The organism is Yersinia thracica, from assembly GCF_902170565.1.
Lineage (GTDB): Bacteria > Pseudomonadota > Gammaproteobacteria > Enterobacterales > Enterobacteriaceae > Yersinia > Yersinia thracica.
This window is the reverse complement of record NZ_CABHXX010000095.1, coordinates 57,672-288,357: the sequence shown is the minus strand read 5'-3', so window position 1 is coordinate 288,357 and position 230,686 is coordinate 57,672. Positions and strand designations below refer to the sequence as shown.

The following is a 230,686-nucleotide window of genomic DNA, read 5'->3' as shown; positions in this document are numbered from 1 at the left end:
AAAGGCCAGCATCTATCACGGGATAAGTTGCGCGCTCAGCTTGAACAAGCAGGATATCGCAGTGTCGATCAGGTCATGGAACACGGCGAGTTCGCCACCCGTGGGGCCTTGCTTGATTTGTATCCGATGGGCAGTGAAGAACCCTATCGCATTGATTTTTTTGATGATGATATTGATAGTTTGCGTGTATTTGATGTGGATTCACAGCGCACACTGTCAGAAGTTGAGCACATAAATTTACTGCCCGCTCATGAATTCCCGATAGATAAAATCGCCATTGAATTATTCCGCAGCCAATGGCGGGAACAGTTTGAAGTGCGCCGTGATGCAGAATATATTTACCAGCAAGTGAGCAAAGGCATCTGGCCTGCTGGTATTGAATATTGGCAGCCGCTGTTCTTCAGCCAGCCATTACCGACACTTTTTAGCTATTTGCCTGAAAATACCTTATTGATCAATACCGGTGATTTGGAAAACTCGGCAGAGCGTTTCTGGTTGGATGTTAACCAGCGCTATGAAAGCCGCCGTATTGACCCGATGCGCCCATTGCTGGCCCCAGAAACCTTATGGTTGCGGGTGGATTCACTCTTTAGTGAGCTAAAAGAGTGGCCGCGAGTTCAGTTTAAAACGGCAGAATTACCAGCAAAAACCGCCAATACCAACTTACTTTATCAAGCGCTGCCCGATTTAGCGGTACAGGCGCAGCAAAAAGCACCGTTGGATAATCTGCGGCGCTTTATTGAGTCATTCAGCGGTAGCGTGGTGTTCTCGGTGGAAAGTGAGGGGCGGCGCGAAACCCTGCAAGACCTGCTGGCGCGGATAAAAATCAGCCCGACCTTGATAACCGAGTTAGCTCAGGCTAGCGCCCCCGGTCATTATCTGATGATTGGTGCCGCTGAACGCGGCTTCCTCGACCGCGAAAAACAATTAGCGCTGATTTGCGAAAGTGACTTGCTGGGCGAGCGCGTGAGCCGCCGCCGTCAAGATAATCGCCGCACCATCAACACCGATACTCTGATCCGCAATTTGGCGGAGTTGCGCCCCGGCCAGCCGGTGGTGCATCTGGAACACGGTGTTGGCCGCTATCTGGGCCTGACCACCTTAGAAGCGGGCGGCATTAAAGCTGAATACCTAATATTGACCTATGCCGGTGAAGATAAACTCTATGTGCCGGTCTCCTCATTACACCTGATCAGCCGCTATTCCGGCGGAGCCGATGATAATGCACCGCTGCATAAATTGGGTGGTGAGGCCTGGAGCCGCGCCCGGCAGAAAGCCGCCGAGAAAGTGCGTGATGTGGCCGCCGAACTGCTGGATATCTATGCACAGCGCGCCGCTAAATCGGGCTTTAAATTCAAGTTGGATAAAGAACAGTATCAGCTGTTTTGCCAAAGCTTCCCATTCGAAACCACGCCGGATCAGGAACAGGCCATCAATGCGGTGCTCAGTGATATGTGCCGGCCACTGGCTATGGACCGCCTGGTGTGTGGGGATGTCGGTTTCGGTAAAACCGAAGTGGCTATGCGAGCGGCTTTCCTGGCGGTGGCGAATAATAAGCAAGTGGCGGTCTTGGTGCCGACCACCCTGCTGGCCCAACAGCATTTTGACAACTTCCGCGACCGTTTTGCTACCTGGCCGGTGCGGATTGAAATGATGTCCCGCTTCCGCAGCGCCAAAGAGCAGCAAGTGATTTTGGAACAAGCGGCTGAAGGGAAAGTCGATATTATTATTGGCACCCACAAATTGCTGCAAACTGATTTGCGCTGGCAAGACCTTGGGCTGTTGGTTGTCGATGAAGAGCACCGCTTTGGGGTACGCCACAAAGAGCGAATCAAGGCGATGCGCGCCGATGTCGACATTTTAACCCTCACCGCCACGCCAATTCCGCGCACATTGAATATGGCAATGAGCGGCATGCGTGATTTATCCATTATTGCCACCCCGCCCGCGCGCCGTCTGGCGGTAAAAACCTTTGTCCGTGAGTATGATAGCTTGGTGGTGCGCGAGGCGATTCTGCGCGAAATTCTCCGTGGCGGGCAGGTTTATTACCTGTATAACGACGTGGAAAATATCGAAAAAGCCACCCAGCGACTCGCTGAATTAGTGCCGGAGGCGCGCATTGCCATCGGCCACGGCCAGATGCGTGAGCGGGATCTGGAGCGGGTGATGAATGATTTCCATCATCAGCGTTTTAACGTGTTGGTCTGTACCACCATTATTGAAACCGGCATTGATATTCCGAGCGCCAATACCATTATCATCGAGCGCGCCGATCACTTTGGTCTGGCGCAGTTGCACCAATTGCGCGGCCGGGTTGGGCGTTCCCACCATCAGGCCTATGCTTACTTGCTCACGCCGAACCCGAAAGCCATGACCACCGATGCCAAAAAACGGCTAGAGGCAATTGCGTCACTGGAAGATCTCGGTGCTGGTTTTGCCCTGGCAACTCATGACCTTGAGATTCGTGGGGCCGGTGAGCTATTAGGTGAAGATCAAAGTGGCCAAATGACCACCATCGGTTTCTCTCTGTATATGGAATTACTGGAAAGCGCGGTTGATGCGCTGAAAGAAGGCAGAGAGCCGTCGCTGGAAGATTTGACCAGCAATCAGACCGAGATTGAAATGCGTATGCCAGTGCTGCTGCCGGAAGACTTTATTCCTGATGTGAATATCCGGCTTTCGTTTTATAAGCGAATCGCCAGTGCGCGCAGTGAAACTGAACTTGATGAGTTGAAAGTCGAGCTGATTGACCGCTTTGGTAAACTGCCCGATGCAGCCCGCTATCTGTTGCATACAGCAGAATTGCGCCAACAGGCCCAGAAATTGGGTATCAAACGTATTGAAGGTAATGAACGCGGTGGCTTTATCGAGTTTGGTGATAAGAACAAAGTGGACCCGGTTTATTTGATTGGTTTGCTGCAACGCCAACCACAGATATACCGTCTGGAAGGGCCAGCCAAACTGAAATTTATCCAGGATTTAACTGATCGGACACAGCGGTTGAAGTTTATCAGTGAACTGCTGGCGGCATTTGCTCAGCATAGAGTGGCTTAATATCAAAAGGTTAGCGCGGGTTTCAGCGGTGAGAAACCCGCGCTAATGTTAATGCCACTCGCTTAAAAATCATGTTAAGCGATCAGAATTAACACTATACCGCGGGTTCTTGATACAAGGTCTTGGACAACAAATTTTGTATTATGCTTGTTTGTTCAGTATCAGTTGACCATTTTTATCGATTGGAATCTGCGTGCCTGGATCACGATCCATGCGAATTTTTCCCTGCTGATTACCAATTTTGTAGGTTACGTCATATCCCAACATTTTCTGTGACTTATCGTAAACAGTTTGGCAACGTTGTTGGGTGGTGGTGTAAGTATCACTGTCCTGCATATTACTTTGGACGCGGTTACCGGCATATCCGCCTGCCAGCGCGCCAGCAACTGTCGCAATATCTTTACCCCGGCCGCCACCTACCTGATGGCCCAGAACGCCACCGGCAACAGCACCCAAGACTGAACCCGCAATTTGATTTTCGTCCTGCACCGGCTTACGGTGTGTCACTGTCACATTACGGCATTCCTGACGAGGCGTTTTTATCGTCTCTTTAATCGGTGTCGCAGCAAGAACTTGTGCATATTGCGGCGCGCCGGAGAAGACATTCATACTCGCGACAGCGGCAATTCCCAAAGCAGCCGCAATACCGATACCCACACCTGCTAACATTGATTTGTTCACAGGAAATCCTCCTGAAAGTGTTACCACGCATCTTCTGCCCCAGAGCTTCAAAATGAAAACAAAGGCCTGACAGCATCCGGCATTCAGGGCTACCCCTTATTCCCGGATTACGGCGTGCGTGACTCGCCGTGTGTTTCTACGAAGAAGTCTGCACAATGTGCTTCAACCTAGCAATAAGATAAATGGACGAAACACCCAGATAATAGGTGTGAATGAATGTGTTTAGGAGGAATCTGACTGCGGTGATTTATTGCTGTAGAGTTTTATGCTGAAAATTTGACATTACGTGCGAATAGCTTTAGCAAAACGTGCGCAATTGTGAAGTTGATGACGACTCCGCTTATCACTCAGTGAGGAAGGGTTTACCGCACCTGGGGGCGCTCCGGCGACTTACGTCGCTTGTATCTTAGACCCTGTGGTGATTAGCTATCACCACACTGAAACAGAGAGAGTTTCATCAAAACGCCGCTAAGGGAAAACCTTGAGTCGTAGAAAAAACCCTCTGTTTCACCTTTCACGCCAGCATAAATCTTGAACGGTTACCAAGAGCTATGACTCTGAATGAACAAGCAAAACAGGCGTGATGGTTTCTGTGAAAGGAGGTAAACCATGTATCACGTTGGGATTGATGTCAGTAAGGCAAAACTGGATATCTGTTTGTTGGCTGATGGACTGGACGGTAAACGAAAAACAAAATCATTACCCAATGGCATCTCATCGGCAGAGGCAGTCATAAACTGGTTGGTGATGCAAAAACGCGAGCCAAAACAGGCGCGTATCGTTATGGAAGCCACCGGTATTTATCACGAACACTTAGCGTATGGTCTGCATAGAGCAGGGGTCAGTGTGTCGGTCGTTAATCCCTGCCGAATTCGTGAGTTTGCCAAAGGAATGGGGATTTTAACGAAAACCGATAAGGTTGATGCCTATGTTTTAGCCTGTTACAGCAGCCTGAAACAGCCGCAGGAATGGCAGCCCCCGTCAGAAGAAGTCAGAAAGCTCAGGGCATTACTTCAACATCGTGATGTGTTGTTGGAAGACAAATTACGCACAGAAAATCGTGTGAAAACATTGAGTTCAACACAAGCGCCGGAAGAGGTCATGATGTCACTGTCTTTGATGATAAATCATCTCAAAGATGAACTGGCAAGAATAGAGTCCCTGATATCAAAGCATGTGGATAATCATCCGGGGCTGAAAGATGACCTTGCGCTACTGACCTCGATAAATGGCGTGGGCGCCCAGACAGGGCTTAATATGTTGGCAGAGCTGCGGGGAAATACGTTTGAAAGTGCATCGCAGGCCGCGGCTTATCTGGGTGTTGTACCGATAGAGCGGCGTTCAGGGAGTTCGGTGCGTGGAAAAAGCCGGTTATCGAAGACAGGCCCGTCAAAAATCAGGGCAAAACTATATATGGCTGCATTAACAGCGATAAGTAAGAATATGCATGTAAAAAATCAATATGAACGGCTGTTACTCAAAGGCAAGGCAAAAATGCAGGCTTTGGGAGCGGCGATGCGGAAGTTGGTGCATCTTTGCTATGGCGTGCTGCATACGCAGCAGCCATATAGTCAAGATTACGGAATGGTGACAGAGTAAACGTGTTGACAAGCAAGACGGTTACTACGACCCCAACGGCACGATTCCCCTTCAGTTGACTTTATCAGCAACCAGAAACCGCCGCCATAATTAACTGGCAGCGGTTTTTTGCGAGGAGAATTAGTGGAGTTTCAGGCGCGGGCGTATCACCCGGTTAATCCCGCCCACCAGCATCATCAAGCCCGTCTTGGTATAGCCATGTAATGCCACTTGATGCATCCGATACAGCGAGATGTAAACAATACGGGCAACACGGCCTTCCACCATCATAGAACCGCGCATCAGGTTACCCATCAAGCTACCAACAGTACTAAACTTAGACAGTGATACCAATGAACCATGGTCTTTATAAATGTATGGCTTCAAAGGTTGCTCATTAAGCAATGCCAGAATATTACTGTAGCAGCGGCTGGCCATTTGATGTGCTGACTGCGCGCGTGGCGGTACAAAACCACCACTAGGTTGTGGGCAAGAAGCACAGTCACCAATAGCAAAGATATTCGGATCACGGGTGGTTTGCAGTGTCGGCTCCACCACTAACTGATTGATACGGTTGGTTTCCAGCCCGGCGATATCTTTCATAAAGTCCGGTGCTTTGATACCCGCCGCCCAGACCATCAGATCAGCATTAATAAACTCGCCGTCTTTAGTATTCAGGCCCTTTTTATCAGCGCTGGTCACCATAGTTTTGGTCAATACCCGGACGCCAAGTTTAATCAGTTCCTGATGCGCAGCAGCTGAAATACGTGGCGGCAATGCTGGCAAAATACGTTCACCCGCCTCCACCAAAGTGACATTCAGCGCTTGATTGTCCAAGCCCTCAAAACCGTAGCTATGCAACTGTTTGACCGCATTGTGCAGCTCAGCAGACAGTTCCACACCGGTGGCCCCGCCGCCAACAATCGCGATATTAACTTTGCCTTTGTCACCCGGTTGCGCTGAATACTTCAGGAACAGGTTGAGCATTTCATTATGGAAACGGTGCGCCTGATGCGGGTTATCAAGGAAAATACAGTTATCTTTCACACCCGGTGTACCGAAATCATTCGAGGTACTGCCCAGCGCAACCACTAAAATGTCATAGGTTAATTCGCGTTGGGTCACCAGCACATCGCCGTGCTCATCGCAAATTTCAGCCAGACTAAGGGTTTTAGTTTCACGATTGATGTCAGTTAACGAACCCAACTGGAAATTAAAGTAATGGTTACGCGCATGAGCCAGGTAGCTCAATGCATCAACACCATCATCCAGAGAACCGGTCGCGACTTCATGCAGCAGTGGTTTCCACAGATGGCTATGATTGCGGTCAACCAGCACAATCTCGGCTTTTTTGCTGCGGCCCAGTTTATGGCCCAGACTGGTTGCTAGCTCAAGACCGCCAGCACCACCACCAATAATAACGATTTTTTTCTTCGCCGTTGTCAAAATGACCCCCTAAATGTGAACCAATTGTTAGCTAAGGGTAAATGAATAATATCCTTAGATAACATAGGGTTCACTGATGCTAATTCAATAAACTAACGTCAGAATATCATGCAGGGTTATTTGGTCATACCAAAATTGATATATATCAATTTTTTTTGATTAAAGTGCCAGCATAGGGATTTTTTCTGGAATAAGATTCAAATAGTTAGCGCTTAGTCACAGTTTATAAATTTTCTATTAGAGGGGAAGTAAAGCGCTATTTTGCGATTTTTAGTCATAAAAATGGCCTGAAAAAAGCAAATGAAACTCTTTTTTCAAGCCAAATTGCACAGAATCATGAGTTTTGCAATTAACCAATCTTTAACAAAACACCGATTAATTTGACTATATACCCGAGGTCATTCGAGTTGCAGGAAGGCGGCAAGTGTTTGAATGCTGCTTTAAGCATAACGGGCATGACTAACCCAGTGTTTTAAATGCCTTGATCCGCTGAAGATGAGGAGAAAGATCTTTAAACTTGTGGCTCTGTTTCTCATCCCAGACAATTTCATAATAAGGGTGCAGATCACCGGCGGTCACTTGGCTATCGAGCATTTCATCATTGCGCGACAGCACCACCAGGCAACGGTCACGGTTTTTCTCACGGAAATCACTGACACACTTACTGGCAATATCCACATACTCTTCCGGGCGATCAATCTTGCCGTTCATATTGTTTTGCGGATAAAGATTTGGATTGAATGCAACCTGGCGGATCCCACACAGGAAACCAATACGTTCAGCCCAAAAGCCCCCTAACCCCACACCACAAATCAATGACTTGGCATCTCCGCCCTGCTGAATAGCTTTATCCACTTCTTTCAGCAAATGCTGCATATCATGGCGAGGATGCAAAGTGCTGTAGCTGATAAAACGCACATCCGGGTCAATGAATTGTAATTGCAGGACTTTCTCGTGATTACCCGGGCTGTTGGAATCAAAACCATGTAAATAAATTATCATATTTATCCTCGCGACTTATTGGGTATATAACTTCCCAATAGGCTCTTATGTTCATCCCAACGTTCGCTGAGTGCCGTTAATGCCTTATTCGCCTGCTGCCAACGCGATGATGCCATCAACGCCTGACGGTCAAACTGTCCAGAATGATACAAGCCTGTGAGTTGGTCTGCTTTGACTGGAGACAGGTTATCTAACACACTCACTGCGCCCTGACGGTTATTACACACCAAAATCATATCGCAGCCAGCATCCAGAGAAGCTTGCCCACGCTCGGCGTAGCTGCCCATGATAGCCGCGCCTTCCATCGACAAGTCATCAGAGAAAATGATGCCCTCGAACCCTAACTCTTGACGCAATATATTTTGGAGCCAATAGGCCGACCCACTAGCAGGCCGCGCATCAGCTTCAGTATAAATCACGTGAGCGGGCATGATGGCATCCAGTAATCCCCGCGCGATCAGTTCGCGAAATATAACCATATCATGTGTGAGGATTTCTGCCAGTGGGCGATTATCCCGCGGTGTTTCTTTATGTGAATCAGCCGCCACCGCCCCATGTCCTGGGAAGTGCTTACCGGTCGTTTTCATCCCTGCGCTGTGCATCCCACGAATAAAGCACTCGGCCATATTCTGCGCTTGCTGCGGGTCACTGTGGAATGAGCGCTCACCGATGGCGGCGCTGACATGACCAATGTCCAGAACTGGGGCAAAGCTAATATCAATATCCATTGATATCATTTCGGCGGCCATCAACCAGCCCGCCTCTTGTGCCAACTGCGCCGCCGTGGCTGCATCATTAATTGCGGCAAAAGACTGGGCCGCAGGCAGACGAGTAAAACCATCACGAAAACGCTGTACCCGCCCCCCTTCCTGGTCAACTGCCACCACTAAACGCGTGTGAGATGCCGCCCGGATCTGGCGGACTAACTCATGTAATTGCTCGGCATCATGAAAATTGCGGCTGAATAAAATCAAGCCGCCCACCAGCGGGTGCTTTAAAATCTCACGTTCTTCTGCATCCAGCTCATAGCTGGCAACGTCTAACATTACTGGACCCACAACAACCTCACATAATTCCCCTTCGTTCTTGAAGCTGCTCTTTGGGGAATAGTTGGAAATAAAATCAAAATGATAAATTAAACTTTTGGCGCAACGGCGCGGCCCATTGCAAAAATTCACTGTTGCCGGTCTGCTGCCAGCGCACCTCAAACCACATCAGCATCAGGTAATCAACCCACGGCAACCAGCGCCGCACCTGGCGGGATAGGCGGTCAATATCATGGTAACCCTGCTCATTGCCGCAATAGTGCTGTAAAAAAACCTGTTGCTGCGGCGCTGACCAATCATTGCCACAAAACAAGGCGGCAATATCAAGGGCGATATCGCCATCAGCAGCATATTCCCAATCAATTAGTTTGAGGCCAGTTGATGTTGCCAACAGATTGCCTGGGTGAACATCCATATGCAGAGGCGCCAGTTTTAAGGGTTGGGGCTGTGATCGGCGTAAAAAATCCCGATGTAACCGTAACCAACTGGGTGAAAGACGTTTGGCATCAATCTGCCGGGCATAACGGATAAGCTGAGCACAGAGATCCAGACGATAACCACTGGGAGGTAAATGATGCAAACGGGTTAATAGCTGTGCCAACTGACCATTAACTGATAATTCAATGAATTGCGCGCTAGTGACAACGTCACCTTCAAGCCAATTGACCACTAGCCAGTGCTGATTTGCTGCAATAATCGCCGGAGCTAAATGGCAACCCGCGACATGCCGCAATAACTTGCGCTCCCGTCGTCGGTCCACACCTAACTGAGTTTTCTGGACTGATTGCTCACGCGCCAGCCAATCAATATTTGGCCCAGTGTCTAATGAATGAATACTTGATGGATAAACAATGCGCCAACTTTCACCGGTCAGGCCAGACACCGGGCTAATGTGCCAATCTGCCTTAATAAAATCGGCGGCATTTATAAGACCGCCGGCGGTGTTCGCCGCGGGTCTTATACTGTCAATTAGCGCATACAGAGAAGAATCAGCGATTAACTGGACCATTACCTGACCAGATGATTTCGCCGGTTTGCGCCTGCATCAGTTGCATTTTAATGGTCGGTGACTTCACATCACCACTGACATCGCTGTACAACACATACTGAGCACCGACATAGCGAGCCAGGCCAATAGCTTTGCTGCGCGAACCGAGACTATCTTCTTCCGATAACCCTAAAGTTTGCTTAGCGACAGCTAATTGCTGCGGCGAGATCAATACAAACTTTTTATTTGATGACAGCACTTGATGTAAGGCCGAGGTCGCTTTCGCCGTTTGCAGCGCGCCATTGGTATTATTTTTGACGCTATCAAGGAGCAATATACTGCCGTTTGTTACATCATTGCTGTTCACCATTTGCGCAACTAAGGGTTCTACGCTGGCGGCCCAATCAGTCGGCTGCTGCATTTTGGGCGGTGGCGGCACAGTGTCAACCGGCGGAGGCGTTTCAGTCACAGGGGGCGTAACGGGTTCGATGGTCACTGGTGGCGTAGTTGGCTGAACCGGTGGCTGAGTTATACACCCCGTCAGCACCAGTGCCGCCAGAGCCACAGATAAATACCTTTTCATTGTCCCACTCCAAAGTGTGGCTATAAGAATAGATAAACACGCGCACTGCGTGCATTAAAATTATTATTAACTGATTGAATTTCAACATCATTGTCTGGCTCAATAATAATAGACCGTGGCGCTTCCAGTGGCGGCACGTCTAAGCCCTGCGCATCATACCAATAAAAGCGGTAGTTTATTTTTATCGGTTTATTCTGGCTATTGGTCATCACCGAGCGCGCCACATTATGACCATCGGAGGTTGAAATTGCCGGTTGAGAAGCCAAAATGCCCGCCGTTAATACTGACGAATCCATTACCACCGTTTGCTGCTTATTCACCGCAATCCCTTTCGGGCTGCTGCACCCCAGCAATGTCGCTATACACGCGAACACAATTAGCGGTAATAAATGCGTTAGCGGTAATAAATGCGTCAGCGGTAATAAAAACGCCTTTACAGGGCGCATAGGCTTACCTCAATTAAACTCAAAAAATCATGCTATGACTTATGTGATAGCAATGACCCCAAATCACGGCCACCGACCAAATGCATGTGGATATGGTAAACCACCTGCCCGGCATGCTTGTTGCAGTTGATAATCAGACGATATCCATCTTCAGCAATACCTTCCTGCTCTGCAAGTTTAGCAGCCACCGTGATCATTCGACCCAATGTTGCTTCGTGTTCTGCTGTGACATCATTCACAGTTGGGATAAGAATATTAGGAATGATTAAAATATGGGTGGGTGCCTGTGGGGCGATATCACGAAACGCGGTGACCAATTCATCCTGGTAAACCACGTCGGCAGGGATTTCACGGCGAATAATTTTGCTGAAAATCGTTTCTTCGGCCATAACGCATTTCCTTGATCATGATAAAAATGGGGAATGCGTAGTATGAGCGACAATTTCTATTGATTTCAACCTCAATCATTGAGCGCGGGCATAAGCCGCTGCTTTTTCAAACAAAGCGTGATCCGGGCGAATACCAGTATACAGCACAAATTGCTCAACTGCCTGAATAGCAAAGACTTCAGCACCAGTAATAATGGTTTTTCCTTGTGCTTTAGCATAACTGATTAGTGGGGTAATAGCTGGCATGGCCACCACATCAAAAATCACCTTAGCCCGCGCCACCTCAGCTTCAGTAAACGCCATGCTATCAGCATCTTTCCCCCCCTGCATCCCCACCGGCGTGGCATTGATCAACATATCGGCTGGTACACCCTGCATATCGGGCTGATAAATATAACCAGATTGCTCGGCGAGTTTCTGACCGGTTTTTTCATTAGTCGCAATAATAAACCCTTGCTTAAACCCCGCATTTTTTAGCGCAAAAGCCACCGCCTTCGCCATCCCACCACTGCCACGCAGTGCAAAAACGGTTTCTGCAGGCACTTGATAGCGCTGTAGCAATTTCGCGATGGCGATATAGTCGGTGTTATAGGCTTTCAGGTAACCATTCGTATTCACCAATGTATTCACTGAATTAATCGCTGCCGCAGAGGCGTCCAGCTCATCAATCATCGGGATAACCGCCTCTTTAAAAGGCATTGAAATGGCACAACCTCGGAAGCCCAATGCCCGCACACCGCCAATCGCCGCGGCCAGATCCGTGGAGGTAAAGGCCTTATACAGATAATCGAGGTCTAAAGCATCATACAAAAAGTTATGAAAACGGGTGCCAAAGTTACTGGGTCTGGCGGCCAGAGAAATACACACTTGGGTGTCTTTATTTAAGTAGCGGGTCATTTTCTTACCTCAAATAATCCTGGCGCTTTATCTGTGGCCCCGTCCTGATAAAAAGTGCTGGGGACACAAATGCTTGCTGTAGAGAAAATTATCGGCTAAAAAGATGAGATATAAAACTGCTGAGTTTGACTCAATTAGGTTCCTCTTTTATGACCAGCCGCCGCCTTGAACAACAATATTTGCGATTACTCAATCAGGTTGGGATACAACCGGTTGAGATTACACTGCAAGAACTCGCGGATAAACTTAGCTGCACCAAGCGCCATATGCGGACATTACTGGTTCAAATGCAACAAGCAGGCTGGCTAATATGGCAAGCAGAAGCGGGTCGTGGCCGCCGGTCACATTTGCAACTATTGCGGAATACTCATCAACTTTTAATTGAAAAAGCGGAACAGTTATTGGATTCCGGCGGTTTTAATGAAGCCATTGCCTTATTAGGGGAAGATAAACAGCTGATTACCCCACTGCTGCGGGCCAAGTTAGGGTATCGGATACGCGATGACTATCAAGCCCTGCGCATCCCCTACTACCGCACTATGTCAAATCTTTACCCCGGTACGCCCTTACGCCGCTCTGAATTGCACTTAGTCCGACAAATTTTTAACGGACTGACACGGATAAAAGAGGAAGACGGCGAGGTCACAACCGATTTAGCCCACAAATGGCGGATGCTCGACCCATTACACTGGCGTTTTTATTTACGTCCAGCGGTGCAATTCCATGATGGTCGAGAGCTTTCCAGCCGTGATGTGGTCAGTTCATTAACCCGCTGTGCAACTTTACCGCTGTTTTCGCATATTCAAAAAGTGAGTCAGCACGGGCCACTCAGTGTGGTGATTGAACTTAATCAGCCGGATCCCCGCTTTCCCCAGCTACTGGCCCATCACAGCGCCCTGATTTTGCCGGAAAATCATGCCGCACAGCCGGATTTTGCTTCTCACCCGGTGGGAACCGGGCCTTACCGAGTGGCTGAAAATGGTGACTGGCACTTGCAGATGAAATCCTTTGACCACTATTTTGGTTTTCGTGGCCTGCTGGATGAAGTTGAAGTGCTTATCTTCCCGGATTTAGCCCGCCCGCCCTCCGGCACGCCCGCTGTGCTATCAGAGCAATTGAGCATGGCAAATATCCAAAGTGCCACCTGGTTAAGCTCCAGTATCAGTGATATTGACTATGTATCTGGCTCTGCCGCCAGCCTGACCGGTAAACCCTCAGACTCAACGCAAGAAATGTTTCTGGAGCGCGGCGGATATTTTTTGCTGTGTGACAGCCGCTCACCGCACTGGCACAGCATTAAACAGCGCCGCTGGTTGCGAAAAACGCTTAATCCTTATCATCTCATCCAACGCCTAATTGAGCCCATTCGCCCCTTCTGGGTACCCGCTACCAGTGTCTTACCCACCTGGTTTCACGGCATAGATTCAGGGGATGAGTGCCCTCCGTTCCCCATTGACAGCGCGGTAGAATCAGAGGATAGGCCGGTGCTAACTCTGGCTTATCATGCTCAGCACCCAGAATACGCGATGCTGGTCACTGAAATGACTCATATTCTGGCCGCTCAAGGGATTAAATTGGCCGTCATACAGCTGGATTACATCACTTGGGCCAAGGGCGAGGCCAATGTCGATTTATGGCTAGGCACAGTAAACTTTGCGGTTCCCGAAGAATGGAATGTTGGCGCATGGTTATTGGGCTCCCCGCTGCTGCGCCAATCTATTACTGGTGGTGACGAAGCAAGTTTACAAGCTTATCTGCATGATTGGCGCAACCAAACCCTTAGCAGCGAGCAGCTAATCAGGGAGGTGATAGCCGGGGGTTGGTTACAACCTTTATTCCACCACTGGATGCGCCTAAAAGCCCCCGAACACGCCCAAGGTGCACACCTCAATAATCTGGGTTGGTTTGATTTTCAAACAACCTGGCTGGAACCGGAATAATGGTGAATAACCAGAATTCATTCAAAATAAACATTAATTAAATAAAAGGCAGTGAGTTTCTTTTATATGGATATTTAATTTAAATTAAATATAAAAATATCAGCTCATATTAACATCTATAATTAACTTCATCATTTAACAACGTTATTTAACCACTTCCATTAAGCGAGGAAAATAAATAATTATTATTTCTTGACGGAGAACCGTGCAAAATGATATTTCTCTTGCAAGGAAAGTAAGAGAGTGGGTTACTACATTTAATCACAATATTAAATTTATATGGTTGATTTATTTTCATAACTCAGGAACAAGACTGGTTAAAAATGCTTTCCTTAATGGACTGCCAATCATTCATCTATTGGCACTCGTAATCAATGGAGGAATAAACTATGTCTCGCTTACAAAAAGAAATCAATGAAACTAAGACAGTCATTAACATTTGTAATACTAAAAAGAGTCAACCTCAGCATCTTGCAGACAGTATTCTCGACAAGATAGCAGGCGGTTGGGTGAATGCTTTTGTAAACTGGCCAAAAAGTTTTTAATCTCACCGAGGGCCGCTTATGGCGGCCCTTACTCAGGCCCGCAAAAATCCAGAGATTTATCATCTGGAAAGGAGTGCAAAGTTATGGTCAATCAATTAAACATTCAAAGCATCCAACACCTTGAAATAATATTAAAAATAAGCGAACGCTGTAATATTAATTGTGATTATTGCTATGTATTCAATAAAGGTAATCCGGCGGCTAATAACAGCCCCGCCAGATTGTCAGATAGAAACATTAATGACTTAGCTGAATTTCTTCACACAGCATGTCGGGAATATAAAATCGGTACCCTACAAATTGATTTCCATGGGGGGGAACCGTTATTGATGAAAAAAGAAAACTTCGCCAAAATGTGTGAGCGATTACTGACAGGAAGATACTCGAAGACTAATATCAGATTCGCATTGCAAACTAACGGCACACTTATTGATGAAGAATGGATATCACTATTTGAAAAATATTCTGTGAACGCAAGTATTTCTATTGATGGCCCGAAACATATTAATGACAGGCATCGTTTAGATACCAAAGGGCGTAGCACTTACGAGGCGACAGTGCGTGGTTTGCGTATACTCCAACATGCTCATAAGCAAGGCCGTATTCCATCGGCACCGGGGGTTTTATGTGTCGCGAATGCTCAAGCAAATGGTGCTGAGATATATCGTCATTTTGTGGACGAATTAAAGGTTTATGGTTTTGATTTTCTGGTGCCAGACGATTGTTATCATGACACTAATATTGACCCTGTTGGTATTAGCCGCTTCCTAAATGAAGCTTTGGATGAATGGTTCAAGGACAGCAACCCTAATATTTTTGTCCGCCTTTTTCAAACACACTTAGCTCATTTGCTCGGTACAAAGCATCAAGGAATTTTAGGGCATTCACCCAGCGCCACTGGGGCATACGCATTCACCGTGGGTTCAGATGGTTTTATTCGTGTGGATGATACCTTACGCGCCACATCAGACAGAATTTTCAATCCCATTGGTCATGTTTCTGAAATCAGCCTAACTGATGCACTTAATAGCCCTCAGTTCCAGGAGTACGCGTCAGTCGGCCAAGCTCTGCCCCATGAATGCAACGGTTGCATTTGGGAAAACGTCTGTGCTGGAGGTCGTATTATGAATCGTTTTTCACCTGAAACCCGCTTCGACCGCAAGTCTGTTTATTGCTATTCCATGAGAAGTTTCCTCAGCCGCGCCGCTGCACACCTACTCAATATGGGCATCAAGGAAGAGCGCATTATGACAGCAATTGGGCGATAAGTTTTGGAACATATGGTGAGGGAGCGCCTGTAAATTGATCAATAAATCTGCGATTTTCAGACAGGAAGCGATAGAGCACAAAGCACATCACTGGCTGGGTAATCCACAAGTCAATATCCCAATAGGCGCTTCTATTTGGGCAATACTTGCTCTGGCGCTTATTGCCTGCTTGATAGCATTCCTGGTGATGGGGACTTACACCCAAAAAACCCATCTCACGGGGTCTGTTGTCCATCACCCTGCCGTGGCACGAATAACCGCCCCACGGGATGGCGTTATTGTCCGCAGTCTGGCTGAAGAAGGGAAAACCGTTCGCGCGGGCGACGTGATTTATATCGTCAATATGGAAACGCAGACAGAGTTTGGCAGAACAAGTGATGAGAAAGCAGCAGCGCTAAAATCGCAGAAAACGGCCATTGAACGGGAGACAAAACTCAAATCTGCGGCAGCAGATATCGAGCGAAACTTTCTCCTTTTAAGTTTGAAAAATAAGGAAGCCGAGCAGCAAAAAATGGATGATTTGATTGGCAAATCTGCACAACAAACATCGTGGCTATTGGAAAAAGCACAGCATTTCAAAGAATTGGTTCGCCAAGGAATTGCCCTTGAAACGGAATATATGGGCCGTCGTTCTGAATACTACAGTGCCTCCGTTCAATTCAAGACCTATCAGCGCGAAAAGGTAAAGTTGCAAGGAGAAACCGTCAACATAAAAGCACGACTAGCAGCAATCCAAACTGAACTTGATGCTTCGCTGGAGAATCTACGCCGTCAAACTGCACGCTTGGATCTGGATTTAGTTTCTACTGAAGAGCAGCGGGAGTTGCAAATAACGTCTCCGATCGAAGGCCGGTTAACCGGCATTACAGGATTAACCGGCAACACTATTCGAGCAACCCAGGAGTTAGCCAGTGTTGTGCCAACATCAGGGCAAGCTGAAGTGGAAATCTTCGCCACCGCTGACGCCATCGGCGAGTTGCGTGAAGGCCAGACCGTAAGATTACGGTTCGACGCCTATCCCTACCAATGGTTTGGTCAATATGACGGCATTGTCAGATCAATATCCACCACCTCAGTCAAACAGCACTTAAGCAGGGATGGCGAGCAAGCCCAGCAGTCCCCACGACACTATTTTCAAGTACGCATCAGCCCCAAAAACAACAGGGTAGTGATGGCGGGGGAAACTTACCCTTTGCGGCCAGGGATCGGTGTTAAAACAGATGTTTTCATTAGAAAACGGCCGCTCTATGAATGGCTTCTTTTGCCCCTCAAAAGTGCTCGTCACAGGGTTCAAGGTCACTCTGGAGAAGCCGCATGATAATTGCCATGAAAGGTTACTTTGAGGCTCTTCGACAGCGCCTACCCGTGGTGATGCAAACAGAGGCAACGGAGTGTGGGTTGGCATGCATAGCAATGATTGCGGGTTATTATGGCCTTAATATAGATCTCCAGGCGCTGCGTAAACATTATCAAGTGTCTCTGAAAGGCATGAGTCTACGCAATCTTATTGAGCTGGCAGATCGCTTATCCTTGGGGTCACGTCCTGTTCAAGCCGATTTAGATGCAGCCCGACAACTCAAAACACCGTGTATCCTACACTGGTCGTTTAACCATTTTGTGGTACTAAAGAAGTTTTCTCGCCACGGGGCCACTATTATTGATCCAGCCAGAGGTGAGAGAAAAATCTCTCTGACTGAGTTATCTCAACACTTTACCGGCATCGCACTGGAAATTTGGCCTAATCAGCATTTCCAACGTCGGACTGAAAAAAAGACCATCCGCCTGCTGGATATGTTCAAAAACGTATCCGGCCTGTCACGTGCTTTAGCGCATATATTGGCCCTCTCATTGTGTATCGAACTTCTTGCTCTGACCGTTCCGATGGCTGCTCAATTCACCGTCGACATGGCATTAAGATCCGGCGATATCAATTTTGTATCACTGATAACCTGGGGAATTATTGCCTTATTAATCTTTCGCGCTTTGCTCAGCATAATTCGCGCCTGGACGGTTATGTCAGTTAAATACACATTGGGTATTCAATGGAATTCTGGACTTTTTAGTCATTTAATCCGCTTGCCTGTTTCCTACTTCGAAAAGCGTCATGTCGGCGATGTCAGGTCGCGCTTTAACTCACTGTCAGTAGTACAGGATGCATTTACCGCCGATATGGTTGCGTCGCTGTTGGATATTGTGGTGGTCATTGGTTTGTTATTTTTGATGTGGGCTTACAATGGCCATCTGGCGGCAATCGCCGTGTTGATATCCATTATCTATGCTGTTATCAAATTTTTTCTTTTCAGCGCCTATCGTTCCGCCAATTTGGAGGCGATTGCCCATGAGGCAAAGCAACAGTCACATTTCCTCGAAACAGTGCGCGGCATCGCGTGCGTCAAAATTTTCAATTTGGCAGAACGTCGGCGTACTGATTGGCTCAATCTGGTTATCAATGAAGCTAATGCAAAAATCTACCTGTTTAAAATAGACCTGGCAACACAGACGGTGGGCTTGCTGTTAATCGGGCTGTCTTCCGCAATAACATTATGGCTGGGGGCAAAGCTAATTGATGAAGGCCCCCTCACCACAGGTATGCTGTTTGCGTTCTTGATTTACTCGGACATGTATGTCACTCGCACCATCCGCGTCATTGACTCGATTACCAAACTCCGCTTGATTGATATGCACAGTGAACGCCTTTCAGAAGTCGCACTTGCCACACCTGAACAGGATACAGATACCGACGGGGCAGATTTGGTCACGCCTGGCCTCTTTGCGGGCAGTATTGAAGTTAAAGGCCTGAGTTATCGCTATGGGGACGGCGAGCCAGCCGTATTTGAAGATGTTTGCCTGTCTATCAAGGCGGGGGAAAGTGTTGCCATTGTCGGGCCATCAGGCTGTGGAAAATCGACCCTTCTTAAAACTCTGGGCGGTTTAGCCCCACCAAAAAGCGGTTCTATTTTATTGGATGGCGTAGACATACGGCAATTAGGCCTGGGTACCTACCGCAAACATATCGCCTACGTGTTACAGGAAGACAAACTGTTTGCAGGGTCTTTACTTGAAAATATCAGTTCATTTGATGTACAGCCTGAGTATGAGTGGGTGTTTGAATGTGCCCGACTTGCTTCAATTCATACTGAAATTGAAACCATGCCGATGAAGTACGAAACCATGGTCGGTGACATGGGGAATGCCCTTTCAGGTGGGCAACGTCAGCGTATTTCTTTGGCGCGCGCCTTGTACAAACGCCCACGTATATTATTTCTTGACGAAGCAACCAGTGACCTGGATGTCGATAACGAAGCCCGAATTAATGATTCGATACGCGCATTGAAAATAACTCGAATTTTTGTCGCCCACCGCCCAACAATGATTGCCATGGCGGACCGGGTGTTTGATCTCAGCAGGAACTCTGAAATGGAAAAGGAAAGTCCTTATGCACTTTTTACCTAATAAACACATTACCGCGATGACATTTGTTCTCTTATCTTCTGTTGCCACTCCGGCTGCACTCAGCGCCATCGCACCAGAAAAAGTCATGCATATGCCTTTTGAGTGGGATGATACGGCAGTACCTGTGGTCAGTGTTGAAATCAATGGTTTACGCCAATCATTTTCAATTGATACGGGGTCCGAAATGGGGCTGCATTTAACCAAAGAAGTTATGGCGCAACTTCCAGGATTGGTGCCCGTTGAGGGAAAACGCCGCTCTATCGATCTGGCAGGAAAAGTGCTTTTCAATGAAAAGTTTTATATCCCTCAACTTTCGATCAATGGCATGACATTTAAGAATGTTAAAGGTGTTACATTCAGTCCCTGGGGGCTGGCTCTCACCCCGAAAACAGCACCCCGTAACTCGATGGTCATGGGCTTGGACTTATTCAAGGAAAAAGCGGTACTTATTAACTATAAAAGCCAGCTTCTGTCTGTTGCGGATAATACCCAAGCATTAGGCATTAACATGGCTGATGGTTGGATAGCATTACCATTGCGGCTGACGCCAGAAGGGATCGAACTCAAAATTTCTAAAAATGCTAAAGAATACAATATGGTTTTAGATACTGGGGCTACTGTATCTGTATTTTGGAAAGAACGGCTTGAATCTGCGGTTGTCAGTCTCCCTTGCCAAACATTGATCGGGGATATAGAAATGGAAGGTTGTGTGGCATCAGATTTCCAACTTAACGAAATGGGTACAAAAGAGATTAGTTTTAATGCGGTGTTGCTAGACGGGGTATTCAACCAAATGGACACTGATGGATTAATCGGCAATAACTTCCTCAACAAATTTGCCGTACTGATCGATTTCCCGGGGCAGAGATTACTCATCAGGAAGTTTAAAAACACGTAAACTCCCCTAACTCAATGAAGTATGTCCATTAAAAGCCTTTCTGAACACAAAAAAAGGGAGGCTGATACTCACCGGCCTGATGATATTATCCGGCCGCACCGCTTTCGAATACCGCTATACCCTGCACGTTATCGTGATGGATTACCCCGCCCGTCCATTGCCCGGTATCACAAAAAAAGACAGCGATAAATACGGTGACGGCCCAGATCCTTATACCTATCTGAACAGCCAGGGGTTAATCAATAAATTCGGCATTACTAATGACGACCAATTTATTGAGATGGAAAAAGATTTTTCCGAGCTGGCTATTATGGACATCAAATTTAGCCCGCCACCCTATGATTTGCGCTACTGATGCGCACTGCATCAAGTCTTAAGCCGAAAATGCAGGAAGGCAGTGGTCGTACCCAACTGATTCGTATTATTTTTAAAGTCAGCAACACAGCAGCAGTCACCCTGCAAACCGATCCACAATATCTCCTCGCCAGCGAAAATTTATTCGATCTTAGTAATACCAAGGCGGCGCGGATGAACCATCAACTCGCCAGTCAGACAGGATGGATAGCGCTCTATCATTATGATGCGGATAGTCTGGAATTTTAGAATAGATCAGAATGGCTTCCTGTCCTTTCGAAGCGAAGCAAATCATCAGCATCCTTTGCTTTATGGACATCGACACCTTTCTCGCTGTTGGCAATAGTTTTAGCGGTAAGTTCGTTAGGAATACGCAAATCAAACGGAAGCGCTTTTTCTCGGGCAACTTTGGTCAAGGTTATCCGCACCAGATCGGATACGGTTAAACCCATGCCAGCAAGCACAGCAGCGGCTTCATTTTTTAGGGTTTCGTCTATACGAGCACGAACAAAAGCATTTGCGGCCATAGTAAAACCTCCTTTTAGTTGGAGAATCCATTGTGGCTCACCTGAGCTACAAAATCAAATAATGCTCATTGGCTGAATAGGGTACTGGGGGCTAATGTTTTCAAATGCAAACCATTACACTTACTCATGAATAATTTCCTCCCCGTAAAGATTAAATATTTTTTCATGCTTATATGATCCATTAAAGAACACTATCGAGTGAAATTCGGGATGATTTTTTTCTACAAACGACCCCATCAGCATAGCGTTTGTTAGAAAAATGCTCGCTTGATGTATTCCATATTGGTGTAGCTCTCTGTTAATAATGTCTGGTTGACATAAAGTATCAACTCCACCCATATACCCCTTGATATAGGCAAATGGAATAATTTGAGATAAGAGAAATGCAAGAGAGTTTTCTCCACCATGAGCTGAGAAGCAACAAGCTAGCCTTATGTAGTTATATTGGCTTATATTTACAACGCGTTGCCTGAGAAAACTCAAAAGTTGGTGTGCATTGAATCGGTTGCCATTAATAATGATACCGCCATCCCTTGTCCCATGAGCCGAAATATTAAGCCGATTTGTGAATGTCGGTTGTTCTGAGTGTTTGTTGTAAAAGTTGTCTTGGAATATATAACCATCGTCAAATATATTTAGTATAATAGCCATTTAATTAAGTACTCATCAAAAAAAGTAAACTTTTTTATAATTAATAGGTTACGCCTCGACTGCCAAAAATCAAGGGCGCAAATTTATCCCTCAATCATCAGGCACCTGACTTAACGTCCAGCTGCTGCCATCAAAAAGTATACCTGTGCGGAATTGTAAGCAGGAACCTGAGCAACCTGTGCGATACACTAAGTAATATGACTGAAGTGTAATATAAGTGTTCCTGCTGCTTCTCCTGGTCATCCTCCCATCAGAAAACAAGTAAAAGCGCAGGGCAAGAGGCGCAAGCCATCCTGTCTAAAATGCAAGCTACAATGGCAAAGGCAGATGATTGATTGCAATCGAAAAGAGTATATTTGTGATTAATACTCCGTTTTTGAGGGAAATATCGCCAGTTAACCGCCCATGTTATTTTCAATAAAAGTACCGATGATTTTTCATGCTGCTCAGTTACCCTCACTTTTTCACTCTCATTTCTCCCTGTTGGTGGTAGACCCCGGCGGGGTTGCCGATATGACGAGTTTCATTTGCATTTATTGTGAGCCAAAAAAACAGAATAAATACAAGTCCAAGGGATTTCAAATGCGAGCTATTACACCTATGGAGACGGAAATATCAAGGTGACCACCTAAACACCGCCGACTAAGAAACGCTTATTAATTCGACGGTCAGATGGTTATGACCGCACTAAAGTCATGAAGTTGACCGATCTGAGCGATAAAGAACTGGCACAAATTTGTCATTAAGTGGCTAACTAAATCCCTACTTTTAACAGGCGATGTTGGCTGATTGCATGGCAGAACTTCGCTGGGCTATAGTCACGCCGCAGCGGCAAAATCCGCTGTCGGGATTAGCGTCCCGGAATTTACCAAAGCGCACAACCGTAGACACGGCTATTATGTGCGGGCACAGTGACACCGGTAATATGTAAGAAACGGTGAACTGGGTGGGGGCATCGCAAGATGCGCCGGGTTCTTTGGTAGCCGGTTACGCTAACCCCGCCCAGTTCACCACCCTCTGAGGTTAGCGTCTCTTGGTGGTGATTAGTCCCCCTACCAAAGAGGTAGTCATCATGGATCTGACGACTAAGTGCCTTTCACTATCTATCTGTAATAAAATAATTTTTTACCCAGTGATATCACTACCAGCCCCTCTGCTGCCGGAGGTGCGGTAACATAGGCCGACAATTTGCGGTTGATGCTGTCGATAACATCTTTCGCCAGTGACGGCGTTAACGGCTTGTCAATATAATAGAAATGGGCTTCCGCAATGGTATCCATCAGGATCTGCGCAGTGCGGGTATAACTTTCGAAAATAAACACCTCTTCCTCGCCGGTGCGGGAACCCCAACGCATAAGCCGGTGCCAGCACCACAACGTTGCTTTTGCCTCGCTGTCATAGGCCAGCCAGTCGGGGGTAAATCACCATCACTTCGCGCTGAAGAAAGTTCTTGCGGTAAAGTTTGGCCTCCGCAATGGTTTTGCCGCCGTTGGCACTGATATAAGCAAACGCCTTCAATTCGCGGGCAAAAATGGCATTCTGGTTTGCCACTGGCAGCGTATCCAGCCTCGGTGCGCCAATAATTTTGTATCTGAAGGTGGTCAATCTTTGAGTGGAGGTCACAATGTGGACAGTGAAAATAAATAATTCAATAAAATCAACGTAAAATACACAAAAAAAGGGAGGCTTTCGCCTCCCTTTTGTACTCCCCAGACCTGAATTAATGGTTACGAATGTATTCGTCCATATCAGTTTTCAGGTTATCAGATTTCGTCCCGAAGATAGCCTGAACACCTGAGCCTGCAACCACTACGCCCGCAGCACCCAATTTCTTCAGACCCGCTTGGTCAACTTTGGAAATATCCGCAACGCTGACACGCAAACGAGTGATACATGCATCCAAGTTAGTGATGTTTTCTTTACCACCAAAGGCTTCCACCAATGCTGCTGACATTTCAGTGCCACCCTGTACAGTTTGCTCTGTCGTCGTGTCTTCACGACCCGGAGTTTTCAAATTCAGTTTAGCGATCAGCACTCGGAAGATGGTGTAGTACACCAGACCGTAGCAGATACCCACCAGCGGGAACAACCAGATACGGCTGCTGTTGCCACTCAGTACAATGAAGTCAATCAGACCGTGGGAGAAGCTGGTACCATCGCGCATCCCAAGCAGGATACAGATTGGGAAAGCCAGACCGGCCAGAATTGCATGGATAACATACAAAATTGGCGCCACGAACATGAAGGAGAATTCGATTGGCTCGGTGATACCGGTCAGGAATGAGGTCAGTGCTGCGGAGATCATGATCCCGCCCACTTTCGCCCGGTTTTCCGGCTTAGCAGAATGCCAAATGGCAATGGCTGCGGCGGGTAGACCATACATTTTGAACAGGAAGCCACCAGACAGTTTACCCGCAGTTGGGTCACCAGCCATGTAACGTGGAATGTCACCGTGGAATACCTGGCCCGCTGCGTTGGTGTATTCACCAATTTGCATTTGGAATGGTACGTTCCAGATGTGGTGTAAACCGAATGGAACCAATGCACGTTCTACTACGCCGTAGATACCAAAAGCGACTACGGAGTTCTGATATGCTGCCCACTGAGAGAAAGTCTGGATAGCAGTACCGATTGGCGGCCATACGAAGGACAAAATCACGCCCACGAAGATCGCTGTGAAACCAGAGATAATCGGAACGAAGCGTTTGCCCGCGAAGAAGCCCAGATATTCAGGTAACTGAATACGATAGAAGCGGTTAAACATGTAGGCCGCTATTGAACCTGCAATGATCCCGCCCAGTACCCCAGTATCCGCTAAATGCTTGGCAGCAATTTCTTCTGCCGGCAGATGCAAGACCAATGGTGCTACCACCGCCATGGTTTTCACCATGATGCCGTATGCAACAACTGCCGCCAACGCGGATACACCGTCGTTATTGGTAAAGCCGAGTGCAACGCCAATAGCAAAAATCAATGCCATGTTAGCAAAAACGGAACCGCCCGCTTCTGCCATTACGTGAGAGACTACCGATGGTAGCCAGCTAAAATTCGCGGACCCGACACCCAGCAGAATACCTGCAATGGGTAACACGGACACCGGTAGCATTAGCGATTTACCGACCTTTTGCAGGTTTGCAAATGCGTTCTTAAACATAGTTGAGTGAGCTCCTGAGTAATAGTGCTTTTACTGCTTTTTCTCGCGTTTATTGGCATTACAAAGGGGGGAGTAAGCCTTTGCGAATCAGGGTGTCTAAAGCACCCCTTTAATTTTTACGAAGAGTAAAATAAATAGCCTGCTTAATGTTTGATGGCAGTCACGTTTCTTTCAAGAAAGCGCTTAATTTGCTTCAGATAGCGCATTTTTTGTAAAAAAGTGTCAATAGTCGCTGCCCTCACCCAATAAATCGGGTGAGAACATTACTCGTTTCGGGGATTAATTACGAGCTTAAAAAAAAGTATTATTAAGGAAATTAGCGCATTTTGCTGGGGAGTATTGACGAGTCCAGATGAAATAACCGGCAGAAGTTATCCGTGGTGGCTTGAGCCAAGGATTCAAGACTGACGCCTTTGAGAACTGCCATATACTCTGCAACATCACGGACATAGGCAGGTTGGTTCTCTTTACCACGATGCGGAACCGGTGCCAAATACGGCGAATCGGTTTCGACCAGCAACCGGTCTAACGGCACATAGCGCGCAACATCACGTAGTTGCTCCGCATTGCGGAAAGTGAGAATACCCGAGAAAGAGATATAAAAACCGAGGTCCAATAAGGTCGCTGCGGTCGCTTTATCTTCTGTAAAGCAGTGTAAAACCCCACCACACTCTTGCGCCTGTTCTTCACGCAAGATGGCGAGCGTGTCTTCGCGCGCATCGCGGGTATGCACAATCACGGGTTTATTTAACTTGCGCCCAATCCGAATGTGTTCACGAAACGAAGCTTGTTGCAGTGGGATATTGTCTTGCTGATAGAAGTAATCCAGCCCAGTTTCCCCCATTGCCACCACATTATCTGCCACGGCCAAACTCTCAAGCTGCTGAAAATCATAGCCGCCATCGAGATTCAGTGGATGAACGCCACATGAAAACGCCACGTTTTCTCTCTCACCGATAAGTGCAGTCATGGCTGAGAAGCCCGGTAATGTGGTGGCTACGGCGAGCACAAAACCCACATCCCGTGCCTTCGCTTTGGCTAATACATCATCGACGCTGCTGTGTAGCGTCTGGTAATCAAGGCTATCAAGATGACAGTGAGAATCTATTAACAACATATTAAACTCAATTAAAGTGATGTGGAGTAAGACCCCGTGGTCAGGGCGCTTTCCCAGTTAAGCAAAAGCTCGGTGAGTAATAACTCACGATTGACACCGACCACGGATAACAATTGATGCCGGCAATGGCCCAGCGCCTTGGCTGAATGAAGTAATATAGGTGTCGTGACCATCTGTGCCAATTGCTGCACCAACGGCAATTGGTCCTGATTAACCGCAAACTCACCCGCACCTTGCTGCCACTTCAAAGCATCCAGCACCAATGAAGAGAGCCATTGCAGGCGCGCTGGGGCATCTTCATGATTAAGCTGCGGTAATAGCGACAGTAAATCCGAACTGTTCAGGGCGCCGCTCAGCGCGCTACACAAGGCCGTTCTGATGGCCCAGAGTTCGGGTTGGAGCAAGCGCTCAGCCGCCAACGGCGCACCCTCGCTTAATTTAAGTGCCGACAGCATCGAAATTGGTTCTGCCGGAATTTGCCGTTGCAGCCATTGCAAGCTGAGCGCGGTATCCGGGCAGGCCAGATGCCAGTAAAAGCAGCGGCTGCGTAATGTTGCTAATAAACTGGCGGGTTGATGGCAATCGAGCAGAAAATAGGTTTTCTCTGGCGGCTCTTCCAGCGTTTTGAGTAGCGCATTGGCCGCCGCATCAGTCAGCGACTCGGCATGGGGTAACCACACCACTTTTGCCCCGCCCTGCTGAGCATGAGAATAGAGTTTTTCAATCTGTTGGCGCACCAACTCTACACCGATGCTGTTTTTACCTTTCTCCGGTGCCAGCACGTACCAGTCTGGGTGGTTACCCGCCAACATCAAGCGGCAACTATGGCATTCGCCACAGCTTTTCTCGCCTTGCCGCTGCTGGCACATTAACCAACGGCTGATACCATAAATCAGCGCTTCCTCGCCATTTCCGGGCAAAGAATGCAGTAATAATGCATGATGACCACGCCCGGCAGTCTGCTGCCCTACCCACTGACGGTAAGGCGCGGTAAGCCATGGATACCATTTCATTACGCGGTTTCTCGGCGGGTCAGCCATTGTTTCAGTACCCGGCTAATAGATTCACTGACTTGCTCAAGTGGTTGAGATGCATCAATAGTTTTGATGCTGGAATCTGCTGCGGCCAATTCAAGATAGCGTGCGCGGGTGCGTTCAAAAAAGGCCAATGACTCTTGTTCAATCCTATCTAATTCACCACGAGCCCGCGCGCGCGCCAGTCCAAGCACCGGCGGCAAATCGAGATACAGTGTCAGGTCTGGGCGAAATTCACCTAATACGGTGTCACGCAGAGATGCCATGAGGTTGCTATCAATCCCGCGTCCACCGCCTTGATAAGCTTGCGATGACAAATCATGGCGATCGCCCACCACCCAACTGCCGCGCGCCAGCGCAGGTTTAATCACATTTTCAACCAATTGCACTCGGGCAGCATACAGCATCAGCACTTCGGCTTTATCTGTCAGAACTTCGCCGTCAATGCCTTGCTTAATCAGGTCGCGCAGTTTTTCTGCCAGCGGCGTTCCACCCGGCTCCCGGGTGAAGACAATATCGTTAATCCCTTGGGCATGCAGCGTGGCCACCACGGTGTCTCTGGCGGTGGTTTTCCCTGCCCCTTCAAGCCCCTCAATAACGATAAATTTACTGTTCATTTTTATCCTTTAGCGATTGACGATAAACCCGCACCGCTTGGTTATGGCTGGCTAAATTGGTGGTAAAAGTATGGCCGCCCTTGCCGTCTGCCACAAAATAGAGATAAGCAGTTTTAGCCGGATGAGCGGCAGCCGCGAGCGATGCCAACCCCGGCATTGCAATTGGCGTCGGCGGCAAGCCGGATATCACATAGGTATTATAAGGCGTTGGGGTATCTAAGTCTTTACGACTAATGTTGCCATTATAGTTATTCCCCATGCCATAGATGACGGTTGGGTCCGTTTGCAGGCGCATACCAATGCGTAAACGGTTGATAAACACCGACGCCACTTTGGTTCGTTCTTCATTGACTGCCGTTTCTTTCTCGATGATGGACGCCATAGTGACTAAGTCGCCTGGGGTTTTGTAAGGCAATGATTTATCGCGTCCTTGCCAGATTTCATCGACTGTTTTTTCCATTTTCACATGGGCACGTTTGAGTAATGCCAAATCAGTGGTGCCAGCGGTATAGGAATAGGTATCCGGGTAGAGCCAGCCTTCTGGGTGTTCACTGTCTTTCAACCCCAGCAATAGCGCGATTTCAGCATCACTCTTTCCATCCAATACATGCTTTATATATTTTGACTGTTGTAATTCATCCATCCAATCACGCAGCCGCTTACCTTCAATAAAGCGCACGGTAAATTGCGCTTCTTTGCCGCTGGCGAGCAGTTCTAGCATGCCGCGCACCGTCATTCCGGGGGTAAAACGATAAGTCCCCGCCTTGAATTTGGCTAACTCTGGCTCACTGCGCAGCAGCCATGGGAACCAGCGGGTGTTTTTAATCAGACCATCACGGTGCAGCAAGTTCTCTAGCGCCACTCGCCCGGTGCCAGCAGGAAGTTTGAAGAAAGTTTCTTGTTGGATAGCCAAAGGCTGATCGGCGAAATGTTGTACTCTTTGGTAACCCAACAGCAGCAATCCCAAACAGATAGCGACAAAAAGGATTAATGCTCTGGTGCTTTTTATTTTCATCGGACGGCCATCTTCAAATTAAAGGTATCATTGGTACAAAAATCAAAATCCCCATAAAGCTTATATTTCGCAGCAATGAAGATTTAAGAAATCAAACAACTGACGTGAGTGATAAACCCACTCTTCGGCGCGATTTACCGGTAATATCGGCATCAGCGCGTTACACACGAGAACTTCATCTGCATCTGCCAACACACTCACCGGTTGTGCCACAATCTCCACTTGCCGACCATGAGCGGCCAGACAAGTAATTATTCGTTGGCGCATAATGCCATTTACACCTGATTGGCACAGGTCTGGGGTAAATATTTTATCCCCTTCGCGCCAGAATAAGTTAGCCGCACAGCATTCCACCAGCATGCCTTCAGTGTCAAGCACCAGCGCTTCATCCGCCGTTGTCTGGTCAAGATGCGCGCGGATCAAGACTTGTTCCAGGCGATTCAAGTGCTTAACCCCGGCCAGCAATGGGTTACGGGCTAACAATATCGGGCTGAGTGCCAGAGCAATACCTCGTTCACGCCAGTTATGGTAATGAACCGGACAATCACCAAGAGAAATAATTCGTGTGGGATGCTGACATGCCGTGCCACTGTAGCCTCGACCGCCGCTTCCCCGGCTGATAATCACTTTCAGTACGCCGTCTTCAGTATGATTTGCTGCCTCAACCATTTCCTTGCTCAATGCATTCCAATTTACAACGGGCATTAATAGCCGCTCAGCCGCCTGTTGCAAACGCAATATGTGCTTATCCAGCCACACGACACGACCATCGGAGACTCTGGCGGTAGTAAAACAGCCATCACCAAACTGCACTGAGCGGTCTGAAGCTGAAATCAAATTTTGTTCAACACCATTAATCCAGAACATTCAGATTCTCTTTAAATGGGGGCATCTTGGCTCTATATTCAATTAGGCTATAGATATTGCCCATAAATATAAATTCTATCTGCTGACAGTATCAGATTTAAAGCTGTGGCTGTTTTCAGATTTGTCTCTTATTGAGACAATTTTTATGGAAGGATGTTATGACGGGTGCTTGTTAAGCAAATAAAAGACCCGGAAAACCGGGTCTTAGGTTAATGACAAAGCTGCTGATAGCTCAGTGAGTGATGGGTTTACCGCACCCAGAGCCGCTCCGGTCGCTTACGCGACTACGGCCCCAACGGCACGACTCCCCTTCATTTGACTTTGTCAGCAGACTTTTGAGCAGTGAATGCTATACCTTACGGAACACCAAAGAGCCGTTAGTACCACCGAAACCGAAGGAGTTACACAGGGTGTATTCCAAATCTGTTACCTGGCGAGCAGCACCCGGAACAAAGTCCAAATCACAACCTTCATCTGGGTTATCCAGGTTAATGGTTGCCGGAATAGCCTGATCACGCAGCGCTAATACCGTAAAGATAGACTCAACCGCGCCTGCTGCACCTAACAAGTGCCCAGTCATGGATTTGGTGGAACTGACCATCACTTTGGTGTCTCCACCAAATACAGACTTAACTGCCTGCGTTTCGGCTTTATCGCCAGCAGGAGTTGACGTGCCGTGGGCATTGATATAGCCGATTTGAGAGGGGGTCACACCCGCATCACGCAACGCATTCACCATTGCCAGAGCTGCACCAGAACCGTCTTCCGGTGGAGAGGTCATATGGTAAGCATCGCTGCTCATCCCAAACCCAACAACTTCAGCATAGATTTTTGCACCACGTTTTTTCGCGTGTTCGTACTCTTCCAGCACCATCATGCCTGCACCATCACCCAGAACGAAACCATCACGGTCTTTATCCCAAGGGCGACTGGCAGCCTGCGGATTATCGTTGCGAGTAGACAATGCACGAGCAGCCCCAAAACCACCGACACCCAATGGTGTACTGGCTTTTTCAGCCCCACCGGCCAGCATAACGTCAGCATCATTGTAAGCAATGATACGAGCCGCTTGCCCGATGTTGTGAACGCCAGAAGTACATGCCGTAGCAATAGAAATGCTTGGCCCACGCATACCGAACATAATGGTCAGGTGGCCGGCAATCATATTAACAATGGTTGAAGGCACGAAGAATGGGCTAATTTTACGCGGCCCGCCTTTCACCAATGAGGTGTGGTTCTCTTCAATCAGACCCAACCCACCAATACCGGAACCAATCGCGGCACCGATACGAGGAGCATTGGCTTCTGTCACTTCAAGCCCGGAGTCTTGCATAGCTTGCATGCCAGCCGCGACACCGTACTGTATGAAAGCATCCATTTTGCGTGCATCTTTACGCGAAATGTAATCTTCACAATTAAAATCTTTTACTAAGCCAGCAAATTTCGTTGCATAGTCTGTAGTATCAAAATGGTCGATCAGGCTGATGCCACTCTGCCCGGCAAGAACAGCGTTCCATGTGGATTCTACTGTATTACCGACAGGAGACAACATGCCCAGTCCAGTCACAACAACTCGACGCTTAGACACGGTTGTCCTCCAGGGAGGGAAAATTACACTAGGGCAAAAAAAACTTAGGCGGTCGAATGACCGCCTAACTATCTATCCAAACTTAAAGCATGTTCGCTTACTGCTGGTTAGCGTTGATAAAATCAATAGCTGCCTGAACAGTAGTGATTTTCTCTGCTTCTTCGTCTGGAATCTCAGTGTCGAATTCTTCTTCCAGAGCCATTACCAGCTCAACGGTGTCCAGAGAATCTGCGCCAAGATCTTCAACGAAAGAAGCACTGTTCTTCACTTCGTCTTCTTTAACACCCAGTTGTTCAACGATGATTTTCTTAACGCGTTCTTCGATAGTGCTCATACTCTTAAATTTCCTATCAAAACTCGCTTTCGCGATGGTTTTCGTAGTGTATAAAATGTTGAAAAAGATGCAACTAAATCTCGGCTGGTCAAACCACGATTTTACGCTATTTTGCGGTTTTTACCTCAAATAACGCAAATACTTTCGTGATTTTTAAATCATATACATGCCGCCATTGACATGTAACGTTTCACCAGAGATGTAGCTGGCCTCGTCAGAGGCTAAAAATGCAACAGCGCTGGCAATTTCTTTAGCTTGCCCAAGCCGGTTAGCTGGTACTTGGGCTAAAATGCCTGCGCGTTGATCATCTGTCAACGCCGTCGTCATGTCAGTCTCAATAAAGCCAGGTGCCACAACGTTGACAGTAATGCCACGTGAAGCAACCTCACGCGCCAAAGACTTGCTAAAACCGATCAGACCCGCTTTAGCTGCCGCGTAGTTAACCTGCCCTGCATTGCCCATTGTCCCAACTACAGAACCGATGGTGATGATACGCCCAAACCGCTTTTTCATCATAGCGCGCATTACCGCTTTTGATAGGCGGAACACGGAAGTTAGATTGGTGTCAATAATATCTTGCCACTCTTCATCCTTCATGCGCATCAGCAGGTTATCACGCGTAATACCTGCATTATTCACTAAAATGTCGACTTCGCCAAATTCCGCACGAATCGTTGCCAGTACTGACTCGATTGACGCGGGATCCACGACATTCAGCATTAAACCTTTACCTTGGTCGCCCAAGTAGGCGCTGATGGCTTCAGCGCCCTTTTCGCTGGTCGCCGTACCAATAACACGGGCACCACGCTCAGCTAATAATTCTGCAATCGCACGGCCAATACCGCGGCTAGCGCCAGTGACTAGCGCAATTTTACCTTCGAAGCTCATGTTATCCTCTTTTCTTAGTTTTCGTGCGCGTTGGTCAGCGTGGCAACATCGTTTACCGGTGCTGCAACTAAAGTATCCACGATGCGCTTAGTCAAACCAGTCAATACTTTACCCGGCCCAAACTCTAACAGTAGCTCAACGCCTTCTGACGCCATGAATTCCACACTTTCAGTCCAACGTACCGGATTATATAACTGACGCACCAGCGCGCTACGGATAGCCTCTGGCGACACTTCAGTTTTCACATCGACGTTGTTCACCACCGGGAATAACGGTGCCTGGAATTCAATCTCTTCCAGTGCGACAGCCAGTTTATCTGCCGCAGGTTTCATCAATGCACAATGAGATGGCACGCTGACTGGCAGAGGTAAGGCGCGTTTCGCACCGGCTGCTTTACAAGCCGCACCTGCGCGCTCTACCGCATCTTTATTACCGGCAATAACGACCTGACCCGGTGAGTTAAAGTTGACTGGCGAGACAACCTGCCCAAGTGCTGATTCTTCGCACGCTTTGGCGATGGATTCATTATCCAAACCAATAATTGCGTACATGGCACCGGTGCCTTCCGGTACCGCTTCCTGCATCAATTTACCGCGTAATTCAACCAGGCGAACCGCCTGTTTGAAATCCAGTACGCCGGCACACACCAGAGCTGAGTATTCACCCAAGCTATGGCCCGCCATCATCGCCGGCAGTTTGCCGCCTTGATGCTGCCAAACACGCCAGATAGCAACAGATGCCGTCAGCAATGCCGGTTGCGTCTGCCAGGTTTTATTCAATTCTTCAGCCGGGCCTTGTTGTACTAACTGCCAGAGATCGTAACCCAGAACTGAAGATGCTTCACTGAAAGTCTCTTCAACTATCGGAAATTGTGCGGCCAAATCGGCCAGCATACCAAGAGATTGAGATCCCTGGCCTGGAAAAACACAAGCAAATTTCGACATTTTACTTTCCTGTTAAATTAAAGAGGCCCTGTTAAATCAAAGAAACTCTGTTAATCAAAGAAACCCTGTTAAATCAAAAGCGAACCAGCGCCGAGCCCCAGGTAAAGCCGCCGCCAAACGCTTCCAGCAGCACTAACTGCCCACGTTGAATACGCCCATCTCGCACGGCTTCGTCAAGTGCCGCCGGTACGGATGCTGCAGAAGTGTTGCCATGACGATCGAGAGTGATGACCACTTTCTCCATCCCCATGCCTAATTTTTTAGCCGTTGCGCTAATAATCCGCAGGTTAGCCTGATGCGGCACTAGCCAATCCAGCGCTGAGCGATCCAGATTATTGGCCTGCAAGGTCTCGTCCACAATGTGAGCAAGTTCAGTCACCGCAACTTTAAACACTTCATTACCCGCCATCGTGACATAGGCTGGTTGGTCTTGCTGACGGTCTGGATACGGTAAAGCGAGCAAGTCGCCATAACGGCCATCAGCATGTAAATGCGTAGACATAATACCGGGTTGCTCAGATGCACCAAGTACCACTGCACCAGCACCATCACCGAACAGAATAATCGTGCCACGATCTTCAGGATTCAGTGCACGAGAAAGAACATCTGAACCAATGACGATAGCATGTTTGACTGCACCACTTTTCACGTACTGATCAGCAACACTCAGTGCATAGGTAAAACCAGCACAAGCGGCAGCCAAATCAAAAGAGGCCGCATCTTTGATGCCCAGCATTTGCTGCACCTGACAGGCCGAGCTTGGGAAAGCATGGCTTGAAGAGGTAGTGGCAACGATAATCAGCCCGATATCGTCTTTAGCAATACCGGCCATCTCCAGCGCTTTTTCAGCTGCGTGGAAACCCATTGTCGCCACAGTTTCATCAAGACCAGCAATACGCCGTTCACGAATACCTGTCCGAGTGACAATCCACTCGTCCGACGTATCCACCATTTTTTCTAAATCAGCATTACTGCGCACTTGTACGGGCAGATAACTCCCCGTACCGAGAATCTTAGTATACATGTACGATCAGTCACTCTTGGGTAAAACCGCTTCAAGGCGCGCTGCAATCCGTTGTGGGACTTGCCGCTGCACCGCCTGCACAGCCTGTTCGATAGCCACTGCAAATGCACGTTGATTCGCAGCGCCATGGCTCTTGATTACGATGCCCCGTAATCCTAACAGACATGCGCCATTATACTGGTCGGGGTTCAAATGACCGAACCGCTTAGCCACACGTTTTTGTAGCCAACGGCCAATAAGTTTAAGCCACCAGGACTGTTTTTTGCCGTCGCCCGATGATTTGAGCAATGACAAGAACATTCTTATCACACCTTCCATGGTCTTTAGAGTGACGTTACCCACGAAGCCGTCACAAACCATCACATCAGTCTTGCCTGTCAGCAAATCATTGCCTTCCAGATAACCAATATAGTTGATCGCCGGTGTATTTTTTAATACTGCGGCGGCTTCGCGGATATTATCTAACCCCTTGCTCTCTTCTTCGCCAATATTGAGCAAAGCAACACGCGGGTTTTTTATGCCAACAACTTCTTCTGCCATCACCGAACCCATGACGGCAAATTGCACCAGCATCGTGCTATCACATTCAACGTTGGCCCCCAAATCCAGTACCACAGTCTTGTTGCGCTGCTGATTGGGGATAACTGTCATCAATGCCGGGCGCTCTATCCCATCCAATGGCTTAATAAGCATCTTCGCCAACCCCATCAATGCTCCTGTATTCCCTGCACTCACACAGGCTACTGCATCACCGTTTTTAACCAACTCCAGTGCTATACGCATGGAGGTACCACGGCTGGCACGAATAGCTTGTGAGGGTTTAGCATCGCTGGCAATAACATGCTCAGCGGAGATTACCTGTAACCTCTCCAGCAACAAAGGATCGGCATTAACAAGTAACGGAGTGATGGCGTCGGGGTTCCCGACCAGCAGGAGTTTTAACTTTGGATTAGAGGCCAGTGCCTGCAATGAAGCAGGCACTGTGACGTGGGGACCGAAATCCCCACCCATTGCATCTAACGCTAGGGTTAGACAAGTCAAGGTATCGCCTTGCTAAAGATTAGCAAGTACTACTCAGCCGATAACCTTGCGGCCGCGGTAGAAACCGTCGGCTGTGATGTGGTGACGCAGGTGAGTTTCACCGGAAGTTTTGTCCACAGACAGAGTGGCAGTGGTCAGTGCATCGTGTGAACGGCGCATGCCACGTTTGGAACGAGTGGGTTTGTTCTGTTGTACGGCCATTGACCTTACTCCTTAATTACTTTCTTTAAACTGGCTAATACGGCAAATGGATTAGGTTTCTCCACCTCTGCAGGCAGTTTACCAAATACCATGTCCGCCTCGGACACTTCACAGTGTTCAGAATCATGTACCGGAACGACAGGCAGTGAAAGAATAATTTCGTCTTCAATCATAGCCAGCAGATCAACTTCGCCAAATTCGTCGACTTCGATCGGCTCGTACGCTTCCGGCAATGCCTCAGCCTGCTCATCATTGACGACCGGGCTAAAACAATACGTTGTATGAACATGGTGCGCAAACGTGCCACCACAGCGCTGACACATCAATGTTACATCGACGTCCGCATGACCTGTAATAACCGCCAGGCGCTGATTATCAATATTAAATGATAATGAGGCCACGACATCGCTGTCCACACTTACCACTGAGTCGGCTACTCGTGTAACCTGCTCAGGCGAATAGATACCTGCGTAATCTAAACGTTTCTGAGCGGTACGAACCGCATCAATGGTCAGGGGTAATTTTACCTTTTGCATAGGGCGCGCATATTAACTTTGTAACGACATAGAGTCAAAGAAAAAGGCCGTTTTACTGCACCTTTCACCAATATTCGCTTCCGAAGCGGCAGACAGTTTAAAATGTCTGATTCAATTACGCCACGGTTTATGGAAAATATTATGCCGCAATTAGTCCTTGCTTCAACCTCGTCATACCGCCGCGCATTACTGGAAAAGCTGCAATTGCCTTTTATCACTGCCGCACCAGAAACCGATGAAACCCCAATGCCTGCTGAAACCGCGAGCGCATTGGTGCAGCGTTTGGCACAAGCGAAAGCCCAAGCACTGGCTGCACATTACCCACAACACTTGATAATTGGTTCTGATCAAGTGTGTGTTATCAACGGGGCTATCATCGGCAAACCTCATAATCACGCCAATGCTGTCAAACAATTACACCAAGCCAGTGGGCAATGTGTCACTTTTTATACCGGACTGGCGCTGCTAAACACTGCCACTAATAGCCATAGTTGTCTTTGTGAAACTTTTGATGTTTATTTCCGCACCTTGAATAGTGCAGAAATTGAAGGTTATTTATCGCGGGAACAACCGTGGAATTGCGCGGGCAGTTTTAAAAGTGAAGGTTTGGGCATCACCTTATTTGATAAATTGTCAGGCCGTGATCCAAATACGCTCATCGGCCTGCCGTTAATCGCCCTCACCCAAATGTTAATTGAGCAAGGGGTGAATCCTCTACTTTAAAACTGATAGCTTTAAAACTGACGGCTGTAAAACTGATCGGGCCGTTTTAAATAGCGGCTTTTTTGCGTAATACCGCAAGACAATGGCGCAATTGATTATCCAGCGGTGCTTCAATGCGCATAGTTTCACCGGTATTTGGGTGTTCAAAACGTAAAGCGGCGGCATGTAAGAATAAACGATGTAACCCAGTGCCCTGTAATTGAGCATCAAACTCACGGTCACCATAACGATCGTCAAAAGCGATCGGGTGGCCAGCATGCAGCGCATGGACACGAATCTGGTGTGTTCGGCCGGTAATCGGGCTAGCTTTAACCAGTGTGGCATGCTCAAAACGCTCTTCTATTTTAAAGCGGGTTTCGGATGGTTTGCCCTCGCTACTGACTTTCACCATGCGCTCACCACTTTGCATAATATTCTTCAGCAAAGGCGCTTGCACGGCTTTGCAATGTGATTGCCATTGCCCGCGCACCAAAGCCAAATAATCTTTCTGCATTCCTTTCAAGCGCAGTTGCTCATGTAAGGAACGCAAAGCTGAACGTTTTTTTGCCACCAATAAAACACCGGAGGTATCACGGTCAAGACGGTGAACCAATTCCAGGAAACGCGCTTCAGGGCGCAGGGCGCGTAATGCTTCAATCACCCCGAAACTTAAACCGCTACCGCCATGGACGGCAGTACCGGAAGGTTTGTTCAGCACTAAGAGATAATCATCTTCAAATAGAATGCAATCAGCTAGCGCGGCAACTTTATCAAGTTTAGCTGATACCTGAATTTCTTCGCGTTCAGCAACTCGCACTGGCGGCACACGCACCACATCACCGTCAGCCAATTTATATTCTGGCTTAATGCGCCCTTTATTAACTCGAACCTCACCTTTGCGCACGATGCGGTAAATCATACTCTTTGGCACACCTTTCAATTTAGTGAGCAAAAAGTTATCGATCCGCTGACCGGCTTCGTCGGCAGAAATGGTGATTAATTGTACTACTGGATTATTCGTTTTCATGGGACGCGATTCTAAATACACCGAGGAATTAGCGCCACCCCTTTTTCTGTGCTTAACTGTCAATCTGGCTATTTAAAGATAACGTTTGCGTGCATTTATTGTTTAATAAGACAACGATAGCCGCCAACACTGTGAATACAGTAAAAGAATCTTTACCTAGACAGGTAAAGTCATCTTGCTATATCAGTGTCAGCAATGGAATAATGTGTTTAATTCTGCGTTGATTCTCGTTAGACCAAGAGACTTGTGGAATAATAAACTTTGCCTGATCACGCAAAAACGCAGCAATGGCGTAAGACGTAATGTGAAATCAAGCAATTAGCGGGCTGCGGGTTGCAGCTTGGTCGGCAAGTGGGTAAGGCTCTGTTGTCTTATATTCAGAAGCTACCCTTTATATAAAAAGCGCTGTTTTTCAGAAAGAAACACAGGCTTACCGAAATAATGCGCCCCTATGCAGGCGACAACCGTGAGGTTGACGGCTTTGCTAGAAGACTCGGGGTCATCGGTTTACCCGACCATGAGGTTATTTTGCCCGCAGTTCTAATGACAATGTAAAAATAACGAGTAAGTTAAAGATGAAAAGAATGTTGATTAACGCCACTCAGCAAGAAGAGTTGCGTGTTGCCCTTGTAGATGGACAGCGGCTGTATGATTTGGATATTGAAAGCCCAGGTCATGAACAGAAAAAAGCGAATATTTACAAAGGTAAAATCACTCGAATCGAACCTAGTCTGGAAGCCGCTTTTGTTGATTACGGCGCTGAACGACATGGTTTTCTCCCATTAAAAGAAATATCTCGCGAATATTTCCCTAGTAATTATTCCTCTCATGGCCGCCCAAACATCAAAGATGTGCTGCGCGAAGGCCAGGAAGTTATTGTTCAGGTTGATAAAGAAGAACGCGGTAATAAAGGTGCCGCACTCACGACTTTCATCAGCCTGGCAGGTAGTTATTTAGTTCTGATGCCAAACAACCCACGGGCCGGGGGTATTTCTCGCCGTATCGAGGGTGATGACCGCACTGAACTGAAAGAAGCCCTATCCTCCCTGCAATTGCCTGACGGCATGGGCCTGATTGTGCGTACCGCCGGTGTCGGTAAATCTGCTGATGCGCTGCAATGGGACTTATCATTCCGTCTGAAGCATTGGGATGCGATTAAAAAAGCCGCTGAAGGTCGCCCTGCACCATTCCTGATCCATCAGGAAAGTAACGTGATTGTCCGTGCTTTCCGTGATTATCTGCGCCCGGACATCGGCGAAATCCTGATAGATAACCCTAAAGTTCTCGAACTGGCTAAAGAGCATATCGCCGCGCTCGGCCGCCCGGATTTCAGCAGCAAAATTAAATTGTATAGTGGTGAAATTCCATTATTCAGTCACTACCAAATTGAGTCACAGATTGAATCTGCCTTCCAACGCGAAGTGCGTCTGCCTTCCGGCGGTTCGATTGTTATTGACACTACCGAAGCGCTGACGGCGATTGATATTAACTCCGCGCGAGCAACGCGTGGTGGTGATATCGAAGAAACCGCATTCAATACCAACCTTGAAGCTGCCGATGAGATTGCTCGCCAATTACGTCTACGCGACTTGGGTGGCCTGATTGTCATCGACTTTATCGATATGACACCGGTTCGCCACCAGCGTGAAGTGGAAAACCGTTTGCGCGATGCCGTCCGTCAGGATCGTGCGCGTATCCAGATTGGCCGCATTTCCCGCTTCGGTTTACTGGAAATGTCCCGCCAGCGCCTCAGCCCGTCACTGGGTGAGTCAAGCCACCATGTATGCCCACGCTGTAGCGGTACCGGTACTGTACGTGACAACGAATCCCTGTCACTTTCTATTCTGCGTTTGATTGAAGAAGAAGCGCTGAAAGAAAATACTCATGAAGTTCACGCGATTGTGCCGGTACAAATTGCTTCGTATCTGTTGAACGAAAAACGTGAATCCGTCAATGCCATCGAAAAACGCCAGGGTGGTGTACGTGCAGTGATCGTGCCAAACGATCAAATGCAAACGCCGCATTACTCGGTGCTTCGCGTACGCAAAGGCGAAGAAGTCCCGACTCTCAGCTATTTGTTGCCACAACTGCATGAAGCAGAAATGGCGCAACCGCTGGAAGAAGCGACTATTGAGCGTAAACGCCCAGAGCAACCGGCGTTGGCGACTTTCTCTCTGCCAACTGAAGTGCCGCCAGAGTCAGCCCCTACAGCTACGCCTGTTAAGCCAACTGTTGCACCACAGAAAACTGTTGCGACGGATGAACAACCTGGTTTCTTCAGCCGTCTGCTCAGTGGCCTGAAAGGTATATTCGGCACATCAGCAGAAGAAATTAAACCGGTCGAAGTTGAGAAAACGGAAAATAGCGAAAATCGTCGCAATGATCGCCGTAATCCTCGTCGCCAGAATAATAACCGTAAAGATCGCGGTGACCGCACGCCACGTGAAGGTCGCGATAACTCCAATCGTGATAACTCAAGCCGTGATAACTCAAGCCGTGATAACTCAAGCCGTGATAACAATGCTCGTGATAACAACAGCCGTGACAATGCTAACCGCGATAATAGCAATCGCGAGGGCCGTGAAGATCAACGCCGCAATAAACGCCCAACGCAACAGACAACTGCGCCATTAGCGCAAACTGAAGTTGTAGAAGCGGATAAAGCACCGCGTGAAGAGCAGCCACAGCGCCGCGGTGATCGCCAGCGTCGTCGTCAGGATGACAAACGCCAGGCACCACAGGATGTTAAAGCTAAAGTTGATGATATTGATGTCATTGCCGCAGCTGTAGAAGAAGTACAACCTGAGCAAGAAGAGCGCCAACAGGTGATGCAGCGCCGTCAACGCCGCCAATTGAATCAGAAAGTCCGTATTCAATCCGCGAATGATGAGCTGAATGTTCTGGAAACACCGGTCACTGCCCCAGTTGCTCAGGTTGCTGCACCAGTAGTGCAGGAAGAAGTGAAATTACTGACGCAAACTAGCTCTCAGGCTGATGATGATGCAACGAACGACCGCAATGCCAACAATGAAAATGGCATGCCACGTCGCTCTCGCCGCTCGCCTCGCCACCTGCGTGTCAGCGGCCAACGCCGTCGTCGCTATCGTGATGAGCGCTATCCAACACAATCTGCTATGCCGCTGGCGGGTGCTTTCGCCTCACCAGAAATGGCGTCGGGTAAGGTGTGGGTGCGTTATCCGGTTGCCCGGCAGGTTGAACAAGCCTTTGTGGAAAACCCGGTTGAAGAACAATTGCCAGTAGAACGCGTGCAAGAAGTTGCCGCTGTAGAAACATCAATCGCTATTGCTGCCGCATCAGTTGTTGTTACTCCAGTGATTGCTGCTCCAGTTGTTACTGCTGCCGTAGCTGAAATTGCCGTGCCGACACCACAACATAAGCCGGGGGGGTCATCCTCATCCGCCGCTGCCGTACCTGGCCGTGCACCTGTGGTCGTAGAAACAACAATTGTAGAAACAACAATGGCAGAAACAGCCGTTATTGAGCCAGCAGCAGTAGAAACCACTGTTGAAACTCGCGCGATTGAAGAACCTGTTCAGGTGACTGAAATAGCACCAGAAGCTGAAGCTATCACAGCAGCTGAACCTGTGGTTGAAGAAGCGGCTGCAACAGAAACAGCGGTTGAAAAAGCAATCGAGCCAGAAGCGATTGTTGTGGAAACTGTTGGTGTGGAAGCGGTAGTCGAAGAAGCTGTGGTTGAAGAAATAACCGAGCCAGAAGTGATTGCTGCGGAAACTGTGGTTGCCGAAACTGTAGCTGAAGAGGTCAATGTGACAGAAGAGGCCGTTGTGGCTCCTGTTGCCGTGGCAGCACAACAGCCGGTTGTTGCTCATCCTGAAGGCGTGCTATTTAAGCACTATGCTTCAGCACCGATGACCAAAGCACCTGCGCCTGATTACGTCCCTGCATCATCAGCTCAAGGCCAATGGGAACGCCCAGCCTTTGATTTTGCAGGTAAAGGTTCTGCGGGTGGTCATGCTGCGGCAACTCAGGCCACTGCACCGGCAACAAAACCACAATCGGTCGAATAATAGCAATATCATTCAGTCCTAATATTGCAAAACCCGCCATCTGGCGGGTTTTTTATTTCGCCGATAAACTCAAGCAATCTGCTTCACGTTCTTGATCTCAAGGCTTTCCAGCTTGCCCTCTAGCGCTTTAACAAATTCTTTAAAATGTTCAGTTTTATTATGTTTTTCCAATGCATCATCAGATGCCCAGCGTTCGAAAAATACAAAAGAACCTTCTTGGCCGCTTTCGGCATGGAGATCATATTGCAGATTCCCCTTTTCCTCACGGCTCGGGTCGATAACCTGATGAACTGCCGCTTTAACTTCAGCAATAAACTCAGGTTTCGCCACTAAACTGGCAATGACACGAACTTCCATGATTATTCTCCCATCTGATATTTAATTAGCATACTTGCCGATAAATCAATCACTCGCCCTGTAGGACAATGTGACTTGGCGCCTCTCTATAAGAGCCCCTTTTGACATTATTTTCAACTGACCAAAAATATTGTTTTCAACTTAACCGTAACAATCAGATGCATCCTAAGCACTTTCCGCTTATCCTTACACCCCGCCGGAAACAGCACAAAAACCAATATTTCATCATGACTGCGGAGCCCGTTGAATGACTGCACAACCTCAAACCCTGAAAATTCGCCGCCCAGATGACTGGCATATTCACTTACGTGATGACGAAATACTCAGCACCGTGCTGCCCTATACTTCCGAGGTATTTGCCCGGGCCATCGTCATGCCAAATTTGACCCCACCGATCACCACTGTTGCCAGTGCTATTGCTTATCGGGAACGTATTTTGGCGGCAATACCTGCAGGTCATAGATTCACCCCACTGATGACGTGCTACCTGACCAATACCCTGGATGTCAATGAACTGACCCACGGCTTTGAAAACAGCGTATTTACTGCGGCCAAATTATATCCGGCCAATGCCACCACTAACTCGACGCATGGTGTCTCTGATATTCCAGCGATTTATCCGCTGTTTGAACAAATGCAGAAGATTGGCATGCCGCTGTTAATTCACGGTGAAGTCACCGATGCCGCGGTGGATATTTTTGATCGTGAAGCGCGTTTTATTGAAACGATTCTGGAACCGATACGCCGTAAATTCCCAGAATTGAAAATTGTCTTTGAGCACATCACCACCAAAGATGCGGCCGACTATGTGCTGGCAGGCAATCGTTTCCTTGGTGCGACCATCACTCCTCAACATTTGATGTTCAACCGCAATCATATGTTGGTTGGTGGGATCCGCCCTCACCTGTTCTGCTTGCCAATTCTGAAGCGGAGCACTCATCAAGATGCCTTGCGGCAAGCCGTGGCCAGTGGTTCAGACCGTTTCTTCCTTGGTACTGACTCTGCTCCTCATGCTAAACATCGGAAAGAATCATCTTGCGGCTGTGCCGGTGTTTTCAACGCCCCGTCGGCGCTTTCAGCTTATGCCACTGTGTTTGAAGAAATGAATGTATTGGAACATTTGGAAGCTTTCTGCTCTTTGAATGGCCCGCGCTTTTATGACTTGCCGGTTAACGAAGATTTTGTTGAGTTGGTTCGGGAACCTTTCCAGCAACCAGAAGAAATCACATTAGGAAACGAATCTATCATTCCTTTCCTTGCCGGTCAGACTCTCAATTGGTCAGTTAAAGCCTGATAACATCAGCTGTAGAGCACATTTTTCTCTACAGCTGAAAATTTTTTTCTTAGTCAGTTGCGGCCTGAATATTTATACTGTATAAATAAACAGTATAAATATTCGGAGGGCCAAATATGCGTGTTGAAGTCAGTATTGATAAGAAAAACCAATTACCCGCAGGTGCTATCGAAGCACTCACCAATGAATTGAGTAAACGGCTGAATACTAAATTCCCAGAGACTACCACCGCCGTACAAGTACGCTATGCCGGTGCGAATAATCTTTCTGTTTTAGGTGGCGCCAAAACGGATAAAGACCTCATATCTGAAATATTACAAGAAATATGGGAAAGCGCGGATGACTGGTTCGACGCGGAGTAACCCACTGCAATAGGCTGTCAATGACGGCGATATGTTGCAGATAAATGCTGTTTTTTTGCCGGGGAGTCGCTCCTCGGCTTTTTTATATCAGTAAATATTGGGCTGTTCCCTTTCACATTTTTTATTTTTAACTTTCGATTCATTAATCATCAGAAAATAAATAATTTGTAAATATCTGTAGATAATCGCCAAATTCATCAACGGTTGCGTATACTGAAAAAGCTCACTCAGTATTGGGCCGCATTGATCCTCATTAGTCACTACCGTTCAGTAACTACTATATAAGGGGTCTTTATGGACAGAAATGATGAAGTTATCCAGACTCACCCGCTCGTAGGTTGGGATATCAGCACTGTAGATGTATATGACGCGATGATGATACGTCTTCATTACCTGTCTTCCATGAATCAACCACCAGAAGATGCGCTAGTTGATAGAACACTCTGGCTGACAACTGATGTTGCGCGACAATTAATAAATATATTAGAAGCAGGCATTGCTAAAATTGAATCATCAGATTACCAAGATTTGGACCACCGTAAGCATTAATTATCACCAGCAATTAATTTCTCAAAGCTCGTAAAAAGGCACCAGTGAATATCACTCGGTGCCTTTTTATTAACCGCTTCCACCATAAGATGGCGAACATCCCTTTTGCTCTCTTGGGTCTCATGTTATTACTATCGTTTTAATTTTTATCACAACTTACTGCCTTTAATTTAAATCGCTCTGGTCATTGTCAGGATAAAACTGCGTTACAAATCAAACAATATTAAATAAGATCGGGCGTTAAATAGGGTTCGCGGTGGTATTCAGCAGGGTGAAAAATATGGATTATGATTTGATTGTCATTGGTAGTGGCTCGGTCGGTTCAGCCGCAGGTTACTATGCCTCGCAAGCCGGTTTAAATGTGCTGATGATTGACAGCGCCATGCCGCCTCACCAAGCAGGCAGCCACCATGGCGATACCAGAATCATTCGCCATGCATATGGTGAAGGCGAGAAATATGTCCCATTAGTATTACGTGCTCAAGCACTTTGGGATCAACTTTCAGCCCAAACCGGTGAAAAATTGTTCCAGGCCTGTGGCGTGCTTAATTTGGGGCCAGTGGATTCCGTCTTTCTAAAAAACTCACAACACAGTGCTCAACAATTTAATTTGCCGGTTGAGATCCTAAATGCGGCGCAAATTCGTGAAAAGTGGCCGGTGTTTACTGTCCCAGATAATTATATTGGCGTGTTCGAACCGCATTCAGGTTTCCTCCGTTCAGAGTTGGCGATAAAAACACTGATCAAAACTGTTACTGAAGCAGGTTGTGGCATTCTATTTAACTGCCCAGTGACCGCGATTGAACCTCTGGATGAAGGCATTGATGTCGTCACCATCGACGGTACCTACAGTGCTAAAAAAGTGGTTGTTACTGCCGGAACTTGGGTGAAAGAGTTGCTGCCGCAATTGCCGGTGACTGCAATACGCAAAGTCTTTTCCTGGCACCATGCCGATGGCCGCTACAGTGAAGGGAATCATTTCCCAGCATTCACGGTGGAAACACCGGACCATATTCATTACTACGGATTTCCTTCACAAAATGATGAACTGAAACTCGGTAAACATAATGGTGGGCAACCCATAGAATCAGCGACACAGCGCAAGCCCTTTGGCAGTTATGCTGAAGACGGAACAGAAGTATTTGGTTTTTTGCGTAATTTCTTACCCGGCGTGGGCGTTTGTTTACATGGTGCAGCATGCAGTTATGATATGAGCCCTGATGAAGATTTCATCATCGATACTTTGCCGAATAACCCCAATATTATGGTCGTGACGGGGTTAAGTGGCCATGGGTTTAAATTTGCCACTGCGCTGGGCGAGGTCGCTGCATTCTTTGCACAAGATAAACCATCACCTATTGATATTACTGCCTTTTCTTTGGCTCGATTCACGGATTTATAGCGCTCATACCCACAATTGATTCACTAAATTATTGCCAATGACCATTGAGACTTAAGATAAGTCATTGGCAATTAATTCATATCTCATCGTTAGCATCAAAACCACATTAGCCTGGTAATTAATAGCCATTAACTCATAAAACCCGCAAAAAAACATCGTAAATGCCGAATTGACGCCTTAGTCGTCAGAGGATTACCTTATCCTAATATGCAGTCAGGTATGGTTGCAGTTAGACAAGGATGTATGTCACATGAAAATATTAATTATTGACGAGTGTTTTTATACCCGTTCAGGGGTAAATACTTATTTAAATAGTTCCGCATCTCTTCATTTAATGGATGTTTCTACCGTTGAGCAGGCAACATTAGCAATTGATCATTTTAATCCTGAAATAATAATTGTTAATCTTACACAATATTGTCGGTTCGGTGGACACTGCCCATTATTAGCACAATTTATCAGTTGCTGTGGTCAGGCAAGAGTTTATATTTATCTGGATGCATCATATCCCTTTAGCGAAACGCCTATCCCTCTAACGGATTCCGTTTCAATCTTGGCTAAGAAGCATTTACCTGAACTATTGCAAAGCTTATCAAATGTTTCAAATGGAGAAGATAAGCCAATGCTGCCATGCCCTGCATCACTGTTCAGCCCACAAGAACATAAAGTTATGTGCTATTGGATGACAGAAATGCCTAATTACCGTATAGCCAGAAAGTTAAATATCAGCGATAGTACGGTTTACTCACATAAGCGCCATATTACTGAAAAAATAAAAGTCAGAAACCGCTTGGAACTGTGTTTTATCTATAATGTATTTAAATATTTATACTAGAATTTGGTCTGTATTTAGAGACGGCATCAGCTAATGGCACTCGACATATAGACAAATAGACAAATAATACACATATATATTTAGATTATGAATAATGTAGCCGAGAAAACAACGCGACATAGCCTCCCGTTAAAAATATCGGTTACATTCTACTAAATGTCTTTTTATATAAACTAATTTTCTATTTCCTTCACTTTATACACACATCTGAAAATAAGTTATTTCTTTTATTATTCCCTTAGACAAGGGTTTAACTCCTAACTGATTGTTTACCCAATTAAAACCACCTATAATGGGCTATAACTTTAACCTCAGGCAGTCGGTATGTTAAGTAAATTCATCTCAATGGTTATCAATAATGTACGAGAGCATTTAATGCTCTATATCTGTTTGTGGTTAATGTTGTTGGCGCTGGATATTTACTTCTTTTTCTATTAACTCACCCCTCCCTTTTTAACCGGGCCAACAGGCACCAAATCACCTGCGGCCCTCAGATGTTAAGTTAGGATACAGGAGTGTCCGACTCAATCTTAGCAGGCTTACCATCACTCAGTAACACCGCAAACTTATAACCGGCAGGAGTTAATTCCAGTACAATCTTGGCAATAATGGTTAATGGAACTGACAGCAACATACCTATCGGCCCCAATAACCATCCCCAGAAAATTAATGATAAGAACACCACCAATGTTGATAACCCTAAACCACGGCCCATCATGCGTGGGTCGATAATATTACCGCCAATCAGATTAATGAGAATATAACCGCCAGTTACCGCAAAGGCGTCAGCAAAACCGTTAAAGAGTAAGGCCTGAATAATGGGTGGAATAGCGGCCAATACAGACCCGATGTTGGGTATGTAATTGAGAACAAAGGCCAGTAACCCCCACAGGAAAGCAAACCTAACCCCCATCGCGGCCAAAAATAGCCAAATGACAATCCCCGTCGCAATACTAATAATGGTCTTAATCACCAGATAATGCGTTACACCATTCAGCGCACGCCGCAGAATCGCATTTCCTTGTTCTGGGTTATCAAACATTAATTGCATTTTATAGGGAAGACGCTCGACTTCAAATAACATGAAAACGACGGTCATTAACAGCAAGAACGTGCTGGCCATAGCACCAGAAAGATGGCTTAGCAGGCGGGTAACAAAGTTCATGGCCATGCTGGGATCGACATGTTTCATAATGTCATCCACCGAAAATTCGATATTAAAGCGCATGGCGAACTCTTGCAGGTCGCGCATTTTTTCCAGCATCATCCCGCGATATTGTGGTAGTGAGCGGGCAAATTCATTTAATGAAGAACCTAAGCGGCTAAACAGTAATGCCATCAGTAAAACAATAATGGTTACCAATAAGACGATAGCCAATGTCCGGGGGATTTTTATTTTTTCGAGTAATTTCACCAAAGGGTTTAAAACAATAGCGAGAAATATCGCCAGTAAAAAAGGGACTACAATAGGCGATGCCGCTTTGACCCCGGCCATAATCACTACCAACATTGCCAGCATCGCAACTAACCGCAACCCTTGGCCACTTACCACAGGTTTTGTCATTATTAATCCTTGTATTGAAACCGCCACGGCTCAAATGGCAAAAAAAAGACGCTAGCGGATAAAATAACCGACAACGCCTTATTTTAATAGCACCAGATATTACTTATCCGTACCCTTTTCCGGCATGGGAATATGCATAGTTGTTTGTAGCAACCCTTTAGATTTATTAAAAATCTTAATGCCATTCTCTCGCCCTGCCCGACGAGCGCGTTGCTCTTCCTGTGGAAGCTTCAGCTCTTCCTGGCAAATCTGACTACAGCAACCTTCAAATTTTGCTGAACAAACCGGGCATTGAATAAACAGTAAGTGGCAACCATCATTCTTGCAATTAGTATGCGTATCACTTGGGGTGCCGCACTGATGGCAATGTGCAATGACATCTTCAGATATCCGTTCGCCCATTCGCTCATCGAAAACAAAGTTTTTACCAATAAACTTAAGCGGCAATCCCTGTTCTTTGGCTTTACGGGCATATTCGATAATCCCGCCTTCGACGTGATAAACATTTTTAAAGCCATTATGCAGCATATAGGCGCTGGCTTTCTCGCAACGAATCCCACCGGTGCAATACATCACAATATTCTTATCTTTATTATGTTGCAGCATATCAACCGCCATCGGCAGTTGTTCGCGGAAAGTATCCGAAGGAACTTCTATCGCATTTTCGAAATGGCCTACTTCGTATTCATAATGATTGCGCATATCGACAAACAAAGTATCGGGGTCATCAATCATCTGATTGACCTGGTCGGCCTTCAGATAATGCCCAACATTGCTGGGGTCGAAGCTGTCATCGTCGATACCGTCAGCCACAATACGCTCGCGAACTTTCATGCGTAGCACCCAAAATGACTTGCCGTCATCTTCATGCGCAACATTCAATCGCACTTGGTCCAGCGCGGGATGAGCGGCAAACAGCGCGACTTTAAACTCATCATAACGATTTGCAGGCACGCTAATTTGGGCATTGATTCCCTCTTTTGCCACATAAACCCGGCCAAACACCCCGAGTTTAACAAATTGGCTATAGAGGTTATCGCGGAAGGTTTTTGCATCTTCCAGCATGAAATATTTATAAAAAGAAACTGTGGTGCGCGGTTCGGTTTCAGCCAACATGCGCGCTTTAAGTTCCTCATTAGAAATTCGGTTATGTAACACTGGCATGGTGTACGTTCCTGTCTTTCAGAGAGGTTACTGATGAATATTTAACTATTGCTCAATGGGTTAGGTTAGCCATTAGGTTGCTAACCACGCTAAATCATCGCGCAATATAACTGATATTTCGGCACCGGTTATCCCGTGCGGCGCATATAATACCTGAAACCCCGCCACGGCACATCTTTAGCGGCTCACTCGCTCAGTCAAAGCAGAAAAAATAACGCCAGCGAGCAAGGTCATTCCGGCAGCAATCAGTAACGGTTTACTCTGCCAATCAGCACCGAGATAACCCAATATGCCACCGACGACCAATAAACCCGCACTGAGTTTTGCAACTGTCATCGACGGCTCTCCGGTAAGAATGAATAACACCACTGAAATGACTAACCAATAGATACACAGGCAATATCATACCGCAGAAATAAAAAATCCCTCTTCGATAGAGAGGGATTCAGACTGCTGATAAAGTCAAATAAAGGGGAAACGTGCCGTTGAGGCTGTAGTCGCGTAAGCGACCGGAGCGCCCCCAGGTGCGGTCGCCCCTTCACTCACTGAGCTATAATTGGAACCAACTTTGATAGCGGATTAGCGCATGATTTCCAGTTTGGCCGGTAGCCCCTGCCGAACTGCCGCGCCACTCACCCAATCCAGCCAAGTGTTGGGAACTTCTCGGGTGGGGTCGGTAAAGCCCAAATCATTCAGGTTGGTTCCCTGGCCGATTCGTGGGTCTGACGCCATCACGACACCATCCAGTGAGTGGGCTCTGGCACCCATTTCGCGATGTCCATAACCATGCTCAATAGCAACAACCCCCGGCATAACACCGTCCAATAGGCTGACCTGCACTTCCATCTGCCCCCCTGGAGTCATTAACCGCACAATATCACCATGCTGAATCCCACTGCGCTGCGCATCCAGCGGATTGATCGCCACCAAGTTGGTGGATTTGACCGCACGTAAGCGCTCAATCATAGCGGTTGAGCTGCTCATCAGATGGGATTTAAATGACATCAAACGCAATGGCCAGTCAGTTGCCGGATAATGTTGGAACACATCTGAACCGTCCGCCAGACGCGGCGGATACCAGGTCGGGCACCCGCTGTAACGCTCGCCGGTAATAGCATGATGATGTTTCGCCACGTTTTCATTCCAGATTTGCAGTGGTTTTTTCCATTGCGGCCCGGTGGCATCACCATTCCAGCTTTTCTCATAAGGCGCAAACCGCCCGCCGCGAGCCAGCAAATAAGCCACCCGCCGCTGTTCATCCTGCTGCAAACTGCGCTGGAGCGCAGGCCACAAACGATCAACGCCGGTTAAGCGCAATTCATCATCCGCCGCGGCTGGCAGTGGCTTTTCGCCACCATAGGCAATATTGGCGGCGGCCCGCAAGTAATAATCTTCCGCTCTGTCCAGCGACAAACTATTGCCCTCGCTGTCCTGCATAGCATTGGCACCAAACCCCGGTAATTTCATGGCCTTAGCGACGGCAATCAGGAAACTTTCCATCGCGACCGGCTCACCTTGGGCGGTGCGGGCGGTGCGTGATTCCACCACCGGCCAACGGGCAGTGCTGGCTTTCACTAACACCCCGGCCCATGGCGCACTGAATCCCCAACTCTCAAAGTTATGGGTGTCCGGCACGATATAATCCGCCAGTGCCGTGGTTTCATTCATAAAAGCATCAATGGCAATGAATAATGGCAACTGTCGTGGGTCTTGTAACCGCTCCTCAATCAGATTGCGCAAGCCCGCCACCCCATACAACGGGTTGGTCATATGGCTTATCCAAGCTTTCAGCGGATAGGGATAGCCCGCCAATGCCGGGGCTAATTGTTCGGTCAATTGCCCGCCGACAAACGGATACCACGGGCCACGCGCCGGGTAACCCGATTGCCCTCGCTGAATTTTTTGTTGATATTCCTCTGATTTTTCATAAGGTTGTTTACTGCGTGATAGCGGTAAACCTTTTGGCTTAACCATGCCCGCAAAGGTCGCTAACTGGTAGCGCGGCCCGTCGGCAAAACCATCAAACTTGCCGCCACCAACCGAAACGCCACCTTTAAGGTTGAGATTACCAATCATGGCATTCAACATCATGACCGCCCAGGTGGTGTAAAAACCATTGCCGCCCATCATGCCGCCATGAGAAATCACCGCCGCCTGGCGCTGATAAGCCGTGAATTCTCGGGCTAAACCGATAATGGTCGCCTCCGGCACGCCGCATTGCTGACTGTATTCGGCCAGTGTAAAGCGCGCGGCGGCTTGTCGCAGGCATGTCATGCCAGACTGCACCTGAACACGTTGCCCATCATGCAAAGTGACCTCTCGCGTGACAAATAACTCGGCCTGTAGCACCTGTGCGGCGGGCTGCAATGCCCCCTCGGTGGTTTGTACCAACACTGGGCTTTCTTCTCCCTCGGCGACCGGTTCGCCACTCAACACCGGTTCGCCGCTCAACATAGTGGCGCGTAAAAACTGGCCAGCTAAAGGATGGCTTTCTGTGGTGATAACTAAGTGGCTGGCATTGGTCCAACTGCGCTCTCCGGCGGCTTGCATCGCCATTTCACCAGCCATGGCGAGATAAGCTCGGTTAAAACGCTCCTGTTCAATAATCCAACGGATCATTCCCATCGCCAGTGCAGCGTCAGTCCCCGGAAGCACCGGCACCCAGCGGTTATGCTGATTGGCTAATGTGGTCGTCAGCGGTAAGGCGGGCGAGACCACCACATAATTGAAATCATCGCGTTGGCGCGCATTAGCTAACTGCCGCCCCTGGCGCTTAAATGGGTTACCGGATTGCGCCGGTGAGGTTCCCAAAAACAAAGCAAAACGGACGTTATCCCAATCCGGCTTCACATGGGCGTTTTTGTCCAAATCCCCCATCAGTGCCCCTGAGCCAGCGCGATAGGCTAACCCACAATAGGCACCGTGGCTGCCCAGATTTTTAGTGCCAAATGATTGATTAGCAAAGCGTTGAATAAAAGCATCGCGCCCATCATCACCGGCAATAGTCACCAATAATTGATTGGCTTTTGGCCCGAGTGACGGTTGCCTGGCATCAATCGGCGTCACCAAATCACGGATGGCCCGCAGCCCCTCGACCGGCCCCTCGCCGAATAAATCACCGCCGTCGGTCACTTCGGTAACTAACTGTTCAAAGCTAATGCGCTGCCATTGACCACTGCCGCGTGGCCCCACGCGCTTCATCGGTTCCGTGATGCGATAAGGGCTATCGACCCCCTCCAACAGAGTCGCCCCTCGGGCACAGGCGGTTGAGCGCCCCGCCATTCCTTGTTCGCCGCCAAGCCGTTGCAATGCTTCGCTGAGCGGTAATTGATAAGGAAAGTGATGGTCGTGAGATAAGGGATGGTAAGGATTACCGGCAATACGCAGGATCTTATTCTGTTGGGTATCGACACGCACTCGCAAGCCGCACAGTGTCCAGCAGCCAAAACATTGAGTCATGGAAACCGCCTGTTGCGGATTGGCCTGCCACTGCGGCCCGACTCGCCCTTCCGTCGGCAAAGCATTGCCACTGATGGGGTCAAGAGTCAGTTTACCCGCACTGCCATCCACCAATCCGGCCAGTGTTTTGCGGGCAACATCATGGTAGCTGGCACCAAACGCCACCACGCCCCCCAAAGCTAAGCTGCCCTTTAACCATTGACGCCGTGTAGACTTAGCCATGATGTATTTCCCCTTCTACTCGATTTGTACTTGTTACTTTTTGTTCAAGCCATCTGACACCTTCGCGGATTGCAATGATAGCTGCGACCCATAATCCGAAAGTACCAATAATTGCCAGCAATCCCTCGCTGCCCAACGGCAAGGAGTAAGGATTGGCTAACACATTGTATTTAGGCAATGTTTGCGTTTGCATCAACAGCAACCAGCGCACTGACCAGCACAGTGTCAGAGCAATCAATGCCTGAGCCGCTATCACTGGGGTGGATACTATTTTTTTGCCATTGAACAGGGCCAGCCCGAATAACAGCAGCCACAGCGCCACCGGGAATGCCGCCGTTACTGGAGCTTGTGCCGCCCAATCGCGCAGGGCTTGCGCCGAGACATTATCACCACTGGCCCACAGTACGGTGACCAACGCCAGCAGCACTAAATTGACTAACTGCCAGCGCGCCAGTGGGCGCTGATATTGCGGTTCTCGCCACAGCCACACAGATAATAGCGAGGGGATGGCCTGACAGGCAGTCAGGAAGATAAACAGCGGTAACCACCCGCTAAACCACAGCGGTTGGGCGCGTAATGTCGACACTTCGCGCCCGGTATAAAGCAAAATGCTGAGGGCGGAAAGTGCGCTAAGCAGGGCCAATCCAGCCAATAGCCGTGGCAAAGGTTTGGCTTTCAACCGGCTATAAATCAGCACCAGAAAATAGCCCATGACCAGCATGCTAAACAGCGGTAAGAAGATGGAACCCCACGACATCCACGACCACGGGGTGAAATGGGCATAAAAATGCCAGACTCGGGCCGGTTGATGGAGGTCCGCATTCAGCGCCAGCGGGGCCACCACCACGGCGGTCACCGCCAGCATCATTGCGGCAAATTCCAATTGGCTTTGTTGCGCGGATAGCAATCCTCGGCGGGAGAACATGCGCTGCCCCCCAGCAAACAGCACCGCGCCGCAGGCTAAGCCAATAAAGAAGAAATATTGCACCGCCCAAGGTAGCCAGGCGATATCCTGCGGGCGAGCCAAAATTTCACGGATCATAATCATGCATGAACCTCCTGCCAAAGTGCGGGTTGGCCTTGTAATGGCTGAGTGAACACCTCGTTTAATCCGAGGTAAAACACCTGCGGGTGCGTCCCTTGTTCCGGTTTCAATACTTTGATGTCAGTGGCATGTTCCAACAGCATTTTGCGCAAGATGCTGTTGCCATCGCGCAAATCACCCATAATCCGCGCCCCACCGACACAAGATTCCACACAGGCGGGTAATAATCCGGCATCAAGGCGGTGAACACAAAAGGTGCATTTATCCGCTGTTTGGGTGCTGTGATTGATAAACCGCGCCTCATAAGGGCAAGCCTGCACACAATAAGCGCAACCTACGCAGCGGGTATTGTCGATAACCACAATACCGTCTTGCCGCTGATAAGTGGCTTGCACTGGGCAGACCGGCACACACGGCGGGTTATCGCAGTGATTACACAGCCGAGGTAGCAATACGTTAGTGACACTTTCTGCCCCCGACAGCGCAATTTGATATTGATTGACGGTAGTGCGGAACTGGCCTTGCGGCAGTTGGTTCTCAATAGCACAACTGACAGTGCATGCCTGGCAGCCAATGCAACGGCGCAAATCAATCAACATGGCATAGCGCCGTTTGATATCACCATTTTTGCGCACCGGCTCCATCTGCCAGCCCGCTTCGGCTAATGGCACCAGTGCGGCACCGGCGGTTAACACCCCCAGGCGCTGTAGAAATGCTCTTTTCCCTTGATCCATTGTCTTCTCACCTTCTTGATAAGAATCTTCTTGATGTGGGGAGTGTAGAAATAGACGGACAGAAGCCCTATTGTGGTTTTCCACATTCCCTTTAGGGACTTGATCCAGGACAATTGCGCACTGCGACGGGGATCATAAAAAGGAACATGCATGAATTTCAGAGTGCTGGCGATAATGTTGTTTTGGTGTGTTTCTGCCGCCCAAGCCCGCGATTGGACTATTGGCGTGTTGGCGTTACGGGGTGATGCTCAAGCGCAAGCACATTGGCAGCCCTTGGTTGATAACTTGAATCAGCACCTGCCGGGGCAGCATTTTCAGTTATTACCGCTGGACTTACAGGCGATGAAAAACGCCGTGGCACAGAATCAGATTGATTTTCTGCTCACCAATCCGGCGCAATATGTGCAGATTGATAGCCATTTCCCCCTGCGCTGGTTAGTGTCATTGCGCTCAAGTCATGAGCCCGGGGGCACCAGCCGCAATGTCATTGGCAGTGTCATTTTGGTGCGTGCAGACAGCGACATTCGCTCGCCGCAAGGGCTGATGGGCAAAGGTGTCGGCGCGGTATCTCCTGAGGCCTTTGGCGGTTACTTATTAGGATACAAAGCATTGCGTGATGTCGGGCTGCAACCGGAACAGGATTTTAAGTTACATTTTTCCGGTTTCCCGGTGGATGCATTGATTTATCTGCTGCGTGACCGCGCGATTTCTGCCGCTATCGTCCCCACCTGCTTGCTGGAAGATATGCAAGCCGAAGGGCTGGTGCATACCCGCGATTTCCGGCCATTGCTGGCCAAACAATCCACTATCCCCTGCCTCACCAGCACCGAGTTGTATCCTAATTGGTCATTTGCCGCGCTTTCACAGGTGCCGGATGAGTTAGCCGATAATGTCACGCGAATTTTGCTCAACCCCGCTGACAGCAACGCGCCACAATGGGGCGCGGCGTCTTCGACCAGTCAAGTGGAAAGCTTATTGCGCTCAGTTAACCAGCATCCGCAGCAGCCTTATTTTTGGCAACAAATCCTCCATTGGGCACAACAGCACCGGTTATTGATTGCCGCAATTGCGCTGACCCTGCTATTACTCGGCGCTAATCATATTTGGGTGGCTTTTCTGGTGCGCCGCCGCAGCCGCCAATTAGAACAATTACATCAACAGCTTAGAATCAAGGAAAGTGCATTGGAACAGGCCCAGCGCCTGAGTATTCTGGGAGAAATGGCCTCGGGCTTTGCTCATGAATTAAACCAGCCGCTTTCCGCCATTCAACATTATGCCGACGGCTGCGCCATTCGCCTGCAACGGGAGCAAGCTGACCACCCCTTACTGCCTATTCTGGAACAAATCAGCCAACAAGCTCAGCGCGGGGCCGATACTATTGCTAACTTGCGCCTGTGGGCGGGGAAATTACCGGCGCAGGAAAGGACGATCACCAGCCCGCCGCTGCATGAATTACTCAAGCATCTGTGGCAATTGTTGGGGGCGGAGCAGCACCAACCCCCCTGCCAATTGCACACCGAGATTGACCCACGGATAGCGCTGCACTTGCCTCCGACCTTGCTGGATCAGGTGTTATGCAACTTGATAACCAATAGTTTGCAAGCCGGGGCGCGTCAGTTATGGTTGAGTGCCTATCAGCAAGTTGGCTGGGCGATACTGACATTACAAGATGACGCTGGGGGATTGACTCCCGAGCAACTCAGCCACCCTTTTGCCCCTTTCCGCTCGACGAAAAGTGAAGGCCTTGGCCTTGGTTTGGTGATTTGCCAACGGCTGATAAATAGCCAGGGCGGAAAACTCACCTTACGCAATCAGGTGGCCGCCAATGGTAATCTGGGGCTACAAGTCACCCTAATGTTGCCACTTAATCCAGGTAAGGAGCTTACTTTTGTCACTGATTCATCTGGTTGATGACGATATTGCTGTCACTGACGCCTGCCGTTTTTTACTGGAGAGCCTCGGCTATAAAGTGAAAGTGTGGCATGACGGCGCAGATTTTTTGGCGCAAGCTAACTTATATCAGCCCGGCGTATTATTGCTTGATATCCGCATGCCAGTGCTGGATGGCACTCAGGTTTATGCGCAGATGCGCCAGCTAAACAGCACACTGGCGGTGATATTTCTCACCGCACATGGCGAAGTGCCACAAGCGGTTGAGCAAATGAAATTAGGCGCGGTCGATTTCCTGCAAAAGCCAGTGGCGACGGCCCCTTTAATCGCGGCCTTGCAGCAAGGTTTGGCACAATCTGAACAACTGCTGACCCGCCGACAGGTGCAACTGCGCTATGATTCGCTGACCCCTCGGGAACGGATGATTGCTCAGTGGGTGATGCAAGGTTTGATTAATCGCGATATTGCCGATGTTGCCTGTGTTTCCGTGCGAACCGTCGAAGTGCATCGGGCCAAAGTGATGGAAAAAATGGCCGTTAGCAGTCTGGCGGAATTAGTCATCTTGCTCAACCCGCTAAAATAGCGCCATTCGCCCTGCTCATATAATCATCAAACAAATCATTTTTTTGATGAAACATTCAACAAAACAGCAAAAAAATGGCTTTTTGGTGCGGTCTATTTTCCTGTAAGTCTCTAAAAATGCCACAATAGGCTACCTTAAAACGACAGATAAGTAGGTTGGGACTGGGCCTATTGAGGTTCTCTGATTAACTCAATGCGCACCATCAAGATGTCCGAACGAATGACAATAATGCTGAGAACAGATATGCAAGTTCCTTCTTTTAATCGCTCACTACTGCACCCCCGTTATTGGCTGACCTGGCTCGGCCTCGGTATTCTCTACTTACTGGTGCTGCTCCCCTATCCGGTCATCTATTTCATGGGCACCTCCCTTGGCCGTTTTTCCATGCGTTTTCTTGCACGACGTAAGCGAATAACGCGGCGCAATCTGGCGTTGTGCTTCCCTGACATGCCGAAAAGCGAGCGGGATGAACTGCTGGTTAAGAATTTTGAATCCGTCGGCATGGGGATATTTGAAACCGGCATGGCGTGGTTTTGGCCAGACTGGCGAATTAAGCGCTGGTGCAGTGTCAGCGGGCTGGAGCATATTCAACAGGCGCGTGATGAGGGCAAAGGGGTTTTGTTGATTGGCTTGCATTTTCTGACGCTAGAGTTGGGCGCGCGTATTTTTGGTATCTACAATCCGGGAATTGGCGTTTATCGTCCACATGATAATAAAGCCATGGATTGGATGCAGACCTGGGGCCGGATGCGGTCAAATAAAGCCATGCTTGATCGTAGAGACCTCAAAGGGATGGTTCGCAGCCTCAAGCAAGGTGACATTATCTGGTATGCGCCCGACCATGACTATGGCCCTCGCAGCAGTGTGTTCGTGCCACTGTTTGCTGTTGACCAGGCCGCCACCACCACCGGGACTTATCTTCTGGTGCGTATGGGTAACCCCGCAATTATTCCTTTCACACCACGTCGGTTACCGGACGGCAAAGGTTATCAACTGATTTTACAACCGGCGGTGGATAATTTCCCGCTGGATAATGAAGTCGACGCCGCGGCCTTTATGAATAAAGTGATCGAAAAAGAGATTTTGCGTGCCACGGATCAATACATGTGGCTGCACCGGCGGTTTAAAACCCGCCCCGAGGGCGCACCTTCGCTGTATGACTAGCTTAGTTAAATGGAATTAACTGAGTTAAACGGAATTAGCTTAGAGCAAAATAATATAACAGATGATAATGAGAATTAGTTTACATCAGTTTTTTTGATACAATCTGTCAGTATTATCCGATAGAAATATAGTACTGGTCTGATGATACTGAATTAATTTCCCTTGGTTATCTTCCGGTGACGCCCTAAATAATTCGAGTTGCAGGAAGGCGGCAATTGAGCGAGTCCCCAAGAGCTTACACAGGTAAGTGACTGGGGTGAGTGAACGCAGCCAACACACATGCAGCTTGAAGTATGACGGGAATATCTTTTTCTTGGTAAGGATATATATGCTCGCAACTCTTAATCTCTGGTTCACTCGACTAACAGATCATCCGAACGGCGGCAAATTGTTATTACGCCTGACATTCGGTGTCTTGATGTTATTTCATGGTGTGGCAAAAATTCAACACGGCACCAGTTGGATCGCCGCTTCTTTACAGGCGCAGGGCATCCCCGCCTTTGTCGCCTATGGCGTTTACATTGGCGAGATTGTCACCCCAATTCTGATTATTCTTGGTTTATTTACTCGCCCGGCAGCTTTCATTTATGCCGTTAACTTGTTGGTCGCGGTATTGATGGTCGGCACCGGTAAGTTCTTCACCCTGACCCAAGTGGGCGCATGGGGTTTGGAAAACGAAGCCATGTACTTCCTCGGCGGCGTGGCTATCATGTTGTTGGGTAGCGGCCGTTATTCCGTCACCAAAAATGAAGCTTATCGCTGATAATAATCTGCGCTGATAAATGAGCTACTGCGCCCATCGCGTAGTGGCTTTTTTATTTCATGACAATGAGTTATAACAAACTGCTAAAGCCCCCTCCATTCAGTTATAACCTAATCGAATAAGTATATCCCCAAATTTCAAACCCTCTTTTCATTTTAATAAAAACTAACATTCATCTCATTGATGTCAATGTGCTATAGGCGCATAATTACCAAGCTAACTGTTTTATTCTTGTGCTTTGTTGCCCCTTCAAACGCCCCTATCGACGAATAAAGAGACGCAAAGCGCTCAGCTTGTTGAGAAGCAATCCCTTGTTTAATCGGTAACTTATGACCCCGGCACCACAACCTGTTAACTGGAAAAGAAACTTATTTGTCACCTGGTTAGGCTGTTTTCTAACCGGCGCGGCATTCAGTTTGATCATGCCATTTCTGCCACTGTATGTGGAACAGTTGGGTGTGAGCGGCCACCAGTCATTGAACATGTGGTCGGGTTTGGTGTTCAGCATTACTTTCCTGTTTTCCGCCATTGCCGCGCCTTTCTGGGGCAGCCTTGCTGACCGAAAAGGCCGGAAAATCATGCTGCTGCGATCCGCCCTCGGCATGGGAATTGTGATGGTGCTGATGGGCATGGCGCAGAATATTTGGCAATTTTTAGCCCTGCGCGCCCTACTGGGGCTGTTAGGTGGCTTTATTCCTAATGCCAACGCGCTGATTGCCACTCAGGTGCCGCGCAACAAAAGTGGCTGGGCATTGGGCACACTCTCAACCGGCGGGGTCAGTGGTGCATTAATCGGCCCATTGATTGGTGGATTATTGGCGGATAATTATGGTTTGCGTCCAGTGTTTTTTATCACTGCCGGAGTGTTATTCGCCTGCTTTACTATGACCTGGTTTTATGTCCGCGAGCAGTTTGCACCAGTGCTGAAGAAAGATATGCTGAATGGGCGACAGGTATTTAACTCACTGAAAAACCCTAAGTTAATTCTGAGTTTGTTTGTCACCACCATGATTATCCAGGTTGCGACCGGCTCGATTGCCCCCATCTTGACTCTGTATGTGCGCGAACTGGCCGGAGATATCCATAATTTGGCCTTTGTCAGTGGCATGATTGCCTCGGTGCCGGGTGTCGCTGCGCTGATAAGTGCGCCGCGCTTGGGCAAGTTGGGGGATAAAATCGGGCCAGAACGCATTTTGATCGCCATGCTGGCATTATCCATCCTGATTTTAATCCCGATGGCCTTTGTGCAAACCCCATTGCAACTGGGCATTTTGCGCTTTTTATTGGGCGCGACAGATGGCGCATTGTTACCCGCGGTGCAGACTTTACTGATTTATAACTGTACCAATCAGGTTGCGGGTAGAATTTTTAGCTATAACCAATCATTCCGTGATGTGGGGAATGTTAGCGGCCCATTACTGGGTGCGGCGGTATCCGCCAGCTATGGTTTCCGCGCAGTATTCTGCGTCACCGCCGTGGTGGTGCTGTTTAACGCCCTGTATTCTTACTGGTGTTTGCAACGCCAGCCCTTAAAAGCACAGCAGCGCGAAGTTCAACAACAGCAAGATAACTAACTCAAAATGACGCCGCTGAGGCGACGAAAAATCGAGATAAAGCAATCTGGGTTTGTGTGTTTTTTCAGCATAAACACCCGCCAAATGCCGATAAAAACAGCGAAAAAAGCCCTAATATTCAGTTTAAACTGATTGATAATTACGATGAATGTCGACTTTTCATCTAAAAATACGATATAACCCCCAGTGGAAATTAAAAAATGACGTTATTATGGCGTTAAATTCTACTGTAACGTGTGTTAAGTCCAACAGTTGGCCACTGCGCCAAAGAGCTGACACGCGATGACGGTTTATTCGCTCATTTTAAAGCGATTCTATGGGAAGACTTTATGCAAACCTCTGTTAACACCCCTGGCGGTCGTACATTCTTTGGGCACCCTTATCCGCTCAGTGGACTGTTTCTTTCCGAAATGTGGGAGCGTTTTTCGTTCTACGGTATTCGCCCTCTGTTAATTCTGTTCATGGCGGCCACCGTTTTTGATGGCGGCATGGGCCTACCCCGTGAGCAAGCTTCGGCTATCGTCGGGATTTTTGCCGGGAGTATGTATCTGGCGGCGCTACCCGGCGGTTGGCTGGCGGATAACTGGCTGGGCCAACAACGCGCAGTGTGGTATGGCTCGATTCTGATTGCCTTGGGCCATCTGTCGATTGCCTTATCTGCTTTCTTCGGCAATGACCTGTTTTTTATCGGCTTAGCATTTATTGTGCTCGGCACCGGCCTGTTCAAAACCTGTATTTCGGTGATGGTCGGTACCCTCTATAAGCCGGGTGATGCCCGCCGTGACGGTGGTTTTTCACTGTTCTATATGGGTATCAATATGGGGTCGTTTATTGCACCGCTGCTTTCCGGCTGGTTGCTGCGAACTCATGGCTGGCATTGGGGCTTTGGTATCGGCGGGATTGGTATGCTGGTGGCGTTGCTTATCTTCCGTGGCTTTGCCATACCGGCGATGAAGCGCTATGACGCAGAAGTGGGGCTGGACTCAAGCTGGAATAAACCAACCAATCAACGCCAGGGTGTGGGCAAATGGGTTGCCGCCATTATGCTGGTGGTGGTGGCAATTATTGCGCTGATTTCACAGGGCATTATCCCGATTAATCCGGTGCTGATTGCCAGCTTGCTGGTGTATGTCATTGCCGCCTCCGTGACACTCTATTTCGTCTATTTGTTCGCTTTTGCCAAAATGAGCCGTAAAGATCGCGCCCGTTTATTGGTGTGCTTTATTTTGTTGGTGTCAGCGGCATTCTTCTGGTCTGCGTTTGAACAAAAACCGACCTCATTTAACCTGTTTGCCAATGATTATACTGACCGCATGGTGATGGGCTTTGAGATCCCGACCGTCTGGTTCCAGTCAATAAATGCACTGTTTATCATCCTGTTAGCGCCAGTGTTCAGTTGGGCGTGGCCAGCACTGGCGAAGAAAAAGATTCAGCCGAGCAGCATCACTAAATTCGTGATTGGTATTTTATGCGCTGCGGCCGGTTTCGCCGTGATGATGTATGCCGCACAGCATGTCCTCAGCAGTGGCGGCGCGGGCGTTTCACCATGGTGGTTAGTGATGAGTATTTTGCTGCTGACCTTGGGCGAATTGTGCCTTAGCCCTATCGGGCTGGCGACCATGACCTTACTGGCACCGGATAGAATGCGCGGTCAGGTGATGGGGCTGTGGTTCTGCGCCAGTTCACTGGGTAATCTGGCGGCGGGCTTGATTGGCGGGCATGTTAAAGCTGACCAGCTTGATATGCTGCCAACCTTGTTTGCGCGCTGTTCAATTGCCTTGGTTATCTGTGCGGCGGTATTGATATTGCTTATCGTGCCGATTCGTCGCCTGATGAACAACACTCAGGGCCAGCAAACTGCCTAAGTGTGATGAGTTAAACTGCACCACCCCGCCTTTATGGCGGGTTTATTATGCTCAAATTAACTTTACAGTTCCCATGCCCGCTGCTGTAAAACTACCCGATAACCCTCTGTATCTTCGAAAGTTTTACCACTGACATCCCAATAAGGGTTATAAGAGGCCACTGCGCGAAAACCGGCAGCCAACATTTGCTGGCATTGCCCTGCCCATTGCGCTTCATCCGGCAGATAAAAGACTAATAAATTATCCTGCGTGGGCGCAAAACCTACCCGAGTGCCGTGATGATGAGTAAACTCTAAATGATAAGCATGATGTGGGTGACCCAGAATGGCACCGTCAAATCCTTGATGATCGGCAAAAATGCCCAACAGAGTGAACCCTAAGCCGTTACAGTACATCTCGCTGATTAATTTGAGATTATCCGTGGCTCTGGCCACTCGCATCACCGAAGTTTGTGGCAATATGGCTGCTTCTTTCGTCAAGCCGGTAGCGGGCAAACCAATGGGTTTGGATGACATCTGGCTCTCCTTTGATAGCACATTTGAATGCTGAGACTAAAAATGAAAATAAGACCTGCACAACCTGCTGATTACCGGCGTTAAAGCCCATGTAAAAGGGTTAAATATGACGCCAGTCTGTGAATTCACTTGCCAGCAACAACATTATCAACGACCACACCATAGCATTACTCATAGGGGCCGTGCTGGGCGTCAATTGGCAGCATAAAAGTATCAACAATCATTGATAAAGGAACATCAATCACCGTGATGTATTTCCATGGCCCATCACGCATATCCCATTGCACACCGGGGTAATATTGGTGTCCATGCCCCTGCCCCGGCACGGTGCGGCTGATGATACTGCCGCAGCCCGATAGCAACAAAATAGCGGTCCCGAGCATGAGAATGCGGGTCAGCGGAGGCCAGCGGCGGGTCAGTTTAAACATGGGATTCCATCGACTTTTACTCTTCACAGAAAGCTTTTATATACACAAAAAAACGGGCAATTTATATGCCCGTTTCAGACTGCTGACAAACCCCAATGACTCGATCTCTGGTGGTGAGGACGGGCAGAAGAGTAAAGCGTCCGCGCCAGGGATGGCGCGGCTCGAGCCTACAAGGATGTATTTACGGCGTCTTTACGATCTGCCTGTTTTCACCGCTGCAGGCACTTTGTCAATAACCTCAAACGGGCAATTTATATGCCCGTTTTTTATTTTACCTCACCGCTATTTCGCGGCGGGAAACGCCTTCATATTATGCGCCAGTTGGCGATAATAGCCGTTCCAGATTGGGTACTGTTCCGGCTGTTGCCAAACTTGCTGGTGCAAACGTGAAATCATGACCGGGTCACTGAGCAGTTCCAAGCGCTGTAATTTAGCCAATTTCTCCGGCCCAGCCTCCAGGGCCTGTTCCACCCGCTCACAACGATATTGCTCGATAATCACGCGAGTGTGATGGCGAGCCGTTGCCATGGCACTGACTAACGCGTTATACGATGGGTTCATTACCGCATGGAAGAAGCCATGACTGAGCGCCCGCTGATGGTTAAGTTTCAGATATTCTTCTGTGGCAACCAATTCCCGTGGCGGATTATATTCCTCCGGGATCAGGAATAATTTCGCCCGTTTACTGGCCAGCCCCAAGGTACGGCGGCTGGAGAACACAGAGACCACCGGCGACAGGATCAGCGAGAAGACGATGGGCGATAACCACCATAAGAAACGCAGATCCAACCAGGCCACACCACTCGCCCAAACCACACCGAGCAACAGTTGTGGCCCGTGGCGAACCATAGCTTCACTCCATGGCGTGGCGTCATCATCGCGTTGCGGTGAATTCCACTGCACCGACCAGCCGAGGAAAGCACTGACCACAAATACTGTGTGGAACAGCATCCGCACCGGGGCCAGCAATACTGAGAACAGCATTTCCGCCAGCATCGACAGCAGCAAACGGAGTGCCCCGCCGTACTCTTTCGCACCCTTAGCCCAGATAAGAATGATGCTGAGTAACTTAGGTAAGAACAGCAAGACCAAGGTGGTGGAGAACAAACCAATGGCCAATTCCGGCCGCCACTGAGGCCATACCGGGAACAACTGGCGCGGCTGTAAGAAGTACTGCGGCTCCATCAAGGTATGCACCGCTTGCAGCGCCGTACACAACACCAGGAACATAAACCACAGCGGAGCCGACAAATAAGACATCACACCGGTGAGGAACACCGCACGGTGAACCGGGTGCATACCTTTAACCAAAAACAACCTAAAATTCATTAAGTTACCGTGGCACCAGCGGCGGTCTCGTTTTAACTCATCGAGCAAGTTAGGCGGCAATTCTTCATAGCTGCCCGGTAGATCATAGGCAATCCACACGCCCCATCCAGCACGGCGCATTAATGCCGCTTCCACAAAGTCATGGGAGAGAATAGCGCCGGCGAATGAGCCTTCGCCCGGCAAGGGTGCCAAAGCACAATGCTCAATAAACGGCTTCACCCTGATGATGGCGTTATGGCCCCAATAATGGGATTCGCCCAGTTGCCAGTAATGTAACCCGGCGGTGAACAACGGGCCATAAACGCGAGTGGCAAATTGCTGAATTCGGGCATACAAGGTGTCCATACCGGAGGCTTTCGGCGCAGACTGAATTATCCCGGCATTCGGATTGGCTTCCATCAGCCGCACCAATCCCGTCAGACAGCCACCGCTCATCACGCTGTCGGCATCCAATATCACCATATAGCTGTATTGGCTGCCCCAACGGCGGCAAAAGTCATCAATATTGCCACTTTTGCGTTTCACCCGACGCCGACGGCGGCGATAGAAAATACGCCCGTGCCCATCCACATCACGGCACAATTCCAGCCAGGCTTTTTGCTCCGCCACACAGATATCTGGGTCGTAACTGTCACTCAGCACATAAATATCAAAGTGCTCAAGTTGCCCGGTGGCAGCCACCGATTCATAAGTGGCCCGCAAACCGGCAAATACGCGCTCCACGTCCTCATTACAAATGGGCATAATCAGCGCTGTCCGGTGTGCTGGATTTAGCGCCTCATCCCCTTTGATGGTGGAGGAAATACTGTATTTGTCTTTACCCATCAGTAATTGCAAGAACCCCATCAGCGCAGTCCAGAAACCGGCTGAGACCCAGCAGAACAACACGGCGAACAAAATAAGAATGCCAGTTTGCAGTAAATAAGGCAGCAATTGCATCACCGAAACCTGCCAGTTTTGCTGCCAAATTTCGAACGGATCAATTAAGGCCCAGCCCTGATAAGGTAAAATGGTCTTCATATAGCTGGTCGCAATGGTGGTTTGCAACACAATCAATATCAGCAATATATAGCGGCGCAGAGACCCCACGCTGCGCCATTTTTTCTCGGCGAGTGCCTGTTCATGTGTTTGCGCGCGTGACACCGGGCTGCGGCCCAGTAGCGAATCCCAAAAACGCCCGACCGGATTAGTGCGCCAGGCCTGCGGTGCCATACTGGTACGCTTGATGGGCGGCGTAGCATGAATAACCGTGCGCCCCTCATCGTCTTGCGCCAGTAACTTGCCATCCGTCAGAGCATCCGGCCATGCCGCTTGCAAGCGGGCATTGACCGAAGCCAATGCACTGTCTTGCTCACTGAAAACCCCATTTCCTGATGTACTGGCCGCCAATTGCTGATGTACCCGCGGTATCGCATCAGGTGTGCTGGCGAGTAGCACATCCTCGGGCAAAGCATCGCGCAACGCCCCTTGCTGCTGCGCAGTCAAGGGCAAGTCCGCAATATAATCCTGTACAGTAGATTGATTTAACTTATTCATTGGCAGGTAGCTGATAGCTCCAGGTTTCCGTCAGGGTTTTGTCGCCATTAACCAGCGCAGCGCGCATTTCTATTGGTTTCTTGGCATCCTTAACTTTTAACCGCAGTGTCAAACGCCAGCCTTTGGTCACTGGATTGTAACGAACACTGTTTTCGATCAATTCACCGTTGTCATCAATACTGACCTGCGAAGCCAGTGGCGCATTTTCATCCAGTGATTTCAGTACCGGGCCGACAAAATCAACCAGGAAAGCCACACTGCCGTCTGGCTCACGGATCAGATTCGACTGTTTCACATCCCCAGTTGAGCGCAGAGTTTGTTTCACATAAGCCACATCCGGTGAATGCAATTTGTCTTCATCACGGGTGAAATGCAGGCGGTAATTCAGATCGAGCGAATTCTTGGCATCCGGTAAAACATCCGGTGTCCAGAAAGCCACGATGTTATCGTTAGTTTCATCCGCGGTTGGGATTTCCACCAGCTCCACTTTACCTTTGCCCCAATCACCACGGGGTTCAACCCAGGCGCTCGGACGCAAATCATAGCGATCGTCTAAATCCTCATACTGCGAGAATTCACGGCCGCGTTGCAGCAAACCGAATCCTTGGGGATTTTCAACCGTATAAGTGCTGACTGACAAATGCTTGGGATTGTTCAGCGGTCGCCAGATCCATTCACCATTACCGGCATGAATAGAAAGACCATTGGAATCATGCAAGGCTGGGCGATAGTTCAACACCGCAGACGGCTGACTTGGGCCAAACAAGAACATACTGGTTAATGGCGCAATCCCCAGTTTCTCTACTTTATCGCGCAAGAAAACTTTAGCTTGCACATCAATGGTGGTATCGCGGCCCGGATAAACTACAAAACGATAAGCCCCGGTGGCGCGAGGGGAATCCAGCAAAGCAAAAATAACCAGGTGCTTATCATTAGGTTTTGGACGTTCAATCCAGAACTCACGAAAACGCGGGAATTCCTCGCCAGAAGCCAATGCAGTATCAATCGCCAGCCCGCGCGCAGAAAGACCATAAACCTGGCCTTTACCAATCACACGAAAATAACTGGCACCAAGCATGCTGATAATTTCGTCTTTTTTATCCACTTTGTTAATAGGATAAAGCACTTTGAACCCGGCAAAACCCAAATTCTTCACGGACTCGGGGTCATGCTTGACCGAGCCAAAGTTAAAGTAGTCCGGGCTATAATTGATAGGCTTCACACTGGTGGCAGTCACTTCATTAATTTGCACCGGTGTATCGAAATACATACCTTGATGATAAAACTCTAACTTAAATGGCGTATCCAGTTTGTTCCAATACGATTTATCATGGTTAAACTGAATTTGCTGGTAATCGGCAAATTTCATTTCACGAAATTGCGATGGCAGATTACTTTTCGGCGCTTCAAAACCTTTACCCGCCAGAGTCTGTGCCTGTTTAGCCACATCATCTAATGAGAAAGCCATGGCCTGAGAAGTGAATAATGACAGCAAGAGAGCCACCCCTAGCCATCTGACGCTGTTTGCGCGTGACCCTTTTGACATTCTATTGACGTTCGACAAAATATTAACTCCCACATCTCCCCCTAAATCATAACAGCCAAATTATTGACGGTTTATCCAGCCGGTGCCGTTGATAAGTCCCGGCTAATGTTCTACCCAAACTTACACCGCCAGCCCAGTATTTAAACCAGTGGCTAAGCCACCAGCCTAGCAAGCTAGACTAAAATACGCTATGGAAAATTATTAACCCTTATAGTAGTGTTTATTGTCGCACTGATCCATTGATAACGCATATAGTTACCAATGAGTAATTACTATAAAAAATATTCTGGGCAAAATCAGATACGTTATTCTAATTCCGATAACAAATAGCGAATAAGTATGAAAAAAAATACTAACCAACGGGAGTACTTTTTAGACGCTATCCGCGCCTATTTGATGTTACTCGGCATTCCTTTTCACCTTTCACTTATATACTCCAGCCACCATTGGGCAGTGAATAGCAGCCATCCTTCATTGGCATTTACCCTATTGAATGACTTTATCCATGCCTTCCGCATGCAAGTATTTTTTGTTATTTCTGGTTATTTTTCGTTCATGCTATATCAGCGTTATGAGCGCCACCGCTGGCTACAAGTCCGACTGGAACGTGTTGTTATTCCGTTAATTACTGCTATCCCGCTCATTACTCTGCCTCAGTTTTTCTTACTTAAAAAATACACCAGTAAATTACAAGATTGGAATTCATTTACAATTTATCAAAAAATAAATATTGCTATTTGGGAAGTTGTTTCTCACTTATGGTTTTTGTTAACACTCGCCTTATTGACCACACTTTGTTTTTATCTGTTCCAGAAAATGAAGAATAAACAGCTCTCAGTTCCGGCCTTGATAAAGGGAATGAATAACATAGGAAAAATCTCACTATCATTATTTTTATTCGTATTCATTTATTCAGTAATACGCAGAATAATATTTATCCTAAACCCTGAAATACTCTTTAATAGTGCCTTCAATTTCGTTGTGATGGAAACCGTGTTTTATCTGCCTTTCTTTCTTCTGGGTGCTTACAGCTTTATCTACCCGCCACTCAAGCAGGTTTTTCTCACCTTTTCGCCGGGCGCACTAGCCGCTTCACTCCTGTTATTTGGTGCTTACTATTTAAACCAACACTTTAATACTGCTGAGTTTTTTGCCTTCGAGCTGGATCTTATTATTAAAGCATTAATGGGTGTGACTATGACCAACGTGGTCTACTCGCTAGGGTATCAGTTGCTCAATTATCCTTCTGCGCGCATCACGTACCTGGTCAATGCCTCTCTTTTCATTTATCTGGTGCATCATCCATTGACCTTGATTTATGGTGCCTTTGTCACCCCCAAAATTGACAACAATGGCTTGGGTTTCTTACTCGGAATGCTCTTGGTGTGTTTGATTTCATTTATGTTATATGAGGTTCATCGCCGTATTCCTTTGCTAAAATTCTTGTTTTCTGGCAAGTCGCAGCAGCAAACGACGCAATCAAAGAATTATGCAAAGTAATAAAGTTATTGCCAAGTGATCTATCTAACTGCATACCGTTTTGGTCATAAAACCGCTACACTGTGAGGCCATCATGTAGATGCGGGATGGCAAATGCCTCACTGTGCGCTCTGCTTTCAGAGCAATTATCCTGTTGATTCCTTATCAGGGTTTGTTTCACTTGCAGTGACAACAAAAAGAGGAATTGTGATGAGTAAGCAAGAATCTATTGAGAATAATCCCACATCTGATACTACGCCAGTCGCTGAGTTTAGCACCTTGTTTACCTTGATTAGCCGTCTTAGCGGTGCTTTGGATAGCGCGATCACCGGTAAAGACCGCAGCGTATTAGTCAATGAACTTTCACAACTTTCTGTCGATAGTCTTCCTGAACCGGAAAAATCAGTGACGGCTGAAGCACTAAAAAGATCGCTAGCAACACTAAAACGCGATTAATTTCATTATCCAACGTTCACCCTTGATTCCCCACTGGGCGATTAAAGGTGAGCGATCTGGCGATACCTTACTATATGCTGTGGCTATACCTTTATTTAACATATTGAATTAGGTCATATCTTCCCATCGATTCCTCCAAATCTGTGTATAATAATTCTGCTCACCCGCCATTTCTTTTCATATCAGGAGATCTCCCACATTGGATGCCATCACTATTAACAGCCTTTTTTTGATTGGCGCGGTGCTGGTGGGAGCCAGTATTTTACTGAGTTCACTCTCTTCCCGCCTGGGCATCCCCATTTTAGTCATCTTTTTGGCCATCGGCATGTTGGCGGGCGCCGACGGCATCGGCGGAATTGCTTTCGATAATTATCCTGTCGCGTATTTGGTGAGCAACCTGGCGCTGGCCGTCATTCTATTAGATGGCGGTATGCGCACCCGAGCATCATCATTCCGTGTCGCATTGTGGCCAGCCCTTTCGCTGGCGACTGTCGGGGTATTGATTACTGCCGGCCTGACAGGTATGGCGGCGGCCTGGCTATTTGATTTAGATATCATTCAAGGCTTATTAATTGGGGCGATTATAGGGTCAACCGATGCGGCGGCGGTCTTCTCACTGTTAGGCGGGAAAGGTCTCAACGAACGTGTTAGCGCCACTCTTGAAATAGAATCGGGCAGTAACGACCCCATGGCCGTCTTTTTGACTGTGACTCTGATTTCCATGATTTCAGCCGGTGAAACTAGCCTAAGCTGGATGTTTTTGGTCCACTTAATTCAACAGTTTGGCTTGGGTATCCTCATCGGCTTGGGCGGCGGCGGCTTACTGATATTACTCATCAATCGGATAGAATTACCCAGTGGTTTATATCCATTACTGGCGGTGTGCGGCGGCATTCTGGTCTTTTCACTCGCCACCGCGCTGAATGGCAGCGGTATTTTGGCGGTCTATCTCTGTGGCTTGCTACTGGGCAATCGCCCGATCCGCAACCGCTCTGGGATTTTGCAAACCTTTGATGGGCTGGCGTGGCTCAGCCAAATTGGCATGTTCCTGGTATTAGGGTTGCTGCTGAACCCAAGTGAGTTGCTGCCGATTGCCATTCCGGCATTAATTCTCTCATTGTGGATGATTTTATTCGCCCGACCGCTGTCAGTATTCATCGGCCTGTTGCCCTTCCCCAGTTTTAATCTGCGCGAGCGCATCTTTATATCGTGGGTCGGTTTACGCGGTGCAGTCCCGGTTATTCTGGCCGTATTCCCGATGATGGCGGGTATTCCCAATGCAAATTTATTCTTTAATGTCGCCTTTTTCGTGGTGCTGGTTTCACTGCTGCTGCAAGGCACCAGTTTGTCATTCGCGGCGCGCAAAACAAAACTGGTGGTGCCTCCGGCTCTCGCGCCAGTGGCACGGATTGGTTTAGACATTGATAAAAATAACCAGTGGGAGCAATTCATTTACCAGCTCAGCTGTGATAAATGGTGTATCGGCGCTACTCTGCGTGATTTGAAAATGCCAGAGGGAACGCGTATTGCCGCACTGTTCCGTGGCAAGGATCTGTTACATCCCACCGGCAGTACCCGCCTGAAAGAGGGCGATATTTTGTGTGTTATTGGTCAAGAACATGATTTACCCGCACTGGGGAAACTCTTTAGTCAGTCCCCCAGCATCCAGTTGGATGAGCGTTTCTTCGGCGACTTTATTCTTGATGCTGATGCAAAACTTCATGATATATCTCAGATTTATGGTCTCAATCTGGAGCCGGGTGTTGATAAACAACAAACACTGGGCCAATTCGTGCTCTATCTCTTTGGTGGTGAGCCGGTTATTGGTGATCAGATTGAATGGGATGGTCTGACGTGGACCATTGCCGAAATGGAATCTGACCGAGTGAGCCGGGTCGGGGTTAAGATAGTCACTGATAAAGCCTGAGTCGAGTAGCACAACCGCTCGATCTAATATTCAACTCGGGCTTAGAATGCGCTTATTTTATTTAAGATTTTTTTGTGTTTTATTGGCAATATAAATATGTACCCGTGGTGAATTCTAGTCCCAGTCAATTCCATTTCAAAAAAAAACCATTAAATACAACAGATTAATAGATGTTAATCTGTTGTATTTATTTGTTGATAAATCAATCAATAATAGTATATATTGTGAGCCATAATCAGTGGCTTATAATGAATTCGTAGCCACAGTTCTTATTGGCACACGCCGTAGTTAATTATTCTCTCTATGCTTTCGCTCAAAGGTCGTGAGTATAAGCTGACAGATAACATTATAAATTCGTCTGGTAACTCTAATGTCAGAGTGATTTCTTCTCCACGGTCAAGAATACAAACTCAAGCACTAAAACCCTAAATTCAGCCCGGTTTTTACACTCAGGCTATATAAAGAGCCAGTCATTATGAAAAATTTTTTAACCGGTATCATTCTCATTATCCTGACATCTCTAACCTATGGTGCTGTTGCTGCCCCACAAGAAATAATCAGGACATTAGTCAATGTCGGTTATCTTGATAACCTATCTCCATTATTGTTTCGCGAAGGAACTTCACCGCCCAGCGGGTTAGCTGTCGATTATCTCAATCAATTCAGCGAAAAAAATAATTTTCAATTTGAATATGTTCATTATAAAAATAAAAATGATTTATGTGATGATTTAGAAAGCGGAAAAATCAGTATTGCTATTGGGTTTACTCAAATAACACAATGTAAAATTGCAATTAACTCACCGGTTTTTTGGCAAACTCGCCTTTATAAACTACAAAACAGCCAGCGCCAGAGAGACATAAAAACAGTCTATTCACTCTCACAACAGATTTCCGCTGAAAGCCTGAAAAAGATTTATCCTCATGCTCAAATAATAGAAGATCAGCCAGAGGCCGAAGTTCTAAAGGTTTTACTGGCAGATCCCTATTCTATTTATGTTGCGGGTATTTTTAACACTAACCGTATAGTGCAAGAAAACGCAATAGACATTCAATATGCTCCGTTAACATATAATTATGATACAAAATTCATTTTTGCCTTAACCCCCTCAATTGACAAAAAATTATTTAATACACTGAGTTCCTTCATGTTAGAGAAGTCGTCTAAATATCCTAATGATGATGAGATGTATTGGCTTAATTATGCCCAATTAGGTAACTATCAAAAAATTCAACTAACTCCCGAGCAAAAAGAATGGGTGGCAGAGAAAAAAACCATCATTGTTGCGGTGCCTAAATACTCTTATCCAATAGGGTATCAGGACGATGAAGGTAATTTCAGTGGGTTATCGGCACAACTTTTGGAGATTGTTTCAGCCAGTACCGGTCTTAAATTTAAACCCGTTTTTGTCGAATCCCTGGGGGAAATGATTGAATATGTATCATTAGGAAAGGCCGATATGGGGGCTCATCGTAGTGTTACTTCAAATTATACACCTAATACCATTTTCAGCCCGCCATTTTATATTTCAAGATTCGTAGCAGTTGTAAGGGCGAATGATAGCGATATACAAAGCTCAAAAAACATCAATGGTAAGCGCATTGTACTAGTAAAGGGCCAGAAAGTAATACAGGAAATTGCGGCTGAATTTCCCAAATCAGAAATAATCACTATTGAAGGTTCCGAATTAGATTTATTAAGTGCCATAGTTAATAATAAAGCAGATGTTGCCATCATGCCTAAAATTGTATCATCTTATTGGATTAAATATTTTTACGAAAAACAATTAAAAGAATACCAATTGACAAACCCACCGGCGGTTATAGCATTCACAATTAATCGTAAATACACAATCCTTAATGATATTATTAAAAATGTCATGCTTACATTACCCTATAACAATTTAGAGATGATCGACTATCACTGGTCAAAATCAATTACACCTCCATCTACCATTGCGCCAAGAATCCCTGCTATTATTTACCTGACTTTATCAGTATTAGCTGTTATAGCAGTGATTAGCGTGATTTTTTATATCAATAATCGCCTAAGAAAACGGCGCAAGAATGATTTAGAGTTATATAACAGTAACTTAAAAGAAATTATAGATGCAAACCCGGCCCCGCTTTATAAAGTGAAGGTTAATGGCGATATTATTTTAGCCAACAAAGCATTTTATGCGTTCCTTTCAATCAACGATCCTAACAGTATTAAATCATTACAAAACATTAAATCTCTGGCACCAAACAGTTTGTCAAAAATAATGGAATTACACGAGACTGCATACTCAACTAACAAAGAGATTAATTCTGGTCAAATGTATGAAATTTCAAATATTGATTTTTACATTAGGCAATGGATATCACCGACTCAAAGTAGCGATAAGCAACCAGTCATGTTAATTGGTGGTTGGTTTGATGCTATACACAGTAAAAAAACAGATATTACATTTACAACTGCGAAAGAAAATGCGGATGACCGTAATTATAGTATGCTTCATATTGCGATTATTGACGATAACTCCATCAGTAAGTTGTTACTTAAGGCTCAACTCTTAGAATATAATGTTAATGTTAGCGATACCAATGAATTGCTTGAAGTGAAACAGTTATCAAACAAAGGGGCGCTTGATGCTGTTATCACTAACTTAACCATGAAAAACATTACAGGCTACGACGTACTAAAAACACTGGCAGAATCTACCAAATATCCGCCACCTTGCTATATTTATACTGATCGCGTTGAAAAAGAAATTGAAGAGAAGAGTTTAGCACTTGGCGCGGTTGGGCTAATCGCTAAGCCATTATCGATTGAACAGCTACAAGAGATACTAGACAATATTAAGTCATCACGACAGACCTACAAATTACTCACACTATTAGAGAAAAATGCTTATGGGAACCAGAACACGCTATTAGCTATAGTCAATGTTCTATCAGATTCCGTGAGTGAAAATATCCAACAATTACAAAACACGCATCCTGAAGATAAAGAAGCCAGGCTCGAGATCGTCCATAATATTAAAAGGATGTTAAGTTTGCTTCAGTTTGAGGAGCTAATGAATCAATGTGATAGCTATGCAGCCATCTTGCAACATGAGCCAGAAAATATTGCATTAATATCACACGCTTTTGAACAAAATTTGATACCCTTCTTATCTATTATTAAGCAATGCCAGATATTGATCAATAAAGAACAGAGTAAATGACATATCCCCTTAGCCATGATGGGAAGAGTCATACTTTTATTCGCTGTAATCATCCATTACAGCGAACATTTTACATGATTAACTTTTGATCATCTTTGACAGTTTTCTGCTATACCGATTTAATTTTATTAACCAAAACAATCCCCACACAGACTAATACCAGAGCAATGGCATTTTTCCATTCCAAAATACTTTCGTTCAGGAAAATGGCGGACAACACCGCACCAGAAACGGGGATAAGGAAATTGAATGGCGCTACCATGCCGACTCGATTATATTTTAGCAATAAGCTCCACAGCGCAAATGCAGCTGAAGACAACAGCACCAAATAGCCCAGCAACAATAATGCCTGCCAACCAAAATCACTTAAATAGCCGCCAAAGAGATAGCCGCCCAGCGTTAATACTAACCCGCCGATCGCCAACTGATACCCCGTCATCACAGTGGTATCCATGGTTTGTGAAATCCGTTTACCATAAATACTGGCAGCAGACAGAATAAAAGCCGCCAACACCACACAACCCTCGCCCATCAAGGTGAAATTAAAGTCCATTATATCGGAACCAAAATTCACCACCATGACACCGGCAAAGCCTAAAGCGCATCCAATGATTTTATTGAATGTCAGACGGTCATTTTTATAAATATAATGCGCTAATAGCACACTGAAAAATGTGCCGGTCGCATTCATGATAGAGCCTTTAACCCCCGTGGTGTAGGCCAGACCAATATAGAAAAACACATACTGTAAGGTTGTCTGTGTTAGCCCCAATAGAGCAATTTGCTTATATTGGCTTTTCTTGAGGCGGCCAATCGCCTTGCCGCTGACCACAGCAAAAAGCAGCAACACTATTCCGGCCAATAAAAAACGATAACCCGCAAATACCATCTTGCTCGGAATATCATCGGGTGCAATATGAAACAGCGCATAGCCATTCTTTATCGCCGGATAGGCACTACCCCAAAGAAGACAACAAAATGTCGCGACAAGAAAAACAAATTTTTTATGGGTAAAAAGCGGAGGACTCCGGTCCACGTCAACATCCTTTCGAACAAGAAATGAAACATTGTTTCGTTATAACCATTTCTGGTATAAAAGTCCTGTCTAATGTCACTTTTCTCCTAAAAAGATGCCAATAAGATTATTGCTCCGCACCTATAGCGCATCTGGATGCCAAAACCCGCAAAAATCTTTGCTGTGTGACAGCCCTGCCCGGACGATTTTATCGTCACAATTCACGATTTATCTTGTCGCCTGTCGCGCATTTAAACCGCCGCTTACTTTCAAGTCTATTAATGCCGCTAAGAGCGTAAAAAAAATATTCTTCAAAAACATATAAACATTAAACATATTAATGTAATTTTGATAAACTTGACTTAAGTCATTTGAGTAACCTAAATTAATCGTATGATAAGTAACCGGTTATAATGTTTCCCTGGTGTTGGCCGAATTGGCATCCCTTACCAAATGAGATTGGTAAGGGTTTTTTTTGTCTATTATTTGGCTACAACAGAGTTTTATTGGATGACGACTCTACTGCAATGCCCGAGCTAAAGTCATGGCTCGGATAATCATCGCGCGATCGACATCAGGATGAGGGATTTCGAGTATTTTCTGCCAGATAACAATAGCTTGCGCATACTTGGCATGAATAAAGTTATCATTGGCTTGCAACATCAGTGCGGTATATTGCAGCGGGTCTTTTGCCAGTGCTTGCTGTAGCCAATAGGTCACATCCTCAGTCATTTTTTGCCCTGACTGATAATAAAACAGAGTCGCTCGGGCAGCATCTATTGAAGCACTCGCCCCCTGCAAACGTTCTGTCTGCTGCAATGCTACCAGCGCGTCCTCAAATTCATTCTGATACAAATAATATTGAGCCAAACTAAACCAGAGTTCGCTGTTATCAGGTGACTGCCGGATACGCTGCTGTAATAGAAATAATGTTGGGTCGCTGCTTTGCTTATCCAACATATTGTTCAATCGCGTCGCTTCTTGCTGGCGTAAAACCTCCTGCTGCACCGCGGCATAGTGGCCTAGTTGCTGATATCCCAACAGAATAAGTGTCGGGAGCAACAAGCTCAACCCCAACGGCCAGCACCAACTCAGACGGCCATATTGCCTTGACCAAGGCCACCATATGCCGCTTAAAATCATGAGCAATAATATCGCCATCCCGATTGCCAATATCATCAGCGCCCCCCTCTCGAACCTGAGGCCGCTCGATTTCGAATGCGTAGCACTAACCCGCCTAACACACAGGCCAGCAGCACTCCCGGCCCAAACCACAGTATCAGTGTGGCACTGCGCACCGGCGGCCGATAAAGCACAAAATCACCATAGCGCTGTGTCATTAGGGCCATAATTTCCTGAGAACTGTGCCCCGCTTCCACCAAGCGGTAGACTTCTAAGCGCAAGTCCTGCGCGATGGGTGATGTTGATTCCAATAAGTTTTGATTCTGACATTGCGGGCAACGTAATTCTTTTGCCAGAGCTAGCGCTTGTTGTTGATTTTGTGGCGAACTAAAGTGGTAAGTATCCACCAAATCGGCCAACACCCATGGCGAGAAAACCAGTGATAACAGCAGCAACAGGGTTTTCATGGTGTTTCCGCCTTAGCCCATTGCGCCAGTAATGGCATAAACTGCTGTTGCCATATTTCTAATGTCATCTCACCCGCATAGCGCTGGCGAATAACACCATTAGCATCAATCAGCCAGGTTTCGGGGGTGCCATACACTCCCATCGCCAGCGCTAAAATCCCTTGTGGGTCATAAAGATTCTTTTGATAAGGATTACTGTAGCGGTGGAGTGTATTCAATGCCGCCTGGCGATCATCGCGGTAATTCAACCCGTAAAACTGTACTTTATTCAGGCTGTTGGCACTCTTTAAGCTGTTAGCAATTTGGCCTAATACCGCCAGCTCTTGTTTGCAACTGGCGCACCAACTGGCCCATACATTAATCACCGTCACTTTCCCCAGCAGTTGGCTCCGCGTTATTTTTTGTTCTGGTTGCTGTAATTCAGATAATGAAAATTCGGGGATTGGCCGGTTTTTCTCTGCTAACTCAATATGATGCGGGTCACGATTTAGGCCGCTGTAGAGCACCAATCCTAAGAAAAAGGCCAGCACTGGGACCAGCAACCAAGGCCACCGCTGTTTCATTTGTCCTCCACAATATCACTGGCAGGTTTGGATCTACGCCACAGTGTCAGCACGCCGCCGAACACCATTATCACTGCGCCGCCCCAAATCCAACTGACCATCGGCTTATGATATAAACGCACGCTATACTCCCCGGCAGACAGATTATCCCCTAACACGGCATAAAAATCGGCCAAGGGGCCACTGGCTATCGCCGGCTCAATCATCAACATTTCACGCGCGGTATAATGCCGCCGCTCAGGTAACAATGTGGTGATGGGTCGCCCATGCTGACTCACCCTGATATGCGCCCGCTCACTGGTATAATTCGGGCCGACCAGTAATTCAGTTTGCTGATAAGTCAGTTGGTAGCCCGCCAATGTTGCTTCGCGACCAGGGGACATACGGCTGCCCAGCTCCGTCGAGTGATAGGAAGCAAACAGCATACTCAGCAAGCTGATGGCTACCCCGCCATGAATCAACCATGAGCGCCAGCGGATCCTGGCGGCAAACAGCGGGGCAAATAATGCCCACAGGGCCAGTGTGACACCCGGTATCATGGCTGGCTGCCATTGTGAATGTGAATGTGATTGAAACCAGCCCGCACTGAATAGCGCCCCCGAGATAGCCAATAAGGCAGGAACCGCCAGACGCCAGCGCGGGATTTTGCGGCTTTGCTGCCAATCAGCAAATGGCGCGGCCCCCATCAGCAATAACAACAGCAACACAAAAGGCGTCAGTGTTTGGTTAAAATAAGGCGCACCAACAGAGAGTGACCCCAAACCTAATGCGCTGAAAATTAAAGGATATAAAGTACCAATCAACACTGTGACCGCCGCGATACTGAGTAACACTAGCGCCGCCAGCAGCAAGGTTTCCAAAGAAAATAGCGCGAAATCAGCCGTGCGATGATTACCCCGCACCCGCAGTGCAAATAACATCAAAGAAATCAATGTCACCATGCCGAATAGCGCCAATAAAGCCCCGCCACGGGCGCTATCAACCGCAAAAGCATGAACTGAGGTCAACACGCCGGAGCGGACGATAAATGTCCCTAACAAGCAGAGTTGAAATGTCACCAATGACAGCAAAATGCCCCATTGATGATACAAACCGCGCCGCTCACTGATAGCCAAAACATGCAATAATGCCGTGCTGGTCAGCCAGGGTAATAATGACGCATTTTCTACCGGGTCCCAGAACCACCAGCCTCCCCAGCCCAATTCACTGTATGCCCACCAAGCGCCCAGTAAAATCCCGATACTCAATAAACCCCAAGCCGCCAGCACCCATGGGCGGCTGTAGCGCGCTATATTTTGGCTACTTTTGCCCTCAAGCAATGTCGCGACCGCAAAAGCAAAACTGATAGCAAAACCGCTATAACCCAGATACAGCAGCGGAGGGTGAAATATCAGCGCGAGATCTTGCAGCATCGGGTTCAAATCGCGCCCCTGCGCTAAGGTGGGGAATAATCGCACAAAGGGGTTGGAGAAAAAGAGGATAAATACGCTGAAGGCAACCAGCAGCCAGCCCATCACACCCAATGAGCGGGCAAAAAATCGCAACGGAAAATGGCGGCGAAAGAGTGTCAGTGCGCTGCTCCACAAGCCCAGTGCAAACAGCAGAAATAACATGGAGCCTTCGTGCCCGCCCCAGATTGCCGCAATTTTATAAAACAGCGGCAGCTGACTATTGGCGTGCTGGGCAACATACAACACCGAAAAATCATCGGTGACAAAGCACCAACCCAGAGCCAACATCGCCAATGTAATCAATAAAGTCACGCCATAGCTGAGCGACGGCAGCCAGACAAGCAATGGCATTCGCCGCCCATACAAAGCTATAAAGGGCACACAACCGAGCAATAGCGCCAGTGACGCCGCCGCCAGCAGTGAAAGCAGCCCAAATTCTCCTGTCATAGAATTTTATCCATCACTCAATCTTATCCATCAGACCATTTCTCCATCACACCATTTCTCATCAGACCAAGGTCATCTGACCGGCATAAAGAATGAAAAAACGCAAAACGAATACGCCGAACAAACTTAAACCGGAAACGGTGAGCAGGAATGAGACTCGGTGGCGCAGGTTATGGCTGCAATAGCGGTTTAGGGCCAATGGCAGCACCATGCCGCAGCCTATCACCCAGAACCAGAACATTAGCGCCCAGAAACCGTCGCCGAGGGCAACTGTCACCGCCACTTCTTTCTGTCCACCGCCGAACCATAGCCCGGTAAAAAAAGCCAACAGCAGAAAAAGCTCCAACCAAACCACCGGTTTTTCCAATCGATGAACAAAAGCCAATGCCGGGCTATGGAGCGGCTCTTTGAAAAAAACTACCGAGCACAACACCATGGCGGCGATACCGGAAGACACCCCCGAAAACAGGAATAACACCGGCAATACCGGGTTATTCAACAGTGGGTAGCTCTTTAACGCGGATAACAGAAAACCGGTATAAGCCCCTAACGCGACCGCCAGAAACATCATTAACGGCTCAAGCTTGCGTTCAATTGGGGCCAGTTTATTCAGTAGCGCGCTAATCCAGCTCAACTTAGGGTAAGGCTGTAAAAATGTCGTTATTCCCCGGCGGAATATCACCGCCAACCAAACCAATAACACCAGCATATAGATCTGAAATAACATGACGCCCAATGACATCACCGAGCTGCTGCTGTAGAAAAACATCAGCTTCCAGAAAGTCCAGGGCCGGGTCAGGTGCAGGATCAAAATAAGCAAACCCGCGATAACCGCCAGTGGCGCAATAATCGCGGTGGATTTTAGCAAGCCACTTTGCGCGGCATCCTCCCCCAAGACGCGCCACTTAACCAGCAAGCTCACTACCACCATGCCGGCTGAAACCCCGATTAAAAACAGATAGATAGCAATCGGCCAGTCCCAGACTAATGACTCAAAATGAAAGGGCGTATTCAGTGCAGGACTCATCCGGTTATCTCCCCATACTGGAAAGGAACACGGTAAAGTTTCGGTCGTGTTCCCAGATGTAACTTGGCGCGATAGACCCTGCGCTGATGCAGCAGCTTCACTAATTCACTGTTAGCATCATCCAAATTGCCAAAAACCAGTGCTTTAGTTGGGCACGACAAGACACAAGCCGGTTGTTTGCCCTGCTTGAGATTAGTTTTGCGGCAAAAATCGCATTTGTCGGCGGTTTTCGTCACTGGATGAATAAAACGAACCCGATACGGACAGGCCGCGATGCAATACTGGCACCCGACGCAAAGGTCAGGATCGACGTCAACAATTCCGGTCGCCTTATCGCGATAAGAAGCTCCGGTGGGGCAAACATCGACACACGGCGCTTTATCACAATGCTGGCAAGAGTGGCGGTAAAACTGATATTTCACCGCCGGGAATTCGCCAATCGGCTGACTGCGGATAATACTTAAGCGCGAAACACCGGCGGGCACCTGATTGACTTCACGGCAAGCATCCATACAGGCGGTGCAGCCAATGCAGTGGGTTTCGTCATGCAACATACCGTAACGAACACCATCAATCGTGCCGCTCAGCGCCAATGGCCGCCCAGATGAGCCGGTCATAAAAATCAGCGCCCCCATACTGACGATAAAGTGACGACGATTGGTCTTCATGGCGCATCCTTAGGGAGCAACTCCTGCTGACGGCGATGGCAATCCACACAGATTTTGACCCGCCCTTTATCATCCAGCCCATGCATTGGATCTGTTTTGGGATGCAACTGATGACAACTGACACAAGAAAGTTTCAGCATATGCACATCATGTGGCCAGAATGCTTCGCGTAATTTTTCCGGCTGATGACAACTCATACAAACACTGTTTTGTTGTGACACACTGAACATCGCCTTATCGGCATTCAACATATCGCTATTAAAACGCATCACATCTTTGACGCCATTTCGGTGCAGTATTGATGCTTTTCCATGGCAATTGGTGCACGTTACCGCCAGTTGAGTATTTGGGTTGATGGCCGTGGCATGTTTGCCGTGCAACTCATCTTTTTGTTCTTTATGGCATTGGACACAAGCTGCATCCGGGTTGCGCTGCGGCTCCACCACATGGCGCGAGTCGGCGGGTTTCGGCGGTTCAGCCGATGTTGTGGCGAGTGTGGGCAGCGTGTACAGAGCCAACACTACCAGCAACACTGCTGAACAGAATGAAGGTAAAACGCGCATAGTTATTCCACCTTTGCTATAGCCCCAAGTGGGGGCTAGTTTGTCTCTGGAATAGCTCCGGCAGGTGTTTTACCCCACCGGAACGCCTTTTACTGGCTCAAACGGCCCGCTTTTTTGGCTTCTGCGTCCCAGGCTGGCACCACTTGTTGCAGAAACTCCTGTTTCTCACTGTTCAGCTTATCCATGTCCATCCCCAGCGCTTTTTGCGCATTGAGTTTGGTGGAGATATCCGGCAGTGGAATTTCGTGGCTAATCCCCTTGGTGGCCAGTAAACGAGCCAATTTGGTGCGGGCGTCGGCGGCTTTATTCAACGCGCCGCCGAGGACCCGCAGCCCCACATCCGGTGCATGCATATGAATACCGTGGGAGGCAATGGCGTAATCCCAGCGCCACTGCGCATGGCGAATATCCTGCAAAATCGGCTGCATTTCTTGCTCAGTCGCCCCGGCATCCCAGGCCGCTTTGGCCTCGTAATGCGCATGAACCAACTGTTTCTCAACATTCAGTTTCAACTCCTGAATGCTGGCTTTGCGTTCAGCGACAATATCTTGCAAGGTTTTTTTATCTTGGGTATGGCAGTTAACACAGGTGGTTTCGAAGCTATCAAAGGGATTGCGGATTTGATGATCGGTATACACTTTACCCGCCGCATTTTGGATTGTCGGCATATGGCAATCAACGCAACTGACATTATTTTTACCGTGAATACCTGCACGCCAGGTTTCGTATTCAGGATGTTGCGCTTTCAGCAGAGGGGCTTTTGACAGCGGGTGAACCCAATCAGAGAAAGCAATTTTGTCGTAATATTTCTCCATCGAATCCACATCAGTCCCTTGATCCCAAGGGAGTTTCACAGCTTTATCTTTACCGGCGAAGTGATATTCCACATGGCACTGGCTGCACACCATAGACTGTTGATCCAGACGGCTGGCATGCTCGAAAGGTTTGTTGATAGATTGCAGCGCGCGATCAATATAGGGGCGTGATAGCACCAATGCGGGTTTGCCCGCCGCAAAATCGGCCGAGGCGGTGTCATGGCAATCGGCGCATCCCAACTGATTGACCACTTCCGGGCCGCCTCTGGCCCATGTTCCTTTGAAATAGCCCTCTTCCCCCTGCTCATTGATTAAGCGGGCGACATCCGGGCTTTTACAGCTCCAACATGCCATGGGCAATGGACCGTCTTCAGCAGTTTTAGGGGCCGCGGTACGCAAGGTTTCCCGCACATCAGTGACGGCATAAGCATGCCCGCGCGGTTTGTTGTAATCTTTGGCGAAAGGATAACCCGCCCACAGAATCACCAGATTAGGATCTTCGGCCAAAGCATCTTCTCGCGGCCCACTTTCTTTGGTTTTCAACCAAGAGGAGAACTGATCCGCATGCTGCTGCGCGAACTTATCGTTGCGGGCCTCAATCGGCGGCGTAGGTGCTGCCGACACAGAAAACACCCCTCCGATGACCAAAAGCGCCAATATCCCTACCGACATTTGTCTTATAAATTTGCTCACAATAGGTACTCCAGTGTGTTTTTCCATACCGGACGCCGCCGGTGCTTGCACCAGACAGTCATTTTTTTATTTTTAAGCCCGCACTGGGATGTAAAACACTCACCCAGAGAGACCCATGACAGATTTCACCCAGTGGGGGTTATGGAGATAGTAAGGAGGATTTTCAGTAAATGATTTGTTGTAGTAACAATGCTTGTTTTAGATCAAACATTCTTTGTATGGGTATTTGATTTTATGAACCAGCTCAAAAAAAACTCAGCACCAAACAATTTTTGCATAAAATCAAATATATACCTCTTTAGAGGTATGGAATGAAAAAGGAGAAATATGAAGTCAGATAGATTTCTAAGCTGCCTGTGCGGCAGTGAACTGTAGAACAATACAGATAACTGACTGATAATAAAAGCGCATTAAACCCTAGTAATAAAAAATGATTTTTTAAAACCTTGGGGATTCTTATATAAAATCAATAGGTTAAAAAGTACATTAAAAAAAGGGTTTAGAATAAGGTTTAGCCAAAATGTCATTAAACCTTTTTCTGCTGCGGATGATGTGATGAATAACAGGGAGTTTGAAAAACTTATCGTTCATTATTTTGGCGCAGGATTTGCCAGTTTTATTATGTCAGAAAGAACAAATATGACCGATAAAATCAAGGTATATCAGGAGGTTAAGCAAGGATAGAAAGCAGGGGAAACAGAGAAATGATGGCGGAGGAGGAGAGATTCGAACTCTCGAACGGTTACCCGTCGACGGTTTTCAAGACCGTTGCCTTCAGCCACTCGGCCACCCCTCCGCAACGAGCCGAACTATAAACAGAGCTCCGCCGCTTGTAAAGCTTGTTTGTGTTTAATCGCCCAAAAAGCCGCCATCTGATTCTCGAATGATGAATTAATCGTCATGATGATGATTCACTGTACAACCGCTCAGAGTATCTATTATCTCGAGGCTATTTTACCCAGCAACAGCACAGACTTCTTTGGGGTACCGGCAAATATTTGCTAAATTAGCAGCCGTTTCATTGATTGAACCACCGAGGTTGTATGTTGGAGTTTGAAGGCCGCACGATTGATACCGACGCGCAAGGTTACCTGAAAAATAGCGCAGACTGGAGTGAAGCTCTGGCCCCGATATTAGCTGAACAAGAGGGCATTACCCTCACTGAACCTCATTGGGAAGTGGTGCGTTTTGTGCGCACTTTTTATCAGGAATTCAATACGTCACCGGCCATCCGGATGTTGGTAAAAGCCATGGCACAGAAATATGGTGAAGAAAAAGGTAATAGCCGCTATCTCTACCGTTTATTCCCGAAAGGGCCAGCCAAGCAAGCGACAAAAATTGCCGGGCTGCCAAAACCGGTGAAATGTATTTAATTGGCAGCCACATTCTGGGTGGGCGGCTAGTAGCGAATGTTAAATGTCGCAAATGGCGTGGCCGGATGAGGCTCTGTCAGCAGGCGATCAACTCGCGCGCCCCGTGGCCCGCCCTGTTTAATCCACGCTATCAGTTGCTCGACCGCCTGTTGTTCACCATAAGCCACCACTTCTACACTGCCATCGTCACAATTGCGGGCATAACCGGTCACCCCCAACGCCAGTGCTTGCCGTTGCGTGCTATAGCGAAACCCTACACCTTGAACTACACCATAAACATAAGCCGCGGTGCATACTTTTGCCATATTAACCCCGCATCTATTTATCACTGTTCTTCTGGTTCAAGTGGAATGAAAAACGCGATTGGAAATAAGATTTCACCTGTTCTTCCATCGAGTGAATTTTTTGGTCAATGCTATTACACAGAAACTCATCACTGTTCATTGCCTGGACGCGCTGTAGCGCAATCTCGTCAATTTCTTCTTTTTGTTTTTCTGTGAGTGCTAAGTCAATTTGTTTATTCGTCATGATGCTGTCCCTACTTGGCAGAAAGAAAGTCACTATAGAACTATGAATACTATAGCTCTCTGAATATAGTAGTGAAAAAGTTTTTAGTCGCCCTGTTGAACACAATATGCCCGCCAATTAGACACAGAATCGCCCCAATGGCCGCCAGATATCAAGGCCGTCGTGGTAGTGAGCGGCATGATATTGCTATATCATAATGGCCTTATTTTGATTGATAATGACTTATCAATTTCAACTATTTTGATTTAATAAGAATATTACAATGCGCCTATTTCTTGCCAAAGGACGTGAAAAATCCTTACTTCGTCGCCATCCATGGATTTTCTCTGGGGCCGTACAACACCTTGAAGGTAATGCAGTTCCCGGTGAAACCATCGATATTCTTGATAGTCAGGGTAAATGGCTGGCCCGCGCCGCCTACTCTCCTGAATCACAAATTGTGGCGCGAGTCTGGACGTTCCAACAAGATGAAGTTATCGACAGTGAATTTTTTGTTCGCCGTCTACAACGGGCACAAACCTGGCGGGATTGGTTGGCGCAGCGCGATGGTTTGAATGGCTACCGCCTGATTGCCGGTGAATCCGACGGCCTACCGGGCATCACCATTGACCGCTTCCAAAATTTCCTGGTATTGCAATTGTTGTCGGCAGGGGCTGAATATCAACGCGCAGCGCTGGTCAGCGCATTACAACAGTGCTACCCGGAATGCTCTATTTATGACCGCTCCGATGTTTCGGTGCGTAAAAAAGAAGGTTTACCGCTGACTCAGGGCACGGTCTGTGGCGAAATGCCCCCGGCACTGTTACCTATCACTGAGCACGGCATGCAATTGCTGGTTGATATTCAGCAAGGCCATAAAACAGGCTTTTATTTAGACCAGCGCGATAGCCGCCTCGCAGCGCGTCATTATGCCGAGGGCCGCCGCGTTCTGAACTGTTTCTCTTATACCGGAGCTTTTGCCGTCGCGGCGTTGATGGGGAATTGCCAGCAAGTTATCAGTGTTGATACCTCGCAATCAGTATTGGATATTGCCAAACAAAACGTCGAGCTGAACCAGTTAGACTTGAGCAAAGCCGAGTTTGTTCGTGATGATGTGTTCCAATTGCTGCGTAATTACCGCGCACAAGGGGAAAAATTTGACATGATCATCATGGACCCACCGAAATTTGTGGAAAATAAAAGTCAACTGGCCAGCGCTTGTCGTGGTTATAAAGATATTAATATGTTAGCTATACAGTTATTACGTCCCGGCGGCATCTTATTAAGTTTCTCCTGCTCGGGCTTGATGCCAATAGATTTATTCCAGAAAATTTTAGCCGATGCTGCATTAGATGCAGGCCATGATATACAATTTATAGAGCAGTTCCGTCAGGCCGCGGACCACCCTGTTATCGCGACATATCCTGAGGGTTTGTACCTGAAAGGCTTTGCGTGTCGGATAATGTGACTTGAAATGCCCTACACTGCCCTCATATAGATGGCAGTGTAATGTTTCTCCGGAGGTTATCATGATCGCCAGCAAATTCGGTATTGGGCAACAGGTTCGCCACAGCCTACATGGCTACTTGGGTGTAGTGATTGATATCGATCCTGAATATTCTCTTGAGCCACCAGCCCCTGATGAAGTTGCAAATAATGATACTTTGCGTTCATCACCTTGGTATCACGTGGTTATTGAAGATGATGAGGGGCAACCGATACATACTTATCTGGCTGAAGCGCAGCTGACTTATGAAGATATGGATGCTCACCCGGAGCAACCTTCATTAGATGAATTGGCCGCTTCTATCCGCCATCAATTACAGGCTCCGCGCCTGCGCAACTAAGTTTTGCACTGATTGATAAAACCCGGCATTAGTTGCCGGGTTTTTATACCCAATAGATTTCGGGCTGCAGGTAGGCGGCAACAGAATGAACCCAAGGAGTTGAGATAACTCAATGACTTAGGTAAGTGATAGCAGCCAACACCCCTGCATCTTGAAAGATGACGGGTATAGAAAAATTACTCTTTCTCGAGTCCTAATCGCGGGATTTCAATTTTAGGGCAGCGATCCATAACAACTTTTAGCCCTGCATCTGCCGCCAATGTTGCCGCTAATTCATTAATCACACCAATTTGCAGCCACAGCACTTTGGCTCCGATAGCAATGGCTTCCTGCGCAACGCCATATGCCGCTTCAGTGTTACGAAATACATCAATCATATCAACAGGATAAGGGATATCGGCCAATTCAGCATAAACCTGCTGACCCAGTAATGTCTTCCCCACCAGTTTGGGGCTGACAGGCGTCACCTGATACCCCTGCTGTAGTAGGTAAGCCATAACACCATAACTGGGCCGCGCAGGGTTATCACTTGCCCCCACTAATGCAATTGTCTTTACCTGTTGGAGAATGTCAGCAATGTCTTTATCGTGCATTTTCAGTTCCTCTGATGCGCTAAAAGAATATTTCAATCCATTTGTATCCAGATGGATTTACACATGTCAGGTGACACCAAGTGTATATCATGTAGAAAATGATGATAAACGCCGTCTAATTGATTTGGTTTAATAGGTATAGCAAGAATAACGGTTAGATTGGTGATCTAATCTTTAAATTCATTGAGATAACAACAATATAGTTATACTGCTTGTTTCAGAAAGTAAATAAATATGGGCAACCGGAAAGACTTTGACACATAATCTAGCCTGTCTGACAATATAAACGGATATCACCCTCAGGAGTAGCACATGAAAGTTGGTCTGGTGGTCGCAGGGATTCTGGCCGTTTGCTGTAGTGCTTCCGCTATAGCCACGACCTTAAAACTCGCGCCGGAAATTGACCTGTTGGTGGTCGATGGTAAAAATATGTCAGGATCCTTGCTCAAAGGGGCTGATAGCTTGGAATTAAATAATGGTCAGCATCAAATCTTGTTCAAAGTTGCAAAACCTCTTCCGGCTGATCCGAAAATATTATATGCCTCTCCACCGTTAGTGGTGGTATTTAACACCCGCAACATCAGTTCAGTCGCGATAAAATTGCCCACTATCGAGACTGAACGAGATGCCAGTAAGTTCTCCAAAAACCCGATATATCAGCTTATAGGTGATAACGGGCGGCCATTATCGGTGCGCTATGATGTATTGCATCAGGATAATCTCAATACTGCTGCAACCCTTGAAACGGCAATGGCCACCTATAACGTCGGGCAATTCAGTGCTTCGGTTCCCTCTTTTGCCAAGATCCCTCCCTCACCGGTGAGTGCTGTGCCAGGAACAACAATCGCCGTTGCAGGCACAAATACCGCCCAGAAAAAGACCAATTTACAAGGTGAGAATGTGGCAGAACAAATGCTGCAATATTGGTTCCTGCAAACCGATGCCGAAACGCAACAGCGTTTTCTACTGTGGGCTAAAAAACAACCCACAAAGTAGTGAGGTAGAGCCAAGGCCGTTCTTAAACATCAGGTTATGCTTGTCCCCTCGCATTTCTTGGCGTTACCACTATGCACAAAATCACCATTTCAGTAATCTGTCTGGAAACCGCTGGCACTCATACCCTAAATAATTCGAGTTGCAGGAAGGCGGCAACTGAGTAAATCCCTAAGAGCTTACATAAGTAAGTGATTGGGGTGAACGAAGACAGCCAACGCCCATGCAGCTTGAAGTATGACGGGTACATTGAAGGAAAAGTTGATGGAACTCACCACCCGCACTATTGCGGCACGTAAACACATTGCCCTGGTTTCCCACGACCATTGCAAAAAATCTCTGCTCGAATGGGTCATGGAAAACAGAGATCTTTTGGCACAGCACGAACTTTATGCAACGGGTACCACCGGAAACCTGGTACAGAAGGCCACGGGGATTGATGTCCGCTGCCTGCTCAGTGGCCCAATGGGGGGTGATCAGGAAGTTGGGGCGCTGATATCTGAGAAGAAAATTGATATTTTGATTTTCTTCTGGGATCCACTCAATGCCGTACCACATGACCCAGATGTCAAAGCCCTGCTACGTTTGGCAACAGTGTGGAATATTCCGGTCGCGACCAACCGCTCTACCGCCGATTTCTTGATTGGCTCCACCTTATTTAGCAGTGAAGTGACCATCGCCATCCCGGATTATGAGCGCTACTTACAGCAACGCTTGAAATAATCATTAGGCTCGGGGGCGATAACTGGACTGATACCATACCCCGTCATTCTTCAAGCTGCATGGGCGTTGGCTGCCTTCGTTCACCCCAATCACTTACTTATGTAAGCTCCTGGGGACTAATGAGCCTCATCCCTGAGGCTCACCCTACGGGCAGCATAAATCCTGTTCAAATCGGTTCCCGACCGATTTGTCGCTCAATTGCCGCCTTCCTGCAACTCGAATTATTTAGGGGATTACCCCCGGGCTTTATTTTTAACAAAAAACTGCACATGTGAATTTTTCATGCAATGACATTCTAGGGTTTGCGCTGAGTTGATACCCCTAACTCACTAAGTTGATTAACAAAAATAGAGGGGTTAGCCGTATCTTGCAGTAGCCAAACCTGATGTTTTGCTCGCGTCATAGCGACATACAGCAAACGCCGTTCTTCCGCATCAGGGAAATTTTCAGGGGCCGGTAGCAACACATCCTCCAAAATTGACTCGCGCGTCGCAGCCGGGAAACCATCACTCCCATCATGTAAACCAACAATAATCACATAATCTGCTTGTTGACCTTTACTGGCATGAATTGTCATAAAATCAATGGTTAACTTCGGCCAGCGGGTCGCCACTTTTTGCAAAATTACTGGCCGCAAATGGTGGTAACGGGCCAAAATAAGAATGCGCTCATCATCCTTAACAAAACCACTTAGCTTATCCAATAGCGCTTCGAGCTGTTCATTCGGTAAAATAGTCACTGACTTTTTATTACCTTTACTCAAGCTGTTCAGTGGCTTTTTCAATTGGTATGGATTCTGCTGAATAAACCGGTTAGCAATTTCACCAATCCTGTCATTAAAACGATAGGTAGTATCCAATGCGCACTCAGCGCCTTCACCAAAATTCTGGCTAAAAGCAGTGGTGAGAGAAAGTTCTGCGCCGCTGAACCGATAAATAGCCTGCCAATCATCCCCAACCGCAAACAGACAAGTTTGCTTATTTTGTTTACGCAAAGCAGTCAATAACATGGCGCGCTGTGGCGAAATATCCTGAAACTCATCGACTAATATATGCTTCCACGGGCTAACAAATCGCCCTTTTTTCAGCAAGTTGACGGCCTGATGAATCAGCCCGGAGAAATCAACTGTCCCCTCTTCTTTCAGCGCCGTTTTCCATGCTTTCAGTAACGGTGCCATTAGTCGTATACGTTTTTGGAAGAGGTCTCGCACTTCTTCATCAGCCTGCTCAATCATTTCGGCCTGACTACCGCCATGCATCCGCATCAACCCTAACCAACGTTCAAGCCGCCCAGCAAGTCGAGCTGCAAGCCGCGAATCACGCCAAAATTCGCCGTCATCGACTTCCCACTCCAACTCACCCGTTAGCCATTCTCGCCACCCTTTAGCCTGCGCCTTTTTTTCACTGCACTGCTGTTGCCAATGTTTGATCAACAGCGACCGCCTGGCTTGGCTGTCAGATTCAAGTTGACTTATCACTGGCGTTTTACGACTACCTTGCTGGATTATCTGCAACGCAAGTGCATGGAAAGTTTTGGCTTGAATATCATCCACACCAAGCCGTTGCTTGATGCGACTGTTCATTTCATCAGCCGCCTGGCGGCCAAAAGCGAGGAGTAAAATTTGCTCCGGCAGCGCTTCATTGCGGCGCAGTAACCAACCCGCTCGTGCAACCAGCACCGAGGTTTTACCGCTGCCAGCACCGGCCAGCACCAATACTGAATCCTCTCCGTTGACGACCGCCCGGCTTTGCGACTCATTGAGGGGAGAAGTTTCTACGCTCTGGAAGAAATCTTGATGTTCCTCCAGCATGCGATGAGTCCATTGCTGATTGCGACGATCAACACTGCGGTTACCCTGATCCAGCCAGCGCAAACAAAGCTCATAATCGGCGCGGCAAGAATCAAACTCGGTTAAACGCTGAACCGGTATCGGCAATGACGTGAAAGCTTCGCGAATAGACGCCTGTACCTGGCTTAACTCACTGCGTTTAAACCATTTATCCTGCTGCTCAATTCGCTTAATCAATTCAACTTGTTTATGTAAAACCTCAACACAAACCAGGCTCATCTCCTCACTCCATTGCTGCCAGATGCCCAATAAATGATGATAGAAACGTTGAGTTTCCTGCCATTCGGTGCCATGCAAACGCACAACTTGTTGGCTAGGCAATTCAAACTCCATCTCGCCCCAGACAATACCGCGCTTACATTGAATGTTAACCAACTGGTTGAAAGGAATCAGGTATTGATGTTTATCACCGCAGACTTCGATGCCCGCATTCAGCAAGCGAACCCGGTTATAGGGATGCTGAGCCAGATGCTTGCCAAAAGATGTCGCTTTAAGTTCCATATCTGCGCGCCATTACTCGTATTAAGTGAATTGAAATAACATGATGGAGTGTAAATAAAATAATTGAGTTTAAACAACAGGTATCCGATAGTTAACAAAGGAAACTAACCGGCGCTATGCGTATAGAATAGCTAACGCCAGTTATCACTCACCCGCATTGCGGTTTTTATTCAGCCAGGTAGATTAATCACTATGCGTACTGTATTGAATATTCTTAATTTTGTTTTAGGTGGTTTCTTCACCACATTGGGCTGGCTATTGGCCACCGTGGTCAGTGTCATGCTGATTTTCACCTTACCATTAACTCGCTCTTGCTGGGAAATTACCAAGTTATCATTTCTCCCTTATGGCAATGAGGCGATCCATGTCAATGAATTATACCCAGAAAAAAGTAATCCTCTGTTATCCGCCGGCGGTTCTTTACTGAATATCGTTTGGTTTATTTTATTTGGTTGGTGGCTATGTTTATCACATATTGCCACCGGGATTGTGCAATGTATCACCATAATTGGTATTCCCGTCGGAATTGCCAATTTTAAGATTGCCGCTATCGCGTTATGGCCAGTAGGACGCCGTGTCGTTTCTGTCGAAATGGCGCAACAGGCAAGAATGGCTAATGCTCAACGCCAGTATCAGCAACGCTGAATTTTCTGTTTTTAGAGGTTTTTTGTGCTCACTTTCGTCACTGGTTTACGCCGTTATATTTACAATAGCAGCCTGCTTTATCATGTTCGTATCTTTATCGCGTTGGTGGGTGTAACGGCGGTTCCCTGGTGGATTGAGCAGCCCAAACTGACAATCCCTCTAACTCTCGGTGTCGTGGCCGCAGCATTAACTGATCTTGATGACCGCTTGGCTGGGCGGTTGCGCAATCTATTCATCACACTGATTTGCTTTTTTATCGCATCAGCCTCTATTGAGCTGTTATTTCCTTATCCTTGGCTCTTTGCCCTTGGCCTGACTTTTTCAACTTGTGGCTTTATCTTGCTGGGCGCCTTAGGCCAACGTTATGCCACTATCGCCTTTGGTGCCTTGTTAATTGCTATCTACACCATGTTGGGCACTTCGATGTACCATATTTGGTATCAGCAACCTTTGCTACTGATACTCGGTGCCGTCTGGTATAACGTGCTGACCCTATGTGGGCACCTTATTTTTCCTATCCGCCCCTTACAGGATAATTTGGCCCGCTGCTATCAACATCTGGCTCAATACCTGGAAGCAAAAGCCAATCTATTTGATCCTGATATTGAATCTGAGGTTAATCAGCCGCTTATTGACGTTGCAATGGCCAATAGCACATTAGTCTCGATGCTGAATCAAGCCAAAACCTCACTGGTTACGCGGCTGAAAGGCGATCGCGGCCAGCGCGAAACACGACGAACCCTCCACTATTATTTTGTGGCGCAAGATATTCATGAACGCGCCAGTTCATCCCATGTTCAATATCAAATATTGCGCGAAAAATTCCGCTACAGTGACGTGTTATTCCGCTTTCAACGTCTGCTGAGCATGCAAGCCCGAGCTTGTGTACAACTGTCGCAATCAATTCTAATGAGACAGAAATATCAGCATGACCCGCGTTTCGAACGGGCGTTTACCTTTCTGGATGCAGCCCTGGCCAGAGAATTAGCCCAAAATGAGCATGTGCCGCAAGTTAAAGCGCTTTCCCATTTGCTCAAAAACCTGCGGGCCATTGATGCCCAATTAGCAGGGATTGAATCAGAGCAAGTCCTCGCTGAAGGCCCGCAACCTGAAAGCAGCTTATCTGATGACCGCATCACCGGATGGAGCGATATAAAATTGCGTATCAGCCGCCATCTGACCCCACAATCCGCGCTTTTCCGCCATGCTGTCCGCATGTCAGTGGTACTCTGCGTGGGTTATGCATTTATTCAACTGACCGGAATGCGACACGGTTATTGGATTTTACTGACCAGCCTTTTTGTCTGCCAACCCAACTACAATGCAACCAGGCGCCGCCTGGCACTGCGTATCATTGGCACCTTGGCGGGTATCCTTATCGGGCTGCCAATCCTTTATTTTGTCCCTTCCATTGAGGGTCAGTTAATCCTGATTGTCATTACCGGCGTGCTGTTTTTTGCTTTCCGCAATGTTCAGTATGCCCATGCGACCATGTTCATTACGTTGCTGGTTTTGTTGTGTTTTAACTTGCTCGGAGAAGGATTTGAGGTTGCTGCACCCCGCGTGTTTGACACCCTACTCGGTTGCGCAATTGCCTGGGTCGCGGTGAGTTTTATCTGGCCAGACTGGAAATTCCGCCAACTTCCCGCAGTGGTTCGTAGAACACTTAATGCGAACTGCCGTTATCTGGATGCTATCTTAGTGCAATATTATCAAGGTAAAGATAATAGCTTGCCTTATCGTATCGCCCGCCGAGATGCCCATAATTGCGATGCCGAATTGGCCTCCGTCATTTCAAATATGTCAGCAGAGCCTAAGAACAACAAAGAAACTCAGGAAGCCGCATTCCGTTTACTTTGCCTCAACCACACCATGCTGAGTTATATATCTGCGCTGGGCGCTCATCGTGAAAAGCTGACCAATACCACCACCCTGAGGTTGCTCAACGATGCTATTTGTTATGTTGAAGGTACACTTGAGCAAGAACAACCCGACAGTACAAAAATGGCGCAAGTGTTAGCAGGCTTATCAACCCGGCTACAGAGCTGTAATCCTGAGCCGGAGAGCAAAGATCAATTGGTATTACAACAGATTGGCTTATTGCTTGAACTATTACCTGAACTCAGTGAGCTCAATAAACGTATCAGCCACACTGGCTAATTGAACCTTGGGCCAGTTTCTATCGATGGCCCTTTCTTTATACTGTTTCATATTGTGCAACACCGACAGTACGAATATGCATTTCAAACCATTCAATAAGTTCACTGCGCATTATGAGGGGTAGCACAGCATAGTGATGGCCACTGATCGCCCCGGCAAGAGCCAATAAAACATTCACGCCAAGTGAACACTTTAAGGTACGCAACTTCAAATAGCAGCGCTTAGCACCTTCAAGCCTCAACTCCGCCACACTCTTAATACCGACTTTCCATAATAGTCGTTCGAGGCTGGCACTGAGGTTAGGTAAGTCTTTCAAACGAACTGGCGGGCATTTTTTGCTTAAAACTTCAGATTTAGCCCCTTGATAGGCCTGTTTTACAAAATGACGTAGTGCGAGGTCATCATCCCATAAGAGAGAGTCCACCCAATAATAACGCAATAAAATAGGAAGCCCACGTTTGGCATAAACAAGATTGGTCATGTCTCTGGCGCGGAATAAATTTTCAACCCTGTCATTCGCACGTAAATATAGCTCGCCCTCCGAAACCACTGAAAACATAATGCCATTGGCTAGCAACCCATAACCGCCAAATTGTGAGCGAGCTGTAATTTCCCCTAAAAAATCAAAGCGATTCTGTGCTTGTCTTATCTTATTCTCTGATATGTTTTTCATCACTACTCCTTTAGTAAAAATCCGATCCAACGTCCCTATCCAGTTGTAATAAGTGTAAGAGGAACAACTAATTAGAAAATACGCAATATGGATAACAGAGCCAAACACAAAATCGGTTTTCATGTATTTTCATCACAATAATGCGAAGCATCTTGTAAAAATTTAGTTGATCTTCGAACAAACAGTGACTACTGTATATGCATACAGCACACTACAGGCGAGGTTCATAATGCGTACTCAATCACTAAAACCTTATAATGCTAATCATCATTCTCTTGTTACCCGTGATGCACCGCAACGAGTTGATACTCAAACGGATAGTGGCCTTATCAGTGAACTTGTGTACAGTGAAAACCAGCCTACTGTAGCGCAATTATTGCTTCCTTTATTACAACAGCTCGGTAAACAATCTCGATGGCTCCTATGGCTAACGCCACAACAGAAATTGAGCCGTTTATGGCTTCAGCAATCGGGGCTACCAATAACTAAGGTCGTTCAGGCGAGGCAAATTAATCCATTATCAACTGTTGATGCGATGGAAAAAGCGTTACTAACAGGAAACTACAGTGTCGTTCTTGGTTGGCTACCCGAGTTGTCAGAAAATGACCGCATCAGATTGCGTTTGGCCGCAAAGTTAGGGAATGCTTATGGGTTTGTTATGCGTCCTTTAGATGACACAAAACTCGCTCAAGGACAGTGCGCAACGTTAAAAATTCATTCTTCTTTGTATCATTAAGTAAATTTAGGATTTATCCCATGAATTATTACAATATTTAGGGATTACTCCTGATAAATCGACATAAAGCGAGTCAGAATGCGGCTTACAGCAGAAAATAACGTCTACAAAAAGAGCCTTTTTACGGCTAAATCGTTAAAGATTATGCACAATTTCGGTTTTTTTTCAGTCAGAATATCACATCACACTTGTAACTTTCTCGCCACGTTGTAGACTTTACATCGCCAAGGTTGCTCTAAAACGCCAAATTATACTGGCAGCGTAATTAACGGGAGCGTTAAAACCTTGACGAAGAATTTTAACCAAGGGCTTAGCTTTTAAAGCTCATTGCCTATTTGGATGATAACGAGGCGTAAAATGAAAAAGACAGCTATCGCATTAGCAGTGGCACTGGCTGGTTTCGCTACAGTAGCGCAAGCCGCACCGAAAGATAACACCTGGTACACCGGTGGTAAACTGGGTTGGTCTCAGTTCCAAGACACAGGTTCCATCATTAACAATGACGGTCCTACTCATAAAGACCAAGTAGGTGCTGGTGCGTTCTTGGGTTACCAAGCAAACCAATACCTCGGCTTTGAAATGGGATACGACTGGCTTGGCCGTATGCCTTACAAAGGCGACACTAACAATGGCGCATTCAAAGCTCAAGGCGTCCAATTGGCTGCTAAACTGAGCTATCCAGTAGCTCAAGATCTGGACCTGTACACTCGTCTGGGTGGTATGGTATGGCGTGCAGATACCGATGGTTCTATTGATGGCGCACGTTATAGTGCTCATGACACCGGTGTTTCTCCATTGGTAGCTCTGGGTGCTGAATACGCATGGACTAAGAACTGGGCAACCCGTATGGAATACCAATGGGTTAGCAACATCGGTGATAAAGCTACCGTTGGTGCTCGTCCAGACAACGGCATGCTGAGCGTAGGTGTTTCTTACCGTTTCGGTCAGGAAGATGCTGTAGCTCCAATCGCTCCAGCACCAGCACCAGCTCCAGTTGTTGACACTAAGCGTTTCACTCTGAAATCAGACGTGCTGTTCGCTTTCAACAAGTCAACTCTGAAAGCAGAAGGCCAGCAAGCTCTGGATCAACTGTATTCACAGCTGAGCTCTATCGATCCTAAAGACGGTTCTGTAGTTGTTCTGGGCTTCGCTGACCGTATTGGTCAACCAGCTCCTAACTTAGCTCTGTCTCAGCGTCGTGCTGACAGCGTGCGTGATTACCTGGTTTCTAAAGGTATCCCTGCTGACAAAATCACCGCTCGCGGTGAAGGCCAAGCAAACCCAGTTACAGGCAACACCTGTGACAACGTGAAACCACGTGCTGCTCTGATTGAGTGCCTTGCACCAGATCGTCGCGTAGAGATCGAAGTTAAAGGCTACAAAGAAGTTGTAACTCAGCCACAGGCTTAAGTTTACTGCTTTCGTAAAAAACCCCGCATTGCGGGGTTTTTTTTATCATGCAATTAAGAAAAATCGAGTTATATCCTGTTTTCTTAATTGTAGTATTTTAGCGGCGTTAGTATTGATTTATACCCATTCATATCAAATGTCTTTACTGAGAATATCCTGTAAGTCCTGTTTCAAAGATGACATCTGGCTTTTATATTTCTCTTTACGTTCGGCATCTTCAATTAACTGAACAACAGTCTCTGACAGAGTATTGCCTCTACGCCTTGCTAAGGCCGCCAAACGTTGCCACACCAAAAACTCCAGATCGATTGATTTCTTGCGGGTATGTTGATGCTCCGCATTAAAATGCCGCTTACGCCTGGCCCGGATAGTCTGCTTCATCCTGTTAGCCAATTGCACATTCATGTGAACATCAATCCACTCCAACACTTTCACAGGTTCACTTTCCAGCTTCATCAACTGCTCTACCGCATCCTGAGCCGCACTGTTTTCTATATGGCGGGTAATGGCTTCACCTTCACGGTGTTTTTTAACCAAATAGGCCCACTTCCAACCGCTTTCCAGATTTTCCAGTTGCTGATATTTCATAGATAGCTCTTTAGTGACCGTGTAACTTAACTTAAGCATAACAGTTTTACGCAGAATTTCACCCTACTAAAAGCACATGATTAGATTGTTTTTTGTACGGAATACTGCCGATATCCTACTCCTTGCCACCAACTGCTACTCTACATATATGCAGCCTGCTTTATTCTTGTATAATCGCCCTTTCCCTTTTTGACGATTGCATCTATCACTTTGACCAATAACAGACTTGAATGGCAGTCGCTGCTGCCGAACACAGCGCCATATGAAGCGTTATTTGCTACAGCCTCCCAGTTGGAGCCTGTTTCTTTTTCGGCGATTCAACCGCGGCTCGAAAATGGCATGACGTTATTCTGTCATCCACAGTCACGTCCGCGTTTTATGTTGATCAAAGCACAGGAAAGTACTGAATATCTGGCATTGATCGCTCAAGCTGTTAAAGAGCTCCAACCTGATGCTTCAGCCCTGTTTGGCGGAGACTACCTCGTGCATGGACACCAGGTCAGTTGGCAACCAGCTCAACGCGGTGACGAGCCATTTGCGGCGGTTTCGCGCTGTCTCTACCAAGAATGGGTCGAACCCGAACAACTGTTTGGTTGTGTCAGATGGCATAAAGATCAAATAAATCTACAACCCGGCTTAGTGCATCAAGCTAATGGCGGTGTATTGATCTTGTCGGTACGGGCATTACAAGCTCAACCTTTGATGTGGCTGCGCCTGAAACAGATGATAGCTCAACAGCGCTTTGACTGGCTGTCGCCTGATGAAACCCGTCCTCTGCCGGTACATATCCCCTCAATGCCACTGGATCTGCGCTTGATTCTGGTGGGCGATCGTCTTGGTTTGGCTGATTTCCACGATATGGAACCTGAACTGGGTGAATTGGCTATTTATGGCGAGTTCGAAGTCGAGTTGCCGCTGGTCGATATTGATGGCATGACATTGTGGTGCGGCTATATTAATTCACTTTTGCAACAGAAACAGTTGCCTTCGTTATCTGCTGATGCCTGGCCGGTACTATTCCGTCAGGCGGTGCGTTACAGCGGTGATCAAGGAAGCCTGCCGTTATGCCCGCAATGGCTGACTAGCCAACTGGCAGAGGCCGCACTCTATGCCGAAGAGGACACCATCACAGCCAATACGCTAGAAGTTGCGCTGAACGCCCGCGATTGGCGTAATAGTTACCTCGCTGAACGGATGCAAGATGAAATAGAGTTGGGACAAATTCTGATTGAAACCGAAGGTCAGGTTGTCGGCCAGATTAATGGCCTGTCAGTATTGGAATATCCAGGCCATCCTTACGCCTTTGGTGAACCCGCGCGTATCAGTTGTGTGGTCCATTTAGGTGATGGCGAATTTGTTGATGTGGAACGTAAAGCTGAGTTAGGCGGTAATATTCATGCTAAAGGCATGATGATTATGCAGGCGTTCTTGATTTCAGAACTGGAGCTTGATCAGCCGCTGCCCTTCTCTGCCTCGATTGTTTTCGAGCAATCTTATGGCGAGGTTGACGGCGACAGTGCTTCACTGGCAGAACTTTGCGCGCTGATCAGCGCCCTTTCACAGCAGCCAATCAATCAGCAAATCGCCGTCACAGGTTCTGTTGACCAATTTGGTAATGTGCAGCCTATTGGTGGTGTGAATGAAAAGATCGAAGGTTTCTTCGAAGCTTGTCAGCGCCGCGGGCTAACGGGCAATCAGGGGGTTATTTTACCTGCCACTAATGTCCGTCATTTATGCTTGAATCAAGCGGTGATTGATGCCGTGCAGCAAGGCCAGTTCCATTTATGGGCTGTTGATACCGCCGCAGAGGCATTACCGTTGTTAACCGGTGTGGTTTATGCCGATGAGCAACAACCTAGCTTATTGGGTATAATTCAAGAGCGAATCTCACAAGTCAATCCGCAAGACAGACACCGTTGGCCATGGCCATTACGCTGGCTGAACTGGTTTAACCAGGGCTGATCGGACTTGTTCAGCGTACAGGTGTACGCTATTGTACGCACTTCATTAAAATAAGGCTTACTGAGAACATGGTAGATAAACGCGAATCCTATACAAAAGAAGACCTTGAAGCATCAGGCCGTGGCGAGCTGTTTGGCGCTGGCGGTCCACCATTGCCAGCAGGCAATATGTTAATGATGGACCGTGTCGTCAAAATGACAGAAGACGGCGGCACCTATGGCAAAGGTTATGTGGAAGCGGAACTGGATATTAATCCGGACCTATGGTTCTTCGGTTGCCACTTTATTGGTGACCCGGTAATGCCTGGTTGCCTGGGCCTTGATGCGATGTGGCAATTGGTTGGTTTCTATCTTGGCTGGTTGGGTGGCGAAGGCAAAGGCCGCGCACTCGGTGTCGGTGAAGTGAAATTTACCGGGCAAGTTCTGCCAGATGCTAAGAAAGTGACATATCGTATTAATTTTAAACGCATTATTATGCGTAAACTGATTATGGGTGTGGCTGATGGTGAAGTATTAGTTGATGGCAAAGTCATTTATACCGCCACCGACCTGAAAGTTGGCCTGTTTAAAGACACTGCTGCTTTCTAATATTTCTGGTGCAGGGGCTGTTAATCCCCTGCACACTTCTTATGATGCCAATGGTTATGATGCCAATGGCATTTTTTTAAACACCAGTAACTACAATAAATGTAGTTACTGAAAATATTTAGCTTTGGCAACCGTTCTCTCTGCCCACAAAAATCATCCGAGGAGTGATATGCAAAGAACTCACTTTCAAGATATGCCCTGCCCGGTGGCGCGTTCTCTCGAACGGGTAGGCGAATGGTGGAGCATACTGATCATCCGTGATGCTTTTCAGGGATTAACACGGTTTGATGAATTTCAGCAAAGTTTGCAGCTTTCACCCACTATTCTCACCCGCCGTCTAAAGTATTTGGTGGAAAGTGGCATCTTGCAGAAACGGCTTTATCATTCTCGCCCCGCCCGCTATGAATACTTATTGACTGAACGTGGTAATGATTTCTTCCCGGTGATAGCTGCTTTGTTTCATTGGGGTAATCAACATTTTGCGCCGAATGGCCCCGCAGCCATACTCACAGATCGCCGTAGCGGTGCCCCTGTCGAACCCATATTACTGGACAATGCTACCCAACGACCTATCCGTGCAGAGGACGTCACCCTCGCGGCAGGTTCGGTCAGGAGCGATATAATTAATAAACGGTTGGCATTGATGCGTGAGAAAAACTTAGCCAGTGCCAGGCATTCCCCCCATTCAATTGAGTCTCCAAAGGAAAAATAATGAATATGCGCCGTGTAGTAATTACAGGAATGGGTGTGGTTTCCCCATTAGGCTGCGGTATCGATGCTGTGTGGCAGCGTTTGTTGGCAGGGCAATCGGGTATCCGTGTTCTACCAGACGAAATTGTAGATGATTTACCGGCAAAAATTGGTGGGCAAGTCCCCACAATTGCAGACGATCCTGAAGCTGGCTTTGATCCTGACAAAGCTGTTGCGCCGAAAGATCAAAAGAAAATGGATCGCTTTATTGAATTTGCTATGGCCGCGGCAGATGAAGCTATTGCCCACGCTGGCTGGCAAGCCGATAATGAAGAAAAACAAGAACGCACCGCGACCATCATTGGTTCGGGTATTGGTGGTTTTCCCTCCATCGCCAATGCGGTGCGCACCACGGATAGCCGTGGGCCAAAGCGCCTATCCCCTTTCACCGTGCCCTCATTCCTGGTGAATCTGGCCGCCGGTCATGTCTCCATCAAACATCATTTCAAAGGGCCGATTGGTGCGCCAGTCACGGCTTGTGCCGCTGGCGTTCAGGCGATCGGCGATGCGGTGCGTTTGATCCGCAATGATGAAGCTGATATTGCTTTGTGTGGTGGCGCTGAAGCCGCGATTGATAAAGTCAGCCTGGCGGGCTTTGCGGCCGCACGCGCATTATCAACCGGCTCTAATGATGCGCCCGAAAAAGCCTCTCGGCCATTCGACAGTGCCCGGGATGGTTTTGTGATGGGTGAAGGTTCCGGTTTGCTGGTTATTGAAGAGCTGGAACATGCTCTGGCGCGGGGCGCAAAACCATTAGCAGAGATTGTCGGCTACGGCACCAGTGCCGATGCCTACCATATGACCTCGGGCGCGGAAGACGGTGACGGGGCATATCGTGCAATGAAAATTGCATTACGTCAGGCGGGAATAACTCCTGCGCAGGTTCAGCATCTCAATGCTCATGCAACCTCAACGCCAGTGGGTGATTTGGGTGAAATTAATGCCATTAAGCACTTGTTTGGCGAGGGTAATACGCTAGCGGTAACCTCAACAAAATCGGCCACTGGCCACTTACTGGGTGCTGCTGGCGGGTTGGAAACTATCTTCACCGTGCTGGCATTACGTGATCAAATCGTGCCAGCGACGTTGAACCTCGAAAATCTGGATCCAGCCGCCAAAGGGTTGAATGTAATTGCAGGTAAAGCACAATCCCATAAAATCACCTATGCACTGTCAAATGGTTTTGGTTTTGGTGGCGTGAATGCCAGTATCTTGCTCAAGCGCTGGGCTGAATAGCCGAGTGCGCGAGAGCAGCCAACAAAGCTGCGGTGCCAAAACAAAGAGTATTACTCAACGTCATTGAAAACCCCCGCATTGCGGGGGTTATCCTTTCATCTGACAGAGAGCCGCTTAAGCGGTCACAGCCCTGTCCTCCATGGCTTGTCGCCAACCTCCTAACCAATGCGATCTGGCGTCCAAAGCTTGATAGGGGCAAATTTCCCTTGAACGCCCTGAAATACCTGCTTGATAGCCTCGTGACAATGCCCTTTCCAAGCGATCTCTTTTCTGTCTCTTCATGCCTCGTTTCCCTCATATTTCGGTCTGGTGGAAAGAAAACAGTGGCTACTTTATGTTCAGCCACAATTAAGTGATAGACCTAAGGAAACAGAAAAGCAATGCGCAAAATTCACGCCAATGTCATATTTGTGAACTATGCACACTGAATGGGCTAAGTGATTGATTTGGAATGATGAATATTATCTTATTGATTTTACATAAAAAAACCCTCTTTCGGCGTCATATAAGTATGGCAACCGAAAGAGGGTTAGATTAATTTAAGATAAAATATTACTGAGCGTTTTGTAACTGCGCCGCAATTGCCTTGGCTTCCTGCTGCCAACCCTCGGCCAAAGTACGGATCAGCGCATCATAACCATCGTCACTCTGTTTAAGCTCTAAATCAAACGGCTGCTTAATCAACTGCCCCTGATGTTTGAGTATCCACACGCCACGGATGATAGCTCGGCCATCATAGCGGCCGTGGAACCCGGTGACAGTAACATTGAGGACATCCTGTGAGCTATCAAGTGGTTGTGAAGAAACCAACCAGCCCGGCAGTGCATTACTCAGATTAGTGACCAGAGTTTGCTGCAATTGCTGGTCCAATGGGCTCGCCCAAAGGTTGTTGCTGGCAATCACATACTGCACATCGTTGGTTTGATACACCACACCCGCCGCCGCCAGATAATCCGCGACTCCCACATGTTCAACCCACAGTTGCCGTGATGCCACACTGCTAGTCGCGGTTGCAGGCGCACTGAGTGCCGGTAGCTGATAATAGGTTTTGCTCGGTGTGCTGCTGCATGCACTGAGTAATAGCGCTGCGATAACTGCCATCCATTTCATCATTTTTTGGCCTTCTTAGGCTGAGGGTCCTGACTTCCTGCCGCTTCAAATACCAATGCATTACTCTTTTCATTCAGCGTCCGCAATACTGGTTGTAATTCACGCAAGACCTGATCTAACCGCTGCATATCACCGACCATTTTATTGTAGGCTGGTGAACCTGGCTGGAAACCTTTCATACTGCGATTCAACTCATTCAAGGTCTTTTGCAGATCTTTTGGCAGATCTTGCATCGCCGGGCTGGAGGTGATCGCGGTCAATGCTTCCAAGGTTTTCTGAGTTTCACGCATGGTTTTCTGGCTTTCAGCCAGTGTTTTGGTGACTTCTTTGACCATTGGATCCAACGGCAGATTATTAATCTTATCCAACGTTTGCATCACTTTTTGCTGAATTTGCGCCAAGCCACCACTGACCGTTGGCAACAATGGATAGCCCGCCACTTCCAGCGGCCCTTTCCACGGTTTGGCATCTGGATAGAAATCCAGATCAACAAACAGTGCGCCGGTCAACAAGTTGCCCGATTTCAAAGATGCACGCAGACCGCGTTCTTTGGCGGTTTTCAATATTTGTTCAAAATTGGCATCCGGGCCTAAGTCCTCGCGGAAACGGCCTGGCTCAATGCGGATTAGCACCGGAATACGGAAGTCATTATCAACGCGCTGTCTCATTCCTTCGGCGAAGAAAGGCACATCCCCGACGGTACCTACACGAATGCCGCGGAACTCAACCGGTGCTCCCGCCTGCAAACCTCGCACCGAATCGGAGAAGAACAGCAAGAAATCTTCATGTTCGGTGTACAGCGAGTTTTGAATGCTGCTGCGGTTATCAAACAGTTTGAACTCGGCCTTATCTTGTGTGATTGGTTTACCCAAATCCACGCCCTCTGGCACATCGAAGCTGACACCGCCACTGAACAAAGTCGCCAGTGAGGCCATTTCAACCCGCATTCCCTGTGAGGAGAGGTCGACCGCTACGCCACTGTCTTTCCAGAACCGGACATTGCTGGTGACCAAACCGTCATAAGGCGCGCCAATAAATAACTGATAACGCATCAGGCGTGATTTAGCATCAAAGGTGCTGGTTTCCACGGAACCGACGCGATAGCCACGGAATAACACCGGATCACCAGCATTCAACTGCCCGGCTTGTTCGCTATCGAGTGTAATACGAATCCCTTTAGCATCCGGAGAGGCTAGCGGTGGGGAATCGAGCAAAGTGAACTCATTGAGTGCCTTACCTTTGCTACCGGGTTGTAGCTCAATGTAGGCCCCTGAAAGCAAAGTTCCCAGGCCGGAAACCCCCTCACGACCAATTTGCGGCTTGACCACCCAGAAAACCGTGTCACTGTGCAACAAGGTATTCATGCCGGAATTCAACCGCGCCTGCACGATAACATGGTTGAGATCTTCACTCAGAGTGACCTGCTCAACAATGCCAACATCCACGCTGCGGCTCTTTATTTTTGTTTTACCGGCTTCAATACCTTCAGCATTCAAAGTGGTCATGACCACCTGTGGCCCCTGATGGCTAAAATGATAAAACAGTATCCATGCGCCAATCAGTACCGTGACAATGGGGATGATCCACACCGGGGACCAGCGCTTGATTTTTTCAATTTCCGCCACACCCTGGCTGGGATTATTGTCCGTCACCTTGCGGCTCCTTTTGGGTTGTTTCACTTATCCGATCCCAAGTTAAACGCGGATCGAAAGTTAATGCAGCAAACATGGTCAGGATAACCACCATGGCAAATAGCAGTGCACCAATCGCCGGATAGATACTCATCAGTTGCCCGATACGCACCAATGACGACAGCACCGCGATAACAAAGACATCAATCATTGACCAGCGGCCAACAAACTCCACTACTTCATAAATAAAATGCATCCGTTCGGTGTCGGTATTACCTTTGCCTTTTGCATCCCAACATAACCAACCGATCGCCAACATTTTTAATGATGGCACCATAATACTGGCAATAAAAATCACCAGCGCCACTGGATATGAACCTTCGCTCCACAAGAAAACCACCCCCGCCATGATGGTGGAGTTCATCTGGTTTCCCAAACTTTCGGTGATCATAATGGGCATTAAGTTGGCTGGAATATACAACAAGATAGACGTGACTAATAATGCCATTGTCCACTGTAAGCTATTGCGGCGACGGATATAACCATGAGTATGACAACGCGGGCATTCCACCTGAGCTTGCGGCAAGATTGCAGTGCAGCACGAGCAAGAACGCAGACCTTGGCGTAAGCCCGTTCGGCCTACAATAAGTGGGTGAGGTAACGCCGGTGCGGGGGCAATATCTTGCCACATCCAATGGCGGTCAACACATTGGAAAGCGCGCACTTGTAACAAACAGAATAAACAATAAGGGACAAAGCTGCTGCCGATGCCGATTTCACCATAGGCCATCAGTTTAACAAAACTGACCAGCACACCGGCGAGGAAAATCTCCACCATGCACCAGGTTTTAAATTGGAATAATGCTTTTGCCATCAATGCCTTCCACCGGTGCGGCATGCGCACCCGCAGACAAAGCAGGATGATAGCCACCATGCAGAAAGCCGGTATCAATTGAACCAAAACCATAAATAACGTTGCCATGCTGGCATAGTTATCTGCCACCATCACTTTAGGTATTTGGATCAACGTTATTTCGCTGGTGATCCCCGCCACACGCATGTTGACGAAGGGAAACATATTGGCCAGCAATAACATAAACAATGCGCTGATAGCATAACCCACCGGGCGCTTACGTGGTTCATCCCACCGCGCAGTCAGTGTGGTTTTACAGCGCGGACATACCGCTTTGGTGCCGTATGGCAAAGGGGGTAAGGCCACTGACATGTCGCACTGCCGGCACAGGATGACGTTCCCTGTTTGCCCGGAGTGCTCGCCGTGATCAGGCTCAATAACAGAACACAATATCTATTTCCTCACGGCTGGCCTTTCTAGCTGAATACCGTTCTATCGAGAGACGCAATATAACAATAGACTCCATATCATCACAAAGCACAGTATTACGTCACTAGACAGAACGGTGATAGAGCATTTTTAGCCGTTTTTCTGAGCCTCCAGCTCTTCCCAACGACTGAAAGCAACTTCCAATGCCTGTTCAGCATCCGCCAGTGCTTTCAAAACCTGTTGCGTCTCTGCATGCGGACGGGAGAAGAAATCTGCATGGCTGACCTCGGCCTGTAAGCTACTGATTTCATTTTCCAGTTTTTCTAGCTGCTGCGGTAACTGATCCAGCTCGCGCTGCAAGTTATAGCTCAGTTTGCCGGGGCGTTTTGCTGCTGGGGCATTGTTTTTCACCGGCGCAGCCACCTTGGTTTCTTCAACTTTAGCAGCAACCTGACGAATAGGTTTGGCCTCAGCGCGCTGCTGGTGAGCATCATAATAACCGCCCACAAAGCTGCTGATTTGACCATTGCCTTCAAAAATCCAGCACTCTGTTACTGAGTTATCCACGAATTGACGGTCATGGCTGACCAGCAATACGGTGCCCTGATAGCTATCAACCATTTCTTCCAACAGCTCCAATGTTTCCACATCCAGATCGTTGGTCGGTTCATCGAGGATCAGCAAGTTGCTTGGCTTAAGGAATAATTTAGCCAATAACAGGCGGTTACGCTCACCACCAGACAAAGCTTTCACTGGGGTCATGGCGCGTTTCGGGTGGAACAAGAAGTCTTGCAGATAACCCAGAACATGGCGTGAACGGCCATTGACCATCACTTCCTGCTTACCTTCGGCCAGGTTATCCATCACCGTGCGCTCTGGATCAAGTTCTGCACGATGCTGGTCAAAATAGGCCACTTCCAGTTTGGTCCCGCAATGCACTTTACCGCTGTCAGCTTTAAGCTGACCGAGCATCAGTTTCAGTAAGGTGGTTTTACCACAGCCATTCGGCCCCACCAGCGCAATTTTATCGCCACGTTGCACTTGCGCGGTGAAATCTTTCACCAACACTTTGCCATCAACCTGATAGTTAACATTTTCCAGATCAAAGACAATTTTGCCCGAACGCACAGTTTCTTCCACTTGCATCTTGGCGGTACCCATCACTTCACGACGCTCTGAACGCTCCATCCGCAGCGCTTTCAGGGCGCGAACACGGCCCTCATTACGGGTACGTCGGGCTTTGATTCCTTGGCGAATCCACACTTCCTCTTGCGCTAATTTGCGGTCAAATTCCGCATTTTGCAGCTCTTCAACCCGCAAGGCTTCTTCTTTGCTGGCAAGATACAGTTCGTAATTACCCGGCCATGACACCAATTTACCGCGGTCCAGGTCAACAATACGTGTTGCCATCGCGCGAATAAAGGAACGGTCATGGGAAATAAAGACAATGCTGCCCTGGAAATCTTTCAGGAAACCTTCCAGCCAGTTAATAGTTTCGATATCCAAATGGTTAGTCGGTTCATCCAGCAGCAGCACTTTTGGTGAGCTCACCAATGCGCGACCTAATGCCGCTTTACGCAACCAACCACCCGACAGAGACGAAAGCTCCGCATCGGCTGATAACCCCAACTGAACCAATACTTCCTGAATACGGCTGTCTAATTGCCATAATCCCTGATGGTCCAGAATTTCCTGCAATGCCGCCAGGCGATTAAGGTTTTTTTCGCTCGGGTCAAGTTCAACCTGATGCAAGGTGGCATGATAGGCTTTCAGATGCTCGGCTTGTTCTTGTACGCCTTCTGCAACAAAATCAAACACGGTTCCGGCTACATTGCGCGGAGGATCTTGTTGCAAACGCGCGACAATCAAATCCTGCTCATAAGTGATCCGGCCATCATCCAATGCAATTTCTTTGCTCAGAATTTTCAGCAAGGTAGATTTGCCCGCGCCATTACGGCCCACCAGACAAACACGCTCGTTTGGCTCAATATGCAATTCAGTATTATCTAATAAAGGGGCATCGCTGAACGACAGCCAAGCACCGGACATGCTAATTAACGACATAGTTTCTACTTTTCCTCGTGGCTGTGGGTAACCAGCCAACAGTTGTGGATTTGACGATTGCGGGCAAAGTCTTCAGATTGTGTTTGCGCGGTGATTTCTTTCGCTTCCAATCCCAACGCCTTTATCCCGTCCAAATCCATCTGGAAACCGCGCTTATTGTTCGAGAACATGATTGTTCCCTTACGGCGCAGTAACCGTTTAAGTTCTTTCATCAGCACTAAATGATCGCGCTGAACATCAAAGGTGGTCTCCATTCGCTTAGAGTTGGAGAACGTCGGTGGATCAATAAAGATCACATCGAATTGCTCATCGGTGTTACTCAGCCAAGAGAGGCAATCAGCCTGAATCAGGCGGTGTTGCTGACCGGTTAAACCATTGGCCCGCAGGTTCTTCTCAGCCCACTCCAGATAAGTCCGCGACATATCAACCGTCGTGGTACTGCGCGCACCGCCCAGCCCAGCATGGACACTGGCAGTACCGGTATAAGCAAACAGGTTAAGGAAATCTTTACCCTGACTCATTTTGCCCAGCATCTGACGAGCAATACGGTGGTCAAGGAACAGGCCAGTATCAAGGTAATCAGTCAGGTTAACCCATAGCTTGGCATTATATTCACTCACCAGCAGGAACTCGCCTTTCTGCGCCAATTTCTCGTATTGGTTTTTGCCTTTCTGGCGTTCACGTGTTTTCAACACCAACTGGTTGGAGGGCAGATTCAGCACCGCCAAAGTCGCATTAATCACATCAAACAGCCGCTGACGCGCTTTTTGCGCATCAATGGTTTTTGGCGGCGCATATTCTTGCACCACGACCTTGCTGCCATAGCGGTCGACGGCCACGTTATAATCCGGCAAATCGGCATCATACAGGCGGTAGCATTCAATGCCCTGCTGTTTAGCCCATTTATCCAGTTTTTTCACATTCTTACGCAGACGGTTGGCATAATCTTCAGCGACCTGAACACCCGCAGCTCCCTGTGGATTGGCGGCTAATTGGTAGTTTTTCTGCACACAATCCAATGGGCCATTTTTGGCTTTGAATTCGCGTTCTGCGCGCAATTGCAAGCAACTCAGCAGTTCCGGCGAGGCACTGAACAGGGATAAACGCCAGCCACCGAAGGCGCTTTTCATGATGCGGCCCAGCATATTGTGCAGCGCAATCAATGCCGGTTCGCTTTCCATACGCTCACCATAAGGAGGGTTACTGATAACCGTCCCCACAGGCCCTTCAGGTAATGGATTCACCAGCTTACTGACATCATTGGCATTGAAGGTTATCAGTTCTGCTACCCCAGCGCGGCGAGCGTTGGCCCGAGCCATCTCAATGACGCGACGGTCAATATCAGAACCAAAGAAGCGGGAGGTCGTCTCCTGCAAGCCATGACTGGCTCGGACTTGCGCTTCAGTGGTCAATTCACGCCACAGTTCTTCGTTAAAAGCATTCCAGGCGGTAAAACCCCAATGCGCTCGGTGCAGCCCTGGGGCGCGATCAGAGGCCATCATGGCGGCTTCAATCAGCAAAGTACCAGAACCACACATCGGATCGACCATCGGGGTGCCCGACTGCCAGCCAGAACGTTGGATAATGGCCGCTGCCAGGTTTTCTTTCAACGGTGCCTGACCGGTCAGATCACGATAACCGCGCTGATGCAGCCCTTCGCCGCTGAGATCCAGCGCGACACTGGCCATATCCCGTTGCAGGAACACATTCACCCGGATATCCGGCTGCTGTTTAGCCACGGTTGGGCGTTGATCCAGTTTACGAGTAAAGCTATCGACGATGGCATCTTTAACTTTTAATGCCCCATACTGACTATTGCGGATTTCGTCGTTCACACCGCTAAAATGCACGGCAAAGGTTTTATCCACACCAAAAATTGATGGCCAATCAATCGCCTGAACCCCAAGGTACAAGTCTAAGTCACTGTAAACTTTAAAATCGTTAAGCGGTAACAAAATGCGCGAAGCCAGGCGGCTCCACAACAGGCTTTGGTACATGAGTCGATCGTCGCCCTGAAAATGTACCCCACCCTGTACTATTTTACAGTCGTGAGCGCCCAGCGCTTCGAGTTCGCTTTTTAACAGTTCTTCCAGTCCACGCGCCGTGCTGGCAAACAGAGAGTTCATATCGCACTATCACCAAAAAGAAAATTGTTGCGCATTATAGCTAATCCCAGCAGCTTGTCATAAAGTTGCTCCCTCTTATTTAATACTCGCACGGAGGCAATGGTGATTACCCTCTCCCGACTCTATGTTCATCCGGTAAAATCCATGCGTGGTTTGCAGCTTTCTCATGCTCAAGTCAGCAGCAGCGGATTGGCCTTTGACCGCGTATTTATGATTACCGAACCGGATGGCACTTTTATTACTGCGCGCCAATATCCAAAGATGGTGATGTTTACCCCCGCCTTAATGTCAGACGGGTTATATCTCACGGCCCCCGATGGCGAGAGTGCCAGTATCCGCTTTAATGATTTTTTAGCCAATGCCGAACCGACTGAAGTTTGGGGAAATCATTTTACCGCGCTCATTGCCCCTGCGGCTATCAACAACTGGCTCAGCGGCTATTTTCAGCGAGAAGTACAATTACGCTGGCTAGGGCCGGAACTCACCCGGCGGGTAAAACCCATGCCGGAAATTCCGCTGTCATTTGCCGATGGCTTCCCTTATCTACTGATTAATGAAGCCTCGTTTAAAGCATTACAGCAACGCTGCCCCGGCAGTATTAAACTGGAACAATTCCGTCCCAATTTGGTAGTGACCGGCGCGAGTGCATTTGCTGAAGACAGTTGGCAGGTTATCCGAGTGGGCGATATTACTTTTGATTTGGTTAAGCCATGCAGCCGCTGCGTATTAACCACCGTCAGTGTTGAGCACGGTCGCAAGCATCCAACAGGCGAGCCGTTACAAACACTACAGACATTCCGAACCGCCGAGAATGGTGATATCGATTTTGGTCAAAATATGGTGGCCCGCAACAGTGGTATTATTCGAGTTGGGGATGAAGTAGAAATTCTGTCAACCAAGCCACCGCGCCCCTATGCTGCTGGAGCGGTAGTTGAAAGCCTTAGCGCACCGCAAGATCAATCCAAAGCCATATCCATTGAATATAATGGCATTCGCTTTAACGGTAATAATCAACAGATATTATTGGAACAACTGGAACAACAAAATATCCGTATCCCTTACTCTTGCCGAGCAGGAATATGTGGTAGTTGCAGAATTACCTTAGTCGATGGTGATGTCGCACCGTTAAAACAAAGTGCTATTGGCAATGACGGGACGATACTTTGTTGCAGTTGCATACCCAAAGGAAATATTACTCTTAGCGGCAAATAAGATACAAATCGGTCTAGAGCATTTTTGAATGCGACTCGCAGAAGCGAGGCCCATGGACGGGCCGAGTAACGAGAACAGCCAACGCACATGCAGCTTGAAGTATGACGGATTATACTGCCCGGTCATAGGCCGTCGGGGTGTAAACCTCTTGAATCACTAATGGTAACAAACGGTCATTCATTATTTTTATCGCGTCACCCAATGCCAACTGACGCCCAGCTAATATAACTTGGGGCTGCGCTAATAAACACAAACTGGCGGTGTCACCGGACTCCACCACTAACAAACTAATCTCTTCACTGCTATCCAATACTTTTACTGTAGCCAGCGCAGCATTCTGTGGCACCCACGTTTTAGGCTGTTGTGCAAAATACCAGCTTTTGGGCATTAATGGTTTTAGAAAACGAAATGCAACCAAAGCATTTAATATTAATTCTGAACGTTGCTCATGGCCCATTTTAATTTGGCGGCATTGATCTTCGAATTCAAAATAAAGCGCGGCATCATCAACGCAAAATGCAGATTCACCAAAGGCGTCAGGAGTTAACATCTTAGATGGGAACCGCGACCGAAATATCATCCCATTGGCTAAATCCAACATGAGCCTGTCATGTTCGATATCAAAATACCAACGCCATTTATCGTCTGGTTTAATCCGCATATTTTATCCTTCCCGCCACGCTCGCCAACATTATTGACTCAATAACTGAGCTCTAGCCCATCTAATTGCACTAAATCATATAAGGCTTTTGATGTATATTTAATCTATAGGGATAAAATATAGACGAGCTGGGGGAATAAATAAACCCCCAGACAAGTAAAGAAGATAAATAATTAGATATGAGTAATGATATTCTTAATCAAACCTGGCCCACGGAAGATAAATCCGGAATAAATTTGAATCAATGAAGCACCCGCCGCCATTTTTTCCCGCGCAGCGATCACCGAGTCAATTCCACCGACGCCGATAATAGGTAACCGACCTTGTAGCTCTTGCGATAAACGGCGAATTACTTCAGTACTGCGTAATTGCAATGGACGGCCACTTAATCCACCGGCTTGTTCGCAATAATTTAAACCCTGAATGAGGGAACGATCTAAGGTTGTATTAGTAGCAATAACACCATCTATATTATGGCGAACCAAACTATCCGCTATTTGGATCAATTCTTCTTCTGTAAGATCCGGCGCGATCTTAACTGCGACAGGAACATACTTATGATGCCGCTGATGTAATTCAGTTTGTTTATTTTTAATTGCTGCCAACAAATCATCCAGTGCTTCACCATACTGCAAAGATCGTAATCCTGGGGTATTAGGCGATGATATATTAATCGCAATATAACCGGCATAAGGATAAATTTTATCCATGCAAATCAAGTAATCTTCTTTACCTTGCTCTACCGGCGTATCTTTATTCTTGCCAATATTAATACCTAAAATGCCGCCGAAATGTGATTTCTTAACGTTTTCAATTAAGTTATCAACCCCGTGATTATTAAATCCCATCCGGTTGATCAAACCTTCGGCCTCGACGACCCTAAACAATCTCGGTTTATCATTTCCAGACTGTGGCCGTGGTGTTACTGTCCCAACTTCAATAAAACCAAACCCCATCGCGCCCAGAGCATCAATACACTCGCCATCTTTATCCAAACCCGCAGCTAAGCCTAATGGATTTTTGAATGACAGCCCCATGCAGCTTACGGGTTTGGTTGGCACTGATTGGCGAATCAAGAATTGAAGTGGTGTGCCAGTAACGCGTTTTAACTGGCGAAAAGTGAGTTCATGTGCACGTTCTGGATCAAGCTGAAAAAGTGCTTTTTTGACAAGTGGATAATACATGTAATCTCCTGAGCGGGCGGTGACTAGCCGTTGATGCTGGAATGGTAAATTCATCTTTCAGGAAAGTAAACGTTTGCGAAGTAAAGCCATGCAAAGACCTTGCTCTCTGAAGTTACTCTGGTGTTAACAATTGTAAGGATAAAAAATAGAGGGCCGTTATGCCTAATGCCAGTCAGTTAAGCAACTGACTGGCATTTTTACGTCCCGCTGTTGGGTATTTTTCTGGTCTTTCTTTAACCACTCGTGGATAGCTTCTTTCTCGCCTTGTCGGCAGTTTCACCATCTTCGCCTGACTTTCAAGGTCACGTAACAGCCAATGCGGCGGCAGTCACCAGATGGCTGGTCAACTCCATCTGACACACCATTTTGACCTGTGGGTAAAGAGAGACCGTTTTTTGATTGGAAGTGCGGGAAAAAACTTCACTGTTTTCAGGGGTATCCGGCGTTCGCCAGATGACGCCATCGACAGCGAATAATGTCAATCCGGCCCAGTGTGGGTGGGTGGTTTGGCTTTGCCAGTACTGGCTGGTTTGCTCAAAAACGCGCTTAACAGACTCACTGCCAAGCCGTTGACGGGCTTGAATAACCGCACTTGGTGCAACGAATGGGCGGTTGCCGGGCAACAAAATATCGAGCCGATTAACAATTTGATGCAAAGGATATTTGCGCTCAAGGGCCATACCGACGACACACCAAACCATCATATCCATCGATAATCGGCGTTTACGAAGTGTGACAGTTCCGGTTTCAGCCAGACATTGGCTAATAATTTCGGGGTCAAGAACGTCCCCCAGCGTAGGTAACGAATTATGGGCCAGATTGAATTGAGAGATAAGGTCAAGCGCTTGAGAAATTTGCATAAAAAAATCCGGAAACAGAACCTGCTCCGGATTTTCTCATAGTACAAGGATCGTTCAACTGATCCTTAAGTGATCGGCATTAGGGCCGTTATGTCCCCTATTTATTTAAACAATAACTTCCACAAATTATTTACTTTTGTAAATAGCCGACTTATGCCGTTAATGCTTTGGTTATCTTCTCGTATAAATCACCAGATAAATTATCCAATGTCTTCAATTGTTCCAAGGCCTGCCGCATCAGAGTTTGACGCCCTGAATCATAGCGTTTCAAACGAATCAGTGGCTCAATCAAACGAGCAGCAACCTGTGGATTTCGGGTATTCAAATCACTGAGTATTTCTACCAGGAATTGATAACCACTGCCGTCAGTGGCATGGAATGCTGCTGAGTTGCCGGAAGCAAAACTACCAATGAGCGAGCGAGTACGGTTTGGATTACTCAAACTAAAGGCTGGGTGTTTAAGTAAACCGCGCACTTGCACCAGAACATCAACTGCTGGGCTGGTTGCTTGCAGAGCAAACCATTTATCCATCACCAAACCATCATGATTCCAGCGCACATCAAAGGCCGCCAGCAACTCATCGCGGCAAGGTAACTGTGCAGCAACAGCGGCTGCCAGCGCCGCCAGCGAATCAGTCATATTATCTGCCTGATGATATTGGGAAGAAACAAGCTTGTTGGCAAATTCTTCATCCGCAAAGGCCAGGTAATTCAGACAAATATTGCGCAATGCTCGCTTAGCGATATCAGTGTGTTCAATACGATATTCAGGAGTGAGATTCGCCACATAGACAGCCAATAATTCATCAGACAGTTCATTTGCCAGACAACGGGTAATGGCTTCATGCACCGCACTGATAGCTTGCGGATCGATAGTGGTGAACAACTCTGCAATTTCATTTTCGGATGGCAATGTCAGGATCTGTGCTGCCAAAGCAGGATCAAGATTTTCATCAAGCAATATTGCACGGAAAGCATCAGCCACATGATTAGGTAAACTCAACGGCTGCTTTTGCTGATATTTAGCAACATTGAGCTTGATATAAGTTGCCAGCAAACTTTGTGCCGCATCCCAGCGCGAGAATTCATTACGCGCATGCTGCATCAAGAAAGTCAGTTGCTGGTCACTGTAGCTGTAATCCAGTTTGACCGGCGCGGAAAATTCACGCAATAGAGACGGGATGGGAGGGTGTTCAACATTATCAAAAGTAAAGGTTTGCTCGGCCTCTGTGACATTCAGAACATGATGAACCGGTACACCATTTCTCTGCAACGCAATCACATGGCCTTTACTGTCATAAAGCTCAATATCCAATGGGATATGTAATGGCAGTTTTTCCGGCTGATCTGCGGTTGGCAATGTTTTCTGACTAACATGCAGATGATATTGCTGATTTTCAGCATCATAATCATCACGTACCGTCAGTATCGGTGTGCCCGATTGACTATACCAGCGGCGGAATAAGGATAAATCAACATTAGATGCATCTTCCATGGCCTGTACAAAATCATCACAGGTCGCCGCACTGCCATCATGGCGTTCGAAATAGAGTTGCATGCCCGCTTGGAACTGTTGTTCACCCAGTAAAGTATGCATCATCCGGATGACCTCTGACCCTTTCTCGTACACCGTCAAGGTGTAGAAATTGTTCATCTCGATGACTTTATCTGGGCGAATAGCGTGAGCCATCGGACTGGCATCTTCGGCAAATTGTGCCGAACGCATCACACGGACGTTTTCAATACGATTAACCGACCGTGAGCCCAAATCGGAACTGAATTCTTGATCACGGAATACCGTTAACCCTTCTTTCAAACTTAATTGGAACCAATCACGGCAAGTCACTCGGTTACCAGTCCAGTTATGGAAATATTCATGACCGATAACGGCTTCAATGTTCAGATAATCTTTATCTGTTGCCGTTTCTGCTTTTGCCAGAACATATTTTGAGTTGAATACATTCAACCCTTTATTTTCCATAGCGCCCATATTGAAGAAATCAACCGCCACGATCATATAGATGTCGAGGTCATATTCCAGGCCAAAACGGGTTTCATCCCATTTCATGGAGTTCTTCAATGAGGTCATTGCCCAGTCGGCACGATCCAAATTACCGCGATCAACAAAAAGCTCTAATGCAACTTCACGGCCTGAGCGCGTTATAAACTTATCCCGCAAGACATCAAAATCGCCCGCGACCAAGGCAAACAGGTAGCAAGGTTTTGGAAATGGGTCTTCCCATTTAACCCAATGCTGGCCATTATCCAGATCGCCCTGCCCTACAGGATTCCCGTTGGAGAGCAAATAAGGATAAAGTGATTTATCCGCGACGATGCGAGTGCTAAAACGCGCCAATACGTCAGGGCGATCTAAATAATAAGTAATGTGGCGGAAACCTTCGGCTTCACATTGTGTGCATAATGCATCACCAGAAAGATATAACCCCTCAAGTGCGCTGTTGGTAGCTGGATGAATATCATTCACGATAGTCAGTGTAAAATTCGCGGGCAATTGCTCAATAACCAGTGAATTTTCCTGTAAATGGTAATGGGGCCATGCTTGCCCATCAACGCTGATACTGATGAGCGTTAAATCTTCACCATCCAAAACCAACGGCGTCGCGTCTGCAACCTGACGTTTTACCTTACTCACCGCCGTTACCGTCGTTTTTTGCGCCTCGAGGGCAAAATCCAGATCGATATCGGTGATAGTGTAATCCGGCGATTTGTAATCGTGACGGTATTTAGCTTGCGGCTGTTGTGTCATAGAAACCCTTTTGACGTCATCAGTGAATATGATTATCAAGTCTATATTTATGGTCGTTTTGGCTCATAAAATCAGGTTCAAAGCACCGCTATCAGCGACTTCATCCTGGACTCAGATAGTCTTTTCAATGTATCACAATTGTGAAAAAAACCTAGGTGAGAGCCCGTGCTATTGAGGCAAATAACGCATTGAATGCTCCTTTTTCGAGCCGCTTCGCAAGGTTATTGTCTTATTACATTGAGCCAAGAGAAAAACCGCTGGTAGAAGTGATTGAGGGTAAAAACTGCCTGACTGCTTAAGAATCACTCAGAATATGTGCAATATTATTGCGGGGATTATATTCAGTTAATAACCCTATTATTTTAATACAATTTTCTCCTTATTATCTAAATAGCTAAAAAACTGACCTTAATTGGATTGAACATTTAACAAAAACCCTTTTTCATCGCTGATGGCACGTTTAATCCTAGACCTCTGATTAGCATTTATGGTGTGATGAGGCTTCAATAACAGGATAATACCGGTATACTTCCGCGACATTCATACTGTGGAAAATGCTCCTACGAGGATGCTATACAGCGCCATGACCCAAGACGCCTCACCGATTTTGACTTCATTGCTTGATACGGATGCTTATAAGCTTCATATGCAACAAGCAGTGTTCCATCGTTATCGCCATATTACCGTTGCCGCTGAATTCCGCTGCCGTGGTGATGAGCTGCTGGGCGAATATGCCGACGAAATCCGCCATCAGATAACATTGATGAGCCAATTAACACTGACTGATGATGAGTATCTCTATCTCTCCGGCTTACCCTTTTTTAAAAATGATTATTTAAATTGGTTGCGGAGCTTTCGTTTTAATCCCGAGCAAGTCAGCGTGTCCGATAATGGTGGTAAATTAGACATTCGGATTACCGGGCTATGGTGCGAAACAATTCTGTGGGAAGTGCCGCTATTAGCGGTAATCAGTGAGATTGTCCATCGCCGCCGCTCCGAACATGTCACCGCTGGCCAGGCCATTACACAGTTGCGCAGCAAACTTCAGCAATTTAAAGCGCTCAGTGCTGATATCGACATAACTCACTTCAAGTTAATGGATTTTGGCACGCGGCGCCGTTTTTCCCGCGAGGTTCAGCACGCCATTGTCAGCGAATTAAAAGATGAGTTCCCCTACTTTGTCGGCACCAGTAACTATGACTTAGCTCGAAAGTTGTCTTTAGCTCCGGTAGGAACTCAGGCTCATGAATGGTTCCAGGCTCATCAACAAATTAGCCCAGTTCTGGCCAACAGCCAGCGCGTAGCATTACAAATCTGGTTAGATGAGTATCCAAACCAACTTGGAGTGGCATTAACAGACTGTATTACTATGGATGCATTCCTGCGTGATTTTGATGAAACATTCGCTATTCGCTATCAGGGATTACGTCATGACTCGGGTGATCCGGTCGAATGGGGTGAAAAAGCTATCGCCCATTATGAAAAACTGGGCATTGACCCAATGAGCAAAACATTGGTGTTCTCGGATAATTTAGACTTGGAAAAAGCACTGTCGCTGTACCGCCATTTCTACCAACGGATTAAATTGGTATTCGGTATTGGAACGCGTTTAACCTGTGATATTCCCGGCGTCAAGCCACTGAATATTGTTATTAAGCTGGTGGAGTGTAACGGTAAACCGGTGGCGAAACTCTCCGATAGCCCGGGGAAAACTATTTGTCATGACCCGGCATTTGTTGATGAATTGCGTGAAGCATTCGCCCTTCCTTTGATCAAGAAAGCCAGTTAATACCTGATTGCCGGGCAGCAGATGCTTGCCCGGCTCTAGCCAGATTTGTGTTTTTTGGTCCCTCTTTACTCTTCCGTATTTCGCGATTCAATCATTTCTCAGTTTGTGCCGTCTTTATACCCAAGATAATTCAGATTGCAGGAAGGCGGCAAGCAAGTGAGTCCCGATGAGCTTACTCGAGTAAGTGATTCGGGTGATTGAGTGCAGCCAACGCAAATGCAGTTTGAAGTATGACGGGTATATTTATAGAAATGTTGCACTGAACGGGTGATTTCTACTTGTGTCCTGCACTGTCGCAAGTAACATAGCAATATCCCCATTTTGTTGGGTTGTTCACTATTTATCAAAACTATTAAAGAGAGAAATCTATGAGCGTAGTGCCTGTAGTCGACGTACTGCAAGGCCGTGCTGCGGTTGACAGTGAAGTCACCGTACGCGGTTGGGTGCGTACCCGGAGAGATTCTAAAGCGGGTATCTCCTTCGTTGCCGTTTATGACGGTTCCTGCTTTGACCCGTTACAGGCCGTCGTGAATAATACTTTGCCTAATTATCAGGACGAAGTACTGCATTTAACTACTGGCTGCTCAGTAGAAGTGACTGGCACTGTGGTTGCATCACCCGGTGAAGGGCAGAGTTTTGAAATTCAGGCCACCGCTATCAAAGTAGTGGGTTGGGTTGATGACCCCGATACTTATCCAATGGCAGCAAAACGTCATAGTATCGAATACTTGCGTGAAGTCGCTCACTTGCGCCCGCGGACTAACCTGATCGGCGCAGTGGCTCGCGTTCGTCATACTTTGGCACAAGCCATTCACCGTTTCTTCGATGAGAACGGCTATTTCTGGGTTTCAACCCCGCTTATCACCGCTTCAGATACTGAAGGTGCCGGTGAAATGTTCCGTGTTTCCACATTAGATCTGGAAAATCTGCCGCGCACTGATACTGGCGCTGTTGATTTCAGTGAAGATTTCTTCGGTAAAGAAGCTTTCCTTACGGTATCCGGCCAGCTAAACGGTGAAACCTATGCCAGTGCGTTATCTAAAGTTTACACTTTCGGCCCGACTTTCCGTGCTGAAAACTCCAATACCAGCCGCCATTTAGCCGAATTCTGGATGGTTGAACCTGAAGTTGCCTTCGCCTCATTAGATGATGTCGCCGCTTTGGCCGAGAAAATGTTGAAATACGTTTTCCAGGCAGTATTGAACGAACGCGCTGATGATATGAAGTTCTTTGCCGAGCGTGTCGATAAAGATGCTGTCGATCGCTTACAGCGTTTTGTCACCTCTGACTTTGCTCAGGTTGACTACACCGATGCTATTGAGATTTTATTGGCATCAGGTCAGAAATTTGAAAATGATGTCTCTTGGGGCATTGATTTGTCTTCTGAGCATGAGCGTTATTTAGCTGAGCAACACTTTAAAGCGCCGGTAGTGGTCAAAAACTATCCGAAAGATATCAAAGCTTTCTATATGCGTATGAATGAAGATGGTAAAACCGTGGCAGCGATGGATGTCCTCGCCCCTGGCATTGGTGAGATTATCGGTGGTTCACAACGTGAAGAGCGTTTAGATGTGTTGGATGCACGTCTGGCAGAAATGGGCCTCAATAAAGAAGATTATTGGTGGTATCGTGATCTGCGTCGCTATGGCACTGTACCACATTCAGGTTTTGGCCTTGGATTTGAGCGTTTGATCTCCTATGTGACTGGAGTTCAAAACGTTCGCGATGTGATTCCATTCCCACGTACGCCGAGAAATGCCAGTTTCTAAGTTCGTCATTTAGAAAAAAAATGTGATTTTGTATAAATAAAAGCCAGCTCTGCTGGCTTTTGTCATTTTTTAAAGTTCGATCTAAGTCACAAAGTTCCCTGAAATTTACATTTCGTAACACATAGTATCCCTATGAAACATATTCAGGTAATTGGTAGCATTTTCGGTCTGGATTATAACCCCTGTGAATGGAACACTGCGTTCAGACACAGACGACACCAAACTCTCAACAATAGTTCCAAAAAAATTATTGGCGGCAGTGGCAGGTGTCCGAATAACACCAATGAGGGTAATAATAATGATGAAGCGCAATATTCTTGCAGTAGTAATCCCAGCATTGTTAGCAGCTGGTGCAGCTAATGCAGCAGAAATCTACAACAAAGACGGCAACAAACTTGACCTGTACGGTAAAGTTGACGCGCGTCACCAGTTCTCTGATAACAAAGGCGAAGACGGCGACAAATCTTACGTTCGTTTCGGCTTCAAAGGTGAAACCCAAATTACTGACCAACTGACCGGTTACGGCCAGTGGGAATACAACGTTCAGGCTAACCATGCTGAATCCCAAGGCGACAAAGGCAACAAAACCCGTCTGGGCTTTGCTGGTCTGAAATTTGCTGAGTTCGGTTCATTCGACTACGGCCGTAACTACGGCGTAATCTATGACGTCAACGCATGGACTGACATGCTGCCAGTGTTCGGTGGTGATTCAATCTCCAACTCTGACAACTACATGACTGGCCGTTCTACTGGCCTGGCAACTTACCGTAACACCAACTTCTTCGGTCTGGTTGACGGTCTGAACTTTGCTCTGCAATACCAAGGCAAAAACCAAAATGACCGTGCTGGTTCTATTGACCCAGTTACAGGTATTTACACTGGCGCTAACCTGAAAGATCAGAATGGCGACGGTTTCGGTATCTCTTCTACTTATGATATCGGTTACGGCGTGAACTTTGGTGCTGGTTTCTCTTCTGCAAATCGTACTAACGAACAAAAAGCTTTCAGCACTGCTGAAGGTGATAAAGCGCAGGCATGGAACGTTGGTGCTAAATACGACGCAAACAACGTATACTTGGCTGTAATGTATGCTGAAACTCAAAACATGACTCCATATGGCGACGATAGCAATACCATCGCTAACAAGACTCGTGACATTGAAATCACTGCACAATACCAGTTCGACTTTGGTCTGCGTCCATCTTTAGGCTACGTTCAGTCTAAAGGCAAAGATCTTAACGCGACTCGCGATAACCAAGATCTGTTGAAATATGTTTCTGTTGGTTCTTACTACTACTTCAACAAAAACATGTCTACCTATGTTGATTACAAAATCAACTTGTTGGACGAGAATGATTTCACTCGTACTAACGGTCTGAACACTGATGACGTTGTTGGTGTTGGCTTGGTATACCAGTTCTAAGTTAAACTTAATCACGCAGTTTATCTGCTGACCTAAGTTAAAAAAGACAGGGCCTCGGCTCTGTCTTTTTGTTTTATGCTAGCTAACATTTTTACCCTTGGTTAATCCAGGGAGATTGCGCTGTAGAAAGCGTTATTTTGCCGATTTTTCACCCTGAATCCCCTCGCCTCACAACATTCATTTCTTTTTATCGCAAACGGTTGGCAAAGACCGCAACTGGCGCTACCCTGAGAGTTCTGTTTGCTTAACGCTAAGCCATGGAAGCCTCTGACATGTTTGAAAAAATCACTGCTGCACCTGCCGACCCTATTCTGGGCCTGACCGATATTTTCCGCGCGGATGACCGCCCTCATAAAATTAACCTGGGGATCGGGGTCTACAAAGACGAAACCGGGAAAACGCCGGTGCTGACCAGCGTAAAGAAAGCTGAGCAGTATTTGCTGGAAAATGAAGTCACCAAAAATTATTTGGGTATTGATGGCCTGCCAGTTTTCGCCAGCTGTACTCAGGAACTGTTGTTCGGGGCTGATAGCGCGATTATCGCTGATAAACGTGCGCGTACTGCTCAAACCCCTGGTGGCACTGGTGGTTTGCGTATCGCCGCTGATTTCATCGCCCATCAAACCAGCGCCAAACGTGTCTGGGTCAGTAATCCAAGCTGGCCAAATCATAAAAATATCTTCGCCGCCGCTGGGCTGGAAGTGGTTGAATATGCATATTATGATGCAGCAAATCATGCGCTGGACTTCAATGGGTTGTTAAATAGCCTGTCAGAAGCTCAAGCTGGCGACGTAGTGCTGTTCCATGGTTGCTGTCACAACCCGACTGGGATTGACCCAACAGAAGCCCAGTGGAGCCAATTAGCCGAGCTTTCAGTTTCTAAAGGTTGGTTGCCGCTGTTTGACTTCGCTTATCAAGGTTTTGCTAAAGGTTTGGAAGAAGATGCCCAAGGCCTGCGAATTTTTGCCGCGACACATCAAGAATTGATTGTTTGCAGCTCTTATTCCAAAAACTTCGGTTTGTACAATGAGCGTGTCGGGGCTTGTACTGTTGTTGCTGCAAACAGTGAAGTCGCTGATATCGCCTTCAGCCAGGTGAAAGCTGTTATCCGCGCTAACTATTCCAACCCACCGGCTCACGGTGCCTCGGTGGTTGCCACTATTTTGAGTAACCCAGCGCTGCGTGCCATTTGGGAACAAGAACTGACTGATATGCGCCAACGCATTCACCGTATGCGTCAGTTGTTTGTTAATACTTTGCAGGAAAAAGGCGCTAAGCAAGATTTCAGCTTTATCATAAACCAGAATGGTATGTTCTCGTTCAGTGGCCTGACCAAAGAACAAGTTCTGCGTCTGCGTAATGAGTTCGCTGTTTATGCCGTAAATTCTGGTCGTGTTAACGTTGCTGGTATGACGCCAGACAATATGGCGCCATTGTGTGAAGCTATCGTTGCGGTGCTCTAATTAAGCCTCCGTGACCGACCTTAAAAAGGGTGCCTTAGGGGCACCCTTTGTTTTATTCTCCTGCCAATAATCTTAACGGAACAAATACTTGGCAAATTCGTTCATTGGCATGGGTCGTCCGTACATATATCCTTGTAGATAATCTACATTATGGGCCTGTAAATAACGCATTTGAGTTTCGTTTTCGACTCCCTCGGCAATGGTTTGTAACCCCAGCCGAGTGGCAAGATCGATGACATTCCCCACTATGTGACTCGACAAAGCATCTGAACCAATCATCCCGACAAAACTTTGATCAATCTTGAGAAAGTCGACTTTAAATTTCTGCAAATAAGTTAGGCTCGAATGCCCGGTACCAAAATCGTCAATGGCAATATAAACACCTAAAGCATGAAGTTCGGCAAATAATTTATCTGTAATCTCATCTGCAACAATCAATTTTCGTTCAGTTAATTCCAGCATGATATTTATTTTATTACCGCCAAAAGCCTGAATGAAATTACGGCAGTCATCTACCAGACTGAGATCACGGCAATGATTGGCGCTAATATTAAAACCAAAGTGGAACCCTTCGGGTAATTGATTGACGTAAGGCGCAAACTTTGTGCTGACCTGCTGCATAATAGCACGGGTCATCAGCACAATAAGTTCGCTGTCCTCCGCCATAGGAATGAAGTGATTTGGTTGAATTAATCCCTGACCTGGATGTTGCCAACGCATTAAAACTTCACACCCCACCCAGCATTGCCCCTTACCGCTGACAATCGGCTGCATATAAGGAATAAATTCATTATTTTCTAATGCTTGTTTTAATACCTGTGTGGGTGATGACGCCCTTCCTGACAACCAGAAAACAAGAGTTGCCGAGCCAAAACTCATTAATATGAAGAAAATTAAGCTGCCTTGAGCGTATTGCCAGGCATAAGCCCAATATTGTTGATGAGAAAGTGCAGTGCTTAATGAATAAGCATACTTCTCGGAGGCCAGATATAAAGGTTCACCTCTATTCATCGGGTTACCTGAATGCACCATTCCGGCCGCGTCCATCCATTTATCACCAACTCTCAGTTGCAACGCAATATCGCCGCTCAATAAATTAAGAATACTACGCAAATAATAACCATCAACAGCCACCAGAATGCTGTAATCCCCTCGAACCTGCCGATAAACCATCAAAGCACGATCAGGTGTTACATCATTGCCTGACATTAATTCTAGTTGCCCATCAACAAATACATCTAAATCGAATTGCTCAGAAATTGGCCCATATATTGAAGAACAATAAATAGTCGTATTTTTGGCCAAAGAAACTGAACGCACATCCGGTATAAAGACAACTTGATCGCGTAAGTTCTGCACAACCTGTAAACAAGGTTTTCCCAGTCCTGTTTCCACCTGGGTAGCAGCATGCTGCAAGTTATTAAATATTTGGTCGAAACGTTCTCTACCCTGTAATAACTTGGCTTGAGCATCTTGATGCATATTAGCTTTTGTTTGCGCATAAATCACTGCAGCGCCCAACAGCAGAAATAGCAATAATACCATAGAAGAAAAACCGAGCCGGGACAGGAATTTATTCACTCTGAAACGACGAAATGGCATAGTAGATTCCATTGAAAGGCGCTCGTAATATGACGAACTTAAAACGGCAGTAAAGGCCGTGCCGGGTCAATATCAGTTCTATACCCGTTCTTCCAAGACGCAGGAGGGTTGGCTGCCTTTGCTCACCCCAATCACTTACTTGTGTAAGCTCCAAGAGGTTTACTCAGTTGTCGCCTACCTGCACCTCGAAGTAGCTTGGGTATATTTCTCTGTTATGTAACGCCTTATGAATATTATAGGGTCATACAAATTTGATGAACCCCATCATTATGTTCGTCGTATCTACAAATAGCTGATTATGAGTTCACAAAATACTTTAACAACAAATTAAATATAATATAAAAAAAGCACCTCGCGGTGCCTTTCTTGATCCGATGCTCTCTGATACTCAGTGTTATACCGCACTAAGTCGTCATTCTCACCAAACAGCAGGTTCTTCACGTATAAACGGATTGGTCTGCCGCTCATGCCCTAGCGTAGACATTGGGCCATGGCCCGGAATAAATGTGATATCGTCACCCAAAGGCAATAATTTGGTTCGGATAGAATGAATCAATTGCTGATGGTCACCCCGTGGGAAATCACTGCGCCCCACACCACCATTAAAAATAACATCCCCAACTAATGCCAAACGATCTTTTTGATCGATGAAAACAATATGGCCGGGGGTATGCCCTGGGCAATGCAATACTGATAATTCTATTGTGCCCACAGTCATGGTGTCCCCTTCTTCCAGCCAACGAGTTGGGGTGAAAGCTTCACACTCGCTCAGCCCAAACATTCTGCTTTGAGCGGGTAATCCTTCTAACCAAAACGTATCTTCTTTTTCTGGACCATAGATAGGAACCTGAAAATGTGCAGCTAATTCAGCGGCAGCACCCACATGATCCAGATGACCGTGAGTCAACAAAATCTGGCTGACCTTAACATCCTGACGGGCAACTTCAGCAATGATCTTGGCGGCGTCGCCACCGGGGTCCACGAGAGCGGCCTGCCCTGTTTCTTCACACCAGATCAGTGTGCAATTTTGACTAAAGGCCGTCACTGGAATAATTTGATATTTCATAGAGCTCCAACCCCAATGCACTGGATAGATTCAAAGCATTGGCATAAAAATGCGGATACCCAAGTTACTTCAAGATGCAGGTAGGCGGCAACCGAGCAAATCCCCAGAAGCTTAGATAGCTAAGTGACTGGGGTGAGCAAGGGCAGCCAACACCCCTGCATCTTGAAGGGCGACGGGTATATTACCAGGTCCGTATTGGCCCAGTATCAATATGCACAAAATTACTGCGAGGGTAATATCCTACACCACCTGCGCGCATTTTTAATGCCGCTTTGCGGATATTGCTCAATTGAATACCTTGAATATGGAAATCCATCGCCTGCCCCTTAGTGTGGTAGCTATGTTTAGCCACACCCCGACCCCGCTCACGCAGTTCATTATTGGTATCAAGCGAACGGTAGCCAGAGATTAACTGCACCGGTTTAGTGGTACCGAGAAGGCCTTGTAGGCGATAGATCTGGTCAAATAGGCGGGGATCGATGCTTTTTACTTTGTTAGCTCGATAGTCGCGGAATAAATGATTTAAACGGGAAAGTTCATCTTTATTATAGTTTCGACCGTCAAAGAACTCGGCTTTTATGGACTCACCTGTATTCAGGTTATTCAGGGTCAAGATGCGTGGGCGAGGAGTAGAAAGGGTAGCAAATGCTTGCCCTGGGAGTAGCGATAAACCCAGCGCGGCCCCGCCTAACGTTAGCCATCTACGGCGATAATTATCAATTTTATCCATGATCTCTGTTAATACCCGGCAAGAATGTCAAAAGTAAGCACTGTACCCTTATTACTTGAAGCCGCAGCTGTGTTAGCCGCTCTCACTCACCCAAATCACTTACTTGAGTAAGCTCATTGGGATTTGCTCGTTTGCCGCCTGGCTGCAACTCCAATTATTTTGGGTATATAATGTACCGTCCCGAACCATAACCGCCTACGGAAAACCAGTCAACCCGCATTCGGTACGCATTCACTGTGCGTTTAGCCCAGGTTTATAGGGCGCTCGTTTAGAAGCGCCCATAAGACAACCCGATATTGAGACCATTAGTTATTGAGTTTTACTGCATTTATTGCAGCAAAAGTTCAGCTTGATGGGCGATTTGTGAACCGGATCTCACCGTCATATCATAATTGTAAATATCTGTTCTAAACTGTGGTTTGCCATCTTCAGCCACCCATGCCGTCAGATAATACAGCTGCACCGGAATACGCTGGCGAATGTTGACATAAGTGGTGTCCCCTTGTTTCAGGGTCGAGGAAACTCGAGCATCATTCCAACCCGCATCCTGCAACAACATATTGGCTAAATCAGAAGCTTTATTCACGCGAACACAGCCAGAGCTTAAGGCCCGAATATCTTTCTGGAACAAGCCATGGTTCGGCGTGTCATGCAAATAGATAGCATCAGAGCTTGGCATATTGAACTTGAACCGTCCTAATGAATTGCTGGCACCAGGTGCCTGACGCAGGCGATATGGGAAGTTATTCGGTGAAATCATGCTCCAGTCAATCATTGACGGGTCGACAACTTCAGCATCATTGCTCCAGCCGGACAATACCGTATAGCCATGGCGCTGGAAATAACTGGAATCGTAACGCGCTTTCGGCACGATATCCTGGCGCACCAGAGAGGTCGGCACATTCCACGGCGGATTAACCACCACATTATTCAACGCGCTGCTCATCAACGGCGTTTTACGGCTTGGGCGGCCGACAATCACTCGAGACGAAAGCACCTCAGCACCATTCTTATAATAATTCAGCGAATAGTTTGGAATGTTAACCATGATGCCGTTATCCACCCGCCCCGGCAAAATGCGTAAGCGCTGAATATTTAAGGCTAATAATGTCGCCCGTGTTTGTGGGGAAACATTCAACCATTCGCGAGTACGGGCACCGATGACGCCATCATCGCTCAAACCATGCCACTGTTGAAACCGTTTGACGGCTTCCATTAGCTCTGGCGTATAGACATTGTCAGTTACCGTAACCGCGGCTAGCGGTGCAGCGGATGGCGCAACTACCCCTTCGCTAGCGGGAGTATCAGCAACCGGGGCCGCTGATGGGCTAACCACCAAACTGTGGGCCTGAGCGCGGCTTTTTTCTTCATCAACCGAGAGGTCATCATTAACAACCGCGACCGCAGGATTATCAGCCGGGATAACCTCCGGGGTTTTCACTGGTGCTGACGCTACTGGGTGCAACATGCCGGTTCTGTCGAGAATTTCCCGCAGCGCTGGAATATCGTCGCTTAATTGCCCTGGACGTAAACTCGGGCCATTGGCCATTTGTGGCCACGGACGCCGGTCCGCCAGCATCTTTTTCAGCGCCAGATGCATTTTCTCATATTGAGGATGTTGAGGTGCCAGAGAGGCCAGATAAAGCGCGGTGGTCCCCTCGTGTACGGCTTGTTGCCAGCGATTTAAAATCGTCGCCGGTGGCATCGCCATCTTGTACGGCACATTGTTGTAGAGCCAGACGCTACCATTTGCACCAACGCCTGAGATAAAGTGCAAATAACCCAACATGGCATCGGACAGAATAACGTCGCGAGCCAAGCCGGTAATAGCAGGATCACTGAGCCATTTCACCCATTGCATGAATTGCGGTTGAATACCGGAGAGAGCCACTTCCGCTAATTGTTGCTGGAAATGCTGAACAGCGGCCCGGTCTTGCCACATTGGCTGCATATTATTGGCAGCATAGAGCACGGCTAATTCAGAAGAATAGAACGGCGTGATAGTTTTCGGCAACACCGCCAATAATTGAGAGCGACTTTGTGCAACCGACATGCTTTGTGACGGTGACTTTTGCGCTGAAGATGAATCAACAGGCAACAGCATCGGCGCAGTGGCCGATGCTGTCAATATGGGCATTACGCTACAAATCACAGCGCAATATAACGCTAATACAGGTCGCGGATTTCTTTTCTCTACCGACATTCTATGCCCCCGGTATGCTTATCTAAGTACGTCATAGTTTGTCGTTACCCTTCCTCCCTGAAGTCGCAGTAGGTTAGCGGCTCTCGTTACCCGATTCGGTCGTTGACAACATCGGCCGTTGACAACACCACCACTATCTTTGGGTATTTTTATTATATAAACAGAAATGCTACTCAGTAGATAATAATCTAAATTAGCCATTAACGTTACGCTAACAGATTTTCTTCGGTTATAAAATATAACCCTCAAATGTCGCAACAAATAAAAATGGCCGCTAGGCGGCCATTGAATGGAATTAATTATTATTACGTCTTTATTGTGCGAAAATTAACCGCAACATCATTGTTCAGCAGATATCTGGGGCAAAGTCGGTATTTCATTGGCAAAACCGCGTAAGCCCACTACGTGTACATGCTCATGATTTTGGAAGACTTTTCGCACCAGTTTATAAGTCGTCCCTTTTTCTGGACTGATATTTTCTGGGGCGGCAATAATTAATTGCATTTCCAGCCGCTCGCACAGTTCAAATAATGTTGCGATAGATTTCGCATCCAGACGCGCAGCTTCATCCAGGAACAGTAAGCGGCAAGGTGAAATATCTTTACCACGTAAACGGCGTGATTCTTCTTCCCAGCTCTGTACCACCATCACCAGAATAGACATCCCGGTCCCGATAGCCTCACCAGTTGACAATGCGCCACTCTCGGCCCGCAACCAGCCATCTGCACCGCGGTTAACTTCAACTTCCAGCTCTAAATAGTTACGGTAATCAAGTAACTCTTCGCCAATGGTTTGCGGCAAGCGCTGCCCCATATCCATTTGTGGGTTTAGGCGCTGATACAGTTTAGCCAGTGCTTCAGAGAAGGTCAGGCGGTTACTGTTGAACAAATCCTGGTGCTGTTCTTGCTGCTCGGATAACACATCCAGCAAGGTCGCATGGGCTTCGCGCACATTCACATTTAGCCGCACACTTTTGACCTGGCCGAATGACACCGCTTGCAAGCCCTGATTCAGCATGCGGATGCGGTTCTGTTCGCGTTGAATGGTTTTACGGATGATATTCGACACGCTTTTCGAACTGATCGCCAGTTTCTGTTCACGGGCGGTCAGTTCTTCCGTCAGCCGGCCCAGTTCAATCTCCATTTGTTCAATGGCTTCGACCGGGTCATCAGTGCGGATGATATCCTGGCGAATACGTTCACGTAGATGCTGATATACCGCGATATAGAACTGAATTTTGCGCTCAGGCCGTTTGGGATCTTCCGACATACGCAGCACATCGCGTAAATGCTCATTATCAGCCACCGCCAGACGCAATGCCCCCAGCGCCTTATCCGACATAGAACGCAGCTCATCGCCATCCATATAGGCCAATTCACGGCGATGCAAGCGGCGCTCGACACCATTGTCTTTCACCATCCGCATCACGGCACACCAGCCCGCTTTAGCATTCACTACCTGCTCGCGAATTTGATGATAATCCCGCTCCAGCTTGCGTAATTTCTTCTGCAAACTGTCCATCTCTGCTTCACAGAAAGTCAGCTGTTTTTCCAACTGATTACGCCGTGAGCGGTTGGTGCTCAATGCAGCATGCAATTCATCACGGCGCGTGCGGGCGCGGGCTTCGGCATTGGCATCCGCCTGAACGCCAATATCCACCAGCTCCTGACTCAGCTCTTTGAGCATGTCACGTTTGGCATCATAAGAACTTTTCAATGACGCCAGCACTTGATTGTATTGAGTAAACTGCGCCTGATATTGACGCAATTGCTCGCGAGCGCGCGTACGCTCTGCTTCGGCCTGTTCTAAGCGCTGGCGCAGTTTATCGTTCAGAGAAGAGTTTTCCGTCAGCATCCCCGCAGAATCGGTATAGCTAAAGTGGGCACGCCGCTGCACAACTTCCGTCAAAGCGAAAGCTTGCTGTTTCGCCTGGCGCTGACTGTTTTGCGCCTGAGTATAGTTTTTCTGCAACTGTTCGTGTTGCTGCGGGTCACTTTGCAGCACCGCCAATAGCGGTTCAAGCTTGGTCAAAGAAGCGCCGTGTTTCTGAATATGACGGGCGGCCTCTTGTGCTTCAGTTAGCTCTTCAGTGATTTCTTCTACGCGATCTGTCAAGGTGTCGTCAAGCAGCAATGACACTAATGGAATCAAACGGTTAAGAGCTGAAATACCCTCTTTAGCCTGTGCGAATTGCTGGCGTTGCTGTTGATTTTGGTCTTCGTGCGCATTCAGCGCGCGCTCGATTTCACCACGGCGGGTATTTAACAACCGAATTTCAGCTTCTGGATCAGAATCAAATGCCACGCCCAAATGAGAACCAATAAACCGGCTGAATGCCTGATGCAAACGCTGGGTTTTCTGCACATCAAATGACAGTGTCGCATAGCGCTCCGCCAGACTATCACGCTCTTGATACAGCGCTTCTAGCCGGTTTTCGCGGGCAGCACGGCCAAACAGTGGCACTTCCGGATAGCGAGAATAGCGCCATTGGCGATCGGCAATTTTCACCACCACCGCTTTATCCAGTTCTTCGACGGCAAAGACACTGTCATCAAATGACTGCGGATCCCCTTCGATGAGATATAAATCTTCCGGGCAATCTTCCAATCCGGCCAATTGGTCGCGTACCAATGACAAGTCTGGTACCACGATACCGTGGCGAGACGGGCCATACAGCGCGGAGAAATAGGGCGCATCGTCGAGCGTGACATCATCATAAATCTCGGATAACAGCACGCCGCCAAAGCGCTCGGCCAATGCAATCATCCGTGAATCTTCAGCGCCACTTGGCTGACTCAGGCGCTCAATTTGTGCATCAATCGCCCGTTTAGTTGCCGCCACTTCGTCACGTTCGACAGTGGTTTCGCGCTCGCGCTCTAGCAACTGTTGCATGTATTCAGTCACTTGACGGCTGTCTTCCAGCGCTTCGCCGCTCTGCTCACTGAGTTGGCTCAGAGCATCTTGTGCCGCTAACCACACTGGCGCTCGCGCCGTCAATTCCTGAATTTTTTGCTTCAGTTGCTCGAGTTCCTGGCGCATTTCCATCCGCCGTTCACCCGCATCACTGACACTGAGAGAAAGTTCTTCAACCTGTGATTCCAGCTCACGCTGCAACTCTTCCAGCTCTTCGGGCTGATAAGCTTGCCCCTGACGTTTGCAGAATTCTTGTAATAAACGCTCGGCATCTTGTTGGGCACGTAAACGCTGCTCCAGCTCGGACAGGCGCATGCGCAATGGCTGAACCCGCTCGGCCAAATGTTGTTGCGACGGCCAGTCACGTAATAATTCGCGCGCGGTTTGCCAAGCTTCACTGCGGCTGACCTCACCGGCAATGGCCACCACCAGCTGATAAGCTTGCTCAAATTGGCTGTGGGCGGCATCTGCAACACTCAGTTTTTGCTCAAGTTGCAATAAAGATTCGGTCGCTTCCTGCTCTTTGGCCTGGAAAGTTTCCAGCCAATCTTCAGCATTATCGGCCGTTAATTCAGGTAATTGGCACAGCGCACGGGCGCGCTCCAATGCCTGTAATGCTTGCTGATATTGAATGGCGCGGGTTTGCTGTACATCCAGCGCTTGCTGATAATCAGCCAACTGGCTTTTCAGTTCATCCACTTCCAGCTCTGCGGCTTCGGCGCGGGCTTCGTTATCAGCCTGTTGTTCGCTGGCCTCAGCAACAACTTCATTTTGCTCTTCCAGCCGGTAAGTCAGCTCTTCCAAATCACTTTGGTAGCGCTCGATTTTTTCCTGCTGGCGCATCGCGGTTTGCACCAGACTGAGATGGTCACTGGCGGCTTGATAATCAGTCTCGAGATCAGATTCAGCAGCACTTTGCTCGGCCAATTCACGGGACATTTCGACATGGCGATACTGCTCGGTCACCAGTTGTTTGCGGCTACCCAGTAAATCGCGGCGCAAGACCAAAGCGCCATCGAGATGAATACGCCGCTCATTAGCATGGCGCATATAGTCAGCGGCAACATAGGAAGTTGCTTCGGAAATGAGATGCTTAAACAGGTCACGGTCGGATTGAGTAACACGAATAGCTTCCAGCGTCATGCGGTTTTCGCGCAACGCCGCCTCCATATCCTGGAAGGCTTTGCGGACGCCGCTGTTTTCTGGCAATAAATAATCGCGTAATGAGCGGGTAATGGCGCTGGAAATACCGCCGTACAGTGACGCTTCAATCAAACGATAGAATTTGCTGCGATCAGCTGAAGAGCGCAGGCGTTTGGGGATCACACCCAAATCAAACATCAGCGAGTGGTAATCGGTAATGGAGTTAAATTGCTTAAACTGCACCCCTTCCATGGCTTCAACGCGTTCTTTCAGCTCTGGCAAGGACAACACCCGCGCCTGGCGCTCGCCCACCACTTCGGTGAGGATCTGTGTCGGTTGAATTGCAGTCGGAAGCCCTTGAATAGTAAAAGGTTTGATATCAACTTTGCGATCGCGCCCGGCCACTTGTTGCAGACGCACCCCGACAACCACCCGTTGGTGGCGAGAGTTGACCACATCTAACGTGGAGTAACACACCCCAGCGCGCAATTTACCGTGCAGGCCTTTATCGCGCGAGCCACTGGTGGCCCCTGCTTCGGTGGTGTTACGGAAGTGCAGCAAGGTTAAATCTGGAATCAATGCTGTGACGAAAGCGGCCATAGCGGTAGATTTACCGGCCCCGTTACCACCGGATAAGGTCGTGACCAGTTCATCAAGATCGAATGTTCGGGCAAAGAAACCATTCCAGTTAACCAAGGTCAGTGAGCGAAATTTACCGCGTTCAATCATTCCTGTTCATCCTCTGCACTGTCCGTTGCATTGCCCATGGTGATGTCGTTTTCATCGCTTTCATCATGGAGTGACAGACTATTTTCGACCGCCATGGCTTCGCCATCTCGGATCATACGCAATTGAGCTTCACGTGGATCATCACCGCTGCGCACATCGGCACCAAAGCGGAACACCGCCTCAGTGATACGAAACTTGCTACTGTCATTGCCCATAAAGTAAATCATGCCCAAACGGCGCAGCCGGTTGAGTGAGGTTCGCACTTTTTCCTGCAACTTCTGTTTATCCAAATCTGAGCCGGTTGAGCGCTGATTAACAAACTTCAGCAATTTGCTCTCATCGGCCAGACTCAGCAGTTCTTCGTATAACTCGTGCTGGGCGAAAATCCCTTCATGAGCCAGACGTTCTGGGCTGAGATACAGATAACAAAGAATTTTGCCGACCATCATATCCAGCTCAGATAACACCGAGCGCGGGATCAACGTGGTTGAACGAGGGCGCAGATAGAAGAAACCTTCCGGCGCACGAATTAACTCCACGTTATAGCGGGTATAAAACTCTTCAAGTTGCTCCTGAAAATCCATCAGGAAAGCATGGTTATCCAGCTCATCAATCCCAATATGACGGCCAGCACGTAACTGGCTATCCAGTGCCGGAAACAATGAGTTGGCCAATGCTTGAGCCAGTTTAACCGGCATTACTACTTCAATATTTGTTGATGACATGTGCCTGCACCTTGGCTCCGTAATCATTGATTGCCAGCCATTCAGCGGGTAACCCTGAGAAATCGGCTTCGGCCACACCAAGGCGAACTGCCTGGTCGACCAGGATACGAGCCACGTCAAAATGACGAGCACGCGGATATTGCGCGAGGTAATCGCGCATGACTTCCCCCAAATTGAGCGGCAGTTTTTTCTGCTGATACACCAGCAATGCTTGTTCAATCAGGGCGGCTAATTGCTCACGAATAGCATTAAATTCTTCAAATTCCAGATCCGGCGGCAGTTCTCCGGTGACTTCCTCACTACGCAGCGACAGCTCTTCATCGCGCATATCCAGCAAGCGATCGGCATTGGCGTAGGTCAAGGCCCAAGGGCTATCAAAATAATTTTGCACTGACTGGCGCAAGCGCTGGGCGAATACCCGGTTTTTATCCATATCAATCGCAGTACGGATAAACTTGTGCACGTGGCGGTCATAACCAATCCACAGGTCAATGGACTGCTGGCCCCAACTGATAATGCGGTCAAGTTTACTTTGTAAATCAAACACCAGTTTATCAACCAAATCCAAGCCCGCATTGCCGATGGTGGCTTCTTGAATGCGCAATAAATTCGCCTGAAGCTTATCACCGGCGGCTTCCAGCGTATCTTGTAACTCTCTGAGTGTACCGGAGGTTTCTGACAGCAACATTTCGCAGCTGGCAATGGCGGCGCGCCAGTCTTGATTCAATAGCGCCGCGATATCTTCTTTGACGCTATGCTGTTGCTCGTCCATCAGCCGCTGGGTCATGTCGATACTGTCAAAGATTTCAGCGACTGAATATTTAAGCGGGGCAAAGACATTACGATGCCAGTGGAATTCATCACCGCCCTCTTCTGCCGCTTCTGCCGCCCGTTGCAGCTCTTGCGCCACAATCGACAACTGCATCGACAACCGCAGAGTGGAGAACTCGCGCTGACGGATATAATAATCTGTGATGCCAATGCCCAATGGAGTCAGGCGGTAAATAGCATTACCATCGGCCAACTCACTGGTAAAGCGGTTGAGCAAGCGCTGGCGCACCATATCATTAATGGCGTTATTGGCGCGCACGGCCACGGTTTCGGTGGTCTGTTCGAACCCTTTGCTGACGTGACGAAATGCATCAACCAACTCGCCTTCGCTCATTTCTCCGTCCAGCCGCTCACCGTTTAAGGTGGCAATAGCCATAAGAAAGGCCAGACGCTCCGTTGGCAGAGTAATTGAGAAATCATTTTTTCGCGCCCAGGCGACCAGTTCGGGTACTGTCTGGGAAAATTCACTCATAATGGGTCCTTCAGATTCGGCTTAAACGCCGAGACATGCACGTAGCGCCCCAAACTGATAAAGGGCTCCTGCCGGCAATAGCGCTGTTCCAACGCCAATAATTCAGCAAACGCATCGACTGGTTGCTGTTTATTTTTCATGTAATCGTGAAACACCCGTACTCCTGTCTTACCGCTAATGGATAAACCCATTTGCTCAAGCCAACCGTATACCGTCGGCGGGTCTAACGGGTATTGCGGTGATAACGAGCGCTGCCGACGCCTTTTGATACCGGGCATCGCCAACTGAAAATTACCTAATACCGCATTACGCATCACTAACCCATTGGCATTGAAAAACATCAATGACAGTGCGCCACCTGGGTTTAACGCATTAAAAAGTATTTGCAGAACTTGTTGTGGTTCTGCAATCCATTCTAAAACCGCATGGAACAATATCAGATCAACCGGCTGTTCTAAATGTTGGGTGATGTCTTGTGCCGCACTTTGTACAAATTGCATGTTGTGGCTCACACCTTTTTCTTGAGCCGCCACTTTCGCACGTTGGATCATCTCAGCGGACAGGTCACATAATAGAACCTGATGACCCAATTCCGCCAGTTGGCAAGCCATATGCCCTTCACCACCACCTGCATCTAGAATCCGTAACGGGCGTTGCGGCAACTGCGCTAACAACCCGGTAATATCTTGCCACACCACCGCCTGACGGATCATTCCCTTCGTCGTGCCGTAGATATTGCGCGAGAATTTCTCGGCAATATCATCGAAATTGCGATCCTGCATGGACAATTGCTCCGCTATCATCTCTATAACTATTGATTTACCGGCCTTGATGGAAGTGCGCAAATCAATGGCAACAGCAAAAAGAGTGACTACCAACCTGCTATTTTGGCACAGCCTGACTTAGAATAAATCTTCTTGGCCCGCAATCAGCGCCAAATGCCGTTTTTTCAGCCAAAAGGTCCCTGTTTTTATGCTTTTTACCCTAAAAAAGTTTGTTGGCGGCTTATTAATGCCACTGCCCTTTCTGCTTATCGTCATGGGGCTGGCATTAATCTTATTGTGGTTTACCCGCTGGCAAAAAAGCGGCAAAACGCTTTTTGCAATGAGTTGGCTGATATTATTACTTATTAGCCTACAACCTGTCGCCGATCGCCTGTTATTGCCGTTGGAAAAACAATATGCAACTTATCAGGGAAACGACCCAGTAGATTACATTGTTGTCCTTGGTGGCGGCTACACGTTTAATCCGAATTGGGCGCCAAGTGCTAATTTATTCTCGAATAGTTTACCGCGAGTGACTGAGGGGATCAGGCTGTATCGCGCTCATCCTAACGCAAAAATGGTATTTACCGGCGGCGCTGGCCCGAACAGCCAAAGCAGTGCAAAAACAGCGGCACAGGTAGCAGAAAGTTTAGGGGTTCCAGCGGCAGATATTATTTCACTAGAACAGCCGAAAGATACGGCTGAAGAAGCAGCTGCGGTGGCCACCTTGGTGGGTAATAAACCTTTTTTGCTAGTGACCTCCGCCAGTCATTTACCCCGGGCGATAAAATTCTTTACAGCCAAGGGCTTACACCCTATTCCGGCGCCCGCCAATCAGTTAGCTATTACCAGCCCCTTACACAGTTGGGAGCGCACTATTCCGGCAGCAACCTATTTGGGTCATTCCGAGCGCGCCTGGTATGAAACATTGGGGCTAATCTGGCAAAAGTTAACGGGCAATAAGAATGATGAATAATTTTGCGGTTAATTAAGCCAAGGCAAGAGTTGCCGAGCCGCATTATCAAATACAACGCGATCCAAATTACCGGTATGGATAAAACGTGCCACCAGTTCCCACAGAGTATAGAGCCAACGGCGGGCAACAAAGGATTCCGAGACCGGCGCTTTATTGAGGTAGCGATAAAATAGCTGGCTCGGCATCCCCTCTTCACTGAGGCGGAATAAATCATACTCTCGCGGCGCCCATAGCATGGGGCCGGGGTTGAGCATCGCCAGCAATTGATCACTGCGGGGATCTTTAAGCATACTGCGTAAAGTCAGATTGCCGTGAACCAGCACCGAACTGTCGTCAAAACCGGCGAAAAGGGCATTTAATGATGCCCGAGCACGATAAAGAATTGCTCTATCTTCCAGGGTCATTTGGGGTGAATTCATATTCGATAGCGTGGCCCACAGCACTTCAACTCGTTGCTGATACCAACTGAACCAATCATTTTCTTGGGTACTATCAACATTGCCGACACACCCATGGCTATCAATCCGGTGCCAGGCTAATACGCCCTCAACTATCTGATCCATCAAAGCATTCCAGCGCTCTCTTGTGCGGGTGGGCGCTTCTACCGAAACCCCCTGAAGGCGCTCCATCAGCAAGATTTCTTTATACGGCGGTTGATGGGTCATGACTAAACCATACACAGTCGGCAAGCGGATATCGCCTTCGCGCGACAACATTGACAGTTTATAGGCCTCTTGCTGTGCAATCCCCTGACAGACATAACTCTTTGCCAACAATGGGATAGCCTGGCCCTGCTGATTATACATCGCATACAGGTGGGCATAGGGCTGCTCGCTGATGCGCTCAAGGCGGGTAATAGACTCCCCAAGCACGACACTTAATTCAGCTTTCAGCTGTTCCATAAGGCTTTGTCCGATTATCTGACGAAATAGATTATTCATCATGGGATGATGGGCGGGATATTTCCAGCATACAGATCAAATAACAGCCACAATAAAAGTTAAATAATTGAAGGTCGTGGGATCCAGAAATAACAACGCCAAACTCAATTGAGCTTGGCGTGGGAAGCTGCACAATGATTACTGCTTGAGCATAATAGCCCGAACTCTGTCTAAATCTTCTGGTGTATCAACCCCAACTGCTGGCACAGCTTTTGCCACAGCAACATGAATTTTTTCACCGTACCACAGCACACGCAGTTGTTCTAACAGCTCTATCTGCTCGAGTTTGCTTGGCGCCCAATTAACATAGCGGCGAATAAAACCGGCGCGATAAGCATAAATACCAATATGGCGTAAGAAACAATCACCAATGGTTTCTTTCGATTGAGCAAAGCGCTCTCTTTCCCACGGAATGGCGGCTCGCGAGAAATACAGTGCGTAACCTTGCGCATCCATCACCACTTTCACGGCATTAGGGTTAAAGGCTTCTTCGCTGCTTTCAATCGGCACGGCTAATGTCGCCATACCTGCACTGGAGGCAGCCAAATTATCAGCAACTTGGCGGATAATCATTGGCGGCACCAATGGTTCATCCCCTTGCACATTGACAATAATATCATCATCAGCAAAACCATAGCGTTCAATAACTTCCGCTAAGCGCTCGGTACCGGACTGATGATCTGCGCGGGTTAAACAGACTTCGCCACCCGCCGCTTCAACCACTTTCACCACTTCCGGATGGTCTGTTGCCACAATCACCCGAGAAGCACCTGACTCCAATGCCCGTTCCATCACATGCACAACCATCGGTTTACCCGCAATATCAGCCAGTGGCTTACCGGGTAGACGGGTTGAAGCATAACGGGCGGGAATTATAGCAATGAAACTCATGCGTGCTTCTCATCAATGGACAGTGGGCGGGCTTCGTTTTCTAACAATACCGGGATGCCATCACGCACCGGGTAAGCCAGATTGTCAGCTTTGCATACCAGTTCAAGGTTTTCTTTATTGAAGTACAATTTACCGTTGCAGACAGGACAAGCAACAATTTCGAGTAAACGGTGGTCCATACATCCTCCAGAATGGAGTTTAGCCAGCAGGAAAGTGGTCGAGGATACCATATCCGCCGATGCAGGTTAACTGCACCGATGCCGTCATTTATATCTGCTATTGATAACAAGCGGTTATGTTAATTGACATTAGTATAAGTGAATATACTCAGCAATCGGGATGATAAATGTTGGTTTTGTTATTGATATGTTGAATTGCGAGGAGTAGTATTTTTGTGACACAAATCACACAATCATACCTATTGAGTAAGAAATGAAAGTATTCCATAAAATTATTGCGCTGTTTGCTAACTTCAGCAACTAAACCGCAAAACAAATAGAAGCACCTGCAAAACTGCCCGACGACAAAAGCAATATGTCGAACAGAGGCAAAAAAACTAGCGGCTACCCTTGGGTAGCCGTTTGCTTAGAAAGCGATCACATCTGCTGCTGACGGCCCATGAATACTACGATAAGTAGAGAATTCAACGTCCTGCCCTTCACTCAGTGATTTATTTTTAGTGTTGGCAATGGCTGTCTTGCTGACATACACATCCAAACCACCGTCGTGGGGTGAAATAAAACCGTAGCCTTCAGACTGGTTGAACCATTTCACGCGACCCATTTTTAACGTCATAATAAATTTCCTTTTACTGGGCATCCTAACAACTCATTTTTATTTATTGTTTAGATGCAGTTGCCCATCCTAAAGTTTTCTGATTAAACCTCTATGAGCTTGATTTTATGAAAAACCCGCATAAATATGGGCTTAGAATTTTGTCTATCTCGGAAATAAATGATAGGCACATTTGCACGATCATTTTATTCCGCCGATAACCCAACGTTATTACTTTAAATAATAGAGCAGCAACAGATACAGCAACTAACAAACCAGCCACGAAGCAATAAATGCTTATTCAACAGGTTCGCCTAAAATATGACTTATGGGAGTTGCTTATAGGAGATTCAGGGGTTCGTCTTTGAGGCTGTATCAGAAAATAGCGTCTTGGGAGGAACTGCTTTACTTTGCTCTCGTGCACTCTTACACATAACTCTTATATATAAATAAGCCTGTAAAACAAGCCTATGTATATTTATACATAAAAAACGCATCCATACAACTTTTTTATCGCATGGATCACAACAAACCCCAGAATCAATGAGATATGACGCATAAAAAACCAATATTCTCCACCAGCGCCTCCCCAGCTCAACGAACTCACCTAGAATAAGATGGAATCAGCGTGATCCGCAGCCGTGAATATCTGCGTTGAAAGGTAAAAAGGAACATTCAAATGATTACCGCCCTGCCATTTGTTCATCCCGATGAGATACGCGCCAGGTTCTCCAGTGCTATGTCGGATATGTATCAGACTGAAGTCCCGCTATACAGTGATTTATTGCAATTAGTTACCGAAACCAACAACCAAACAATGGAACAATCGCCAGAACTGACCCGCCATTTGCATCAAACCGGGGAAATTGAGCGATTAAATATGGAAAGGCATGGCGCTATCCGCGTGGGAACTGCCGCCGAGCTCGCCACTTTACGCCGCTTATTTGCCGTCATGGGGATGGTTCCCGTCGGGTATTACGACCTGGCCCCTGCCGGTGTACCTGTTCACTCGACAGCTTTTCGCGCGGTACATGAAGCTTCATTGCAAATCTGCCCATTCAGAATTTTCACTTCCTTGCTGCGGTTAGAGTTGATTGAGCAGTCAGAACTGCGGCAACGAGCGGTTGATATTCTTGCCAAAAGAAATATTTTCACGTCACGCCTTATCGAGTTGATTGTTAAGCATGAAACGACAGGAGGGCTGACCAGCAATGAAGTGGCTGATTTTATTACTGAATCCCTGGAAACATTCCGCTGGCATAATCAAGCCACTGTAAGTGCTGAGATTTATCAACAACTGCATGATCAGCACCGGTTAATTGCTGATGTCGTTGCTTTTAAAGGGCCACATATTAACCATTTGACCCCACGAACACTGAATATAGACGCAGTACAAGCTGCCATGCCGAAACACAATATTACCCCTAAAGCAGTCATCGAAGGGCCACCACCACGCCATTGCCCAATACTGCTGCGGCAAACCAGTTTTAAAGCACTGGAAGAAAAAATCGCGTTTGTATCATCCGATGGGCATATTGTTCAAGGGAATCACACCGCCCGCTTTGGCGAAATAGAACAGCGTGGCGCTGCGCTGACCGCTAAAGGTCGCAATCTTTATGACCGCCTGCTGCAAGCGGCTCAGGATCAATTGCAAGCCCCTGCAAATGAGGAGAATGCAGCGCAATATATGGCTATTCTTAGCGAAAAATTTAGCCAGTTTCCAGATGATTACCCTGCAATGCGCGCAGAAAAACTCGCTTTCTTCCGCTATTTCCCGACAGAGAAAAAGCTCGGCGGATCTGCGGCCTCAATGCAAAATTTAACTTTAGACGAGTTGATTGACGCTGGATTTATCCAATTTGAACCTTTGGTTTATGAAGATTTCCTACCGGTCAGTGCCGCAGGTATTTTTCAGTCAAATTTAGGGGATAAAGGGCAAAACCATTTTGCAGGACATTCCAGTAAGCAGGATTTTCAACGAGACTTGGGCGCTGATGTTGTTGATGAACTACAACTGTACGAGAAAACTCAGCAACGTTCGCTTACAGCATGCGCGTTGGCCCTAAAGCTCACATCACTGAGTCTATGAATTGGATTATGCAGAATGGTGCGCTATTGCCTGAATTTTCAACAGTAATTGTTCAGCTTGGTCAGGAGGTAACTGTGCATCTACGGGCAAATACCACCAATTGGGCTGAGCAAAAGCTCGACACTTAACCGCATCTTTTTCAGTCATTAGCAAAATTTGTGGCCCGGAAGTCAGCGAGCTAAGTTGGGACAATGAATAATCCTGATGGTCAGCGAAAGCATATTCCTTTTTAGATTCAATGCCGAGCAGACTTAACGTAGCAAAAAAGCGCGGGGGATGACCGATGCCAGCCATGGCAACGACGTGCTGTAATTGCTGTGCAGGAAAACGTTCGCCGGTCACCAAATTGACCGCCTCCTGTGCAACCAGTTGCATCGGTATTTCGCCAGTTGCAGCAATACCACCGTTAGTTATCACCGCATCGACTGAGCGCAGTCGCCCTGCGCGCTCACGCATTGGGCCTGCCGGCAGCCACCAGCCATTACCAAAACGGCGCACACCATCAATCACCACCAGTTCAAAATCCCGCTGTAATGCATAATGCTGTAATCCGTCATCAGTAATAATGAAATCCAAATCATGAGATTTCAGTAATGCTTTGACCGCATCAGAACGCTTTGGCGAGACCGCAACAGGGGCACCGGTTCGTTGATAGATCAGAACCGGTTCATCACCGGCCTGAGTGGTTGTGGTCTCGCTGGATAGCAGTAACGGATACTCAGACTTACCACCATAACCACGGGAGACAACCCCGATGCGGTAACCCCGCTGTTTCAGCTGTTCCACCAACCAAATAACTACCGGCGTTTTGCCATTACCGCCAGCAGTCAGATTGCCCACAATGATAACCGGTACCGGGGAGCGCCACGCCGAGCGCAGCCCCAGAGTATAACTGACACGGATAAGCCAAGTCATTGCGCCATATAGCCAGGACAGTGGCAGCAATAACAAATACAGCCAAGACTTCCCAGACCAGATACGCTCAATCATTGGCCAAACTGCATACGGTTAAGTTGAGCATAAACGCCCTTTTTCGCCAGCAATTCTGCATGCATGCCACGTTCCACAATGCGTCCATCCTCAATGACCAGGATCTCATCCGCTTTTTCAATGGTCGACAAGCGGTGGGCAATGACCAGTGAAGTACGGTTTTTCTGCAACTCATCCAGTGCGGCCTGAATTGCCCGCTCTGATTCCGTATCCAGTGCCGAAGTCGCTTCATCCAGAATCAATATTGGGCAATCCCGTAACAGCGCCCGTGCAATGGCAATGCGCTGGCGCTGGCCACCGGAGAGCATGACGCCGTTTTCACCAATAACTGTGTCCAGGCCATTTTCCATTTTATTGATAAAGTCCATGGCATAAGCCATGCGGGCAGCTTCTTCAATTTCAGCGCGGCTGTACTGCTCATCACGGGCATAAGCAATGTTATTAGCTACCGTATCATTGAACAGATGAACATTTTGCGACACCAATGCGACCTGGTTGCGTAATGCCCCCAATCGGTAATCACGTAAGTCATGACCATCCAACAAGATACTGCCTTCACTGACATCATAGAAACGAGTCATTAAATTAGCGATAGTTGACTTACCTGAGCCTGAGCGCCCCACCAATGCAACAGTTTTACCTGCATCAATATGCATATTGATGTCATTCAGTGCCGGGGTATCTTTGCCCGGATAGTAGAACGTCACATGGCGGAATTCTATTTCGCCTTTAGCGCGTTCAACTTCCCGTTTACCCTCGTCTTTTTCCTGTTCCATATCCAGAATAGTGAACAATGTCTGGCAAGCAGCCATCCCACGTTGGAATTGAGCATTCACATTGGTCAGCGACTTCAACGGACGCATCAGCGCAATCATGGCTGAGAACACCACTGTAATGGTACCTGCGGTCAGAGTTTCCATCACACTTGGAAAGCTTGCTGCATACAATACAAATGCCAAAGCAAAAGAGGCAATTAACTGAATAATAGGGTCTGAAATGGAAGAAGCAGAAACCAGTTTCATCCCTTGCTGGCGCATGCGGTTACTCACAGCTTCAAAGCGCTCGGTTTCAACTTTTTGGCCGCCGAAAATCAAGACTTCTTTATGCCCTTTTAGCATTTGCTCTGCACTGGTGGTCACTTCCCCCATGGTGCTTTGCATGTTTTTACTGATATTGCGAAAACGCTTAGATACCAACCGAATAGAAATCGACACAATCGGTGCAATGACGATTAAAATCAGCGACAACTGCCAGCTGTAATAAAACATCATAATAAACAAGCCGATAATAGAAGCCCCTTCTCGCACCACTGTAACCAGTGCGCCAGAAGATGATGCAGCTACCTGTTCGGAGTCATAAGTAATACGTGATAGCAATGTGCCGGTTGATTGCTGGTCAAAAAATGAAACCGGCATCCCCATCATATGGCTGAATAAGCGGCGGCGGATATGCATCACCACTTTGCCAGAGACCCATGAGATGCAATAGCTTGAAATAAAGCCAGTTATGCCACGAACCACCATTAAGCCGATAACAGCCAGAGGCATCCATTTTAAAATTGAGCTATTAGCCTTACCAAAACCATCGTCGAGCAAGGGTTTTAGTAATGACAGCATAAAGGTGTCACTGGCGGCATTAAGGATTAATGCTATCGCCGCAACAACAAGACCGGTCTTATAAGGAGAGATCAATGGCCAGAGGCGACGAAACGTCTGCCAAGTGGATAGATCTTTATCATTCATCATGCAAATACCAGCACCAGAAGAAATAGCGGCCCATTCTACTCATTATGGCCTCCAACGCCAAATTGCTGGTGATACCAACGAGGCATTAATTGTTCCCTATAACCATTAATTTGCCAACTATCGCTGTAAAAATAAACACTTAATTGTCCTGACACCGAGGTATCACGCCAAATAATGTTATTTTTTTTGTAGCGCTTAGTCACTTTTCTGGCCGGAAGCTGCCATTGGTTATAGCGTGCAACAGAAGCAAAAGCCAATTCAGGCTTTACTGCCCGCAGAAAAGGTGGCGTAGAAGAGGTATTGCTCCCATGATGGGGAACTTGCAGTAATGTTGAAGCTAACTTAGCACGAGAATCTTTAATCAACTCTCTCTCACTGCGCATTTCAAGGTCACCAGTCAGTAATAAGCTGTGTTTGCCATCATCAACACGGATAACACACGAATCATCATTCTGAGCATTAGCAACCTGCACTCGCGGCCATAACACCTCGAAATTCAAACCTTGCCACTGCCATGTTACCCCTTGTTTGCAAGGCAATGTATTTACAACATCTTTTAAGGGAAAAGGAGCGCGAACCGTAGCCATGGGAAAAGCAGCCTGAATCTCTGCTAAACCTCCAGTATGATCCTGATGATCGTGACTGAGAATAATTTGCTCAACAGTGATATTTCGCCAGCGTAAATAAGGCAAAATCACCATAGATGCCATGCTGCCAGCTCCCCAGCGATTGCCTGTATCAAAGATGATGGCTTTCCCCTCTCGTTCAATTACCACCGCCAGACCATGTCCAATATCCAACATATCAACACGCCATTGGTATTCATCACGGCGCTGAGTCAATAATGCCATATTCACACAAAGCACCATGACCCCAATAGAATAATTACGCCACCATTCAAAACGCCATATAAGCATGGCTAGCCAACCGCTGAATCCTATAGCAACTGATGCTGTGCCAGTATAAAACCAGCCCATTCTCATCGGACTCAGCGGCAAGAGCACCGTAGCCAACGATATATCAGCCAACGACCAGAAAACCCCAGCGACCACGGGAAGTAGAGTAAAAGCCAGTGCCAACAAGACACAAGGGACAGTGATCAGGGAAACGAGAGGTACTGCCCACAGGTTTGCAGGTATCGAGAATAAACTGATGCCGTGAAACAACGTTATTTGCAACGGCATCAACAGTAACATCATACCTAATTGCAGATGGATCCCGCGAATAATCAGCCCCTGCCGATTCGTTTTAAAACGCGGGGAAAGCGGTACCCAATAAAACCAACATATCAAACTAAATACCGCCAAGCAGGAGAGCCAAAAACTGTCAGAAAGTATTGCGAGAGGATCACTGAGCAAGATTAGTGCCAATACCCATAACCATACTTGCCATGCACTACAGGAGACATTAAAAAGCCTAAGCAGCAACCATAGTGTTAGTGCCATAGCGGCTCTAACTGCCGGTGGATTCGCCCCCGCTAACCAAACGTAAATGACAGCAACAATCCAACCAGTTAATAGCGGGAACAGTGGCCCCACTCGACTGATGGGAAGTAAAAACTGAATCGCCCGAGCTAACATCCCACCAAATAACGCCGCCATAGCAATGTGTAAACCTGAAATCGCCATTAAATGGGCCGTACCGGTATCACGCAACAACGCCCAATACTGGGGTTCCAGTTGGCTTCTTTCACCAAAAGCCAGTGCCAGCAATATCTGCCGCTGTTTATAGGGTTCAAGTTGCCGTTCCACAACGCGAATGAATTGCTGGCGAACACTACAGGGCACATCAAGTAATTCGGCTCTAATGATTCGCCCCTGTAATGGGCGGCGATTCGCTATAGCCCAACGCTGGCTATCAAAACCGCCTTCGTTGAGCAAACTATGCACACCTCGCATTCGCAGCCAGAACTGCCATTGTTGTCCGGCACAGTAATCCAGGCCCTCTTGCCATTTAACGGTGACCTTAATAGTAGGAAATACTTTCTTCCCATTTACCTGCTGAATATCTAATAGAACTTTATTGCCTTCGGCCCAAACCAAATGTGAATTGCTTATTGTCCCGACGACATGCTGCTCTCCTTGAGTAAATTGCTCAATCTGCATCAACATTTTATCGCCGAGCCAACATCCCCAAACAAAACTCATCAGAGCCAATGTAAGACACTGACAATAGGTATTGCCGCTGACCCATAGTAGCGCGCCCAATACCAACAACACGGCAATAACCCTGGCACCTGGTAGTTGGGGTAGCAAAATAAGAGGTAAAAGACCCGCGATGACAGCAAGCGCGCAATGATCTGTTGATAAAGTGATAAGCAACCATCCATGTGTGGCTTTCGAATAGCCTCATTGCCATCCGCTCACTCGTGAGTAAGAAACTAATTCTCTATGTAGATTGGCTATAGGGCCAGTACCACTGGCAGGAGTTCAGAGCCGCTACGCGAACAGTTTTATTGAGTTGCAAAATCTGCAAAGGAAATGCGGGATGTCTCTAAAATAATCAGAAATATATTGATGGATAAGATATTTTGGCGGGGCGGGCGGTCAGGATTAAGAAATAAAACAAATAAAAACGGTGCCTCTAGGGCACCGTTTCAGATCAGCTTTATATCCTTTCACTAGAAGCAATAACTCCGAGTGTTTTGAACATACATAATAACGCGGTAAGCTGTAAACAACTTAACCGTAGATATTAGCGCGATCACGCAACTCTTTACCTGGCTTAAAATGTGGAACGTACTTACCTTCCAACTCAACTTTATCACCAGTTTTCGGGTTACGACCAACACGCGGAGCACGGTAGTGAAGAGAAAAACTGCCAAATCCGCGGATCTCAATGCGCTCACCTTCAGCTAGTGTTCCAGCCATATGTTCAAGCATTTCTTTCACTGCATCCTCAACGGCCTTAGCCGGAATATGAGAGTGCTGGCCAGCAAGTCTTTCAATAAGTTCAGACTTGGTCATATTACCTCCAAGCTTTGCAGCTAAACTACCGTATAGGGGCGAAAAGATCGCCCCCCGTTATTACTCGCCTTTTGCAGCTTTGAACGCTTCTGCCATTGCGCTAGAGAAGTTGCCTTCTTCTGGCTTGTTGTTCACTGTAGCAATAGCATCTTTCTCATCAGCTTCGTCTTTAGCACGAACAGACAGGCTGATTACGCGGTTTTTGCGGTCAACGCCAGTATATTTGGCTTCAACTTCATCACCGACGTTCAGAACCAGCGTCGCATCTTCAACGCGGTCGCGAGTTGCTTCAGAAGCACGCAGATAACCTTCTACGCCGCCTGCCAATTCAACTGTAGCACCTTTAGCGTCAACTGCAGTGACTTTACCAGTAACAATAGCACCTTTCTTGTTAACAGACAGGTAGTTATTGAACGGATCTTCAGCCAGTTGTTTCACGCCCAAGGAGATACGCTCACGTTCTGCGTCAACTTGCAGAACCACAGCTGCGATTTCGTCGCCTTTCTTGTATTCACGAACTGCTTCTTCGCCTGCAACGTTCCAGGAGATGTCAGATAGGTGAACCAGGCCGTCGATGCCGCCGTCCAAGCCGATGAAGATACCGAAGTCAGTGATAGACTTGATTTTACCTTCAACGCGGTCGTTTTTGTTGTGAGTTTCTGCAAACAGCTGCCATGGGTTAGATTTGCACTGTTTCAGGCCCAGAGAAATACGACGACGTTCTTCATCGATGTCCAGAACCATAACTTCCACTACGTCGCCAACGTTAACAACTTTAGACGGGTGAATGTTTTTGTTGGTCCAATCCATTTCTGAAACGTGTACCAGACCTTCAACGCCTTCTTCGATTTCTACGAAGCAACCGTAATCAGTCAGGTTAGTTACACGGCCAGTCAGCTTAGTGCTTTCTGGGTAACGTTTAGCGATAGCAACCCATGGATCTTCGCCCAGCTGTTTCAAGCCAAGGGATACACGAGTACGTTCGCGGTCGAATTTCAGAACTTTAACAGTGATTTCGTCGCCCACATTGACGATTTCGCTTGGGTGTTTAACACGTTTCCAAGCCATGTCAGTAATGTGCAGCAAGCCATCAACGCCACCCAGATCAACGAATGCACCGTAGTCAGTCAGGTTCTTAACGATACCCTTAACTTCCATGCCTTCTTGCAGGTTTTCCAGCAATTGATCACGCTCAGCGCTGTTCTCAGATTCGATAACTGCACGACGAGAAACAACCACGTTGTTGCGTTTCTGATCCAGCTTGATGACTTTGAACTCAAGCTCTTTGCCTTCCAGATGCAGAGTATCGCGAACTGGGCGCACATCAACCAGTGAACCAGGCAAGAACGCACGGATGCCGTTCAGTTCGACTGTAAAGCCGCCCTTCACTTTGCCGTTGATCACACCAGTAACGGTTGCAGCTTCTTCGTAAGCTTTTTCCAGCATCAGCCATGCTTCATGGCGCTTAGCTTTCTCACGGGACAGCAGAGTTTCACCGAAGCCGTCTTCAACAGCGTCCAGAGCCACGTCAACTTCGTCACCGACTTGAATTTCCAGTTCGCCTTGCGCGTTCTTGAACTGTTCTACTGGAATTGCTGACTCAGATTTCAGACCGGCGTCAACCAGTACGATATCTTTATCGATAGAAACAACAACACCACGGACGATAGAGCCCGGACGTGTTTCAATTGTTTTCAGGGATTCTTCAAAGAGTTGAGCAAAAGATTCTGTCATGTTTATAATCTTCAGGATTCTTAAGTTTAACGTCCATCTAGCATCCCGCCGGATGGGGTTGTTTCACATGCCTCGCCACACATCCTTGCAGCAAGGTTAAAGTGCTCATCAAAAATAATTTTATTTAAAAAATAAATCGTTGAGAGCTCAGAACTGACCGCATTGTCGTTATTTTTTTAACGGCAACACTAGAATTCGTTGGGCATAAGCCAGCGCCTGTTCGATCACCTGCTCGATGGACATACTGGTTGAATCCAGTACCAACGCATCTGCCGCAGGGACTAAAGGTGCAATAGCCCGATTACGATCGCGAGAGTCCCGCTCCTGTATCTCGGACAAAAGACGTTCAAAGTTAACATTAAACCCCTTTTCCTGCAACTGTAGCATACGCCTGTGTGCACGTTCTTGCGAACTTGCATCAAGAAATATTTTCACCGGGGCATCTGGGAACACCACTGTGCCCATGTCACGGCCATCTGCAATCAGGCCAGGCGGTTCACGAAAAGCCCGCTGGCGACGCAATAATGCTTCACGCACTCGAGGAAAAGCCGCCGCCTGAGATGCTGTATTCCCCACTGTTTCAGTGCGGATCTCATTACTGACGTCTTCACCTTCTAAAATGACTTTTAACTGCCCATTTTGCGAGACAAAACGAACATCGAGATGTGCGGCAAGTGGAACTAATGCCTCTTCGGTGCTGATATCGACCTGATGATGCAGTGCCGCCAAAGCTAACACACGGTATATCGCACCGGAATCCAGCAAACGCCAATCCAACGATTCGGCCAATGCTTTGCAAAGCGTACCTTTACCTGCACCACTTGGTCCATCAACGGTTATCACCGGGGCTGACGCCGTCATATCTCTCTCCTTTCGGTAGGCAAAACCTCTTGTCTACCCGGCAGGGCAAACACAGGAGCAGTATTATACGCTGCATCGGAGTGAACTGTTACCCTGCGGTAGTTTAGTTGCTGAAAATAAAACCATAAGCCGTGGCTGGAGTGTAGAAGAGATGGGAAAGATAGCCAGAAAAAATATTTATTCTTTATATATTAGCAGGCAAAAATCGGTGAAGTTTTGTGAGAAAATCGTCTGTTACAGAATAAAAAATGGGTACTCACTGGTACCCATCTCATGCTGATAAACCCGGTAAAGATTGATCAAGCCAATTGGCTCAACCGCGCTAATTGCTCGAAGTAATCTGGGAAAGTCTTCGCGGTACATTTAGGGTCAAGGATAGTGACCTGAGTGTCAGATAAAGCCACCAGCGAGAAACACATCGCCATACGGTGGTCATTATAAGTGCCTATTTCTGCCGCAATTAACTGTGCTGGAGGCACAACACGAATGTAATCCTGCCCCTCTTCCACTTGTGCGCCCACTTTTCTCAGTTCTGTCGCCATCGCGGATAAGCGGTCGGTTTCTTTCACTCGCCAGTTATAGATATTACGAATAGTCGTCGGGCCATCAGCAAACAGTGCGGTGGTGGCAATGGTCATTGCAGCATCAGGAATATGGTTCATATCCATATCAATTCCCTGCAATGTTCCCCGACTACACTCGATATAGTCATCACCCCAACTCACTTTAGCGCCCATTTTCTCCAGCACATCAGCAAATTTGGTATCGCCCTGCACACTTTTTTTACCAATACCGGTTACGCGCACTGTCCCGCCTTTAATCGCGGCGGCGGCAAGGAAATAAGAAGCAGAAGATGCATCGCCCTCAACCAGATAGGTACCTGGTGAATGATAAGTCTGCCCGCCTTTAATGTGGAAAACCTGATAGTTTTCATGCACAACATCTACACCAAAGGTTTTCATCAGATGCAGGGTAATGTCGATGTAAGGTTTAGATACCAACTCCCCTTGAATCTGAATGTCAGTATCTTGCTCCGCTAAGGGGGCCGTCATCAGGAGCGCTGTCAGGAATTGGCTGGAAACACTGCCATCTACGGTCAGTTTGCCACCACGGAAACCACCGCGTAAGCGCAGCGGCGGGTAATTTTCTTGCTCCAGATAATCAATCTGTGCCCCGCCCTGGCGCAACGCATCAACCAAATGACCAATGGGCCGCTCTTTCATGCGCGGTTCACCGGTTAATACGATGTCATTGCTCCCCAAACAAAGGGCCGCCGCTAGCGGACGCATAGCCGTTCCTGCATTGCCCAAGAACAATTCTACTGGTTGGTCAGCAACCAACTTGCCGCCCAGCCCATCAACTTCACAGCGTGTTCTGTCGGCAGAAAGACGGAATTTTACTCCCAATGCCTGTAGTGCATTGAGCATATGGCGGATGTCATCACTGTCTAACAAGTTATTCAGCTGGGTCGTCCCCTCAGCCAGCGCAGCCAGAAGAAGTGCACGGTTAGAAACACTTTTAGAACCGGGTAAGTTAACTGTGCCATTAATCAGGGCTATGGGGTGTAAAGTCAGGGATTCCAGCATGGGAAAAGCACTCTCCAGTCTTTGATGAACAACAGCCCCGCACAGGACGGGGCTGTTGTAATTACTTAATAAATAAAACTAAACAAACTCATATTTGCTCAGAGCAATCAACCATGACGGCGTTCAAAGTCAGCCATAAAATCGGTTAATGCTTTCACGCCTTCAATTGGCATTGCGTTATAGATAGAGGCGCGCATCCCGCCAGCAACACGGTGGCCTTTTAAGGCTTGCAGACCTTGGGCCTCTGCTTCACTCAAGAACAGTTTGTCCAGTGAAGGATCTCTCATTTGGAATGGCACATTCATCCAAGAGCGGTTGGCAATAGCAATCTGATTGCGGTAGAAGCCGGTTTTGTCGATAGCGCCATACAGTAGCTCAGCTTTCGCCTGATTACGTTTTTCCATTTCGCCCAAACCGCCCTGTTCTTTCAGCCATTTAAATACCAGACCGGACAGATACCAGGCAAAAGTTGGCGGGGTGTTGAACATTGAATCATTCTCTGCCAGCACCTTGTAATCAAGGATTGACGGCAGCTCAGTACGGGCTTTACCGAGCAAATCTTCGCGCACGATAACCACAGTCAGACCAGCCGGGCCAATATTCTTCTGGGCACCCGCATAAATCACACCATAACGGCTGACATCAATGGGGCGGGAGAGAATGGATGAAGAGTAATCCGCAACCACAACTTTACTGCCAAAATCAGGCTCTTCATTGATAGCCAACCCGTCAATGGTTTCATTCGGGCAGTAATGCACATAGGCGGCATTATCACTCAATTTCCATTGCTTCATCGGCTGAATACCGGTTCGGCCATCAACATCAGTTTTCACATCAATCACATTCGGCGTGCAGTATTTCTGAGCTTCATTGACCGCACTGTGCGCCCAATAGCCGCCGTCGATGTAATCGGCACTGTTATTGTCGCCGAGCAAATTCAGTGGCACAGCGGCGAACTGCGCGCGCGCGCCACCGTGGCAAAATAACACGTTATAATTGGCTGGGATCTGCATCAAATCGCGCAAATCTTTTTCAGCCTCTTCTGCGACCTGCATAAATTCTTTACTGCGGTGGCTGATTTCCATCACCGACGTGCCCAGACCATGCCAGTTACGCAATTCCTGTTCCGCACGACGTAAAACTTCAACCGGTAGCATTGCTGGACCAGCGCTAAAATTATAAACCTGTGTCATTTCCCCTCACCACACTCAACTGAGATTGCCATCATTATCCTGACTCGGTTTTATCATTCGAGTCCGCCTGCTGCAATGGTTATTCACTCACGAAGGCGAAACTCGCTCGCTCTGAAACAGCAGGTTGTGCGTCATCTTGTCATTTATTTGAAATTATTCACCAAAACTGGCCCAAGCATAACCTTGTTGCATGATAGATAACTCATTTTGCCCGCGGATGATGCAAAGCCTCAACCCAGTGGTGGTGGCCACAACATTGGCAAGTAGCCTGTGAATTATCAGAAAATGTCATAATCAGGCCACATTGGTTACAGGCGTATCCACCCGGTTTTTCTATCTTAATTAATGGGTTAATGCAGCATTTTGGCAATACAGGCAGGCCGGGTTTAACCTTTTCGGCACTGAAGAAAAAGACACTGATAGCCCCATTGACCTCCAGAATAGCTAGCCGTACCTGACCGAGATGCTCTACACCTTGTTGGCGCAACTCCATAAAAAATTCATCGTGCGTAATATTTTCCTGCTGCATGGTTTTCCAAACAAATACCCCGTCACTGATAATAATGAGTGGCTTCCCTTCCATCCATTGTTGGATTTTTTCACTGCGTGACATGAGGAAAGTGGCCAGTCGGTACAAAAGCATAATGCTGATGAATACCATAACCACTGGCAATATCGGCACATCTTCATAAAAAGTGACATCACCGGCGGCTGAGCCGAGAGTCAGAATGATAACCACCTCAAATAGCGACATCTGCCGTACACCACGGCGACCACTCAGCTTAAGAAATAAAAAGACCAATACAAAGGTCAATAAACACCGAACTCCCACTTCTGCTAAAAATTCGATAGGGAATTTATCCAGCGCCATCCGGTTGAAATCAAAGGTTTTCATTTATTGTTATCCTGCCGTCTAAAAAAGGGCAAAATGTTGCCGCGCACCTGTTAAAGGTAGCTGACTGAAGGTATTAGCATTTTTATTTCAGATTACAGGTAGTAAAGAGATACGGAGGCCGCAGCCCCCGTCAGAGTTTGACTAGATCAATAGGTGTGGAACAATTTTTGAATTTCTTGTGGTTTTTGCGTTTGGGTTAATGCTAATTGCAGCAATACCCGTGCCTTTTGTGGATTAAGTGAGCCAGAGGCAACAAAGCCATATTTAGTATCATCCACTTCAGCATCTTCAGTGGTCGAGCCGGTGGGTACACGGGATGAGCGCACCACGGCAACACCATTATGTGCTGCGGTTGCCAGGGTATCGAACACAGTGTGATAAAGGTTGCCGTTGCCCACACCGGCACTGACAATTCCTTTATATCCATCAGCAATCAATGCCTTAGCTGGCAAATCGGACGCATTAGCGTAGTTATAAATAATGCCCACTTTCGGTAACTCATTCAGCTTACTGATATCAAAAGCTGTCTGCCTTGGTACGGGCTGATGCAGATAATTCACTTTGCCATCATAGATATAACCCAGTGGGCCAGTATTAGGTGACTGGAAGGTTTGCACCGAGGTGGTATTGGTTTTCATCACATCACGGCCCGTCAAGACCTGATCATTCATGGCCACCAGCACCCCGCGTTTAGCCGAGTTGATATCACTGGCCACCACCACGGCATTGTAGAGATTCAGTGGGCCATCAGCGCCCAGAGCAGTCGCCGGGCGCATTGCCCCCACCATCACTACCGGCTTATCACAATTGACGGTTAAGTCGAGAAAATAAGCCGTTTCCTCCAATGTATCCGTCCCATGGGTAATGACGAATCCGTCGGTTTTGGCACAATCAGCATTAATTTTTTTTGCCAATTTCAACCAAACTTCATCATTCATATCCTGAGAGCCAATATTCACCACTTGCTCACCTTGAATATTGGCGAGTTTTTTCATTTCCGGCACGGCGTCGACCAAGGCATCCACGCCCAGTTTACCGGCAGTATAGTTTGATTTAGTGGCTGAATCGCCGCCACCGGCGATAGTTCCCCCGGTCGCCAACAAGGTGATATTGGGGAGAGCAAAGGCCGAACCACTGATCCCTGCTAAGATTCCGGCTAAGACAGTTAGCTTTATAGACTTCATATTATGACTCCATCATTTATGAGCTAGCGAATTATCCGGAATATCCATATCAAAACTGTGACATTTACTGCGCTTTAGGAATACATGGAGCTATTAACTAAAACCCCGTATGATTGCGCGTTTTTAGTACCGCCAAAAAGTGAAGCCAATGACCCAAACTTTTATTCCCGGCAAAGACGCCGCGCTGGAAGACTCCATCTCCCGCTTTCAGCAAAAACTGAGCGACCTCGGTTTTAATATTGAAGAAGCCTCTTGGCTGAATCCGGTTCCTCACGTTTGGTCGGTACATATCCGCGATCGTGACTGTCCGCTGTGCTTTACCAACGGCAAAGGCGCTAGCAAGAAAGCCGCATTGGCTTCGGCCTTGGGTGAATATTTCGAACGTTTATCCACTAACTATTTCTTTGCGGACTTCTATCTGGGCAAAGCCATTGCGGAAGGTGATTTTGTTCATTATCCGAATGAGAAATGGTTCCCCATTCCTGAAGATGATTTGTTGCCGGAAGGTATTCTGGATGAGCGCCTACTGGCGTTTTACGATCCAGAAAACGAGCTGGTTAGCAGTGATTTGGTGGATTTGCAGTCAGGTAATGCTACGCGCGGTATTTGCTCTCTGCCATTCACCCGCCAGTCAGATTTAGAAACCGTCTATATTCCGATGAATATTATCGGCAATCTGTATGTTTCAAACGGTATGTCTGCGGGGAATACCGCCAATGAAGCCCGCGTGCAAGCATTGTCTGAAGTGTTTGAACGTTCAGTAAAAAATCGCATTATCGCCGAATCTATCAGCTTGCCAGAAATCCCGGACGAAGTGTTAAACCGCTATCCGGGCGTAGTAGAAGCTATCGCCAAGCTGGAAGAGGAAGGTTTCCCGATCCTGTCTTACGATGCTTCTTTAGGCGGTGCTTATCCGGTCATTTGTGTGGTGCTGTTTAACCCATCCAACGGGACTTGTTTTGCTTCATTTGGCGCGCACCCAGATTTCGGTGTCGCCCTTGAACGTACCGTGACTGAGTTACTGCAAGGCCGTAGCCTCAAAGACTTGGATGTGTTTACCGCGCCAACCTTTGATGATGAAGAAGTGGCTGAGCACACCAATCTGGAAACACACTTTATCGATTCAAGCGGCTTAATCAGCTGGGATATGTTTAAACAACAAGCTGATTATCCTTTCGTGGATTGGAGCTTCAAAGGCACCACTGAAGAAGAATTCGCCACCTTGATGGCTATCTTCAAGCAAGAAGATGCTGAAGTGTATATCGCTGATTATGAACATTTAAGTGTCTATGCTTGCCGGATTCTGGTGCCAGGCTGGTCAGATATCTACCCTGCCGAAGATTTGCTGATGGCGAACAACACCATGGGCGTGCATCTGCGCAGCACTTTACTGGCCCTGCCGGACACTGATTGGCAGCCAACACAATATCTGGAACTCATTCAGACCTTGGATGATGAAGGTTTAGATGATTTCGCCCGAGTCCGTGAGCTGCTGGGTATTGCTTCCGGTAAAGATAACGGTTGGTACACACTGCGGGTGGGTGAGTTGAAATCTATGCTGGCCTTGGCGGGCGGTGATTTAGAGCAAGCCCTAATTTGGGTCGAGTGGACACAAGATTTCAACTCTTCTGTCTTCACCGCTAAACAGGCGAATTATTACCGTTGCCTGCAAACTCTGCTGTTGCTGACCCAAGAACCAGACCGTGATGCGGCTCAGTATTATGGCGCTTTTGTGAAGATGTATGGTCAAGAAGCTGTAGAGGCTGCATCAGCGGCTATCGCCGGTGAAGAGCGCTTTAATGGCCTGTTCAGTGTCGATGAAGATCTCAAAGCTCTGCCAGCACATCAAGCATTGTTGGGTGCTTATGCCAAATTGCAGGCGGCCAAACGCCGTTATTGGGCAAAAAGCGAGTAAGCCCCGCTGCCACACAGATTTTAGTTATTTTTCTGCCGGAGCTGATAAAGTCAACTGAAGGGGAAATGTGCCGAATGGGTCGTAGCGACGAAAGTCGCCGGAGCGCCCCTAGGTGCGGTAAACCCTTCACTCACTGAACTCTCAGCAACTTTGTCATTAATCTCAAGCGGCATTTCGCCACTTTTTTAGCGCAAATTTTTCGGTTATTAATTTCTGCAATTATTCCTAACCTAAATAAATACCAATGACATCAGCCAACAATTGTTTTTGTCATAAAAAAACGTTATTTTCTGACGCCGCTTGGGGTAAAAACAGCACCTTTAAACAAACATTATTTGCCAATTAGATAAAACAGACAAACAGGTGAATAAATAGTTAATTTTTAATTACGCCGATGAATAAAAATAGCTACAAATGCTGTTTTTATTTAACGTTCTCAACGGCTTTAAAACAGTGTAATCAAAAATATTTGTAAATCTTAAAATATTTTTTTATTTTAAAAATCAAAAAGTTAACCTTATTAAGCACACATTTCGTAGTGTTTTAAAGCGAACTAAACTCTCGCAATATGATCCATATCAATTTTCACGCTATACTGCTTTGCTAGTATCTCGTTGTGCTTTATTAACCCTTAAGAGAGAGTTAGTGTGAAAGCTGACAACCCCTTCGATGCATTATTACCTGCGGCAATGGCTAAAGTAGCCGAAGATGCCGGTGTCTATAAAGCCACCAAGCATCCGCTAAAAACTTTTTATTTAGCGATTACTGCTGGTGTGTTTATTTCAATTGCGTTTGTTTTTTATATTACAGCGACTACCGGTACCGCAGGCGTGCCTTTCGGCTTTGCCAAGTTGGTGGGTGGTATTTGTTTCTCCCTGGGGCTAATGTTAGTCGTGGTATGTGGTGGTGATCTTTTCACTTCTACTGTGCTCACAACTGTAGCCAAAGCCAGTGGCCGTATTACCTGGCGCCAACTGGGATGCAACTGGGTTAATGTCTATATTGGAAACCTGTGCGGCGCGCTATTTTTCGTGTGCCTTATTTGGTTTGCGGGGCAATATACGGTGGCAAATGGTCAATGGGGTCTGAATGTTTTACAAACAGCCGACCACAAATTGCACCATACTTTTGTTGAAGCAGTCTGTTTAGGTATTCTGGCTAACTTAATGGTCTGCCTGGCGGTTTGGATGAGTTACTCCGGCCGTACCATAATGGACAAAATGTTTGCGATGATTTTACCGGTGGGGATGTTTGTTGCCAGCGGTTTTGAGCATAGCATCGCGAATATGTTTATGATCCCTATGGGTATTGTGATTAAAAACTTCGCATCGCCTGAGTTTTGGCAATCCATAGGAGCTGCACCGGAGCAATTTGCTCACTTAACCGTAAGTAACTTTATTATTGATAACCTGATCCCGGTCACTATCGGCAACATCATTGGTGGCGGATTATTGGTAGGGTTGACTTACTGGATAATTTATCTGCGCGGTGACCAGCAACACTAAGTGTGGCCGCACACGGTTTTCGAAGAAATTCACATTAAAAGGTAGATGCATTATGACCGAACTTAATGAAAAATTGGCCAAAGCATGGCAAGGTTTTACCCAAGGTGATTGGCAGAAAGAAGTCAACGTTCGTGACTTCATCCAGAAAAACTACACGCCTTATGAAGGCGATGAATCCTTCCTTGCCGGCTCTACCGAAGCGACCGACAAGCTGTGGGCGAAAGTTATGGAAGGCATCAAACTGGAAAACCGCACTCATGCGCCAGTTGATTTCGATACCGACGTAGTCGCGACCATCACTTCCCATGATGCGGGTTATATTGATAAAGATCTGGAAACCATCGTTGGTTTGCAGACTGAAAAACCATTGAAACGTGCGCTGATCCCATTCGGCGGCATCAAAATGGTCGAAGGCTCTTGCAAAGTTTATGGTCGTGAGCTTGACCCACAACTGAAAAAAGTTTTCACCGATTACCGTAAAACACACAACCAAGGTGTGTTTGACGTTTATACCAAAGACATTCTGAACTGCCGTAAATCTGGTGTACTGACTGGTTTGCCAGATGCTTATGGTCGTGGCCGTATCATCGGTGACTATCGTCGCGTAGCCGTTTACGGTATCGACTACCTGATGAAAGACAAACTGGCTCAGTTCAACTCGCTGCAGGATGACCTGGAAAACGGCAAAGACCTGGAAATGACTATCCAGCTGCGCGAAGAAATTGCTGAACAGCATCGTGCTCTGGGTCAAATCAAAGAAATGGCAGCCAAATATGGTTGCGATATCTCAGGTCCAGCGACTAACGCTAAAGAAGCAGTACAGTGGACTTACTTCGGCTATCTGGCTGCGGTTAAATCTCAGAACGGTGCTGCCATGTCCTTCGGCCGCGTGTCTACTTTCCTTGACGTTTACATCGAACGTGACATGAAAGAAGGTAAACTGACCGAAATCGAAGCGCAGGAATTGATTGACCATTTGGTGATGAAACTGCGTATGGTTCGCTTCCTGCGTACCCCTGAGTATGATGAATTGTTCTCTGGTGACCCAATCTGGGCAACTGAATCACTAGCAGGTATGGGCGTTGATGGCCGTACTCTGGTGACTAAAACCAGCTTCCGCTTCTTGAACACCCTGTACACCATGGGGCCGTCTCCAGAGCCGAACATGACCATTCTGTGGTCTGAAAAGCTGCCACTGAACTTCAAAAAATATGCAGCTAAAGTGTCTATCGATACTTCATCTGTACAGTATGAAAACGATGATCTGATGCGCCCTGACTTCAACAACGATGACTATGCTATCGCTTGTTGTGTTAGCCCAATGATTGTCGGTAAACAAATGCAGTTCTTCGGCGCTCGTGCCAACCTGGCGAAAACCATGTTGTACGCAATCAATGGCGGCGTTGATGAAAAAATGAAGATCCAGGTTGGCCCGAAAGAAGCGCCAATGATGGATGAAGTGCTGGACTATGACAAAGTCATGGAACGCATGGATCACTTTATGGATTGGTTGGCTAAACAATACGTTACCTCGCTGAACATCATTCACTACATGCATGACAAGTACAGCTATGAAGCTGCGCTGATGGCACTGCATGACCGTGATGTTTACCGTACTATGGCGTGTGGTATCGCAGGTCTGTCTGTTGCTGCTGACTCCCTGTCTGCTATCAAATATGCCAAAGTAAGCACCATTCGTGATGCTGATGGCCTGGCTATCGACTTCAACATCGAAGGCGAATATCCACAGTTTGGTAACAACGACTCACGTGTTGATGACATCGCCTGTGACCTGGTTGAGCGCTTCATGAAGAAAATTCAGAAGCTGCGTACTTACCGTGGTGCAGTAGCCACTCAGTCTGTACTGACCATCACCTCTAACGTGGTTTATGGTAAGAAAACCGGTAACACCCCAGATGGTCGCCGCGCTGGCGCTCCATTCGGTCCAGGTGCTAACCCAATGCACGGTCGTGACCAGAAAGGTGCTGTTGCCTCTCTGACTTCTGTTGCTAAACTGCCGTTTGCTTACGCGAAAGATGGTATTTCTTATACCTTCTCTATCGTGCCAAATGCACTGGGTAAAGATGACGAAGTTCGTAAAGCTAACCTGGCAGGTCTGATGGATGGTTACTTCCATCACGAAGCGTCCATCGAAGGTGGTCAACACCTGAACGTGAACGTAATGAACCGTGAAATGCTGTTAGACGCGATGGAAAATCCGGAAAAATATCCGCAGTTGACTATCCGTGTCTCTGGTTACGCTGTTCGTTTCAATGCGCTGACTAAAGAACAACAGCAGGATGTGATTACTCGTACATTCACTCAGTCAATATAAGTTCTAACTAAAATAGATTAAACTAAAAGGCTCCACCTTAGTGGGGCCTTTATTTATCTGTAAGTACCTCGTCAAAACGAACCCTTCACTTTTGGATATCTTCCGACATACTGATTATGTCTCCTGAAAATAATCAATAAAGATAATTGGAGCTTACTTTCAATATCAGAATAGTGGAAATAATGACTTATTCTTAACCCTCAAACACATTATTCCTTAGGGTAGTTATCCCTTTATAGCATGTATCTACTTGCATTTTAGCAACTTCAAGTGAATTATAAGCATCATGATCGTAGGGATTAACACCTATGTTCAGAGTATCATTTAATGCATTAAGATCGCCTAATACAACCTCGCAAAAATCTTGAAGACCAGTAACTGTATTAAATAATAACTCTATATCTCCCCTAAATTGAGATATTGTTGATTCAGGAATTTCTCCCTGTTCAGGTTGATAATTTTGGACAGGAATGAGCAGTATATCTTGCAAATCCTCGGATATACCTTCTATATTTCCTAACTGTAACTCAATGCCACTAATGGAATTGGTTACACCAACTTGCATTCCAGATAATTGATAACGACAACTTTGTATGTCTTTATTCTCAATATCTTGTGAAGCCACATTAAGTATACTTTCCCACTGTTCTGCGGGTTCGAGAATAGAAGATATAATACTTGTACATGCATTGAATGCATCATTAGCGCTTGCTATTGCCCGATTAACATACACCTTGGCTGGTTGGGGTAGTTCACTATAATTATCAGACAAAGTGCCTGACATATCGCTAATGGTTTCTTTATATTGATATATATTGATAATATTATCCTTTTATTAAATAGTAGAGCCAAAATACTTAGGCTCTACTCAGTATTTAGGAGTAACTTGGAAGAATATCAAAAATTGTCTGGCCAGAACTTGCGGTGACCGTATTGATGCCATCCATTTGTTTTTTAATAGTATCGACATCCTGTGTAACTGTTACTATCTCTGAATCCGCCGCATTCAAGAATAAAACTCTCACATCATCTGAGCTCATTATGCCATTATTTAAATCGCTGACTAAACTTGATAAATCAGAAGAGAGGCTAGACCACGAGTTTGCCATATTTTCCGCTGCAGTGACTGCTAAGCCAACCCTACTAGCAAGTGATTGGTATCCTGATGAAATCCCATGTGCAAGCTTAACCTCAGCTTGTAAGTCAGCATCCTCTGCCAACAAGGTTGCTTTCAGTTTCATATCTCCAACAAGTTCGGCAATGGAAGCCCCCTCACCAGCAAGAGATGTACATACTGTTATAGCCCCACCAACTACCATACCGATCGCAGCACCACCGGTGACAACGTCTGCAATTGCACCGATAAAAATGGATATTATCCCTCCAATTAAACCGACAAAACTCAGTACTATCCCCGCCTCCTCTCCCGCTATTTTAGTATCAAGTGCGGCTATTTGTTCTCGATTACTATTGAGTACGCCATTATTTCCATTTAGTGCCGTGTTTAAATCAGTTACAATCTGATTGAAATTTCCGGTATCACTGCTCAGTTCTTCAGAGAGGCTACTAAGTAAGGAAGAAGTCTGGCTAGACGCTGACTCATATTGTTGTGATATGGTCAATAATGCCTGAATGACTGGTAGCCAATCTTGTGCTGTTGCGTTTTCAGGAACACTTTTGGGAACCTCTTGATGGAGTGCATAATAATTCCCAATATTAGATATATTGCTTATTATCCGCTTTTGTAGGGTATCCAGATAATAACTCGCATGGCTCTGTGCAGTAGCTAGTGAGCTATTTATTTTCTGTTGGTACTCACTGAGCGATTGGTCATAAGAAAAATCAACGTTAGATTGTTCCAGCACGCTAGTGCAGTAACCTTGAATAATAATTGCCAGAGAAGATTGAGATTTATTGGAATTATTAATATTTAATGCCGTTTGGTTTAAATCCATTGAAATGTCCTCATTCATTTGAATCAATATAATTACAATGCAAATAACACTTGACTTTAACCCCTCACCCCTTAGCCTGACATGGCTTATTTTTTTAGTAAACATTCTTATTAGGATATATTTTCATAATCCTCCATCATTTTTAAAAAAATAAAATTTTTGATGACACAGATCCTGGAAATATTAGGGGTAACGGAGAGAGTTATTAATAATAAGATATGCGATCACATCGTAATTTATTTTTTCAAGAGATTCATAATGGGTAAAATCCATCGTATCCGAACAATTCTGTATAAGTTTTTTATCAATTAAAAACTCAATGATGGTGATATGAAATGGATGTAAGGCCGCAGGGTTCCGAAGAGAAAGCGCTGATTTGTTTAATGACGGGTGGTCGATGGGGGAACACTGCGGGTTTGAAAGGTAAACACGTTTTCAACAAAATAGTCAATGTTCATCTTTATGAAAAGAAAAGTGGGAAACAGATCTCAGTGTCTATTTCATCGGAATTGTTCAAGCTGATAAAAATACAGAGTACAGGTTTACTATTTGAGTCAAACCCCACAAAAACCCGTAGAATACTAAGGATAATGAAATCAGATATCCCAGATGGTCAAACTGTACATATATTAAGGCACACTTTCACCACACACTTTATAATGAATGGAGGTAATATTATTACACTACAACGAATTCCAGGACATTCCACCATTCAACAAACGATGGCATCCGCGCACTATGCTCCTGACTTTTGCAAGATGCCATAGCTTTGAATCCTTTAAAAGGAATGTCTATATGATGTCCACCATTCAGAACCAAATAGCTCTAACTGGAACTTTATGAACAATATAACCAATTGTAATACAAAGGAAAGCCCCATTACTGAGAAGGCGGTGACGCCCGTACTTGGCCGCATTCACTCATTCGAATCCTGTGGCACCGTTGACGGCCCAGGTATTCGATTTATCGTGTTTTTCCAGGGCTGCTTAATGCGCTGCCTGTATTGCCATAACCGTGATACCTGGGATACCCACGGCGGTAAAGAAGTTACTGTCGAAGAATTGGTCAAAGAAGCCGTAACTTATCGTCATTTTATGAATGCTTCTGGTGGTGGTGTGACAGCCTCCGGTGGCGAAGCTATCTTGCAAGCAGAATTTGTCCGTGATTGGTTCCGTGCCTGTCATGAAGAAGGTATTCATACTTGCCTGGACACTAACGGCTTTGTGCGCCGCTATGATCCAGTGATTGATGAACTATTAGACGCTACAGATTTAGTCATGCTGGATTTAAAACAGATGGATGATAGCGTGCACCAAAATCTGGTCGGTGTGTCCAATCACCGAACGCTGGAATTTGCCCGCTATTTGGCAAAACGTAATCAGAAAACCTGGGTTCGTTATGTGGTGGTACCGGGTTGGTCAGATGACGACAAATCAGCCCATATGCTGGGTGAGTTTACTCAGAACATGACCAATATCGAGAAAATCGAATTGTTGCCTTACCACGAATTGGGTAAGCACAAATGGATTGCCATGGGTGAAGAGTACAAATTGGATGGGGTAAAACCCCCGACCAAAGAAATTATGGACCGTGTGAAGGGTATTCTGGAAAGTTATGGTCACAAAGTGATCTACTAATAGCCATCAATAGCACGCTGATTTTTAATCATGCCGCCATGCAAGGTTTACCCCGCTGGCGGCATTTTTTTAGCGGTTATACTGCCGCATAAGGTGTTTTTTGCTGATCGGGTTTGCGTAGCAACATCATTAAATACACCAAAGCCACACCCGCAATCATGATGAACAAAAGATTGTCTGAATAGCGCTGCATCAGCAATGAAGTCATCGTCGGACCCGTCAGGCTACCAATGGTATAACTCATCAAGAGCGCCTGATTCATTGCAATCAACTCATCAGCACTGGCCTTTTCACAGGCCCACGCCATGGCGACCGGGTATAGGGTAAAACCGGCGCATCCCAAAATAAACAATGCCGGAGCAAGCGCATAGTTACCCAAAACCGCCACGCTGCCGAGAATCACAACAAACACCTGAATGCGCAGCACTAATAAGCGGCCATAGCGGTCGGCCATTTTGCCAATTGGCCACTGCCCAATAATCCCTGAACTGACCAGCAGCGCCATCCACCACCCGACACTGGCATCACTCATTCCTTGATGGGATAAATACAACGGCAGCAACCCATAGAGCGAACCTAATAACACACCGGAGATAATGCAGCCATTAATCCCCAAACGCGCGCTACGGCGCTTTAGCATCGGCCAAATGGCAATATGGGGTAACTCGCTGCTCCCTTCATGTGAGAAATGCGCAAATAGCAGCGGTAGCATGGCCGTAATGACCAACGCACTGACCCACGGGATAACATTGAGCAGTTGAGTCGAGACTACGCCCAAGAGTAATTGCCCGGTGACGGTGCCCAGATAGTAAACCATCATGTAAGCCGCCAGCAGTTGGCCACGGTTAGTTACCGTGCCACTGCGCAGTAGCGCGCTTTCTACTATCACCCAAATTAATGCACAAGCCACACCGGCCAAAAAGCGCCACCCCAGCCAGCTCCAAAAATCCACCGACAGCATCAATCCGCAAGTCGCCAGCGCGAACAAAATGCAGGAATAATGGTAACTGCGATTAAAACCCAATTGCTGGATAAAGCGCCCGGCAATCAATGTCCCGACCAAATTCCCACTAAAGTATGACGAGCTCACCATCCCCACTTGCCAGGTCGGCAATTGTTGATGGGATAACCACAAGGGAACTAATGTATTCAAAACCGCGATAGAAATCGTAAACAGCAAAAGCCCACAGAGCAAAAGCAGCACCGGGCGAGAATATGCGGACATAATAAGACAGAAGCCGTCGGGACAAGGAAAGTGAGCGCATCATGCCACTGGTGATAAAAAAGTCAATTACATCACGAGGGTGGATAGCACGATATGTTGTTGGATAAATCTATGCGCCCTTAATCCCGGGTATTCGCTGATAATCGCAAAAAGAAAAAGCCCCCGAGGGGGCTTTATAACTGCCTGATAACTAAGCGAGATAAATTGACTCGCGGCGATTAGCCAATAAATTCTAAACCGCCCATATACGGGCGTAAAACTTCTGGCACCTGAATACGGCCATCAGCCTGCTGGTAGTTTTCCAGCACGGCGACCAAAGTGCGCCCAACCGCCAGACCAGAACCATTCAGGGTATGAACCAAACGGGTTTTTCTGTCAGTTTTGTTACGGCAACGCGCTTGCATACGGCGCGCCTGGAAATCCCACATGTTGGAACATGAGGAAATTTCACGGTAAGTATTCTGCGCGGGCAGCCACACTTCCAGATCGTAAGTTTTGCTGGAACCAAAACCCATATCGCCGGTACACAACAGCACCTTACGGTATGGCAATTCCAGTAATTGCAGCACTTTCTCTGCATGACCGGTTAGCTCTTCCAGAGCCGCCATTGAATCTTCCGGGCGTGTTATTTGCACCATCTCAACTTTATCGAACTGATGCATACGGATCAAACCGCGGGTATCACGACCATAGGAACCCGCTTCAGAACGGAAGCAAGGTGTATGTGCCGTCATTTTCAATGGCAGGGAATCTTCTTCCAGAATCTCATCACGCACCAGATTGGTTACCGGCACTTCTGCCGTTGGAATCAATGCATAGGTGCTGGTGTCAGACTCTTCTTCCAATGGTTTGGTATGGAAAAGGTCGCCACCGAACTTAGGCAATTGGCCAGTACCATAAAGGGTCGCATGGTTAACCAGATAAGGAACGTAAGTTTCCAGATAGCCGTGTTTTTCAGTGTGCAGATCGAGCATAAACTGTGCCAATGCGCGGTGCATCCGGGCAATTTGCCCTTTCATCACCACAAAACGCGCGCCAGTCAGTTTCACCGCAGCTGCAAAATCAAGCCCACCGGCCATTTCGCCGAGGGAAACGTGATCCCTTACCTCAAAGTCATACTGGCGAGGTTCACCCCAACGGCTGACTTCAAGATTATCGTTTTCATCTTTACCCACTGGAACAGAATCATCCGGCAAGTTAGGAATAGACAACGCCAGATCGCGGATTTTATCTTGCAACTTGTCCAACTCGGCTTTCGCTGCATCCAACTTTTCACCCAAGACATTGACTTCCAAACGTAATGGTTCAATATCTTCGCCACGCGCCTTGGCCGCGCCAATCAGTTTCGATCGGGAGTTACGTTCTGCTTGCAGACTTTCTGTTTCAACCTGTAAAACTTTGCGGCGCTCTTCTTGTTGGCGCAACGTATCAACATCAAGTTTAAAACCTCTGCGAGCCAGTCTTTCGGCGACTGCGTCTAGCTCATTGCGCAGCATATTGGGATCGAGCATGCTAGTCCTGTGCTTGTAGTTATGGTTATACCCTTGAACTGGAATTGCAGTGTTGTTAGCAATGCCATAATTTGGGGTATAAAGGGTTATTGAAAAGAATTTAACGACGTAAGCAGCATAAACAGCCGCTTAGCAGTTCTATATAGCGCTAACCTTACCGCAACAGCAAGGCTAGCGGTAGCGTTTTATCGGGCTATTTTGATCCTGCTCAGCCAGCCATGCCAGCTTTTCACTAATTTTGCCTTCCAGGCCTCGGGATGACGGTAAATAGTAGCGGGTTGTGGCCATTTCTGGCGGGAAATAGTTCTCACCGGCAGCATAAGCATGTTGTTCATCATGGGCATATCGATATTCCGCCCCCAGCCCCATTTCTTTCATGAGTTTGGTTGGCGCATTGCGCAGATGTTCCGGCACGTCAAAATCAGGTTTATCACGCGCATCTTGCATTGCAGCTTTAAACGCCGTGTAAACCGCATTGCTTTTTGGCGCACAAGCCAAATAAACAATCGCCTGAGCAATAGCTCGCTCACCTTCCGCCGGACCAACACGGGTAAAACAGTCCCATGCTGATATGGCCACTTGCATCGCGCGAGGATCGGCATTACCGACATCTTCCGACGCAATAGCTAATAAACGCCGGGCCACATAGAGCGGATCACCGCCCGCCGTGATAATTCGCGCATACCAATACAAGGCGGCATCGGGTGCGGACCCACGAATAGACTTATGGACTGCCGAGATAAGGTCATAATAACGATCGCCTTTATTATCAAAGCGCGCGCTACGTTCGCCAGACACTTCTTTCAGCAAGTCTGGGGTCAATACCCGCATCCCATTGGCGTCTATTTCTGCCATATCTGCCATCATTTCAAGGCTGTTCAAGGCCCGGCGCGCATCGCCGCCCACCAATTCAGACATCATACGGCGAGTTTCATCTGGCAGTTTTATATTCTGCCCGCCATAGCCTCGGCAGCTGTCTGACATGGCTTGCTCAATAACTTTTTCAATATCGGCAGCGGTGAGAGCTTTCAGCAAATAGACCCGAGCTCTGGAGAGCAACGCCGAATTCAGTTCAAATGACGGGTTTTCTGTCGTCGCGCCAATGAAGGTGATGGTGCCATCTTCAATATGAGGTAAAAACGCATCTTGCTGACTTTTATTGAAGCGATGCACTTCATCGACAAATAAAATTGTCCGCCGACCCGCATCACGATTTTGCCGCGCGCGCTCAATCGCTTCGCGAATCTCTTTAATGCCCGAGGTCACCGCTGAAATGCGTTCGACATCAGCCTGACCATAGCGGCCAATAATTTCTGCCAAAGTGGTTTTGCCGGTCCCCGGCGGCCCCCAGAGGATCATCGAGTGTAATTGCCCAGCAACGATTGCCCGCGGTAACGGTTTACCCGGTGCCAGCAAATGCTGCTGACCAATATATTGTTCCAACGTCAAAGGCCGCATCCGCGCGGCCAATGGCTGAAACTCATTCTGGGAAAAATCGAGGGACATATTACTCACACTGACCTCACTGCCGCTGATCGTCCAGCGTCACGCCTTTTGGTAGGGTAAATTTAAATTTGCTGGCATCCGCAGAGCTATTTTGCTGACCTTTCAGCGTATAAGCACTGCGCTGCCCGTCTTGCTCAACCGCAGTAAAGCTTTTAATCGTGCCGGTTGGCGTTACCGTGATAGCAAATTGCTTCAGATTGCCGCTGGCGCTCTTAGGTGTCAGCTCAAAATCATCGCCTTTCTGCTTCACATTATACTGTTTCCAATCATCTGGATTATTGCGAGTAATCAGCATAAATGGCGTATTGCCTGTGGCATTTTTCAGCCAGGTAGCTGTGGCCTGCTCAACAAACGGGTTATAGAACCACAGTGTTTCACCATCAGAAATCAAGACACTCTCGTCAGGGGAGGTCATATGCCAGTTAAACAGATTGGGCCGTTTCACCCATAACTCACCCTCACCTTCTTGCACTGCTGTACCCTCTGAGCTGGTCACTTTTTGCGAGAAGTTAGCGTGGAAACTGTTTACCTTGCTCAGGCGACCTTGTAAGTCGGAACTGGCATCTGCCAGCGCGTGAGCTGAAATTAAACCCGATAACAGACAGCAAGCAACAAGCAGTTTTTTCATTATTCTAAATACCTTATAAAATTCATTGCACCCTAATCGGGCTGCCACAAGGGCGGATTCAGTGAGCGAGTTATAGTTTAAGTCTATGTGCTGTTTAAGTCTATGTGCTGTTTAAGTCTATGACCGGCAAACTGAATGCATACCATAAACCTATCCACTTTAGCTGAAGCATTTCCGTAGCGTTAGCATATTAATCTGGGGTTTACGCTTATTTGCATAAGGGCCGCAAAGCGGCCCTGTCTATGTTAACTGCCTCAAAACAAGATATTACTCGTGTGGAGGCGGAGCCAAAACTTCGCGATTCCCGTTATGGCCTGGCGTACTGACAATCTGCTGGGCTTCCATCTGCTCAATGATACGTGCCGCACGGTTATAACCGATACGGAATTGGCGCTGCACACCGGAGATAGACGCACGGCGTTTCTCCAAAACAAAATTCACCGCCTGGTCAAACAGTGGGTCCAATTCTTCGTCGCTATCCAAGCCAAGGCTACCGCCTTCACCTTCCTCACTACCACTGAGAATGCTCTCAATATATTGAGGACGACCACGAGCTTTCCAATCATTAACCACAGCGTGCACTTCCTGATCGCGGACAAAAGCGCCGTGAACACGTACCGGGATTGAGGAATTAGGTGCCATATACAGCATATCCCCCATGCCCAGTAGCGATTCTGCACCACCCTGATCAAGGATAGTTCGCGAATCTATCTTGCTGGAAACCGTAAATGCAATGCGGGTCGGAATATTGGCTTTAATGAGGCCAGTAATCACATCCACTGACGGGCGCTGAGTTGCCAGGACGAGATGAATCCCAGCAGCTCGGGCTTTTTGCGCCAAACGGGCAATTAGCTCTTCAACTTTCTTGCCCACTGTCATCATCAGGTCAGCAAACTCATCCACCATCACCACGATATAAGGCAATTTCACCAACATTGGCGGTGAAATATCCATACTATCAGAGGGTTTCCAGAATGGATCGGGGATTGGCCGCCCCATAGCTTCAGCTTGAGCCACTCGCTCATTATATCCCGCAAGGTTACGCACACCCAATGCAGACATTAGCTTATAGCGCCGTTCCATTTCGCCGACACACCACCGCAATGCATTCGCCGCATCTTTCATATCAGTAACCACTTCGGTTAACAGATGAGGGATGCCCTCATACACTGACAATTCCAGCATTTTCGGGTCAATCATGATAAAGCGCACATCATCTGGCGTGGCTTTATACAAGATGCTGAGGATCATGGCGTTAACGCCCACCGATTTACCGGAACCTGTGGTACCAGCCACCAGTAAATGAGGCATTTTGGCGAGATCGGCCACCACCGGCTGCCCAGCGATATCCTTACCCAACACAATAGCTAATGGCGACGGATTATCTCGGAATTTGGCGCAATCGAGGACTTCGCGCAGATAAACGGTCTGACGATGTTTATTTGGCAGTTCAAGCCCGACATAAGGTTTGCCTGGAATGACTTCCACCACACGCACGGCAATAGCCGAAAGAGATCGAGCCAAATCGCGAGAAAGATTAGAAATGCGCGAAGCTTTAACACCTGGTGCTAAATCAAGCTCAAAGCGAGTAATGACCGGCCCCGGAGAAATTCCCACGACCTCTGCTTTCACCCGATAATCACCTAACCGCGCTTCAACCAAACGCGCCGTTTGCTCCAGAGCGAACATATCAACCGGTTCCTCTTCCGCTGGCGGAGAAGAAAGAAGATCCAATGTCGGCAATGGCGTTGTTGGTTTGACCAAAGGCTGATCATTGCGCATCAAGAAGGGGTGAATCAAACTGTCCATCACCGGGGTTGGCTGCACCGGTGACACTGGCGGTACTGCTGCCGTCGGCTGCACTGGTGCTGATTGACCAGAATACGCTTGATGAGTTTGATTGACTCCTGACGGCTGATAGGCCGAGACCTGCTCAGTGAGCTCTGGTGCAGAAGTACCTTGCACTGTTGCTGGCTGCATGGCTTCATCAACATACGGAGACAGCGTGAACAGAGGCTCACGTGGGCTTTCATCGACCAGATCTGCAACCGGTGAAAACGTAAAGGCACTACGGGTATCTACGGGTTGCGTTTCCTCAACAGAAGCATGTTTATAGTCGCTAGCGTCAAGATTTTCATCTTCCGGAGAACCATAACGATGTTGCTGTTGCGCTGCAAAGGCTTGTCGTAATGCCGCCTCTTGCAAAGCCTGTTCATCTTCTGGCTCTGCCGTGGAGAAAGTATTCCCCCCCGCATCGGCTGATTGCCCGTAACGCTCGGATTGTTGGTCAGCAAAAGCTTTACGCAAGATTGCCTGCTGTAATGCATCATCATCTTCAGACGCAACCTCCGCTGTAAATAACGTTTCAGCAACTTGAGGAGTTTGTGCTTCTTGCTCTCGCTGTTCCTGCTCCGCCATACGCTGAGACGGTAATTTGATACCGTAGGAAGCGAGCTCACGCCGTGTCGGGATCCGAACAGGATTAGGCCGTGGTAACTCAGGCCCTATGCCCTGTTTAATCTGTGAACTGCTATCACTGGTAGCGGTAAATGCGGGCATAAACGTGGCGGCGGCTGCACTTGCCGCTACTATTCCTGTCGCTGACGCAGAGCGACTTGGCGAATCCATCGGGGTCAGACCATCAATATCTGAGCCCATGCCAGGGTTCATATAAGGTGTACTTTCTACCTGATCGCTATGGCGCTGCGCCGCTGAAAAGTCAAAGGGAGAATGGCTAGCGGGTGTTGCTGGTTTGTCCCATGAACCCAGTTGAGGCTCCGGCCTTTCAACCGGTGGAGCAACTCGTGTTGGCGCAGGAGACGTCGCTTCTTGTGGAATTTCAAAAGAATAGAGCGGCGGCGTTGCGGCCATATTATCAACCATCGGCGCTGTACTGTGGCTGATAACGGGTTCGGACGGAGAACCCACTGGAGATAATACCGACTGCTCGTCATTATTTGTTGCACGTAATGTACTCAATAATGGGTCACCGTCATCTTTGGTTTCAGCCACTGCTGCACTCGTCAGTGTTGCCCCATCCAATATCGAGCTGACAGGTGCGTCTGTTACGGATGGTGCCGAGAACAATACGTCGTCATCCGTATGGGCGGAGTTTGCCACCAGCGTTGTAGCCGCTGTTACACCCGCAACAGATTTATTCGGCGTACCTTTGTCTTGCTCTGCAGTAATCGCCCCATCAACTTGGTAATCGTCATCTTCATCGTCATAATGTTCTTCACGACGTGAACGATTAGTCATAAATGTCAACGAGCCTAAGACTACTCCACCAATTTTTTCAGCAATAACCAACCATGACCACCCCGTAAAGAGTGTCAGGCCAACAGCCCAGATACAGAGCAATGTCAGGGTTGCCCCCACGCCGTTGAACCATGGCAACATGGCATTACTGAATAGACTGCCGATCACCCCGCCAGAGGCGAAATAGTAAAGATCGTCAATATTTAATGCAGCCAAGCCACATGAGGTTAAAATCAGGGCTAATGTGCCTATCAACCGTAGCGAGAGTGCAAAGTAATCGACATGTTCACTGGCATCACGCTGGCGAAATGCGGCCCAGCACAACATCACCATAATGGCGGGAATTGCATAAGCCAAGACGCCGAAAGTGAAGAACAATGTATCGGCCATCCAGGCGCCCACACTTCCACCAAGATTATGGATCGGCTCATGCCATGAAGTTTGCGACCAACTCGGGTCTGAAGGGTTGAAACTGAGCAGCGCGGCCATTAGGAAGGCTGCCAAAATCGTTACCACAATCAAAACAGCCTCAAGCAAACGACGCCCACTGCTGAGTTTTTTCAAAGTAACTTCTTTATCTTCTGTATATTCCTGGCTCAAGAAAGGCTCTCCAGGTTCCTGTTAACTGGTATGAGTAGCAACGCCGAGAACCCTCCCGGCGTTGAAACTGTATGAATAAACAGGAGTGTAACCAAATTACTCAGGTTTTGCACCTGCCTGTTTACCGCGTTTTAATAACAAGGCGGTTACTCTGCTTCACTTCTTCCATAACCACATAAGTACGGGTGTCGTTGACTCCCGGTAAGCGAAGCAAGGTCTCACCGAGTAATGTACGGTAAGCAGACATGTCAGGTACACGGGTTTTCAACAAATAGTCGAAATCGCCGGAAACCAGGTGACACTCTTGAATTTCCTCAAGATTTTTTACAGCGGCATTAAATTGCTCAAACACATCCGGAGCGCCACGATTCAGAGTAATCTCAACGATAACCAGCAGTGATGCATCCAAATACTGTGGATTAAGCAGTGCGGTATAGCCATGAATGAAGCCCTGACGCTCTAAGCGGCGAACCCGTTCCAGACATGGTGTTGGTGACAACCCTACTCGTTTTGAAAGCTCAACGTTAGAGATACGCCCATCCTTTTGTAATTCATTCAGGATATTACGATCTATACGATCAAGCTCTTTCCCCGGGCGTTTTTTATTATCTATCATCTTATAATCTCTCTTAATTTCCTTGAGTCTGCGACATGCTCTCATTGACTATGAATTTTGAGCCTGCTACAGACACGACCCGCAGCCTGTTTTATGCAAATATATCAACACGTTGTTATCTCACACCCTGTCTGTCCAACTGTATGCGAGGTACTCGATGATTATTAGCGTTGAGGAAGAGATAGCGCATCACGAACAACAACAGAAACTCCCCCCTGCAGTTATCCGAGAACATATTCCACATGCCATCCAGCATTAATCGAAAACATTCCAGGGTTTTCGCTTGGTATCACTGACACCAAATCTGAAATTATGGCGCGCAGATAATTTCTTCTTCCTATGATGTTTTCGCAAATGCACAGCCGATTGTCAAAGTAAAAGAAGTTAAATCAGTACAACATGCCAGAATTAAAAATCAAGAACGCTTATCTTCGCTATTTTTTCATCCTAAATTTGCTATAAAATGATGCGAAAAAATGTGCCAAAATTGTTGATATTTCTTTAACCATCGCCCTGCAAGCCACATTTTTTATAGGGTCAAAGATTTTTAAGACTGTTTTACTCGTAACGTAGAAAGGAATTTTTATCTCTTTTGTGCTCTGCTCGACTTCGTTTTGCCCCTAACTGCTGGTTCTTGATACATTTAGCTCGTTAAATAGGCATTACCTATCAAACAAATCGCTAACAACATTTTTGTCTGCTTTTTTTAATGCTCGAACTTCCCTACAATCGTTAACATTGTCCGCCATTGTGGGAAAGAGGTATTCATGAGCACCGCTAAACATAGCAAATTGATTATTTTGGGTTCTGGTCCTGCGGGTTATACCGCAGCAGTTTATGCGGCACGTGCCAACCTGAGTCCTGTATTGATTACCGGAATGGAAAAAGGCGGTCAATTGACCACCACCACCGATGTCGAAAACTGGCCGGGTGATCCAGAAGGTCTCACCGGCCCGGCGCTGATGGAACGGATGCATGCACATGCAGAAAAATTCCAGACCGAAATTCTGTTCGACCACATCAATAAAGTCGACTTACAGAACCGCCCATTCCGCCTGTTTGGTGATGGTGCTGAATACACTTGCGATGCACTGATCATCGCAACCGGCGCATCTGCACGTTATCTCGGAATGGAATCGGAAGAAGCATTTAAGGGCAAAGGAGTTTCCGCCTGTGCAACTTGTGATGGTTTCTTCTATCGTAACCAAAAAGTTGCCGTAGTCGGCGGTGGCAATACTGCCGTTGAAGAAGCGCTGTATCTGGCAAATATTGCCGAGGAAGTTCACCTTATTCACCGCAGGGATAGCTTCCGTTCAGAAAAAATCCTGATCGACCGTCTGATGGAAAAAGTGAAGAACGGCAATATTGTGCTCCATACTGATCGCACCTTGGACGAAGTGCTGGGGGACAATATGGGCGTCACCGGCGTACGACTGAAGTCCACTAAAAACAGCGAAACTGAAGAGTTAGCGGTAGCCGGTGTATTCATTGCTATTGGTCATAGTCCTAACACCGCCATTTTTGGTGATCAATTAGCATTGGAAAATGGTTATATTAAAGTGCAGTCCGGTATTCAGGGCAATGCAACACAAACCTCAATTCCTGGTGTGTTTGCTGCGGGTGATGTTATGGACCATATCTATCGCCAGGCAATCACCTCCGCTGGCACCGGCTGTATGGCTGCGCTGGATGCAGAACGCTATCTGGATGGATTAGTTAACGACAAATAATCCATATCGATATCACAATTTCACCGAATACAGACGGGCAGCTAACAGATACGTGAGCCGCCCGTTTTTAATTTCTGTTGGCCCTTTATTTTGCATATCGGCATGTCAATGAAAAACAGCAAATTATAGATATCGACTAATGCGGCGACTATCACAAGCATTATGGTTTCCCCTCATGGCTTGACGAGGTAATATTGCCCCTCACTGGTTTGCCATCTTCAAAGGTGGCAAATATTTTTTGAAGCTTTCCCGTACCTTGCGCAGAAAATTACCCGATGAATAAAACACGACAGTATGAGTTGATTCGTTGGCTGAAAAAACAAAGCGCCCCCGCGCAACGTTGGCTCCGCCTGTCTATGCTACTTGGCCTCTTCAGTGGGTTACTGATTATTGCTCAGGCTTGGTTATTGGCCACCTTGCTGCAAGCGCTGATCATTGACAAAGTCCCGCGCGCGGAATTAATCACTGATTTTGGTTTGCTGGCTGGAACCTTCGCCGTACGCGCCGTGATCAGTTGGTTACGTGAGCGAGTAGGGTTTATTTGCGGCATGAAGGTACGTCAACAGATTCGCAAAATAGTATTAGATCGATTAGAGCAACTCGGCCCTGCTTGGGTAAAAGGCAAACCCGCCGGAAGTTGGGCAACGATTATTTTGGAACAGATTGAAGATATGCAGGATTACTATTCTCGCTATTTGCCGCAGATGTACTTGGCTGTCTTTATTCCAGTGCTTATTTTGATTGCTGTCTTCCCGATCAACTGGGCAGCAGGGTTAATTTTATTTGTCACTGCACCACTGATCCCTTTGTTTATGGTGCTGGTCGGAATGGGCGCTGCCGACGCCAACCGGCGTAATTTTGTCGCACTCGCTCGTCTGAGTGGTAACTTCCTCGACCGTTTGCGTGGTCTGGACACTTTACGTTTATTTAACCGCGCCAAAGCAGAAACAGACCAAATTCGTGAATCCTCAGAAGATTTCCGTCGTCGCACCATGGAAGTACTGCGTATGGCTTTCCTCTCTTCCGCTGTGCTGGAATTTTTCGCGGCAATATCCATCGCAGTCGTTGCTGTCTATTTTGGTTTTTCCTATTTAGGTGAATTGAATTTTGGCAGCTACGGCCTGGGTGTCACCCTGTTTTCTGGTTTTCTGGTTTTGATTTTGGCACCTGAATTCTTCCAGCCGCTACGAGACTTAGGTACGTTTTACCACGCCAAGGCGCAAGCTGTTGGTGCTGCTGAGTCATTGGTCACATTTTTAAGTAGCGAAAGTGAAACTATTGGTCGTGGCGATAAAGTTTTAGATGGCACTGATGCCATCACACTGGAAGCTGACGCGCTAGAAATCCTATCCCCCACGGGTACTCGCTTGGCTGGGCCACTGACCTTTTCTCTCTCTGCTGGCAAACGAGTTGCTATTGTTGGTTTAAGTGGGGCGGGTAAAAGCTCCTTGCTTAATTTGCTATTGGGCTTTTTACCTTATCGCGGCTCATTAAAAGTCAACAACATAGAACTGCGTGAACTGGATCCGCAAGCTTGGCGAAACCAGTTAAGTTGGGTCGGCCAAAATCCGCACTTACCGGAACAGACTCTGGTCGCCAATATTTTGCTGGGCCAACCTAGTGCTGACAATAACCAACTGCAACTGGCTATTGAGCGCGCATATATCAATGAATTCCTCAATGACTTACCACAAGGATTAGATACTGAAGTCGGTGACCATTCGGCGCGTCTTTCTGTTGGGCAAGCCCAGCGCGTTGCTGTTGCCAGATCATTACTCAACCCATGCCGACTTTTGCTACTAGACGAACCTACTGCCAGCTTGGATGCCCATAGTGAACAGTTGGTCATGAAAGCGCTGGAGGAAGCCTCCCGTAAGCAGACTACATTGCTGGTCACCCATCAGTTGGAAGATACGCTGGGGTATGATCAAATCTGGGTGATGGATAATGGCCTATTAATTCAGCAAGGAGATTACTCCAGCCTGAGTCAATCTGCCGGTTCATTTGCCAACCTGCTGTCCCATCGCAGTGAGGAGCTTTAATCATGCGAGCACTTCTCCCCTTTCTGGCATTGTATCGCCGTCATTGGTTCCTGATTTGCTTGGGTATTGTGTTGGCCATCATCACATTACTGGCCAGTATCGGGTTACTTACATTATCAGGCTGGTTCCTGGCTGGGACCGCGATTGCAGGCCCCGCTGGGTTGTATACTTTTAACTATCTGCTGCCTGCGGCAGGTGTTCGAGGTGCTGCGATTATCCGCACGGCTGGCCGTTATGCCGAGCGAGTTGTCAGCCATGACGCGACATTCCGAGTGCTGGCACATCTGCGGATCTTTGCATTCCAGAAAATATTACCCCTCTCCCCTGCTGGCATTGCTCGCTTTCGCCAAAGCGAATTGCTGAACCGCTTGGTTGCAGATGTCGACACACTCGATCATCTCTATCTGCGAGTAATCTCACCGCTGGTTGCCGCTATTGTCATCATCGCAACCGTCACATTTGGCCTGAGTTACATTGATGCCAATTTGGCCCTGACACTCGGTGCAATACTACTTGGGTTATTATTGTTAGTACCATTGATTTTCTATCGTGCAGGTAAGCCTATTGGCCGTGATTTAACAGATCTGCGCGGTCTTTATCGATCACAACTGACATCTTGGCTACAAGGCCAAGCCGAACTGTTAGTTTTCGGCGCATTACAACGTTTTCGCGCTTCATTGGAAGACATTGAACAGCGCTGGATGATCCGTCAGAGGCAGCAAGCATCCTTGGCTGGTTTAGCCCAAACTTTAATGATTCTCGCTTCAGGTCTGACAGTGACATTAATTTTATGGCTAGCTGCTGCGGGGATAAATGGTAACAACCAGCCAGGGGCATTGCTGGCCTTGTTTGTTTTCACATCATTAGCAGCTTTTGAAGCTCTGTTACCTGTGGCTGGCGCTTTCCAACACTTGGGGCAAGTTATCGCGTCGGCAACTCGTGTTGGTCAGTTAATGGAACAAAAGCCCGAAGTGACATTCCCAGTTACCGGCCCGGCAGTGGCCCAACAAGCTGCGCTAGAAGTGACAGGGTTGAGTTTTACTTACCCACAGCAGCCCTTGCCCGTTTTACAAAATATATCGCTGTCACTGGCCGCAGGGGAGCATATTGCGCTATTGGGCCGCACTGGTTGTGGTAAATCTACACTGTTGCAGTTATTAACTCGAGCATGGGATGCTAACGAAGGCATCATCTCGCTGAATGGGAAACCTTTAGCCAGCTATGATGAAGCTGCACTACGCCAAATGATGACAGTCGTCAGCCAACGGGTGCATATCTTTAGCAGTACATTGCGTGAAAACCTGCTGTTGGCCCACCCTGCTGCATCCGATGCTCAACTAAAAGTTGTTTTGGAGCAAGTTGGTTTGGCTAATTTGTTAGATAACAGTGAAGGGCTAAATGCCTGGATGGGGGATGGTGGTCGTCCATTATCTGGTGGTGAACAACGCCGTTTAGGAATTGCTCGTGCGTTGCTACATCCAGCGCCACTGCTACTCCTTGATGAACCTACCGAAGGGTTAGATGCGGAAACTGAACAACAGATTCTGACGTTATTGCGCCAGCACTGTCAGCATAAAAGTCTGATTATTGTGACTCATCGCTTGTATGGATTGGAGTATATGGATCGGATTTGTGTGATGGATGGCGGGAAAATAGTTGAGCAAGGCGGCCATCAAAGCTTATTGCAAAACAAGGGGCGCTACTACCAATTCCATCAACGGCATTAATACGAAGATTATATGTGAGTAATGCGACTGAATAATGGCAGGTAATCAACCAATTCATAGCTAATATTAAGTAAAACAACTGAAGCAAAGCAGTCTGGTTTGTTATAAATAATCAGAGACAAAGTCATTGAAGTTGCAATCAGGCCAAGCGAACGATAAATCGATTGGGGCAGTGTGTATGCCATCCCAGAATGGGTCTCAAAATTGTGGCTGATTAATCTCGATAAATTCGAACAACCAAGAGATTCACCGGTGATAACTTCTTATGAAACTTAGCGCCGAGAGCCAATGTCATTACGGATTACAAAAGCCTTGTAAAAGTGAAACTCGCAGGTGGGGCGAGTAACGGGTATTACTAGCAACAATGCAGTATCAAGTACCAAGAGTCTGCCCAGATGGGCCTGTATAGAGTCACCAAGGGGATTTATGCGCATCACACAGCTCTCTTCTCAATCATTTGCATTCCCCTCACCTGAGCTGGCTCTGCGCGAACCAAACGGATTGTTGGCCTTGGGAGGGGATTTATCCCCTCCCCGTTTGCTGGCAGCCTATGAACGGGGAATTTTTCCCTGGTTCAGTCCAGGGGAAATGATTTTATGGTGGTCACCTGACCCTCGCGCCGTATTGTATCCAGAAGATTTACATATCAGCCGGAGTATGCGGCGTTTTTTGCGCCACTGCCCTTATCAATTTACGATCAACCGTGCTTTTGAAGATGTTGTCCGCGCCTGTGCCACCCAACGTGATGAGGGAACCTGGATTGGTGATGATGTACAGCAAGCCTATTGCCATTTACATACATTAGGCCATGCCCATTCCGTAGAGGTTTGGTTGGAAAATGAACTGGTTGGTGGTTTGTACGGTATCTCAGTGGGCTCACTCTTTTGTGGTGAATCCATGTTTAGCTGGGCTAATAATGCCTCAAAGAGCGCTTTAATGGTTTTTTGCCATCATTTTACCCATCATGGTGGAGAACTGATTGACTGTCAGGTCCTCAACGCTCACACTGCGTCGCTGGGTGCGATTGAGATCCCACGAAACTTTTTTTTGCAGCAGTTGAGTCAACTCCAGTTTAGTCCACTACCGGCTGAATGCTGGTTACCGCAATCGTTGAATTTTTCATCCGCGATGCAGTAAAGCTCAACCGCTGAAAAGAACCCCACATTAGGCTTTATCCCCTCTTACCGGCAGACTAATTTTGCTGAAATGGTGCGATGACCGCCAACACTTCTTTACATAATGTGGGTTTTTCGGCATTATCTTGCCGGTAAAAAACTAAGGTAGTTACACCTAGAGGATTCGATGGCCAAAGAAGACAATATTGAAATGCAGGGCACCGTTCTTGATACGCTGCCGAACACCATGTTCCGCGTTGAATTGGAAAACGGGCACGTGGTAACCGCTCATATCTCCGGTAAAATGCGTAAAAACTATATCCGCATCCTGACGGGTGACAAAGTCACTGTAGAGCTGACCCCGTACGACCTGAGCAAAGGCCGCATTGTCTTCCGTAGCCGTTAATCGGCTAATCTGTCGCCAATTTAAAACTGGCGAGCTCTGAGGATGTAGTCCCCCTCCGACGCCCTTCCCATTTATGGCTAGGGCGTTTTGCGTTTTCTTTTATTTGTCGATTTAGTGCATTTATTCACCACACAAATAAAAGCAAAATGTGCAAAGAAATAAAAAGGGCGATAGCTAAACTAGCTTATCGCCCTTTATTTCGCTCTTAATTTGAAGCTTCCGCAAAGTTAGCGACTGGCTAACTTAGTGAACGGCACCTTCAGTTTTGCGTTTTTGCGCACTTTGGAACTCATAAGCCAACTGCTGTTTTTCTTTATCCAGCCCAACCGTGACCGAACCACCATCAACCAAAGAGCCGAACAACAACTCGTTTGCCAGTGGTTTCTTCAGGTTTTCCTGAATCACCCGAGCCATTGGCCGCGCACCCATCGCCTTGTCGTAGCCTTTATCAGATAACCAATTACGAGCTTCTTCACTAACTTCCAGTGACACACCTTTAGCATCTAATTGCGCCTGCAACTCAACAATAAATTTATCAACAACTTGCTGAATAACAGCTGGTGACAAGTGGTTGAACCAAATGATGTTATCTAACCGGTTACGGAACTCCGGAGTAAACACTTTTTTGATCTCTTCCAGCGCGTCAGTGCTGTTATCCTGCTGTTTAAAACCAATGGAAGTTCGCTGCGTTTCGCGCACACCCGCGTTGGTCGTCATCACCAGAATAACATTACGGAAATCGGCTTTACGACCATTGTTATCCGTCAGAGTCCCGTTATCCATCACCTGCAATAGCAGGTTAAACACGTCCGGGTGCGCCTTTTCAATTTCATCCAACAGCAGGACTGCATGAGGATGTTTGATAACCGCATCAGTCAATAGACCACCTTGATCGTAACCAACATACCCCGGAGGCGCACCAATCAGGCGGCTAACCGTATGACGCTCCATATATTCTGACATATCAAAGCGTAGCAGTTCGATGTCGAGCGCTTTGGCCAATTGCACTGTGACTTCTGTTTTACCGACCCCAGTTGGGCCTGCAAACAGGAATGACCCGACAGGTTTGTGCTCATGGCCCAAGCCCGCGCGGCTCATTTTAATGGCCTCAGATAACGCCTCAATAGCTTTATCCTGACCAAATACCAGCATATTCAAGCGGTCGCTCAGGTTTTTCAGCACATCTCGGTCACTGGCAGACACCGTTTTCTCTGGAATACGAGCGATACGGGCAACTACAGATTCGATATCCGACACATTGACCGTTTTCTTGCGTTTGTTGACTGGCATTAAGCGGCTACGAGCACCCGCCTCATCAATCACATCAATGGCTTTATCCGGCAAGTGACGGTCATTAATATATTTAACCGATAACTCCACCGCTGCGCGGATCGCTTTCGCGGTATAGCGCACATCATGATGCGCTTCATATTTCGGTTTCAGGCCATTGATAATCTGAACAGTTTCTTCCGGCGTCGGCTCAGTAATATCAATTTTTTGGAAACGCCGAGCCAGCGCACGATCTTTTTCAAAGATATTGCTGAATTCCTGATAAGTGGTGGAGCCAATGACCCGAATTTTGCCACTGGAAAGCAGTGGTTTAATCAGGTTAGCAGCATCTACTTGCCCACCAGAGGCGGCTCCCGCACCGATAATGGTATGAATTTCATCAATAAACAGGATGCTATCTTTGTCATTTTCCAACTGTTTCAGTAGCGCCTTGAAGCGTTTTTCAAAATCGCCACGATATTTGGTTCCGGCCAAAAGTGACCCAATATCCAATGAATATAATGTGCACTCTGACATGACTTCAGGAACATCGCCCTGCACGATACGCCAAGCCAAACCTTCGGCAATAGCAGTTTTACCGACACCAGATTCCCCCACGAGCAGCGGGTTATTTTTACGCCGGCGGCATAATACCTGAATAGCACGTTCCAACTCTTTATCACGACCGATAAGTGGGTCAATGCCGCCAACACGGGCCAGTTGATTCAGATTGGTGGTGAAGTTCTCCATACGGTCTTCCCCTCCTGCCTGCTCTTCATTCACCGGGTTTTCTGTATTCGGTGCCTGACCCGGTTCGTCCTTACGGGCGCCGTGGGAAATAAAGTTCACTACATCCAGACGACTAACATCATGCTTGCGCAGCAGATAGGCCGCCTGGGATTCTTGTTCACTGAAGATGGCAACCAATACGTTAGCACCGGTGACTTCATTACGCCCTGATGATTGGACGTGGAAGACCGCACGCTGTAACACGCGTTGGAAACTGAGCGTCGGCTGGGTGTCACGCTCTTCTTCACTGACCGGTAAAGTCGGTGTGGTTTGTTCGATAAACGCTTCCAGTTCCTGGCGTAATGCCACCAGATCAACTGAACACGCCTCCAGCGCTTCCCGCGCGGCTGGATTGCTCAGCAATGCCAGCAACAGGTGCTCCACGGTCATAAACTCGTGTCTGTGCTCACGCGCTCTGGCGAAAGCCATGTTGAGACTGAGTTCAAGTTCTTGATTGAGCATAGGCACCTCCCAATAGTTGCCTTAATCAGGCTTTTTCCAGCGTACAAAGCAACGGATGCTCGTTCTCCCTGGCGTATTGATTTACATGTGCGACTTTTGTTTCTGCCACCTCGGCAGTAAAAACACCACAAATCGCCTTTCCTTGATAATGCACATTGAGCATCAGTTGTGTTGCGCGTTCAATATCATAAGAAAAGAACTTTTGCAGAACGTCAATCACAAATTCCATCGGTGTGTAATCGTCGTTGTTAAGTATCACTTTATACATAGACGGCGGTTTGAGCGCCTCGATTTGTTTATCTTTGACTAAATGTTCAAAATTCAGCCAGTCGTTGTTCTTACCCATTACCTGCCCATCGTTTCACTGAACCACACAGGAGCAATACCTCACTCCGGTTATAAGACCATTTCATGCAGATATCTATTATTATTTTAACATCACTTATGCCATAACGCCGCCAGAGAAAGAAGTCGGCATTTTTACCTTAATAACGGTCAAATTGTATCCAAATAAAGACAATAGCGTTAGCTACATCAAACTTTGAAGAACTGCCCCGCATTGACAAAAGCCGCCCTCTTGACGTTAAGGCCATTTCCACTAAAGTGTATTTTCGTGAGCTGTTGGAGTTTTAACCAATTCGCGCTCACTTTAACCAGTTATTACCTCATCTCGAACTAAAATAGCCTTGCGAGGAACCTAGAAGTATGGAGACGGGTACTGTTAAATGGTTCAACAATGCCAAAGGTTTTGGCTTCATTTGCCCTGAGGGCGGCGGCGAAGATATATTCGCTCACTATTCAACTATCCAGATGGATGGATATCGAACGTTAAAAGCGGGCCAGATGGTTAACTTTGATGTCCATGAGGGGCCAAAAGGGAACCATGCCAGCCTGATTGTTCCACTCGGGCTGGATGTGATATTGCAAGAAGCCGTACCGCAGGAACTCGCTGTATTGGCCTAACACGGCACACTTACCTTCCTAAGCACCTTGGTGCACACCATCACCTAACCCTCTGGTGATAAAGGTATTTTCAACGCAACTTATTGCATTGCAACATCAATAACGGTTCAAAATGCCAGCCAAATAATGACTGGCATTTTTATTTCCAACACTTCTAATATGCGGCCATATAAACCAAGATCAATCCTCAGACCAATCTATTCACGCGCTAATGCATCAATAGGGTTTAGCCGAGCAGCGCTGCGCGCCGGTAAATAGCCGAATACAACCCCTATCACAGTTGAACACAAAAACGCACTGAACAATGCCATTGGCGGGAAAGCAATTTGCCAGTTAGGTAAAAACATCTCTACAATAAGGCCAATGGCGAAAGATAGCGAGATACCGAGTGCTCCCCCTACCAGGCAGACCAGAATAGCCTCTATGAGAAATTGCTGCATAACATCACTGGATCGCGCGCCTACCGCCATGCGGATACCTATTTCTCGGGTACGTTCAGTTACCGAGACTAACATAATATTCATCACACCAATCCCACCGACCACCAGTGAAATAACAGCCACTAATGTAAGGAACAACTGCATGGTGCGGGTAGTTTGCTCTGCGGTTTTCAGCAAGCTATCCATGTTGTAGGTAAATATATCCTTTTTACCATGGCGCATGGTTAGCAACCTAACCAACTGCTGTTCGGCTTCTTTACTGTTATAGCCTTCTTTAATCCGAATAGTGATCGAATCAAAGTAGGAACGGCCCATCAGCCGGCTCGCCATGGTGCTATAGGGCACCCATACCCGCAGCGCTTTGCTGCTGCCAAACATGGATTGTTTTTCTTCCACCACACCCACGATTGTAGCGGGCATATTGCCAATCAATATCACTTGCCCCACCACCTCTTTGAGGTGAGGAAACAGCCGACGTTGCGTATTGCGGTCAATAACCACCACTTGTGACTGACGCTCAACCTGCTCGCGGGTGATGGCAGTACCTTGTTCAAGCTTCATGCCATATACCCGGAAATATTGTTCACTAACCCCCGAGACACTGGCCGCCACATCAATATTGCCATAACGCAACCGCATACTGCCGGCGATAGTCGGGGACACCGCATTGACGTAAGACTGTGCTTTTAGCGCAGTCATATCGTCATAAACCAATGCCTGCCGGGTACTGGGGTCATCGTCGCCAAAGTCTTTACCGGGATAGATATCAATCGTGTTAGTCCCTATAGCCCTGATATCCGCCAGCACCAGTTGTTTAGCCGCGTCCCCAACCACCAATATGGAAACAACCGAGGCAATACCAATAATGATGCCTAACATAGTCAGGGCGGTACGCATTTTATTGGCCGACATTGCGCGCCAGGCCATTAATAGCGCCTCACGGAAACGCCCCGCTAATTGTTGCCATGAAGGTGCCGGTGGTGTCAGGCTAATTGCATCGGAAGTGCCAGCGTTTGACGTGGTTTTCGAACCAGAATCGGCCATAATGCGGCCATCTTTGATTTCAATAATCCGCTCAGCCTGAGCCGCAACAGTGGGGTCATGGGTAACAATAATGACCGTGTGCCCCTGCTGCTGAAGCTGTTTTAATATGGCCATGACTTCAACACTGGAATGGCTATCCAGCGCCCCTGTTGGCTCATCGGCAAGAATAACCTGGCCACCATTCATCAAGGCTCGGGCAATACTGACGCGCTGTTGTTGCCCGCCAGATAGCTGATTGGGCTGATAACTCACGCGATCCCCCAGCCCCAACCGGGTTAACAGCATGTTCGCTCGCTCGCGGCGTTCATTTTTACCCAAACCAGCATAGACCGCGGGGACTTCAACATTATGGGCCGCACTCAGATGAGGTAACAGGTGATAACGCTGGAAAATGAAACCGAAATGCTCACGGCGCAGTGCCGCTAGTGCGTCATTATCTAAGGCCGCGACATCTTGCCCTGCCACCCGATAAACACCTGCACTCGGTTTGTCCAGACAGCCGAGGATGTTCATCAGTGTCGATTTACCTGAGCCAGAAGCACCAATAATCGCCACCAGCTCACCTGCATTGATAGTCAGTGAGACATCCTGCAATACATCAACAGTTTCTTCGCCGGACTGATAGCTACGACGGATGCCTTTTAATTCAAGCAATGCCGTCATTACGCATCCTCCGTGCCGCCGCGGCTAACAATGACTTCCTCACCCACGCTCAAACCGGAAATAACCTGCGCATCGACGTTATTACGGATGCCAATAGTGACTTCGCGTTTTTCTTCTTTGCCGTCTTTCAGTACCGCGACTTGATAGCGATGAGTTCCCAGTTCATCACTTAATGCCGATAATGGGATAACTATTGCCTGCGAAACATTCGCCAGCTGAATCGATACTTGCGCGGTCATTTGCAATCGCAATAATCGATCTGGGTTAGGCACTTCAAAACGCGCAGAATAGAAAATCGCGTCATTGACCTTTTCCGGTGTAGGCTGGATGTCTTTTAATACCCCATCAAAGTGCTTTCCAGGATCACCCAAAACCGTGAACGAGGCTTTCATGCCGGGTTTTAAGTGGATCACGTCGGCTTCCGAGACCTGTGCATTCACCAGCATAGTGCTCATATCCGCTAGCGTCAGAATGTTAGGTGCCTGCTGCGCGGCAATGACGGTTTGGCCTTGTAAAGTGGTGATTTGCACCACATCGCCGTCCATCGGAGCCGAAATTTTGGTATAGTCCAAATTAATATTGGCAGTATCCAAACTAGCTTTGGCTTTATTAATTTGCGCATTAATGGTCTCAACTTGCGCTTTTTTCACTGCCAGTGTCGTGCTCGCCTGATCCAAATCTTGGCGTGACACCACCTGTAACTTCGCCAAATCTTGCTGACGACGCAGGGTTACTGTAGCCAATTGCAGCTCAGCTTTCGCTTGCCCCAACTGCGCATTCAAATCCTGTAATGTCGCTTCCACTTCTTTGATTTGGTTCTGCGCCTGTTGCGGATCAATCATCGCCAGCAATTGCCCTTGCTTGACTTGATCGCCAATTTCCACATACAGCTTTTCTAACTGGCCACTCACCTGAGCACCCACATCAACTTTGCGTACCGCATCAAGTTTACCGGTTGCCAATACATTCTGTTGCAGGTCACGGTTAGCCACTTTTACCGTTTGAAATTCAACCGGTATTGGCGCCATAAGGTGCCTGATAATGAAAAAACCGCCAATAATGAAAACGGTAATTGCGATAAGCCATCGGCGCTGACGTCTACTGAACTGCATCAAATCAATTACCTTCCTTAAATTGTAAATTATCCACCGGCTGAAAATAGCATCGGTAATGTTCATTTAACTAAACAACATATAAACACCCACCGGACTACAGTCGGAATCTAAGATGTATTGAGACTCTATTTAGTTCCCGTTTGTTCCAATAGCACGGGAAATACATTGATATAACGGACTTAGTCATGCACAACATTAATAACACCGCATTAATCCCTGACAATATTAACCGTTGGGGGTTAATCTCAATGCTGTTCAAAGGCAATCAAGCTCTGGGCGGCTCGTGGCAAGAATCCCAGTTTCGGCTTAAATTTATTGCCCGTGCCTTAATCAGCCCCAAACTGACCTTTAGCTTGTTAGGTGTATTGGTGAAGCAACCGTTTCTCAATAGCATCCTGCGTGCTCAACCGGATTTACCTTGCAAACTACACCGCCCTTATTTAGCTAACACGCTAAATAATAGGCAAAAACTGGCTGTACTACAGGATCATTTCCAGTTGGAAAATCAGTGTATGCCAGAATTATTACGCCGCAACTATCTACACCATTCGCCTTATAAACTCACTGAGTTAACGGGCAAGAATGAGGAAAAGTATTCCCTTTATTTGGGTGTTATTCCCAAACTCAATAAAGAGGGTGAAATTACTCTGATGCTTGCTAATGAGCAACAACAAACCCTGGCATTGCTCACATTCAGTCTCACTTATTATCAAAACCAAAAAACAGTGTTTATCGGTGGGTTGCAGGGGGCGGATCATGAAACACCGCACAGCGAAATTCAGGCCTGCACTAAAGCTTGCTATGGGTTATTTCCGAAACGTTTAGTCTTGGAAGCCACCTGTTTGCTGGCGGAGCTGATGGGGATAACACAGATTATGGCGGTAGGTAACAGCACGCATATTTATCAGAACTGGCGCTATCGGGCGAAAAAGAAAGATAAATTACATGCTGATTACGATAATTTCTGGATCTCACTGGGCGGAGAACAAAGCGCAGAAGGCTATTTCAATTTGCCCGCCAGAATTGCACGTAAGCCTATTGAGGATATCCCAAGTAAAAAACGCGCGGAATATCGTCGCCGTTATCAGCTCCTTGAGCAACTCGAACATGGCTTAGCCACGCATTTTCCGCGCGGCTAGAGATGTCTAAAAAGCCCCGCTAGTCAGCCCGGCCACGCGCCAGCCAGACTACGCGGGAAAACATTTTTTTCAGCAGCGGGGGGATAAACTCAACGCCCCGCTCTCTGGCATAGCTGGTCACCTCAATGGCTAAATCCGGCTTCGAAGTGCGATGAATCGCTTTTTCAATCACTCTGCGTGGCTGCATTTTAGCATTTGCAGGAATACCAGATATCCGGTGATATACCTCATCAAAACCTGATCGATATAAAAAGTGCTCCATATCCGGGGCGGGTAAAATGGTCAAACGATCACGCTCATGATCACGTCCATCATCCGCCATGGTGCGTACAGTCGCCGCATACTTTTTTCCTGCATCATCGCCATCAGTCAGGACATGCCATTGTATTCCCATTCTGTTGGCAAACTTCAGTAACGGGCGCAGGCCGCTCTGAGCAAATTCAATCACTTTTACCCCTTCTGCTTCAAAGTGATAGCCGCATTGGCGGGCAAGATCATTAAGTAACCAAATTTCAGTTTCCCCCTCAACCATCAGCCAGCAACGGGCAAATAAAGCAGAGGGACGATTGAAACGAATATGAAAAGCAATGCGGCGGCTATCTTCGGCACTCATTCCGCGAGGGCCAATGCGGTAAGTCGCGACCCGGGACGATTCGCGCACTAATCGACAAATGCTCTCTACCGGCACTAATGAAATTAACTCTCCCGAATTTGTCGTGGTGATGCGCTGGAGAGGAAGTTGGCTGAGTAACCCCCAAGCGACGGACAACATAATCGGGTGTAAACGCGTTTCCGGGTCTTCCACCAGCAGTAATGGGCGGGCATGGGGATCAAGGCTTAATGACCCTTTTGCTTGCAGTAATGTTGAAAACATTCCCAAAAGTATCAATCTCATACTGCGGCTATTTGGCTCAGCCACCATACGGTTGATGCTATCGAGAGCGAGCCAGGCTTCGCGCTCAGGTTGCGGGCGATGGTGGTTACGCAGCCCCACAGACTGCGAACCTTGTTCGGCAAAATAGTGCTCTAGCAGTTGGCGCATCGCCTCCAACCCCTGGCGCAATTCGGCATTAGTCAATTTCTGTGGGCGACGAACCAATTCGCGGCTTAATTGATCCAATTGCTGGTTCAACAGCATGTTATCCGGCTGATGCACTTTATCCAGTTGATTCACTTTATCCAGCTGATAGCTCTTTTCGGGGGTAGTGCTACGCAGCCGGCGGATAAAACGCGCATCTCGCAGACGTAATACCGGATGAATGCGAATCACCCCACGCGCCAACTTTTCGATATCGTGTAATTCCAGTGGACGCCCGTCTAAATCAAGGAAAGTGCGCCAGGTACACACGGTGCCATCGTCAGCTAATTCACCTTCAATTCGATAATAAATACGGTGTAAACCATCGTTATTTTTTATCCAGAGCGGGGATAACTGGCGATAGCGGGGAGCGCGCCAATGGCCAATATCTTTCTCGCAAAAGGTGAAAATAATTTGTAAATGACGTTCTTTAGCATTCTCATCGCCTGCCGGATGATAAAAATCCTGCGAGGTAAAATGATAAAGTTGAGGTTCGGGGGACAAAAGTAACGTAAGGGCATCTAATAAGCTGGATTTACCCCAGGCATTCTCACCGATCAGCACTGTATTATCATCAAGGTTCAATGAAATACGGTTAATACCGCGAAAACCGACAATATCTACACGCTCAAGATACATGCTACGCCTCCGGTGCGAATTTATTCATACTGATACTATCAGATTACAGAGTTAACCTATTACTTGATTATCTGAGACAAAAAACCTTATAGGTCAAATAATACGGCAGTCGGTGCGCTTTACTCTTTCCCTGATTTTAGATAGTTTATTGCGCCACAGCCCATTATTTATCTGCTCATGATACCCAAAATGGGTGTTTCTTTAGCTGCAAAGCAGGACGGTATAACTCGTGTATTCAGGATTGTTAATCATTCTTTTGCCGTTAATTCTTGGTTATCTCATCCCACTTAGCCGCAAAACATTAATTCAATTGATCAACCGCTTATTAAGCTGGATGGTCTACGTTATTTTATTCTTTATGGGTATCAGCCTGGCGTTTCTGGAAAACCTTAGTGCGAACCTATTGCTTATTTTCCAATATACTGGCGTCTTTTTCCTGTGTATTTTTTGTGCCAATTTACTGGCGCTATTTTTACTTGAACGCAAGACACCGTGGAAAAATACCCACCGCCAGGAAGTATTACCATCGCGCCTGCATATGGCGCTGGAATCATTGAAATTATGCGGCGTAGTGATTGTCGGCTTCTTACTGGGATTGAGCCAATGGGAGTGGTTGCAATTTGCGGCGAAAGGCAGTGAATTGGCGCTGATCTTCTTACTGTTCTTGGTCGGAATTCAATTGCGTAACAGCGGTATGACGCTACGCCAGATTGTATTGAACCGCCGTGGCGCTATTGTGGCCCTTGTCGTGGCGTTTAGTGCATTGGCTGGCGGAATGCTTGCCGCTATATTGATGGATTTACCTATTAAGACCGGGCTGGCGATGGCGTCTGGTTTTGGCTGGTATTCATTATCAGGTATTTTATTGACTGATTCATTCGGCCCGGTCATTGGAAGTGCCGCATTCTTCAACGATTTAGCCCGTGAATTGGTGGCCATCATGCTGATTCCAACACTGGTGCGCAGTAGCCGCTCTAGCGCGTTGGGCTTATGCGGCGCGACCTCAATGGACTTCACTCTGCCAGTATTACAGCGCAGTGGTGGGCTGGAAATGGTGCCGGCAGCTATCGTACACGGTTTCTTACTGAGCTTGCTTGCGCCAATATTGATTGCTTTCTTCTCTTCCTAATTCTTTTTGTGCGCAGTGAGCCTCTGGGTTCACTGCGTCATGCCCCACCAGCAATAGTGAATGAATTCTCATTCGCAGCAAAACTTGCGCCAAATCAAAACAAGTTAAAGTTGCATTAAAAAAGCCTTTTTAAACCCCTTGCCCACCTCTATGCTTTTAAACACGCATTACAAATGCAACTTTAAAAGGAAAAATAATTATGTTCTGTGTGCAATGTGAACAAACCATCCGAACGCCGGTAGCTAATGGCTGCTCTTACGCACAAGGGATGTGCGGCAAAACCGCCGAAACATCTGATTTACAAGACTTATTAGTTGCTGTATTGCAAGGCCTTTCCGCTTGGGCATTAACCGCCCGCGAGTTGGGCATTATTGATCATGAGATTGACAGCTTTGCACCCAGAGCCTTTTTCTCCACACTGACCAATGTGAACTTTGACTCAGACCGCATCGTCGGTTATGCCAAAGAAGCCATTTTATTGCGCCAATCATTAGCCATTCGCTGCCGTCTCATTGACCACCAGATTGCAGTCGATCACCCGTTGGCCGAGCTACAACTGGTGTCTGACGACATCCCTACCCTGCAACAACAAGCGCAGCAATTTGCTCTTAATACTGATAAAGCCGAGGTCGGTAATGATATTCATGGCCTGCGAATGTTGTGTTTGTATGGACTAAAAGGAGCCGCGGCTTACATGGAACACGCCCATGTACTGGGCCAGTTTGATGAACAAATTTACGCGGATTATCATGCCTATATGGCTTGGTTAGGTACCCAACCGCGTGATGTCGATACCTTACTGAATAACGCCATGGGCATTGGCAAAATGAACTTCAATGTCATGGCTATTTTGGATCACGGCGAAACTCAAGCTTACGGCGATCCGCAACCCACTGCCGTTAACGTGCGCCCTGTCGCTGGTAAAGCTATTCTAATTTCTGGGCATGATCTCAAAGACTTACAAATGTTACTGGAACAGACTCAGGGAACCGGGGTGAATATTTATACTCACGGCGAAATGCTGCCCGCTCACGGTTACCCAGAGTTAAAACGCTACTCGCATCTGGTCGGTAACTACGGCAGTGGCTGGCAGAACCAGCAAACAGAGTTTGCTAAATTCCCCGGCCCAATCCTGATGACATCCAACTGTATCATTGACCCGAATGTAGGCCATTACGGAGACCGCATTTGGACTCGTAGTATTGTTGGCTGGCCGGGTGTCAATCACTTGGAAGGCGAGGATTTCGCACAAGTTATTGAACAAGCACTGGGCATGGCGGGGTTCCCATACAATGAGCTGGAACACCTGATTACTGTCGGCTTTGGCCGCCAAACCTTACTCAATGCCGCGGATACTGTCATTGATCTGGTTGCGACGAAAAAACTGCGCCATGTCTTTTTAGTTGGCGGCTGTGATGGTAGCCGCACAGAACGCAGCTATTTCACCGATTTTGCCCGCAGTGTTCCGCAAGATTGCATCATCATGACCTTAGCTTGTGGGAAATATCGCTTCAATAAACTGGACTTCGGGACTTTAGAAGGCTTGCCGCGCCTGCTGGATGTCGGCCAATGCAATGATGCTTATTCTGCGATTATGCTGGCGGTTAAGTTGTCAGAAAAACTGGGTTGCACCGTCAATGACCTGCCTCTCAGCTTGGTGCTGTCATGGTTTGAACAAAAAGCCATTGTTATTCTGCTGACCTTACTGTCATTGGGGGTGAAGAATATTTACACCGGCCCGACCGCGCCGGGTTTCTTGACCGACAACTTGATGGCAATTCTCTATGAGAAATTTGGTATGCGGCCAATCACTACCGTAGAACAAGATATGAATGCGATTTTAGGTCATTAAATCACCGCTTTATGCCCGGCCAATGCGCTTTATTACCACTGGCTGGGCATCGATCCTATTTTTGCCAGAAATGACCTGCTTTGTTGTGAGGCCCCGATGACTGATTTTATCCCTACTGACTGCCCAACCGCCCTCTGTCCTAACCGCATGCAAGTTCACTCCATGGTGCAAGAAACGCCAGATGTCTGGAGCTTGCGGTTGATTAATCATGACTTTTACCCTTATTTGCCGGGGCAATATGCTTTGGTGAGCATTCGTAATAGTGATGAAACCCTGCGCGCTTATACACTTTCCTCCACGCCCGGTTTAACGCCATTTATCCAACTCACCGTGCGCTGCTTAACCGGTGGCGAAGGCTCACAATGGCTGACTCAGCAGGTCAAAGAGGGAGATTATCTGTGGTTATCGGATGCTCAGGGCGAGTTTACCTGCGCCAATTTTGATGATGACCATTACCTGATGCTAGCCGCTGGCTGCGGTGTTACGCCCGTAATGTCGATGTGCCGCTATTTATTAGCCCAGCGCCCCAAAGCCGATATCCGCGTAATTTTTAATGTTCGTTCACCGGCAGATGTGATTTTTGCAGATGCCTGGCAACTGTTGTCACAGCGCTATCCACAGCAATTACAACTGACATTAATGGCTGAATCAGGTGCAACAGAGGGATTTATTGCCGGACGAATTAATGCTCAGATCATGCAACAGGTCGCTCCCGATATTGCTCACCGCCGGGTGATGACTTGCGGGCCTGCGCCTTATATGGATTGGGTTGAGCAGTATTGCCGCGAACAAGCTGTTCCGAGTGATCATTTCCAGAGAGAGCAATTCCGACCTGCTGATGAAGTTATCGATGCCAGCAATGAATTGACGATGACTATCAGTCACCCGCTACGCAGTGTGCAAGTTCCGGTGGGCACTTCACTGTTATTTGCTTTAGAGCAACACAAAGTACCGGTGATGGCAGCTTGCCGCGCGGGTGTTTGCGGCTCATGTAAAACGCGCATTTTGCACGGCGAATACACCACCACCAGCACCATGACACTGACACCGGAGGAAATCGCCCAGGGTTATGTTCTGGCATGCAGTTGCCAGTTGCAGGGGGATATCCAACTGGCTTGATAGCATTATTCTTGCTCTATTCATGTTGTTAATAGGGCAGGAATCGTCAAACGCGCCATACTTTGACCTCATAGAATAATGACTCGCCATTAATCCTTGAGGGGCAACTATGAAGCAAACCGTGGCAACATTGGTCGCAAAAACGTTGGAACAAGCCGGAGTTAAGCGCATTTGGGGGGTCACCGGTGACTCACTCAATGGTCTGAGTGATAGCCTGCACCGCATGGGAACTATTGAGTGGTTGGGAACTCGCCATGAAGAGGTTGCCGCCTTTGCTGCGGGCGCTGAAGCCCAACTCACCGGGCAACTCGCGGTCTGTGCGGGGTCCTGTGGCCCCGGAAATTTGCATCTGATTAATGGTTTATTTGATTGCCATCGTAATCATGTTCCAGTGCTGGCAATCGCCGCGCATATTCCCTCAAGTGAAATCGGCAGCGGATATTTTCAAGAAACCCACCCACAAGAACTGTTCCGCGAATGCAGCCATTACTGTGAATTGGTGTCGAATCCTGAACAATTACCCCGCGTGTTAGAAATTGCCATGCGCAAAGCCATCCTTAACCGCGGTGTTTCCGTGATTGTGCTGCCGGGTGATGTCGCGCTCCAGCCCGCCCCAGAAGATGCCGCCGTGGTGTGGCAAACCCCTAAATTGCCGTTAGTTCAGCCACTTATGAGTGAGTTGAATATTCTGGCTGAGATTTTGAATAAAACCAAAAATATCACGCTAATGTGCGGCAGTGGTTGCGCAGATGCCCATGATGAAGTGGTAAAACTGGCCGAAATGCTGCAAGCCCCGGTGGTGCATGCCCTACGGGGTAAAGAACATATTGAGTGGGACAATCCTTACAGCGTCGGCATGACCGGGCTGATTGGTTTCGCCTCCGGCTATCATGCCATGATGAATGCCGATACCTTGGTGCTACTGGGGACTCAATTTCCTTACCGCGCATTTTATCCTACCCACGCAAACATCATCCAGATTGATATCAGCCCCGGCAGCATCGGCGCTCACTGCCAGGTCAATATGGCGCTGGTAGGTGATATTAAAACCACCCTCGGCGCGCTGTTACCGCAGTTAGACGCTAAAAGTGATAATGCGTTTTTGACCAAGGCGCTCGACCACTATCGCACCACCCGCAAAGATCTCGACGGGCTGGCAACCGCCAATGACAATCAGCCGATTCATCCACAATATCTGGCGCAACAAATCAGCCGCCATGCTACCGATGACGCCATTTTCACCTGTGATGTTGGCACCCCGACCGTGTGGGCGGCGCGTTATCTGGAGATGAACGGAAAGCGCCGTTTGCTCGGCTCGTTTAACCATGGCTCGATGGCCAACGCTATGCCACAAGCCATCGGTGCGCAAGCCACCGACCCGAACCGGCAAGTGGTGGCGTTATGCGGAGACGGCGGTTTCACCATGTTAATGGGGGATTTTCTCACTCTGGCACAACTAAAATTACCGGTGAAAATTGTGGTATTTAATAACAGTGTACTGGGCTTTGTTGCGATGGAAATGAAGGCCGGTGGCTATTTGACAGATGGCACAGACCTACATAACCCAGACTTTGCCGCCATCGCCAATGCGGCGGGAATTAAAGGTATTCGAGTAGAAAAAGCCTCCGAACTGGATGCCGCGCTGGAAAGTGCTTTTGCGCATCCGGGGCCGGTGTTGGTGGATGTGGTCACTGCCAAGCAAGAATTGTCGATGCCACCGCAAATCAAGTTTGAGCAAGCTAAAGGATTCAGTCTGTATATGCTTAGGGCCATCATTAATGGCCGGGGTGATGAAGTCGTGGAATTGGCGAAAACCAACTGGCTGCGTTGATAAAATACCTTTCATTCTATAAAAACCGCAATTTATCCTACTCCAGTGGCCGGTTTTATACCGGTCGCTGGGCAAATAATTCTTGTATTTTTCCCATTCAGTTAACAGTTTTTACATCATATACAGATAAAAATTAAGCAGCCGCATGAGGCTGTTTTATTTAAATCCTCATTCATAATGTACGGCGTAAATTCACAATAAAATCGAATTTGTATTGGGGATAAATGAAATGGCAAAAAGCACCATGTCAGATTTCTCACCCTCGGCTGAGCTGATCTGCATACTCAGAGCAAAGTCTTACAGTGAGAAAAAAGAGGGATACAAGACAGATGACTATATCTCGCTATTAATTTCGCACTCTTTGAACTCTTTTTTTGCAATGACACAAAAATCATTTTTGATGCCGGGCAATATTCTCTCGCCACAGATACCTGCGGGCAGCTATGAATTTTTAATTAGCCGAATAAAATACATTGATGAATTCTTTCAATTACGTGCCAGTGAATTCTCCAACATTTTTATTCTGGGGGCCGGTTTTGATTCCAGGGCTATTCGCTTTCAAAATCAGCTACAACAAAGCAGGGTTTATGAGCTTGACCACTCAGTATCTCAGAGCAATAAAAAAGCAAAATTACAAGAGCTTAGCATCCAAAGCCCACAAAATTTACATTATATTCCCATTGATTTTAATCAACAGAGTTTGACCGATATCTTACAAGAACTGCCGATCAAAAAAGGAGAAAAAAGCCTCTTTATCCTCGAGGGGCTAATTATGTATCTCTCACCCAGCACGGTAGACAGTATTTTTTCAGCCATCGGCAATTGTGCGCCTGCCGGCAGTGAAATCATTTTCGATTATGTCTATTCCGATGTCCTCACCGGAGAGAATACTTCATATGGTTCGAGAGAGGTTTTCGAGGGATTAAAAAATATTGGCGAGCATTGGACTTTTGGCATCGAAAAAGGAGGTTTGGCGACATTTCTTAATAAACACCATATAAAGCTGTATGACGAAGCGGATGCCAATATTCTGGAGCAGCGTTTTTTCACTAATAAACAAGGGGAATCACTCGGGAAACTGAATAAAGCGCTAGCCATTGCACACGGGATTAAATGAAAATCAGAATAAAATCAGCAAATAATCTTTTCTCGGGCTTTTTTGTTTTAATATTCTCGCTATGATAAAGCCACTCTTTTCCAACCTGCGAGAAAACTATGCTGATCGATTTACGCAGTGACACAGTCACGCAACCTGATGTCGCGATGCGCAATGCCATGGCCAATGCCGAAGTCGGCGATGATGTGTATGGCGATGACCCGACGGTGAATGCTTTAGAGGCCCAGGCCGCCAGGTTATCAGGTAAAGAAGCCGCATTATTCCTGCCGACTGGCACACAAGCGAATCTGGTCGCACTGTTAACCCACTGTCAGCGTGGTGAAGAGTATATCGTCGGCCAAAAAGCGCATAATTATCTGTATGAAGCCGGTGGTGCCGCAGTGCTTGGTAGCATCCAGCCACAACCTATTGATGCAAATGATGACGGCACCTTACCACTGGATAAAATATTGGCGGCGATCAAGCCCGATGACATTCATTTTGCTCAAACCCGCCTACTGAGTCTGGAAAATACCCACAGCGGTAAAGTATTGCCACTGAGTTACTTGCAGCAAGCATGGGTTTTGACCCGCGAGAAAAAACTGGCATTACATATTGATGGCGCACGTATTTTTAATGCTGCCGTGGCGCTGAATGTCCCCCTGAGTGACATCACCCAATATTGCGACACCCTGACAATTTGTCTGTCAAAAGGGTTGGGAACCCCGGTTGGCTCGCTGTTATGCGGCAGTGCAGAATACATTAAACGTGCGCGCCGTTGGCGTAAAATGACCGGCGGCGGCATGCGTCAGGCGGGCATTTTGGCAGCGGCCGGGTTGTATGCATTAGAGCATAATGTCGCCCGATTAAAAGATGACCACGACAATGCCCTGTGGCTGGAGCAACAACTGCGCTCATTAGGTGTGGAGATAGTGGCTCCGGGGGCGCAAACGAATGTGCTGTATATTCAGCAATCTGCCGAGGCAGCCGCCAAACTTGGCCCTTGGATGCGCGAGCATGGCGTATTGATCAGTGCTGGGCCAATCACCAGAATGATTACTCACCTTAATATCAGCCGCAGTGACCTGGAAAAAGTGGTCGCGTTATGGCGTGAGTTTTTAACCGAGCAGCGCGCATGACGCCGCAACGGATATTGGTGCTGGGAGCCAGTGGCTATATTGGCCAACATCTGGTGCCAAGACTAAGCCAGCAAGGGCATGCCGTCACTGCCGCTGCGCGCCGTATCGAGTGGTTAAAAGAGCAACCCTGGCAGGGAGTCGAGTGCCGTTTTGTCGATCTTTATCAGCCCTCAACCCTGATCGCCGCGCTACAAGATATTGATGTCGTCTATTATCTGGTTCATGGCATGGGCGACGGACAGGATTTGATTGAGCAGGAACGCCTGGCGGCCACCAATATGAAAACGGCGCTGCAACAGAGCCCGTCAGTCAAGCAGATCATATACCTGAGTGCATTACAGCCGGATGACAACAGTTCCCCTCATCTGATTGCCCGCAAATTGACCGGTGATTTGCTGCGCCAAAGTGGTATTCCGGTGACCGAGCTGCGCGCCAGTATCATCGTCGGCCCCGGCTCTGCCGCTTTTGAAGTGATGCGCGATATGGTTTATAACCTGCCGATTCTGACGCCACCGCGTTGGGTGCGCTCAAAATCATCCCCGGTCGCGCTGGAAAACTTGCTGATTTACTTAACGGAATTACTCAATCACCCGTCAGCAGAAAACCGCATATTTGATGTCGCCGGGCCGGAATATATTAGCTATCAAACTATGTTTGAGCGGTTTATTGCTATCAGTGGTAAACGGCGCTGGCTAATTCCTATTCCGCTCCCGACCCGCTTTATTTCAGTTTACTTCATCAATATGGTGACCTCAGTCCCGACGCCGATTGCCAGTGCTTTGATTGAGGGGCTGAATCACGATTTACCGGCTGATGGGCAAGCTTTGCAGGCGCTGATTCCCCAACAACTCATTAGTTTTGACGATGCCGTTAAAGAGACATTGCGCCGCGAGGATGAAGTGGTGGATTCGCCTGACTGGGGCTATGACCCCGAAGCTCGCGCCCGCTGGCGGCCGGGTTATGGTTTTTACCCCAAACAGGCGGGTTGCACACTCTATACCTCCGCCTCCAGTGAGGCGTTGTGGCATGTGGTCCAGCAAATTGGCGGCAAAGAAGGTTATTTTTATGGCAATCCGCTATGGAAAACCCGCGCCTGGATGGATGATCTGGCCGGTGGCGGTGTTGTTTATGGCCGCCCAGACAGAGAAACGCTGGAATTGGGTGACCTGATTGATGGCTGGAAAGTTATCACCCTCAAACCCTTGCGGCAGTTAGCCATGATGTTCGGGATGAAAGCGCCGGGGCTTGGGCGGCTCACTTTTACCATCAAGGAGTTGGGCGGACGCCGCAGCTTCGATGTCCGGGCATGGTGGCATCCGGCGGGCTTTAACGGGTTACTGTATTGGTTTGTGATGATGCCCGCACACCTGTTTATTTTTCGGGGTATGGCGAAACGCATTGCCACTTTGGCGGTGCAATATGACCGCGAACGCAAGAACAAGAGCGACGAATAACGCTGCAAATTCAAGTAAGCAGGGGATTCTGATTGCATAGCGCCGCATTTCACGAAAGAATGGCATCTTATTTGCTGGACGAATAATTCAAAGCTCTAGCATTCTGATTTTTGGTGGGAACCGAATTTGTTATGAAGATATTGGTCACCGGTGCAACCTGCGGGTTAGGCCGAAATGCCGTTGAATATCTCCGTCGTCAGGGTATCAAAGTCATCGCCACCGGCAATAATCCGGCGATGGGCGCATTATTGACAAAGATAGGCGCTGAATTTATTCATGCCGACCTGACGAATCTGGTTTCCGCACAGGCGAAAGCTATGCTGGCCGGTGTCGATACACTGTGGCACTGCTCCAGTTTTACTTCGCCTTGGGGCACTGAGCAAGCTTTTGAGCTGGCCAATGTCCGCGCGACACGCCGTTTGGGTGAATGGGCCGCCGCCTATGGTGTGGAGAATTTCATTCATATTTCCTCACCCGCCATTTATTTCGATTATCACCACCACCGAAATATTCAGGAAGACTTCCGCCCAGCCCGTTTTGCCAATGAGTTCGCACGCAGCAAAGCCGCTGGAGAGGAAGTTATTCAGCAATTAGCGCTGTCTAATCCGCAAACCCATTTTACTATTTTGCGCCCGCAAGGCTTGTTCGGCCCACACGATACCGTGATGCTGCCGCGCCTGCTACAAATGATTAAATATTATGGCACCCTGCTGCTGCCCCGTGGCGGTGATGCTCTGGTGGACATGACCTATCTGGGAAATGCGGTGCATGCTATGTGGCTGGCGACTCAAAGCCAGAACACACAATCTGGCAGAGCCTATAATATTACCAATCAACAACCTCGCCCACTGCGCACCATCGTGCAACATCTACTGAAAGAGTTGGATATGCCCTGCCGTATTCGCTCAGTGCCCTACCCGATGCTGGATATCATGGCCCGAGCAATGGAGAAACTGGGTAATAAAGCCGAAAAAGAGCCGATATTGACCCATTATGGCGTCGCTAAACTTAATTTTGACCTGACGCTGGATACCCAGCGGGCAGAATTAGAATTAGGTTATCGTCCGCAAGTGTCATTAGATGAAGGGATTATCCGCACTGCCCGCTGGTTAAAAGAGCACGGTAAATGACGTGGCTGAGCTGCTCTCCACATTTTCTTTGGCTATAGGCTACAATCATTTTCATAACGGATTCTTAAGGTCATCATATGAAAAAGAAAAATATTGCCCTGATTCTTCCTCTCGCCATTCTGCTTAGCGCCTGTACCAGCAATGTCAGCCCGGCATTCAAGGATATCAGCAGCCGCACCGCGCCATGTATTGACGGTGGGCCGGACACAGTAGCACAAAAATTCTATGACCTGCGGATTGGGCAAATCGGCAATAAAAGTGGCTTGCCTGATGATAATTTGTCTGCTCAATTTCGCCCTTATCTGAGTCAGGCACTTTATGAACAAATTCAAACAGCTAGAAAGCAAGCGGGTCAGCGCCCAGCGGCGACAGTGAATACCACACAAACCATCAATGGCGATATTTTCACCAGTTTGCGTGAAGGCAGCACCAGCGCGGATGTTGCCAGCGCTTCAACTATTCCCAATACTGATGCCCGAAATATTCCATTACGGGTCAATTTGACGCACCAATCGGCAGGCGGGCAATCAGTGATGTGGCAAGACGAAGTGTTGATGATCCGCGAAGGAACCTGTTGGGTTGTCGATGACATCCGCTTTATGGGTGTTTCAGCCCCGGCCAGCAGTTTACGTCAACTTTTGGGTGATCACTAACCAGCCCAAAATGCAGCCAACACCCCTGCAAATTGAAAGAAAATGAGTATCCCCTATAGATTTTAAATCCAAGTGTTATGCTATTTTTCACACCGAATACGGGTTGTTAATAAATTTTAACGCACAAAGATTGCATAAGTATGCCGCGGAAGTTACCATTCACGGCATCATTGGCTATTCAGATTTGGCGCATGAGTATTCAACTTAACGGAATTAACTGTTACTACGGCGTACACCAGGCGCTGTTCGACATTACATTAGACTGTCCTGCGGGCGAAACCTTAGTGTTATTAGGGCCAAGTGGTGCCGGTAAAAGCTCATTGCTGCGCGTGCTGAATTTGCTAGAGATGCCGCGCTCAGGGACTTTGCAGATAGCGGGCAATCACTTCGACTTTTCCCAAGCTCCGGGCGCGAAAGCTATTCGCGAATTACGCCAGAATGTGGGGATGGTCTTCCAACAATATAATCTTTGGCCGCATCTTACTGTGGTGCAAAATCTGATTGAAGCCCCTTGCCGTGTGCTGGGTCTATCAAAAGATGAAGCCATGGCGCGCGCACAAAAATTACTGACCCGCCTGCGTTTGACTGATTTTGTTGACCGCTTCCCGCTGCATCTTTCGGGTGGTCAGCAACAACGTGTGGCCATTGCCCGCGCGTTGATGATGGAGCCGCAAGTTTTGCTGTTTGACGAACCGACCGCAGCACTTGATCCAGAAATTACGGCACAAATCGTCAGTATTATCCGTGAATTAGCAGGAACCGGCATCACTCAAGTGATTGTCACCCATGAGGTTGAAGTCGCCCGTAAAACGGCCAGCCGCGTGGTTTACATGGAAAACGGCCATGTAGTCGAACAAGGTGATGCCAGCCACTTTACACAACCCACAACTGAAGCTTTTGCCAGCTATCTGTCACATTGATATCTATTTGGGAATTTGCGATGAAAAAATTAATAATTGCTGCAGTCCTCGCCAGTATCAGTTTATCCGCCTCTGCCGCGGAAACTGTCCGTTTCGCCGCTGAAGCGACTTACCCGCCATTTGAATTTATTGATGCCAATAATAAAATGCAGGGCTTTGATATCGATCTGGCTAATGCGCTGTGTAAAGAGATGCAAGCCGAATGTACCTTTACCAATCAAGCTTTCGACAGCTTGATCCCAAGTTTAAAATTCAAGCGTTTTGATGCGGTTATCTCTGGGATGGACATTACCCCTGAGCGCCAAAAGCAAGTGGCTTTTACCCAGCCTTATTATGATAACTCTGCACTGTTTATTGCCGAAAAAGGCAAAGTGGCTGATTTAGCCGCCCTGAAAGGCAAACGTGTCGGTATGCAGAATGGCTCGACTCATCAAAAATACTTGATGGAGAAACACCCTGAAATTACCGCCGTCCCTTATGACAGCTATCAAAATGCCATTCTTGACCTGAAAAATGGCCGTCTGGATGCGGTATTTGGTGACACTGCGGTGGTCAATGAGTGGTTGAAGCAGAATAATCAATTAGCTGCGGTGGGTGACAAAATCACTGATGCTGACTATTTCGGTACCGGTTTAGGGATTGCCGTTCGTCAGAACAACACCGAATTACAGGGTAAGTTAGATGCTGCACTGGCAAAAGTTAAAGCCGATGGCACCTATCAGACAATTTATAAAAAATGGTTCCAGCAGTAATTTAAGCACCCATGAATGAATTTCAACCTTTAGCAAGTGCCGCCGGTATGACCGTCGGCCTTGCCGTTTGTGCACTGGTCCTCGGTCTGATTCTGGCGATGCTGTTTGCCGTCTGTGAATCATCACGATGGAAAGTCGTCAGTTACCTGACAACCGGCTGGGTCACCATTTTACGCGGGCTACCAGAGATTCTGGTGGTGCTGTTTATCTATTTTGGCTCTTCTCAGCTATTGATGATGCTGTCAGACGGCTTTACCTTGAATCTGTATCTCTTTGAGTTACCGATTAAGCTCAATATTGATGATTTTGAGGTCAGCCCATTCCTGTGTGGGGTTATTGCACTGGCCCTGCTTTATTCGGCTTATGCATCACAAACTTTACGCGGTGCACTGAAAGCCGTGCCTATCGGGCAGTGGGAATCAGGCCAAGCATTGGGCTTGAGTCAAACGGCTATTTTCTTCCGCTTGATTATGCCGCAGATGTGGCGTCATGCCCTGCCCGGCTTGGGCAACCAATGGTTGGTGCTGCTGAAAGATACCGCGTTGGTGTCGCTTATCAGTGTCAATGACTTGATGCTGCAAACCAAAAGTATTGCTACCCGAACTCAAGAACCCTTTACCTGGTATGTGATTGCCGCGGCTATTTATCTGGTGGTGACCCTGCTTAGCCAGTATGTGCTCAAGTGGATTGAACTCCGAACGACCCGTTTTGAACGGAGCCCATCCTAATGCTGGAATTCTTACCCGAGATCCTAAAAGGGCTACATACCAGCCTGACATTGACTATTGCCTCTTTGTTGGTCGCGTTGGTGCTGTCATTGCTGTTCACCATTGTGTTGACACTGAAAACTCCGATTGTCACGCCACTGGTTAAAATTTATATCACGCTGTTCACCGGCACCCCGCTGTTGGTCCAGATCTTTTTGATCTACTACGGCCCAGGGCAGTTCCCGGCCATCCGTGAATACCCATGGTTATGGAGTTTGCTGTCACAACCCTGGCTGTGTGCAATGATTGCCTTGGCATTGAACAGCGCGGCCTATACCACTCAGTTGTTCTATGGTGCGGTTCGCGCTATTCCTGCTGGTCAATGGCAATCCTGTGAAGCCCTGGGAATGTCTAAGGCCCAGTCATTGCGCATCTTGCTGCCATTTGCTTTTAAACGCGCACTTTCCTCCTATTCCAACGAAGTGGTGTTGGTGTTCAAAAGTACCTCACTGGCTTACACCATTACATTGATGGAAGTTATGGGTTACAGCCAACTGATGTATGGCCGGACTTATGATGTGATGGTATTTGGTGCAGCGGGGATTGTGTATCTGGTGGTAAATGGGTTGCTGACATTGTTGATGCGGTTGGTGGAGCGCCGAGCGCTAGCGTTTGAGCGGCGGAATTAAGGGTTAAATACCCAGTTCGGATTATTGTTTTTGGTTGATGCTAGTTTAGCTATGAGGTTCGGTTGACATGAAATTTGTGCTCACCTGACCTCTGATACCTCAACCGCCAAAGGGGTTACAAGCGCGTAACCCCCTTGGATCCCCTGCGCTAGCGCACCTATCACTAGCCTGCTTCGCGGGTGCCCTCGATTCATCATTTCGCTGACGGGACGGCTTTACGCGGGTCCCTCCGCGTGACGCCTAAATCCACCGTCCATGGCGGATTTCCCTGGCTACATTCTTCACTCGGCAGCTCAAATGTGCTTTTAACATCAAAGTCAAAACCGTGGTTTTGATTTTTTCTTTTGGCCTTAAGCGCAATCAGGAATATTACCGACAAAGACGGTGGCCCGAGTGAGCCGCCATGGACGGCGGCGAAAAGCGCGCTTGAGCAGGAGCGACAACACTGCGAAGCAGTTTTGAACAACGCTTGCGTTGGCCCGAAGGGTAGCCTTGAAGAGGCTTATAATCGTGCTGGCTCGATAAGGCCAACGGCTGCCCGAGGGAACTGCGAATAGCAGTTATATTTCGCGCAAGCCGCAGGTGCAGGAGGGCCGGCTTGCCCTCCTGCTCGGTTGAGGCTACTGGGATTAAGTGGCCACTGAACAACTATCAACCGAAACTAGATCCGACTTTCTGTCAACCGAACCTGATCACAAAACAGCTGTCAACCAAACCCAAACCTCTATCCTGTCCTTCCATAATTAAAATAAAAATTAAATTTTTAATCACATTACTTGCATATAAATTCATAAAATGGCAATGTAAACCTCATCAATCATCCGAATAAATCGTGATGAAGAATCACAAGACATAATAAAATCAATAAGTAATAACATATTCTATTAAAAAAATTCAGACAGGAGTTTAAGCATGAAAAAGTTACTATTGGCGACAATCTTAAGTGGCATGGTGTTCAGCGCAACGGCCGCAGAAACTACTCATTCCACCGAAACAATCCGTTTCGCTGCTTCAGCAACCTACCCGCCTTTTGAATCCATCGGTGCCAATAATGAAATCGTCGGCTTTGATATGGACCTGGCGAAAGCATTATGTAAGCAGATGGAAGCCAACTGTACATTCACCAATCAGGCCTTTGATAGCCTGATCCCGGCGCTTAAATTTAAACGTTATGATGCGGTTATCTCTGGTATGGACATCACACCGGAACGTAGCAAGCAGGTGGCATTTACCCAACCTTACTATGCCAACTCGGCCATTGTTATTGCCCCGAAAGGTAAATTCAGTTCTTTCGCGGATCTGAAAGGCAAGAAGATCGGGATGGAAAACGGCACCACGCACCAGAAATATTTGCAGGATAAACATCCAGAAATTCAAACCGTGGCTTATGACAGCTACCAAAATGCCATTATTGACCTGAAAAATGGCCGTATTGACGGGGTGTTTGGCGACACTGCGGTAGTGAATGAGTGGCTGAAAACCAATCCAAATCTGGCATCAGTTGGCGAGCATGTGACTGACCCGCAATACTTTGGCACCGGCCTTGGTATTGCTGTGCGCCCGGATAACACCGCGTTGCTGGAGAAACTGAATAAAGCCATTGAAGCGGTGAAAGCTGATGGGACATATAAAGCCATCAATGATAAGTGGTTCCCGCAGTAATACCACCCTTTGTACTTGACGTTGCAGGGGTGTTCGCTGCACTCACGAACCCGAATCACTTACCTGTGTAAGTTCATCGGGATTCGTTTGCTGGCTGCCTACCTGCAACGCCAATTACTTTGGGTTTAGCGCTTAATAAGTAAGGATAAAACTTCATAATGTGCGGTATGCGGAAACATATCAAACAACTGCACCCGCTCAATGCGATAGTCCGCTAACAAATTGATATCTTTCGCCATTGTTTCGGCATTACAGCTTGAATAGAGAATAAATTCGGGTGCCATTTGGCTGAGATATTCACACAGTTCGGCACCAATGCCGCGCCGTGGCGGATTCACCAATACCAATTGCGGCACTAGCGCTTCGGCGGTGGCAAAACGCGTCGAATCTAGCGCGGCAAAATTGACATTTTTTAGCCCCAATTGACTCGCTGACTGGCGCGCACAGGCAATAGCTTCGGCGCTGATTTCAATGCCGGTAAGCTGAGTTTCAGTATCCGCACAATGCAAACCGAACCCCCCCACCCCACAGAATAAATCCCACATGCTATTAATATTCAGCTCACGCACCCATTGGCGCGCCGTAGCATACAGTGATGCTGCAACTTGCGGATTGGTCTGGAAAAAACTTTGTGGGCGGATAAACAGCGGCACCTGATTAAAGATTTCTGGCAGCGCCTGCTGCTCCGTTAATGGAATTTCCTGCTCCCCTTCCAAAATCGCCATATGCACCGGCTGAATATTGGCCGAGGTAACCGCAAGTTGAGGTAATTGTTGCTGCAACCAGGGCAAGGCCGCCTGTAGCTGTGCCAATTTTGTGGAGGAGCGCAACACAAAGCGCAGCATTAACTCACCACTATAAGTGCTTTCAGTTAATAACAGGAATTTAAGCTCACCACGCTTGCGCGCAACGTTATAAGGCGTTAGGCCCGCACGCGCAATAAAGGTTTTCAGCACCGTAAAAACGGGCGCAAAACTGGCGGGATAAAGTGGACACTCACATAAATCAACCGGGGTGCCATCGCGATGCAACATGCCTAATAATGGGCGCTCGACACTGCCACTGACCACCATTTTGGCTTTATTACGAAAAGCACTTTCCTGCCCGAAAACCGGCGATAGCCATTGAGTGACGGCGTGACCAGATAACAGCGTTTCTAAATGATGTTGTTTATCAGCCAGTTGTTGCGGATAAGGTTTATCCAGCCACTGACAGGAACGGCAGCTACCCGCCGTATATTGTGCGCAATGCATTAATAATTAACCGTTGTTAGATATTAACGTTCTGAGACATTAAATTGAATGTGCAGCCGAGGCTGTTGATAGGGCGAATTGTAGCACTGTGTTACGTTAAACACTCATTTTGACGACCGAAAATAGCGATGCCAAGGGAAAAACAACAAACCGAGAATCACCACGTCGGGGATCTTTTGTAGCAGCAAACTATGTAAAATTTCAGCGCCGCTATCGCCATCAATGCGGAAGACATCAACATCCAGCTCTAACCAGTCCAGTGACGCCATCAGCAAATAGATGCTGACCACCCATTGGCAAGCCAAATAACACCAGCGCGCCCAGTTTTGCCGTAGACATACCGCCACGCCGCAAACCATTTCCAGCAACAGGATAAAAATGCTGGCAATAAAGATCAGGGCGGAGTCCCAGTTTTGCAGGCTTTCAGCGATAAAACTCCCGGTCCCTCCCCAGCCCAGCGTCGCCACCAAGAGGATTACACCGAGGAAACGGGTCGCAATAATGGCGGTTCCAGCGATTAACACCGGGACGGGCGTGGTGGCGGCGGATGAAAACGCTGCGGATGAAAATAACAATCTCATATTGCCCAGTTTGTCTCCCGGTTCGGGTTTTGTAACCTGATGTTATCCCTGACAATAACGCCACTCGAAAGCGGCGTCAAAAGATAATGAAAGACTAACAGTTTTCAGGCTAATCAGCTATTTATTAACAATTAGCTATTTATTAATAATTAGCCATTTATTAATAATCAACTGCGGGCAGCTTTGCGTAATTCGCGTAACCGCTGTTTTTCCGAACGGGACATAAACCACCACGCAATTAAGCCGATAATCCCGACCACCAGCAAAATAAGTGTCGCCAGCGCGTTTATCTCCGGGTTCACCCCCATGCGCACACTAGAGAACACCAGCATCGGCAAGGTGGTTGCACCCGGCCCGGCGACAAAACTGGCGATCACTAAATCGTCCAGTGACAGGGTAAAAGCCAGTAGCCAGCCAGAGATTAATGCTGGAGCAATCATCGGCACGGTAATCACAAAGAACACTTTCAATGGGGTCGCCCCCAAATCCATAGCGGCTTCTTCAATTGAGCGGTCTAATTCGCGCAAACGGGAACTGATAACCACCGTCACATAGGCGGTACAGAAGGTCACATGTGCCAACCAAATAGTGAACATCCCGCGCTCAGCTGGCCAGCCAATGGCGTGGCCCATGGCGACAAACAGCAGCAATAATGATAACCCGGTAATGACGTCGGGCATCACCAGCGGGGCTGTCAGCATAAAAGCAAAACCGTTCGAGCCGCGAAAACGGCCAAAACGCACCATGACCACCGCCGCTATCGTCCCCAACACCACCGCCATGGTGGCAGAAGCCGCGGCGATAGTGAGGCTCAACCCCACCGCTGATATCATCGCCGAATCATTGAACAGCTCTATATACCAGCGGATAGACCACCCCGCCCATACAGTGACCAGTTTCGAGCTGTTAAATGAGTATATAACCAACATCAACATCGGCGCATACAAGAAAGTATAGCCGACAATCAAGATAATCCGACGCCAGACCGAGCGCACTTCCGGTAGGTTATTCATACCGCGCCTCCTGTGCTTTATTTTGGTGCTTGTGGAACCAAATAATCGGCACGATCAGTAACACTAACATGACTGTCGCGACGGCGGAGGCCACTGGCCAGTCACGGTTATTAAAGAATTCTTGCCATAAAATACGGCCAATCATGATGCTGTCCGGGCCGCCGAGCAGTTCAGGGATAACAAATTCACCGACCGCCGGAATAAAGACCAACATGGAACCGGCCACAATTCCCCCTTTGGTCAAAGGGACAATCACACTGACAAAGGTTTTAAAGGGCCTGGCACCCAGATCCAGTGCCGCTTCGACCAATGAGTAATCCAATCGGGTCAGTGCGGTATAGATAGGCAACACCATGAAAGGCAGGTAGGAATACACAACGCCAATATATACCGCCAAATTGGTGTGCAGAATAATCAGCGGCTGATCAATAACCCCCGCCCACATCAGGAAGTTATTCAAAATGCCATTATTTTTCAGGATACCCATCCAGGCATACACCCGAATCAAGAATGATGTCCATGACGGCAGAATAACCAGCAGCAATAAGATATTGCGAGTGGATGATTTGCTATGGGCAATCGCCCAAGCCAATGGATAACCAATAATCAGGCAGCATAAAGTGGATACCCCCGCCACTTGCAATGATTGTAGGTAAGCATCGATATACAGAGGATCATCAAACAGTTGCAGATAGTTGCCCAGATTGAGCGAGATATCCAGCTTGCCGTCCAACCAGGTGACCAGGTCGGTATAAGGCGGAACTGCGCGCGCCATCTCCGCCAGACTGATTTTGAAGACAATCAGGAACGGCAACATAAACAGCAAAAATAACCATAAATAAGGGATGCCAATGACCCATTTCCGGCCATGCGACATTTGGAAACGTTGAATCAGCGCGGTTACCGGCCCTACAGCTCGGGTCGGTGGTTCTGCTGCTCCACGGGTGGATTCTGGTATCACAATATTTTTGCTCCCCAAACGATCAGCTACTCAAGCTATCTGTTACCCAAGTCATCTGTTACCTAAGTCATCAGTTACCTAAGACAACACAGCTGTCGGCATCCCAGCAGAGTTGTACTTCATCACCCCAGGTTGGCATCCCTTTACGGTAACGGTGGCCATTTTGTAGCTGCGCGGTAAGCATCTGTCCGCTGTGTAATTTCACGTGATAAATGGATAAATCGCCCAAATAAGCAATGTGTACCACTTCACCGACGGCAAAGTTGCAGCCATCTTCCGGCACCTGTTCACACAACATCACTTTCTCTGGCCGCAAGGCGACAAAAACAGGCACGCCGTCGACCACAGAAGCATCCGAATCCACTTTCAGTGGATGGCGCAGACCGGGGCTGTCGATCACCAGCGCATCATCCAGTCGCTCTTTTAATACGCCTTCAAACACATTCACTGAACCGATAAATTCGGCGCTGAATCTGCTGTTCGGATGCTCGTAAATCTCTTCCGGTTCGCCAATTTGCACGAATTTTCCACGGTTCATAATGGCAATTCGCCCAGCCATGGTCATGGCCTCTTCCTGGTCGTGGGTCACCATCACGCAAGTTGCCCCTACGCGCGCCAGGATATCCACCACTTCGAGTTGCATGCGGTCGCGCAGTTTTTTGTCCAACGCGCCCATCGGCTCATCCAACAACAACAATTTTGGCCGTTTAGCCAAACTACGCGCCAATGCCACTCGCTGGCGCTGACCGCCGGATAACTGATGGGGTTTGCGCTTGGCAAACTCTTGCATGTGCACCAGTGTCAGCATTTCTGCCACCCGACTTTTGATTTCATTGGTGGGCAATTTGTCCTGCTTCAAACCAAACGCGATATTTTGCTCAACAGTCATATGCGGGAATAATGCATACGACTGGAACATCATATTGATTGGGCGCTGATAAGGCGGCACGTGCGACAAATCCTGCCCATCGAGGATAATCTGCCCCTGTGTCGGCTGTTCAAAACCGGCCAGCATGCGCAATAGGGTGGATTTCCCACAACCTGAAGCCCCTAACAGGGCAAAAATCTCGCCTTTGTAGATGGTCAAATTGACATCATCTACCGCGGCCTGACCATCAAATGATTTAGTTAAGTTGCGAATCTCCAACAAGGGGGTAAACACCTTTTGGGATTTTTGCTGCGGGCGGGGAATGACATCATTCACTCAGCGTGCTCTCCGTAAAAGCAGAACAGGCCGCATTCAAGCTGCGGCGCAATAAAAAACAGGAACAGGAAGATAAACCCCCGGTTCCTACCATGGTCTATTTTACTTATCCATCAATGCGTTATCAGTGACAAGCTCATCGTCTGCGGCTGATTCCCGCTAATGGTTTATTTACCACTTTTCACTTTGGTCCAAGCCCGGGTGATCACGCGATCAATTTTGGGATCTTGCACTTTTAATGTGAACATTTTGGCTCGCACATCGGCTGGCGGATAAATACCAGGATTATCACGGACTTCTGCGTTCACCAACGGGGTCGCCGCTTTATTAGCATTGGCATAAAACACGTGGTTGCTGATGTTGGCAATCACCTCTGGGCGCATCAGGTAATTCAGGAATTGATAGGCTTCGTCCTGATTTTTAGCATCCGCTGGCATAGCAAATACATCAAAGAAAGCTAATGCCCCTTCCTTTGGAATGCTGTAAGCCACATTCACCCCATTTTTGGCTTCTTTGGCGCGATTAGAGGCCTGCATGATGTCGCCAGCCCAACCCACAGCGACACAGATGTCCCCGTTTGCCAGGTCATTAATGTATTGTGAAGAGTGGAAATAGCGGATATTGGGGCGTAATTTTAATAACAATTCCGTGGCCGGGCCGGTGTAATCCGTTGCCTGAATACTGTTGGGGTCTTTGCCCAAGTAATTGAGCAGGGTAGCAAAAATCTCGCTTGGTGCATCCAGGAAGGAAACGCCACAGCTTTTTAGCTTCTCAAGATTCTCAGGTTTCAGCACTAAATCCCAACTGTTTACCGGGGCATCTTTCCCCAACGCCGCTTTGACTTTCTCGACGTTATAGCCAATACCGGTGGTCGCCCACAGATACGGAATCGCGTATTTGTTATCCGGATCGTGCTTGCCGACCAAGGTCAACAACTCGGGATCAAGATTTTTGTCATTCGGTAATTTACTTTTATCCAGCGGCTTGAATACACCCGCAGACAATTGGCGTTCAAGGAAACTGGCTGACGGCACCACCAAGTCAAACCCGGTGCTCCCCGCCATCAATTTACCTTCCAACACCTCGTTGGAGTCAAACACATCATAGACAACTTTAATGCCGGTTTCTTTTTGGAAATTAGCCAGCGTATCTGGCGCAATATAATCAGACCAGTTGTAAATGTGCAGTGTTTTTTCTTCAGCAGATGCTGAGACGGACGCAGCCATTAATAGGCCAGCAGCAACACCCGATAACCACTTTTTACGTTGGGTGAACATCCGTTAACTCCTCCAAAATAGGGGGTAAATTAGTGCGATAAATTTGCATCCATAGGATACAACGTCTTTGCCCTGCCGAGCGCCATTGCCGCAAACACCCTATGCATGACTATGCACGGTAGGTGATTATTAACCTAACAAGGATAATCACTGATTTTGCGGAGGAATATTATGCCCTTTGCAGAAAGAGCAGCATAACCGCAGTTGGTAATCCGCACCAGACTCTAGGGTAAAAAACGCCTTTTATCGATTTTTTATGCATATTCTATCTATGTAATGCGCCACTAATGGCATAAACGGCGACAAATATCTGGCAAAAGAGGGTAAAAAGCAGAATATATTATGGTTTACTGCGGGAATGGCAGTGTGCCACTGGCTATCAGTAGCACTCTGATTATTGATGCACGGACGTCAATTAATGAATAACAGGGTAAGCAGTGGCGGTTTGTGGCAACTCATCGTCATCACTGTTACCAATAAACAGTAAGTCATTGGCGCGCGCCTCCAGAATAATCATCGAAATCTGCTCTTCACACTGCTGCATAAAATAGCCGAATTGCGCCAATGTCACCCCGACTTCCACCGCCAGTGACTGGCAGACAATCAGTTTTGGCAGATTATCATCCTGAATATCAATAAAAGCCTTCACCGTCAGTGAGCTGGCGTTGATTTGGCTGAGGTCCGCAACCAGCGGGATCAAGGCGGTCGGCCGCACTTCGGCCAGCGCTGAAAACAGGATAATGTTATCGACCAAATCAATTTTGGCATCAAACACCCCCTCAAAATTTTGCATATGCGGCAAATGCAGCGCCTGGCAGGAATCGCACTCAAAAAATGAGATACCGAGTTGATCCAGCCAACGCCGTAATAAGGCTAAATCCGGGACGATGAGTGAATCCATAACTACCTACCTCACGATTCTCATAATATGAAAAGTGGAATAGCTTACGGAATATTGGCCGACAGCGCCACTTCAATCCCGACTAATTTAATGTCCTCAAAAAGACTCAATCATGGCCTTACCCAGATTTATTCTCTTTTTTGGTTCGCGCTTCTTCTAACTCTTTCTTTGATTGTGGCCTGGATATTCTGTCAGCGCTGCCTAATAGCGGACCAAAACCATGGGCTACGCGCCAAACAATACAAGCTGCCGCCGGGATCATCAGGGCAATCCCGATAAAAATCATCATGATGGCAGCAGCCGGTGTCCCAATAGAGCCAGGTAGTGACAAATAGTCATTAATACATAAATAGGCAATAACTAATAGCAGCATCCCCAGCACTTCTGCCACGATAACAATACGGGGCATATCTCCTAATGAGCGCATCTTTACCTCCGAACCTCCAACCAGCTATGTATCAGCTTTTAAACAGTGTATTGAATCCTCACTATTTGTAACAGTATCGAGAAGCAAATAGGTAGGATTAATCAGATTAACAGGTAAATCCTGCTTTTTTTTCACTGCACCAAAGGGCATAGTAGACCCAAGTGAGAATGAGTAATACGCTAGAAGTTATTTAACAGTTGAATATATCAGTAACTGTTGACGAAGTGATTACCTCAATTTAATCAAGGAGTTTTACATGTTTGCTGTGATTTTCGGGCGTCCTGGATGTCCTTACTGTGTTCGTGCCAAAGAATTGGCGGAAAAACTGGAAACTGAACGCGACGATTTTAAATTCCGTTACATCGATATTCACGCGGAAGGGATCACCAAAGCTGATCTGGAAAAAACTGTCGGCAAACCGGTAGAAACCGTGCCACAAATCTTTATCGATGAGAAGCACATTGGCGGTTGCACAGATTTCGAAGCCTATGCTAAAGAAAATCTGAGCCTGTTCAAGTAATCGGCGGACAAACTGATCTATTGGTGTGCCGTCAGTCAATAGCCGCAGTGCCAATAATGATGAGTTTTATGCGAAAAAGGGTGCTTGCCACCCTTTGAGGTTATTGACAAAGTGCCCGCAGCGGTGAAAACAGGCAGATCGTAAAGACGCCGTCAATACATCCTTGTAGGCTCGAGCCGCGCCATCCCTGGCGCGGACGCTTTACTCTTCTGCCCGTCCTCACCACCATAGATCGAGTCGTCGGGGTTTGTCAGCAGTCTGAAAGGGTGCTTGCCACCCTTTTTTGTTGTCTGTTATTGCTGTCAACGCAGTCACCGCGGTCTCCAAAAATCACTTTATGTTGCTTATTCGCAGCAGATAACCCCGATTTTATCAAGAAATCAAGTATATCCCGCTAGCTATACCAAACTTCCCGCTTACTACTGGCTGTCTCGCAGCAGACCGATTAGAATAACCACGCTATTGCCGACATTTATATCCTGTCGGACGGTATTTTTTAGAATTAAACGGTTTTTAAATTAAAAGATATGTGTCGCTCTGATTTAACATTAAGGGTGTATATACCCAAAATAATTCGAGTTGCAGGAAGGCGGCAAGTGAAAGAGTCCCGATGAGCTTACATGAGTAAGTGATTCGGGTGATTGAACGTAGCCAACGCACATGCGGCTTGAAGTATGACGGATATGCATCGTGGATTATCCTGGCTGAATAGAAAGTCATACTCGTGAATATAAATGTCGCAAATTTGTTAAACGGCAACTACATCTTGCTGTTATTCGTGGTTTTAGCGCTGGGATTATGCCTAGGTAAACTGCGATTAGGGCCTATTCAATTAGGTAACGCTATTGGTGTGTTGGTGGTATCACTGTTGCTTGGGCAGCAGCATTTTACCATCAATACTGAAGCACTGAATCTGGGCTTTATGCTGTTTATTTTTTGTGTCGGTGTTGAAGCCGGCCCAAACTTCTTCTCTATTTTCTTCCGCGACGGCAAAAACTACCTGATGCTGGCTTTGGTCATGGTGGGCAGTGCGATGATTCTGGCGCTCGGGCTGGGTAAACTCTTTGGCTGGGACATTGGTCTGACGGCCGGGATGCTGGCTGGGTCAATGACCTCCACCCCGGTGTTGGTGGGGGCTGGCGATACTTTGCGCCACACCATCGCCAATAATCCGGCGCTGCAACACGCCCAAGATAATCTGAGTCTGGGTTACGCCCTGACCTATCTTATTGGGCTGGTCAGTCTGATTTTAGGCGCGCGATATTTACCCAAACTACAACATCAAGACTTGCCGACCAGTGCTCAGCAAATTGCTCGTGAGCGCGGCCTTGATACCGACAGCCAGCGCAAAGTCTATTTGCCGGTCATTCGTGCCTATCGCGTTGGCCCGGAATTAGTGGCGTGGGCCGATGGTAAAAATCTCCGCGAATTAGGGATTTATCGCCAAACTGGCTGCTATATTGAGCGAATTCGCCGCAATGGCATCTTGGCGAACCCAGATGGTGACGCGGTACTGCAAGTTGGCGATGAGATCTCGCTGGTCGGCTATCCGGATGCCCATTCCCGCCTTGACCCCAGTTTTCGTAATGGGAAAGAAGTGTTCGACCGTGACTTGCTGGACATGCGCATTGTTACCGAAGAGATTGTGGTCAAAAACAGCAATGCCGTGGGTAAGCGCCTCAGCCATTTAAAATTGACTGATCACGGCTGTTTCCTGAACCGCGTGATCCGCAGCCAAATTGAAATGCCGATTGATGACAATGTGGTATTGAATAAAGGCGATGTCTTGCAAGTCAGCGGCGATGCTCGGCGCGTCAAAAGCGTGGCAGAAAAAATTGGCTTTATCTCCATTCACAGCCAGGTCACCGACCTGCTGGCATTCTGCGCTTTCTTTATTTTGGGATTAATGATTGGCCTGATTACCTTCCAATTCAGTAATTTTAGCTTTGGTATTGGTAATGCCGCCGGTCTGTTGATGGCGGGCATCATGCTGGGCTTCTTACGTGCCAACCACCCGACTTTCGGCTATATCCCGCAAGGGGCGCTAAATATGGTGAAAGAGTTCGGCTTGATGGTCTTTATGGCGGGCGTCGGGTTAAGCGCGGGCGGCGGTATTAATAGCAGCCTGGGTGCCGTGGGCGGACAAATGCTGATTTCCGGTTTGATCGTGAGTTTGGTCCCCGTGGTTATCTGTTTTATCTTTGGCGCTTATGTATTACGCATGAACCGCGCTCTGCTTTTCGGCGCGATTATGGGCGCGCGTACCTGTGCACCGGCCATGGATATCATCAGTGATACGGCCCGCAGTAACATCCCTGCGTTGGGCTACGCCGGTACTTATGCCATTGCCAACGTGTTACTGACATTGGCGGGCTCATTAATCGTCATTGTCTGGCCGGGAATATTAGGTTAGCGCACTAAAATAGGCATTCGAGATAAAGCTAAACATTATTTTAACCTTTTTTCATTTCCCTAGAACTTTCTTACCAGACTGGGGTCTGATTTAATGCCACTGCTTTTCTTTGATGTCCCCATATTGAGGAGCCCGATAGTCCCGCCTTCTTAGGTTCAAGACTAATCGGGTTTTTTCTTATCTGAAATTTGAGTCCCCTCATATTCATCCCCCTTAAGGCTTTCTTAAGACGAAATTATTACAGTACGACCATCACTACTTCTGCTCCGGGTTATTTTGTGAAGACCAACGCCTCTCAGTCTGACGCCATTACACCGACATTAAATAATACCTCAACAGCACTGACAATTAGGACAAACTCCCTTTACTCGCTGCCATTATCCTTTTATTTTTGGCAGGCTTTTGCATTGTTGATCAGTGGATTACTGCTTCTTGGGTTATCCCGCAACGAACAGTTGGATTGGCTTATCAGTCATTATTGGTTTGATCCCGCTTCACAACATTTTCCATGGGAAAATAATTATTGGCTGGATTTACTGAATCATCGGTTATTGAAAATCACCATTATCAGTGCCGCCATCATCACATTGTTATGGGGCATTTATCGCCGAAATGGGCGCTTAGTGGCCGCGATGTTGTTATTTGGCGTCGGCCCGCTGGTGATAGGGATTCTAAAAGCCACCAGCGCGCACTCCTGCCCTTGGGATCTTGTGGAGTATGGCGGTAAATCCCTCAGCTATCTGCTGATGGGGACTGCGCCGGTCGGTGCTGGCCCTGGTCACTGTTTCCCTGGCGGCCATGCATCCAGTGGTTTTGCAGTAATGGCATTGTTTTTCTTGTTTTACCCCGAGCGTCCACGGTGGGCTTTATTGTGTTGGTTCGCCGGTGTGAGTCTTGGCATGTTAATGGGTTTTGGGCAAATCATGCGCGGAGCGCATTTTCTTAGCCATAACCTGTGGGCAGGTTGGTGGGTTTGGCTTAGTCAGTTGGCTGTGTATTGGATGATAAGCGGTTATTACAACCATGCTAAGGGTATAGAATGATTGAACAAATGAATTACTTTTTCTTTTCCATGATAAATGCGACTCCAGCATCACCCCCATGGATGATTTCTTTTGCGACTTTTATCGCACGCGATTTGATTATGATTATCCCCGTGTCATTGGTGGGGCTGTGGTTATGGGGGCCGAAAAACAGCATGGATTCGCAGCGAGCCTTAGTGACAAAAACCGCCATCGCACTGGCTTTTTCTATGCTTTCAGCCGCTTGCATCGGGATGCTGATTCCTCATGACCGGCCTTTTGTCGTCGGTTTTGGCTATAACTTTATGAGCCATGCACCTGACAGTTCTTTCCCCAGTGACCACGGCACCGCTATTTTCACTTTTGCTCTCGCCTTTGTGTTCTGGCACGAATTGTGGTCCGCTATCAGCATGATGATTATCGCCGTCGCGATTGCAGGGTCACGTATTTATTTGGGTGTGCATTGGCCATTAGATATGGTGGGGGGATTTTTACTGGGGATTGTCGGCTGCCTGTTCGCACAGTTGGTGTGGAACTTGTTCAGCGAGGCTATTTCAGATGGGTTGAAGCGCATTTATTATGTGATTTTTGCCTTACCTATCCGCAGGGGATGGGTCAGAAGCTAATACCTTCGCGTTATTAATCTCACATTGCCAGCAGCTTAAATGCTGGCAATGCCCGCCCAGCATTCTGATTAAAAACAATCAATTACATCCATTCCCAATAAATTCACACGCTAGTTAACTGTTCATAAATGTAATTTAAATAACAAAACAAAATCAAAAACAGCTAATTATGTGAAAATAGCTTTGTTTTTTACTATAAATGTTACTATTATAACAGCGGAGCTAACTTACAGATGAATAAAGGATAATAATCATGACGATCAATTACGCTAATTATATTGACCATACCCTATTGGCAATGGATGCCACCGAAGAGCAAATTATTAAACTGTGTGAAGAAGCTAAACAGCACCATTTTTATGCAGTATGTGTTAACTCTGGGTATGTTCCAGTCGTGGCTCAGCAGTTAGCGGGCACCGCGGTTAAAGTGTGCTCAGTCATTGGGTTCCCACTGGGTGCTGGCCTGACCGAAGCAAAAGCTTTTGAAGCTCAGGCGGCCATCAAAGCTGGCGCACAAGAAATTGATATGGTTATCAATGTTGGCTGGTTGAAAAGTGGCAAAATTGCCGAAGTTAAAGCCGACATCAAGGCGGTGCGAGATAATTGCGCCTCCACACCGTTGAAAGTAATATTAGAAACTTGCCTGCTCAGTGATGCACAAATCGTACAAGTTTGTGAAATGTGCCGTGAGCTTGATGTCGCCTTTGTTAAAACCTCAACGGGTTTCAGCACCGGCGGCGCTAAAGAAGATCATGTCAAATTGATGCGCGCCACAGTAGGCCCAGTAATGGGTGTTAAAGCCTCCGGCGCGGTGCGCGATCGCGCTACAGCAGAAACCATGATTAAAGCGGGAGCGACACGAATTGGCACCAGCTCTGGTGTGGCAATCGTCTCAGGCCAGCAAGCATCGGTATCAAGCTACTAACTCATTATATCTCTAATAGATTTCAAGGTGCTGGAACGCGGCAGTAATAAGCGGGCAACTTGGAGGATGATGGACATCAAGCCCGGTATTGAGTGACACATTATTGCCGGGCTTATTTATTGGCTATGTACTGTATTTGTCATGCACTGTCTGGCACTCTTTGCTTTACATTTAATGGTCTTGAAAATAACTCGTCAGGGAAAGCTTATGGAAACTCGCCGTGCAGAACGCATCAATAAACTTAGTCAGGCCCTTAAGCGTTCCGACAAAATCCATCTGAAAGACGCCGCCAATCTGCTGCATGTTTCAGAAATGACGATTCGGCGAGATCTGAGTGCTGAGCCCACCTCCGTCATTTTACTCGGTGGTTATGTGGTGATGGACCCTAAGAGCAACAATGCCAATAACTATTTTGTCTCTGACCAGCAAGCCAAACAAGTCGAAGAAAAACGTCGAATCGGCCAGTTGGCGGCACCTCTTATCGTGGAAAATGACACCGTTTTTTTTGACTGTGGCACCACAATTCCTTCGATAATCGACGAAATAGATGAAGAACTGCATTTTACCGCCATCTGTTATTCCCTCAATACTTTCCTGTCCCTACAAGATAAACCTAATTGCAAAGTGATTTTATGTGGTGGTGAATTCAAACCTAATAACTACATTTTTACACCTATCAGCCAGCATAATGAGCTGGATAATGCTTGCCCAAACAAAGCGTTTATCTCTGCGGCTGGCGTTTCCATTGAGTATGGCGCTACCTGTTTCAACTTCGACGAGATCCTGGTGAAGCACCGCGCCATTGCCAAATCTCAGCATAAAATCCTGGTGGCTGACCACAGTAAGTTTGGCAAAATAAAACCCGCCAGTATCGGCGCATTAACACTGTTTGATTCTGTCGTGACTAACCGCCAACCTAATAGTGAATTTAGTCAGTTTTTTTTACAGCATAATATCAAAACCTACTGTTAGGCTTGATATTGCAGCAAAAATCTTAACCGCTTAAATACCGGGTGGGCAGCCCTACCCATACATTTCTCAGCTAAAAACTGAATTATATTTAAGCAGAATAACCATGTTTTCATTATGGCTATAAGGTATTTTTACTTATAATATTTTCAAAACGCAATTCCATTGTAGAATTAATATCCGCTAATATTTTAGTTTAAGGTAAATTAATTTAACATTTGACGTTGTTTTAATACGATCAAGTAAAAGAATAGCGTTATCTTATTGTCAGACAAATTACCCGCTGTCATTTTTCATATGACAAATAAACCATAAAATGCCAACAGGCACCCTCTGATTTATTCTACCGAACAATGAGATATATTGTTATTTACTTATTTCCTTGCTTATATCACCATCAACTTCAGTTGCCAGTCCGCACCAAAATAAAATTAAAAATACATAAATATCAATAAGTTGATTTAAATCGATTATTGTACATTAATGACATTCATCAATAAATCAGTGAAAAGCTTGATTTTCACTAGATTCGCAAGCGTGGTTAAAATATATTGCCCACCAAGAAAGAGAGGATAAGAAAATAGTTGCTTGTTTATTGTTCAATAAGAAAAAGCGCGTTTTAATTACTCTTATTGATAAGTTGTAAACATTCACTTAACAATCAGTTGTAAATTCGCAACAAATCACAGGAGGCGAGTTTATTGAGCATTTGCGAGCATGATCACGGTAGTTTTCACTACAAATAGCTATCTTGCCGCCAGCAAAAACTACTGTTCCTCTCAGAACAACAAAAATAGCCGATGAAGCGAATTCACTCACTTAAAATCGGTTAAATTTTACACTTTAACATTTAGGCTTAAATCACAACTACGACACCAAGTAATAAACCAGGGCACCCATTTTAAACAAATCGTTTTGACTGAATTTTTCGCCTGATAGTGTCGCTAAATAAGGCATTACAGGAACTTAACTTTCGGCTCTTAATTTTAAATTAACGTGTTCACATTGGAGATTTTTCATGGACACTACTCAAGCGGGCACCATTGCCTCCACGGGAAAAACTTCATCAAGCACATGGCGTAAAAGTGACACCATGTGGATGCTGGGTCTGTACGGTACAGCTATCGGTGCGGGCGTTTTGTTCCTGCCAATCAATGCCGGTATCGGCGGTCTGCTACCGCTAATTGTTATGGCGATCATTGCTTTCCCGATGACATTTTATGCGCACCGCGGCCTGTGCCGTTTCGTGCTGTCAGGTAAAAATCCTGGTGAAGACATCACTGAAGTGGTTGAAGAGCACTTTGGCCAAGGCGCGGGTAAGCTGATTACTCTGCTTTACTTCTTCGCTATCTACCCAATTTTGTTAGTCTACAGTGTGGCGATTACCAACACCGTTGATAGCTTTATTACCCACCAGATGCATCTGCCATCACCGCCACGTGCCATTCTGTCGCTGATCCTTATCATCGGCCTGATGACTATCGTGCGTTTTGGTGAGCACGCCATTGTGAAAGCAATGAGTATTCTGGTCTTCCCATTTGTTGCGGTATTGATGCTGCTGGCTGTTTACCTGATCCCTAACTGGTCAAGTGCCATTTTTGAGCATGTATCAATCGATGGTAACGGCACCGGTAGCGGCCTGTGGATGACACTGTGGCTGGTCATTCCGGTAATGGTGTTCTCATTCAACCACTCCCCAATTATCTCCGCCTTTGCTGTAGCAAAACGTGAAGAATATGGTGTTGATGCTGAGAAAAAATGCTCCCGCATTTTAGCTTTTGCTCACATCATGATGGTTGTTACCGTAATGTTCTTCGTATTCAGCTGTGTCCTGAGCTTGTCTCCAGCGGACTTAGCAGAAGCGAAAAGCCAGAATATCTCTATTCTGTCTTATCTGGCTAACCACTTTGATACTCCAATGATTGCTTACATGGCACCGGTCATTGCCTTTATCGCCATCACCAAATCATTCCTGGGCCATTACCTGGGTGCACGTGAAGGCTTCAATGGCATGATGATCAAATCTCTGCGCGGCAAAGGCAAAGAGATCAATCATGACAAACTGAACCGCATTACTGCAATATTCATGCTGGTCACCACCTGGATCGTAGCAACCATGAACCCAAGCATTTTGGGCATGATTGAAACCCTGGGCGGCCCAATCATCGCGATGCTGTTGTTCCTGATGCCAATGTACGCCATCCATAAAGTTCCAGCGATGCGTAAATACAGCGGTAAAGTCAGTAACGTATTCGTCGTCATTATGGGCCTTATTGCTATCTCTGCAATCTTGTTCAGCCTGTTCGGTAAATGATACTGACGCTGGCCAACCTCCACGGCCAGCGAATTATCGTCCACTGATAATCGTTTCAAATGCCGGTGCGTCCGCGCCGGCTCTATTCCACAGCAATGTCAGCAATTAAATAATTAGAACCTTTAAGAGGCTAATATATGGTCAGCGTTTTTGACATTTTCAAGATTGGTATTGGTCCTTCCAGCTCTCATACCGTCGGCCCGATGAAGGCTGGCAAGCTGTTTACCGATGATTTAATCACACTGGGGCATCTTTCTGCCGTCACCCGAATCACTGTTGATGTTTACGGCTCTTTGTCTCTGACCGGTAAAGGTCACCATACGGATATCGCCATTATTATGGGTCTGGCGGGGAATCTGCCCGATACCGTTGATATTGATGCTATTCCTGGGTTTATCCGTGATGTCGCAGCACGCGAGCGCCTGTTGCTGGCCAATGGCAGCCACGAAGTTGATTTCCTGGCAAACGGCGGGATGAACTTCCATGAAACCAACTTACCGCTGCATGAAAATGGCATGACCATCAGCGCACATGTTGGCGATGAATGTCTTTTCAGCAAAACTTATTACTCCATCGGCGGCGGGTTTATTGTCGATGAAGCTCATTTTGGTCAGCAAGACAGTAACGCGGTTGCTGTGCCCTACCCATTCAATTCTGCCCGTGATTTGCAAAAGCACTGTAAAGATACCGGTTTATCTTTATCTGGCTTAGTGATGCAAAATGAGCTGGCGCTGCACAGTAAAGCCGAGATAAGCGCGCACTTTGCCGCCATTTGGGATGTCATGCAGGCCGGTATCGAGCGCGGTATTAATACTGAGGGGCTATTACCCGGCCCAATGAGAGTCCCGCGCCGCGCCGCTGCGTTGCGCCGTATGTTGGTTACCACAGACAAACATAATGCCGACCCGATGATGGTTGTCGATTGGATCAATATGTATGCCTTGGCCGTCAATGAAGAAAACGCCGCTGGCGGGCGCGTAGTCACAGCACCGACTAACGGGGCTTGCGGGATCATCCCGGCGGTATTGGCTTACTACGATAAATTCATTCGCCCAGTGAATGAGAATTCCTACAGTCGCTATTTCCTGGTTTCAGGTGTTATTGGTGCGTTGTATAAAATGAACGCATCCATTTCTGGCGCTGAAGTGGGTTGCCAAGGGGAAGTCGGGGTGGCCTGTTCCATGGCCGCAGCGGGTCTGGCTGAATTGATGGGCGGTAGCCCGGCTCAAGTCTGTATCGCGGCTGAAATCGCTATGGAGCATAACTTGGGGCTAACTTGCGACCCGGTGGCCGGGCAAGTTCAGGTGCCGTGCATTGAGCGTAATGCAATTTCTGCCGTGCAAGCCGTCAACTCGGCGCGTATGGCATTACGCCGCACCAGTGAGCCAAGTGTCTGTCTGGATAAAGTCATCGAAACGATGTATGAAACCGGCAAAGATATGAACTCAAAATACCGCGAAACCTCCCGTGGCGGTCTGGCCATCAAGGTTGTAGCCTGTAACTGATCGTGACCTGTAACTGATTGCTATTAGCATAGAAACTTAAGGGCAGCTTGATAGTCGCCCTTAACTTATTGATAAAGCGAGTTATAACTTAGTGAGTGAAAGGTTGACCGCACCTCGGGGCGCTCCGACGGCTCATGCCGTTACGGCCCCAACGGCACGTTTCCCTTTCAATTGACTCTATCAGTTGTCTGAAAGCGGCTGACTAGCCGCCCTTTCTCTTATTAATCAATAACGTTAAAAACTAGCTAAACAACTGGCTAATTTTCATCATCACAAAATCCCAGATGCGGCTGAAGAACCCGCCCTCTTTGACTTCGTTTAATACCACCAGCGGGCGCTGATCAATAGTTTGCCCATTCAGTTGGAAATCAATAGTCCCGACCACCTGATGCTTCGCCAATGGCGCGCGCAATTCGGTTTCATTCAGCTTATAACTGGCTTTCAGATTTTTCATCTGCCCTTTCGGGATGGTGATGGCGGCATCCTCGGCCACACCCAACTCAGCCTGCCCGGTGTCACCAAACCAGACTTTCTGCGTCACAAAAGGCTTCGTGGCTTTAATCGGCACCACGGTTTCATAGAAACGGAAGCCCCAAGTCAGCAGTTTCTCACTTTCACTGAAACGCACTCGGTCACTGGGTGCGCCGAGCACGACAGAAATCAGCCGCATCGGCCCGTCGGTCGCTGAAGCCACCAGATTATGTCCGGCACCGGTGGTAAAACCGGTTTTCATACCATCGACGTTAATATTTGTGTTCCATAACAGCCGATTACGGTTTATCTGGCGGATTTTATTAAAGGTAAATTCTTTCTCTTTATGTAGGGCATATTCATCCGGAACATCACGAATTAGCGCCTGCCCCAATACCGCCATATCATGCGCGGTACTGTACTGCCCCGGAGCATCCAGACCATGCACTGTCATAAAATTGGTGTTATTCAGGCCGAGCGCTTTGGCGTACTTATTCATCAAGCCAACAAAACTGTCCTGACTGCCGGCAATATAATCAGCCAGCGCAATGCTGGCATCATTACCAGACTGAATAACAATGCCTTTATTCAAATCGGACAATTTCACTTGATCGCCCGGTTTCAAAAACATCAATGAAGAGCCGCGTAATGCCGGGTTACCGGTGGCCCAGGCATCTTTACCGACAGTCACTAAATCGTCCGGATGCACTTTACCGGCTTTAATCGCCTGCCCAATCACATAGCTGGACATGATTTTTGTCAGGCTGGCCGGGTCAAGGCGCTGGTCACTGTTACCCTCAGCCAGCACTTTTCCACTATTGTAATCCATCAATACATAGGCTTTGGCATCTATTGCCGGCGGCACCGGAGAGTCAGCTGCATGCGCATAAGGCAGTGCCAAGAGCAATAAGCCAGCACTGAAAGTCAGCTTTTTTAGCTTGAACGGGAGGATAAATTTCATCATGAGGTCGCCAGAGTATCCTTGCAAGTAATCGGAAATAAGTGGTATTCCCAGAAAAAACCACTGTCCAATTAGCGAAACAGTCTCGTTTTTTAACTGACACCGAAATAATAGCTTAGCCATATTCCAGTCCCTTTTCTAAATTTATCCCATTGCCGCATCAATTGGGCATAGTTTTACGTTTTGTTTTGTAAAGACGCTGTTTTCACTGAATATTGATGGCTATACGGCTAAGCATCTTCCTGTCTGAACGTCCCGACACCTAAGCATCTAAGCGCCCAAGCGTCTAAAAAACTCATAAACATATTCCAAAAAGGAATATAGATGGGTTATTTGTTCTTTTTAGTGCGTAAGCCGCTAGCGCTATTATCCCTGCAAGGTTGTTAACCAAAATCATTCTGTTAACTCAATTTTTACTGGAGTCAATAATGGCTATCCCACGCTCGGTGCTCTCTCTTATCGGCCACACCCCCCTTTTGGAACTGACCCGCTTTGATACCGGCCCGTGCCAATTATTTGTGAAGTTGGAAAACCAAAACCCTGGTGGTTCGATTAAAGACCGGGTCGCACTCTCGATGATTGAACAGGCAGAAAAAGAGGGCTTGCTACAACTGGGCGGCACCATTATTGAAGCTACGGCGGGGAATACCGGCCTTGGGCTGGCATTGGTCGCCGCGCTAAAAGGCTACAAGCTGATATTGGTGGTGCCGGATAAAATGAGCCAAGAGAAAATTTTCCATCTGCGGGCATTAGGTGCGCAAGTGCTGCTGACCCGCTCCGATGTGGGCAAAGGGCACCCGGCTTACTATCAGGATTATGCTCTGCGCCTGGCGCAGGAGACGCCGGGTTCTTTCTATATTGACCAGTTCAATAATCCGGCCAACCCCGCAGCGCACCGTACCTCAACAGGCCCGGAACTGTGGCAGCAAATGGGCGAACACATTGATGCCATTGTGGTGGGCGTCGGCTCCAGCGGCACCCTGAGTGGCCTCAGCCACTATTTCGCCGAGGTTTCACCCGCGACTGAATTTGTGCTGGCAGACCCCGCCGGCTCCATTTTGGCGGACTTTGTCGACAGCGACCATATTGGCGATGCCGGTAGCTGGTTGGTCGAGGGGATTGGCGAGGACTTTATCCCGCCCCTGAGTAACTTCTCGCAAGTGAAAAAATCCTACCGCATTGATGATGCTGAAGCTTTTGGCACCGCGCGCACCCTGTTACGCGAAGAGGGGGTATTGGCGGGCTCTTCAACCGGCACCTTGCTGGCGGCGGCATTGCGCTATTGCCGCGAGCAAACCACGCCAAAACGGGTAGTCACCTTTGTGTGTGACAGTGGCAATAAATACCTGTCCAAAATGTTCAATGACTACTGGCTGTTGGAACAGGGGTTACTGAGCAAACCTCAGTTGGGTGATTTGCGCGATTACATCACTTATAGCCATGAGGATGGGGCGACGATTTCGGTCTCGCCGCAAGACACACTGGCTGTTGCTCACGCGCGGATGCGCCTATATGACATCTCCCAGTTGCCGGTATTAGATGGCGAAAAGGTCGTCGGGCTCATCGACGAATGGGATTTACTGAATGCGGTACAAGCCGATGCTTCCCATTTCAAACACCCAGTCAGCAACGCGATGACTCGTGAGGTCAACACATTACAAAAAGAGGCCGATTATCAGTCTCTGTTGGCAACCTTTAATGACGGTCATGTGGCGGTAGTCCTGGATGGCGAGCGATTCCTCGGCCTGATTACTCGCACTGATGTTTTGAATACCTGGCGTCAAAAACTGGTTTAATTCTCTCTTATTAAGGATTTTTATCATGGCAAAGTTCGATACCCTAACCGTCCATGCCGGTTATACCCCAGATAGCACCGGTGCAGTGATGCCCGCGATTTACGCGACCTCCACTTTCGCACAACCCGCCCCCGGCGAGCACACTGGATATGAATATTCCCGCAGTGGCAACCCGACTCGTACCGCGCTGGAAAAGGCGATTGCAGAATTGGAAGGCGGCATTCGTGGTTATGCCTTTGCCTCTGGCCTGGCCGCCTGTTCGACAGTATTGGAACTGCTGGATCAAGGCAGCCATATCATTGCCGTGGATGATTTATACGGCGGCACCTACCGCCTGCTGGAGAAAGTGCGCAGCCGCACCGCCGGTTTGCGGGTCACTTATGTCTCTCCTGCGGACACCGCCGCATTGGAACAAGCCATTTTGCCGGATACCAAAATGATCTGGGTGGAGACGCCAACTAACCCATTGTTAAAACTGGCGGATCTGGCTACTATTGCCGCTATTGCTAAAAAGCATCAATTGATTAGTGTGGCCGATAATACTTTTGCCTCTCCTTATATTCAGCGCCCGCTTGATTTAGGATTTGATATTGTGGTTCATTCAGCCACCAAATACCTTAATGGTCACTCCGATGTGGTTGCCGGTGTTGCCACCGTAGGAAATAATCCTGAACTGGCAGAGCAATTGGGCTTTTTACACAATGCGGTTGGCGGGATTTTAGACCCCTTCAGTAGCTTCCTGACATTACGCGGTTTGCGGACTTTGGCTTTGCGCATGGCGCGACATAATGAGAGCGCCCAGCGCATCGCCGAATGGCTAGAGCAACAGCCGCAGGTGGAAAATGTGTATTATCCGGGGCTGAAAAGTCACCCGCAACACGCGCTGGCAGCCAAACAGATGGCCGGTTTTGGTGGCATGATTTCGGTGCGGTTGAAAGGCGATGATGAGTTTGCTCGTGCCGTCATTAAGCGCTCGCATTTGTTTACTCTGGCCGAAAGTCTTGGCGGCGTCGAAAGCTTAATCAGCCAACCCTATAGCATGACCCATGCATCAATCCCACTGGAAACCCGCTTAAAACACGGAATTACTCCGCAACTCTTGCGTTTATCCGTCGGGATTGAAGATACCGAAGATTTGATTGCAGACTTAGCACAAGCCCTGAATGGCTAAGATTTAATAAGACAAATACGGTAGGAATAGCGATATTCCTACCCTAAGTCAACCGTACCCGCGCTAAGCCGTCCGTTGCCACACATGGCCGCGCTCTTCAAAAATTAATCTTTCCATCGATTGTTGTACTTCAGAATCCACCAATATGCGCAAGAAATGCCCCACATCACTGGTTTCATCAATAGATTCCGCATAAAGCGCCCGCAAAGCGACATCAGCGGTTCTTGGCAAACTGGTTTGCCCTTTCTCCCAACGAGCAACTGTTTGGACATCCACGCCAAGTAGTGTCGCGAGTGCTTTTTGAGACATATTCATTTCAATCCGTATAAATCGGATTTCACCAGCGACTAATGGATTACAACGATTGACTAATATTCTGCCAATAAGTTGATGTAAACCATCCACATCATCAATACTGGTAAACTGCTCACCATCAATAACGTCATAGTGATAACCATTAGCCAGCCACACTGTGGTTAATCCACTTTC

192 protein-coding genes, 1 tRNA gene and 2 pseudogenes (2 of these 195 only partly in view) are annotated in these 230,686 nt (G+C 47.5%); 85 read left to right on the top strand and 110 right to left on the bottom strand.

Translation table 11 applies throughout. The features are described from left to right. Positions 1–3,054, top strand: partial view of a transcription-repair coupling factor gene (mfd, locus tag FTA91_RS14230; protein ID WP_145583520.1) — the 3' portion only. It extends 393 nt beyond the left edge of the window; 3,054 of the gene's 3,447 nt are visible here — the last part of the coding sequence; its start codon lies off the left edge, out of view; its stop codon occupies positions 3,052–3,054. A 141-nt stretch (positions 3,055–3,195) separates the two neighbouring features. On the opposite strand, the gene FTA91_RS14225 is transcribed toward mfd, so the two are convergent. Next, a complete protein-coding gene (locus FTA91_RS14225; RefSeq protein ID WP_038632304.1) occupies positions 3,196–3,735 on the bottom strand; it encodes a glycine zipper 2TM domain-containing protein in 540 nt (179 codons plus the stop codon). Between the two features lie 609 nt (positions 3,736–4,344). Here FTA91_RS14225 and FTA91_RS14220 point away from each other — a divergent pair. Continuing rightward, positions 4,345–5,334, top strand: a complete 990-nt coding sequence (locus tag FTA91_RS14220) for an IS110 family RNA-guided transposase (RefSeq protein ID WP_145536211.1) — start codon at positions 4,345–4,347, stop codon at positions 5,332–5,334. A gap of 120 nt (positions 5,335–5,454) precedes the next feature. On the opposite strand, the gene FTA91_RS14215 is transcribed toward FTA91_RS14220, so the two are convergent. From FTA91_RS14215 to FTA91_RS14180, 8 genes are all read right to left on the bottom strand, one after another. After that, positions 5,455–6,759, bottom strand: a complete 1,305-nt coding sequence (locus FTA91_RS14215; protein ID WP_050115771.1) for an NAD(P)/FAD-dependent oxidoreductase — start codon at positions 6,757–6,759, stop codon at positions 5,455–5,457. A 459-nt stretch (positions 6,760–7,218) separates the two neighbouring features. Next, positions 7,219–7,761, bottom strand: coding sequence for an alpha/beta hydrolase YcfP (ycfP, locus tag FTA91_RS14210; protein ID WP_050115770.1), 543 nt, complete (start codon positions 7,759–7,761; stop codon positions 7,219–7,221). Positions 7,762–7,763: 2 nt separating this feature from the next. Continuing rightward, complete coding sequence (nagZ, locus tag FTA91_RS14205; protein ID WP_145536210.1) at positions 7,764–8,819, bottom strand: beta-N-acetylhexosaminidase; 1,056 nt, start codon at positions 8,817–8,819, stop codon at positions 7,764–7,766. Positions 8,820–8,883: 64 nt separating this feature from the next. Beyond that, the gene (thiK, locus tag FTA91_RS14200; RefSeq protein ID WP_080983617.1) at positions 8,884–9,816 is read right to left on the bottom strand and encodes a thiamine kinase; all 933 of its coding nucleotides are present in this window, start codon (positions 9,814–9,816) and stop codon (positions 8,884–8,886) included. Then, entirely contained in the window at positions 9,797–10,378 is a 582-nt protein-coding gene (gene lpoB / locus FTA91_RS14195) for a penicillin-binding protein activator LpoB (protein WP_050115768.1), read from the bottom strand. The genes thiK and lpoB overlap by 20 nt, the downstream gene beginning before the upstream one ends. Positions 10,379–10,398: 20 nt before the next feature. Then, positions 10,399–10,824 carry a YcfL family protein gene (locus FTA91_RS14190; protein WP_145583518.1) on the bottom strand — a complete coding sequence of 142 codons (426 nt, stop codon included), beginning with the start codon at positions 10,822–10,824 and terminating at the stop codon, positions 10,399–10,401. Between the two features lie 32 nt (positions 10,825–10,856). Then, positions 10,857–11,213 carry a purine nucleoside phosphoramidase gene (gene hinT / locus FTA91_RS14185; protein ID WP_050115766.1) on the bottom strand — a complete coding sequence of 119 codons (357 nt, stop codon included), beginning with the start codon at positions 11,211–11,213 and terminating at the stop codon, positions 10,857–10,859. Positions 11,214–11,288: 75 nt separating this feature from the next. Further along, positions 11,289–12,110: a shikimate 5-dehydrogenase gene (locus tag FTA91_RS14180; RefSeq protein WP_050115765.1), complete on the bottom strand. Its 822-nt coding sequence runs from the start codon at positions 12,108–12,110 to the stop codon at positions 11,289–11,291. 149 nt (positions 12,111–12,259) lie between these two features. Between FTA91_RS14180 and FTA91_RS14175 the strand changes: the two genes are divergently transcribed. The 8 genes from FTA91_RS14175 (at position 12,260) to FTA91_RS14140 (ending at position 20,817) form a co-directional block, all read left to right on the top strand. Beyond that, positions 12,260–14,050 carry an SgrR family transcriptional regulator gene (locus FTA91_RS14175; protein ID WP_145536208.1) on the top strand — a complete coding sequence of 597 codons (1,791 nt, stop codon included), beginning with the start codon at positions 12,260–12,262 and terminating at the stop codon, positions 14,048–14,050. Positions 14,051–14,439: 389 nt separating this feature from the next. Beyond that, the gene (gene xyeA, locus FTA91_RS14170) at positions 14,440–14,595 is read left to right on the top strand and encodes a XyeA family cyclophane-containing RiPP triceptide (protein WP_072082693.1); all 156 of its coding nucleotides are present in this window, start codon (positions 14,440–14,442) and stop codon (positions 14,593–14,595) included. 83 nt (positions 14,596–14,678) lie between these two features. Then, a complete protein-coding gene (gene xyeB / locus FTA91_RS14165) occupies positions 14,679–15,863 on the top strand; it encodes a cyclophane-forming radical SAM/SPASM peptide maturase XyeB (protein ID WP_050115763.1) in 1,185 nt (394 codons plus the stop codon). A gap of 34 nt (positions 15,864–15,897) precedes the next feature. Then, entirely contained in the window at positions 15,898–17,181 is a 1,284-nt protein-coding gene (locus tag FTA91_RS14160) for an HlyD family secretion protein (RefSeq protein ID WP_145583516.1), read from the top strand. Beyond that, entirely contained in the window at positions 17,178–19,316 is a 2,139-nt protein-coding gene (locus FTA91_RS14155) for a peptidase domain-containing ABC transporter (protein ID WP_050115761.1), read from the top strand. The genes FTA91_RS14160 and FTA91_RS14155 overlap by 4 nt, the downstream gene beginning before the upstream one ends. Then, complete coding sequence (locus FTA91_RS14150) at positions 19,300–20,214, top strand: aspartyl protease family protein (protein ID WP_145536206.1); 915 nt, start codon at positions 19,300–19,302, stop codon at positions 20,212–20,214. The genes FTA91_RS14155 and FTA91_RS14150 overlap by 17 nt, the downstream gene beginning before the upstream one ends. Positions 20,215–20,293: 79 nt before the next feature. After that, positions 20,294–20,569, top strand: coding sequence for a hypothetical protein (locus tag FTA91_RS14145; protein ID WP_235896856.1), 276 nt, complete (start codon positions 20,294–20,296; stop codon positions 20,567–20,569). After that, positions 20,569–20,817 carry a phage tail-collar fiber domain-containing protein gene (locus FTA91_RS14140; protein ID WP_050115758.1) on the top strand — a complete coding sequence of 83 codons (249 nt, stop codon included), beginning with the start codon at positions 20,569–20,571 and terminating at the stop codon, positions 20,815–20,817. The genes FTA91_RS14145 and FTA91_RS14140 overlap by 1 nt, the downstream gene beginning before the upstream one ends. On the opposite strand, the gene FTA91_RS14135 is transcribed toward FTA91_RS14140, so the two are convergent. From FTA91_RS14135 to yceD, 18 genes are all read right to left on the bottom strand, one after another. Then, positions 20,814–21,095 (bottom strand): type II toxin-antitoxin system RelB/DinJ family antitoxin, encoded by a 282-nt coding sequence (locus FTA91_RS14135; RefSeq protein WP_050115757.1) that lies wholly within the window; start codon positions 21,093–21,095, stop codon positions 20,814–20,816. The two genes, FTA91_RS14140 and FTA91_RS14135, sit on opposite strands and share 4 nt — an antisense overlap. 120 nt (positions 21,096–21,215) lie before the next feature. After that, positions 21,216–21,746 carry a hypothetical protein gene (locus FTA91_RS14130; protein ID WP_050115756.1) on the bottom strand — a complete coding sequence of 177 codons (531 nt, stop codon included), beginning with the start codon at positions 21,744–21,746 and terminating at the stop codon, positions 21,216–21,218. Positions 21,747–22,849: 1,103 nt separating this feature from the next. Next, positions 22,850–23,101, bottom strand: a complete 252-nt coding sequence (locus FTA91_RS20115) for a phage tail sheath family protein (RefSeq protein WP_050115755.1) — start codon at positions 23,099–23,101, stop codon at positions 22,850–22,852. A gap of 40 nt (positions 23,102–23,141) precedes the next feature. Beyond that, positions 23,142–23,297, bottom strand: a complete 156-nt coding sequence (locus tag FTA91_RS20110; protein WP_186377368.1) for a hypothetical protein — start codon at positions 23,295–23,297, stop codon at positions 23,142–23,144. Between the two features lie 169 nt (positions 23,298–23,466). Then, on the bottom strand, positions 23,467–24,900 hold the full coding sequence (ptsG, locus tag FTA91_RS14115; RefSeq protein ID WP_050115754.1) for a PTS glucose transporter subunit IIBC: 1,434 nt from the start codon (positions 24,898–24,900) through the stop codon (positions 23,467–23,469). A 316-nt stretch (positions 24,901–25,216) separates the two neighbouring features. Beyond that, entirely contained in the window at positions 25,217–26,017 is an 801-nt protein-coding gene (locus tag FTA91_RS14110; RefSeq protein WP_145583514.1) for a metal-dependent hydrolase, read from the bottom strand. An 11-nt stretch (positions 26,018–26,028) separates the two neighbouring features. Beyond that, positions 26,029–27,030, bottom strand: coding sequence for a DNA polymerase III subunit delta' (gene holB, locus FTA91_RS14105; protein ID WP_050115752.1), 1,002 nt, complete (start codon positions 27,028–27,030; stop codon positions 26,029–26,031). Then, the gene (gene tmk / locus FTA91_RS14100; RefSeq protein ID WP_050115751.1) at positions 27,030–27,668 is read right to left on the bottom strand and encodes a dTMP kinase; all 639 of its coding nucleotides are present in this window, start codon (positions 27,666–27,668) and stop codon (positions 27,030–27,032) included. The genes holB and tmk overlap by 1 nt, the downstream gene beginning before the upstream one ends. Further along, complete coding sequence (gene mltG / locus FTA91_RS14095; RefSeq protein WP_050115750.1) at positions 27,658–28,683, bottom strand: endolytic transglycosylase MltG; 1,026 nt, start codon at positions 28,681–28,683, stop codon at positions 27,658–27,660. Before mltG ends, tmk begins: the two co-directional genes overlap by 11 nt. A gap of 60 nt (positions 28,684–28,743) precedes the next feature. After that, positions 28,744–29,550, bottom strand: coding sequence for an aminodeoxychorismate lyase (pabC, locus tag FTA91_RS14090; RefSeq protein WP_145536201.1), 807 nt, complete (start codon positions 29,548–29,550; stop codon positions 28,744–28,746). Positions 29,551–29,899: 349 nt separating this feature from the next. After that, the gene (gene fabF / locus FTA91_RS14085) at positions 29,900–31,138 is read right to left on the bottom strand and encodes a beta-ketoacyl-ACP synthase II (protein WP_050115748.1); all 1,239 of its coding nucleotides are present in this window, start codon (positions 31,136–31,138) and stop codon (positions 29,900–29,902) included. 97 nt (positions 31,139–31,235) lie between these two features. Beyond that, positions 31,236–31,472, bottom strand: coding sequence for an acyl carrier protein (gene acpP / locus FTA91_RS14080; RefSeq protein ID WP_002220787.1), 237 nt, complete (start codon positions 31,470–31,472; stop codon positions 31,236–31,238). Positions 31,473–31,625: 153 nt separating this feature from the next. Then, positions 31,626–32,360 (bottom strand): 3-oxoacyl-ACP reductase FabG, encoded by a 735-nt coding sequence (gene fabG / locus FTA91_RS14075; RefSeq protein ID WP_038632263.1) that lies wholly within the window; start codon positions 32,358–32,360, stop codon positions 31,626–31,628. Between the two features lie 14 nt (positions 32,361–32,374). Then, positions 32,375–33,304 (bottom strand): ACP S-malonyltransferase, encoded by a 930-nt coding sequence (fabD, locus tag FTA91_RS14070; protein ID WP_050115747.1) that lies wholly within the window; start codon positions 33,302–33,304, stop codon positions 32,375–32,377. A gap of 73 nt (positions 33,305–33,377) precedes the next feature. Continuing rightward, positions 33,378–34,328, bottom strand: a complete 951-nt coding sequence (locus FTA91_RS14065) for a beta-ketoacyl-ACP synthase III (RefSeq protein ID WP_145536200.1) — start codon at positions 34,326–34,328, stop codon at positions 33,378–33,380. 6 nt (positions 34,329–34,334) lie between these two features. Then, a complete protein-coding gene (plsX, locus tag FTA91_RS14060) occupies positions 34,335–35,369 on the bottom strand; it encodes a phosphate acyltransferase PlsX (protein ID WP_072082692.1) in 1,035 nt (344 codons plus the stop codon). 33 nt (positions 35,370–35,402) lie between these two features. Next, complete coding sequence (rpmF, locus tag FTA91_RS14055) at positions 35,403–35,570, bottom strand: 50S ribosomal protein L32 (RefSeq protein WP_002210931.1); 168 nt, start codon at positions 35,568–35,570, stop codon at positions 35,403–35,405. Positions 35,571–35,575: 5 nt separating this feature from the next. Next, positions 35,576–36,106, bottom strand: a complete 531-nt coding sequence (gene yceD, locus FTA91_RS14050; RefSeq protein ID WP_038632255.1) for a 23S rRNA accumulation protein YceD — start codon at positions 36,104–36,106, stop codon at positions 35,576–35,578. A gap of 141 nt (positions 36,107–36,247) precedes the next feature. Here yceD and FTA91_RS14045 point away from each other — a divergent pair, with 141 nt between their 5' ends. Then, positions 36,248–36,829, top strand: a complete 582-nt coding sequence (locus FTA91_RS14045; protein WP_050115744.1) for a Maf family protein — start codon at positions 36,248–36,250, stop codon at positions 36,827–36,829. A 46-nt stretch (positions 36,830–36,875) separates the two neighbouring features. Here FTA91_RS14045 and rluC read toward each other — a convergent pair whose 3' ends face one another. Continuing rightward, positions 36,876–37,835: a 23S rRNA pseudouridine(955/2504/2580) synthase RluC gene (gene rluC / locus FTA91_RS14040; RefSeq protein WP_050115743.1), complete on the bottom strand. Its 960-nt coding sequence runs from the start codon at positions 37,833–37,835 to the stop codon at positions 36,876–36,878. A gap of 575 nt (positions 37,836–38,410) precedes the next feature. On the opposite strand from rluC, the gene rne reads away from it, so the two are divergent. Further along, positions 38,411–41,884, top strand: coding sequence for a ribonuclease E (rne, locus tag FTA91_RS14035; protein WP_145583512.1), 3,474 nt, complete (start codon positions 38,411–38,413; stop codon positions 41,882–41,884). Positions 41,885–41,953: 69 nt separating this feature from the next. On the opposite strand, the gene FTA91_RS14030 is transcribed toward rne, so the two are convergent. Further along, complete coding sequence (locus FTA91_RS14030) at positions 41,954–42,241, bottom strand: putative quinol monooxygenase (RefSeq protein WP_050115741.1); 288 nt, start codon at positions 42,239–42,241, stop codon at positions 41,954–41,956. A 247-nt stretch (positions 42,242–42,488) separates the two neighbouring features. On the opposite strand from FTA91_RS14030, the gene pyrC reads away from it, so the two are divergent. The 6 genes from pyrC to FTA91_RS14000 all read left to right on the top strand — a co-directional run bounded on the left by pyrC (position 42,489) and on the right by FTA91_RS14000 (position 47,121). After that, complete coding sequence (gene pyrC, locus FTA91_RS14025) at positions 42,489–43,535, top strand: dihydroorotase (protein ID WP_145583510.1); 1,047 nt, start codon at positions 42,489–42,491, stop codon at positions 43,533–43,535. Positions 43,536–43,651: 116 nt separating this feature from the next. Continuing rightward, complete coding sequence (gene dinI / locus FTA91_RS14020; protein WP_050115739.1) at positions 43,652–43,897, top strand: DNA damage-inducible protein I; 246 nt, start codon at positions 43,652–43,654, stop codon at positions 43,895–43,897. Between the two features lie 294 nt (positions 43,898–44,191). Then, positions 44,192–44,446 carry a biofilm formation regulator BssS gene (gene bssS, locus FTA91_RS14015; RefSeq protein WP_050115738.1) on the top strand — a complete coding sequence of 85 codons (255 nt, stop codon included), beginning with the start codon at positions 44,192–44,194 and terminating at the stop codon, positions 44,444–44,446. A gap of 280 nt (positions 44,447–44,726) precedes the next feature. Then, complete coding sequence (gene solA / locus FTA91_RS14010; protein ID WP_050115737.1) at positions 44,727–45,848, top strand: N-methyl-L-tryptophan oxidase; 1,122 nt, start codon at positions 44,727–44,729, stop codon at positions 45,846–45,848. 250 nt (positions 45,849–46,098) lie between these two features. Beyond that, a complete protein-coding gene (locus FTA91_RS14005; protein WP_050115736.1) occupies positions 46,099–46,683 on the top strand; it encodes a response regulator transcription factor in 585 nt (194 codons plus the stop codon). Positions 46,684–47,007: 324 nt separating this feature from the next. After that, positions 47,008–47,121 carry a DUF2770 family protein gene (locus FTA91_RS14000; RefSeq protein ID WP_072082691.1) on the top strand — a complete coding sequence of 38 codons (114 nt, stop codon included), beginning with the start codon at positions 47,008–47,010 and terminating at the stop codon, positions 47,119–47,121. Between the two features lie 64 nt (positions 47,122–47,185). Here FTA91_RS14000 and FTA91_RS13995 read toward each other — a convergent pair whose 3' ends face one another. From FTA91_RS13995 to ttrB, 6 genes are all read right to left on the bottom strand, one after another. Beyond that, positions 47,186–48,247: an AI-2E family transporter gene (locus FTA91_RS13995; RefSeq protein ID WP_050115735.1), complete on the bottom strand. Its 1,062-nt coding sequence runs from the start codon at positions 48,245–48,247 to the stop codon at positions 47,186–47,188. A 99-nt stretch (positions 48,248–48,346) separates the two neighbouring features. Then, complete coding sequence (trhO, locus tag FTA91_RS13990; RefSeq protein WP_050115734.1) at positions 48,347–49,411, bottom strand: oxygen-dependent tRNA uridine(34) hydroxylase TrhO; 1,065 nt, start codon at positions 49,409–49,411, stop codon at positions 48,347–48,349. 177 nt (positions 49,412–49,588) lie between these two features. Then, positions 49,589–49,747, bottom strand: a complete 159-nt coding sequence (locus tag FTA91_RS20105) for a hypothetical protein (RefSeq protein WP_174634646.1) — start codon at positions 49,745–49,747, stop codon at positions 49,589–49,591. Between the two features lie 243 nt (positions 49,748–49,990). Beyond that, a complete protein-coding gene (gene ttrA, locus FTA91_RS13985) occupies positions 49,991–53,092 on the bottom strand; it encodes a tetrathionate reductase subunit TtrA (RefSeq protein WP_145536198.1) in 3,102 nt (1,033 codons plus the stop codon). Then, complete coding sequence (gene ttrC, locus FTA91_RS13980) at positions 53,085–54,134, bottom strand: tetrathionate reductase subunit TtrC (protein WP_413081190.1); 1,050 nt, start codon at positions 54,132–54,134, stop codon at positions 53,085–53,087. The genes ttrA and ttrC overlap by 8 nt, the downstream gene beginning before the upstream one ends. A 2-nt stretch (positions 54,135–54,136) precedes the next feature. Further along, positions 54,137–54,871: a tetrathionate reductase subunit TtrB gene (gene ttrB, locus FTA91_RS13975; protein WP_050115731.1), complete on the bottom strand. Its 735-nt coding sequence runs from the start codon at positions 54,869–54,871 to the stop codon at positions 54,137–54,139. A 150-nt stretch (positions 54,872–55,021) separates the two neighbouring features. Between ttrB and ttrS the strand changes: the two genes are divergently transcribed. The 6 genes from ttrS to FTA91_RS13945 all read left to right on the top strand — a co-directional run bounded on the left by ttrS (position 55,022) and on the right by FTA91_RS13945 (position 62,710). Beyond that, on the top strand, positions 55,022–56,782 hold the full coding sequence (gene ttrS / locus FTA91_RS13970) for a tetrathionate respiration histidine kinase TtrS (RefSeq protein WP_050115730.1): 1,761 nt from the start codon (positions 55,022–55,024) through the stop codon (positions 56,780–56,782). Beyond that, positions 56,760–57,344: a tetrathionate respiration response regulator TtrR gene (gene ttrR, locus FTA91_RS13965; protein ID WP_050115729.1), complete on the top strand. Its 585-nt coding sequence runs from the start codon at positions 56,760–56,762 to the stop codon at positions 57,342–57,344. The genes ttrS and ttrR overlap by 23 nt, the downstream gene beginning before the upstream one ends. Positions 57,345–57,587: 243 nt before the next feature. After that, positions 57,588–58,508 carry a Kdo(2)-lipid IV(A) acyltransferase gene (locus FTA91_RS13960; protein WP_050115728.1) on the top strand — a complete coding sequence of 307 codons (921 nt, stop codon included), beginning with the start codon at positions 57,588–57,590 and terminating at the stop codon, positions 58,506–58,508. Positions 58,509–58,836: 328 nt separating this feature from the next. Further along, entirely contained in the window at positions 58,837–59,271 is a 435-nt protein-coding gene (locus FTA91_RS13955; RefSeq protein WP_050115727.1) for a DoxX family protein, read from the top strand. 329 nt (positions 59,272–59,600) lie between these two features. Then, positions 59,601–60,845, top strand: coding sequence for a multidrug efflux MFS transporter MdtG (mdtG, locus tag FTA91_RS13950; RefSeq protein ID WP_145583508.1), 1,245 nt, complete (start codon positions 59,601–59,603; stop codon positions 60,843–60,845). 329 nt (positions 60,846–61,174) lie between these two features. Next, positions 61,175–62,710: a peptide MFS transporter gene (locus FTA91_RS13945; RefSeq protein ID WP_050115773.1), complete on the top strand. Its 1,536-nt coding sequence runs from the start codon at positions 61,175–61,177 to the stop codon at positions 62,708–62,710. 62 nt (positions 62,711–62,772) lie between these two features. Here the strand turns inward: FTA91_RS13945 and FTA91_RS13940 are convergent, their stop codons facing one another. Both FTA91_RS13940 and FTA91_RS13935 read right to left on the bottom strand, forming a co-directional pair. Beyond that, positions 62,773–63,225, bottom strand: a complete 453-nt coding sequence (locus tag FTA91_RS13940; protein WP_050115725.1) for a VOC family protein — start codon at positions 63,223–63,225, stop codon at positions 62,773–62,775. Between the two features lie 167 nt (positions 63,226–63,392). Further along, entirely contained in the window at positions 63,393–63,608 is a 216-nt protein-coding gene (locus tag FTA91_RS13935) for a YceK/YidQ family lipoprotein (RefSeq protein WP_408065636.1), read from the bottom strand. Positions 63,609–63,827: 219 nt separating this feature from the next. On the opposite strand from FTA91_RS13935, the pseudogene FTA91_RS20490 reads away from it, so the two are divergent. Continuing rightward, positions 63,828–63,902 (top strand): annotated as a pseudogene (locus tag FTA91_RS20490) (gluconate 5-dehydrogenase); the annotation flags it as partial. A 33-nt stretch (positions 63,903–63,935) separates the two neighbouring features. Here the strand turns inward: FTA91_RS20490 and mdoH are convergent. Both mdoH and FTA91_RS13920 read right to left on the bottom strand, forming a co-directional pair. Then, the gene (gene mdoH / locus FTA91_RS13925) at positions 63,936–66,518 is read right to left on the bottom strand and encodes a glucans biosynthesis glucosyltransferase MdoH (RefSeq protein ID WP_050115723.1); all 2,583 of its coding nucleotides are present in this window, start codon (positions 66,516–66,518) and stop codon (positions 63,936–63,938) included. Then, positions 66,511–68,064, bottom strand: coding sequence for a glucan biosynthesis protein G (locus FTA91_RS13920; protein ID WP_050115722.1), 1,554 nt, complete (start codon positions 68,062–68,064; stop codon positions 66,511–66,513). The genes mdoH and FTA91_RS13920 overlap by 8 nt, the downstream gene beginning before the upstream one ends. Before the next feature lie 339 nt (positions 68,065–68,403). On the opposite strand from FTA91_RS13920, the gene mdoC reads away from it, so the two are divergent. The 4 genes from mdoC to FTA91_RS13900 all read left to right on the top strand — a co-directional run bounded on the left by mdoC (position 68,404) and on the right by FTA91_RS13900 (position 75,134). After that, positions 68,404–69,564: a glucans biosynthesis protein MdoC gene (gene mdoC, locus FTA91_RS13915; protein ID WP_050115721.1), complete on the top strand. Its 1,161-nt coding sequence runs from the start codon at positions 68,404–68,406 to the stop codon at positions 69,562–69,564. 189 nt (positions 69,565–69,753) lie between these two features. Then, entirely contained in the window at positions 69,754–69,999 is a 246-nt protein-coding gene (locus FTA91_RS13910; protein ID WP_050115720.1) for a hypothetical protein, read from the top strand. Between the two features lie 199 nt (positions 70,000–70,198). Then, a complete protein-coding gene (locus FTA91_RS13905; RefSeq protein ID WP_050115719.1) occupies positions 70,199–71,926 on the top strand; it encodes a potassium/proton antiporter in 1,728 nt (575 codons plus the stop codon). 475 nt (positions 71,927–72,401) lie between these two features. Next, on the top strand, positions 72,402–75,134 hold the full coding sequence (locus tag FTA91_RS13900) for a transporter substrate-binding domain-containing protein (RefSeq protein ID WP_050115718.1): 2,733 nt from the start codon (positions 72,402–72,404) through the stop codon (positions 75,132–75,134). 109 nt (positions 75,135–75,243) lie between these two features. Here FTA91_RS13900 and FTA91_RS13895 read toward each other — a convergent pair whose 3' ends face one another. From FTA91_RS13895 to FTA91_RS13850, 10 genes are all read right to left on the bottom strand, one after another. Then, entirely contained in the window at positions 75,244–76,170 is a 927-nt protein-coding gene (locus tag FTA91_RS13895) for a DMT family transporter (RefSeq protein ID WP_050115717.1), read from the bottom strand. 498 nt (positions 76,171–76,668) lie between these two features. Further along, a complete protein-coding gene (locus FTA91_RS13890) occupies positions 76,669–77,328 on the bottom strand; it encodes a TPR domain-containing protein (RefSeq protein ID WP_145583506.1) in 660 nt (219 codons plus the stop codon). Further along, positions 77,328–77,738, bottom strand: coding sequence for a heme lyase NrfEFG subunit NrfF (gene nrfF, locus FTA91_RS13885; protein ID WP_050115715.1), 411 nt, complete (start codon positions 77,736–77,738; stop codon positions 77,328–77,330). Before nrfF ends, FTA91_RS13890 begins: the two co-directional genes overlap by 1 nt. After that, positions 77,735–78,301 (bottom strand): DsbE family thiol:disulfide interchange protein, encoded by a 567-nt coding sequence (locus FTA91_RS13880; RefSeq protein ID WP_050115714.1) that lies wholly within the window; start codon positions 78,299–78,301, stop codon positions 77,735–77,737. Before FTA91_RS13880 ends, nrfF begins: the two co-directional genes overlap by 4 nt. After that, positions 78,298–80,199: a heme lyase CcmF/NrfE family subunit gene (locus FTA91_RS13875; protein WP_145583504.1), complete on the bottom strand. Its 1,902-nt coding sequence runs from the start codon at positions 80,197–80,199 to the stop codon at positions 78,298–78,300. Before FTA91_RS13875 ends, FTA91_RS13880 begins: the two co-directional genes overlap by 4 nt. Before the next feature lie 61 nt (positions 80,200–80,260). After that, entirely contained in the window at positions 80,261–81,226 is a 966-nt protein-coding gene (gene nrfD, locus FTA91_RS13870) for a cytochrome c nitrite reductase subunit NrfD (RefSeq protein ID WP_050115712.1), read from the bottom strand. After that, entirely contained in the window at positions 81,223–81,894 is a 672-nt protein-coding gene (gene nrfC, locus FTA91_RS13865) for a cytochrome c nitrite reductase Fe-S protein (RefSeq protein ID WP_145536192.1), read from the bottom strand. The genes nrfD and nrfC overlap by 4 nt, the downstream gene beginning before the upstream one ends. Then, positions 81,891–82,457, bottom strand: a complete 567-nt coding sequence (nrfB, locus tag FTA91_RS13860; protein WP_050115710.1) for a cytochrome c nitrite reductase pentaheme subunit — start codon at positions 82,455–82,457, stop codon at positions 81,891–81,893. Before nrfB ends, nrfC begins: the two co-directional genes overlap by 4 nt. A gap of 89 nt (positions 82,458–82,546) precedes the next feature. Continuing rightward, the gene (nrfA, locus tag FTA91_RS13855) at positions 82,547–83,944 is read right to left on the bottom strand and encodes an ammonia-forming nitrite reductase cytochrome c552 subunit (RefSeq protein WP_050115709.1); all 1,398 of its coding nucleotides are present in this window, start codon (positions 83,942–83,944) and stop codon (positions 82,547–82,549) included. A 729-nt stretch (positions 83,945–84,673) separates the two neighbouring features. Continuing rightward, positions 84,674–84,761, bottom strand: a tRNA-Ser gene (locus tag FTA91_RS13850). A 247-nt stretch (positions 84,762–85,008) separates the two neighbouring features. Between FTA91_RS13850 and tusE the strand changes: the two genes are divergently transcribed. Beyond that, positions 85,009–85,338 carry a sulfurtransferase TusE gene (gene tusE / locus FTA91_RS13845; protein ID WP_050115708.1) on the top strand — a complete coding sequence of 110 codons (330 nt, stop codon included), beginning with the start codon at positions 85,009–85,011 and terminating at the stop codon, positions 85,336–85,338. Positions 85,339–85,364: 26 nt separating this feature from the next. Here the strand turns inward: tusE and yccX are convergent, their stop codons facing one another. Then, complete coding sequence (gene yccX / locus FTA91_RS13840; protein WP_050115707.1) at positions 85,365–85,643, bottom strand: acylphosphatase; 279 nt, start codon at positions 85,641–85,643, stop codon at positions 85,365–85,367. A gap of 13 nt (positions 85,644–85,656) precedes the next feature. Continuing rightward, on the bottom strand, positions 85,657–85,866 hold the full coding sequence (locus tag FTA91_RS13835; RefSeq protein WP_050115706.1) for a hypothetical protein: 210 nt from the start codon (positions 85,864–85,866) through the stop codon (positions 85,657–85,659). 256 nt (positions 85,867–86,122) lie between these two features. Between FTA91_RS13835 and rlmI the strand changes: the two genes are divergently transcribed. Together rlmI and hspQ are read left to right on the top strand one after the other, a co-directional pair. Continuing rightward, positions 86,123–87,313: a 23S rRNA (cytosine(1962)-C(5))-methyltransferase RlmI gene (rlmI, locus tag FTA91_RS13830; protein ID WP_174634649.1), complete on the top strand. Its 1,191-nt coding sequence runs from the start codon at positions 86,123–86,125 to the stop codon at positions 87,311–87,313. A 61-nt stretch (positions 87,314–87,374) separates the two neighbouring features. Further along, entirely contained in the window at positions 87,375–87,692 is a 318-nt protein-coding gene (gene hspQ, locus FTA91_RS13825; RefSeq protein ID WP_050115704.1) for a heat shock protein HspQ, read from the top strand. A 176-nt stretch (positions 87,693–87,868) separates the two neighbouring features. Here hspQ and FTA91_RS13820 read toward each other — a convergent pair whose 3' ends face one another. Further along, the gene (locus tag FTA91_RS13820; RefSeq protein WP_050115703.1) at positions 87,869–88,285 is read right to left on the bottom strand and encodes a CoA-binding protein; all 417 of its coding nucleotides are present in this window, start codon (positions 88,283–88,285) and stop codon (positions 87,869–87,871) included. A gap of 312 nt (positions 88,286–88,597) precedes the next feature. Here FTA91_RS13820 and FTA91_RS13815 point away from each other — a divergent pair, with 312 nt between their 5' ends. Together FTA91_RS13815 and FTA91_RS13810 are read left to right on the top strand one after the other, a co-directional pair. Further along, positions 88,598–89,281, top strand: coding sequence for a DUF2057 family protein (locus FTA91_RS13815; RefSeq protein WP_050115702.1), 684 nt, complete (start codon positions 88,598–88,600; stop codon positions 89,279–89,281). Positions 89,282–89,542: 261 nt separating this feature from the next. Then, positions 89,543–90,001: a methylglyoxal synthase gene (locus tag FTA91_RS13810; RefSeq protein WP_050115701.1), complete on the top strand. Its 459-nt coding sequence runs from the start codon at positions 89,543–89,545 to the stop codon at positions 89,999–90,001. Between the two features lie 295 nt (positions 90,002–90,296). Here the strand turns inward: FTA91_RS13810 and helD are convergent, their stop codons facing one another. Continuing rightward, positions 90,297–92,351: a DNA helicase IV gene (gene helD, locus FTA91_RS13800; RefSeq protein ID WP_145583502.1), complete on the bottom strand. Its 2,055-nt coding sequence runs from the start codon at positions 92,349–92,351 to the stop codon at positions 90,297–90,299. Positions 92,352–92,543: 192 nt separating this feature from the next. Between helD and FTA91_RS13795 the strand changes: the two genes are divergently transcribed. Beyond that, positions 92,544–92,996, top strand: a complete 453-nt coding sequence (locus tag FTA91_RS13795) for a YccF domain-containing protein (protein WP_004389618.1) — start codon at positions 92,544–92,546, stop codon at positions 92,994–92,996. 24 nt (positions 92,997–93,020) lie between these two features. Beyond that, entirely contained in the window at positions 93,021–95,156 is a 2,136-nt protein-coding gene (gene yccS, locus FTA91_RS13790) for a YccS family putative transporter (protein ID WP_050115699.1), read from the top strand. Positions 95,157–95,193: 37 nt separating this feature from the next. Here the strand turns inward: yccS and FTA91_RS13785 are convergent, their stop codons facing one another. Then, the gene (locus tag FTA91_RS13785) at positions 95,194–95,829 is read right to left on the bottom strand and encodes a TfoX/Sxy family DNA transformation protein (RefSeq protein ID WP_145536229.1); all 636 of its coding nucleotides are present in this window, start codon (positions 95,827–95,829) and stop codon (positions 95,194–95,196) included. Between the two features lie 229 nt (positions 95,830–96,058). On the opposite strand from FTA91_RS13785, the gene sulA reads away from it, so the two are divergent. Both sulA and ompA read left to right on the top strand, forming a co-directional pair. Continuing rightward, positions 96,059–96,565 carry an SOS-induced cell division inhibitor SulA gene (gene sulA, locus FTA91_RS13780; protein WP_050115697.1) on the top strand — a complete coding sequence of 169 codons (507 nt, stop codon included), beginning with the start codon at positions 96,059–96,061 and terminating at the stop codon, positions 96,563–96,565. 357 nt (positions 96,566–96,922) lie between these two features. Further along, the gene (gene ompA, locus FTA91_RS13775) at positions 96,923–97,975 is read left to right on the top strand and encodes a porin OmpA (RefSeq protein WP_050115696.1); all 1,053 of its coding nucleotides are present in this window, start codon (positions 96,923–96,925) and stop codon (positions 97,973–97,975) included. A gap of 132 nt (positions 97,976–98,107) precedes the next feature. On the opposite strand, the gene matP is transcribed toward ompA, so the two are convergent. Next, on the bottom strand, positions 98,108–98,563 hold the full coding sequence (gene matP / locus FTA91_RS13770; protein WP_050115695.1) for a macrodomain Ter protein MatP: 456 nt from the start codon (positions 98,561–98,563) through the stop codon (positions 98,108–98,110). A 210-nt stretch (positions 98,564–98,773) separates the two neighbouring features. Between matP and FTA91_RS13765 the strand changes: the two genes are divergently transcribed. The 4 genes from FTA91_RS13765 to fabF (FTA91_RS13750) all read left to right on the top strand — a co-directional run bounded on the left by FTA91_RS13765 (position 98,774) and on the right by fabF (FTA91_RS13750) (position 103,098). Continuing rightward, a complete protein-coding gene (locus tag FTA91_RS13765; RefSeq protein WP_050115694.1) occupies positions 98,774–100,525 on the top strand; it encodes an AAA family ATPase in 1,752 nt (583 codons plus the stop codon). A gap of 68 nt (positions 100,526–100,593) precedes the next feature. Beyond that, positions 100,594–101,112, top strand: coding sequence for a bifunctional 3-hydroxydecanoyl-ACP dehydratase/trans-2-decenoyl-ACP isomerase (gene fabA, locus FTA91_RS13760; protein ID WP_004873784.1), 519 nt, complete (start codon positions 100,594–100,596; stop codon positions 101,110–101,112). Between the two features lie 169 nt (positions 101,113–101,281). Then, on the top strand, positions 101,282–101,824 hold the full coding sequence (locus FTA91_RS13755; protein WP_050115693.1) for a winged helix-turn-helix transcriptional regulator: 543 nt from the start codon (positions 101,282–101,284) through the stop codon (positions 101,822–101,824). Then, entirely contained in the window at positions 101,824–103,098 is a 1,275-nt protein-coding gene (gene fabF / locus FTA91_RS13750; RefSeq protein ID WP_145536187.1) for a beta-ketoacyl-ACP synthase II, read from the top strand. The genes FTA91_RS13755 and fabF (FTA91_RS13750) overlap by 1 nt, the downstream gene beginning before the upstream one ends. 114 nt (positions 103,099–103,212) lie before the next feature. Here the strand turns inward: fabF (FTA91_RS13750) and rmf are convergent, their stop codons facing one another. The 6 genes from rmf to rlmKL form a co-directional block, all read right to left on the bottom strand. Then, positions 103,213–103,380, bottom strand: coding sequence for a ribosome modulation factor (gene rmf, locus FTA91_RS13745; protein ID WP_005170911.1), 168 nt, complete (start codon positions 103,378–103,380; stop codon positions 103,213–103,215). Between the two features lie 270 nt (positions 103,381–103,650). Further along, on the bottom strand, positions 103,651–104,211 hold the full coding sequence (gene pqiC / locus FTA91_RS13740) for a membrane integrity-associated transporter subunit PqiC (RefSeq protein WP_050115691.1): 561 nt from the start codon (positions 104,209–104,211) through the stop codon (positions 103,651–103,653). Further along, positions 104,208–105,860, bottom strand: coding sequence for an intermembrane transport protein PqiB (gene pqiB / locus FTA91_RS13735; protein WP_174634641.1), 1,653 nt, complete (start codon positions 105,858–105,860; stop codon positions 104,208–104,210). The genes pqiC and pqiB overlap by 4 nt, the downstream gene beginning before the upstream one ends. Beyond that, positions 105,847–107,142: a membrane integrity-associated transporter subunit PqiA gene (pqiA, locus tag FTA91_RS13730; protein WP_072082687.1), complete on the bottom strand. Its 1,296-nt coding sequence runs from the start codon at positions 107,140–107,142 to the stop codon at positions 105,847–105,849. The genes pqiB and pqiA overlap by 14 nt, the downstream gene beginning before the upstream one ends. Before the next feature lie 129 nt (positions 107,143–107,271). Next, positions 107,272–109,185 carry an ABC transporter ATP-binding protein gene (locus FTA91_RS13725; RefSeq protein WP_050115688.1) on the bottom strand — a complete coding sequence of 638 codons (1,914 nt, stop codon included), beginning with the start codon at positions 109,183–109,185 and terminating at the stop codon, positions 107,272–107,274. Between the two features lie 5 nt (positions 109,186–109,190). Then, positions 109,191–111,311, bottom strand: coding sequence for a bifunctional 23S rRNA (guanine(2069)-N(7))-methyltransferase RlmK/23S rRNA (guanine(2445)-N(2))-methyltransferase RlmL (gene rlmKL / locus FTA91_RS13720; RefSeq protein WP_050115687.1), 2,121 nt, complete (start codon positions 111,309–111,311; stop codon positions 109,191–109,193). A 99-nt stretch (positions 111,312–111,410) separates the two neighbouring features. Between rlmKL and FTA91_RS13715 the strand changes: the two genes are divergently transcribed. Then, positions 111,411–112,523 carry a YcbX family protein gene (locus tag FTA91_RS13715; protein ID WP_145536186.1) on the top strand — a complete coding sequence of 371 codons (1,113 nt, stop codon included), beginning with the start codon at positions 111,411–111,413 and terminating at the stop codon, positions 112,521–112,523. A 109-nt stretch (positions 112,524–112,632) separates the two neighbouring features. Here the strand turns inward: FTA91_RS13715 and FTA91_RS13710 are convergent, their stop codons facing one another. The 4 genes and pseudogenes from FTA91_RS13710 to pepN form a co-directional block, all read right to left on the bottom strand. After that, positions 112,633–113,184 carry a cell division protein ZapC gene (locus FTA91_RS13710; protein ID WP_050115686.1) on the bottom strand — a complete coding sequence of 184 codons (552 nt, stop codon included), beginning with the start codon at positions 113,182–113,184 and terminating at the stop codon, positions 112,633–112,635. Between the two features lie 173 nt (positions 113,185–113,357). Continuing rightward, positions 113,358–114,368, bottom strand: coding sequence for a quinone-dependent dihydroorotate dehydrogenase (gene pyrD, locus FTA91_RS13705; RefSeq protein ID WP_145536185.1), 1,011 nt, complete (start codon positions 114,366–114,368; stop codon positions 113,358–113,360). A gap of 317 nt (positions 114,369–114,685) precedes the next feature. Continuing rightward, positions 114,686–115,246, bottom strand: a pseudogene (locus FTA91_RS13700) (IS4 family transposase); the annotation flags it as partial. Between the two features lie 133 nt (positions 115,247–115,379). Beyond that, on the bottom strand, positions 115,380–117,995 hold the full coding sequence (gene pepN, locus FTA91_RS13695; RefSeq protein ID WP_145583500.1) for an aminopeptidase N: 2,616 nt from the start codon (positions 117,993–117,995) through the stop codon (positions 115,380–115,382). A gap of 583 nt (positions 117,996–118,578) precedes the next feature. Between pepN and pncB the strand changes: the two genes are divergently transcribed. From pncB to FTA91_RS13675, 4 genes are all read left to right on the top strand, one after another. Further along, a complete protein-coding gene (gene pncB, locus FTA91_RS13690; protein ID WP_050116348.1) occupies positions 118,579–119,784 on the top strand; it encodes a nicotinate phosphoribosyltransferase in 1,206 nt (401 codons plus the stop codon). Between the two features lie 368 nt (positions 119,785–120,152). Beyond that, a complete protein-coding gene (asnS, locus tag FTA91_RS13685; RefSeq protein WP_038632143.1) occupies positions 120,153–121,553 on the top strand; it encodes an asparagine--tRNA ligase in 1,401 nt (466 codons plus the stop codon). A gap of 301 nt (positions 121,554–121,854) precedes the next feature. After that, positions 121,855–122,976 (top strand): porin OmpF, encoded by a 1,122-nt coding sequence (gene ompF / locus FTA91_RS13680; protein WP_174634648.1) that lies wholly within the window; start codon positions 121,855–121,857, stop codon positions 122,974–122,976. A gap of 272 nt (positions 122,977–123,248) precedes the next feature. Beyond that, the gene (locus FTA91_RS13675; RefSeq protein ID WP_145583499.1) at positions 123,249–124,439 is read left to right on the top strand and encodes an amino acid aminotransferase; all 1,191 of its coding nucleotides are present in this window, start codon (positions 123,249–123,251) and stop codon (positions 124,437–124,439) included. 72 nt (positions 124,440–124,511) lie between these two features. Here FTA91_RS13675 and FTA91_RS13670 read toward each other — a convergent pair whose 3' ends face one another. The 8 genes from FTA91_RS13670 to cmoM form a co-directional block, all read right to left on the bottom strand. Continuing rightward, positions 124,512–126,041, bottom strand: coding sequence for an EAL domain-containing protein (locus FTA91_RS13670; protein WP_050116351.1), 1,530 nt, complete (start codon positions 126,039–126,041; stop codon positions 124,512–124,514). 418 nt (positions 126,042–126,459) lie between these two features. Further along, entirely contained in the window at positions 126,460–127,107 is a 648-nt protein-coding gene (locus FTA91_RS13665) for an MBL fold metallo-hydrolase (protein WP_145536180.1), read from the bottom strand. A gap of 181 nt (positions 127,108–127,288) precedes the next feature. Then, positions 127,289–127,837 (bottom strand): YcbK family protein, encoded by a 549-nt coding sequence (locus FTA91_RS13660; protein ID WP_050116353.1) that lies wholly within the window; start codon positions 127,835–127,837, stop codon positions 127,289–127,291. Positions 127,838–128,165: 328 nt separating this feature from the next. Continuing rightward, a complete protein-coding gene (gene ldtD / locus FTA91_RS13655) occupies positions 128,166–130,040 on the bottom strand; it encodes a L,D-transpeptidase (protein WP_050116354.1) in 1,875 nt (624 codons plus the stop codon). 339 nt (positions 130,041–130,379) lie between these two features. Beyond that, positions 130,380–134,825: a chromosome partition protein MukB gene (mukB, locus tag FTA91_RS13650; protein WP_050116355.1), complete on the bottom strand. Its 4,446-nt coding sequence runs from the start codon at positions 134,823–134,825 to the stop codon at positions 130,380–130,382. Then, the gene (gene mukE, locus FTA91_RS13645; RefSeq protein ID WP_050116356.1) at positions 134,822–135,550 is read right to left on the bottom strand and encodes a chromosome partition protein MukE; all 729 of its coding nucleotides are present in this window, start codon (positions 135,548–135,550) and stop codon (positions 134,822–134,824) included. The genes mukB and mukE overlap by 4 nt, the downstream gene beginning before the upstream one ends. Then, positions 135,531–136,853 carry a chromosome partition protein MukF gene (mukF, locus tag FTA91_RS13640; RefSeq protein WP_050116357.1) on the bottom strand — a complete coding sequence of 441 codons (1,323 nt, stop codon included), beginning with the start codon at positions 136,851–136,853 and terminating at the stop codon, positions 135,531–135,533. Before mukF ends, mukE begins: the two co-directional genes overlap by 20 nt. Beyond that, positions 136,850–137,635, bottom strand: a complete 786-nt coding sequence (cmoM, locus tag FTA91_RS13635) for a tRNA uridine 5-oxyacetic acid(34) methyltransferase CmoM (protein ID WP_145536179.1) — start codon at positions 137,633–137,635, stop codon at positions 136,850–136,852. The genes mukF and cmoM overlap by 4 nt, the downstream gene beginning before the upstream one ends. A 190-nt stretch (positions 137,636–137,825) precedes the next feature. Here cmoM and elyC point away from each other — a divergent pair, with 190 nt between their 5' ends. Beyond that, positions 137,826–138,593: an envelope biogenesis factor ElyC gene (gene elyC, locus FTA91_RS13630; protein WP_050116359.1), complete on the top strand. Its 768-nt coding sequence runs from the start codon at positions 137,826–137,828 to the stop codon at positions 138,591–138,593. 8 nt (positions 138,594–138,601) lie between these two features. On the opposite strand, the gene FTA91_RS13625 is transcribed toward elyC, so the two are convergent. The 4 genes from FTA91_RS13625 to FTA91_RS13610 all read right to left on the bottom strand — a co-directional run bounded on the left by FTA91_RS13625 (position 138,602) and on the right by FTA91_RS13610 (position 141,220). Then, positions 138,602–139,495 carry a YcbJ family phosphotransferase gene (locus FTA91_RS13625; RefSeq protein WP_145583497.1) on the bottom strand — a complete coding sequence of 298 codons (894 nt, stop codon included), beginning with the start codon at positions 139,493–139,495 and terminating at the stop codon, positions 138,602–138,604. A gap of 177 nt (positions 139,496–139,672) precedes the next feature. Further along, a complete protein-coding gene (kdsB, locus tag FTA91_RS13620) occupies positions 139,673–140,425 on the bottom strand; it encodes a 3-deoxy-manno-octulosonate cytidylyltransferase (protein WP_050116361.1) in 753 nt (250 codons plus the stop codon). Then, a complete protein-coding gene (locus tag FTA91_RS13615; protein ID WP_004700032.1) occupies positions 140,422–140,604 on the bottom strand; it encodes a Trm112 family protein in 183 nt (60 codons plus the stop codon). The genes kdsB and FTA91_RS13615 overlap by 4 nt, the downstream gene beginning before the upstream one ends. Before the next feature lie 406 nt (positions 140,605–141,010). After that, positions 141,011–141,220: a cold-shock protein gene (locus FTA91_RS13610; RefSeq protein ID WP_038632114.1), complete on the bottom strand. Its 210-nt coding sequence runs from the start codon at positions 141,218–141,220 to the stop codon at positions 141,011–141,013. A gap of 658 nt (positions 141,221–141,878) precedes the next feature. On the opposite strand from FTA91_RS13610, the gene hglS reads away from it, so the two are divergent. Then, positions 141,879–143,288 (top strand): 2-oxoadipate dioxygenase/decarboxylase HglS, encoded by a 1,410-nt coding sequence (gene hglS, locus FTA91_RS13605; protein ID WP_050116362.1) that lies wholly within the window; start codon positions 141,879–141,881, stop codon positions 143,286–143,288. A 6-nt stretch (positions 143,289–143,294) separates the two neighbouring features. Here the strand turns inward: hglS and lpxK are convergent, their stop codons facing one another. From lpxK to ansB, 10 genes are all read right to left on the bottom strand, one after another. Further along, the gene (gene lpxK, locus FTA91_RS13600) at positions 143,295–144,278 is read right to left on the bottom strand and encodes a tetraacyldisaccharide 4'-kinase (protein ID WP_050116363.1); all 984 of its coding nucleotides are present in this window, start codon (positions 144,276–144,278) and stop codon (positions 143,295–143,297) included. Then, positions 144,275–146,023, bottom strand: a complete 1,749-nt coding sequence (gene msbA, locus FTA91_RS13595) for a lipid A ABC transporter ATP-binding protein/permease MsbA (protein ID WP_145536177.1) — start codon at positions 146,021–146,023, stop codon at positions 144,275–144,277. The genes lpxK and msbA overlap by 4 nt, the downstream gene beginning before the upstream one ends. Positions 146,024–146,058: 35 nt before the next feature. After that, on the bottom strand, positions 146,059–148,344 hold the full coding sequence (locus FTA91_RS13590) for a ComEC family protein (protein WP_050116365.1): 2,286 nt from the start codon (positions 148,342–148,344) through the stop codon (positions 146,059–146,061). 360 nt (positions 148,345–148,704) lie between these two features. Further along, positions 148,705–148,989, bottom strand: coding sequence for an integration host factor subunit beta (ihfB, locus tag FTA91_RS13585; RefSeq protein WP_032820038.1), 285 nt, complete (start codon positions 148,987–148,989; stop codon positions 148,705–148,707). A 60-nt stretch (positions 148,990–149,049) separates the two neighbouring features. Further along, a complete protein-coding gene (rpsA, locus tag FTA91_RS13580; RefSeq protein WP_038632104.1) occupies positions 149,050–150,723 on the bottom strand; it encodes a 30S ribosomal protein S1 in 1,674 nt (557 codons plus the stop codon). A 168-nt stretch (positions 150,724–150,891) separates the two neighbouring features. Next, complete coding sequence (gene cmk / locus FTA91_RS13575) at positions 150,892–151,584, bottom strand: (d)CMP kinase (protein WP_050116366.1); 693 nt, start codon at positions 151,582–151,584, stop codon at positions 150,892–150,894. A 299-nt stretch (positions 151,585–151,883) separates the two neighbouring features. After that, positions 151,884–153,170 carry a 3-phosphoshikimate 1-carboxyvinyltransferase gene (aroA, locus tag FTA91_RS13570; protein WP_050116367.1) on the bottom strand — a complete coding sequence of 429 codons (1,287 nt, stop codon included), beginning with the start codon at positions 153,168–153,170 and terminating at the stop codon, positions 151,884–151,886. 107 nt (positions 153,171–153,277) lie between these two features. Beyond that, positions 153,278–154,363 carry a 3-phosphoserine/phosphohydroxythreonine transaminase gene (serC, locus tag FTA91_RS13565; RefSeq protein ID WP_050116368.1) on the bottom strand — a complete coding sequence of 362 codons (1,086 nt, stop codon included), beginning with the start codon at positions 154,361–154,363 and terminating at the stop codon, positions 153,278–153,280. 202 nt (positions 154,364–154,565) lie between these two features. Beyond that, positions 154,566–155,258 (bottom strand): DUF421 domain-containing protein, encoded by a 693-nt coding sequence (locus FTA91_RS13560; RefSeq protein ID WP_050116369.1) that lies wholly within the window; start codon positions 155,256–155,258, stop codon positions 154,566–154,568. Positions 155,259–155,404: 146 nt separating this feature from the next. Then, positions 155,405–156,442 carry an L-asparaginase 2 gene (gene ansB / locus FTA91_RS13555; protein ID WP_050116370.1) on the bottom strand — a complete coding sequence of 346 codons (1,038 nt, stop codon included), beginning with the start codon at positions 156,440–156,442 and terminating at the stop codon, positions 155,405–155,407. 148 nt (positions 156,443–156,590) lie between these two features. Between ansB and ycaO the strand changes: the two genes are divergently transcribed. From ycaO to pflB, 3 genes are all read left to right on the top strand, one after another. Next, on the top strand, positions 156,591–158,357 hold the full coding sequence (gene ycaO / locus FTA91_RS13550; RefSeq protein ID WP_050116371.1) for a 30S ribosomal protein S12 methylthiotransferase accessory factor YcaO: 1,767 nt from the start codon (positions 156,591–156,593) through the stop codon (positions 158,355–158,357). Between the two features lie 647 nt (positions 158,358–159,004). Further along, positions 159,005–159,862, top strand: a complete 858-nt coding sequence (focA, locus tag FTA91_RS13545; RefSeq protein ID WP_050113127.1) for a formate transporter FocA — start codon at positions 159,005–159,007, stop codon at positions 159,860–159,862. Between the two features lie 52 nt (positions 159,863–159,914). Beyond that, complete coding sequence (gene pflB / locus FTA91_RS13540) at positions 159,915–162,197, top strand: formate C-acetyltransferase (RefSeq protein WP_038632089.1); 2,283 nt, start codon at positions 159,915–159,917, stop codon at positions 162,195–162,197. Between the two features lie 193 nt (positions 162,198–162,390). Here the strand turns inward: pflB and FTA91_RS13535 are convergent, their stop codons facing one another. Both FTA91_RS13535 and FTA91_RS13530 read right to left on the bottom strand, forming a co-directional pair. Further along, positions 162,391–162,981 (bottom strand): hypothetical protein, encoded by a 591-nt coding sequence (locus tag FTA91_RS13535; RefSeq protein WP_145536174.1) that lies wholly within the window; start codon positions 162,979–162,981, stop codon positions 162,391–162,393. 91 nt (positions 162,982–163,072) lie between these two features. Next, entirely contained in the window at positions 163,073–164,152 is a 1,080-nt protein-coding gene (locus FTA91_RS13530; protein WP_072082496.1) for an HBL/NHE enterotoxin family protein, read from the bottom strand. A gap of 335 nt (positions 164,153–164,487) precedes the next feature. Here FTA91_RS13530 and FTA91_RS20575 point away from each other — a divergent pair, with 335 nt between their 5' ends. Both FTA91_RS20575 and pflA read left to right on the top strand, forming a co-directional pair. Beyond that, positions 164,488–164,919, top strand: coding sequence for a tyrosine-type recombinase/integrase (locus FTA91_RS20575; RefSeq protein ID WP_145536173.1), 432 nt, complete (start codon positions 164,488–164,490; stop codon positions 164,917–164,919). A gap of 72 nt (positions 164,920–164,991) precedes the next feature. Next, positions 164,992–165,789 (top strand): pyruvate formate lyase 1-activating protein, encoded by a 798-nt coding sequence (pflA, locus tag FTA91_RS13520; RefSeq protein ID WP_145536172.1) that lies wholly within the window; start codon positions 164,992–164,994, stop codon positions 165,787–165,789. 76 nt (positions 165,790–165,865) lie between these two features. Here pflA and FTA91_RS13515 read toward each other — a convergent pair whose 3' ends face one another. The 6 genes from FTA91_RS13515 to lrp form a co-directional block, all read right to left on the bottom strand. After that, the gene (locus FTA91_RS13515) at positions 165,866–167,014 is read right to left on the bottom strand and encodes an MFS transporter (protein ID WP_145583495.1); all 1,149 of its coding nucleotides are present in this window, start codon (positions 167,012–167,014) and stop codon (positions 165,866–165,868) included. Between the two features lie 218 nt (positions 167,015–167,232). After that, on the bottom strand, positions 167,233–168,525 hold the full coding sequence (serS, locus tag FTA91_RS13510) for a serine--tRNA ligase (RefSeq protein WP_145536171.1): 1,293 nt from the start codon (positions 168,523–168,525) through the stop codon (positions 167,233–167,235). A 171-nt stretch (positions 168,526–168,696) separates the two neighbouring features. Beyond that, complete coding sequence (locus FTA91_RS13505) at positions 168,697–170,040, bottom strand: replication-associated recombination protein A (protein WP_050113114.1); 1,344 nt, start codon at positions 170,038–170,040, stop codon at positions 168,697–168,699. A gap of 7 nt (positions 170,041–170,047) precedes the next feature. Next, entirely contained in the window at positions 170,048–170,659 is a 612-nt protein-coding gene (gene lolA / locus FTA91_RS13500) for an outer membrane lipoprotein chaperone LolA (protein ID WP_145583493.1), read from the bottom strand. A gap of 267 nt (positions 170,660–170,926) precedes the next feature. After that, positions 170,927–174,517: a DNA translocase FtsK 4TM domain-containing protein gene (locus FTA91_RS13495; protein WP_145536170.1), complete on the bottom strand. Its 3,591-nt coding sequence runs from the start codon at positions 174,515–174,517 to the stop codon at positions 170,927–170,929. 121 nt (positions 174,518–174,638) lie between these two features. Further along, complete coding sequence (lrp, locus tag FTA91_RS13490; protein WP_002211340.1) at positions 174,639–175,133, bottom strand: leucine-responsive transcriptional regulator Lrp; 495 nt, start codon at positions 175,131–175,133, stop codon at positions 174,639–174,641. A 767-nt stretch (positions 175,134–175,900) separates the two neighbouring features. Between lrp and trxB the strand changes: the two genes are divergently transcribed. From trxB to infA, 5 genes are all read left to right on the top strand, one after another. Next, complete coding sequence (gene trxB, locus FTA91_RS13485) at positions 175,901–176,863, top strand: thioredoxin-disulfide reductase (RefSeq protein WP_038632072.1); 963 nt, start codon at positions 175,901–175,903, stop codon at positions 176,861–176,863. 275 nt (positions 176,864–177,138) lie between these two features. Then, a complete protein-coding gene (cydD, locus tag FTA91_RS13480; RefSeq protein ID WP_050113108.1) occupies positions 177,139–178,905 on the top strand; it encodes a heme ABC transporter permease/ATP-binding protein CydD in 1,767 nt (588 codons plus the stop codon). 2 nt (positions 178,906–178,907) lie between these two features. Continuing rightward, complete coding sequence (cydC, locus tag FTA91_RS13475; RefSeq protein WP_145583491.1) at positions 178,908–180,632, top strand: heme ABC transporter ATP-binding protein/permease CydC; 1,725 nt, start codon at positions 178,908–178,910, stop codon at positions 180,630–180,632. 426 nt (positions 180,633–181,058) lie between these two features. Further along, positions 181,059–181,769, top strand: coding sequence for a leucyl/phenylalanyl-tRNA--protein transferase (aat, locus tag FTA91_RS13470; RefSeq protein WP_145583489.1), 711 nt, complete (start codon positions 181,059–181,061; stop codon positions 181,767–181,769). 165 nt (positions 181,770–181,934) lie between these two features. Continuing rightward, positions 181,935–182,153 carry a translation initiation factor IF-1 gene (gene infA, locus FTA91_RS13465; protein WP_002211347.1) on the top strand — a complete coding sequence of 73 codons (219 nt, stop codon included), beginning with the start codon at positions 181,935–181,937 and terminating at the stop codon, positions 182,151–182,153. Between the two features lie 243 nt (positions 182,154–182,396). On the opposite strand, the gene clpA is transcribed toward infA, so the two are convergent. Both clpA and clpS read right to left on the bottom strand, forming a co-directional pair. Next, on the bottom strand, positions 182,397–184,673 hold the full coding sequence (clpA, locus tag FTA91_RS13460; RefSeq protein WP_050113103.1) for an ATP-dependent Clp protease ATP-binding subunit ClpA: 2,277 nt from the start codon (positions 184,671–184,673) through the stop codon (positions 182,397–182,399). Between the two features lie 25 nt (positions 184,674–184,698). After that, positions 184,699–185,019, bottom strand: a complete 321-nt coding sequence (gene clpS / locus FTA91_RS13455) for an ATP-dependent Clp protease adapter ClpS (protein ID WP_004389612.1) — start codon at positions 185,017–185,019, stop codon at positions 184,699–184,701. A 359-nt stretch (positions 185,020–185,378) separates the two neighbouring features. Here clpS and cspD point away from each other — a divergent pair, with 359 nt between their 5' ends. Further along, complete coding sequence (cspD, locus tag FTA91_RS13450) at positions 185,379–185,636, top strand: cold shock-like protein CspD (RefSeq protein WP_050113101.1); 258 nt, start codon at positions 185,379–185,381, stop codon at positions 185,634–185,636. Between the two features lie 197 nt (positions 185,637–185,833). Here the strand turns inward: cspD and macB are convergent, their stop codons facing one another. Together macB and macA are read right to left on the bottom strand one after the other, a co-directional pair. Beyond that, the gene (gene macB / locus FTA91_RS13445; protein WP_145583488.1) at positions 185,834–187,783 is read right to left on the bottom strand and encodes a macrolide ABC transporter ATP-binding protein/permease MacB; all 1,950 of its coding nucleotides are present in this window, start codon (positions 187,781–187,783) and stop codon (positions 185,834–185,836) included. After that, a complete protein-coding gene (gene macA, locus FTA91_RS13440; RefSeq protein ID WP_174634895.1) occupies positions 187,783–188,895 on the bottom strand; it encodes a macrolide transporter subunit MacA in 1,113 nt (370 codons plus the stop codon). The genes macB and macA overlap by 1 nt, the downstream gene beginning before the upstream one ends. Before the next feature lie 188 nt (positions 188,896–189,083). Between macA and FTA91_RS13435 the strand changes: the two genes are divergently transcribed. Continuing rightward, complete coding sequence (locus FTA91_RS13435) at positions 189,084–190,037, top strand: VirK/YbjX family protein (RefSeq protein ID WP_050113098.1); 954 nt, start codon at positions 189,084–189,086, stop codon at positions 190,035–190,037. A gap of 19 nt (positions 190,038–190,056) precedes the next feature. Here FTA91_RS13435 and FTA91_RS13430 read toward each other — a convergent pair whose 3' ends face one another. Next, a complete protein-coding gene (locus tag FTA91_RS13430) occupies positions 190,057–191,754 on the bottom strand; it encodes an ATP-dependent endonuclease (RefSeq protein WP_050113096.1) in 1,698 nt (565 codons plus the stop codon). Between the two features lie 229 nt (positions 191,755–191,983). Here FTA91_RS13430 and FTA91_RS13425 point away from each other — a divergent pair, with 229 nt between their 5' ends. The 14 genes from FTA91_RS13425 (at position 191,984) to FTA91_RS13350 (ending at position 207,887) form a co-directional block, all read left to right on the top strand. Beyond that, the gene (locus FTA91_RS13425) at positions 191,984–192,883 is read left to right on the top strand and encodes a LysO family transporter (RefSeq protein WP_050113094.1); all 900 of its coding nucleotides are present in this window, start codon (positions 191,984–191,986) and stop codon (positions 192,881–192,883) included. A gap of 199 nt (positions 192,884–193,082) precedes the next feature. Further along, entirely contained in the window at positions 193,083–194,735 is a 1,653-nt protein-coding gene (gene hcp / locus FTA91_RS13420) for a hydroxylamine reductase (protein WP_222423190.1), read from the top strand. Positions 194,736–194,831: 96 nt separating this feature from the next. Further along, entirely contained in the window at positions 194,832–195,854 is a 1,023-nt protein-coding gene (gene hcr, locus FTA91_RS13415) for an NADH oxidoreductase (protein ID WP_050113090.1), read from the top strand. Positions 195,855–195,963: 109 nt separating this feature from the next. Next, positions 195,964–197,685, top strand: a complete 1,722-nt coding sequence (poxB, locus tag FTA91_RS13410) for a ubiquinone-dependent pyruvate dehydrogenase (RefSeq protein ID WP_145583484.1) — start codon at positions 195,964–195,966, stop codon at positions 197,683–197,685. 229 nt (positions 197,686–197,914) lie between these two features. Further along, on the top strand, positions 197,915–198,802 hold the full coding sequence (locus FTA91_RS13405; protein WP_050113086.1) for a class I SAM-dependent methyltransferase: 888 nt from the start codon (positions 197,915–197,917) through the stop codon (positions 198,800–198,802). A 98-nt stretch (positions 198,803–198,900) separates the two neighbouring features. Next, complete coding sequence (gene ltaE / locus FTA91_RS13400; protein WP_050113085.1) at positions 198,901–199,920, top strand: low-specificity L-threonine aldolase; 1,020 nt, start codon at positions 198,901–198,903, stop codon at positions 199,918–199,920. After that, a complete protein-coding gene (locus tag FTA91_RS13395) occupies positions 199,917–201,374 on the top strand; it encodes a DUF2867 domain-containing protein (protein ID WP_050113084.1) in 1,458 nt (485 codons plus the stop codon). The genes ltaE and FTA91_RS13395 overlap by 4 nt, the downstream gene beginning before the upstream one ends. A gap of 131 nt (positions 201,375–201,505) precedes the next feature. Next, positions 201,506–202,504 carry an NAD-dependent epimerase/dehydratase family protein gene (locus FTA91_RS13390; protein ID WP_145536165.1) on the top strand — a complete coding sequence of 333 codons (999 nt, stop codon included), beginning with the start codon at positions 201,506–201,508 and terminating at the stop codon, positions 202,502–202,504. 77 nt (positions 202,505–202,581) lie between these two features. Continuing rightward, positions 202,582–203,157, top strand: a complete 576-nt coding sequence (locus FTA91_RS13385) for a lipoprotein (RefSeq protein WP_050113082.1) — start codon at positions 202,582–202,584, stop codon at positions 203,155–203,157. Positions 203,158–203,348: 191 nt separating this feature from the next. After that, positions 203,349–204,077, top strand: a complete 729-nt coding sequence (gene artP / locus FTA91_RS13380) for an arginine ABC transporter ATP-binding protein ArtP (RefSeq protein ID WP_038639446.1) — start codon at positions 203,349–203,351, stop codon at positions 204,075–204,077. Positions 204,078–204,097: 20 nt separating this feature from the next. After that, a complete protein-coding gene (gene artJ, locus FTA91_RS13375; protein ID WP_049556014.1) occupies positions 204,098–204,829 on the top strand; it encodes an arginine ABC transporter substrate-binding protein in 732 nt (243 codons plus the stop codon). 11 nt (positions 204,830–204,840) lie between these two features. Then, positions 204,841–205,557, top strand: coding sequence for an arginine ABC transporter permease ArtQ (gene artQ, locus FTA91_RS13370; RefSeq protein ID WP_050113081.1), 717 nt, complete (start codon positions 204,841–204,843; stop codon positions 205,555–205,557). After that, positions 205,557–206,225 (top strand): arginine ABC transporter permease ArtM, encoded by a 669-nt coding sequence (gene artM, locus FTA91_RS13365; protein ID WP_038632031.1) that lies wholly within the window; start codon positions 205,557–205,559, stop codon positions 206,223–206,225. Before artQ ends, artM begins: the two co-directional genes overlap by 1 nt. Before the next feature lie 912 nt (positions 206,226–207,137). Then, positions 207,138–207,887, top strand: a complete 750-nt coding sequence (locus FTA91_RS13350) for an arginine ABC transporter substrate-binding protein (protein ID WP_050113080.1) — start codon at positions 207,138–207,140, stop codon at positions 207,885–207,887. Positions 207,888–208,012: 125 nt separating this feature from the next. Here the strand turns inward: FTA91_RS13350 and rlmC are convergent, their stop codons facing one another. The 8 genes from rlmC to FTA91_RS13310 form a co-directional block, all read right to left on the bottom strand. Next, entirely contained in the window at positions 208,013–209,140 is a 1,128-nt protein-coding gene (gene rlmC / locus FTA91_RS13345) for a 23S rRNA (uracil(747)-C(5))-methyltransferase RlmC (protein ID WP_145536162.1), read from the bottom strand. Positions 209,141–209,244: 104 nt separating this feature from the next. Next, positions 209,245–209,721, bottom strand: a complete 477-nt coding sequence (locus FTA91_RS13340; protein WP_050113078.1) for a YbjO family protein — start codon at positions 209,719–209,721, stop codon at positions 209,245–209,247. A 167-nt stretch (positions 209,722–209,888) separates the two neighbouring features. After that, positions 209,889–210,734 carry a putrescine ABC transporter permease PotI gene (potI, locus tag FTA91_RS13335; RefSeq protein WP_050113077.1) on the bottom strand — a complete coding sequence of 282 codons (846 nt, stop codon included), beginning with the start codon at positions 210,732–210,734 and terminating at the stop codon, positions 209,889–209,891. Further along, entirely contained in the window at positions 210,727–211,695 is a 969-nt protein-coding gene (gene potH, locus FTA91_RS13330; protein ID WP_050113076.1) for a putrescine ABC transporter permease PotH, read from the bottom strand. The genes potI and potH overlap by 8 nt, the downstream gene beginning before the upstream one ends. A 70-nt stretch (positions 211,696–211,765) precedes the next feature. Then, positions 211,766–212,899: a putrescine ABC transporter ATP-binding subunit PotG gene (gene potG, locus FTA91_RS13325; protein ID WP_145583480.1), complete on the bottom strand. Its 1,134-nt coding sequence runs from the start codon at positions 212,897–212,899 to the stop codon at positions 211,766–211,768. 167 nt (positions 212,900–213,066) lie between these two features. Next, on the bottom strand, positions 213,067–214,176 hold the full coding sequence (potF, locus tag FTA91_RS13320; protein ID WP_050113074.1) for a spermidine/putrescine ABC transporter substrate-binding protein PotF: 1,110 nt from the start codon (positions 214,174–214,176) through the stop codon (positions 213,067–213,069). A 415-nt stretch (positions 214,177–214,591) separates the two neighbouring features. Continuing rightward, positions 214,592–215,077, bottom strand: a complete 486-nt coding sequence (locus tag FTA91_RS13315) for a type III secretion system chaperone family protein (protein ID WP_050113073.1) — start codon at positions 215,075–215,077, stop codon at positions 214,592–214,594. Positions 215,078–215,195: 118 nt separating this feature from the next. After that, entirely contained in the window at positions 215,196–215,504 is a 309-nt protein-coding gene (locus FTA91_RS13310) for a YbjC family protein (protein ID WP_050113072.1), read from the bottom strand. A 256-nt stretch (positions 215,505–215,760) separates the two neighbouring features. Here FTA91_RS13310 and FTA91_RS13305 point away from each other — a divergent pair, with 256 nt between their 5' ends. The 8 genes from FTA91_RS13305 to FTA91_RS13270 all read left to right on the top strand — a co-directional run bounded on the left by FTA91_RS13305 (position 215,761) and on the right by FTA91_RS13270 (position 225,798). Continuing rightward, positions 215,761–216,024, top strand: coding sequence for a GrxA family glutaredoxin (locus tag FTA91_RS13305; protein WP_004389584.1), 264 nt, complete (start codon positions 215,761–215,763; stop codon positions 216,022–216,024). Positions 216,025–216,748: 724 nt separating this feature from the next. Continuing rightward, positions 216,749–218,437, top strand: coding sequence for an aspartate:alanine antiporter (locus FTA91_RS13300; protein ID WP_050077825.1), 1,689 nt, complete (start codon positions 216,749–216,751; stop codon positions 218,435–218,437). 371 nt (positions 218,438–218,808) lie between these two features. Next, positions 218,809–219,480 carry a phosphatase PAP2 family protein gene (locus tag FTA91_RS13295; protein ID WP_050113160.1) on the top strand — a complete coding sequence of 224 codons (672 nt, stop codon included), beginning with the start codon at positions 218,809–218,811 and terminating at the stop codon, positions 219,478–219,480. After that, complete coding sequence (gene ybjG, locus FTA91_RS13290) at positions 219,480–220,085, top strand: undecaprenyl-diphosphate phosphatase (protein ID WP_186366637.1); 606 nt, start codon at positions 219,480–219,482, stop codon at positions 220,083–220,085. The genes FTA91_RS13295 and ybjG overlap by 1 nt, the downstream gene beginning before the upstream one ends. Positions 220,086–220,338: 253 nt before the next feature. Further along, positions 220,339–221,010, top strand: coding sequence for a deoxyribose-phosphate aldolase (gene deoC, locus FTA91_RS13285; RefSeq protein WP_050113070.1), 672 nt, complete (start codon positions 220,339–220,341; stop codon positions 221,008–221,010). Positions 221,011–221,217: 207 nt separating this feature from the next. Then, positions 221,218–221,982: a DNA-binding transcriptional repressor DeoR gene (deoR, locus tag FTA91_RS13280; protein ID WP_050113069.1), complete on the top strand. Its 765-nt coding sequence runs from the start codon at positions 221,218–221,220 to the stop codon at positions 221,980–221,982. Positions 221,983–222,997: 1,015 nt separating this feature from the next. Then, positions 222,998–224,293 (top strand): HAAAP family serine/threonine permease, encoded by a 1,296-nt coding sequence (locus FTA91_RS13275; RefSeq protein ID WP_050113068.1) that lies wholly within the window; start codon positions 222,998–223,000, stop codon positions 224,291–224,293. Between the two features lie 137 nt (positions 224,294–224,430). Further along, positions 224,431–225,798, top strand: coding sequence for an L-serine ammonia-lyase (locus FTA91_RS13270; RefSeq protein WP_050113067.1), 1,368 nt, complete (start codon positions 224,431–224,433; stop codon positions 225,796–225,798). Positions 225,799–226,039: 241 nt separating this feature from the next. Here FTA91_RS13270 and FTA91_RS13265 read toward each other — a convergent pair whose 3' ends face one another. Next, positions 226,040–227,233 (bottom strand): serine hydrolase, encoded by a 1,194-nt coding sequence (locus FTA91_RS13265; protein WP_050113066.1) that lies wholly within the window; start codon positions 227,231–227,233, stop codon positions 226,040–226,042. Between the two features lie 425 nt (positions 227,234–227,658). Between FTA91_RS13265 and FTA91_RS13260 the strand changes: the two genes are divergently transcribed. Together FTA91_RS13260 and FTA91_RS13255 are read left to right on the top strand one after the other, a co-directional pair. Next, positions 227,659–229,026: a pyridoxal-phosphate dependent enzyme gene (locus tag FTA91_RS13260; RefSeq protein WP_145536161.1), complete on the top strand. Its 1,368-nt coding sequence runs from the start codon at positions 227,659–227,661 to the stop codon at positions 229,024–229,026. Between the two features lie 25 nt (positions 229,027–229,051). Continuing rightward, positions 229,052–230,197, top strand: coding sequence for a trans-sulfuration enzyme family protein (locus FTA91_RS13255; protein ID WP_145536160.1), 1,146 nt, complete (start codon positions 229,052–229,054; stop codon positions 230,195–230,197). 63 nt (positions 230,198–230,260) lie between these two features. Here FTA91_RS13255 and FTA91_RS13250 read toward each other — a convergent pair whose 3' ends face one another. Next, positions 230,261–230,686, bottom strand: the 3' portion of a protein-coding gene (locus FTA91_RS13250) for a helix-turn-helix domain-containing protein (protein WP_050113063.1). 15 nt of this gene lie beyond the right edge of the window; only the last 426 of its 441 coding nucleotides appear in the window; its start codon lies off the right edge, out of view; its stop codon occupies positions 230,261–230,263.

What these genes read in the sequence shown, in the direction of transcription:
- rne (WP_145583512.1), top strand. Translation starts at nt 38,411, where the DNA reads ATGAAAAGAATGTTGATTAACGCCACTCAGCAAGAAGAGTTGCGTGTT.
- macB (WP_145583488.1), bottom strand. Translation starts at nt 187,783, where the DNA reads ATGACGGCATTGCTTGAATTAAAAGGCATCCGTCGTAGCTATCAGTCC.
- FTA91_RS14130 (WP_050115756.1), bottom strand. Translation starts at nt 21,746, where the DNA reads ATGGCTATTATACTAAATATATTTGACGATGGTTATATATTCCAAGAC.
- ttrC (WP_413081190.1), bottom strand. Translation starts at nt 54,134, where the DNA reads ATGATCCGTGAAATTTTGGCTCGCCCGCAGGATATCGCCTGGCTACCT.
- FTA91_RS13820 (WP_050115703.1), bottom strand. Translation starts at nt 88,285, where the DNA reads ATGCACGATAAAGACATTGCTGACATTCTCCAACAGGTAAAGACAATT.
- acpP (WP_002220787.1), bottom strand. Translation starts at nt 31,472, where the DNA reads ATGAGCACTATCGAAGAACGCGTTAAGAAAATCATCGTTGAACAACTG.
- FTA91_RS13890 (WP_145583506.1), bottom strand. Translation starts at nt 77,328, where the DNA reads ATGATATTGGCAATCGGGATGGCGATATTATTGCTCATGATTTTAAGC.
- ompA (WP_050115696.1), top strand. Translation starts at nt 96,923, where the DNA reads ATGAAAAAGACAGCTATCGCATTAGCAGTGGCACTGGCTGGTTTCGCT.
- FTA91_RS13785 (WP_145536229.1), bottom strand. Translation starts at nt 95,829, where the DNA reads ATGAAAAACATATCAGAGAATAAGATAAGACAAGCACAGAATCGCTTT.
- asnS (WP_038632143.1), top strand. Translation starts at nt 120,153, where the DNA reads ATGAGCGTAGTGCCTGTAGTCGACGTACTGCAAGGCCGTGCTGCGGTT.
- cmk (WP_050116366.1), bottom strand. Translation starts at nt 151,584, where the DNA reads ATGACGGCGTCAGCCCCGGTGATAACCGTTGATGGACCAAGTGGTGCA.
- FTA91_RS13935 (WP_408065636.1), bottom strand. Translation starts at nt 63,608, where the DNA reads ATGCTCGGGACCGCTATTTTGTTGCTATCGGGCTGCGGCAGTATCATC.
- kdsB (WP_050116361.1), bottom strand. Translation starts at nt 140,425, where the DNA reads ATGAGTTTCATTGCTATAATTCCCGCCCGTTATGCTTCAACCCGTCTA.
- mdoC (WP_050115721.1), top strand. Translation starts at nt 68,404, where the DNA reads ATGAAAAAAAATACTAACCAACGGGAGTACTTTTTAGACGCTATCCGC.
- artP (WP_038639446.1), top strand. Translation starts at nt 203,349, where the DNA reads ATGAGTATTCAACTTAACGGAATTAACTGTTACTACGGCGTACACCAG.
- FTA91_RS14220 (WP_145536211.1), top strand. Translation starts at nt 4,345, where the DNA reads ATGTATCACGTTGGGATTGATGTCAGTAAGGCAAAACTGGATATCTGT.
- ttrB (WP_050115731.1), bottom strand. Translation starts at nt 54,871, where the DNA reads ATGGATCAAGGGAAAAGAGCATTTCTACAGCGCCTGGGGGTGTTAACC.
- nrfB (WP_050115710.1), bottom strand. Translation starts at nt 82,457, where the DNA reads ATGCGCGTTTTACCTTCATTCTGTTCAGCAGTGTTGCTGGTAGTGTTG.
- rlmKL (WP_050115687.1), bottom strand. Translation starts at nt 111,311, where the DNA reads ATGAACTCTCTGTTTGCCAGCACGGCGCGTGGACTGGAAGAACTGTTA.
- mdoH (WP_050115723.1), bottom strand. Translation starts at nt 66,518, where the DNA reads ATGAATAAGTTAAATCAATCTACTGTACAGGATTATATTGCGGACTTG.
- FTA91_RS13875 (WP_145583504.1), bottom strand. Translation starts at nt 80,199, where the DNA reads ATGACAGGAGAATTTGGGCTGCTTTCACTGCTGGCGGCGGCGTCACTG.
- FTA91_RS13315 (WP_050113073.1), bottom strand. Translation starts at nt 215,077, where the DNA reads ATGGATTCACTCATCGTCCCGGATTTAGCCTTATTACGGCGTTGGCTG.
- artQ (WP_050113081.1), top strand. Translation starts at nt 204,841, where the DNA reads ATGAATGAATTTCAACCTTTAGCAAGTGCCGCCGGTATGACCGTCGGC.
- elyC (WP_050116359.1), top strand. Translation starts at nt 137,826, where the DNA reads ATGCTTTTTACCCTAAAAAAGTTTGTTGGCGGCTTATTAATGCCACTG.
- FTA91_RS13405 (WP_050113086.1), top strand. Translation starts at nt 197,915, where the DNA reads ATGGCAAAAAGCACCATGTCAGATTTCTCACCCTCGGCTGAGCTGATC.
- deoR (WP_050113069.1), top strand. Translation starts at nt 221,218, where the DNA reads ATGGAAACTCGCCGTGCAGAACGCATCAATAAACTTAGTCAGGCCCTT.
- yccX (WP_050115707.1), bottom strand. Translation starts at nt 85,643, where the DNA reads ATGGCAAAAGTATGCACCGCGGCTTATGTTTATGGTGTAGTTCAAGGT.
- mdtG (WP_145583508.1), top strand. Translation starts at nt 59,601, where the DNA reads ATGACCCCGGCACCACAACCTGTTAACTGGAAAAGAAACTTATTTGTC.
- bssS (WP_050115738.1), top strand. Translation starts at nt 44,192, where the DNA reads ATGGACAGAAATGATGAAGTTATCCAGACTCACCCGCTCGTAGGTTGG.
- FTA91_RS13265 (WP_050113066.1), bottom strand. Translation starts at nt 227,233, where the DNA reads ATGATGAAATTTATCCTCCCGTTCAAGCTAAAAAAGCTGACTTTCAGT.
- hspQ (WP_050115704.1), top strand. Translation starts at nt 87,375, where the DNA reads ATGATCGCCAGCAAATTCGGTATTGGGCAACAGGTTCGCCACAGCCTA.
- dinI (WP_050115739.1), top strand. Translation starts at nt 43,652, where the DNA reads ATGCGTGTTGAAGTCAGTATTGATAAGAAAAACCAATTACCCGCAGGT.
- potF (WP_050113074.1), bottom strand. Translation starts at nt 214,176, where the DNA reads ATGTTCACCCAACGTAAAAAGTGGTTATCGGGTGTTGCTGCTGGCCTA.
- FTA91_RS14155 (WP_050115761.1), top strand. Translation starts at nt 17,178, where the DNA reads ATGATAATTGCCATGAAAGGTTACTTTGAGGCTCTTCGACAGCGCCTA.
- tusE (WP_050115708.1), top strand. Translation starts at nt 85,009, where the DNA reads ATGTTGGAGTTTGAAGGCCGCACGATTGATACCGACGCGCAAGGTTAC.
- ansB (WP_050116370.1), bottom strand. Translation starts at nt 156,442, where the DNA reads ATGAAGTCTATAAAGCTAACTGTCTTAGCCGGAATCTTAGCAGGGATC.
- FTA91_RS14045 (WP_050115744.1), top strand. Translation starts at nt 36,248, where the DNA reads ATGCCGCAATTAGTCCTTGCTTCAACCTCGTCATACCGCCGCGCATTA.
- lpxK (WP_050116363.1), bottom strand. Translation starts at nt 144,278, where the DNA reads ATGATTGAGCGTATCTGGTCTGGGAAGTCTTGGCTGTATTTGTTATTG.
- FTA91_RS13385 (WP_050113082.1), top strand. Translation starts at nt 202,582, where the DNA reads ATGAAAAAGAAAAATATTGCCCTGATTCTTCCTCTCGCCATTCTGCTT.
- FTA91_RS13340 (WP_050113078.1), bottom strand. Translation starts at nt 209,721, where the DNA reads ATGAGATTGTTATTTTCATCCGCAGCGTTTTCATCCGCCGCCACCACG.
- ycaO (WP_050116371.1), top strand. Translation starts at nt 156,591, where the DNA reads ATGACCCAAACTTTTATTCCCGGCAAAGACGCCGCGCTGGAAGACTCC.
- xyeB (WP_050115763.1), top strand. Translation starts at nt 14,679, where the DNA reads ATGGTCAATCAATTAAACATTCAAAGCATCCAACACCTTGAAATAATA.
- mltG (WP_050115750.1), bottom strand. Translation starts at nt 28,683, where the DNA reads ATGAAAATAAAAAGCACCAGAGCATTAATCCTTTTTGTCGCTATCTGT.
- FTA91_RS20105 (WP_174634646.1), bottom strand. Translation starts at nt 49,747, where the DNA reads ATGACAGTTGCAAAACTCAGTGCGGGTTTATTGGTCGTCGGTGGCATA.
- hcp (WP_222423190.1), top strand. Translation starts at nt 193,083, where the DNA reads ATGTTCTGTGTGCAATGTGAACAAACCATCCGAACGCCGGTAGCTAAT.
- FTA91_RS13835 (WP_050115706.1), bottom strand. Translation starts at nt 85,866, where the DNA reads ATGACGAATAAACAAATTGACTTAGCACTCACAGAAAAACAAAAAGAA.
- FTA91_RS13430 (WP_050113096.1), bottom strand. Translation starts at nt 191,754, where the DNA reads ATGTATCTTGAGCGTGTAGATATTGTCGGTTTTCGCGGTATTAACCGT.
- lrp (WP_002211340.1), bottom strand. Translation starts at nt 175,133, where the DNA reads ATGATAGATAATAAAAAACGCCCGGGGAAAGAGCTTGATCGTATAGAT.
- pflA (WP_145536172.1), top strand. Translation starts at nt 164,992, where the DNA reads ATGAACAATATAACCAATTGTAATACAAAGGAAAGCCCCATTACTGAG.
- holB (WP_050115752.1), bottom strand. Translation starts at nt 27,030, where the DNA reads ATGAAATGGTATCCATGGCTTACCGCGCCTTACCGTCAGTGGGTAGGG.
- ompF (WP_174634648.1), top strand. Translation starts at nt 121,855, where the DNA reads ATGAAGCGCAATATTCTTGCAGTAGTAATCCCAGCATTGTTAGCAGCT.
- nrfF (WP_050115715.1), bottom strand. Translation starts at nt 77,738, where the DNA reads ATGAAAACCCTGTTGCTGCTGTTATCACTGGTTTTCTCGCCATGGGTG.
- clpA (WP_050113103.1), bottom strand. Translation starts at nt 184,673, where the DNA reads ATGCTCAATCAAGAACTTGAACTCAGTCTCAACATGGCTTTCGCCAGA.
- FTA91_RS13260 (WP_145536161.1), top strand. Translation starts at nt 227,659, where the DNA reads ATGGCTATCCCACGCTCGGTGCTCTCTCTTATCGGCCACACCCCCCTT.
- FTA91_RS13960 (WP_050115728.1), top strand. Translation starts at nt 57,588, where the DNA reads ATGCAAGTTCCTTCTTTTAATCGCTCACTACTGCACCCCCGTTATTGG.
- FTA91_RS13255 (WP_145536160.1), top strand. Translation starts at nt 229,052, where the DNA reads ATGGCAAAGTTCGATACCCTAACCGTCCATGCCGGTTATACCCCAGAT.
- FTA91_RS13810 (WP_050115701.1), top strand. Translation starts at nt 89,543, where the DNA reads ATGGAACTCACCACCCGCACTATTGCGGCACGTAAACACATTGCCCTG.
- FTA91_RS13310 (WP_050113072.1), bottom strand. Translation starts at nt 215,504, where the DNA reads ATGCGCTCATTAGGAGATATGCCCCGTATTGTTATCGTGGCAGAAGTG.
- aat (WP_145583489.1), top strand. Translation starts at nt 181,059, where the DNA reads ATGCGCATCACACAGCTCTCTTCTCAATCATTTGCATTCCCCTCACCT.
- potI (WP_050113077.1), bottom strand. Translation starts at nt 210,734, where the DNA reads ATGAATAACCTACCGGAAGTGCGCTCGGTCTGGCGTCGGATTATCTTG.
- helD (WP_145583502.1), bottom strand. Translation starts at nt 92,351, where the DNA reads ATGGAACTTAAAGCGACATCTTTTGGCAAGCATCTGGCTCAGCATCCC.
- FTA91_RS13435 (WP_050113098.1), top strand. Translation starts at nt 189,084, where the DNA reads ATGCACAACATTAATAACACCGCATTAATCCCTGACAATATTAACCGT.
- pyrD (WP_145536185.1), bottom strand. Translation starts at nt 114,368, where the DNA reads ATGTATTATCCACTTGTCAAAAAAGCACTTTTTCAGCTTGATCCAGAA.
- trxB (WP_038632072.1), top strand. Translation starts at nt 175,901, where the DNA reads ATGAGCACCGCTAAACATAGCAAATTGATTATTTTGGGTTCTGGTCCT.
- rluC (WP_050115743.1), bottom strand. Translation starts at nt 37,835, where the DNA reads ATGAAAACGAATAATCCAGTAGTACAATTAATCACCATTTCTGCCGAC.
- rpmF (WP_002210931.1), bottom strand. Translation starts at nt 35,570, where the DNA reads ATGGCCGTACAACAGAACAAACCCACTCGTTCCAAACGTGGCATGCGC.
- aroA (WP_050116367.1), bottom strand. Translation starts at nt 153,170, where the DNA reads ATGCTGGAATCCCTGACTTTACACCCCATAGCCCTGATTAATGGCACA.
- FTA91_RS13660 (WP_050116353.1), bottom strand. Translation starts at nt 127,837, where the DNA reads ATGGATAAAATTGATAATTATCGCCGTAGATGGCTAACGTTAGGCGGG.
- FTA91_RS13920 (WP_050115722.1), bottom strand. Translation starts at nt 68,064, where the DNA reads ATGTCAAAAGGGTCACGCGCAAACAGCGTCAGATGGCTAGGGGTGGCT.
- FTA91_RS14030 (WP_050115741.1), bottom strand. Translation starts at nt 42,241, where the DNA reads ATGGAAGTTCGTGTCATTGCCAGTTTAGTGGCGAAACCTGAGTTTATT.
- fabA (WP_004873784.1), top strand. Translation starts at nt 100,594, where the DNA reads ATGGTAGATAAACGCGAATCCTATACAAAAGAAGACCTTGAAGCATCA.
- FTA91_RS13560 (WP_050116369.1), bottom strand. Translation starts at nt 155,258, where the DNA reads ATGAAAACCTTTGATTTCAACCGGATGGCGCTGGATAAATTCCCTATC.
- FTA91_RS13275 (WP_050113068.1), top strand. Translation starts at nt 222,998, where the DNA reads ATGGACACTACTCAAGCGGGCACCATTGCCTCCACGGGAAAAACTTCA.
- cydD (WP_050113108.1), top strand. Translation starts at nt 177,139, where the DNA reads ATGAATAAAACACGACAGTATGAGTTGATTCGTTGGCTGAAAAAACAA.
- ihfB (WP_032820038.1), bottom strand. Translation starts at nt 148,989, where the DNA reads ATGACCAAGTCTGAACTTATTGAAAGACTTGCTGGCCAGCACTCTCAT.
- pyrC (WP_145583510.1), top strand. Translation starts at nt 42,489, where the DNA reads ATGACTGCACAACCTCAAACCCTGAAAATTCGCCGCCCAGATGACTGG.
- ltaE (WP_050113085.1), top strand. Translation starts at nt 198,901, where the DNA reads ATGCTGATCGATTTACGCAGTGACACAGTCACGCAACCTGATGTCGCG.
- rlmC (WP_145536162.1), bottom strand. Translation starts at nt 209,140, where the DNA reads ATGCATTGCGCACAATATACGGCGGGTAGCTGCCGTTCCTGTCAGTGG.
- rmf (WP_005170911.1), bottom strand. Translation starts at nt 103,380, where the DNA reads ATGAAGAGACAGAAAAGAGATCGCTTGGAAAGGGCATTGTCACGAGGC.
- FTA91_RS13305 (WP_004389584.1), top strand. Translation starts at nt 215,761, where the DNA reads ATGTTTGCTGTGATTTTCGGGCGTCCTGGATGTCCTTACTGTGTTCGT.
- tmk (WP_050115751.1), bottom strand. Translation starts at nt 27,668, where the DNA reads ATGAACAGTAAATTTATCGTTATTGAGGGGCTTGAAGGGGCAGGGAAA.
- FTA91_RS13815 (WP_050115702.1), top strand. Translation starts at nt 88,598, where the DNA reads ATGAAAGTTGGTCTGGTGGTCGCAGGGATTCTGGCCGTTTGCTGTAGT.
- mukB (WP_050116355.1), bottom strand. Translation starts at nt 134,825, where the DNA reads ATGATTGAACGCGGTAAATTTCGCTCACTGACCTTGGTTAACTGGAAT.
- FTA91_RS20575 (WP_145536173.1), top strand. Translation starts at nt 164,488, where the DNA reads ATGGATGTAAGGCCGCAGGGTTCCGAAGAGAAAGCGCTGATTTGTTTA.
- FTA91_RS13675 (WP_145583499.1), top strand. Translation starts at nt 123,249, where the DNA reads ATGTTTGAAAAAATCACTGCTGCACCTGCCGACCCTATTCTGGGCCTG.
- pepN (WP_145583500.1), bottom strand. Translation starts at nt 117,995, where the DNA reads ATGACACAACAGCCGCAAGCTAAATACCGTCACGATTACAAATCGCCG.
- FTA91_RS13665 (WP_145536180.1), bottom strand. Translation starts at nt 127,107, where the DNA reads ATGAAATATCAAATTATTCCAGTGACGGCCTTTAGTCAAAATTGCACA.
- ycfP (WP_050115770.1), bottom strand. Translation starts at nt 7,761, where the DNA reads ATGATAATTTATTTACATGGTTTTGATTCCAACAGCCCGGGTAATCAC.
- sulA (WP_050115697.1), top strand. Translation starts at nt 96,059, where the DNA reads ATGCGTACTCAATCACTAAAACCTTATAATGCTAATCATCATTCTCTT.
- FTA91_RS14190 (WP_145583518.1), bottom strand. Translation starts at nt 10,824, where the DNA reads ATGCGCCCTGTAAAGGCGTTTTTATTACCGCTGACGCATTTATTACCG.
- FTA91_RS14140 (WP_050115758.1), top strand. Translation starts at nt 20,569, where the DNA reads ATGCGCACTGCATCAAGTCTTAAGCCGAAAATGCAGGAAGGCAGTGGT.
- fabF (WP_145536187.1), top strand. Translation starts at nt 101,824, where the DNA reads ATGAATATGCGCCGTGTAGTAATTACAGGAATGGGTGTGGTTTCCCCA.
- FTA91_RS13795 (WP_004389618.1), top strand. Translation starts at nt 92,544, where the DNA reads ATGCGTACTGTATTGAATATTCTTAATTTTGTTTTAGGTGGTTTCTTC.
- FTA91_RS14005 (WP_050115736.1), top strand. Translation starts at nt 46,099, where the DNA reads ATGAAAATATTAATTATTGACGAGTGTTTTTATACCCGTTCAGGGGTA.
- nrfA (WP_050115709.1), bottom strand. Translation starts at nt 83,944, where the DNA reads ATGTCGGTAGGGATATTGGCGCTTTTGGTCATCGGAGGGGTGTTTTCT.
- FTA91_RS13715 (WP_145536186.1), top strand. Translation starts at nt 111,411, where the DNA reads ATGGTGATTACCCTCTCCCGACTCTATGTTCATCCGGTAAAATCCATG.
- fabD (WP_050115747.1), bottom strand. Translation starts at nt 33,304, where the DNA reads ATGTCGAAATTTGCTTGTGTTTTTCCAGGCCAGGGATCTCAATCTCTT.
- thiK (WP_080983617.1), bottom strand. Translation starts at nt 9,816, where the DNA reads ATGGTCCAGTTAATCGCTGATTCTTCTCTGTATGCGCTAATTGACAGT.
- cspD (WP_050113101.1), top strand. Translation starts at nt 185,379, where the DNA reads ATGGAGACGGGTACTGTTAAATGGTTCAACAATGCCAAAGGTTTTGGC.
- FTA91_RS13395 (WP_050113084.1), top strand. Translation starts at nt 199,917, where the DNA reads ATGACGCCGCAACGGATATTGGTGCTGGGAGCCAGTGGCTATATTGGC.
- clpS (WP_004389612.1), bottom strand. Translation starts at nt 185,019, where the DNA reads ATGGGTAAGAACAACGACTGGCTGAATTTTGAACATTTAGTCAAAGAT.
- msbA (WP_145536177.1), bottom strand. Translation starts at nt 146,023, where the DNA reads ATGATGAATGATAAAGATCTATCCACTTGGCAGACGTTTCGTCGCCTC.
- xyeA (WP_072082693.1), top strand. Translation starts at nt 14,440, where the DNA reads ATGTCTCGCTTACAAAAAGAAATCAATGAAACTAAGACAGTCATTAAC.
- FTA91_RS13270 (WP_050113067.1), top strand. Translation starts at nt 224,431, where the DNA reads ATGGTCAGCGTTTTTGACATTTTCAAGATTGGTATTGGTCCTTCCAGC.
- artM (WP_038632031.1), top strand. Translation starts at nt 205,557, where the DNA reads ATGCTGGAATTCTTACCCGAGATCCTAAAAGGGCTACATACCAGCCTG.
- fabG (WP_038632263.1), bottom strand. Translation starts at nt 32,360, where the DNA reads ATGAGCTTCGAAGGTAAAATTGCGCTAGTCACTGGCGCTAGCCGCGGT.
- nrfD (WP_050115712.1), bottom strand. Translation starts at nt 81,226, where the DNA reads ATGAGTCCTGCACTGAATACGCCCTTTCATTTTGAGTCATTAGTCTGG.
- infA (WP_002211347.1), top strand. Translation starts at nt 181,935, where the DNA reads ATGGCCAAAGAAGACAATATTGAAATGCAGGGCACCGTTCTTGATACG.
- FTA91_RS14110 (WP_145583514.1), bottom strand. Translation starts at nt 26,017, where the DNA reads ATGTTGTTAATAGATTCTCACTGTCATCTTGATAGCCTTGATTACCAG.
- artJ (WP_049556014.1), top strand. Translation starts at nt 204,098, where the DNA reads ATGAAAAAATTAATAATTGCTGCAGTCCTCGCCAGTATCAGTTTATCC.
- FTA91_RS13955 (WP_050115727.1), top strand. Translation starts at nt 58,837, where the DNA reads ATGCTCGCAACTCTTAATCTCTGGTTCACTCGACTAACAGATCATCCG.
- hcr (WP_050113090.1), top strand. Translation starts at nt 194,832, where the DNA reads ATGACTGATTTTATCCCTACTGACTGCCCAACCGCCCTCTGTCCTAAC.
- yceD (WP_038632255.1), bottom strand. Translation starts at nt 36,106, where the DNA reads ATGCAAAAGGTAAAATTACCCCTGACCATTGATGCGGTTCGTACCGCT.
- FTA91_RS14145 (WP_235896856.1), top strand. Translation starts at nt 20,294, where the DNA reads ATGATATTATCCGGCCGCACCGCTTTCGAATACCGCTATACCCTGCAC.
- FTA91_RS13350 (WP_050113080.1), top strand. Translation starts at nt 207,138, where the DNA reads ATGAAAAAGTTACTATTGGCGACAATCTTAAGTGGCATGGTGTTCAGC.
- nrfC (WP_145536192.1), bottom strand. Translation starts at nt 81,894, where the DNA reads ATGAAGACCAATCGTCGTCACTTTATCGTCAGTATGGGGGCGCTGATT.
- solA (WP_050115737.1), top strand. Translation starts at nt 44,727, where the DNA reads ATGGATTATGATTTGATTGTCATTGGTAGTGGCTCGGTCGGTTCAGCC.
- lpoB (WP_050115768.1), bottom strand. Translation starts at nt 10,378, where the DNA reads ATGAAAAGGTATTTATCTGTGGCTCTGGCGGCACTGGTGCTGACGGGG.
- serC (WP_050116368.1), bottom strand. Translation starts at nt 154,363, where the DNA reads ATGACACAGGTTTATAATTTTAGCGCTGGTCCAGCAATGCTACCGGTT.
- FTA91_RS13910 (WP_050115720.1), top strand. Translation starts at nt 69,754, where the DNA reads ATGAGTAAGCAAGAATCTATTGAGAATAATCCCACATCTGATACTACG.
- FTA91_RS13995 (WP_050115735.1), bottom strand. Translation starts at nt 48,247, where the DNA reads ATGACAAAACCTGTGGTAAGTGGCCAAGGGTTGCGGTTAGTTGCGATG.
- mukF (WP_050116357.1), bottom strand. Translation starts at nt 136,853, where the DNA reads ATGAGTGAATTTTCCCAGACAGTACCCGAACTGGTCGCCTGGGCGCGA.
- FTA91_RS13710 (WP_050115686.1), bottom strand. Translation starts at nt 113,184, where the DNA reads ATGCGGATTAAACCAGACGATAAATGGCGTTGGTATTTTGATATCGAA.
- FTA91_RS13945 (WP_050115773.1), top strand. Translation starts at nt 61,175, where the DNA reads ATGCAAACCTCTGTTAACACCCCTGGCGGTCGTACATTCTTTGGGCAC.
- FTA91_RS13625 (WP_145583497.1), bottom strand. Translation starts at nt 139,495, where the DNA reads ATGGAACAGCTGAAAGCTGAATTAAGTGTCGTGCTTGGGGAGTCTATT.
- FTA91_RS14180 (WP_050115765.1), bottom strand. Translation starts at nt 12,110, where the DNA reads ATGACCCGCTACTTAAATAAAGACACCCAAGTGTGTATTTCTCTGGCC.
- FTA91_RS13615 (WP_004700032.1), bottom strand. Translation starts at nt 140,604, where the DNA reads ATGGACCACCGTTTACTCGAAATTGTTGCTTGTCCTGTCTGCAACGGT.
- hinT (WP_050115766.1), bottom strand. Translation starts at nt 11,213, where the DNA reads ATGGCCGAAGAAACGATTTTCAGCAAAATTATTCGCCGTGAAATCCCT.
- lolA (WP_145583493.1), bottom strand. Translation starts at nt 170,659, where the DNA reads ATGAAAAAACTGCTTGTTGCTTGCTGTCTGTTATCGGGTTTAATTTCA.
- FTA91_RS13530 (WP_072082496.1), bottom strand. Translation starts at nt 164,152, where the DNA reads ATGGATTTAAACCAAACGGCATTAAATATTAATAATTCCAATAAATCT.
- FTA91_RS13390 (WP_145536165.1), top strand. Translation starts at nt 201,506, where the DNA reads ATGAAGATATTGGTCACCGGTGCAACCTGCGGGTTAGGCCGAAATGCC.
- serS (WP_145536171.1), bottom strand. Translation starts at nt 168,525, where the DNA reads ATGCTCGATCCCAATATGCTGCGCAATGAGCTAGACGCAGTCGCCGAA.
- FTA91_RS13725 (WP_050115688.1), bottom strand. Translation starts at nt 109,185, where the DNA reads ATGTCGTTAATTAGCATGTCCGGTGCTTGGCTGTCGTTCAGCGATGCC.
- poxB (WP_145583484.1), top strand. Translation starts at nt 195,964, where the DNA reads ATGAAGCAAACCGTGGCAACATTGGTCGCAAAAACGTTGGAACAAGCC.
- ttrS (WP_050115730.1), top strand. Translation starts at nt 55,022, where the DNA reads ATGAATTTCAGAGTGCTGGCGATAATGTTGTTTTGGTGTGTTTCTGCC.
- deoC (WP_050113070.1), top strand. Translation starts at nt 220,339, where the DNA reads ATGACGATCAATTACGCTAATTATATTGACCATACCCTATTGGCAATG.
- FTA91_RS13515 (WP_145583495.1), bottom strand. Translation starts at nt 167,014, where the DNA reads ATGTCCGCATATTCTCGCCCGGTGCTGCTTTTGCTCTGTGGGCTTTTG.
- FTA91_RS13900 (WP_050115718.1), top strand. Translation starts at nt 72,402, where the DNA reads ATGAAAAATTTTTTAACCGGTATCATTCTCATTATCCTGACATCTCTA.
- macA (WP_174634895.1), bottom strand. Translation starts at nt 188,895, where the DNA reads ATGCAGTTCAGTAGACGTCAGCGCCGATGGCTTATCGCAATTACCGTT.
- ttrA (WP_145536198.1), bottom strand. Translation starts at nt 53,092, where the DNA reads ATGGCTAAGTCTACACGGCGTCAATGGTTAAAGGGCAGCTTAGCTTTG.
- FTA91_RS13535 (WP_145536174.1), bottom strand. Translation starts at nt 162,981, where the DNA reads ATGTCAGGCACTTTGTCTGATAATTATAGTGAACTACCCCAACCAGCC.
- trhO (WP_050115734.1), bottom strand. Translation starts at nt 49,411, where the DNA reads ATGCCAGTGTTACATAACCGAATTTCTAATGAGGAACTTAAAGCGCGC.
- mukE (WP_050116356.1), bottom strand. Translation starts at nt 135,550, where the DNA reads ATGTCATCAACAAATATTGAAGTAGTAATGCCGGTTAAACTGGCTCAA.
- cmoM (WP_145536179.1), bottom strand. Translation starts at nt 137,635, where the DNA reads ATGCAGGATCGCAATTTCGATGATATTGCCGAGAAATTCTCGCGCAAT.
- FTA91_RS14000 (WP_072082691.1), top strand. Translation starts at nt 47,008, where the DNA reads ATGTTAAGTAAATTCATCTCAATGGTTATCAATAATGTACGAGAGCAT.
- FTA91_RS13940 (WP_050115725.1), bottom strand. Translation starts at nt 63,225, where the DNA reads ATGTCATCCAAACCCATTGGTTTGCCCGCTACCGGCTTGACGAAAGAA.
- pqiC (WP_050115691.1), bottom strand. Translation starts at nt 104,211, where the DNA reads ATGATGAAATGGATGGCAGTTATCGCAGCGCTATTACTCAGTGCATGC.
- FTA91_RS14150 (WP_145536206.1), top strand. Translation starts at nt 19,300, where the DNA reads ATGCACTTTTTACCTAATAAACACATTACCGCGATGACATTTGTTCTC.
- FTA91_RS20115 (WP_050115755.1), bottom strand. Translation starts at nt 23,101, where the DNA reads ATGCGTTGGGGTTCCCGCACCGGCGAGGAAGAGGTGTTTATTTTCGAA.
- FTA91_RS14175 (WP_145536208.1), top strand. Translation starts at nt 12,260, where the DNA reads ATGACCAGCCGCCGCCTTGAACAACAATATTTGCGATTACTCAATCAG.
- FTA91_RS14065 (WP_145536200.1), bottom strand. Translation starts at nt 34,328, where the DNA reads ATGTATACTAAGATTCTCGGTACGGGGAGTTATCTGCCCGTACAAGTG.
- ptsG (WP_050115754.1), bottom strand. Translation starts at nt 24,900, where the DNA reads ATGTTTAAGAACGCATTTGCAAACCTGCAAAAGGTCGGTAAATCGCTA.
- FTA91_RS13670 (WP_050116351.1), bottom strand. Translation starts at nt 126,041, where the DNA reads ATGCCATTTCGTCGTTTCAGAGTGAATAAATTCCTGTCCCGGCTCGGT.
- hglS (WP_050116362.1), top strand. Translation starts at nt 141,879, where the DNA reads ATGATTACCGCCCTGCCATTTGTTCATCCCGATGAGATACGCGCCAGG.
- pncB (WP_050116348.1), top strand. Translation starts at nt 118,579, where the DNA reads ATGACCCAAGACGCCTCACCGATTTTGACTTCATTGCTTGATACGGAT.
- FTA91_RS13755 (WP_050115693.1), top strand. Translation starts at nt 101,282, where the DNA reads ATGCAAAGAACTCACTTTCAAGATATGCCCTGCCCGGTGGCGCGTTCT.
- FTA91_RS13880 (WP_050115714.1), bottom strand. Translation starts at nt 78,301, where the DNA reads ATGAAACAGCGGTGGCCTTGGTTGCTGGTCCCAGTGCTGGCCTTTTTC.
- rpsA (WP_038632104.1), bottom strand. Translation starts at nt 150,723, where the DNA reads ATGACAGAATCTTTTGCTCAACTCTTTGAAGAATCCCTGAAAACAATT.
- pflB (WP_038632089.1), top strand. Translation starts at nt 159,915, where the DNA reads ATGACCGAACTTAATGAAAAATTGGCCAAAGCATGGCAAGGTTTTACC.
- pabC (WP_145536201.1), bottom strand. Translation starts at nt 29,550, where the DNA reads ATGTTCTGGATTAATGGTGTTGAACAAAATTTGATTTCAGCTTCAGAC.
- FTA91_RS14135 (WP_050115757.1), bottom strand. Translation starts at nt 21,095, where the DNA reads ATGGCCGCAAATGCTTTTGTTCGTGCTCGTATAGACGAAACCCTAAAA.
- cydC (WP_145583491.1), top strand. Translation starts at nt 178,908, where the DNA reads ATGCGAGCACTTCTCCCCTTTCTGGCATTGTATCGCCGTCATTGGTTC.
- matP (WP_050115695.1), bottom strand. Translation starts at nt 98,563, where the DNA reads ATGAAATATCAGCAACTGGAAAATCTGGAAAGCGGTTGGAAGTGGGCC.
- ldtD (WP_050116354.1), bottom strand. Translation starts at nt 130,040, where the DNA reads ATGTCGGTAGAGAAAAGAAATCCGCGACCTGTATTAGCGTTATATTGC.
- FTA91_RS13610 (WP_038632114.1), bottom strand. Translation starts at nt 141,220, where the DNA reads ATGACGTTAAAAATGGGTCGCGTGAAATGGTTCAACCAGTCTGAAGGC.